The sequence below is a fragment of the Maribellus sediminis genome, assembly GCF_011799805.1.
In the GTDB taxonomy this organism is placed as follows: Bacteria; Bacteroidota; Bacteroidia; order Bacteroidales; family Prolixibacteraceae; genus Draconibacterium; species Draconibacterium sediminis_A.
Window position 1 is genome coordinate 576,715 of sequence record NZ_WXUB01000001.1, and the last position, 230,686, is coordinate 807,400.

The 230,686-nt window shown below is 42.5% G+C and carries 193 protein-coding genes, 7 tRNA genes and 1 riboswitch (2 of these 201 running past the window's edge); of the genes, 108 read left to right on the forward strand and 92 right to left on the reverse strand.

Translation table 11 applies throughout. From position 1 onward, the window contains the following. Nucleotides 1-197, reverse strand: the start of a protein-coding gene (locus HFD85_RS02145) for a hypothetical protein (protein ID WP_167604964.1). Its footprint begins 1,003 nt before the window's first position; only the first 197 of its 1,200 coding nucleotides appear in the window; its start codon is at nt 195-197; its stop codon lies off the left edge, out of view. 48 nt (nt 198-245) lie between these two features. Next, nucleotides 246-341, reverse strand: a riboswitch (SAM-I-IV-variant riboswitch). A 324-nt stretch (nt 342-665) separates the two neighbouring features. On the opposite strand from HFD85_RS02145, the gene xerA reads away from it, so the two are divergent. The 12 genes from xerA to HFD85_RS02205 all read left to right on the forward strand — a co-directional run bounded on the left by xerA (nt 666) and on the right by HFD85_RS02205 (nt 11,731). Beyond that, nucleotides 666-1,805 carry a site-specific tyrosine recombinase/integron integrase gene (gene xerA / locus HFD85_RS02150; protein WP_206081837.1) on the forward strand — a complete coding sequence of 380 codons (1,140 nt, stop codon included), beginning with the start codon at nt 666-668 and terminating at the stop codon, nt 1,803-1,805. A 72-nt stretch (nt 1,806-1,877) separates the two neighbouring features. Next, on the forward strand, nt 1,878-2,432 hold the full coding sequence (locus tag HFD85_RS02155) for a hypothetical protein (protein WP_167604965.1): 555 nt from the start codon (nt 1,878-1,880) through the stop codon (nt 2,430-2,432). A gap of 156 nt (nt 2,433-2,588) precedes the next feature. Further along, nucleotides 2,589-3,209 carry a hypothetical protein gene (locus HFD85_RS02160; RefSeq protein WP_167604966.1) on the forward strand — a complete coding sequence of 207 codons (621 nt, stop codon included), beginning with the start codon at nt 2,589-2,591 and terminating at the stop codon, nt 3,207-3,209. A 13-nt stretch (nt 3,210-3,222) separates the two neighbouring features. After that, entirely contained in the window at nt 3,223-3,678 is a 456-nt protein-coding gene (locus HFD85_RS02165) for a hypothetical protein (RefSeq protein WP_167604967.1), read from the forward strand. A gap of 660 nt (nt 3,679-4,338) precedes the next feature. Beyond that, the gene (ltrA, locus tag HFD85_RS02170) at nt 4,339-5,589 is read left to right on the forward strand and encodes a group II intron reverse transcriptase/maturase (protein ID WP_167604968.1); all 1,251 of its coding nucleotides are present in this window, start codon (nt 4,339-4,341) and stop codon (nt 5,587-5,589) included. Between the two features lie 139 nt (nt 5,590-5,728). Then, nucleotides 5,729-6,205 carry a hypothetical protein gene (locus HFD85_RS02175; RefSeq protein ID WP_167604969.1) on the forward strand — a complete coding sequence of 159 codons (477 nt, stop codon included), beginning with the start codon at nt 5,729-5,731 and terminating at the stop codon, nt 6,203-6,205. A gap of 248 nt (nt 6,206-6,453) precedes the next feature. Next, nucleotides 6,454-7,404 carry an alpha/beta fold hydrolase gene (locus HFD85_RS02180; RefSeq protein ID WP_167604970.1) on the forward strand — a complete coding sequence of 317 codons (951 nt, stop codon included), beginning with the start codon at nt 6,454-6,456 and terminating at the stop codon, nt 7,402-7,404. Between the two features lie 158 nt (nt 7,405-7,562). Beyond that, entirely contained in the window at nt 7,563-8,183 is a 621-nt protein-coding gene (locus HFD85_RS02185) for a hypothetical protein (RefSeq protein WP_167604971.1), read from the forward strand. Nucleotides 8,184-8,420: 237 nt separating this feature from the next. Continuing rightward, entirely contained in the window at nt 8,421-9,416 is a 996-nt protein-coding gene (locus tag HFD85_RS02190; RefSeq protein ID WP_167604972.1) for a T9SS type A sorting domain-containing protein, read from the forward strand. A 176-nt stretch (nt 9,417-9,592) separates the two neighbouring features. Next, the gene (locus HFD85_RS02195; RefSeq protein ID WP_167604973.1) at nt 9,593-9,970 is read left to right on the forward strand and encodes a PadR family transcriptional regulator; all 378 of its coding nucleotides are present in this window, start codon (nt 9,593-9,595) and stop codon (nt 9,968-9,970) included. After that, nucleotides 9,919-10,635: a permease prefix domain 1-containing protein gene (locus tag HFD85_RS02200; RefSeq protein WP_167604974.1), complete on the forward strand. Its 717-nt coding sequence runs from the start codon at nt 9,919-9,921 to the stop codon at nt 10,633-10,635. Before HFD85_RS02195 ends, HFD85_RS02200 begins: the two co-directional genes overlap by 52 nt. Before the next feature lie 217 nt (nt 10,636-10,852). Then, nucleotides 10,853-11,731, forward strand: coding sequence for a hypothetical protein (locus HFD85_RS02205; protein ID WP_167604975.1), 879 nt, complete (start codon nt 10,853-10,855; stop codon nt 11,729-11,731). Nucleotides 11,732-11,999: 268 nt separating this feature from the next. Here the strand turns inward: HFD85_RS02205 and HFD85_RS02210 are convergent, their stop codons facing one another. Then, complete coding sequence (locus HFD85_RS02210) at nt 12,000-12,341, reverse strand: hypothetical protein (protein WP_167604976.1); 342 nt, start codon at nt 12,339-12,341, stop codon at nt 12,000-12,002. A gap of 205 nt (nt 12,342-12,546) precedes the next feature. Next, a tRNA-Gln gene (locus tag HFD85_RS02215) sits at nt 12,547-12,622 on the reverse strand. Between the two features lie 131 nt (nt 12,623-12,753). On the opposite strand from HFD85_RS02215, the gene HFD85_RS02220 reads away from it, so the two are divergent. Then, a complete protein-coding gene (locus HFD85_RS02220; protein ID WP_167604977.1) occupies nt 12,754-13,389 on the forward strand; it encodes a CatB-related O-acetyltransferase in 636 nt (211 codons plus the stop codon). A 208-nt stretch (nt 13,390-13,597) separates the two neighbouring features. After that, nucleotides 13,598-14,614: a 3-dehydro-L-gulonate 2-dehydrogenase gene (gene yiaK, locus HFD85_RS02225; RefSeq protein ID WP_167604978.1), complete on the forward strand. Its 1,017-nt coding sequence runs from the start codon at nt 13,598-13,600 to the stop codon at nt 14,612-14,614. 235 nt (nt 14,615-14,849) lie between these two features. Here yiaK and HFD85_RS02230 read toward each other — a convergent pair. Then, nucleotides 14,850-14,925: transfer RNA gene (locus tag HFD85_RS02230), tRNA-Gln, on the reverse strand. A 261-nt stretch (nt 14,926-15,186) separates the two neighbouring features. On the opposite strand from HFD85_RS02230, the gene HFD85_RS02235 reads away from it, so the two are divergent. Then, nucleotides 15,187-18,252 carry a glycosyltransferase family 117 protein gene (locus HFD85_RS02235; protein ID WP_167604979.1) on the forward strand — a complete coding sequence of 1,022 codons (3,066 nt, stop codon included), beginning with the start codon at nt 15,187-15,189 and terminating at the stop codon, nt 18,250-18,252. Here HFD85_RS02235 and HFD85_RS02240 read toward each other — a convergent pair. Then, nucleotides 18,249-18,779, reverse strand: a complete 531-nt coding sequence (locus HFD85_RS02240) for a hypothetical protein (protein ID WP_167604980.1) — start codon at nt 18,777-18,779, stop codon at nt 18,249-18,251. The two genes, HFD85_RS02235 and HFD85_RS02240, sit on opposite strands and share 4 nt — an antisense overlap. 65 nt (nt 18,780-18,844) lie before the next feature. On the opposite strand from HFD85_RS02240, the gene HFD85_RS02245 reads away from it, so the two are divergent. Then, the gene (locus HFD85_RS02245) at nt 18,845-19,252 is read left to right on the forward strand and encodes a (deoxy)nucleoside triphosphate pyrophosphohydrolase (RefSeq protein WP_167604981.1); all 408 of its coding nucleotides are present in this window, start codon (nt 18,845-18,847) and stop codon (nt 19,250-19,252) included. Here HFD85_RS02245 and HFD85_RS02250 read toward each other — a convergent pair. Further along, on the reverse strand, nt 19,229-19,732 hold the full coding sequence (locus tag HFD85_RS02250; RefSeq protein WP_167604982.1) for a hypothetical protein: 504 nt from the start codon (nt 19,730-19,732) through the stop codon (nt 19,229-19,231). The two genes, HFD85_RS02245 and HFD85_RS02250, sit on opposite strands and share 24 nt — an antisense overlap. Nucleotides 19,733-19,861: 129 nt before the next feature. Further along, entirely contained in the window at nt 19,862-20,812 is a 951-nt protein-coding gene (locus HFD85_RS02255; protein WP_167604983.1) for a D-2-hydroxyacid dehydrogenase, read from the reverse strand. A gap of 152 nt (nt 20,813-20,964) precedes the next feature. Here HFD85_RS02255 and HFD85_RS02260 point away from each other — a divergent pair, with 152 nt between their 5' ends. Continuing rightward, nucleotides 20,965-21,351 carry a response regulator gene (locus HFD85_RS02260; protein WP_167604984.1) on the forward strand — a complete coding sequence of 129 codons (387 nt, stop codon included), beginning with the start codon at nt 20,965-20,967 and terminating at the stop codon, nt 21,349-21,351. A 25-nt stretch (nt 21,352-21,376) separates the two neighbouring features. On the opposite strand, the gene HFD85_RS02265 is transcribed toward HFD85_RS02260, so the two are convergent. Continuing rightward, on the reverse strand, nt 21,377-22,909 hold the full coding sequence (locus HFD85_RS02265; protein WP_167604985.1) for an alpha/beta hydrolase-fold protein: 1,533 nt from the start codon (nt 22,907-22,909) through the stop codon (nt 21,377-21,379). A 1,242-nt stretch (nt 22,910-24,151) separates the two neighbouring features. Next, nucleotides 24,152-24,224 (reverse strand) — tRNA-Phe (locus tag HFD85_RS02270). Between the two features lie 223 nt (nt 24,225-24,447). On the opposite strand from HFD85_RS02270, the gene HFD85_RS02275 reads away from it, so the two are divergent. Together HFD85_RS02275 and HFD85_RS02280 are read left to right on the forward strand one after the other, a co-directional pair. After that, a complete protein-coding gene (locus tag HFD85_RS02275; RefSeq protein ID WP_167604986.1) occupies nt 24,448-25,677 on the forward strand; it encodes a M16 family metallopeptidase in 1,230 nt (409 codons plus the stop codon). A 20-nt stretch (nt 25,678-25,697) separates the two neighbouring features. Beyond that, nucleotides 25,698-26,336, forward strand: coding sequence for an O-methyltransferase (locus tag HFD85_RS02280; protein ID WP_167604987.1), 639 nt, complete (start codon nt 25,698-25,700; stop codon nt 26,334-26,336). 1 nt (nt 26,337) lies between these two features. On the opposite strand, the gene HFD85_RS02285 is transcribed toward HFD85_RS02280, so the two are convergent. Further along, the gene (locus HFD85_RS02285; protein WP_167604988.1) at nt 26,338-27,582 is read right to left on the reverse strand and encodes a PSP1 domain-containing protein; all 1,245 of its coding nucleotides are present in this window, start codon (nt 27,580-27,582) and stop codon (nt 26,338-26,340) included. A 165-nt stretch (nt 27,583-27,747) separates the two neighbouring features. Between HFD85_RS02285 and HFD85_RS02290 the strand changes: the two genes are divergently transcribed. The 7 genes from HFD85_RS02290 to HFD85_RS02320 all read left to right on the forward strand — a co-directional run bounded on the left by HFD85_RS02290 (nt 27,748) and on the right by HFD85_RS02320 (nt 34,907). Then, on the forward strand, nt 27,748-28,164 hold the full coding sequence (locus HFD85_RS02290; RefSeq protein WP_167604989.1) for a DUF1761 domain-containing protein: 417 nt from the start codon (nt 27,748-27,750) through the stop codon (nt 28,162-28,164). Nucleotides 28,165-28,251: 87 nt separating this feature from the next. Further along, nucleotides 28,252-29,439, forward strand: coding sequence for an Lnb N-terminal periplasmic domain-containing protein (locus HFD85_RS02295; RefSeq protein WP_167604990.1), 1,188 nt, complete (start codon nt 28,252-28,254; stop codon nt 29,437-29,439). Nucleotides 29,440-29,765: 326 nt separating this feature from the next. After that, nucleotides 29,766-32,384, forward strand: coding sequence for a DNA mismatch repair protein MutS (mutS, locus tag HFD85_RS02300; protein ID WP_206081838.1), 2,619 nt, complete (start codon nt 29,766-29,768; stop codon nt 32,382-32,384). Between the two features lie 166 nt (nt 32,385-32,550). Continuing rightward, nucleotides 32,551-32,623, forward strand: a tRNA-Gly gene (locus tag HFD85_RS02305). Between the two features lie 86 nt (nt 32,624-32,709). After that, nucleotides 32,710-32,796, forward strand: a tRNA-Leu gene (locus HFD85_RS02310). A 3-nt stretch (nt 32,797-32,799) separates the two neighbouring features. Then, nucleotides 32,800-32,872: transfer RNA gene (locus tag HFD85_RS02315), tRNA-Gly, on the forward strand. A gap of 781 nt (nt 32,873-33,653) precedes the next feature. Continuing rightward, on the forward strand, nt 33,654-34,907 hold the full coding sequence (locus tag HFD85_RS02320) for a glycoside hydrolase family 5 protein (RefSeq protein WP_167604991.1): 1,254 nt from the start codon (nt 33,654-33,656) through the stop codon (nt 34,905-34,907). A 96-nt stretch (nt 34,908-35,003) separates the two neighbouring features. Here the strand turns inward: HFD85_RS02320 and HFD85_RS02325 are convergent, their stop codons facing one another. Next, nucleotides 35,004-36,467, reverse strand: a complete 1,464-nt coding sequence (locus HFD85_RS02325) for a M48 family metalloprotease (protein ID WP_167604992.1) — start codon at nt 36,465-36,467, stop codon at nt 35,004-35,006. Nucleotides 36,468-36,599: 132 nt separating this feature from the next. On the opposite strand from HFD85_RS02325, the gene HFD85_RS02330 reads away from it, so the two are divergent. Together HFD85_RS02330 and HFD85_RS02335 are read left to right on the forward strand one after the other, a co-directional pair. Then, the gene (locus HFD85_RS02330) at nt 36,600-38,144 is read left to right on the forward strand and encodes a M28 family metallopeptidase (protein WP_167604993.1); all 1,545 of its coding nucleotides are present in this window, start codon (nt 36,600-36,602) and stop codon (nt 38,142-38,144) included. 46 nt (nt 38,145-38,190) lie between these two features. Then, complete coding sequence (locus HFD85_RS02335; protein WP_167604994.1) at nt 38,191-39,768, forward strand: M20/M25/M40 family metallo-hydrolase; 1,578 nt, start codon at nt 38,191-38,193, stop codon at nt 39,766-39,768. Nucleotides 39,769-39,929: 161 nt separating this feature from the next. Here the strand turns inward: HFD85_RS02335 and HFD85_RS02340 are convergent, their stop codons facing one another. Continuing rightward, nucleotides 39,930-41,342: a putative oxidoreductase C-terminal domain-containing protein gene (locus HFD85_RS02340; protein WP_167604995.1), complete on the reverse strand. Its 1,413-nt coding sequence runs from the start codon at nt 41,340-41,342 to the stop codon at nt 39,930-39,932. Nucleotides 41,343-41,556: 214 nt separating this feature from the next. Between HFD85_RS02340 and HFD85_RS02345 the strand changes: the two genes are divergently transcribed. Further along, entirely contained in the window at nt 41,557-43,947 is a 2,391-nt protein-coding gene (locus tag HFD85_RS02345; protein WP_167604996.1) for a glycoside hydrolase family 95 protein, read from the forward strand. 14 nt (nt 43,948-43,961) lie between these two features. Here HFD85_RS02345 and HFD85_RS02350 read toward each other — a convergent pair whose 3' ends face one another. The 8 genes from HFD85_RS02350 to HFD85_RS02385 all read right to left on the reverse strand — a co-directional run bounded on the left by HFD85_RS02350 (nt 43,962) and on the right by HFD85_RS02385 (nt 57,080). Next, the gene (locus HFD85_RS02350) at nt 43,962-45,431 is read right to left on the reverse strand and encodes a sulfatase (RefSeq protein ID WP_167604997.1); all 1,470 of its coding nucleotides are present in this window, start codon (nt 45,429-45,431) and stop codon (nt 43,962-43,964) included. 12 nt (nt 45,432-45,443) lie between these two features. Beyond that, nucleotides 45,444-46,775, reverse strand: a complete 1,332-nt coding sequence (locus tag HFD85_RS02355) for a BNR-4 repeat-containing protein (protein WP_240925000.1) — start codon at nt 46,773-46,775, stop codon at nt 45,444-45,446. Between the two features lie 166 nt (nt 46,776-46,941). Beyond that, nucleotides 46,942-48,828 (reverse strand): RagB/SusD family nutrient uptake outer membrane protein, encoded by a 1,887-nt coding sequence (locus HFD85_RS02360; RefSeq protein WP_167604998.1) that lies wholly within the window; start codon nt 48,826-48,828, stop codon nt 46,942-46,944. Between the two features lie 12 nt (nt 48,829-48,840). Then, nucleotides 48,841-51,972, reverse strand: coding sequence for a SusC/RagA family TonB-linked outer membrane protein (locus HFD85_RS02365; RefSeq protein ID WP_206081839.1), 3,132 nt, complete (start codon nt 51,970-51,972; stop codon nt 48,841-48,843). Nucleotides 51,973-52,370: 398 nt separating this feature from the next. Further along, nucleotides 52,371-53,288 carry a ThuA domain-containing protein gene (locus HFD85_RS02370; protein ID WP_167604999.1) on the reverse strand — a complete coding sequence of 306 codons (918 nt, stop codon included), beginning with the start codon at nt 53,286-53,288 and terminating at the stop codon, nt 52,371-52,373. 46 nt (nt 53,289-53,334) lie between these two features. Continuing rightward, nucleotides 53,335-54,708 (reverse strand): Gfo/Idh/MocA family protein, encoded by a 1,374-nt coding sequence (locus HFD85_RS02375; protein ID WP_167605000.1) that lies wholly within the window; start codon nt 54,706-54,708, stop codon nt 53,335-53,337. Nucleotides 54,709-54,757: 49 nt separating this feature from the next. Continuing rightward, nucleotides 54,758-56,002: a DUF6807 domain-containing protein gene (locus HFD85_RS02380; protein WP_206081840.1), complete on the reverse strand. Its 1,245-nt coding sequence runs from the start codon at nt 56,000-56,002 to the stop codon at nt 54,758-54,760. A 31-nt stretch (nt 56,003-56,033) separates the two neighbouring features. Beyond that, nucleotides 56,034-57,080 (reverse strand): uroporphyrinogen decarboxylase family protein, encoded by a 1,047-nt coding sequence (locus tag HFD85_RS02385; protein WP_167605001.1) that lies wholly within the window; start codon nt 57,078-57,080, stop codon nt 56,034-56,036. A gap of 70 nt (nt 57,081-57,150) precedes the next feature. On the opposite strand from HFD85_RS02385, the gene HFD85_RS02390 reads away from it, so the two are divergent. Together HFD85_RS02390 and HFD85_RS02395 are read left to right on the forward strand one after the other, a co-directional pair. Beyond that, entirely contained in the window at nt 57,151-58,089 is a 939-nt protein-coding gene (locus HFD85_RS02390; protein ID WP_167605002.1) for an AraC family transcriptional regulator, read from the forward strand. 86 nt (nt 58,090-58,175) lie between these two features. After that, the gene (locus tag HFD85_RS02395; RefSeq protein ID WP_167605003.1) at nt 58,176-61,943 is read left to right on the forward strand and encodes a beta-galactosidase small subunit-related protein; all 3,768 of its coding nucleotides are present in this window, start codon (nt 58,176-58,178) and stop codon (nt 61,941-61,943) included. Here the strand turns inward: HFD85_RS02395 and HFD85_RS02400 are convergent. The 3 genes from HFD85_RS02400 to queG are packed head-to-tail and all read right to left on the reverse strand — an operon-like array spanning nt 61,930 to nt 64,839. Then, nucleotides 61,930-63,393: a sulfatase family protein gene (locus HFD85_RS02400; RefSeq protein WP_167605004.1), complete on the reverse strand. Its 1,464-nt coding sequence runs from the start codon at nt 63,391-63,393 to the stop codon at nt 61,930-61,932. The genes HFD85_RS02395 and HFD85_RS02400 overlap by 14 nt on opposite strands. Before the next feature lie 50 nt (nt 63,394-63,443). Next, a complete protein-coding gene (locus HFD85_RS02405; protein ID WP_167605005.1) occupies nt 63,444-63,914 on the reverse strand; it encodes a YdeI/OmpD-associated family protein in 471 nt (156 codons plus the stop codon). Continuing rightward, the gene (gene queG, locus HFD85_RS02410) at nt 63,907-64,839 is read right to left on the reverse strand and encodes a tRNA epoxyqueuosine(34) reductase QueG (RefSeq protein WP_167605006.1); all 933 of its coding nucleotides are present in this window, start codon (nt 64,837-64,839) and stop codon (nt 63,907-63,909) included. Before queG ends, HFD85_RS02405 begins: the two co-directional genes overlap by 8 nt. Nucleotides 64,840-64,879: 40 nt before the next feature. Here queG and HFD85_RS02415 point away from each other — a divergent pair, with 40 nt between their 5' ends. Further along, nucleotides 64,880-65,806, forward strand: a complete 927-nt coding sequence (locus HFD85_RS02415; protein WP_167605007.1) for a Ppx/GppA phosphatase family protein — start codon at nt 64,880-64,882, stop codon at nt 65,804-65,806. Between the two features lie 20 nt (nt 65,807-65,826). On the opposite strand, the gene HFD85_RS02420 is transcribed toward HFD85_RS02415, so the two are convergent. Continuing rightward, the gene (locus HFD85_RS02420; protein WP_167605008.1) at nt 65,827-66,627 is read right to left on the reverse strand and encodes an XRE family transcriptional regulator; all 801 of its coding nucleotides are present in this window, start codon (nt 66,625-66,627) and stop codon (nt 65,827-65,829) included. A 422-nt stretch (nt 66,628-67,049) separates the two neighbouring features. On the opposite strand from HFD85_RS02420, the gene HFD85_RS02425 reads away from it, so the two are divergent. Beyond that, entirely contained in the window at nt 67,050-68,339 is a 1,290-nt protein-coding gene (locus tag HFD85_RS02425) for a putative DNA modification/repair radical SAM protein (protein ID WP_167605009.1), read from the forward strand. Between the two features lie 104 nt (nt 68,340-68,443). Beyond that, nucleotides 68,444-69,217 (forward strand): TIGR03915 family putative DNA repair protein, encoded by a 774-nt coding sequence (locus tag HFD85_RS02430; RefSeq protein WP_167605010.1) that lies wholly within the window; start codon nt 68,444-68,446, stop codon nt 69,215-69,217. Nucleotides 69,218-69,362: 145 nt separating this feature from the next. Here the strand turns inward: HFD85_RS02430 and HFD85_RS02435 are convergent, their stop codons facing one another. The 4 genes from HFD85_RS02435 to HFD85_RS02450 form a co-directional block, all read right to left on the reverse strand. Beyond that, complete coding sequence (locus tag HFD85_RS02435; RefSeq protein WP_167605011.1) at nt 69,363-70,565, reverse strand: uracil-xanthine permease family protein; 1,203 nt, start codon at nt 70,563-70,565, stop codon at nt 69,363-69,365. 71 nt (nt 70,566-70,636) lie between these two features. Then, a complete protein-coding gene (locus HFD85_RS02440) occupies nt 70,637-71,434 on the reverse strand; it encodes a 3-keto-disaccharide hydrolase (RefSeq protein ID WP_167605012.1) in 798 nt (265 codons plus the stop codon). An 89-nt stretch (nt 71,435-71,523) separates the two neighbouring features. Beyond that, nucleotides 71,524-71,778, reverse strand: coding sequence for a DNA-binding protein (locus HFD85_RS02445; protein WP_167605013.1), 255 nt, complete (start codon nt 71,776-71,778; stop codon nt 71,524-71,526). 258 nt (nt 71,779-72,036) lie between these two features. After that, nucleotides 72,037-74,973, reverse strand: a complete 2,937-nt coding sequence (locus tag HFD85_RS02450; protein ID WP_167605014.1) for a serine hydrolase domain-containing protein — start codon at nt 74,971-74,973, stop codon at nt 72,037-72,039. Between the two features lie 75 nt (nt 74,974-75,048). Here HFD85_RS02450 and HFD85_RS02455 point away from each other — a divergent pair, with 75 nt between their 5' ends. The 4 genes from HFD85_RS02455 to HFD85_RS02470 all read left to right on the forward strand — a co-directional run bounded on the left by HFD85_RS02455 (nt 75,049) and on the right by HFD85_RS02470 (nt 80,239). Then, complete coding sequence (locus tag HFD85_RS02455) at nt 75,049-76,221, forward strand: exo-beta-N-acetylmuramidase NamZ family protein (RefSeq protein ID WP_167605015.1); 1,173 nt, start codon at nt 75,049-75,051, stop codon at nt 76,219-76,221. 7 nt (nt 76,222-76,228) lie between these two features. Next, a complete protein-coding gene (locus tag HFD85_RS02460; RefSeq protein WP_167605016.1) occupies nt 76,229-77,680 on the forward strand; it encodes a sodium:solute symporter in 1,452 nt (483 codons plus the stop codon). 95 nt (nt 77,681-77,775) lie between these two features. Continuing rightward, nucleotides 77,776-79,230 carry a hypothetical protein gene (locus tag HFD85_RS02465; RefSeq protein WP_167605017.1) on the forward strand — a complete coding sequence of 485 codons (1,455 nt, stop codon included), beginning with the start codon at nt 77,776-77,778 and terminating at the stop codon, nt 79,228-79,230. After that, the gene (locus HFD85_RS02470; protein ID WP_167605018.1) at nt 79,217-80,239 is read left to right on the forward strand and encodes an endonuclease/exonuclease/phosphatase family protein; all 1,023 of its coding nucleotides are present in this window, start codon (nt 79,217-79,219) and stop codon (nt 80,237-80,239) included. Before HFD85_RS02465 ends, HFD85_RS02470 begins: the two co-directional genes overlap by 14 nt. On the opposite strand, the gene HFD85_RS02475 is transcribed toward HFD85_RS02470, so the two are convergent. After that, nucleotides 80,236-81,642: a CCA tRNA nucleotidyltransferase gene (locus tag HFD85_RS02475; RefSeq protein ID WP_167605019.1), complete on the reverse strand. Its 1,407-nt coding sequence runs from the start codon at nt 81,640-81,642 to the stop codon at nt 80,236-80,238. The genes HFD85_RS02470 and HFD85_RS02475 overlap by 4 nt on opposite strands. A gap of 265 nt (nt 81,643-81,907) precedes the next feature. Here HFD85_RS02475 and trxA point away from each other — a divergent pair, with 265 nt between their 5' ends. Beyond that, a complete protein-coding gene (gene trxA / locus HFD85_RS02480; RefSeq protein ID WP_167605020.1) occupies nt 81,908-82,279 on the forward strand; it encodes a thioredoxin in 372 nt (123 codons plus the stop codon). Here trxA and HFD85_RS02485 read toward each other — a convergent pair. Both HFD85_RS02485 and HFD85_RS02490 read right to left on the reverse strand, forming a co-directional pair. Beyond that, nucleotides 82,272-83,567, reverse strand: a complete 1,296-nt coding sequence (locus tag HFD85_RS02485) for a UDP-N-acetylmuramoyl-tripeptide--D-alanyl-D-alanine ligase (protein ID WP_167605021.1) — start codon at nt 83,565-83,567, stop codon at nt 82,272-82,274. The genes trxA and HFD85_RS02485 overlap by 8 nt on opposite strands. 76 nt (nt 83,568-83,643) lie before the next feature. Beyond that, complete coding sequence (locus tag HFD85_RS02490) at nt 83,644-85,089, reverse strand: SUMF1/EgtB/PvdO family nonheme iron enzyme (protein WP_167605022.1); 1,446 nt, start codon at nt 85,087-85,089, stop codon at nt 83,644-83,646. A 220-nt stretch (nt 85,090-85,309) separates the two neighbouring features. Between HFD85_RS02490 and porU the strand changes: the two genes are divergently transcribed. The 5 genes from porU (at nt 85,310) to HFD85_RS02515 (ending at nt 91,507) form a co-directional block, all read left to right on the forward strand. Continuing rightward, a complete protein-coding gene (gene porU, locus HFD85_RS02495) occupies nt 85,310-89,044 on the forward strand; it encodes a type IX secretion system sortase PorU (RefSeq protein WP_167605023.1) in 3,735 nt (1,244 codons plus the stop codon). A gap of 110 nt (nt 89,045-89,154) precedes the next feature. Further along, a complete protein-coding gene (gene porV, locus HFD85_RS02500; RefSeq protein ID WP_167605024.1) occupies nt 89,155-90,330 on the forward strand; it encodes a type IX secretion system outer membrane channel protein PorV in 1,176 nt (391 codons plus the stop codon). Beyond that, nucleotides 90,327-90,806 carry a 2-C-methyl-D-erythritol 2,4-cyclodiphosphate synthase gene (ispF, locus tag HFD85_RS02505; protein WP_167605025.1) on the forward strand — a complete coding sequence of 160 codons (480 nt, stop codon included), beginning with the start codon at nt 90,327-90,329 and terminating at the stop codon, nt 90,804-90,806. Before porV ends, ispF begins: the two co-directional genes overlap by 4 nt. Next, entirely contained in the window at nt 90,803-91,168 is a 366-nt protein-coding gene (locus tag HFD85_RS02510) for a CoA-binding protein (RefSeq protein WP_167605026.1), read from the forward strand. Before ispF ends, HFD85_RS02510 begins: the two co-directional genes overlap by 4 nt. A gap of 6 nt (nt 91,169-91,174) precedes the next feature. Further along, complete coding sequence (locus HFD85_RS02515; protein WP_167605027.1) at nt 91,175-91,507, forward strand: thioredoxin family protein; 333 nt, start codon at nt 91,175-91,177, stop codon at nt 91,505-91,507. A 75-nt stretch (nt 91,508-91,582) separates the two neighbouring features. Here the strand turns inward: HFD85_RS02515 and HFD85_RS02520 are convergent, their stop codons facing one another. The 3 genes from HFD85_RS02520 to HFD85_RS02530 form a co-directional block, all read right to left on the reverse strand. Further along, entirely contained in the window at nt 91,583-92,191 is a 609-nt protein-coding gene (locus tag HFD85_RS02520) for a trimeric intracellular cation channel family protein (protein WP_167605028.1), read from the reverse strand. Nucleotides 92,192-92,261: 70 nt separating this feature from the next. Next, nucleotides 92,262-93,071 (reverse strand): DUF3667 domain-containing protein, encoded by an 810-nt coding sequence (locus HFD85_RS02525; protein ID WP_167605029.1) that lies wholly within the window; start codon nt 93,069-93,071, stop codon nt 92,262-92,264. A 118-nt stretch (nt 93,072-93,189) separates the two neighbouring features. Continuing rightward, nucleotides 93,190-95,190, reverse strand: coding sequence for a urocanate hydratase (locus HFD85_RS02530; protein WP_167605030.1), 2,001 nt, complete (start codon nt 95,188-95,190; stop codon nt 93,190-93,192). A gap of 124 nt (nt 95,191-95,314) precedes the next feature. Here HFD85_RS02530 and HFD85_RS02535 point away from each other — a divergent pair, with 124 nt between their 5' ends. From HFD85_RS02535 to HFD85_RS02545, 3 genes are all read left to right on the forward strand, one after another. Continuing rightward, entirely contained in the window at nt 95,315-95,893 is a 579-nt protein-coding gene (locus tag HFD85_RS02535) for a LemA family protein (protein ID WP_167605031.1), read from the forward strand. Between the two features lie 17 nt (nt 95,894-95,910). Beyond that, nucleotides 95,911-96,348, forward strand: a complete 438-nt coding sequence (locus HFD85_RS02540) for a TPM domain-containing protein (RefSeq protein WP_167605032.1) — start codon at nt 95,911-95,913, stop codon at nt 96,346-96,348. Nucleotides 96,349-96,441: 93 nt separating this feature from the next. Further along, nucleotides 96,442-97,218, forward strand: coding sequence for a TPM domain-containing protein (locus HFD85_RS02545; protein ID WP_167605033.1), 777 nt, complete (start codon nt 96,442-96,444; stop codon nt 97,216-97,218). Nucleotides 97,219-97,418: 200 nt separating this feature from the next. Here the strand turns inward: HFD85_RS02545 and HFD85_RS02550 are convergent, their stop codons facing one another. The 5 genes from HFD85_RS02550 to HFD85_RS02570 form a co-directional block, all read right to left on the reverse strand. Next, nucleotides 97,419-98,195, reverse strand: a complete 777-nt coding sequence (locus HFD85_RS02550) for a zinc ribbon domain-containing protein (protein WP_167605034.1) — start codon at nt 98,193-98,195, stop codon at nt 97,419-97,421. Between the two features lie 108 nt (nt 98,196-98,303). Then, nucleotides 98,304-99,401, reverse strand: a complete 1,098-nt coding sequence (locus HFD85_RS02555) for a Nif3-like dinuclear metal center hexameric protein (RefSeq protein WP_167605035.1) — start codon at nt 99,399-99,401, stop codon at nt 98,304-98,306. Between the two features lie 21 nt (nt 99,402-99,422). Next, the gene (locus HFD85_RS02560; protein ID WP_167605036.1) at nt 99,423-99,800 is read right to left on the reverse strand and encodes an endonuclease domain-containing protein; all 378 of its coding nucleotides are present in this window, start codon (nt 99,798-99,800) and stop codon (nt 99,423-99,425) included. 99 nt (nt 99,801-99,899) lie between these two features. Beyond that, a complete protein-coding gene (locus HFD85_RS02565; protein WP_167605037.1) occupies nt 99,900-100,244 on the reverse strand; it encodes a MerR family transcriptional regulator in 345 nt (114 codons plus the stop codon). 146 nt (nt 100,245-100,390) lie between these two features. Next, complete coding sequence (locus HFD85_RS02570) at nt 100,391-101,371, reverse strand: M23 family metallopeptidase (protein ID WP_167605038.1); 981 nt, start codon at nt 101,369-101,371, stop codon at nt 100,391-100,393. Between the two features lie 179 nt (nt 101,372-101,550). On the opposite strand from HFD85_RS02570, the gene alaS reads away from it, so the two are divergent. Then, complete coding sequence (gene alaS / locus HFD85_RS02575) at nt 101,551-104,172, forward strand: alanine--tRNA ligase (RefSeq protein ID WP_167605039.1); 2,622 nt, start codon at nt 101,551-101,553, stop codon at nt 104,170-104,172. Between the two features lie 97 nt (nt 104,173-104,269). Here alaS and HFD85_RS02580 read toward each other — a convergent pair whose 3' ends face one another. Continuing rightward, nucleotides 104,270-105,106 carry a hypothetical protein gene (locus tag HFD85_RS02580; RefSeq protein WP_167605040.1) on the reverse strand — a complete coding sequence of 279 codons (837 nt, stop codon included), beginning with the start codon at nt 105,104-105,106 and terminating at the stop codon, nt 104,270-104,272. A 263-nt stretch (nt 105,107-105,369) separates the two neighbouring features. On the opposite strand from HFD85_RS02580, the gene HFD85_RS02585 reads away from it, so the two are divergent. After that, complete coding sequence (locus tag HFD85_RS02585) at nt 105,370-108,438, forward strand: cytochrome c biogenesis protein (protein WP_167605041.1); 3,069 nt, start codon at nt 105,370-105,372, stop codon at nt 108,436-108,438. A 246-nt stretch (nt 108,439-108,684) separates the two neighbouring features. Then, nucleotides 108,685-110,484 (forward strand): AMP-dependent synthetase/ligase, encoded by a 1,800-nt coding sequence (locus HFD85_RS02590; protein WP_167605042.1) that lies wholly within the window; start codon nt 108,685-108,687, stop codon nt 110,482-110,484. A 59-nt stretch (nt 110,485-110,543) separates the two neighbouring features. On the opposite strand, the gene HFD85_RS02595 is transcribed toward HFD85_RS02590, so the two are convergent. Next, nucleotides 110,544-110,984, reverse strand: coding sequence for a cytochrome B (locus HFD85_RS02595; RefSeq protein WP_167605043.1), 441 nt, complete (start codon nt 110,982-110,984; stop codon nt 110,544-110,546). Nucleotides 110,985-111,152: 168 nt separating this feature from the next. Between HFD85_RS02595 and HFD85_RS02600 the strand changes: the two genes are divergently transcribed. From HFD85_RS02600 to uxuA, 5 genes are all read left to right on the forward strand, one after another. Next, on the forward strand, nt 111,153-112,559 hold the full coding sequence (locus tag HFD85_RS02600) for a glycoside hydrolase family 140 protein (RefSeq protein ID WP_167605044.1): 1,407 nt from the start codon (nt 111,153-111,155) through the stop codon (nt 112,557-112,559). A 10-nt stretch (nt 112,560-112,569) separates the two neighbouring features. Beyond that, nucleotides 112,570-113,559 carry a nucleoside hydrolase gene (locus HFD85_RS02605; protein ID WP_167605045.1) on the forward strand — a complete coding sequence of 330 codons (990 nt, stop codon included), beginning with the start codon at nt 112,570-112,572 and terminating at the stop codon, nt 113,557-113,559. Nucleotides 113,560-113,655: 96 nt separating this feature from the next. Further along, nucleotides 113,656-114,288 carry a hypothetical protein gene (locus HFD85_RS02610; protein WP_167605046.1) on the forward strand — a complete coding sequence of 211 codons (633 nt, stop codon included), beginning with the start codon at nt 113,656-113,658 and terminating at the stop codon, nt 114,286-114,288. A 79-nt stretch (nt 114,289-114,367) separates the two neighbouring features. Next, on the forward strand, nt 114,368-115,180 hold the full coding sequence (locus HFD85_RS02615; protein WP_206081841.1) for an SDR family oxidoreductase: 813 nt from the start codon (nt 114,368-114,370) through the stop codon (nt 115,178-115,180). 31 nt (nt 115,181-115,211) lie between these two features. Then, entirely contained in the window at nt 115,212-116,402 is a 1,191-nt protein-coding gene (uxuA, locus tag HFD85_RS02620; protein ID WP_206081842.1) for a mannonate dehydratase, read from the forward strand. A gap of 42 nt (nt 116,403-116,444) precedes the next feature. Here uxuA and HFD85_RS02625 read toward each other — a convergent pair whose 3' ends face one another. After that, nucleotides 116,445-117,722, reverse strand: a complete 1,278-nt coding sequence (locus HFD85_RS02625; RefSeq protein WP_167605047.1) for a hexokinase family protein — start codon at nt 117,720-117,722, stop codon at nt 116,445-116,447. Between the two features lie 47 nt (nt 117,723-117,769). Next, a complete protein-coding gene (locus HFD85_RS02630; RefSeq protein ID WP_167605048.1) occupies nt 117,770-119,134 on the reverse strand; it encodes an alpha-L-fucosidase in 1,365 nt (454 codons plus the stop codon). A 223-nt stretch (nt 119,135-119,357) separates the two neighbouring features. On the opposite strand from HFD85_RS02630, the gene HFD85_RS02635 reads away from it, so the two are divergent. The 6 genes from HFD85_RS02635 to HFD85_RS02660 all read left to right on the forward strand — a co-directional run bounded on the left by HFD85_RS02635 (nt 119,358) and on the right by HFD85_RS02660 (nt 129,078). Next, nucleotides 119,358-121,535 carry a hybrid sensor histidine kinase/response regulator transcription factor gene (locus tag HFD85_RS02635; protein WP_167605049.1) on the forward strand — a complete coding sequence of 726 codons (2,178 nt, stop codon included), beginning with the start codon at nt 119,358-119,360 and terminating at the stop codon, nt 121,533-121,535. 157 nt (nt 121,536-121,692) lie between these two features. Beyond that, on the forward strand, nt 121,693-123,846 hold the full coding sequence (locus HFD85_RS02640) for a hybrid sensor histidine kinase/response regulator transcription factor (RefSeq protein ID WP_167605050.1): 2,154 nt from the start codon (nt 121,693-121,695) through the stop codon (nt 123,844-123,846). 118 nt (nt 123,847-123,964) lie between these two features. Further along, a complete protein-coding gene (locus HFD85_RS02645; RefSeq protein ID WP_167605051.1) occupies nt 123,965-124,531 on the forward strand; it encodes a hypothetical protein in 567 nt (188 codons plus the stop codon). A gap of 207 nt (nt 124,532-124,738) precedes the next feature. Further along, entirely contained in the window at nt 124,739-126,913 is a 2,175-nt protein-coding gene (locus HFD85_RS02650; protein WP_167605052.1) for a hybrid sensor histidine kinase/response regulator transcription factor, read from the forward strand. A 289-nt stretch (nt 126,914-127,202) separates the two neighbouring features. After that, nucleotides 127,203-127,766 (forward strand): hypothetical protein, encoded by a 564-nt coding sequence (locus HFD85_RS02655; protein ID WP_167605053.1) that lies wholly within the window; start codon nt 127,203-127,205, stop codon nt 127,764-127,766. A gap of 136 nt (nt 127,767-127,902) precedes the next feature. Continuing rightward, on the forward strand, nt 127,903-129,078 hold the full coding sequence (locus tag HFD85_RS02660; protein WP_167605054.1) for an alpha/beta hydrolase: 1,176 nt from the start codon (nt 127,903-127,905) through the stop codon (nt 129,076-129,078). A 72-nt stretch (nt 129,079-129,150) separates the two neighbouring features. Here the strand turns inward: HFD85_RS02660 and HFD85_RS02665 are convergent, their stop codons facing one another. After that, nucleotides 129,151-130,032 carry an AraC family transcriptional regulator gene (locus tag HFD85_RS02665; RefSeq protein ID WP_167605055.1) on the reverse strand — a complete coding sequence of 294 codons (882 nt, stop codon included), beginning with the start codon at nt 130,030-130,032 and terminating at the stop codon, nt 129,151-129,153. A 438-nt stretch (nt 130,033-130,470) separates the two neighbouring features. Here HFD85_RS02665 and HFD85_RS02670 point away from each other — a divergent pair, with 438 nt between their 5' ends. The 6 genes from HFD85_RS02670 to HFD85_RS02695 all read left to right on the forward strand — a co-directional run bounded on the left by HFD85_RS02670 (nt 130,471) and on the right by HFD85_RS02695 (nt 137,346). Next, entirely contained in the window at nt 130,471-131,400 is a 930-nt protein-coding gene (locus HFD85_RS02670; protein WP_167605056.1) for a dihydrodipicolinate synthase family protein, read from the forward strand. Further along, complete coding sequence (locus HFD85_RS02675) at nt 131,397-132,986, forward strand: aldehyde dehydrogenase (NADP(+)) (protein ID WP_167605057.1); 1,590 nt, start codon at nt 131,397-131,399, stop codon at nt 132,984-132,986. The genes HFD85_RS02670 and HFD85_RS02675 overlap by 4 nt, the downstream gene beginning before the upstream one ends. 4 nt (nt 132,987-132,990) lie before the next feature. After that, the gene (locus tag HFD85_RS02680; RefSeq protein ID WP_167605058.1) at nt 132,991-133,995 is read left to right on the forward strand and encodes a 4-hydroxyproline epimerase; all 1,005 of its coding nucleotides are present in this window, start codon (nt 132,991-132,993) and stop codon (nt 133,993-133,995) included. Nucleotides 133,996-134,016: 21 nt separating this feature from the next. Further along, nucleotides 134,017-135,255 (forward strand): NAD(P)/FAD-dependent oxidoreductase, encoded by a 1,239-nt coding sequence (locus HFD85_RS02685; RefSeq protein WP_167605059.1) that lies wholly within the window; start codon nt 134,017-134,019, stop codon nt 135,253-135,255. Nucleotides 135,256-135,336: 81 nt separating this feature from the next. Next, the gene (locus HFD85_RS02690; RefSeq protein WP_167605060.1) at nt 135,337-136,380 is read left to right on the forward strand and encodes a beta propeller repeat protein; all 1,044 of its coding nucleotides are present in this window, start codon (nt 135,337-135,339) and stop codon (nt 136,378-136,380) included. A 93-nt stretch (nt 136,381-136,473) separates the two neighbouring features. After that, a complete protein-coding gene (locus HFD85_RS02695) occupies nt 136,474-137,346 on the forward strand; it encodes an RluA family pseudouridine synthase (protein ID WP_167605061.1) in 873 nt (290 codons plus the stop codon). Between the two features lie 35 nt (nt 137,347-137,381). On the opposite strand, the gene HFD85_RS02700 is transcribed toward HFD85_RS02695, so the two are convergent. From HFD85_RS02700 to HFD85_RS02710, 3 genes are all read right to left on the reverse strand, one after another. Beyond that, nucleotides 137,382-138,920 carry a beta-N-acetylhexosaminidase gene (locus HFD85_RS02700; protein ID WP_167605062.1) on the reverse strand — a complete coding sequence of 513 codons (1,539 nt, stop codon included), beginning with the start codon at nt 138,918-138,920 and terminating at the stop codon, nt 137,382-137,384. Between the two features lie 93 nt (nt 138,921-139,013). Beyond that, on the reverse strand, nt 139,014-140,060 hold the full coding sequence (locus HFD85_RS02705) for a glycoside hydrolase family protein (protein WP_167605063.1): 1,047 nt from the start codon (nt 140,058-140,060) through the stop codon (nt 139,014-139,016). 90 nt (nt 140,061-140,150) lie between these two features. Beyond that, nucleotides 140,151-141,029: an SMP-30/gluconolactonase/LRE family protein gene (locus tag HFD85_RS02710; RefSeq protein ID WP_167605064.1), complete on the reverse strand. Its 879-nt coding sequence runs from the start codon at nt 141,027-141,029 to the stop codon at nt 140,151-140,153. A gap of 152 nt (nt 141,030-141,181) precedes the next feature. Here HFD85_RS02710 and HFD85_RS02715 point away from each other — a divergent pair, with 152 nt between their 5' ends. Next, nucleotides 141,182-142,522 carry a Gfo/Idh/MocA family protein gene (locus HFD85_RS02715; protein WP_206081843.1) on the forward strand — a complete coding sequence of 447 codons (1,341 nt, stop codon included), beginning with the start codon at nt 141,182-141,184 and terminating at the stop codon, nt 142,520-142,522. Nucleotides 142,523-142,545: 23 nt separating this feature from the next. Further along, entirely contained in the window at nt 142,546-143,244 is a 699-nt protein-coding gene (locus HFD85_RS02720; protein WP_167605065.1) for a 3-keto-disaccharide hydrolase, read from the forward strand. Nucleotide 143,245: 1 nt separating this feature from the next. On the opposite strand, the gene HFD85_RS02725 is transcribed toward HFD85_RS02720, so the two are convergent. Genes HFD85_RS02725 through HFD85_RS02735 form a run of 3 tightly spaced genes read right to left on the reverse strand, consistent with a single transcriptional unit; the run spans nt 143,246 to nt 145,963 of the window. Continuing rightward, nucleotides 143,246-144,118: a cation diffusion facilitator family transporter gene (locus HFD85_RS02725; protein ID WP_167605066.1), complete on the reverse strand. Its 873-nt coding sequence runs from the start codon at nt 144,116-144,118 to the stop codon at nt 143,246-143,248. A 50-nt stretch (nt 144,119-144,168) separates the two neighbouring features. Then, nucleotides 144,169-144,876, reverse strand: coding sequence for a LytR/AlgR family response regulator transcription factor (locus tag HFD85_RS02730; RefSeq protein ID WP_167605067.1), 708 nt, complete (start codon nt 144,874-144,876; stop codon nt 144,169-144,171). A 1-nt stretch (nt 144,877) separates the two neighbouring features. Then, nucleotides 144,878-145,963, reverse strand: a complete 1,086-nt coding sequence (locus tag HFD85_RS02735) for a sensor histidine kinase (RefSeq protein ID WP_167605068.1) — start codon at nt 145,961-145,963, stop codon at nt 144,878-144,880. A gap of 218 nt (nt 145,964-146,181) precedes the next feature. On the opposite strand from HFD85_RS02735, the gene HFD85_RS02740 reads away from it, so the two are divergent. Next, on the forward strand, nt 146,182-146,595 hold the full coding sequence (locus tag HFD85_RS02740) for a MotA/TolQ/ExbB proton channel family protein (protein WP_167605069.1): 414 nt from the start codon (nt 146,182-146,184) through the stop codon (nt 146,593-146,595). 109 nt (nt 146,596-146,704) lie between these two features. On the opposite strand, the gene HFD85_RS02745 is transcribed toward HFD85_RS02740, so the two are convergent. The 7 genes from HFD85_RS02745 to HFD85_RS02775 form a co-directional block, all read right to left on the reverse strand. Continuing rightward, a complete protein-coding gene (locus tag HFD85_RS02745; RefSeq protein WP_167605070.1) occupies nt 146,705-147,193 on the reverse strand; it encodes a nuclear transport factor 2 family protein in 489 nt (162 codons plus the stop codon). Between the two features lie 30 nt (nt 147,194-147,223). Further along, complete coding sequence (locus HFD85_RS02750; protein WP_167605071.1) at nt 147,224-147,763, reverse strand: hypothetical protein; 540 nt, start codon at nt 147,761-147,763, stop codon at nt 147,224-147,226. 116 nt (nt 147,764-147,879) lie between these two features. Then, the gene (locus HFD85_RS02755) at nt 147,880-150,075 is read right to left on the reverse strand and encodes a hybrid sensor histidine kinase/response regulator transcription factor (RefSeq protein ID WP_167605072.1); all 2,196 of its coding nucleotides are present in this window, start codon (nt 150,073-150,075) and stop codon (nt 147,880-147,882) included. Between the two features lie 152 nt (nt 150,076-150,227). Further along, nucleotides 150,228-150,914, reverse strand: coding sequence for a lipid-A-disaccharide synthase N-terminal domain-containing protein (locus HFD85_RS02760; protein WP_167605073.1), 687 nt, complete (start codon nt 150,912-150,914; stop codon nt 150,228-150,230). Nucleotides 150,915-150,970: 56 nt separating this feature from the next. Then, the gene (gene rnc, locus HFD85_RS02765) at nt 150,971-151,705 is read right to left on the reverse strand and encodes a ribonuclease III (RefSeq protein ID WP_167605074.1); all 735 of its coding nucleotides are present in this window, start codon (nt 151,703-151,705) and stop codon (nt 150,971-150,973) included. Nucleotides 151,706-151,711: 6 nt separating this feature from the next. After that, nucleotides 151,712-152,953, reverse strand: coding sequence for a beta-ketoacyl-ACP synthase II (gene fabF, locus HFD85_RS02770; protein ID WP_167605075.1), 1,242 nt, complete (start codon nt 152,951-152,953; stop codon nt 151,712-151,714). 21 nt (nt 152,954-152,974) lie between these two features. After that, nucleotides 152,975-153,211, reverse strand: a complete 237-nt coding sequence (locus HFD85_RS02775; protein WP_167605076.1) for an acyl carrier protein — start codon at nt 153,209-153,211, stop codon at nt 152,975-152,977. Between the two features lie 184 nt (nt 153,212-153,395). Here HFD85_RS02775 and purN point away from each other — a divergent pair, with 184 nt between their 5' ends. From purN to rprY, 3 genes are all read left to right on the forward strand, one after another. Further along, complete coding sequence (gene purN, locus HFD85_RS02780; protein ID WP_240925001.1) at nt 153,396-153,965, forward strand: phosphoribosylglycinamide formyltransferase; 570 nt, start codon at nt 153,396-153,398, stop codon at nt 153,963-153,965. 112 nt (nt 153,966-154,077) lie between these two features. Next, nucleotides 154,078-155,628 carry a sensor histidine kinase gene (locus tag HFD85_RS02785; protein WP_167605078.1) on the forward strand — a complete coding sequence of 517 codons (1,551 nt, stop codon included), beginning with the start codon at nt 154,078-154,080 and terminating at the stop codon, nt 155,626-155,628. A gap of 2 nt (nt 155,629-155,630) precedes the next feature. Next, nucleotides 155,631-156,320, forward strand: a complete 690-nt coding sequence (gene rprY, locus HFD85_RS02790; protein ID WP_167605079.1) for a response regulator transcription factor RprY — start codon at nt 155,631-155,633, stop codon at nt 156,318-156,320. A gap of 68 nt (nt 156,321-156,388) precedes the next feature. Here rprY and lepA read toward each other — a convergent pair whose 3' ends face one another. From lepA to HFD85_RS02805, 3 genes are all read right to left on the reverse strand, one after another. Then, nucleotides 156,389-158,173: a translation elongation factor 4 gene (lepA, locus tag HFD85_RS02795; protein WP_167605080.1), complete on the reverse strand. Its 1,785-nt coding sequence runs from the start codon at nt 158,171-158,173 to the stop codon at nt 156,389-156,391. A gap of 187 nt (nt 158,174-158,360) precedes the next feature. Beyond that, nucleotides 158,361-158,846: a putative molybdenum carrier protein gene (locus tag HFD85_RS02800; protein WP_167605082.1), complete on the reverse strand. Its 486-nt coding sequence runs from the start codon at nt 158,844-158,846 to the stop codon at nt 158,361-158,363. A 189-nt stretch (nt 158,847-159,035) separates the two neighbouring features. After that, nucleotides 159,036-160,040: an aldo/keto reductase gene (locus HFD85_RS02805; RefSeq protein ID WP_167605084.1), complete on the reverse strand. Its 1,005-nt coding sequence runs from the start codon at nt 160,038-160,040 to the stop codon at nt 159,036-159,038. Nucleotides 160,041-160,211: 171 nt separating this feature from the next. Between HFD85_RS02805 and HFD85_RS02810 the strand changes: the two genes are divergently transcribed. From HFD85_RS02810 to HFD85_RS02820, 3 genes are read left to right on the forward strand one after another with little or no spacing between them, the layout of a single operon-like run. Next, nucleotides 160,212-161,507, forward strand: a complete 1,296-nt coding sequence (locus tag HFD85_RS02810) for a serine hydrolase domain-containing protein (RefSeq protein ID WP_167605085.1) — start codon at nt 160,212-160,214, stop codon at nt 161,505-161,507. A gap of 10 nt (nt 161,508-161,517) precedes the next feature. Next, on the forward strand, nt 161,518-162,231 hold the full coding sequence (deoC, locus tag HFD85_RS02815; protein WP_240925002.1) for a deoxyribose-phosphate aldolase: 714 nt from the start codon (nt 161,518-161,520) through the stop codon (nt 162,229-162,231). 24 nt (nt 162,232-162,255) lie between these two features. Beyond that, nucleotides 162,256-162,696 carry a GNAT family N-acetyltransferase gene (locus HFD85_RS02820; RefSeq protein WP_167605087.1) on the forward strand — a complete coding sequence of 147 codons (441 nt, stop codon included), beginning with the start codon at nt 162,256-162,258 and terminating at the stop codon, nt 162,694-162,696. A 2-nt stretch (nt 162,697-162,698) separates the two neighbouring features. Here HFD85_RS02820 and HFD85_RS02825 read toward each other — a convergent pair whose 3' ends face one another. From HFD85_RS02825 to HFD85_RS02835, 3 genes are all read right to left on the reverse strand, one after another. Beyond that, nucleotides 162,699-163,052 carry an arsenate reductase family protein gene (locus HFD85_RS02825; protein WP_167605088.1) on the reverse strand — a complete coding sequence of 118 codons (354 nt, stop codon included), beginning with the start codon at nt 163,050-163,052 and terminating at the stop codon, nt 162,699-162,701. A gap of 37 nt (nt 163,053-163,089) precedes the next feature. Next, nucleotides 163,090-163,755 (reverse strand): transaldolase family protein, encoded by a 666-nt coding sequence (locus HFD85_RS02830; RefSeq protein WP_167605089.1) that lies wholly within the window; start codon nt 163,753-163,755, stop codon nt 163,090-163,092. 178 nt (nt 163,756-163,933) lie between these two features. Then, complete coding sequence (locus HFD85_RS02835) at nt 163,934-164,950, reverse strand: pirin family protein (protein WP_167605090.1); 1,017 nt, start codon at nt 164,948-164,950, stop codon at nt 163,934-163,936. Between the two features lie 238 nt (nt 164,951-165,188). Here HFD85_RS02835 and HFD85_RS02840 point away from each other — a divergent pair, with 238 nt between their 5' ends. The 3 genes from HFD85_RS02840 to HFD85_RS02850 all read left to right on the forward strand — a co-directional run bounded on the left by HFD85_RS02840 (nt 165,189) and on the right by HFD85_RS02850 (nt 170,103). After that, nucleotides 165,189-167,600 carry a TonB-dependent receptor gene (locus HFD85_RS02840; protein WP_206081844.1) on the forward strand — a complete coding sequence of 804 codons (2,412 nt, stop codon included), beginning with the start codon at nt 165,189-165,191 and terminating at the stop codon, nt 167,598-167,600. 29 nt (nt 167,601-167,629) lie between these two features. Further along, nucleotides 167,630-168,859 (forward strand): DUF4374 domain-containing protein, encoded by a 1,230-nt coding sequence (locus HFD85_RS02845; RefSeq protein WP_167605091.1) that lies wholly within the window; start codon nt 167,630-167,632, stop codon nt 168,857-168,859. 80 nt (nt 168,860-168,939) lie between these two features. Further along, on the forward strand, nt 168,940-170,103 hold the full coding sequence (locus HFD85_RS02850) for a PepSY-associated TM helix domain-containing protein (protein WP_167605092.1): 1,164 nt from the start codon (nt 168,940-168,942) through the stop codon (nt 170,101-170,103). A gap of 71 nt (nt 170,104-170,174) precedes the next feature. Here HFD85_RS02850 and aspS read toward each other — a convergent pair whose 3' ends face one another. Beyond that, complete coding sequence (gene aspS, locus HFD85_RS02855; protein WP_167605093.1) at nt 170,175-171,932, reverse strand: aspartate--tRNA ligase; 1,758 nt, start codon at nt 171,930-171,932, stop codon at nt 170,175-170,177. A 110-nt stretch (nt 171,933-172,042) separates the two neighbouring features. On the opposite strand from aspS, the gene HFD85_RS02860 reads away from it, so the two are divergent. Both HFD85_RS02860 and HFD85_RS02865 read left to right on the forward strand, forming a co-directional pair. Beyond that, nucleotides 172,043-172,486 carry a nucleoside deaminase gene (locus HFD85_RS02860; RefSeq protein WP_167605094.1) on the forward strand — a complete coding sequence of 148 codons (444 nt, stop codon included), beginning with the start codon at nt 172,043-172,045 and terminating at the stop codon, nt 172,484-172,486. A 39-nt stretch (nt 172,487-172,525) separates the two neighbouring features. After that, nucleotides 172,526-173,620, forward strand: a complete 1,095-nt coding sequence (locus tag HFD85_RS02865; protein ID WP_167605095.1) for an acyltransferase family protein — start codon at nt 172,526-172,528, stop codon at nt 173,618-173,620. 34 nt (nt 173,621-173,654) lie between these two features. Here HFD85_RS02865 and HFD85_RS02870 read toward each other — a convergent pair whose 3' ends face one another. Both HFD85_RS02870 and aroB read right to left on the reverse strand, forming a co-directional pair. Next, on the reverse strand, nt 173,655-174,887 hold the full coding sequence (locus tag HFD85_RS02870) for a 3-phosphoshikimate 1-carboxyvinyltransferase (protein WP_167605096.1): 1,233 nt from the start codon (nt 174,885-174,887) through the stop codon (nt 173,655-173,657). Between the two features lie 42 nt (nt 174,888-174,929). Further along, nucleotides 174,930-175,994: a 3-dehydroquinate synthase gene (gene aroB, locus HFD85_RS02875; protein ID WP_167605097.1), complete on the reverse strand. Its 1,065-nt coding sequence runs from the start codon at nt 175,992-175,994 to the stop codon at nt 174,930-174,932. 93 nt (nt 175,995-176,087) lie between these two features. Between aroB and HFD85_RS02880 the strand changes: the two genes are divergently transcribed. Genes HFD85_RS02880 through HFD85_RS02890 form a run of 3 tightly spaced genes read left to right on the forward strand, consistent with a single transcriptional unit; the run spans nt 176,088 to nt 179,038 of the window. After that, nucleotides 176,088-176,540, forward strand: a complete 453-nt coding sequence (locus HFD85_RS02880) for a hypothetical protein (RefSeq protein WP_167605098.1) — start codon at nt 176,088-176,090, stop codon at nt 176,538-176,540. A 23-nt stretch (nt 176,541-176,563) separates the two neighbouring features. Beyond that, nucleotides 176,564-177,667 (forward strand): DNA-processing protein DprA, encoded by a 1,104-nt coding sequence (gene dprA / locus HFD85_RS02885; protein WP_167605099.1) that lies wholly within the window; start codon nt 176,564-176,566, stop codon nt 177,665-177,667. Nucleotides 177,668-177,712: 45 nt separating this feature from the next. After that, nucleotides 177,713-179,038 carry a DEAD/DEAH box helicase gene (locus HFD85_RS02890; RefSeq protein WP_167605100.1) on the forward strand — a complete coding sequence of 442 codons (1,326 nt, stop codon included), beginning with the start codon at nt 177,713-177,715 and terminating at the stop codon, nt 179,036-179,038. 61 nt (nt 179,039-179,099) lie between these two features. On the opposite strand, the gene HFD85_RS02895 is transcribed toward HFD85_RS02890, so the two are convergent. The 10 genes from HFD85_RS02895 to HFD85_RS02940 all read right to left on the reverse strand — a co-directional run bounded on the left by HFD85_RS02895 (nt 179,100) and on the right by HFD85_RS02940 (nt 187,325). Beyond that, complete coding sequence (locus tag HFD85_RS02895) at nt 179,100-179,570, reverse strand: ExbD/TolR family protein (RefSeq protein WP_167605101.1); 471 nt, start codon at nt 179,568-179,570, stop codon at nt 179,100-179,102. Between the two features lie 10 nt (nt 179,571-179,580). Next, entirely contained in the window at nt 179,581-180,150 is a 570-nt protein-coding gene (locus HFD85_RS02900) for an ExbD/TolR family protein (RefSeq protein ID WP_167605102.1), read from the reverse strand. 32 nt (nt 180,151-180,182) lie between these two features. Further along, entirely contained in the window at nt 180,183-180,644 is a 462-nt protein-coding gene (locus tag HFD85_RS02905) for a hypothetical protein (protein ID WP_167605103.1), read from the reverse strand. Nucleotides 180,645-180,655: 11 nt separating this feature from the next. Continuing rightward, a complete protein-coding gene (locus HFD85_RS02910) occupies nt 180,656-181,465 on the reverse strand; it encodes a MotA/TolQ/ExbB proton channel family protein (RefSeq protein ID WP_167605104.1) in 810 nt (269 codons plus the stop codon). Between the two features lie 141 nt (nt 181,466-181,606). Continuing rightward, nucleotides 181,607-181,694 (reverse strand) — tRNA-Ser (locus HFD85_RS02915). A 68-nt stretch (nt 181,695-181,762) separates the two neighbouring features. After that, on the reverse strand, nt 181,763-182,806 hold the full coding sequence (locus HFD85_RS02920; RefSeq protein ID WP_167605105.1) for an asparaginase: 1,044 nt from the start codon (nt 182,804-182,806) through the stop codon (nt 181,763-181,765). Between the two features lie 28 nt (nt 182,807-182,834). Further along, on the reverse strand, nt 182,835-183,599 hold the full coding sequence (locus HFD85_RS02925; protein WP_206081845.1) for a TatD family hydrolase: 765 nt from the start codon (nt 183,597-183,599) through the stop codon (nt 182,835-182,837). Between the two features lie 163 nt (nt 183,600-183,762). After that, entirely contained in the window at nt 183,763-185,097 is a 1,335-nt protein-coding gene (gene gdhA, locus HFD85_RS02930; protein ID WP_167605106.1) for an NADP-specific glutamate dehydrogenase, read from the reverse strand. A gap of 287 nt (nt 185,098-185,384) precedes the next feature. After that, nucleotides 185,385-187,022: a chaperonin GroEL gene (gene groL / locus HFD85_RS02935; protein ID WP_167605107.1), complete on the reverse strand. Its 1,638-nt coding sequence runs from the start codon at nt 187,020-187,022 to the stop codon at nt 185,385-185,387. A gap of 24 nt (nt 187,023-187,046) precedes the next feature. After that, the gene (locus HFD85_RS02940) at nt 187,047-187,325 is read right to left on the reverse strand and encodes a co-chaperone GroES (RefSeq protein ID WP_167605108.1); all 279 of its coding nucleotides are present in this window, start codon (nt 187,323-187,325) and stop codon (nt 187,047-187,049) included. A 375-nt stretch (nt 187,326-187,700) separates the two neighbouring features. On the opposite strand from HFD85_RS02940, the gene HFD85_RS02945 reads away from it, so the two are divergent. Next, nucleotides 187,701-188,783 (forward strand): helix-turn-helix domain-containing protein, encoded by a 1,083-nt coding sequence (locus tag HFD85_RS02945; protein ID WP_167605109.1) that lies wholly within the window; start codon nt 187,701-187,703, stop codon nt 188,781-188,783. A 590-nt stretch (nt 188,784-189,373) separates the two neighbouring features. Then, nucleotides 189,374-189,964 (forward strand): hypothetical protein, encoded by a 591-nt coding sequence (locus tag HFD85_RS02950; protein WP_167605110.1) that lies wholly within the window; start codon nt 189,374-189,376, stop codon nt 189,962-189,964. A gap of 116 nt (nt 189,965-190,080) precedes the next feature. Here HFD85_RS02950 and secG read toward each other — a convergent pair whose 3' ends face one another. The 4 genes from secG to HFD85_RS02970 are packed head-to-tail and all read right to left on the reverse strand — an operon-like array spanning nt 190,081 to nt 192,836. Further along, entirely contained in the window at nt 190,081-190,473 is a 393-nt protein-coding gene (gene secG, locus HFD85_RS02955; RefSeq protein WP_167605111.1) for a preprotein translocase subunit SecG, read from the reverse strand. Nucleotides 190,474-190,477: 4 nt separating this feature from the next. Beyond that, nucleotides 190,478-191,101 carry a hypothetical protein gene (locus HFD85_RS02960; protein WP_167605112.1) on the reverse strand — a complete coding sequence of 208 codons (624 nt, stop codon included), beginning with the start codon at nt 191,099-191,101 and terminating at the stop codon, nt 190,478-190,480. Next, nucleotides 191,079-191,594 (reverse strand): LptE family protein, encoded by a 516-nt coding sequence (locus HFD85_RS02965; RefSeq protein ID WP_167605113.1) that lies wholly within the window; start codon nt 191,592-191,594, stop codon nt 191,079-191,081. Before HFD85_RS02965 ends, HFD85_RS02960 begins: the two co-directional genes overlap by 23 nt. Nucleotides 191,595-191,597: 3 nt before the next feature. After that, entirely contained in the window at nt 191,598-192,836 is a 1,239-nt protein-coding gene (locus tag HFD85_RS02970) for a sigma-54 interaction domain-containing protein (RefSeq protein WP_167605114.1), read from the reverse strand. Between the two features lie 254 nt (nt 192,837-193,090). Between HFD85_RS02970 and kdsB the strand changes: the two genes are divergently transcribed. From kdsB to HFD85_RS02990, 4 genes are all read left to right on the forward strand, one after another. Continuing rightward, nucleotides 193,091-193,828, forward strand: a complete 738-nt coding sequence (kdsB, locus tag HFD85_RS02975; RefSeq protein WP_167605115.1) for a 3-deoxy-manno-octulosonate cytidylyltransferase — start codon at nt 193,091-193,093, stop codon at nt 193,826-193,828. 72 nt (nt 193,829-193,900) lie between these two features. Beyond that, complete coding sequence (locus HFD85_RS02980) at nt 193,901-194,251, forward strand: T9SS type A sorting domain-containing protein (RefSeq protein WP_167605116.1); 351 nt, start codon at nt 193,901-193,903, stop codon at nt 194,249-194,251. 64 nt (nt 194,252-194,315) lie between these two features. Then, on the forward strand, nt 194,316-196,547 hold the full coding sequence (locus tag HFD85_RS02985; protein WP_167605117.1) for a phospholipase D-like domain-containing protein: 2,232 nt from the start codon (nt 194,316-194,318) through the stop codon (nt 196,545-196,547). Nucleotides 196,548-196,697: 150 nt separating this feature from the next. After that, nucleotides 196,698-199,682 carry an insulinase family protein gene (locus tag HFD85_RS02990; protein ID WP_167605118.1) on the forward strand — a complete coding sequence of 995 codons (2,985 nt, stop codon included), beginning with the start codon at nt 196,698-196,700 and terminating at the stop codon, nt 199,680-199,682. A 60-nt stretch (nt 199,683-199,742) separates the two neighbouring features. Here HFD85_RS02990 and HFD85_RS02995 read toward each other — a convergent pair whose 3' ends face one another. From HFD85_RS02995 to HFD85_RS03025, 7 genes are all read right to left on the reverse strand, one after another. Beyond that, entirely contained in the window at nt 199,743-200,837 is a 1,095-nt protein-coding gene (locus HFD85_RS02995) for a glycoside hydrolase family 53 protein (RefSeq protein ID WP_167605119.1), read from the reverse strand. Nucleotides 200,838-200,870: 33 nt separating this feature from the next. Continuing rightward, nucleotides 200,871-202,214 carry a 1-acyl-sn-glycerol-3-phosphate acyltransferase gene (locus HFD85_RS03000; RefSeq protein WP_167605120.1) on the reverse strand — a complete coding sequence of 448 codons (1,344 nt, stop codon included), beginning with the start codon at nt 202,212-202,214 and terminating at the stop codon, nt 200,871-200,873. 12 nt (nt 202,215-202,226) lie between these two features. Beyond that, nucleotides 202,227-203,186, reverse strand: a complete 960-nt coding sequence (locus HFD85_RS03005) for a bile acid:sodium symporter family protein (RefSeq protein WP_167605121.1) — start codon at nt 203,184-203,186, stop codon at nt 202,227-202,229. A gap of 117 nt (nt 203,187-203,303) precedes the next feature. After that, nucleotides 203,304-204,458, reverse strand: a complete 1,155-nt coding sequence (locus HFD85_RS03010; protein ID WP_206081846.1) for an alkaline phosphatase — start codon at nt 204,456-204,458, stop codon at nt 203,304-203,306. A 96-nt stretch (nt 204,459-204,554) separates the two neighbouring features. After that, nucleotides 204,555-205,217, reverse strand: coding sequence for an AlbA family DNA-binding domain-containing protein (locus HFD85_RS03015; RefSeq protein WP_240925003.1), 663 nt, complete (start codon nt 205,215-205,217; stop codon nt 204,555-204,557). Between the two features lie 5 nt (nt 205,218-205,222). After that, entirely contained in the window at nt 205,223-206,098 is an 876-nt protein-coding gene (locus HFD85_RS03020; protein ID WP_167605122.1) for a VIT1/CCC1 transporter family protein, read from the reverse strand. Nucleotides 206,099-206,210: 112 nt separating this feature from the next. Next, the gene (locus HFD85_RS03025; RefSeq protein ID WP_167605123.1) at nt 206,211-206,657 is read right to left on the reverse strand and encodes a GNAT family N-acetyltransferase; all 447 of its coding nucleotides are present in this window, start codon (nt 206,655-206,657) and stop codon (nt 206,211-206,213) included. A 131-nt stretch (nt 206,658-206,788) separates the two neighbouring features. Here HFD85_RS03025 and yjjX point away from each other — a divergent pair, with 131 nt between their 5' ends. After that, on the forward strand, nt 206,789-207,322 hold the full coding sequence (gene yjjX / locus HFD85_RS03030; protein ID WP_167605124.1) for an inosine/xanthosine triphosphatase: 534 nt from the start codon (nt 206,789-206,791) through the stop codon (nt 207,320-207,322). Here the strand turns inward: yjjX and HFD85_RS03035 are convergent. Continuing rightward, nucleotides 207,309-207,632: a NifB/NifX family molybdenum-iron cluster-binding protein gene (locus HFD85_RS03035; protein ID WP_167605125.1), complete on the reverse strand. Its 324-nt coding sequence runs from the start codon at nt 207,630-207,632 to the stop codon at nt 207,309-207,311. The genes yjjX and HFD85_RS03035 overlap by 14 nt on opposite strands. Nucleotides 207,633-207,680: 48 nt before the next feature. Continuing rightward, on the reverse strand, nt 207,681-208,034 hold the full coding sequence (locus HFD85_RS03040; RefSeq protein ID WP_167605126.1) for a carboxymuconolactone decarboxylase family protein: 354 nt from the start codon (nt 208,032-208,034) through the stop codon (nt 207,681-207,683). Nucleotides 208,035-208,242: 208 nt separating this feature from the next. Here HFD85_RS03040 and HFD85_RS03045 point away from each other — a divergent pair, with 208 nt between their 5' ends. Both HFD85_RS03045 and HFD85_RS03050 read left to right on the forward strand, forming a co-directional pair. Beyond that, nucleotides 208,243-208,707 (forward strand): SPOR domain-containing protein, encoded by a 465-nt coding sequence (locus HFD85_RS03045; RefSeq protein ID WP_167605127.1) that lies wholly within the window; start codon nt 208,243-208,245, stop codon nt 208,705-208,707. Further along, complete coding sequence (locus HFD85_RS03050; RefSeq protein ID WP_167605128.1) at nt 208,700-210,598, forward strand: amidophosphoribosyltransferase; 1,899 nt, start codon at nt 208,700-208,702, stop codon at nt 210,596-210,598. Before HFD85_RS03045 ends, HFD85_RS03050 begins: the two co-directional genes overlap by 8 nt. Nucleotides 210,599-211,168: 570 nt before the next feature. Here HFD85_RS03050 and HFD85_RS03055 read toward each other — a convergent pair. The 3 genes from HFD85_RS03055 to glsA form a co-directional block, all read right to left on the reverse strand. Next, entirely contained in the window at nt 211,169-211,864 is a 696-nt protein-coding gene (locus tag HFD85_RS03055) for an NUDIX hydrolase (RefSeq protein ID WP_167605129.1), read from the reverse strand. Between the two features lie 2 nt (nt 211,865-211,866). Continuing rightward, on the reverse strand, nt 211,867-212,826 hold the full coding sequence (glsB, locus tag HFD85_RS03060) for a glycine N(alpha)-acyltransferase GlsB (RefSeq protein WP_167605130.1): 960 nt from the start codon (nt 212,824-212,826) through the stop codon (nt 211,867-211,869). A 141-nt stretch (nt 212,827-212,967) separates the two neighbouring features. Beyond that, a complete protein-coding gene (gene glsA / locus HFD85_RS03065) occupies nt 212,968-213,810 on the reverse strand; it encodes a lyso-glycine lipid O-acyltransferase GlsA (RefSeq protein ID WP_167605131.1) in 843 nt (280 codons plus the stop codon). A 374-nt stretch (nt 213,811-214,184) separates the two neighbouring features. Between glsA and HFD85_RS03070 the strand changes: the two genes are divergently transcribed. The 15 genes in view from HFD85_RS03070 to HFD85_RS03140 are tightly spaced (at most 40 nt apart) and all read left to right on the forward strand, a layout consistent with a single transcriptional unit that may run on beyond the window. Further along, nucleotides 214,185-214,640 carry a division/cell wall cluster transcriptional repressor MraZ gene (locus tag HFD85_RS03070; protein WP_167605132.1) on the forward strand — a complete coding sequence of 152 codons (456 nt, stop codon included), beginning with the start codon at nt 214,185-214,187 and terminating at the stop codon, nt 214,638-214,640. Nucleotides 214,641-214,648: 8 nt separating this feature from the next. Then, complete coding sequence (gene rsmH / locus HFD85_RS03075) at nt 214,649-215,551, forward strand: 16S rRNA (cytosine(1402)-N(4))-methyltransferase RsmH (protein WP_167605133.1); 903 nt, start codon at nt 214,649-214,651, stop codon at nt 215,549-215,551. 40 nt (nt 215,552-215,591) lie between these two features. Next, complete coding sequence (locus tag HFD85_RS03080; protein WP_167605134.1) at nt 215,592-215,903, forward strand: FtsL-like putative cell division protein; 312 nt, start codon at nt 215,592-215,594, stop codon at nt 215,901-215,903. A 3-nt stretch (nt 215,904-215,906) separates the two neighbouring features. Continuing rightward, nucleotides 215,907-218,015: a penicillin-binding protein gene (locus HFD85_RS03085; RefSeq protein WP_167605135.1), complete on the forward strand. Its 2,109-nt coding sequence runs from the start codon at nt 215,907-215,909 to the stop codon at nt 218,013-218,015. A gap of 1 nt (nt 218,016) precedes the next feature. Continuing rightward, nucleotides 218,017-219,474 carry a UDP-N-acetylmuramoyl-L-alanyl-D-glutamate--2,6-diaminopimelate ligase gene (locus HFD85_RS03090; RefSeq protein WP_167605136.1) on the forward strand — a complete coding sequence of 486 codons (1,458 nt, stop codon included), beginning with the start codon at nt 218,017-218,019 and terminating at the stop codon, nt 219,472-219,474. Nucleotides 219,475-219,484: 10 nt separating this feature from the next. Further along, nucleotides 219,485-220,735, forward strand: coding sequence for a phospho-N-acetylmuramoyl-pentapeptide-transferase (mraY, locus tag HFD85_RS03095; RefSeq protein WP_167605137.1), 1,251 nt, complete (start codon nt 219,485-219,487; stop codon nt 220,733-220,735). A gap of 1 nt (nt 220,736) precedes the next feature. Next, a complete protein-coding gene (gene murD / locus HFD85_RS03100; RefSeq protein WP_167605138.1) occupies nt 220,737-222,074 on the forward strand; it encodes a UDP-N-acetylmuramoyl-L-alanine--D-glutamate ligase in 1,338 nt (445 codons plus the stop codon). Then, nucleotides 222,074-223,294: an FtsW/RodA/SpoVE family cell cycle protein gene (locus tag HFD85_RS03105; protein WP_167605139.1), complete on the forward strand. Its 1,221-nt coding sequence runs from the start codon at nt 222,074-222,076 to the stop codon at nt 223,292-223,294. Before murD ends, HFD85_RS03105 begins: the two co-directional genes overlap by 1 nt. Beyond that, nucleotides 223,278-224,378 carry an undecaprenyldiphospho-muramoylpentapeptide beta-N-acetylglucosaminyltransferase gene (murG, locus tag HFD85_RS03110; protein WP_167605140.1) on the forward strand — a complete coding sequence of 367 codons (1,101 nt, stop codon included), beginning with the start codon at nt 223,278-223,280 and terminating at the stop codon, nt 224,376-224,378. Before HFD85_RS03105 ends, murG begins: the two co-directional genes overlap by 17 nt. Continuing rightward, complete coding sequence (murC, locus tag HFD85_RS03115; RefSeq protein WP_167605141.1) at nt 224,375-225,766, forward strand: UDP-N-acetylmuramate--L-alanine ligase; 1,392 nt, start codon at nt 224,375-224,377, stop codon at nt 225,764-225,766. Before murG ends, murC begins: the two co-directional genes overlap by 4 nt. After that, complete coding sequence (locus tag HFD85_RS03120) at nt 225,759-226,508, forward strand: cell division protein FtsQ/DivIB (protein WP_167605142.1); 750 nt, start codon at nt 225,759-225,761, stop codon at nt 226,506-226,508. The genes murC and HFD85_RS03120 overlap by 8 nt, the downstream gene beginning before the upstream one ends. 2 nt (nt 226,509-226,510) lie before the next feature. Next, nucleotides 226,511-227,794 carry a cell division protein FtsA gene (gene ftsA / locus HFD85_RS03125; protein ID WP_167605143.1) on the forward strand — a complete coding sequence of 428 codons (1,284 nt, stop codon included), beginning with the start codon at nt 226,511-226,513 and terminating at the stop codon, nt 227,792-227,794. Nucleotides 227,795-227,805: 11 nt separating this feature from the next. Next, nucleotides 227,806-229,110: a cell division protein FtsZ gene (gene ftsZ / locus HFD85_RS03130; RefSeq protein ID WP_167605144.1), complete on the forward strand. Its 1,305-nt coding sequence runs from the start codon at nt 227,806-227,808 to the stop codon at nt 229,108-229,110. A 28-nt stretch (nt 229,111-229,138) separates the two neighbouring features. Further along, complete coding sequence (ftsZ, locus tag HFD85_RS03135; RefSeq protein ID WP_167605145.1) at nt 229,139-230,512, forward strand: cell division protein FtsZ; 1,374 nt, start codon at nt 229,139-229,141, stop codon at nt 230,510-230,512. A 12-nt stretch (nt 230,513-230,524) separates the two neighbouring features. After that, on the forward strand, nt 230,525-230,686 hold the start of the coding sequence (locus tag HFD85_RS03140; RefSeq protein ID WP_167605146.1) for a GatB/YqeY domain-containing protein. It continues 288 nt past the right edge of the window; only the first 162 of its 450 coding nucleotides appear in the window; its start codon is at nt 230,525-230,527; the stop codon falls past the right edge of the window.

The window sequence follows — 230,686 nt, forward strand, 5'->3', positions numbered from 1 at the left end:
GTGATATCAGTCTTCCCCACTACTTGAAGATAGCCATCTTCTGTTTCGAGGTCGTAAATCGACTGGGTTATCGTGTCGATTCCGATGTAGAGATCGTAAGACACTACCAGTTGACACTGGTTAAAATACTCACTGGGATTGCCAAAGTCATGGCGGGATGAAAGGTTAAAACCTTCTTTTTTTACTGATGCATTCATAGTATAAATATTAATGATTAACTACAAACACCTCGAAAACAAAGGGAATGGTGCATTTTATTTTGGCGACCGCCCACATACTAAACCACCGTTGTGTTGCCCACTCGGTTGGCGACAGTATTAACTGTTCTCTTGATGCTGGAGTAAAGATAGTAATTTCTGCTTACCAAAGGGATAAGTACACTAACAACCAGTTTTTGATTTTATATGGTGCAAAAATCAATCACTAATCCTATATTAAAGGTGATCGAAATCAGCAGAACACCTATACGTCCGAATTAATCATCACCTACCTAAATAGCAACTGATGCTTACAAACATATTTTAATGTATCAAACATACAATAGAAGTTCTATCTTTACGTTTAGAAAATAGCACCAACCAATTAAGTTTATATAATCAGAATTTGTGGAGATATACGCTGTTCATAAAACTAAATGTACTAATGTGACCATTAAACCTCAGATAATGCTGTCATACGAAACCCACAATAACCAAAAGGTTGTTAGTATAAGGGTTAGGTACAATCAGTTAATTATTGACAGGCTGAAAAGTGTTACTTCTACCCGTTGGAGTGCTTCCATGAATTGCTGGTATATCACGGAGGATGAATTCAAACTTAATCTATTCTTCGAACAATTCAGGGACATTGCCTACATAGATTATTCTGCATTAAAAAATACTCAGAACAATCAACCAATACCTGAACCAAAGCATTCACCCCATTACGACCACCGACAACAGATAAAAGTGCCTGACGAGTACGTGGAGAAACTGGAACAGAAACGTTACAGTAAAAGCACTATTAAGTCCTATACAGCCTATTTTAAGGACTTTATGCACTACTTTCCTGACAGGGACTTGGATAGCATCGAAAAGGATGAAGTCAACGGTTACATCCTTTATTTAATACGTAGTAAGAAGATATCTGAATCGCAGCAGAACCAGCGAATAAATGCCATTAAGTTTTACTACGAAAAGGTTCTGGGACTGAACAGGGAGGTTTATGATATCGAGCGTCCAAGACAAAAACGAGAGTTGCCAAGAGTGTTATCCGAGGCTGAAATAGTTCGTATACTGGATGCTACCGAGAACATTAAACACAAGGCATTAATAGCCACCATATATTCGGCAGGACTGCGAAGAAGCGAACTAATTGGCTTGCGTAAGGAAGATGTAGATTTCGACAAAAGAATTATTTACATTCGGGGAGCAAAAGGGAGGAAGGACAGAATAAGTATCCTGTCGGAAGCGACAGCCATTTTGCTTGAAGCGTATATGAAGAGTTTCAGTCCCAATTACTGGATGTTTGAAGGTTCAGACCGAAAGCAATATAGTGGAGTAAGTATTAGCAGGGTAGTTAAGGCAGGGGCAGCTAAAGCAGGAATATCCAAGCGGGTAACACCGCATATGCTCAGGCATTCGTTCGCCACACATTTACTGGAACAGGGAGTGGATATTCGTTACATTCAAACATTGTTAGGGCATGAATCGAGTATAACCACAGACATTTACACCCATGTGAGCAAAAAGTCTCTTGCAAATATCAAGAGTCCATTAGACCGAATTATTGATGATAATAAACTGAATTACAATAACTTAAAATAACGATGCCTAATAAGATGTATATTACACTGTAACATACACGTACGTTGTGTGGCATATAAGACTGATGCGATAATGAACAAACCTATAATTACAATATTCTTTATTCTGGCGACAATGATTTCTTGTAAGCAATCCAACAAACAAGGACAGAATCAGGATTTTAACACAAAATTTCTTACTTATTTAGAGCGAATTGATAGTGTCTCATTGCCATATAGCGCAAGTTGTTTTGACTTCATAGATTTAGAAAATACGGGAAAGTATGCTGACCTAATCGATACAACATATGCTTCCGAATGGGAGTTACCCTACGGGAAGATAAAAACCAATGGCAATTATAAAATTGTAATTTATTTATGTCCAGCCGACATCTTTGTTCCAATAATGAGAACCTTTGACTTAAAAGGAAAGAGAATATCTGAATTTAAGTTTTTCACCAATTGTGGAGGAGAACCTGGTTTTAGAGAGAGACAATTCGTGAATATCAATAATGATTTTCAGATAATCAAAAAGGATTCAATCTGGAGGTGGGATTTAGACCAAAATCATAATGAGATAGATTCAACAATGAAAATAAAAGTGATTGAGACAATACTCACAATTGATGAAAATGGACTGATAAAATAATAAATACGCCACACAACACCTTGTATATTCCATAGGGGTTTCCGTGGTTTTCGGGTTTTGTTGCTCTTGCCAAAATAAGTGCAACGGTCGACAGGAAAGCACTCCGAAAACCCCTACGTAACATACAATTTTCCGTTACCACACATTTTGAACGAGATGCAGAAACTAACAATCATATTATTAATAATTCTGTTTTCCACAGGCATTATCTATTCTCAGGATTTTAAAGAAAATTCAATTGGAGTAGCTACTGTAAAACTGGACTTAGAAACAGAATATGAAATTGAAATTGTGTTTCCGTACAAGACAATTTCCAACTATGAAATCGAGAGACCGATTCTTGAATGGAAAGACGTAATGACCAAATTTGTAAATAACTCACCAATTACATTATTCGATGACATAGGAGAATTAGCGACATTAAATTTCAAAGACTCGATGAAAATTGAATTTTGGTGTGAAAATGACGGTGGTATTCAATTTAGACCAACATTTACGACAAGGATAAAAAAACAAGATTTAAAGAGAGAATTAAAAACAAACTTTCAAGCTGACAATGTTTCCTGTTTTGTAATCACAAACATTAACAAGGAAAAAATTGAGCCAGTTTCAAAGAAAATTCCAAACGATAGAATAAAACTAAGAGGAGATTTAGATGGAAACGGAAATCTAGAGGCGATAATTTGGGCAGAGACAGACGAAACAGGAATCTGTGATTTGTCTTTTCATTTAACGTTTGGAGAAAAGGACTATTACATAAACTGTTGTGGACCATAAAACATAAAAGAACATGCAATTTCATTTTAAAATAATTCTCATTGTAACAATAACTATTCTTATTGCGAGGGAATTACATGCTCAAGAAACAAAGAATAATTTATTGAAATGCAATATTGAAATTGTACTTGAAATGAGTGAAAACATCGAAAACTGTAATGACGAATTGATAGTGAAATTTCTGCAATCATTTGGAAGAGAGTGTAAAAGCAATGTGGAATATTGTGAGTTCAGCAATGAAGTTTTGTTTAAACTACTACAAAGTCAACCAGAACAATTTTCCAAGGTGCTGACCAAATATAAAGACAGCATTGATTTTAATTATCTAATCCAGGAAATTGAAAATCCTTTACTTGATTTAGTTGACCTTGAGAATACTCAAAAAAGAATAGTAAAATCAATAAATGACAAAGAGTTAAAAAACAAACTGAATAAAGCTTTCAATAAAGCAATAGAGAAAAATAAATAAAAAACGTGTGGTAACAAATTGTAAATTGCATTGCGGGGTTCGTGGTGTGTCGTTCGCTGGATTCTCGCAACATCGTTCCGTCCTGCCGGACAGGAACGAAGCTCCGAAATCCGCAACGACAACTTAGTGTGCCGAGAAGCGATGAATCGGCAATTAACGTTCATTGCATGCTGTGATTAAGATGGTGGAATCGACCCACCAAAACCGTTGTACAGGCAAGGGTTTTAAACCACCTAAAGGTGCTGTGTTTAAGAGGCATGGTATTGAGCGTTTAGGAAAAGGTTCTGTCAAGAGCAGAATCAGGTATGGATAAAGGAGATGAACTAACCGTAACCGCTGAAGAGGTGTCGAGAAGTTGCCACATTCTGTCAAAAGCTGTAGAGTAAGTTATGCAGTGATAAGCACAGCGGAAACCTGTTTACTGGCTGTGCGGCAGACGTCATTCAGGCGGCATGACCTTTATCTGGGCTTAATTATGGAACTCGGGAATCTGTCCTGCAATGCAAAGGGAAACGCACAACGGGAACAACCTGAAGGCAGAATACCGATGAGCAGGAACAGAGACGGACTAACCCGTAGTAGCGATGAAGTTTCTGTAATGGAAATGGAGCGAAGGGGTTAGGTTATACAGTATCATAACATTGAACAACTCGCAAGAGGATGAATTTATGGAATGAGACAAAATCAGTACCTATAAGCAAAACCATGGTATGGGAAGCTTATAAGAAGGTAAAAGCCAACAAAGGGAGTGCAGGTGTTGACCAAATCAGCATGGAAGAATTTGATGCCGAAAGGTCGAAACATTTGTACAAGCTTTGGAATCGTATGGCATCGGGCAGTTACTTTCCGCCACCTGTTAAGGAAGTTGAGATAGCTAAGAAAGACGGTAAAACCCGCTTACTTGGTATACCAACTATCTCCGACAGGATTGGACAGATGGTTGTAAAAGATTATTTAGAACCAAGGTTTGAGGCTATATTCAGTACTAATTCCTATGGTTATCGTCCGAGCAGGAATGCCCATCAGGCTCTTGCAAAGGTTCGTGAGAACTGTAGGAAGACAGACTGGGTAATCGACCTCGATATAAAAGGTTTCTTTGATAATATCGACCATGGAAAACTACTGCGTGCCTTGGAGAAACATTTAACCGAGAATTGGTGCTTATTTTACATCAATCGGTGGCTGAATGCACCCGTGCAAACGAAATCAGGAGAACTGGTTCACAAGCAGGGAAAAGGCACTCCACAAGGCGGTGTGATAAGCCCGTTACTTGCCAATTTGTTTCTGCATTATGCTATGGATAAATGGCTTGAACTAAAGCACAAAACAGTGAATTTTGTTCGCTATGCCGATGATGCAATAATTCACTGTGAGAGTAAAGCCCAAGCAGAATGGCTGCTGGAAAAGTTACGTGTAAGGCTTGAAGATTGTGGATTGGAACTCCACCCAGAAAAGACAAAATTGGTTTACTGTCTTGACTATCGTAGACAAGGCACTCATCCAATTGTAAAGTTCGATTTTCTGGGTTATTCGTTTCAACCACGTACAACCAAATCGCCAAGAACAGGAAAACTGTTTCTCGGGTACGATTGTGCTATCAGCATTAGTTCTAAGAAACGCATTGCTGATAAAATGGAAGAACTTAACATTGTTGGATTGACCTATAAAAGCATTGTTGGTGTAGCTCAATTTCTAAACCCGTTTATTCGGGGATGGATTAACTATTTTGGTAAGTTCAGAAAACACGAGTTGAATCCAATCTTTATTTGGCTGAACAAGCGATTAATCCGCTGGGCAAGGAAAAGGTACAAACGCTATAAAACCAGTATAAAACGAGCTTTCCAATGGTTCACGAGAGTTAAGGAACAATTCCCGAGCCTGTTTTACCATTGGCAACTTGGATTAGGTTGATGAAGCGTTTAGATTTGTATAACAAGAGCCGTATGACGGGAGACTGTCACGTACGGTTCTGTGAGAGGCTTAGGGTGAAAGTCCCTTTGCCTACTCGACCAAGTGACCGTTAGCGCCAAGCAAAAAACAACACAGCATAATGACAATGAAAGTTCCAAAATCAAGTATATTAATATTGTTATTTGTGTCTATTTTGACTATTTCGCCAAAAATCATAATTTATTTATGGCCAGAAAGATTTAATTATTCACTACTCATTTTTCTTGCTGGAATGACTCCTATTTTATTGACTCACATGTCTTCATTAGGCTTAAGGTTTAAGAATTATTATTTTTCTGGACTTTGGGGACTACTCATTCTTATTAACGGACTAATGTATAATGATGTAATGGACATATGGGTATTAATGCTTACTAGTTTTCTATATTATAACGCACTTAGATTGATTTTTAGGCTTGTTAATAAAGAAGAACCGATTCCATTACAATTGAGATATGGAATGACTTTATCTTTCAACCGAAATATGAAGAGAAAAGAAAATAAAAGAGACGTTCTTTTTTCTGTTCTTTCATTCGGCTTTGGATTAGTAATTATAATGACCAAAATACTAAAATAAATGCCAGGCGCTAACAAACCGCAATAAAGCATATGGAGGTCAGCATGGTTTGTAAGTTCTGTGGCTTCGACAAACAACGCCAAATCGCTGATTTGGCTTTAAAAATGAAAAGTTAAAACAAATACACCGCTTTGGCTCTGCTCAATTTGGAAAGATTGTAAGGTTAATCTTCCATACGCTTCATGCGGCAGGCCGTTAGCGTTCATGTTGAAAAAGAGTAAGTTCAGAATTCTGCGGAAAGAAAAGTTATGAATCAATTAAACAATAAAATAGTTTCAGGACTGAAAAGAAATAAACGAAATGTTTTATTAATTGTCCTTTTATTGATAGCTATCCAATTCAGCTATTCACAAACTGGTTATTTTGCTGGTTCACCAAAACTTGCTTTCTGGGAACTTGGTGATTCAAACGAAAAAACAATCATTCTTCATGGAGGTCCAGCAGTTGAACATTCATATCTTAGACCAGAATGGGATACTCTTTCCTCAATATCAAAAATATATTACTATGACCAACGTGGTTCTGGTAAAAGTGATACAGCGCAAAGTTATACATGGATTGACCATGTTCAAGACCTAAAAAGGATAAAAGAAATAATTTCTAAAAATGATAAAATAATATTGGCTGGTTCATCATGGGGTGCAGAGCTTGCTCTATTGTATTCTATTTACTATCCAGATGATTTAAAAGCAATAATCCTATCTGGCTTTTGTGGTTGGCCAGGAATGAATCCCAAAAAGATTGATTTTAATGACTATGTTGTTGATTCCCTTTATTCGTTTAAAAGGAATGAAAACATTTCCAACTACGAAGATTCGATTCGAAATTCAAAAAGATTAGATTATAAAGAATTTTTCAAGCGAGTTAATGAAAATGCAAATCCAGAAAAAGAATTACAGAAACGAATAACCACCAATTTTGGTAATAAAAAAAGCATAATTGGGGCACAGACAAAAAACAGTAGAAAATCTGCTCCAGACATTAATTATCTTAAAAATATAAATGTACCCATTTTGGTTTTTGGTGGAAACTTGCCATGCACTTATCAAGACTGGTCTGACGTAATGGAGAATTTGAATGATAGAACTCAAAGAATATTAATCGAAAATTCTTGTCATGACCCTTGGTTTACTCATCCTGAACAGTTTTTTCAGGAATGTTTTAAATTTATAGACAACTTAAATGATAATAAAAACTAAAACACGAAACGCTAACAATTTGTATATGGCAGGCGGGGGTTTTAGCGGTCTGACAAGTCAGACCTTGCGCCCACTTTCCTGCGGGTCTGACAGAATTTCTCTTCGAAATCCCGCCCGACCACATACAAGTGACCGTTGTGCGTCATGTTAAGAAAAGAATGAAGACAGTTTTATCTATAATATTAACCTTGGTATTCTTGACTGGATTCAAGAATTTACAGACAATAGAAAATGAATATTTGTCATTCAAAAATCAATATAAATCTAAAAGCTATTCCCAATTAGATTCTAAAATTCTGACGGAAGATTTATTTGAAAATTCAGATAAAATGACATTAATCGACACTCCTTTTTTGCTGCCATTAAAATTAGTTGACACTTCAAAAAATGGAAAAGAATGGGGAATTAAAAATCTGGTAGATTATGATTGTAGACTAATCAACTTTACAGAAAACAAAAAATTTGATTGCATTACGACAATTTCTTATACTTCAACAGCAGGAGATGGAAATCCAATAATATTAGTGAATACTTATGACAAAAAAGGAAAATTTTTATCAAGTGCAAAATTCGATATTATTGGACAACATGACTATTCGCCTGTGCCGACACAATACCTATCTATAATTGACTGTGAGAAAATCACAATGGACTTACAACTGAAAAACTTTGAAATAGTTGATTCACTGGGTACCGAGGTATTAAAATATATTGGGACAGATTATTTAGAAGAAGATTACACAATTAGTAAAAACGGAATTATAATTCGTTCAAATTAGTTTGACAATAAGAAAAAATAAAATATTAATTGAAATAAAACACGAACGCACAACAAAGTACATATTGCAGGGCGGGGTTCGGTGGTACGCCAACTGCGGATTCTCGTTTCGCAGTTCCGTGTCCTTCGGACAGGAACGCTCTTCGAAATCCGCCCCGACAACATGTACCAACCGTTAGCGGTAATTGTAAATCACTATAAAAGAAACTAAAATCATAAAACCCAATAAATCAAACCTATGAACTCTCCAGAAAAAAAGTTATTTGATAGAATTAGAAGTTATTTGCGTAGCACAAATAGTTTCATTCGGAAAATTATTGTTTTCGTTGTTCTGGGTTTAACTATACAGAGCGTCTTTGCTCAGGAATATCAGTATGTACATTTTCCAGATTCAAATGCAGTATGGAGCGAAGTATATTGGAAGCCTATATCAGAACCTTATCCCAGGTGGGTTTACAACCAATATGCCCTGTTTAATGAGGATACGGTAATTAACGGCATGACTTATCATAAACTTTTTCATACCAACGCTACCGAAATAACAAAGGAAAATTCAGAATGTATTGGTGGAATACGAGAAGATAGTATAAAAAGGATTTTAATTTGTTATGCTATAGGTTTTAAACCTGATGAACCTTATTATAAAAAGGAATTTTTATTGTACCGTTTTAACATAGACATAGGAGATACAATTTGGGGATATAAAGAAAATATAGACATCCCTCCTTTGGAATTTCTTACAGTCAAATCCATTGATACAATAAAGATTTATAACTCGATGCGTAAAGTGTACAGTTTCGAACAAATCCCATGGGTTTACTGGATAGAAGGAATAGGAAATGTAAAAGGGCTGATATTTACATCAGGTGACCTCCCAACCAATGGAATGAACAATGATTTAATCTGTATGCACCAAAACGATTCACTATTGTTTTATAACTCTGATTACGATGGATGTGTTCCATCTTTTGTGATAGACGATGTGGCTCTACTTCCGAATACCGATGTTAATGTTTATCCAAACCCTGTCACCAATGGAATTGTATATTTTGAAAACCTGAGTTTTGAATCAATTGAACTGTTCGATTTGAATGGAAGCCTGATACTGAATGAGCAAATCAAAGGACTAAGTACCTATAAACTCGATATACCAGAACTAACCACAGGGATATATACTTATAGGCTTAGTACAAAAGGATTGATTCCGACTATGGGTAAATTAGTTGTTGAATAAATAGTCTAATGAAAAATATAAACAACATACCGCTAACACTTTGAAATATGGCAGTTATCACCGCCACATATTAGTGACTATCAGAAAATCAAACACGTTCTACTATTAATCACTCCAGCATAGAACTTCTATATTTATTTTTTATATTTGGTACAGCTTAAACAACAATAACAAGAATGAGTGAAGTATCAAAAGAACTAATGGGAGCATCCTCCATCCCGCTTATCCTTTCCATTTTGAAAACTGGTGATACCTATGGCTTTGAAATCATGGATAAGATTAAGGTATTGTCGCAAGAGAAGATTATATGGAAAGATGGTTCGCTGTATCCCGTTCTCCGCAAACTGGAGAAGGCTGGCTTGATCAAATCCTACTGGAAGAATGAAGACAACGGTGGCAGGTTAAGAAGAAGACGCTACTACAAGATTGTTGACAAAGGCAACAAGATGCTTGAGAAGCAAAAAGAAGAATGGGCTATGATGCAATCAATATTTAATGAACTATGGAATCTTCAAACGTTTTCAACCTTCAGGAAGCTATTGATGATTGGCTAAAAACCAATACTGACCACCTGAACATAACCGATGACGACAAGGAGGAAATGCTCGACCATTTTCGTTCCACCATTAATGAACTTATGAAACAAGGTTTATCGGAAGAAGAAGCATTTGCGGTTGCAAAGATTCGCTTTGGTGGTTCTGATAACTGGGGGGACGATTTTAAGCAGGTTTCCACGGATAATTTCCAGGTTAAAAAGGTTATCACCTTCTTTTTTGGAATAATGATTTATTTCATCATTAACCTGGCTATTTTGCTTTTCATTAATCTCATTTATATTGGATTAAATCGCTTTGGAGTTAGTTCAACCGCCTTCAACCTTAAAACAACGCAACAAATCTTCTATGTGGTGTATATAGCTATACCTGTTATAATGTTCCTGTTATTCAGGTACAGAGACAAGGTTCTGCCCTATTTGAAAAGCAAACAACTTAGCATTGGAAAGCTACTTTGGGCATTTATAATATTGCTTGTGGTTCTTGCTGGTGAACGGTTTACTTACCCATTAATACGAAAAGTGCTTGAACCGATGGAAAATTGGCGGGGCATACTGTCGCAATACAGGCTATTACAACGGGACTTTCAGTTTTATTTTCCCATCCTCATTGTTATCAGCTTTATAATACTATACCTGCTGTACCGAAAGAAGAACTACGTGTGAAAGATAAACTTAAAAACCATGACTATATTAAAATCAATCAATTCAATAAACCATTTCAACATGGACAGGACTCTTGCAAATTTCGAGAGTCCTTTAGCTGAATAACTGACAATAAATTAAATAGTAACAACTAATACGTTGTATGTTACACTATAAACTATACATACGTTAAGGATAAGACTGTATTAAAAACATCTATAAACTAAACTCAAATCAAATGAAGATTTTTTTCCTTCTTTTCTTAGCTGCGATAATTGTGTCTTGTAATTCTGACTATTCTGACACCAATACTAAAATTTTAATAAGCGACTTTTTTGATACGAATTTTCAATTTGTGTGTTCGGACAGTACTACAGGGGAAGTACAATTATTGCCTTTGAATTATGAACTGGATAAGGAGACTATGTCATTCAAATTCGTTATCCCAGACAGTTTACAGTATTCTGACTTTTACAAAACTTATACTGGAAGGCTTATGGAAATTTATTTTTTAGGCTTATATGCTAATGAAAAAAATTCAATCGATTCTTTACTGATTATTTCAGGTTGTGACACCGAAGCTGTAAAAGAAAGAATTGTGGAACATTACTATAACGACCCTATTTTCTTTAATGTATTTAAGACAGCTTTAGAAAGCTTTTACAGTAAACCTGAGAAAAAGGACGATTTAAAAGTCTCTCCCTTTAAAAAAGTAAATCTTCCTATTGATACGTTGATAAAAATATCGTTGCTTCAGTTTGACATTCTTAACTACGATACTAAAAGAGGATTTAGTTATCATTTTGTATGCGGTGTTAATCCATATTCCTATGCCATGAATAATAAAGTAAACTTGTTGCTTGCTGGGTTTTGTCAGGACGCTATGAAGAATAAAACAATGAAGGAGGCACATTCCCAAATTATGAGTGAGTTCAGGGAACAAGTAAAGATTGATTACCCTAATGAAAAAGATGATGTTAAGGGGATGTGTAAGAGGTATCAGGATGAGCTTCGAGAACGCCTTGTTGAAGATGGAACTCTTACAAGATGCCTGATTGAACATTACGAAAAGAATAAAGATGTTGAAGCATTTATATTAGCTGACGACATGAAATAGTTGTAATTAATATATGGAAGGCATAGCAATTTGTCATATTGCAGGGCGGGGTAACAGAACCCTATCCATCGATCAAAATCCTTCGTATTAGATGCAATTATTTTATTAATTAAATAATACTAAATACTCTGCAATCCTCTATTATGATCTAATCTTCAGCTTCTTGTTAAATGTTAAAACAAGGAGTTATTCTATCCTTAGTTACGATAGGCATGATAAGCTTTTATTTGCGATATAACGTACTGAAACATCTCTTTGAGACGAATAGTTACCTGCCTCGCAAAATCTCCCCAAAACGGTAGTTTGCTGCCCCATTGTTGTTAAATGTTTCAATTGTATCGCAAATCGGCTCTTCCCAGGGATACATTTGCCGTTTTTCCTTTCGTTTCCCTGTTACTTCAGTTTGGAATATCTCGTAGTGAACTTCCTTGGTTTCGATGTTGGTTACCTGATAAAAATATATAAGTCCAGCTGACAGGAACTTGTAGTACCTGTATCCATCCTTAATGCCTTGCCCTATAAAATTATCGGGAAGTGCTTTGGCTACAGGATCACCTAAAGTTTCTATCGTCTTATGCCAAGCATCCATCTGAATTACGTATCCGTCCATTGTTTTAATGTTTGAGTTTAGCGTAAAGTTATACGAGCCATTGCAATGCTACACGGTTAGATAACGTGATTTTGCGGTTACGAAACGGGAATTGCGGTAAGTGTGTTGAAATGTACCTGGGAACAAATAAGTCGGGTGTTTTTGTGCAAATATTGTGCAAATAAAAAGAGTCGCAAGAACAAAGTCTTGTAACTCTCTGATATTCTGGTTGACCTGCCAGGGCTCGAACCTGGACTCTTCTGATCCAGAGTCAGACGTGTTGCCAGTTACACCACAGGTCAAAATTGTGGCTGCAAAATTAGTAAAAGTCACAAAGATTGTTCTTCAAAAATCTTATTTTATTTAATGATTTGATTTCCATTTCTGTTATGTTTAAATCCTGAAACCTGCTGCGGCAAAAAAGTGATATAAAATGAATATCCCGGATAAAAACACGACTTTCCCGCTTCCTCATCACGATCGGCTTTGTTTTTTGAAGAACATTATCAAAAATCCCAACATCATTGTGGGCGACTACACCTACTACGACGATTTTGACGATGTCCATAATTTCGAAAAAAACGTAAAGTATCATTTCGATTTTGTTGGAGACAAACTCATCATCGGCAAGTTTTGCATGATCGCTTCAGGCGCCACTTTTATAATGAACGGCGGCAATCACATTACCGATGCTATTTCATCTTACCCCTTCTCCATTTTTGGCGGTGACTGGTCGAATGCGATGGATGGGAAATCCTTCCCTTATAAAGGCGACACAATAATTGACAACGATGTGTGGATTGGTCATAATGCTGTAATTATGCCCGGTGTGAAAATTGGGGACGGAGCAATCGTTGCTACCAATTCAACCGTTACAAAAGATGTGGAACCTTATTCGATTGTGGGTGGCAATCCTGCAAAAACCATTCGGAAACGTTTTTCGGATGAACAGATCGAAATCCTTTTGAATTTGAAATGGTGGGATTGGGAGTTGGAAAAGATCACCCGTTCTGTGGAGATTCTCACTGGAAACGATGTAGATGCACTTCAGAAATTATTGAATGACTAAAAAATGAGGATCGGAATTGTCATTTTTACTTTATTAAAGTTCACTAAACAACCACTGCATTTAACAATATTGTGTAATTCTGTACACCCTTTTTAATCGTATGTAAATCTTCATCTGGTAGCTACAGTCATAAATTGTCTTGTTCTGCTCAATCCTTGTTTTTTTAAAGATTAGCTTAACTTTGGTTGGAATCATAAACCAAACCAGCATGACCAGAGTGAGTTTTGAAGAAATGAAGGCTACCATAAAAGCTGCTTTTGAAAAGGCAGGGATGCCTGTAGAAAAATCAGAAATTTGTGCGCGTATACATACCGAATCGAGCCGGGATGGTGTCTATTCACACGGATTGAATCGTGTTGAACGATTTGTGGATTACATCAAAAAGGGCTGGGTAGATGTTCATGCGGAACCAACTTTAGAGAAGAATCTTGGATCGCTTGAAGTATACAACGGAAATCTTGGACCTGGTATCTTAAATGCCCTTTTTTCTATGAATCGGGCGACTGAGATTGCAGAGAATATGGGGCTGGGATTGGTTGCTTTAAACAATACAACACACTGGATGAGGGGAGGGACTTATGGCTGGCAGGCTGCTGAAAAAGGATACGTGGCCATATGTTGGACCAACACCGAATCCTGCATGCCTGCTTGGGGTGCCAAAACTATTGGCATAGGAAATAATCCGTTCATTATGGCCGTGCCGCGTAAAGAAGGACACATTGTTCTGGACATGGCCATGTCGCAATATTCGTATGGAAAACTGCAGGTTACGCGTTTAAAGAATGAAAAACTTCCCTATCCGGGCGGCTATGATAAGGAAGGCAATTTAACCGATGTTCCCGGTCCTATCGAAGAAACAATGCGCATTTTGCCAACCGGATACTGGAAGGGATCAGGTTTGTCAATTCTGCTGGATATCATTTCAGCATTGCTTTCAAATGGTTTATCGACTGCCGAAATTGATAAAGCCGGAGTGGGAAGTTGTGGCAGGTGCAATCAGGTATTTATTGCCATCGATCCGTTGAAAATTAGTACTCAGGAATTCATCGACAATGTTCTCGACGAGACGGTTAAACAGCTAAAGGCATCGGTGCCTGCAAACGAAAACGGTGAAATATTTTATCCCGGCGAACAATCCTTGCGAACCCGGACCATAAATTCTGAATTGGGAATTTTGGTAGACGACGGAGTGTGGGGAAATGTAAAAAAATTGGCAGGCGTTTAGTTCGATCAGCGTAAAAGTTATTATTGTATAAGCACCAAATAAGGTTTGCCTGTAAGAAAGTAAAACAGCGGAGATAAAAACCGGTAACAACGTTTTTATAAAAATAAGGACCGGTGGAATTTTTGGTTTTGCTGTTCTTAATTTTGAAATCGGGGAATGGTTTTACAACTGACCACAAGCGTATCCTTCGATTTTCATAAATAAAAAAGGAGTACAAAATTGTACTCCTTAGTTTTGGTTGACCCGCCAGGGCTCGAACCTGGACTCTTCTGAACCAAAATCAGACGTGTTGCCAATTACACCACGGGTCAGTCCTTATTGTGTCTTTTCGTTAAAGACGGTGCAAAAGTATAAAAATTTTTTATTCTGCAATATCGACGCATATTTTTTTTGAAGTCACCCGATTTTTTGGATTGTATTTTATCAAGTTGTTGATTTTGAAAGGTATTGTTACGTTTTGTAAACAGCAGGTCCTCCAACACTAAGGAAAGAACTGCGCAATAGCTTAACTAAAAATTCTAATGCTAATTATATGAAAAGTTTATCTTTGCTCTTGTTCAAAAAAACAAGACATGCAAAATACAACACGGATCAACAACATTCTTGGTTGGATCGTATTTCTGATAGCTACAGTAACTTATTTTCTTACCCTCGAACCAACAGTTAGTTGGTGGGATTGCGGCGAGTTTATAACCAGTGCTTTCAAGCTGGAAGTTGGTCACCCGCCGGGTGCACCTACTTTTATTATACTTGGCCGGATGTTTACGCTGCTGGGAGGCGGACCCGAACGGGCCGCAGTAATGGTGAATGCCATGTCGGCTCTGGCAAGTGCCGGAACGATTATGATTCTTTACTGGACGATTGTACACCTCGCAAATAAACTTTTCCCCGAAGAAAAACTCTCAGCAAGTGAGCAGATTGCAGTTTGGGGAAGCGGTCTTGTTGGTGCGCTCGCCTTTACATTTACCGATTCGTTTTGGTTTTCGGCAGTTGAAGGCGAAGTATATGCATTGTCTTCATTTTTTACCGCGCTTGTTTTTTGGGCCATTCTGAAGTGGGAAAATGTGGCTCACGAAAAAAATGCCAACCGTTGGCTGGTACTTATTGCCTACCTGGTGGGCCTCTCAATTGGCGTCCACCTGTTGAACCTGCTGGCCATTCCGGCAATCGGACTCGTTTATTATTTCAAAAAATATGAATTCTCGTGGAAAGGCGTAATTTGGGCACTCATCGCTTCGATGGGCATTTTATTGGGTATCCAGTACGGAATCATTCCGGGAGTTCCACGCGTAGCCTTTGTTTTCGACCGTGTTTTTGTAAATACGTTCGGACTGCCGTTTAACTCGGGAATCCTGTTTATGATGGCGCTGATCATTGCCGGTTCGGTATGGACCATTCGATATACCCGTCAGCGAAACATGGTTGTATGGAACACAGCCGTTACCATGGTGATCGTCATTCTGATCGGCTATTCCTCGTTCGCCTTAATATTGATTCGTGCATCGGCAAATCCGCCAATGAACCAAAGCCATCCGGATAACGCTTTTGCACTGTTACGCTACCTGAATCGTGAGCAGTATGGCGACCGCCCACTGGCTTACGGTCAGTATTATAATGCACCGCGAATAGGTACCAGTAACCCCAAAGATCAATACAATAAAGTAGACGGAAAGTATAAAATGACGGGTACCATGCCCGGCAAATCGGAATTTGATCCGAAAATGGAAACCATTTTTCCGCGCATGTACAGCGACAATGCAAACCATGTTCGGGCATACAAAGAATGGGGGAAAGTAAAGGGAACTCCGGTACGCATACGTGATCGGGGTGAAGTGAAAACCTTGCAGAAACCAACATTTGGTGAGAACCTGCGCTTCTTTTTTTCCTATCAGCTCGGGCACATGTACATGCGCTATTTTATGTGGAATTTTGTTGGGCGTCAGAATGATATTCAGGGACACGGGGAATTCAATAATGGAAACTGGATCAGCGGAATTGAAGCCTTCGATAAGGTCAAAGTTGGCCCAACCGGCGAAATGCCGGATTTTATGAAAAATGATCCGAGCCGGAATACTTACTATTTCCTACCATTGATTTTTGGATTACTTGGCATGTTTTATCAATACAACCAGGGCAAAAAAGGAAAGGAAACCTTTACGGTTACCATGTTACTTTTCTTACTCACCGGTATTGCCATTGTGGTTTACCTTAACCAGTATCCGTTCCAGCCGCGCGAACGCGATTATGCTTATGCGGGTTCGTTCTATGCCTTTGCAATTTGGGTAGGTTTGGGCGTTCTGGCACTTCACTCGCTGGTTAAAAAAGTTCTGAAAGGATCGCCGGGAGCTATTCTGGTTACGGCGGTTTCGCTGGCTTTGGTCCCCGGTATTCTGGCGGCCGAAAACTGGGATGATCACGATCGCTCGGGACGTTATATGACCCGCGATTATGCAAAGAATTACCTTGAGTCGTGTGCCCCGAATGCCATATTGTTTACCTACGGTGATAACGATACCTTCCCGCTTTGGTACGTGCAGGAGGTTGAAGGAGTACGGCCTGATATTAAGATCATCAACACCAGCTATCTTGGGATGGACTGGTACATTTACCAACAACAATTTACTACGAACGAGGCTCCGCCGGTGCCATTTACGTTCAGTGAGGATAAATATTACATGGGACGAATGGATGCGGTGCTGTTCCAGGATCGTATAAAAGGTTCGGTTGAACTGAGTGAAGCCATGGAATTTCTCGGTAGCGACGATGTTCGTACAAAGGTAAAAGTAACAACCGGGGCGATGATGGATTACCTGCCGTCGAAAGAATTTCACATTACGGTTGACAAGCAAAAAGCGCTGGACAGTGGAACGGTTAAGCCGGAAGATGCCGACCTGATTGCCGATCGCATAAGTTTTAAGATCAACAAAAGCATGATCGGAAAAAGTGAAATGGCGGTGCTGAACATGATTGCAGCCAACAACTGGGAACGTCCGATTTACATCGATCACAGTTTGTTGTATACCGGAAATATTCATTTTCTCGACTGGTTGCAGTTCGAAGGTCTGGCCTATCGTTTCGTTCCTATCAGAACTCCAAAACAGGGAATTATGAGCGGAAGAATTGATGCCGATATTCTTTACGATAATGTGATGAACAAATATGTTTGGGGTAATGTGAACGATCCGGATATTCACATGGATGAATACAACCGGAAGCAGATCAACATCATGCAAACGCGATATATGTTTGCGCGTTTGGCAGAGGCTCTGGTTCAAAAAGGAGAAAATGAAAAGGCGATTGAAGTCATCGATAAATTGTTTGAACTTTTCCCTGATTCGGTTATTCCATTAACATTTGATTCCTTCCCGGCAGTGGAACAATATTACCGTGCCGGAGCTATCGATAAAGCAAATGAAATCGTTCGTATTCTGGCCAAAAACAGCCTCGGTATGCTGAATTATTATACTTCGCTGCCTGAGAAGCTGGCTGCCACTATCGAAGGAGATCAAAACAGAGAGATATCGCAAATGCGCAACCTGATCATCATTACCAGAAACTATAAACAAGATGAGCTGAACAAGGAACTTGATGAACAATTACAAGCCTTGATCGACAAATTGGAAGCCGGAAGATCTTAACGAATTCCGGTTTGTTTCCTGAGTTTTTGAAGCAGTTTATTTCCTCGCGAGCGAATACCGGGAGTTGGATGATGCTCAATTTCCTGCTGAATGATCTCCATGAGTTCAGGTTTCAGATCCGGCTCTGTTTCTGAAATGTTGTAGAGAATTTGCATGGCATGAACACGGTTGGCAATAGGTTCCTTTGCCGATGTGAAAGTGTTCAGACAGTAATCCATAAGAAATCCGAAATGTTGTTCCGGTATAGAGTTCAAACTGATCAGTTTCAGAAAGTGACGTTTTTTCCCGTGATGCTGCTCCGTTTTCAGCTGTTCCAATATTTCTTCCAGATAAGGTTCGATAATTTCAGCCTGGGTTTCGTGCAACTTATCGGCCAGGTAAATTGCACGCCAACTGTTGCGGTGATCACTGTAAATGGCAATTTGCATCAAAGCGGGCAGGTGCTGCGGATTCGAGCGGAGTTCTGCAAGTAGGATCTCGAAATTATCCCACGATTCCAGCAAGCCAAGTAGATCCTTTTCTGTCATAGTAATGCTTTTATACAAATATAATTAGCCTGATAAAATTTAAGCATTGTTTTTATTTTTACTCCATGATTGAAGTAAGTTGTGCACTGATCGTTGAGCAAGGGCGGATCTTAATTGCCCAAAACCGCGCGACCTCCGACCATCCGGGGAAATGGGAGTTTCCGGGAGGGAAGCTAAAAAAAGGCGAAACGCCTGAACAGAGTATTGTACGCGAAATATTTGAGGAACTGAATCTACAGGTTAAAGTCATCCGAAAACTGGAAGTTGTCGCGTACGATTACGGGCACAAACACATTCAGCTTATTCCTTTTATTTGTTGTGTTGAAGGAGGCGAACTGGCTTTGAATGATCACGAGGCAGTGAAGTGGATAAGTATGGAACAAAGCCTGAATGCTGATTTTTCGGAGGCGGATAAAGTGTTACTGCAGCAGCCTGCGAATTGGCGAATTCTAAAAGAATACCTTAGGGAATAAGTGAATCAGCCCGGATAATACACCTGCCCAACCCACAATCGATACGATCATGTATTTTACGATGTGTTTGCGTTTCCCGTAATATTTATTGGCAAGAAAAGCTCCGATCGGGATAGTAAGGATTACCGGAGTTGCGATGATAATTCCCCAGAATCCGTAAGACGTTTTCACCCGAACAATAAAGCGGTTTTTCCGGGAAAAATGCCGGCGCTTTTTCTTTGGCTTATGACGATCGCAAAAAGATTTGAACCGCAGTTTCATGCTGTATGGAACCATGGCACAAACACGCGGATGCAACCAATTGAATCCCCGGTTAACCGGCTTGCTCAAATAATAAAAAAACAGGAAGCCACCAATTCCTCCCGCAAGAACAGCAAGAATGGCATACTTGTATTCCACACCAATGATCATGGCGTATGGCAGCGTCAGAATATATTTGACCGACGCCAGTATTACAATATGAAGCAGTTTTATTATCACTAATTACCCTTGAACTTCTGCTATAACGTTGGGTCGATCAAAATTGTTTCACTAAGTTGCCTCTCAATTTCAATCCTTTAAACATTCTTAACGATTGAGATTAAGCAGCCGGTTGGAAGTCAACTGTCCTTAATTGACTACATTAACAGGGTTTCCGGCGATAAAGGCTTCCAGGTTGTCGCCTGCAATTTTCATGAGTCGCTGGCGGGCTTCAAGTGTTGCCCAGGCAATGTGCGGCGTGATAAAACAGTTTTTAGCCTTGGGTAATGGATTATCGGCAGTGGCCGGTTCAACCGAAAGTACGTCAAGCCCGGCACCGGCAATTGTGCCCTCATTCAAAGCATCAGCCAAATCCTGTTCGTTGATCAGCGGGCCACGGCCGGTATTAACAAGAAATGCCGATTTTTTCATTTTGCTTAACGCGGTTTTATCGATAAAGCCTTTGTTGTCGTCAGTTAGCGGGCAGTTGATGCTGATAAAATCACTTTCGCGTAACAACGTGTCGAGTTCAACCTGTTGTGCTGTGATTTCGGTTTGTTTTATGCTTCGGTTGTTGAAGATTACTTTCATCCCCATGGCCGCTGCGATTTTTGCTACCGCCTGGCCGATCTGCCCGAAGCCGATAATTCCCATTGTTTTGCCCGCCAGTTCAATTTGAGGAGTCAGCCAGTACGAAAAATCCTTGCTGCCTGGCCAATCGCCGGCAGAAACAGACTGCGCATGCGTTGCAACATGCTGTGTAAAATGAAGGATGTGTGCAAATACCATTTGTGCTACAGAGGCTGTGCTGTATGCCGGTATGTTGCAAACCACAATCCCGGCAGCGCGAGCCGCTTCCGTATCAACAATATTGTACCCGGTGGCAAGCACTCCAATAAATTTCAAATTGGGTAAGTGTTCAATTATTTTAGAATCGATGATAACCTTGTTGGTGAATACAGCTTCAGCACCTGCTGCACGTTCAATTGTCAGTTCAGCCGGAGTGCGTTCGTAAACCGTTAAATCTCCCAGTTTTTGAATCCCATCCCAGCTTAAGTCGCCCGGATTTAAAGTGTGCCCGTCCAATACTACTATCTTCATTTTCTAATTTTTCAGGAAAAATAGAACTCTTTTCAGTTATGAGCAAATCAATATAATTCTTATAATGTTTTATTCATTTACTCAAATGATTTATCTTTACAAGCAATAAAAGATAAAAACCGACACACCGGTTTCCTAAAGTAGAAATTTGTATGAACCACCCCGAATCTAAAAATGGATATGGCAAAATTCTGATTGCAGAAGATGACATGATTAATCAACGTCTGCTTTCATATCAGCTAAAAGATTTGCGCGACGAGCTGATTTTTGCCAACAATGGGCATGAAGCGCTTCATTTGTACCGTGAGAACACCAATGTTCGTCTGATACTGATGGATATTCAAATGCCTGTTATGAATGGAGCTGATGCTACCCGTAAAATTCTTGAAATCAATCCCGGTGCCAAAGTGATCGGTCTTTCGGCGTATCCGAAGGACGAAAATCAGTTCAATTTGAAAGAGGTAAATTTTGTGGATTACGTCACCAAACCCATCAATAAAACCGAATTAGTCAGAGTTATTATTAAGCATCTGGCTTAAGCAATGAACCACTGTTTCTGATGACTTATTTTCCCTGAACTTTAGCCCATTTATCAGCAATCATATTCAGTACTTCCACAGGATCGTAGCCCTGGCAATGCCCCATCATCGGCACAAAAGTAACCACTGCATCCGACTCGGGATTAGTTTGTGCTTTTAGCATCCGGTCGAACGAGCGCATTGGCGGATTCAGGTAGAAATTGTCCATGTCGCCCATCCAGATCCAGAGCTTGCCCTGCAATTTCGGCCCCAGCGTTTCCCAGTTGTTTTCTACGTAACGTTTAAGGTCGTGTTTTTCCCATTCTTTAACCACTCCTTTATCGAAGTCTCCGGTGACCGGATCAAACAAGGCTTTTGGCAAACCGTCGGCTCCGCTGGTAGTAAACAGCGCACTGAAGGCACTGAATTGTCCGCCCGAATTTACATAACTATCGTTGGGCGAAAGCACATTTTCGAAATAGATAAAATCTTTTTGCGAAACGATCGGCTCGCCATTTACATCGCGCATGATTGGGCGCAGGTAGCCGTATTCGTTGTAATAGGCATTTTCGTCTTTGTAAATATCCATCAGCTGGCAGTATTCAAAATCCACTTCGTCGGCACTGTACGAAAAACAACCGTTAAAGAAATCGGGGTAATAAATCTGCAGCGAAAGCGAAACATAACCTCCGGTTGAACAGCCATCGAGGTAGCGCGACTCAGGAGTTCCCACAGCCCTGAATTCTTTTTCAATATATGGAATCAATTCTTCGGTAAGCGCCACGCCATAAGGGCCGCTGTTTTCAGAATCCATCTGGTAACAATCGCCAAAAGGACCATAACCGTCGAGGAAAACATTGATGATCTGCGGCGCATCCTCCGACATCCACCATTTCTCCAGTTCGCTGCCTTTGTGAACCATTCGTGCAGCACGGGTGAATCGGCCACCATAACCTGCAATATTGTAGCGAACCGGGTATTTTGCATCCGGATTTTTGTAATAGCCAGATGGAAGAACAACAGCTGCTTTTACGCGAATTTCCTTCCCCCAGAATTTTGAAACCGCATCGCTTTTTATATCCACCAGTTTCAGAAAATCGGTTTCTGCAAATTCAGGAGCCTGTGTAATTTCTTCCAGTGGAATATCGAGTGTTGTATTTTTATTCAGGTCCAGGGAAACTGTTTTGCTGTAAAGGTTTCCTGCTTCATTAATGCCCGATTGCCACAAATCCTGGTCCCAGAGTACCTGCACTTTATATTTTCCTTCGGCTAAAACATCCAGACCGGCATCTACCGATTTGGTAAGTTCAACGGTGCCATCGAATGTAAACGGTTTCGAAGGATCCCAGTCGTTCAGATTAAGTGCAAAAATTTTATTCGACAGGTTTGGCCAGGTGTTCATTCTTGGTTCACGCCCTCCTCCGTTACTCACAAACAGAAAAAGTCTGCCTTCGGGTTTAAACTCATTTTTTACGTTTTCGGAAACACTTACGTTGACTTTTAACGACCAGGTATTTTGAGCTTGTGCGCTGATGATAACAGCAAACATCAATGCGAAAACAGCAATTCCTTTTTTCATGTAGCGAGATTTTTTTGTTGAAGAAAGTTAAAACTATAAAATAATAAGCTTGGATAACAGGGATGAGGAAATCTTTTCAGCGTTTTCTTTTCTGAATGGTAAATAAATACGGATTATGTAAATCTTTTTCGCATGTAATGACATAGTGATTATCTTAATTCATCATTAGTTAGAACTCATACATCCGTAGATATGTTAAGGTTGGCGTGTTCGAGAATTATTCTGAAGAACAACTTCAACTTAAAACCAAATAATAGTTATCAAAATTGGCACGAATAAAAAAACTCATTTTAAATTTTTGGGCAGTTTTATTGAATCTGGTAGTATTCAGCCGGGACAAACCAACATGGCTCAGGTATTCAGCTATTCCCCCGCTAGCGCGAATTTGTAATTCGTGCTTTGTTTTGCAAAAACAATAGGATATTCCATATGAGCCTAAATATTCACCCTCATCGATTTAGTTTTCCGTTGGTATAATGTTTTGAACTTATTTTTCAAATGCGGCGCAAGGGACTTTACATTTTCAATCCAGTTGCCAGCTTGCGCCTTCCTTATTTTTATTCGTAACCCAGGGCGTCACTTTCCGTCTTTCGACGGTTCGTTTGCCCTGGGCTGATATATGTCGCACCTTCAGCGCTTTGGTTATCAAAATATTTCTTTTCTTCCCAGCACTGAAGGTGCGTCAGCTAATAGCCTGGGGTAGAGTATATCGCCATTAGGCGATAACGCCGCCCCGGGTTAAATACCGACACCACCCAAAGGCGCAATCTGCTAGCTCTTTGAAATACATACGCTACTATGCGCCGCAATAGGAGGCCCAGAATTGAATCACCAGCAGGAATGAAAGTTGCATTTTATTTACCCTCTATCCTGTCCCCGTCCGACTTGTCCATCCGGGCGGGTCTCCCTTCTCGAAAGGAGAGACGATCGGCCTACATATCTAATAAGGGTATAGCTGATCAACTGATCTGTTTGAGCGAATATAAGCTGGACAAACGTCCCGGCCACTTTTGGTTGTTGCCCGGAGTTGAAATAAAACCTTAAAGAGTGCGGGAAGCTCTCACGTGTACTCGGGAAGGAGATCACCCGTCCGAACTTAGCTTTTATGAAAAAGTAGAGGAAGGATAAAAAGCAGCTTTGAGCTCGGAAATGTCTTCCTCGTGCTTCGTTTTTGTGTCAAGTCTAAAATGAAGGCCGCCGGCAGGCAAATAAAAAAGGGAGAAACATTGTTCCTCCCTTTTGTGGTGCCACTCGGAATCGAACCAAGGACACACGGATTTTCAGTCCGTTGCTCTACCAACTGAGCTATGGCACCTTAAAGTTTGGCTGTTTTAGCAGCACCCCTTTATTTTGGTGATGCAAAAGTATACATTTTTTTGAAACAGCAAAGAAAATTTATTGAATTTGAAAAAAATCAACTTTCTGTATCGATTTTTTGTTGAAGGGTGACTGCTTCTCATTCGTTCTGATTGTTTTAACTGCGAACAGATGGGGCAATCGAATTCTTTTTTTACTTTTGCAGGCTGATAAAGATTATAATGGTAGATACTGATTATCTGACACATACATTGGGGAATGGGATCCGCATAATTCACCAGCGCACCGACTCGCCCGTGGGGCATTTGGGCGTTCTGATAAATGCCGGATCGCGTGATGAGGAAGAAAAAGAACACGGGCTGGCTCATTTTATCGAGCACTCGGTTTTTAAAGGAACACAAAAACGTAAGGCTTTCCATATTCTGAGCCGTATTGAAGGTGTTGGTGGCGAGCTGAATGCCTACACCACCAAGGAAGAAACCGTTTTGTACTCCACTTTTTTAACGGAATATTACGACCGCACCGCCGAGCTTTTAAGCGATATCCTTTTTAACAGTGTTTATCCCGAAAAGGAGTTGAAGCGCGAAAAGGAAGTGATAATCGAAGAGATCAACTCGTATAAAGATTCGCCTTCGGAACTGATTTTCGACGAATTTGAAGAACTGATTTATGATGGTCATCCGATTGCGCGAAATATTCTGGGAACCAAGAAACGCCTGCGCGAATTTAACCGCGATTCCATTTTCCGGTTTATCGCCAACAATTACCACACCGATCAAATGGTGATCAGTTCGGTGGGGAACATCGATTTTGGGAACCTGGTAAAAATGCTGGAGAAGTATTTTGGAACGGCGCCCGAAAAGTTGCGGACTGAGAAGCGCACAAAATTCGAAAATTACATTCCGCAGGAAAAGGTAATTCAACGCGATACTTTTCAGTCGCACTGCGTGGTCGGAAATATTGCTTTCGATGTGATGCACGAGCAGCGCATTGTAATGGTTTTGCTGAATAATATGCTTGGCGGCCAGGCGCTGAATTCACGTCTGAACCTGTCGTTGCGCGAACGCCGCGGAATGGCCTACAACGTGGAGTCGAGTTATGTGGCATACAGCGATACCGGCCTTTTCAATGTCTATTTCGGAACCGATAAGGAAAACCTGCAAAAAGCGCTCAACCTGGTTCAAAAGGAATTTGATCTGATGCGGAATACCAAACTGGGTGGCCTGCAACTGAGTCGCGCCAAAAAACAATTGCTCGGCCAGATTGCCATTTCAACCGAAAGCCGCGAAGACATGATGCTGACCATCGGGAAAAGCTATTTGCTCTATGATAAAGTGGATCCTTTGCGTGTGGTTTTCAAAAAAATAGAGGCCGTTACCGCCGAACAGGTTTTGGAAGTGGCCAACACCGTGCTCGATAAAAAGCACATGAGCACGCTGATTTACCAGTAAAAGCCGAATAAATTCAGCAGATGAACCGACAAAAAGATCTCGATAAATACATCCTGGATCACATCGATGATGAAGATCCGATCCTTAACGAGCTCGATCGCGAAACGCACCTGAAAGTGCTTGGCGCGCGCATGATCTCCGGGCATTTGCAGGGACAGGTTCTCACGATGCTCTCAAAAATGATCGGGCCAAAAAATATTCTGGAGCTTGGCACGTATACCGGTTACTCGGCCATTTGTCTTGCCAAAGGCTTGCAGGAAGGCGGAAAGCTGGTAACCATTGAAGTGGATGATGAGCTTGAAAGCCTGGCGCAGAAATATTTTAAAAAGGCAGGTTTGCAGGATAAAATTGAACAACGTATCGGTTCGGCGCTCGATATTATTCCGACGCTGAATAAGCCCTTCGACCTGGTTTTTCTGGATGCTGATAAGCGGGAGTACCTCGATTACTACAATTTACTGATCTATCGTCTGGAGAGCGGGGCTTATATTTTGGCCGATAATACACTTTGGAGCGGGAAAGTGCTGGATAAGCCTAAAGCTGATGACTGGCAAACCCTTGGAATTCTGGAATTCAACGAGGCCATAAAAAAAGACCACCGCGTTGAGAAAGTGATCCTTCCTTTACGCGATGGTATGACACTTATTCGTAAGAAATAATTTATTCGTTTTTCTTTTCTACCCTGAATTTCGGCTTTCGGTTCCTATTCCTGTTCGAATTATTTCCCTGATTTTTTGCCTGATTCGTGTTCGGATCCTGGGCATTTGCCTGAGCCTGACCTTGATTCTGCACCTGGTTCTGATTGCGGTTCCTGTTATTCCTTCCGCGATTGTTCGAACGTCGGTTCTTGTTGTTAATGTTGTCGCGTTTCTGTTTTTTATTGAAACGATCGAGATCGTCATCCAAAGTAACTATGCCGCTCTCCGTTTTATCGCTTTCCTTCGCTTTGTTGGCAAAAGTGTCGACTTCGGGTCTGATCCCGCGTTTATTTTTCTGGATGATGTTTTTTACCTCTTTCAGCGACAGGTTAAAGGTGTTGCCAATCGAACCATCGAGCATGTACCAGATCTCTTTTTTCAGGTAATCGGTTTTGAAAGGCTTGGCAATACCCGCCGCCAGTTCCAGGTCGAGCAATTCCCGGGGGAACTCGTTTCCGGCTTCAACGTAGGCATCCAGTTCATACAGCAAACAACACTTCAGTTTTCCGCAGGCGCCGGCCATTTTTTGCGCCGATGGCGACAAGCCTTGTTTTAGTGCTGCATCCGACGAAATACTGTCGAAGTCGGTTCGCCAGCTCGAGCAGCATAGCTCACGGCCACACGAGCCGATTCCGCCAACCAATCCGGCTTCCTGGCGCGCTCCGATCTGCTTCATTTCAACTTTAATCCTGAAATCGCGGGCATAAATTTTGATCAGCTCACGGAAATCAACACGTCCTTCAGCAATGTAATAAAAGATGGCTTTTTTATTGTCGCCTCTGAATTCCACATCACCAATTTTCATATCGAGTCCCAATTCGGCTGCCGCCTGACGGGCCCTGATCATCGTTTGTTTTTCACGTCCGCGTGCTTCTTCCAGCTTTTCAATATCGCCTTCATTTGCCTTGCGGTAAACCGGGTTCAATGTATAGCGCGATGGATTTTTTATACGTAGCTTAAATTGCTTTTCGGCCAGGTAACCTGTCAGCGAAACTTCACCAACATCGTGCCCCGGCGAGGTGGCAACTACTACTTTATCGCCCCGTTTTATGGGTAGATTTTCTATATTTTTGAAATACTCCTTTCGGGTCGACTTAAATTTAACTTCAACAATGTCTGATTTATCTGTAGTGTCCGGCAGATCGCTCAGCCAGTCATATCCTCCACTAGTTGTTGAATTATTAAATGAACATCCGTTACAACTCATAATATCCTCTCTCTGCTTGCTTTCTGATTGCCGTTCCTCCCTAAATAATTATTGTTTGAAGGTTCTTCTATGGGCAATCTCGTTAAATAATTCGATACAAAGATTGGAAAAAGAATTGAATATCGTATTTTAATATGATCTAAATTAATACTAAAAGGTATGAATATGTCAGAAATTCTTTCTTCGATCAACGTTTGGGCGGTGCTTGTTGCTGCCATGAGCGCGTTTATTGTTGGCTGGTTGTGGTACGGTCCGCTGTTCGGGAAACTGTGGATGAAACTGAATGGATTTACCCCGGAAATGCTACGTGATGGCAAGGGCATGTCGATGCCTTTGATTATGGTACTCAACTACATTGCAACAGTACTGGCAGCTTTTGCTATTGCCATGTTTATTGGTGCCGAAGCCGATATGCATTTTGGGATTTTTGCGGGTTTTATGATCTCGATATTCTGGATCGGTACAAGCCGCTTAAACGACGTGCTTTACGAGCGTAAGCCATGGAAACTGTACTTTATTAATGTAGGTTATTACGTGGTTATTTACATCATCATGGGTGCAGTGCTCGGCGCCTGGCATTAAAAATTTAATAGATTGAAGGAAGCAGAATGCAAAGGTATTCTGCTTTTTTTATTTCTTTATTTTAACTTCATGCCCGAAAAGACAAGCATGATGCAAAATCGAAAACCGACCTTTTTATTGCTGGCATTTTTTATGTTCTGGTTCACCGGAGCCGGGGCATTCCAACTTACCGGGAGTGCCGAAATAAGTATTCTAACCTGCAGTCCGGGAGACGAAGCCTACTCGGTTTACGGGCATTCTGCCATTCGTGTACATGATCCGGCGCTGCAATACGACCTTGTTTTTAATTACGGCATTTTCGATTTTAGCTCGTCGAATTTTGTGTGGCGTTTTGCCAAAGGACAAACCGATTACTTGCTGGGGGCCACAAAATTCAGGTCGTTTCTGGCTGAATACATTAATGATGAACGCAGCGTTTTTGAGCAACAACTGAATCTGACGCAAGCTGAAAAACAAAAAATATTCGATTTTTTATTGTGGAATGCTGCTCCCGAAAACCGTGTTTACCGCTACAATTTTTTCTTCGATAATTGTGCCTCGCGTGTTCGCGATGTAATTGCGCAAAACGTAGAAGGCGGAATTGAATATACCGATGAGGCTAGCGGAAAAACATTGCGCGATCTGATCCATGATTACCAGCAACCGCTGCAATGGCTGAATTTTGGAAATGATTTTCTGGTGGGCGCCGAAGCCGACCGAAAAGCTACTTTGCAGGAAGAAATGTTTTTGCCCGATTATGTGATGAAGCATTTTGCATCAGCGCAACGGGTGGATAATGGTCAGCCGATTGTTGCTGCGTCGCAGGTGCTTTACCAGGCTCCAAAACACAATCTGAAAGTGAGCATCCTAACCAGTCCTTTTTCTGTTTTTCTACTCTTGTTTCTGGTGGTTCTGCTGCTTTCGCTGGGTGAGTTCAAAAGAGGGAAATTGAAACCGGCACTTGATTTTACGCTGTTTTTTGTAAGTGGATTTGCCGGAATCTTCGTCGGATGGTTTGTGCTTTTTTCCGAACATCCCGCCATGAGCCCCAATTATAATCTGCTGTGGTTATTTCCATTGAACGCCGTTTTTGCCTTCCTGTGGCTGAAGAAAAAATGGAGGCCTGCTTTGAAGTATTATCACCTGGTTATTTCTGTGTGGTGGATTCTTTTTATAGTAGCCGGAAGCTTTCTTCCACAGAAATTTCACCCTGTATTTTTCCTGATGACCGGCATGTTTCTGATTCGCCCGGTGCTACATTCAATAAATATTCTGAAGAATAAATCGGTGTACTAAACCTTCATCGGCTAACCATAGGATGATAAGGTGGTTGTTTTGACTAACTCCGGGATTCATCCCGGGGAAAAAATGAAGTTGAGGTGAGACTCGGGCTTTAGCCCTTAATATATTCTAATTTGGACTTATGGCCTGGATTCTGAGCTGTTGTCATCCACCGGCATTAATGCCGGTGTTAGTCAATTTCGGCATGCTAGGAAATAGGCGATATTAGAAATTACGGCTTCTGAACGTAACTGTTGAAAAAAAACTACCAAGTATCGGCCTCCGAATTTCCTATCCGTAGCTAATCTTTTATCTTTGTTTCGCTCTAAAATCAGAACAATTTGGCAGGAACAAAAAAATATGTGGAAACACCTTTGATGAAGCAATATTACGACATCAAAGACAAACATCCCGATGCAGTTTTGCTGTTTCGCGTAGGCGATTTTTACGAAACTTTTGGTGAGGATGCGATTAAGGCTGCCGAGATTTTGGGCATCACGCTTACCCGCCGGGCAAATGGAGCCGCCAGCTACGTGGAACTTGCTGGATTTCCGCATCATGCGCTCGATACTTATTTGCCAAAACTCGTACGCGCAGGGCAACGGGTCGCTATTTGCGAACAGCTCGAAGATCCAAAACTGACAAAAAAGATCGTGAAACGCGGAATTACCGAGTTGGTTACTCCGGGCGTTTCCATCAACGACAATATACTCGAGAACCGGGAAAACAACTTTCTGGCTTCGGTTCATTTCGATAAAAAACGGGCGGGCGTTGCCTTTCTCGATATTTCAACGGGCGAATTTCTCACAGCCGAAGGAAGTCATGAATACGTGGATAAACTGCTGAATTCTTTTCAACCCAAAGAAGTGCTTTTTCAGCGCGGCAGGGGAAATGAATTTACCGGCATTTTTGGTTCGAAATATTACACCTTCAACCTAGAAGACTGGGTGTATACTTCTGATGCAGCCAACGACCGTTTGACGCGGCATTTCGAAACCAGTTCGCTCAAAGGTTTTGGTGTGCAGGATATGCAACTGGCCATTATCGCATCGGGCGCCATTTTGCATTACCTCGACATTACGCAGCACCAGCACCTCGGGCATATTTCGGGTTTAAGCCGGATTGAGGAAGATCACTATGTTTGGCTCGACCGTTTTACCATTCGCAACCTCGAGTTGTTCGCACCGATTCACGAAAGTGGGAAATCGCTGATCAATGTGATCGACAAAACCATTTCGCCAATGGGATCGCGTTTACTAAAACGTTGGATGGCCCTGCCTTTAAAAGACATCGAGCCAATTAACGGACGATTGGAAGTGGTGGAGTTGTTTATGAAAGATCCCGAAACGAAGGAGTATATTGAAGAGCATCTGCGTCAGATTGGCGACCTCGAACGTTTGATCTCGAAAGTGGCAGTAGGAAGGATCAATCCGCGAGAAATGGTTCAGGTAGTAAGTGCATTGAATGCGATCGGTCCGATCAAGACGATTTGTGCAGAAGCCGAGAACCGCGCTTTGAAACGCTTTGCCGAACAGCTTAATCCCTGCGACATTATTCGCGAAAGAATTCAAAAGGAAATTGTTGCCGATCCGCCAACAGCCATCAATAAAGGGAAAGTGATGGCCGAAGGTGTTTCTCAGGAACTCGACGACCTGAGAAAGATTGCGTATTCGGGTAAAGATTATTTAGCGCAGATTCAGCAACGCGAAAGCGAGAAGCACGGAATCTCGTCGTTAAAGATCGGCTTCAACAATGTTTTTGGTTATTATATCGAAGTCAGGAATACGCATAAAAATAAGGTTCCGGCGGAATGGATCCGCAAACAGACTTTGGTGAATGCCGAACGCTACATCACCGAGGAATTAAAAGAATACGAAACAAAAATATTGGGTGCAGAAGAGAAAATTCAGGAGCTGGAAACCCGCCTGTTTGGCGAGCTGGTTTTTGCGCTTTCAGAATACATTTCGGCTATCCAGTTGAATTCGAATATCCTGGCGCAAATCGATTGTTTATTGTCGTATACCACGTGTGCAGTGGAATACAAATATTTCCGCCCCGAAATCAACGACGGGATGGAGATCGATATCAAAAACGGCCGTCACCCGGTAATCGAACAACAACTCCCGATTGGCGAATCGTATATTGCCAACGACGTGCAGCTCGATCAGGAAGATCAGCAGATCATCATCATTACCGGGCCGAACATGGCCGGTAAGTCGGCTTTGTTGCGGCAAACCGCACTGATCGTTCTGTTGGCGCAAATGGGATCTTTTGTACCGGCCGAAGTGGCAAGAATTGGTTTGGTAGATAAAATATTTACCCGTGTCGGAGCATCGGATAATATTTCATTGGGCGAGTCAACTTTTATGGTTGAGATGAACGAAGCCGCCAGTATTTTGAATAATGTTTCCGACCGCAGCCTTATTCTTTTTGATGAACTGGGGCGCGGAACTTCAACCTACGACGGAATTTCGATTGCCTGGTCGATTGTGGAACACCTGCATGAACACCCGGCTGCAAAAGCAAAAACTTTGTTTGCAACGCACTACCACGAATTGAACGAAATGGAAGGCGCTTTCCCGCGGGTGAAGAATTTCAATGTCTCGATAAAGGAAGTAGGGAACAAGGTGATTTTCCTGAGAAAGCTGGTGCGGGGTGGTAGTAACCACAGTTTTGGTATTCACGTGGCCGGAATGGCCGGCATGCCAAAATCGGTGATTAAGCGTGCCGAGCAGATCCTGAAAAAACTCGAAGGCGGCAAGGAAAAAGAGAGTCTGGCCAAACCTTTGGAAGAGATCGGTGAGAACCGCGAAGGGATGCAACTTAGCTTTTTTCAGCTCGACGATCCCGTGTTGAAGCAAATTCGCGACGAAATAAAGGGGCTGGATGTAAATAATCTTACACCAATCGAGGCCCTGAATAAGTTGAATGACATAAAGAAATTGACGGGATTGAAGTAGGTGTTTTCAGTCAGTTCGCCCCGTCATTCCTGAGATCCCGGGGCTGACGCCCGGGATTAGTTCGGCTAAAGATTTGAAAAATTCAAATCTAAGTCTCGCGAATTTTGCGAGATAAAAAAATAGCAATATATTTGCATCGCTTTTTAAGACACGTTCTAATAAATATGCGAGAATAGCTCAGTTGGTAGAGCACGACCTTGCCAAGGTCGGGGTCGCGGGTTCGAGTCCCGTTTCTCGCTCATAACAGAAGGGAAGGAAATGTCTATCCCTAATCCGAAATCAGGATTGGGACGTCACCTGCCCGTTCGTTCAAAAACATAAGGATGCCCGGGTGGTGGAATGGTAGACACGTTGGACTTAAAATCCAATGAACATTATGTTCGTGGGGGTTCAAGTCCCCCTCCGGGTACCAAATGCGAGAATAGCTCAGTTGGTAGAGCACGACCTTGCCAAGGTCGGGGTCGCGGGTTCGAGTCCCGTTTCTCGCTCAGAATCAAAGGTCTTACAGAAAATTGTAAGACCTTTTTTTATGCCCAATATTTTGATGGAGAGGGACGAGAGGTTTATCCCGATGGAAATCGGGAAGTCCCGTTTCTCGCTCAGAAAAAGCTTCACAAGAAATTGTGTAGCTTTTTTTGTTTTAAAATTGCACCATGCTTTAGCATGGTGTTTTTGGTTTATACGATTAGATTGGCTTTAGCCGTTAATCGCAACTTTAAAGGCTGAAGCCAATGCTTATACGGTTTCATTTTATCACCGGGCTAAAGCCGCGGTGCAAAATATTCAGTTGAGAAATACTTTGGGCTTCTGTTTTACTGGTTGCGGTTCTTCTTATTTATGCGGTTTTTTATGACTAAATTTTGGAAGATCAAGTGACAGAAGTTGTCTCGATATTTATTGCGAAGTCCCTTTTCTCGCTCGAAAATGAAGGTTTTGTAGTAATTTGTAAGACCTTTTTATCCCTGAAATTTGACTTAATGCTTTAAAAAGGGAACCGTTCTTTAAAAAAGAAAACGGTTCCTTTTCATTTTGTTATTTAAAGGGATGTCATCTTTTAAAAAGATGACATCCCTTTTTACCTTGCAAAAACGAAAGCCTCCGGCAGGAAAAACTACCTGTAAAAATTGAGGCGTCCTGCAATGCTTACGGATAACATCGACGACGATAAACGCATGCAGAGAAATTTAGTATACAAAGTACGGAGAAACTTTACAGGAAATTTTGTTTTCCATATTTACTATCTTCAAGCCAACTTTTAAGCAACCTAAAATGAAGCAGCGAAACCTTTTATTAATTATCGCAGGAATTGTTACAGCCCTTTTTTCATGCAGTCCGGAATTTCAGCCGGAACAGGAAGCACCAAAATTTATTAGCATCGATGGTCCAAATTTAAAGGCACCCGATGGGAGCAACTATTTTATAAAAGGTACCAACCTGGGCAACTGGTTAAATCCTGAAGGATATATGTTTCAATTCAAAAGGGTGAATTCGGCCCGCTGGATCGATGAGGCTTTTCGTGAGTTGGTTGGCCCTGATTTTACCGATGAATTCTGGAAAATTTTTCAAGATAATTACGTCACGCGGGAAGATATTCAATACATAAAAAGCACTGGTGCAAACACCATTCGCATACCTTTTCATTACAAGCTGTTTGCCGATGAAGATTACATGGGATTAACGCATGATCAGGATGGTTTTCAGCGTCTGGACAGTTTGGTGGAGTGGTGCCGCGAGGCGGAGATTTACCTGATCCTGGATATGCACGATGCACCGGGCGGACAAACCGGCGACAACATCGACGACAGCTACGGATACCCGTGGTTGTTTGTCAGCGAAAAAAGCCAGGAGTTGTTTGTGGATATCTGGAAAAGAATTGCCGATCATTATAAAAATGAGCCGGTGATTTTAGGATACGACCTGTTGAACGAACCAATTGCCACCTATTTTGAAGAAGAACGTGCAATGTTGAACGCACAACTTGAGCCACTTTACATGAAAGCCACCAAGGCTATTCGCGAGGTGGATAAGAACCACATTGTGATGTTAGGTGGGGCGCAGTGGAACAGTAATTTCACTGTTTTTACCGATTCGAAGTTCGATGAGAAACTGATGTACACCTGCCACCGTTACTGGTGCGATACCTTGCAAGCCAATATTCAGGATTTTGTCGATTTCAGGGACTCAGTAAATCTGCCGATTTACATGGGAGAAACGGGGGAAAATACCAACGAATGGATTGCCGCCTGGACCCGGTTGATGATTCGGAACAACATTGGATACACTTACTGGCCTTACAAGAAAATGGGCAGCGAGCGTGGCATGGTTACCATCCCAACACCAGAGAACTGGGACCTTGTTGTCGACTTCGTGGAAGGTCCGCGTAGCTCTTATGCACAAATCCGCGAATCGCGACCCGATCAGGAAGTGGCCAAACAAGCCCTGCTCGATTTTCTCGAAAACTGTAAATACCGAAACTGTTCCAAAAATCCGGATTATATCAGGGCGATGGATCTGGAGCCGTAACTAAGAATTTAATTGTTGATGCTAATTCTTGCACCGTACTCTAGTGCGGCGCAATTAATAACTAAACTCATTTTCGCTTCCGGTAAAAGACTTAATTTATTTACTGACTATTTTAAAACGATCGCCTTTTTCGAGTCGCGTACTCAATTCTTTGTTGTTTAATAAAGCAAACTCCTTATACTGATCTTTAGGAACATTTAATGCCGCGAATAATTCCTGTAAAGAAGCTGATTTTGGCGCTGTTTTTACCCTAATCCGCTCAGGTTTAATGTTGATCTTGTTTTGATCGGTCAGTACCTTGAAATCCCTCCCTGTTGATTCAAATGCCGGCAGGTAATTATCAAAGGTTGTTCCGTTCGAAATTCCATGGAAGATATATACTTTTTCTCCTTTTTTGATGAAGTACGACATAACTTTGGTTACCGTTTGCGAACCGTCCTGTGCCTGGTTTACCTGTTGCGAAACTACTTCTACCGCTTCATTCCCGTTAACCGAAACTGTTTTTGAATCCAGTGCAGTTAATCTTAAATCACCAAGTGCTTTTTGAGATGCAGCCGCTGGAGTGCTTTCTTCCGAGAGTGTGAAAATTATGCCTGCTTTCTGGTCGAGGGAAATAATCTGTACCTGTGTCGGTGTGTTCACCAAAACCCATTTGTCGGGAAATTTGAACTGGAAGCGCAGATCGGGATGATAGAAAGTATTGTTCTCAACAAAACCCTGACGCGGATCTTCGCCATAAACTATGCCGTCGATCATGTCGAGGTAATGATCAGAATTTACCGCAAACTTTTCACCCGGATATTTGGCCTGCCACGTATCGGTAAGCGAATGAACCGTTGTAAAACGATCTTTTGGGTCGGGGTGAGTAGACATAAAAGTAGGTACGCCACCCTCGGAACTGGCCATGCTCATTTTGTCGAGCACGCCAAAAAAATCAGCCATTTTATTGGCATCGTAGCCCATTTTTGTGGCGTATTCCACACCCAGCCTGTCGGATTCACGCTCGTGTTCGCGACTAAAACTCAGAAATAGAAGTTGCATCCCGGCCATGGCAACATCGGCCAGTTCGTAAATCTCTTTCGAGGCGATCATTCCGCCTGCCAGAACAATCTGCCCGATTTGCTGGTTGGTTTGCTGCTGCGCCGTATGACGTGCCGTAACATGTCCCATTTCGTGGCCAAGCACACCAATCAGTTCGGCTTCACTGTTCATTTGCGCCAGAATTCCGCGGGTAAAATACAGGTAGCCCCCCGGAACTGCAAAAGCATTTACCACCGGTGAGTCGAGAATGGTAAAATGGTAACGCAGGTTTGGGCGGTGCGACAATTGACCCATTTGCGTTCCTTTCTCTTCCAGAAATTTTTGCAGGGGATCGTTCTCATAAACTCCAAAGGTCGAGATCACCGAAGGATGGTATTGAGTGCCCATGGCAATTTCCTGTTCTTCGGAAACAAACATAATCTGTCGTTTCCCGCTGACCGGATTTACCGCGCACGATGGAATCAAAAAAATCAGAATTAGAACAAAGCTGATAGTAAACAGTGCTTTTCCAGTTTTCATAGTAAGTGGCGCATTAATATTATTTTAAACCAAAGTTCAGTCAAATTTTATTAGTCGAATTCAGCTGCTTCAGGTTTATTGTTATTTTTATAAGATCAAACTTAAATATCGTCAAAAAATTACTTCAGTTCAATGATCCAGCGTAAAATAATAATAACAATCCAGCTCCTCATCTCGTTCATTTTCTCCGGAATTGCTCAAAATCCTGACTTGTCAGTGATCGACACGGCAGATTTGAGAGAATACCTCACTTATCTTGCTTCGGATGAATTACAGGGGCGGAGGCTTGGAACCGAAGTGGATGGATTGAACATGGCGGCAGATTATCTGGCAGCAAATGCTGCACGTTTGGGATTGATTCCCGGTGCTCCCGGTTATTTTCAAACGGTTGACATGCTAGCTATAGAAAAAGACGAAACCAATTTTGTGGAAGTGGTTGATGCAAAGGGTAAATCGAAACTGACAACGCATTCGATGATTGAACTCCGAAGTTCTGAAAAATCAAAAAGTCTGCAGAATCTTCCCGTGGTTGTTGTTGGTTTTGCGGATCAGCTACCCGATGAAGATTTTAAGGGGAAAGCGGTTCTTGTTTCCCAGGGAACCGAAGCTAGTTTTAATAACAGGCTTTTTCACTGGAATAACCGAATGGAAAATGAGCGCCTGGAAGCAATAAAAAGTAAAAATCCTGAGGCAGTTTTGCTTGTAACCGATCCTAATGATAACACCGACAAGATTTTCAGGCAGATCAGTTCCTGGTTTGGCCGAACGCGTTATCAACTGGGTACGCAAGATCAAGCAGAGGAAACACCCGTAATTCTTGTGCGTTCTGAAGTGGCCGATCAACTGATGGGAGGGAAAGGGAAATACCACAAGTTTCTGACTCAGCTATCGGAAGGAAAACAGCAGGTTCCCTTTACAATCGAAAAAAGAAGCCTCAATCTGAAAACTGGCAAAAAGACTGAGAAACTAAATGCAAAAAATGTAGTTGCCATTTTAGAAGGTTCTGATCCGATTCTTAGAAAGGAGTGTGTGGTGTTGATGTCGCATTACGATCATCTTGGCCTGGATGAAAATGGTGAGGTATACAATGGTGCCGACGACAACGGATCGGGTGTGGTAACCATTATGGAGTTGGCAAAAGCCTACGCCGGTTTAAAAGAAAGGCCAAAACGCAGCATTGTTTTTCTTTGGGTTACAGGGGAAGAACTAGGCATGCTTGGATCGAATTTTTATACCCAAAATCCTATTGTGCCACTTGAAAATACGGTAGCCTGTTTAAATCTCGATATGGTAGGGCGTGTATTTGAAAAGCGCGATACCGTTTGGAACAAATCGCCCAAAATAGTGAAGGATTTTGACGGAGTATTTGCGTTATCGAACGATGCCTGGCCTGAACTGGCAAAAATCAATCAAAAATATTGCGATGAATTGGGGCTAATCCCCGACACCACGCTGCCAGCCCAATTTATACGTTCGAGCGATCATTATCACTTTCATAAAAACGGAATTCCGATTTTGAATTATGCCACGGGTTATCATGCCGATTACCATAAAGTGAGCGACGAGGTGGACAAAATTAATTTCGCAAAGATGAAACGCGTTGCCGAGCTTTGTTTCCTGGTAAGCCTCGAGGTGGCAAATCGCGAGGATATTGAAATAAATAAGTCGGATCAGTAATATTTTGGGAATTAGAATACGAATCAACATATAAAATTTGAATAAAATGATTAAAACTAAACTTGCGCTAAACCTGATGTTGCTGTTAGCCGGCAGCATTGTTTTTGCTCAAAACAAACCGGTTGAAACAATTACCGAAAACGACTTGCAGGCACATCTTGAATATGTTGCCAGCGACCTGATGCAGGGCCGTGATTTTAATACCATTGTTCCGGGACTCGAACTCACCGCGAATTACATTAAAACACAGTGTAAAAAACTGGGACTCAAGCCCGGATTCGACGATTATTTTCAAACTGTTGAGATGGTTTCTTCGAAACCCGATCCTGAAAATACCTACTTTCAGCTAATTGGAGAAAACGGTGAAGTAGCGTTCGAAGGCAAGGATTTCTTTTCGTTGGGAGGTGCAAGTGAAAATGATACCGTAAAAGGAAATATCGTTTTTACGGGTTACGGCTGGTACAACAACGAAACCAAGTACAACGATACCGAAGGCCTCGATCTGAAAGGGAAAGTTGTGGTTGTGATGACCCGGAATCCGGAAATGGTTAAAGCAGACGAGAAAAATAATATGCAGATCGAAATGCAAAAAATGCAAAAAGCCGTGATGGGTGGAGCTCAGGCCGTACTTTTTATTTCCGATCCTCAAAATCCCGATAAGGAATACATCAACAGCATAAAAAAATACGCTACCGGCGGTATGATGCAACTGAAAGGTGGTCAGGCGAGTCAGAGAATGCCAATAAAGTTACTGTTTGGAACAGAGGAGCTTGCCGACCAGATCGTTAAGGAATCGGGTAAAACGCTGGCTCAGATTCAGAATGAAATGAACGAAAGTGGAAGTCCCAAATCGTTCGATATAAAAGAACTTTCTGCCAACGTTTTGTTGGGTAAAGCCGTTTCAATAATCGAAGGAAAAAATATTGTGGCCATGATAGAAGGCAGCGATCCTGTTTTAAAGAATGAATGTGTGGTTTACACGGCGCATTACGATCATATGGGTGTGGATGGCGAAGGCGAAATTTACAACGGGGCCGACGATAACGGAACTGGAACCGTGGCCTTGCTTGAAATTGCAGAGGCTTTTCAAAGCATGAAAAAGAAACCAAAACGAAGCATCGTATTCGCCTGGGTTACTGCCGAAGAAAAAGGTTTGATAGGTTCGGATTATTATTCCCGGAATCCGGTTTTTGCAATGGAAAAAACACTGGCCGATATCAATCTTGATATGATTGGCCGTTCGGCAGAACAAGAACCGGACCCTGATGCTGAAGTGGAAAAAAGTCTGGCCGGCCCCAATGGTTTGTACATTGTCTCAGGGAAACAAAGTTCGGAACTGATGGGCATCAGCAACGATATCTGCAAGGAACTCGGATTGATTCCAAGCGATAAACTGTCGCAGGCATTTTTAACCCGAAGCGATTATTACCACTTCTACAAAAATGGAGTACCCGTTTTGGGATTAAGCACCGGTTTACATGACGATTACCACACCGTAAACGATGAATTGGCTAAAATCGATTACCACAAAATGAAGCGCGTTGCTCAATACAGCTTTTTAGTGGGCGAAAAAGTAGCCAACCAAAAACAGCGTATCGTGGTGGATAATCCGGCGATGGAGTAGAACTACAATTCTTCGTAAAATAATTCAGCGGGTGACTATTTGATTTTTATCAAAGTCACCCGCTGAATTGCTTTATAGAATTATGAATATCAATTTCGGATTTACTAACAGAACTTCTCTTTCCTTCGTAAATCTTCAATCGTTAATTATCAATCTAAAATCTATTCTTCCAGTGCTTTTTTCAAGCCTTCGGTAGTAGTGTAGTATTTTACGATCATATTTGGCACTTCCCATTCAGGGAGTTTGCCGTCAACCAAGTATTGCAGGTATTTTTCGGTAACCTGGCCAAAATGAGCTTCGTGTCCAACTTTGTATTTGTCGGGAATATTCAGTGCCCATTTGGTGTCGCCGAGTTTTTCCAGTTCAATTCCCGGGTATTTTTCAGCCAGCCCCTGAACACCGTTGTTCAGATTACCGGCAAAAGCTTTCAGATCATCACCCGTAAATTCGATGTACAAACGAGGTTTGTAACCTTCTGCTTCTCCCTGTTGAATAATCAGGTTACACAGGGTTCCGCGCATGATCGAGTAATGGGTGTCGCCGGCTCCTTCGGGAGCTTCAAAATTCCAGATCACCGAAGCTTTGGCATGAATACCTTTTAAGGTGTAATTGATCTCGCCGTTGCTGTATACCTTCAAAACATTGTTTTCAATATCTTTCTGAAGGAAATCAGGATAGCTTTCAAGGTGGGTCACCTTTGTAAACATTTCAGGTGTAAGATCCGTGGTCCATCGTTTGGCCGACATAATTTCCACATCATCTTTCGACAGGATAACTTCAGGAAATGCTTCCCATTGGATCAGGTCGACCAGGTGCGTATTTACATCAACAATGCCTTCTCCCTGCTGCTCGGTGTCGAAAAACCATGCCGGGCGGGTGAGTGGTTTCCCCGATACATATTTGAAAAAATGATGGACACTTTCTTTCGTAATGGCCGGTTCTTCTTCGGTACCGGTTTGCAATTTCCCAAAAACTTCGGGTAACTGCGAAAGTTCGCGCTGGAGCATCGTGGTGATCTCGTGGCGCTCGGTCATAATATCGTACAATAAAAGTCCTTTTTCGTCGGCTACCTGAAATGCTTTTTCCAGTTTCGGAAAATCTTCAGGTTTGATAACCATCGGTTTATCAGCCAGAACATTAATTCCCGCTTCAACAGTCTTCAGGATATATTCCGTTTTTTTTGCGTTGTTTCCGGCAGTATTCATCACATTGCCCGGTTTTTCGCTCAGCATTTTCTCCAAATAATCAGCTCCTTTGTAAACCTTCAGGTCCCACGAAGTTGGATCTTCAGCACGGGTGTTATACGATTCTATGCGGGCCAGCTGGTCCTCTACGTCCGGTCCGTCGGGGGCATAAACATGAACCACCGGATTTACCTGGTCGTACATCGTTTTCAGTACGAGGGCTGCATGAAAATGCCCCGGGTCGAGCGACATGATCTTTACTTCGCCCTTAGCGCCTGTAAACATATTTTCTTTTTTTTGTGAAGTTTCGCTTGATGATTTTGTTGATCCTCCCGAACAGGCCGTCATAAAAAGTGCCAGTCCGATCGAAGCCAATAGAAGCTGTCTCATAAAATGTTTCTTTGTTGGTTTATTGTGGTAACAAATTTAAAATTTATTTCAAGACTCGTCGCTGAATTCCGGCAAAAGCTGACTATACAACTTCTTTAGTTCAGGAAACAAATTTCAGGTTGTGGTTTAAACGGAATGTTTATTTTTGTTCAGATAGTGCTAAGGCCGGTCCGGGAAATTATGGTTCGTTCAGCACTCAATTAAACTTATTAGTATGAAATTCAATCAACTCTACCTATTCGCGGCATTTCTATTCTTAGTTCTCGGATGTCAAAATGCCGATCAACCAAAATCAGATTTAAAACTTTGGTACGATAAACCTGCCAATGCTTCAGCCGAAGATGATAAAAACGGTTGGAAAGACGATCCGGAATGGCTGAAAGCTTTGCCTTTGGGAAATGGTTCGCTTGGTGCCATGGTTTTTGGCGATGTGAACACCGAACGCATTCAACTAAATGAAGAAAGTATGTGGTCGGGAAGTGTTGATGATAATGATAATCCGGATGCCCGGGAAGCTCAGGTAGAAATTCGCCGCCTGTTGTTCGAAGGAAAATATAAGGAAGCAACTCAGCTGACCAATAAAACGCAGGTTTGTAAGGGTGCCGGAAGTGGTCACGGGAACGGTTCCACAGTGCCTTTTGGCTGTTTTCAGACGCTTGGCGATCTTCGGATAGATTTTCAAAACGAGGCAGAATATCAAAATTACTACCGCGACCTGGATTTGAACACAGCAGTGGCCAGTGTAAGTTACACTCAAAACGACGTTCATTTTAAACGCGAAATTTTTACCAGTTATCCTGATCAGGTGCTTGTTGCGCGATTTACTGCCGATAAACCCGGGCAGCTATCGTTTAGCTGTTCGCTCGACCGTCCGGAATATTTTTCAACCACTACGGAAGACGATCAATTGATCATGTCGGGAGCACTTGTTGATGGAAAAGGCGGGAAAAACCTCGAATACATGGCACGTTTAAAGGCTGTGAACAGGGGGGGAGAGCTTGCTTTTAATAACTCAGAGCTGATTGTTCGCAATGCTGATGAAGTTATTCTGTTGCTGTCGGCATCAACTGATTATGTGCTCAAATATCCTGAATACAAAGAGCGCGACTACAAATCGATAACCGCAAAAAATATTGAGAAGGCAGCTGCAAAAAGTTACAAGCAGCTTTTGGCCGATCACCTTGCTGAATACCAGGCTTATTTTAGTCGGGTTGAACTTGATTTAACCCCGGAGGAAATCAATCCGGTTCCCACCGATAAACGAATTGCACAATTCAAAGAAAGCCAGCACGATAATCACCTGGTGGAACTGATGTTTCAGTATGGCCGTTATTTGCTGATCTCATCGTCGAGGCCGGGATGTTTACCGGCTAATTTACAGGGCGTTTGGGCCAATAAAATTCAAACGCCTTGGAATGCCGATTACCACACCGATGTCAACGTTCAGATGAACTACTGGCCGGCCGAGGTATGCAACCTTTCAGAAATGCATGAGCCTTTGTTCGATCTGGTTGCATCGCTGGTTGAACCCGGCACCAAAACGGCGCAGGTGCAATATGGTAACCGTGGTTGGGTGGTACACCCCATTACAAATATCTGGGGATATACCTCACCCGGTGAAGCAGCAAGCTGGGGCATGCACACGGGAGCCAGTGCCTGGATAGCGACGCACATTGCCGAACATTATCGCTTTACCGGCGACAAAGAATTTTTGGAAAGAATGTACCCGGTTTTAAAAGGCGCGATTGCGTTTTACCTCGACTGGCTGGTAGAAGATCCGGAAACTGGAAAACTGGTTTCGGGGCCGGCGGTTTCTCCCGAAAATACTTTTCTGGCACCTGACGGAAGCCGTTGCCAGATCAGTATGGGGCCGGCGCATGATCAGGAGGTGATCTGGCAATTGTTTACCGATTTTATGCTGGCATCGGATGAACTGGGTATTTCGGATGATTTCGTAAAACAAACGACAGAAGCCAGAGCGAATTTGGCCGGGCCAAAGATTGGTTCTGATGGCCGATTGATGGAATGGGCCCACGAATTTCCTGAAGTAGAACCTGGCCATCGTCATATTTCGCATTTGTTTGCTGTACATCCTGGTGAGCAGATCAACTTGCAGGAAACACCCGATTTGGCGGCAGCAGCTAAAAAATCGCTGGATTACCGCATCGAAAACGGTGGGGGACACACCGGTTGGAGTGCCGCCTGGCTGATCAGTCAGTATGCGCGCCTGGGCGAGGCCGAAAAGGCGGAACACAGCCTGAATACGGTATTAGCAAAAAGCACTTCTAAAAATTTATTTGGGCAACATCCTCCTTTCCAAATGGATGCCAATTTTGGAACTACCGCCGGAATTGCTGAGATGCTAATTCAAAGTCATGCTGGTGTGGTTGAGTTATTGCCTGCACTTCCTGCCGACTGGCCTGCCGGTAAAGTTAGCGGTCTGAGAGCCAGAGGTGGTTATACAGTTGATATTGTTTGGGCAGAAGGAAAACTCACGTCAGCAAAAATTAACGCAGATAAAGACGGCACTCTGAAGTTGAAGTACAATGATGTTGTTTCGGAAAAGGATTTAAAAGCCGGCGAAACATTTCATTTTAGTCTTTAAAACACAGAAAAGTATTAATGGTATAAGCCGGTGTCACCTTCTTTTAAAAGGGGCATCAGCTGTTCAACTATCCCGGGATGTTGGGCTGCAATGTTCTTGCTTTCGTTCGGATCACTTTTATGGTCGTATAACTCGATCACCGGTTCCTGTTTGCGGAAATATTGCGTTAAACGATAATCTTTTGTGCGAACAGAAATGCCATTGTTAAAATACCCGTAAGCTGCTTCCTGCCACTCTTTATCCGGATTTTGAAGGAGTGGAACAAGGCTTTCCCCATCGGTTTGATGCGGCATGTCAACACCGCAAAGGTCGAGTATTGTAGGATAAATGTCGATTGAACTTACTACTTGTTGAATGCTTTCACCCTTTGTTTTTCCGGGAGCCCGGACAATAAAAGTGCTACTGAGGGCGCGTTCAAACAGGGTGTGTTTTCCCCACACGCGCTGGTCGCCAAGGTGCCAGCCATGGTCGCCCCAAATTACCACAATGGTATTTTCCCCCAGACCTTGTTGGTCCAGTTCATCGAGCAATTTGCCAATTTGTGCATCGGTATACGAGATACAGGCATAGTAGGCATGGCGTAATTTTTTGGCATACGCATCCGAAACCGGATGATCAAGTGAGGCTTTTTCATCGGTAAGTTGATAGCCATTCAATTCGCCGCTGTTTTGCAAACTGGCCGGATTCACGTTCTTTGGAATTGAATCGAAAGGAGCGGTTGCAAGATCTTCTTCCGCATACAGATCCCAGTATTTTTTAGGCGCAGTAAAGGGCAAATGAGGTTTAAAAAATCCGACCCCCAAAAAGAATGGTTCATCCTTTTTAGCAAGTTCTTTCAATTTGTTCACTGCCAGTTCGGCTGTGTAGCCATCCACATAACCATAATCATCGGTATCGGCACTTTCGTAAGGTTTTACCTGCCTGTTCATACTTTGGCGGTTTTCGCCGTCGGCATAACCAAAGAAGGCGTTCCACCCGGTTTTCCATTTGGCCGGATTAAACAGCAATTCGTTCCAGCTGTTAGGCAATTCGCGTTCGGTACCTACGGAATCGGTGTAGCCGTATAACAATCCATCGGCATAATGGCTGATCTTTCCAATTCCGACGGTGTAATAGCCGTTATTTTTTAACTGATGAATAAAAGTCTCGGGTTCGTCACCGGAGGATTTTTCAGCAATAAATTTTCGGCAAGCCTCATTTCCCAGATGGCCTTTTGTTTTTGGCAACATCCCGGTTAGCATGCTGTAGCGCGAGGCGCCACACGTGGGAATTTGTGCATACTGGTGAATAAATACCGCACCGGTTTGCGCCAGTTTGTCGATGTTAGGCGAATGAACCACCGGATTCCCGTAACAACCCAGATCGGGGCGCAAATCATCAACAGCAATAAACAGTACATTCGGATGCTCAGGCTTTTGTTCTTTCTGCTGAACGCAGGCTGAAAAAAGTATGAAAACAAAAAGGATGATCAGATTTCGTCTCATTTTGGTAGCTGTTTATTCGTCGATAAAATATTTGATACTGGTATCGTAATCGGTGTAATGAATGTATTTTTTGTTCTCCATCCACATCACCACGGTTTTTGCATCAGCTGATTTATTTCGTGGCACATAGGGCCTTACCTGGTCGTAGGTTGAGTTACTTGTAATCGGGGTGATTTTCCAGTTTTCACCTCCATCGGAAGTCACGTGTTTTTCAATCTCAAAACGTCCGTTGATCTGGCGCGAAAGGTAAACGGTTTCCGGGTTGGCCGGATCGAATGTGAGGTTGCCCATGTAGTGGGGTTCACGTTCAACTTCACCTTCGGGTGTTTGCGGAAACCAGCGGCCTGCTTTGCATATTTCATGATCAATCCAGTTTCCCTCTTCTGCGTTATACCAGGCGTAGCGGTAGCGGTGGTCGGTCTCTTCGGGATGACGCGAGTACAGGATTACCGGCTGTCCGTCTTTCACCACGATATCGGCGATCCACGATCTGCCGGTTTCTTCGGTGGCTTTGTAAACTACCGAGGCATCTTTTGGCTCAAACGGCAATTCGTCGAGCTTGCAGATCTTGCTGCCGTCCACTTTCCAAAACGCTCCGTTTTCGTAGTAGCAATAATAAACCGAATTAAGTGGTTCGTTACGCGGGTGTCCGTCGGTAAAAATCATGTGAATTTTCGATTTGCCATCGGAATAATAATTCACGTAAGGACGGTTATCGGGTGTAAACGGATTATCGCTAACAATCACATATTTTTCGCTCCAGCTTTGACCATTGTCGTCAGAAACAATAAGATTCGGTTTAAAGCCGGTCCAGCGGCCAAATACAAACAATTTGTTGTTTTCTTCCGATAGCACAAAAGGGTTGGCATAGGTATATGTCTCGCGCGGGAAACGTTCAAGCAATGCCTCACTGGTAGGCTTAAATGTTATGCTTTCGCCAAACGAACTGATATCGCCGCCGTTTGTAGTGGTGTTCATAAGCACTCCTTTTTTTGTGGAATGCCAGGTATACATGGCCAATACATTCCCGTTGGGCAGGATGGTAAATGCCGGGTTATCGTGATCGTCGATTTCGAGTTGAGGAAAGAGTATCTTGAATTGTTTTTCGCCGCTTGTTAAATCCAGTGAAGCAGCTTCTACCGAACCGTCTTTTTTTACCCAACCCGTTATCAGTTTGTCATTATTGTAATACACAGCTCTCGGATTCGAGAACCAGCACCATGTGCCATCATTGGTAAATGTTTCTGCGCTTACTTCTTTTTGGGTCGCCTTTTTCTGATTCGAAGAAGTGCAAGCCACGAATAAGATTGTGATTAGTAATACAGGCATTAATATGCGTCTCATGATTCTTCTGATTTTGCCTCACGAAGATATCAAAAATCGAATGAAAGTAAGGCAGCACTAAAGAGTAAGCGCTGCTTGTCATTCGACAAGCAGCGCTTTTGGTAAACTCTAACTAAACTTCTATATTCAGAATAATACGGATTGATCGATAATAAATAATTTCCGTTTATTCGTTTGGATCAACGATGATTCCTTCACCTTCACCGTCCTGCCAGTAAACCGGTTCGCGGTAAACTTCTTCGCCTGGGTAACCTTTGTTTTGGTTAATTACTCCCTTGGTATTCGAGTTAATTGCTTCTGCTGGAATTGGCCATAGGGCAATCCACGGAGCAGCACGGTAGGTGTAATGAGGAGCCACTACATTGTTACGGTAAAATGAATTTTTCTCCATTACACGATCGTACCAGAAGTTATTTTCAGTGAAATTGCTCATGCTATAAGTTTTTCCGTTGTAACATGGTTTACCACTTTCTGCGAGCATAAAGGCCATACGTGTAATTTCTGTTTTGCGCGGTTCTTCAAAGAACAATTCGCGAGCCCGTTCGTCAAGAATGGTGCCCAGGTTGATTTGTCCGGCAGAATAGGGTGCTGCATTGGCACGAACACGAACTGCATTTAAATCGTCAGCAGCCTTTTGGAGTTGGCCTTTCCAGAAATAGGCTTCGGCACGTAGCAAATAGGTTTCGGCCAAACGGTAACAATACCAGTCTCCGTTTCCTCCGTCCGGCGTATTATCGGTCGGGTCGGCTACATACAATTTGTAATGCGGCCATCCAAACCATGAACGAATGGTATCGGTACATAAAATACCTCCTGAGCTGGTGTATAATTGCAGATTTTTACCATAGTAGTCATCGTTCTTATTTAGCAGATCCGGATTGTTATACAGCATGTCTTCCATATTCATCCAGTTCCCCGGAGCATGGCGATAATCATTTGGATCGTCCCAGTTTTGTGTATGGCTATAAGGTGTTTGTCGACAACGGCCAATTCCACGACCATATGTTGTTACCATATCGATTTCTACCGCCTTGCCACTAACTTTACTCCCAAGAGGTTTGTCAGACATGCCATTGTTCCCATTCGGTGTTTTAATGTTTTTAGGCCAGAATGGTACACACTGACGCATCGTTGAAATCCGTTCACTTGCATTATCTTCAGTCAACTCCTCACGTGAGGTGAATAAATAAATTCTTTCGCGGTTTTCAGCTATCGATTTATTTGGTACCTGGTGCAAATCCCAGGTTACGTTTTTAGTTGGATCATCTTTATCGATACCAAAACGCTCCGTCATCAGATGGTGGTAACCATCGTCAATAACTGCACTTGCAGAAGCTATGGCATCATCGTACTCATGCAGAGCCAAATTAATTTTTGTAAGCAGGTGATTACAGGCTGCTTTGTTGATGTCGCCAACAGGAACACCTTCCGCTTCAGTTTTTACCCATTGGGCTGCAAATTCCATGTCCTTTTTCATCTTGCGCAAAATACTTTCGCGCGTACAAGAATAAAAATCCAGTTTCGGTGAAGTAATTTCTTCCAAAAGCAAAGGGACATCGCCAAACTGTTGGGTTAGGCGATAGTAAACTCTTGCACGGTGAAAATATGCCTTACCCAAAATATTGTTACGATCGGCCTCACTATTCCAATCAGCTACGTCAATGCGTGAAATAACCGTGTTGGCATATTTAATCCGGTAGTAACCTTCCTGCCAGTACCAGCCAATGCGATTGTAATTGGTGCTATTGAGATTAGCATCGGGTAAAATTTGTGCCGGTAAATCCTGGGCAGGGCCCGATTTGTCGGTAGTACCTTCTACAGCAACATCCGAGAAAACATTTTCAGTAATTATTGGACTACCATCGCCGTAAAACTCATGGCGGGCATTCCTTAAGCAAGCAACCAATGCAGCATCTAGGCCCTCTTCGTTAACAAAGGTAGTACTTGGTTCGTAAAACGATAATGGTTTAGGTTCCAGGAAATCTTCCGAACAACTGGTCCACATTAAAACCATTACCAAAGTTACAATTGAAATTATATTAAACTTTTTCATAATCTTCATCTTTTAAAGTGTAAGGTTCAGTTTCAGTGAATAAGTTGATGGAGTATAGCCCCATGTAGAGTTTCTTTCAGGATCCATCCACGACCAGGTTGTAAATACATAAGGATTGGATGCCACGAATGAAAGTTTGCAACGTTCTACCTGAATTTTTTTCAACAGCACTTCAGGAACATTATAGCTTACTGAAATATTGTCGATACGCAAGAACGAGTTGTTTTCATAAACATTGAAGCCCGATTCATAGCTTTCTACACTCGCCCATTTGTTATTTGGTTTTTCCGGTGTCCAGTATGGTACATCAAAAGAAGAACCCCTGTCGTAAAATACGTCATTGTTACGTAAATGGTTATTGGCTGTTTTAAATCCTGTATATGCATACATCTTTATTGAAGCCTCCCAGTTTCTCCAACTGAAGTCATTTCTTATGTTCCAGCGCCATGGTGGTCTAGAGTACCCCTGGAATACTTTGTCATCGTTGGTATAATAGCCATCTCCTGCATCCGGAATGCCATCCCCGTCTGTATCTTCTGTTAGCTGGTCAACAAGTTTATAATCACCTGGTTTACGTGAATATTTAGCAGCTTCTTCAGCTTCTTCTAGTTGCCAGATGCCATCGGTTTGATAATCCCATATTTCATCCAGTGAATGACCAATAAACCACCTGTTTGTTGGATCATCCAGTTCATTGCCTTCTTCATCGAAATCACCATAAAGGTGAACGATTTCGTTTCGGTTAAAAGCTACTGCAAAATTGGTTGTCCATTCGAAATCGTTTTTCTGTATATTGATTGAAGTTAACGAGAGCTCGAAACCACGGTTGTCAACCTGACCTAAGTTAGAGAATACACTGCTGTAACCTGTAATTGTGGGCAATTTACGAGGAATAAGCAGGTCGGTAGTCTCCATTAAATAACCTTCCACGTTTCCGCGAAGTCGGCCATTAAAGGTAGAGAAATCGAGTCCGAGGTTGTAAGCTGTAGTTCTTTCCCATTTCAACTCTTTGTTCTCCATACGACTTGAGTACAACTGCGAAACATATCCTGCTGTACCATTGGTTTGTAAAACGTATTTACCTGTTGCCAGTTGCGACATGGCATCGTAGGTGCCAACACCACGGTTACCATTCGATCCGTAAGATAAACGAACCTTCAACATGTCCATCCACTCCACACTAAAGAAATCCTCTTCACTTATTGTCCAGGCAGCAGCTGCCGAACCGAAATTAGCGCGTGGATTTGCCTGACCAAATGCCGAGTATCCGTCGCGGCGCCATGAACCGGTTAAGTGATATTTTCCTTTGTATATATAGTTTAGGCGAGCCATAAGTGCGTCGGCAGTGCTGTAAGTATCGTTACTCGATATTTCAATATCCTCGGTAGCAGCCTGCATACGGTGGTAGCCTAAGATGTCGCTGGGCTGGAACTGGCGGCGTTGCATGTAACTTTGCCAATACTGGTTTTTCTCAGCATTCTGAAGGAAAGTAAAGTCGAAATCGTGTTCGCCATAACTTTTATTCCATTTCAAAATATTGTTCAATTGCCATTCAAGGCGTTTACGGTGCCTGCGTGTAGCTATACCTCCTTGTTTTCCCCAATCAGGATGTTCAGATGATTGCGCATCATAATATTCTTCCCATGAAAAACGAGGGATGTATTCTGAGGTGAAACTAATACCATAGGGTAAAGTAAGGGTTGCAAATAATTTACTGTAAAGGTTGGTGTATGTTTGTAAGCGATCGCGGTAGCCCAGGTCGAGCCATGGGTTACGCGATGCCGAAATGTTACCGGTTGGAGCGTATTCCAATACGTCAGTGAAATTGCCGTCGGCGTCTCTTTCATACAATTGAGAGTAAGGAGTAAATTGTCCCCAGTTATCGCTGGCAACCACATTACTTTCGTCCCGAATAGAGAATTGGGTATTGGTCCCCACTTTTAACCAATCGGTTACATTTGCCTCGAGGTTAATGCGCGAACGATATGATTCAAATTGCTCGTTATATCGGATACCTTCATTGTTGGTATAACCAACCGACCAATAGTAGTTGAAATTTTCGCTAGCACCACTTAAACTTAGACTATAGTCCTGATGTAATCCGGTTTGATACAATATATCTTTCCAGTTTTCCTTATAACCACTTTTGTAATTGGCAATTTCCAACGGATAAAAGCCTAAGCGGTTTAGCCAAATCTGATCAATATCATTTACAGCGCCCGAGCCATCATATTCTTTCCAGGTTTGTAAATCAACCCCTGCATCGTCAGGATGTCTGTAGTAGCCTGGCTTTTCAATTTGGTGTCTCTCTTTATTTTCAAATCCTGCGATACGCCAGTCAATAAATTCTTCGCCATCCATCCAGTCTAATGCGGTATGCGCAATTACTGCAACGCCAACACTTGCACTGGCATTAATGGTTGGTTTACCTTTTCTACCTCTTTTGGTAGTTATGAGTATAACCCCGTTCGATGCCCGCGAACCATAAATGGCTGCAGATGACGCATCCTTCAAAATATCGAAAGTCTGAATGTCGTTGGGATTAATGTCCGCAAGGTCGCCGTTGTAAATCATTCCGTCAACCACAACGAGTGGAGCGTTTGCGGCCTTTTGATCGTTTGCGTCAGATCTAACGGAAGTTTCTCCACGTATCAACATATCACTGGCACTGCTTAATCCTTTAGCTGTGTGGCTAAAGTTTACATTCAATCCCGGAACTGCACCACGTAACACATCGGTAATGTTAGCAGTTGCCTCTTTTTCAAGTTTTTCGGCATTTACCTGGGTAACAGCACCGGTAAGGTCTTTCTTCTTAACCGTACCGTAACCAATAGCTACTACTTCTTCCAAGCCAATTACATCAGGTTCCATAGTTACGTTAACCACTGTTTGGTTACCAACTTCTACCTCTGTACTCTTCATTCCCACAAACGAGAACAAAAGAACAGCCTGCTCGGGTACCTGCAAGGTATACTTGCCGTCTATGTCGGTTATGGTACCGGTAACAGTTTCTTTCACTACCACGGTAACTCCCGGTAAAGGAATACCATCGGTTCCTGTAACAGTTCCTGTCACAGTCTTTTGCGCCATAGCAGTACCTATAGTACTACAAAGCACAATAAGAATCATCAATAATTTTTGCATAAGCTCATGATTTAGTTAATTGAATTTGTCATTCAATTTTGTTAGTTGTATGAATAGTTAGAAATAAAATTGCGTATTAATAATTTGTAAATACAAATATCAAATGGGGGCAATTTTTGCGTAAAAACTCTGAAGTTTCATAGTTTTGAATAGTTTAGTTTAAGTCCTTTTAGATTAAGCTATAATCGGGAGAAGTGTTGCAGCATTTCTCCTTCTTTTTTATACTTATTTCATCCTCTTTCCATTTCTTCCAAATTTATGCTGGCAGCTAATTCAACACTTGTATTGTTTTTGCAGAATTTGATATTTTTTTAGCAAGCCTTCATGTTTTTAAGCATATTATTATTGAGAATACCCCGCCTGCCCGGATCAGAACCCTGCTATTTTTTTTGTGTGTATTATTGCCGTGAAACAGGTTTGTCGTCAACTTTATAATCGCCTGTAGCATATTGAATTCCATCGAGGACAAATTTCAACAAACGCGGATTCTCAAAACTTTGAGCGTTGTGTGAAGGCGATGTGTAAAACACCCGACCTTTGCCAAAAGGTTTTATCCAGGCAACATATCTGATGTTTTCCTCAATTGGCTTTGGTTTCTTTTCCAGCTTATCGGTATCCATGTATAACAGTGGCCTGAAATTCTTTTTCTCATATGCCTTATTAAAAAGATAAGGTTCGTCAACGTGGACAAATGCCTCTCCTTCAAAAGCTTTTAACAAGGGATGTTCAGGTTCTGCCAGTTCAAGCCTTACTGTTTGTTGCGGAGGGTGGTAGTCGAAACTTCCTCCAACCATTTCGCTAAACGGCATCGAATTGTTTTGCATTACGATTGCTCCGTGTACAACCACCAAACCACCGCCTTTTTTTACATAGTCGATTAGGTTTTCTTCCAGTTCAGCGGCTTTTTTCTTGCATTCTTCTTCGCTCAGCTTGGTATCCTTTTCCAAAGCATCGAGGATAAGGTCGCGCCGGGGACCAACTGAACAGGCATTGTTAAGAACAACCACATCGTATTTTTTCAGGTTTTTTGTTTCGAAACAGAAGATGTCCTTGGTTGTTTCAGTTTGATAAGCTCCGCTTTTATCTCCGAGTGCCTTAATTACCTGGCTGGTGTGAGGCGTTACCCAGTGATTGAATCCCGTAAACCGGTCGAATACAAGTATTTTTCTGGTTTTTTGTGGTTTCACCTCAGGTTGTTCCGGTGCCAGACCTTTTATTTTCTGGATCCAGGAATCATTACACTCAAATTCTTTTAGTTGTGCGTTGGCAATAAAGTTTATTGCAACGAATATCAATAACAATATTCTTTTCTTCATCGTATTTAAGTTTGAATTACAATTTAGTCGTCCTGGTTATGGTGACCTACATTTTTACGTAGTTCGTTCCGTATGGATAGCGCTGTGGACGGCTAAGCATTGAATTGGCCAGATCGTTATTTTTAAATCTTTCGGCAGTCGGATCCCATTCCAAAATTCCGGGTATTTTCATTGCAATGTGACTGACCAAACAAACAGAGCAGGCGCGGTGTCCTATTTCAGCCGGAGAGATTGGTTGTTTGCGCGATTTTATGCAATCCAGCCAGTTGCCATGTTGTTCCTCACTTACATATAGTTTTATTTCATCGTCGCCAATAACCGACTTCAAAATGTCCTCGCTACTGGCATCCAGGGCTTTTGTCGATCCTTCAGGAATAGGATCAGTTGGAGTTGCGCGATATGCACCGCGTGTAACAAAAATCCAACCGTCTTCGCCTTCGTAACGAATTCCGTTTGGAAATCCACCACTTGTATAAACGGTAATTCCGTTGGCATATTCGTGTTTTACCATAAAGTCGCCATGTACATTCCAGTCGCCTGATTTTGGAAACTGTGCTACGGCTTCAACTGATATTGGTCCTGTAAATTCGGTATCCATTCCCCATGCTGCAGAGTCGTAATGGTGCTGTCCCCATCCCGTAATCATGCCTGCACCATAATTCTCGTGGCGTAACCATCCCGGCCGGCTGTAATCGTTTTGCGGATGTACCAGTTTTTCTTTGTATTCAACTTCCGGGGTTGAACCCAGCCACATATCAAAATTTAGGTTCGATGGCACCGGTCCGGTTTCAAATACAGGGCCTGACGGATCGCCGGGCAATCCGATTTTTACGGTATGAACTTTCCCGATTCTGCCGTTGCGAACCAGTTCGGCTGCTCTCCGGAACTGAGACGACGAACGCTGCTGTGTTCCCATTTGAAGGATGGTTCCCTGGCGGTTTACAATATCACTCAATTGCCGGCCTTCAGTAATAGTAAGCGAAGTTGGTTTTTGCAGGTAAATATCTTTACCGGCTAGCGCAGCTTCAATGGCCGGTTGCGAGTGCCAGTGGTCGGGAGTACTTATAATAACTGCATCAATCTCTTTGTTGGCCAGCAAATTTTTATAATCGTCATACATCTTTACATCAACAGGATTTGAACTACCTGTTTTCTTCTTGTAAAAATCTTCAGTATATTTTTTCGCCTTTTCGGTTCTGATACTGTCAACATCGCATACAGCTATCAACCTGGCTGCATCGTGTTGCAGGGTGCCCGGCATGTCATGCGTAATGGCAATACGTCCGCAGCCGATTTGGCCAATATTGATTTTGTTACTCGGTGCATTCGCTCCGAATACCGAGGAGGGAACAATGGTTGGGATAATCAGCGTGCCGGCAGTAGTGGCTGCTGCATTTTTTAGAAAGTTTCTTCGTCTCATGTTGTTTTAGTGATTTAAGTATGTTCTATTAGTTCGTTAGTTTTTAAATTTAATCAATAAATTCGACTTCGGGCATGGAGGCAAAACTGTTCCAGTATTTCTCCGCCGTTTCTGCATCCAGTTTACCATCAAAAACAATCATCCTGTATTTTAAGGTATAATTTGTTTTCGAATCAAGTTTCCAGTCGTTGTGTCGGATCGGAACAAATTCGAAATACATATCGCCTCTTCCGCCGTTGGCATCAAGCGGCCAAACCCGCATTGGTTCCGGATGCATCCGGTTCGATGGGTGACTCAAAAAAAGTATGCCTGAACGTCCCTGTTCAGTTTCCGATTCACCTTCCACAATACACCAACGCGCATTTGAACCATCGGCATCTGCACGGGTTTTCCCTTCAGAAGTACGCACCGTACAGTTGTCTTTGTCCCAGGTTTCTGTAGCACGCCAGCCAATTCCACCTCCGTACCTGTAGGCATCGAGCATGATCCCATCCTTTAGGGGGCAATTTAAGGAAACCGTGTAGTCAATCATCCATACACCTTTAAGCAGGTTCCATACACGCACATCCAGAACTTCATTCATCGCAACCTGGTCTTCGCCTTTTGCTCCAAAATCGATGTGTTGTTGTAAGGCTTCAAAACCGCTGAATAATGCACCTTCCGTTTCAGTCAGAAAACTGGCGAATTTCACCGTTCCCTCACCTTTTATCAGGTTCCAGAAATCAACCTCTCGTCCGTCAATATGGGTTTTTGTCCAGGGGCCCCAAATACCGTAATGATGGTAATGATCAGCGGGCTGTATGCGGGTCAGAACTTTTCCTCCCGGCGACCACAGCGGATGAATATAGCCTGACCGTTTAAAAAGCGGATTGGCTTCTTTTGGAGGCAGTGTGGTGGCATACCGGTATTTTAATATCGGTTGGTCGTTCTTTTGCAAGATGAGATCTTCGCTGTCCAATTGCAACTGGATTGCCGGCTGTATTGTTCCGGGATTATCTTCCTGACGAATGACGAACCGGCGTTCACTGCCCGCTGTCGTCGGTCCTTCCAAAACAAACCACAAACGAGCTGTATGCCCGTATTCAACCTGAGATGGAACGGCTTCCTCTCCGGTTTCGCTCAACTCGTAAAGCACGAGTGCTCCCATGTCGCTGTTGTAATTTATTGCATCGAGCGGAACAGAAACCGGTGCATCAACACGGTCGGTTTTTGATGTAACCACAAATTTTGCCAGATCCTGCGCAAACAACGAATTTGCGACAATGATTAAGCCGAAAAGAAGCAAGGTTTTCATTTTATTTAGGTTTAGTTCGGAATATTATTCTTTAGCCCAGTTGTGGCACTACTTCATCAATGGTTTCTTTAAAAGCCTGAATGTTTTCCGTACTTACATTTTGTGGCATTCCGCCTCCGCACGACCAGATCACGCGATTGGGATCGCCAAATTCGAGTACCATTTTCCGGGTTTCCTCGCGAACCTGTTCCGGAGTTTTGGCCATCAGCACATCGCGTGGCGGAAGGTTGCCGATTAACGCAACTTCGGGGCCGGCGAGTTCGCGGATCTCTTTCATGCTGTGCTCGAAACTAAAATTGAAAAGGCTGACTCCCATTTCTTTTAAATAAGGAGTTGAAATCAAACCCTGAGCATCATTATGGAAGAAGTTCAGTTTTGAATCGATAGCAGAGAAAATCCGCTGAATGTAGGGCACTGCAAATTCTTTGCATTCGTCGTCGCCAATAAAACCAACAATATCATCCAAAAGCAGGATCCCTTCTATGCTGGGAAACTTTTCTTTTTGGTACTGTATCCAGTCGATCGAAAATCGGGTGATGGTTTCCAGCAACTTGTGTGCGTTTTCAGGATCCATCATCAGCGCCATCATAAATTCGGTGGTGCCCATTAAAAACGAGGCGATATTGAGCGGGCCGCGTGCAACGGCAAATTTTATGTCGTGGCCCATCTGCCTTATCGGAGTTTCATAATTCGCCAACCGCTGGATAATGAATGGCAGCAAGCCGTCGGTTTTCGGATTGGGGATTTTTAAGCCTGCAGCATCCGAAATATCGTATATTACTTTGTCGGCATGCGGTAAATTGAATTCGTTCCACACCAGTTTGGCACCAAAAGCCGATGGTTCGGTACACATTCCAAATTCGGACCAGAATCCCGGCAGAAACAGAATCTCCGGAAATGTTTCGATGGCTTTTTTGTTGGCCTCAAACCAAATTTGTTCCGATGAGTAAAATTGTAGCGTTGAAATATTTGCCCAGCCCGGAATCCAGGGACTGTCGATGATGAATCCGGTTACAGGTTTTTGTGGCTTTTCTCCATGCACTGTTCGCAGGAGAATATCCCATTGATCATTTGTCATTTTATTGGTTTTAGTAACCTTCAAATTTATCGACTTGTGTAAAAAACTAACAGTATTAAAATTGCAAGAGATGGTACTTTTTTTACATTTGTTACAGATTCATGAATTAAGAAGAGATGCTGCTATGAAACTAATGCACGAACAGATTAGCTTTCCCGGTCAGTCGATCGTGAACGCCAAACTAAAAAACAGACCTCACTTTACTTTTCCCTGGCATTTTCATTCAGAATACGAGATAATGTATGTGATTGATGGCTCAGGCAGTCGTTTTGTAGGCGATAATATTGAGTCGTTCAGTTCGGGCGATTTAGTATTACTGGGCAGCAATCTGCCACATTTCTGGAAGTCGGATGAGTCCTATCATCGAACTGAAAGCAATAAGAATATTGAGTATGTTGTCATCCATTTTTCGAATACTTTTTTTGATAACGCAGTTTCTGAATTTCCTGAATTCCAGCTTGTAATGGATATGCTGCAGCGTTCATCAAGAGGGATGTGTTTTCCTCCTGAAATTTCGAAACAGGCAGAAGCTACCGTTTTTAGTATTGTGAACTCAAAAGGACTGGATCGGATCATTCATACGCTCGAGCTCCTTCAGTTTTTATCGAATACCGAAGATTACCATTTGCTGGCCGGAGAACTCTACCAGTTTGAATTGCACAAATACATTGATGACCGCTTTTCAAAGGTGTTGCACTATTTAAATTCATCATACCTGAAAAAAGTGGAGCTTAAAGAGGTGGCAGGAATCGCAAATTTGCATCCTTCGGCATTCTGCAGGTATTTTAAAGAAAAATCGAGTAAATCGCTTTCTGAATTCGTAAACGATTTGCGCATTAGCTATGCCTGCCGGTTGATTATTGAAGGTAAAATGTCGATTTCGCAAATATGTTTCGAAAGTGGTTTTAATAACCTGTCCAACTTCAACAGAAGCTTTAAACGACAGACCGGTTTCACCCCATCGGCATATTTCCACGAATACAATAAGCATAACGTTGAAGCAATCTGATTTTATAAAGAACGGGGATTGATAAAGCGACTCAGCAATCTTATTTTTACGGATGTTCGACCTGGCGATAAACAAAAAATCAAAACATGAATCGTATTCCTCTTTTCATTCTTCTGTGTTTGTTTTTAAGTGCAACTTCTCAGGAAATTGAATTTCTTCCCGACGACTGGCAAAATCCGTCCGTTTTTGAAAAAGGACAGAATGCGCCACATGCTTTTCATATGCCTTATAGTTCGCGGGATCAGGCCATTCAGAATTTGCCCCGAAAGTGCGAAAACTTTCAGTTACTAAACGGAAAATGGAAATTCCTGTGGGTGGAAACTCCTGATCAGGTTCCGGAAGGTTTTTGGGAATCGGATTTCAAAACAAAAGACTGGGACGAAATCACAGTACCGTCGAACTGGCAGATGGAAGGATACGGACATCCAAAGTTCCGGAATGTTGCCCTCACTTTTGAGAATGATCCGCCTCATATTCCTGATTATTACAATCCGGTGGGGTGTTACAAACGTAAATTTGAACTGCCACGCGAGTGGGAAGACAAACAGGTGATGCTGCGGTTTGAAGGGATAAAATCAGCATCGTATGTTTGGGTGAACGGAAAACGTGTGGGCTACAACCAGGGTGGTTTCGAGCCTGCTGAATACAACATTACGCCTTTTCTCGATCGGGGTGAAAACGATATTTCGGTGGAAGTGCTGCGCTTTTGCGATGGTTCTTACCTCGAAAATCAGGACATGTGGCGACTGTCGGGAATTTTTCGCAATGTGAAACTTTATGCTCAGCCCAAAACTCATATCCACGATCATTATGTAAGCACCGATTTGGATGATGAATACAAAGATGCAACGCTGAACGTAGAGCTTGACGTGAAGAATACGTATGCTGAACCGGTTGATGTAACAGTAGAAATGGATGTGTTTGATGAGGAAGGAAGATCGATTTTGCAGGAAGGACTTCAAAAACAGGAACTGACGATTGATTCGGCAGCCAGTCAAAAGATCATTCTTTCAACACTGGTTAACGATCCGCCCAAATGGTCGGCTGAATTCCCCAATCTGTTTCAGATGTTGCTTGTTTTGAAAGATGAAAATGGAAATATTCTGGAAGCTTTCACCCAGAAAATTGGTTTTCGTGAAGTGGAATACAAGGACCATATTCTTACGGTGAACGGTGTTCCGGTAAAGCTGAATGGGGTGAACAGTCACATGCACGATCCCAAACACGGGCAGGCAGTGCCGCTGGAAACTTTACGTACCGACCTCATTCTCATGAAGCAAAACAATATTAATTGCGTACGTACCTGTCATTATCCGCCAACACCCGAATATCTCAGCATGGCCGATGAACTGGGAATGTACATCTTTGCCGAAGTGGGTGATGAGGCGCATAAAAACCTGCAACTCTCGGAAGATCCGGCATGGACTGAAATGTACCGCGACCGTTCGCGTAAGCTGGTTTATCGCGACCGCAATCATCCGTCGGTGATCGTATGGAGTGCCGGAAACGAATCGGGCAACGGTCAGAATATTCACGAGGTGATAAAAACCGGGAAAGCGATCGATCCGAGCCGCCCCGCATGGATGTACGGCGGAAATAGCTTTTATATTCCTTTTGAAGATATAGTTGGGCCACGTTACTGGAGCCCGATTGATTATAAAAATCTGGCAGAAGGAAAGGTCTTGCCCGAAAACGATCAACGGGCTTCGTTTATGGATGAATACCTGGCAGCCACCGGCAACGGTTTGGGAGGAATGGATGAATACTGGGAGTACATATGGAAATATCCGAGGCTGACCGGCGGTGCGATTTGGGACTGGATCAGTCCGGGCATTGAAACACCACGTTGGATTGTCAACGATATTTCTGAAGCCAAAAACGACGGACAAATTATGGGACGTCCGGTATTTCAGGAAGGCAAAAACGGTTGGGGACTCGAATTCTCAGGTCACGACGACTGGGTGGAATTTTACCGCGATCCGAGTCTTGATATCACAGGGAATCAGCTGTCCATTTCGTTTTGGGTGAAACCATTCGAGATTCCTCAGGCGAACACTTTTATAACAAAGGGCGAACATGGATATGGAATCAGAATGGAAGATTCGCAAACACTCGAATTTTATGTACAGGGCGAAAAGCGAATTTCAGCAAAAGCTAAAGTAACTGATGATTTTTACGACAACTGGCACCACATTGCCGGTATTTATAACGGCAGCAGTCTGCAACTTTATATCGATAAAAAACGAGTTGCGAATACTTCATTTAACGGGAATAGCAGCCCAACACCTTTCCCGTTGTGCATAGGCCGCGAAGCCGAAAATCAGGATCAGGGAGAGTATTCGGGGCGTCTTTCAAAAATGGTGATCGACGAAGTAAAAGTTTTCCCCAAAGCTGTAACGATTAACAGCATTGAAGAAGCAAAAACAGGTGCCGTGTTGGATCTCGACTTTGAAAAAGATACACTAACCGACAACTTTTACGCAGTGGGATTGGGTGGCCGCACCTACGGAATTGTTTGGCCCGATAGAAGCGTGCAACCTGAAATACACCAGATAAAAAAATCGGGGCAGCCGGTAAAAATCGAAGCTGTCGATATTGAAAATGGTCGTTTCAAAATCATCAATCGCCACCACTTTAAAAACCTGAATGACCTTGATGGATTTTGGGAAATTGAAGTCGACGGAAAACCTTCGCAAAATGGCCTTTTTGAATGTGATCTGGCACCCGGAGACACTACTGAAATTGCGATTGATTACCGCCGTTTGCGCATCGACGCGCGTCAGGAGGCGATAATGACCGTTGGTTTTATGCTGAAAGAAGATAAAGATTGGGCATCCAAAGGCCACGAAATTGCCTGGGAGCAATTCACGGTTCCAACCGATTTATTTTTTGTAGAAGATGCCCAAAATGATAAAAAAGTAAGTTATACGGGAGATGAAAATCAGCTGATCATTTCCGGAGCTGACTTCCGATATGTGCTGGATAAAAGAACGGGAGAACTGGCATCGTTGCAATTTAACGGAACCGAGTATTTGGAAGGCGGACCGCAATTTAATGTTTGGCGGGCACCAACGGCCAACGATATCGATCCGTGGGGACGCTACATGTTTAGCCGCGAAAACCGGACTCCGGGATATGGCCGAAGTATCGACAATACCTTACGCACCCTCGGAATGCGCGATTTGGTTACTCAGGTTGATGACGTGGAAGTGATTGAGCTATACGAGAATGCAGTAAAAGTTCGCATGAAAGTGTTTTCTAATTCATCGTTGCCGGCCAATCGCCGCTTAAACTGGGGCGGTAATTTTTCAGCTTTCGAGCGTATTGAAACCTGGACATTTACCGCTGACGGGAAAATTGAACTGGAACAGGAAATCATTCCGCACGGTCCAATGCCCGATATGTTGCCAAAAATTGGGTTGCAGTTTCAGTTGCCAAAGGCTTTCAATAAGGTTGATTATTATGGCCGCGGACCTTTTGAAAATTACCCGGACAGAAAAACCGGGGCAAAAGTCAGCCGTTATCATTCTACTGTCGATTCGATGTATGTTCCTTACATTATTCCGCAGGAATATGGAAACCGTTGCGATGTGCGTTGGTTGCAAGTGCAAAACGACGAGGGCAAAGGTTTGCTGATAAAAGGCGATGAGCTCTTGAATTTCAGCTTGCATAAATACACTACCGATAACCTTTCGCGGGCAATGTACACCTATCAGTTGCACGAAGCGCCAAATACGATATTGAACGTGGATTACGAAGTTTCGGGGGTTGGTGGAACATCAATCCGGCAATTACAAAAATACCGTGTACGGCCGGGTGTCAGAAAGTATAAAATATCAATCACTCCATATTAGTGACTTTCCCGATTTCTCTGGTTCCTGAACCTTTTTCCAAGCCAACATTCAGATCGCCCAGTTCGGTGCGTGCTGCTTCTGCAACTTTCATCAGTTCAGTGGCTTTTTCAGGATAGAATTCAATAACGTTGTATTGTTCGCCGGGATCGCGCATCATGTTATACAATTCAGGTTCCTCTACTTTCATCGGGATTCTGGGGCCTCCATGTCCATCTTTTCCCGGTTTGGTGTAGTACGACATCCAGGTGTGTGGCAATACGAGTTTCCAGTTTCCCTTTCGAACTCCGTTCAGGTTATTTTTCCCGTAGTAAAACAAAATCGTTTCGCGAGGTGCTGCTTCTGTATTTCCTTTCCAGAGTTCTACAACACTGGTTCCGTCAATCTTTTGTTCAGGTAGCGGTGCTTCGGTAATTTCTGCAAAACTCGGTAACAGGTCGATTGCACAGGCCAGCTTGTTGCAGATGGTGCCTTCGGGTGTTTTCCCCGGCCATTTTATAATAAAAGGTACGCGCTGACCACCTTCCCAACTAGTGGTTTTTCCTTCGCGCAATCCACCCGACGAACCGGCGTGGTTGCCAAAATTCAGCCACGGACCATTATCCGTTGTGAAAATGAAAACCGTATTGTCTGCAAGGTTGTTTGATTCCAGTGCTTTCTCAATTTCGCCTACACTCCAGTCAATCTCCATCATTACATCGCCATACTTGCCTTGTTCACTTTTCCCCCTGAATTTATCGGAGACTCCGAGTGGAATGTGTCCCATTGAATGCGGCATATACAGGAAAAATGCCTGGTTGGCGTGGCGATTGATAAAATCCACTGCTTTTTCGGTATACAAAGTGGTCAGTTTATCCTGTCCTTCGAGGCTGGTAATTCTTTCCATCACCTCATTTCCTTCCAGTATCGGGAGTTCCGGGTAAGTGCTTCTTCGCGATGTTTTCGGTACAGGTTCGCCAACATCGTTTAATGGCCACATGTCGTTTGAGTAGGGAATACCAACATACTCATCAAAACCATGTTGAAGTGGCAGAAATTTTTCCAGATGACCGAGGTGCCATTTGCCAAAGATACCTGTTGCATAACCTTTGGTTTTCAGCATTTCGGCAATTGTGGTTTCTGCGGGGTTGATTCCCACTTCGCTATCGGGGAAAAGAGCTCCTGAAAATCCAATCCGGTTGGGGTAACATCCCGTTAGCAGGCCTGCACGCGAAGCGCTGCAAACCGGCTGAGCCGAGTAAAAGTTGGTAAAACGCATTCCCTGTGCTGCCAGCTTGTCGAGGTTGGGAGTGATGTAACCCGTGGCTCCGTAACAGCCCACATCGCCATATCCCATATCATCGATAAAAACTAAAACAATATTGGGTAGCTTTTCTGAATTTTCTGAGTTGGGACTATTGGAACAAGATATGCTTAGTAGAAGCACAAGGGCAACGAGCACTGATTTTTTCATTTTATTGGTTTTAGTTGATAGCTGAAGTTAATGATAAATTTGCTGGAGTATCAAACTTTACCTGCATAATTCTGGTGCAGAAATTCAAAAAACTTATTGATGCGATCAACCTTGGTATCTTCGTTTTTTGTGTCTTCAATATGTTCAATCCAAAACATTTTTCCTGATATGTTTAGCTTATTGAAATACTTTTTCATTTGCTGGTCGTTATCAAGTAACCACTGCAGGTATTCGGGTATTTCAATGGTTCGTGTTTTGTCCGATTTATTGAGTTCAACGTTTACTGTATCTCCCTCTTGTTTTCCAATTTCATCACGGATTTCTTTTTTCAGGTGGAGCCAATGCCCGCCATTGCCGTTCGGGAGCAGGTTCATGGAATATGTTTTGCCTTCTATCGAAACATCGCACCAAACATGCTTTTTTGTGCCAAATTCTTTTTGACTATCGAAAGGAAAATCAGCATAGGTGCCGTTAAAGGCTCCTTTTATCAACACCGACTGAAATGTAAACTTTTTAGCCATCTCTCAGGAACTTTAGGTTTCTTTTTAATCCTTTAAATCCGGCACGTTTGACTGCAGAGTTTCTGAAAAGTTCATTAAAAAGCGGCCGCTCCATGGTGTTCCAGTCTTCGTTGTTAAGTTGCAGGAGTTTAGGATGAGGTTCGAAGGCCTGTTCGTTGTGTGGCTCCGATTTCAGGTTCCAGGGACAAACATCCTGGCAAATATCGCAGCCAAAAACACGGTTTTCGAATTGTCCTTTCAGTGTATCGTCCATTTCACCTTTCACTTCAATCGTTTGGTACGAAATGCATTTTCGGGCATCCACCACCCGGTCGGCAACGATGGCTTTTGTCGGGCAGGCATCAATGCATTTGGTGCAGCGCCCGCAATGATCGGTTACGAGCTTTGGATGGTCGTAGGGCAATTCAATATCCAGTATCAGTTCGCCAATAAAAAAGAAACTTCCGTGTTCGAGCGAGATCAGGTTGCTGTTTTTGCCTATCCAGCCCAAACCGGCTTTTCTGGCCCAGGCACGTTCGAGTACCGGCGCTGAATCTACAAACGGGCGTCCCGAGCAGGAAGCAATTTCGTCGTTAATAAATTGCAGCAGCAGCTTCAGCTTATCTTTCAATACAAAATGATAATCGGTTCCATAAGCATATTTCGATAAAACCGGTGCTGAACTATCTTCCTGAGTGTGTGCGGGGTAATAATTTTGAAGGACAACTACAATGCTCTTCGCATTTTCAACCAGTAATTCAGGATTAACACGTTTTTCCCGGTTTCGGGCCATGTAATGCATTTCTCCGTTCATTTGCTGGCCCAGCCATTCATCCAAATGTGCCTTATCTTCTGCTAAATACTCCACCGGCAGAATGGCGCAATCCTGCAGACCTAATTCATTTGCTTTTCCTTTTATTATATCGGATATTTGTCTGGATTTCATCAAAATCAAATTTAGAAATAAACTTTCAAAGTTCGCATTTATGCGTATCGCTGTTATCGACCTGGGAACCAACACCTGTAACCTGCTTGTTGCTGAAATGCAACGCGGAGGCTTTAAAATCCTGCACCAAAGCAAGCAACTCGTTAAGTTGGGTGACGATAAAATTCGGGATGACGAGATCAGTCCTGCAGCGATGGAACGTACGCTCGAATCATTCAGATTGCATAAGAAGATTATCGAAGATTTGGAGGTTGAGCGGGTATATGCGCTGGGAACCTCGGCAGTGCGTGGCGCTTCAAATAAAGTTGATTTATTGGAGCGACTTGGTGACGAATGCGGTTGGCTGGTAAAGGTTATTCCCGGTGAAAAAGAGGCAGAACTTATTTTTAAAGGCGTTTTGCTGGCCTTTCAAAATCTTGAAAATCCGGCAGTGATTCTCGATATTGGCGGGGGAAGCAACGAACTGATTTTGGCTAAAGATCAGGATTTATTGTGGAAAGAAAGCCAGGCTACTGGGATGGCACGCATCATTAATAAATTCAAGTTATCTGATCCTGTTCAACAGAACGAAATAGAAACGCTGCAAAAGTATTTTACGGAACAACATGTTCAGGCCATTCAGCGATGCACAGAAAGCAAGGTGGGAATGTTGGTCGGATGTTCTGGTGCTTTCGATACTGTAGTAGACATGATTGATGAAGTTGATCCGGGAGAGAAACAACGCATTACCCAAGAAATTTTACCGGATGATTTTTATAAGGTATATCACAAACTGATTGCATCGACACGTGAAGAACGCATAAAAATGAAAGGGATGGATCATGTTCGGGTGGATCTGATCGTACCTGCAGTTGTTTTGATTGAAACGCTGGTTCGGAGTATTGGTATCAAAAAAATTGTACAAACCGATTATGCATTGCGCGAAGGTGTTTTGTTTGAGTTGATCGAACGGCAGAATTACGTATGATCTGATTCCTGTAGACTACACTACTTTATTCCTGATTTTAATTGTTGCAATTCCATTTTCATTGCGTTTACACTTTGCACTACTTTTTGCAGGTCGCTTTCCGGTTCCGGGATTTCGGTATTCAGGTAGCAAACAAATTTCCAGATCTCCTTAATTTCAGTCACAGCAATTTCGTAAGGTTCATATTCTGAGTTTAGGGAAATTAATTTCAATGAACGCTTTTCATCGATATTGTTTTCAACCAGTTTAAATACAATGCCTTCGTCGCGGGTGACAACAATGCAGGCTTGTCCGTTTTTTGCTTCCATAAAATCCTGAACAAACTCACCGATCACCACCGAACCACTCGGAATGGGTAACATGGAGTCGCCACTGATCGTAAAGGCGCGGTACTTTTTTTCTTTCGATAAAAAAGGCAATTGAAAAACAGGGAGTTTGCCAATGTATTCGGGGTCGGCAAAACTGGTAACATAACCCGCCTGTGCTTTTTCGTTCACAAACTCAATGTTGTCGTTATTTTGCGGATCAACCGTAGTCGCGATCACCCGCAAGTTGGTGCCGCGGATAAATACATCGAAACCATTCTGAAGGTCGGTGAATTGCATTTCCGAAAGCCGGCTTAAATCGATGTTGATCAGTGTGTCGATTGCAATTCCAAAATACTTCGAATAAGCTTGTAACTGCGGAACGGTTGGCTGACTAATCGAATTCTCCAACGCATTTATTGTGGTGCGTTTCAGATTAAGCGCCAGCGCCACTTCGTTTTGCGTACGCTTTTTTCTGCTTCGCAAGAGTTTGATGTTGTTGCTGAAATGGTTCATAAATTTATTTCTGTTTTTGTATCCTCATACTTTCAACGAGAGATTCTTCGCTCCTCCGTCAATTAACGGATACGCTCAGAATGACAAGATTCAGAAGGCAGATAGCTGCCGTGCTTGTACATTCTAATTAGAATATGAAATTCATGCACGGCAGTCACTACAAATTATAACTTGTCATTTCGAACCATCTATTGATGGCGAGAAATCTTTTTCATATGGAATCAATTTTTCTTATTCAAAATTAGAAAATATTCTTGCTCATTCAATAGAAATGATTAATTTATTATCGTCATTAATGATAAAAATATTATCAAACAGTCGTGAAAACAATTTCCATTAATTCCTGTGGGCTTTGCCCAAACATTGAGGTTCCAAATCCCCGGTATTGACCGGGGATTTTTTGTCGAAGAAAATGAAACGCCATGAATGAACAAGTAGCAAATAAACTTAAAATACTCTCCGACGCCGCCAAGTACGATGTGTCGTGTGCTTCGAGTGGCAGTAATCGGTCGAACCATTCAAAAGGAATAGGTACCGGAGTGGCTTGCGGGATTTGCCACAGCTTTACCGACGACGGACGTTGCGTGAGTCTGTTTAAAATACTGATGACCAACCACTGCATTTACGATTGTGCTTACTGCATAAACCGGAGAAGTAACGACCGGCCGCGTGCCACTTTTACACCTCAGGAAATTGTTGACCTGACGATCGGATTTTACCGCCGTAATTATATCGAAGGTTTGTTTTTGAGTTCGGGAGTGATAAAAAGCCCCGATCACACCATGGAGCGAATGGTATCGATTGCCAAAAAGCTGCGCACCGAAGAAAACTACAACGGTTACATTCATTTAAAAGCCATTCCGGGAGCGAGTGATGTATTGATTCATGAAGCCGGAATCTGGGCCGACCGTTTAAGTGTGAACATGGAAATACCTACCGAGCCCAACCTGAAAAAGTTGGCCCCCGAAAAAAATTACCCCGATATTATTTCACCGATGGGACAGATCCGCGATTCGATTCTTGTGGCAAAAGAAGAGCGGAAAAAATACCGGAAAGCGCCGCGTTTTGCACCGGCCGGACAAAGTACACAACTGATTGTTGGAGCTTCGCCCGAAACCGACCGCCAGATCATTCTGCTGTCGTCGGGATTATACAAGAATCAGAATTTGAAGCGCGTTTATTTTTCGGGTTATCTGCCTGTGAATGATTACGACAAACGATTGCCCGCCATTACACGTCCTCCGCTGGTTCGTGAAAATCGCTTGTATCAGAGCGACTGGCTGATGCGTTTCTACCATTTCAAAGCCGAAGAAATATTGAACGAAGATCAGCCTTTTCTCGATCTTGATGTGGATCCGAAACTGGGTTATGCACTTCGGAATATGCATTTATTCCCGGTTGATATTAACAGGGCCGATTACGAAATGATCCTGCGTGTGCCGGGGATCGGGGTGCAATCGGCACAAAAGATCATTCTGGCGCGCAGGCACCGCCGGTTGACGATGCTGCATCTGAAAAAGCTTGGGATTGTAATGAAACGAGCCAAGTATTTTATTACGACCAACGAACTTCCGGCTTCGTTTTCGGACTGGGAGCCACTGCGATTGAAACATAAATTATTGAGTGAAATGAATTCGAAATTCAAAAAATCAGAGGACACGCAACTAAAGTTGTTTACCGATTTTAAACCGGTGTTACCAACGCTGCATTAGTTCCGTTAGCAGTCGCAGTTTTCAGTCTCAGTATATAGAAAAACAGTATCCGGAATCAAATATCCATTATCCATTATCAAGAATCCAATATCGAGTATCCAGTCATGAAAATATACACTTACGATAATAGTTTTGAGGGATTGCTGACGGCTGTGTTTGAATGCTACCGCCGCAAAGACTTTCCGGTTGATATTTGCTCCAGGGCCGGTGAGCAGCGTTACCTCTTTGTTGAAAGTGTGCACATTGAAACTGATCCTGTAAAAGCAGAACGGGTTTGGAAAGGTGTCCAGGATAAGCTATCGGGCAGGAACAAACAATTGCTGTTTTACGCGTTTCTTTCAGAAGAGCAGGGAATTGAAATGAAGATCTATCGTTTTCTCCGACGTTTGTTTAGCGGTCATTTCAACCTGGAAACCGATTATGGCGATTCTGATGTGCTTTACCTGACTCAAACTTCGCAAAAAGTAAAAAAGGAGGCCATGCGCATGCTACAGTTTATTCGTTTTCAGCACACCAAAGACGGGATGTATTTTTGTGGCATTGAACCACGTTACGACGTTATTCCAATGGTTTTAAATCATTATCAGAAACGCTTTGCCGATCAAAAGTGGCTGATTTACGACATCAAACGCAACTATGGTATTTATTACGACAAGGACAAAGCAGAAGAAGTTGAAATTTCGAAGAAACAGTTTAACACCTACAACGGGCAGGTGAAGCAAGCTTTGCTCGATGAAGGCGAAGACTTTTATCAAAAACTCTGGCGCTCGTATTTTAAGCACGTGAGTATTGAAGAACGTAAAAACCTGCGTTTGCAACGTCAGCACATGCCGCGACGGTTTTGGCGGTATTTGCCCGAAAAACAGATGGAAGGTTAGAGTTCGGAGTTCAAAGTTCAAAGTTCAGGGTTCAGAGTTTCGTTGTCGCTTTCCGAGAGAATAAAGTTTTAAAAGGTAAAAAGAAAATGTGCTAAGAAGTTAAAACCTCTTAGCACATTTTTTTGCTGCTAACTGCGAGCGAATGCTATTTTTCTGCTTTGGTTGTAGGCAATAACAAATTCAGAATAATTCCAACGGTAGCTGCCAAACCAATTCCGGCGAGCGAAAAATGGCCGTATGTAATAATGGCTCCACCAATACCAACAGTTAGTACCACGGATACGATAACCTGGTTGCGTGTTTCGCCCAGATCTGCTTTCGAATCTACCAGCGTTTTAATACCAATAGAGGCGATCATTCCGAATAATAATAACATGATACCTCCAAGGATTGCCTGCGGAATGGTTTCGAGGAATCCGCTGATTTTGCCTACCAGTGCGAAAACAATGGCTGTGACTGCTGCAATGCGTAAAATGAAAGGATTGGTTACTTTGGTAAGCGTAATTGCTCCTGTAACTTCCGAGTAAGTCGTGTTAGGTACACCTCCAAAAAATCCGGCAAGGGCCGTTGCAATACCGTCGCCAAGCAGTGTGCGGTGCAACCCCGGTTTTTCAATAAAATTCTTTTCGCAAACACCACCAATGGTATACATATCGCCAACGTGTTCGATAATCGGAGCGATGGCTACTGGAACCATGTAAAGAATGGCCTGCCAGCTGAATTTAGGAGCTGTGAATTCGGGAAGCGAAAACCAGGCGGCTTCCTGAATGGCAGAATAGTCCACTTTCCCCCAGATGAGCGCCACGATGTAACCTACTGCAATTCCAATAAAAATAGGGATCAGTTTGATCATTCTTTTACCAAAAATTACAACTGTAATTGCCGTAGCCAGCGAAATAACGGCCAGCGCCCAGTCGGTTTTGGCCATGTCAACTGCAGCTGAAGCCAGCGACAAACCAATGATCATGATCACAGGACCGACTACAACCGCCGGAAAAAGACGTTCAACAAAAGTAATCCCGCGGAGCTTTACCAATGCCGATACTACTCCGTAAACAACACCAACAGCGATTATCCCTGACAATGTGCCCGGCCAGCCATACAGTCTTGTGGCTTCGATTATGGGAGCGATAAACGCAAAACTACTTCCCAGAAATACCGGAACCTGTCGTTTGGTAATCAGGTGAAAAAGTAAGGTACCAATTCCTGCCGTGAAAAGTGCAACTGCCGGATCGATACTTACCATCAGCGGAACAAGAACTGTTGCTCCAAACGCAACAAATAAAAACTGAACGCCTAAAATCGTGTTTTTGAAGGTCAACTGTTCGCGAAAAGTTTTCTCACTCATCTTTTGAATTTTAAATTTGGTTTTATAATAATAAACCTGTTTCAGCCGGAAACAGGTTTAATTGAAATTTCTTATTGAAGGAGTTCAGCGGGGATCTCCTTTATCGGTTTTATACGGATTGATCGAATAAACAGATCGCCACCTTCCGATTGTAACTGAATTTTTCCGGATTTAAGCGGTTTAATTTCACCGTCCTCGAAGACTCCGGTATTTGTATTTACCATCACGGTTTTGCCATTCACCACATGAACGGTTGTCCGGCCAAGGCTGTACAATTCCACGGTATTCCATTCACCCAAAGCATTTTCAGCATCGCTGGCTTTTTTTATACCGGGGCCGTTAAAATCTTTTCCGAATTGTGTAAGCTCGCCGGCCGGATCAAATGTGAGACCTGCTTCGGTTTTTGTCGTTTTTGTTTCGCAAACGGTATTGTTCATCAGGTAAGTATCGCCAAGGTTCTCGTGCATTAACTGGCATTCGATGTTGGTCATCCAGGTGCCGATAGCTGCCCCAAATTCGCCAAAACTATGGTAAAGCAAACCACTGTTTCGGCGCGTATAAACCTGTTCGCCCCATTTAAACACCAGCTCGAGGTGATAATTCGAGAAGGTATCTACAGTTGCCAACGAACCATTTACCTCGCCCGATATATGAATGAGTTTCTCTCCATCAACGTCAACCACACTGAAAACTTTGTCGGTAGTAGCGTTGGCATGCAGGTCTTCGAAACCCGTGAGCGGTGTTCCGATGTAGGTTTCCCAGCCTTCAAGATCTTCGCCATTGTAGATTGGCTGCCAAGGTTTTTCGCACGATACAAGGAAAAATGTTGCAACAAGTACAAGCAGGAGTGGTGTTAATTTTTTCATCATTTTTTAGGTTTAGTTTAAAATTTGGCAAAAAAAAACTGCCCCATAAATATAGGACAGTTTTTCAATATTTTATGTTTGCTTTTTAATTGTTAAACTGCAGCAGCTTGCATTAATTCTTTCGCTCTATCCAGAATTGCCGTATCATCAAGGAGAACAATCCCACCGTTTGGTCCCGGTTCCATATGGATTCCAACCGCTCTTCCGTTGGTATAATTAGCGCCTCCAAAATAATTCCTGACGGTTTCTTCTGATACTTCAAATTCTTGCGCCATTTTTGCGATTGCACCGTCAGGTAAGCTGTCTTTAATTTTTCTCAGCTCATTGAATGTTATTTTCTTTTCCATATCGCTGTGATATTATTTGATTAATATTATTGTAAAGAACGTTTTTATGTGATACACGTAAAGATAGGATTAAATGATTAATAATAAAAGATTAAGAAGAGCCTCAAAGCGGCTGAGGCGTATTGAAGCTAACATAATCACAGGATGGCGTAAAGGGGTAAAATGTAAGTGATTGTTTTTAAGCGAAAAAGAAAATCGTTATATGTTGTATAACAGGGAGGTAGATTGAAGTTATTAACATTTTTTAAGGCAGGGCAACTAGTTTTCGATGCTATTGTAAATGGCCTGGTGCATTTCGGTACGAATGTTCAGTTGGTAAAGCTTTTGGTTTTCGCGGGTGGGGTGAACACGGTTCGACATGAAGATGTAAAGTAATCCGTTTTCCGGATCGGCCCAGGCAAAAGTACCTGTAAATCCACTGTGTCCGAAGCTGCTTTTGCTGGATGAAACTGCAGGGTAAGCATCTTCAATCGCATTCTTTTCGTTATCGATAAGCGGTTTGTCAAAACCCAAACCACGACGGTTCTTATTCTCGGGGTATTGAATGCGGGTAAATTCGTTTATGGTAGCTTCCGAAATGTAGCGTTTTCCCCCAAAATAGCCTTTCTGCAGGTACATCTGGAACAATTTAGCCAGATCGTTGGTCGATCCGAAAAGTCCGGCATTGCCTGAAACTCCTGCCATCATTGCTGCTCCTTCATCGTGAACAAAACCGCAAAGCGCTTCATGTCTGAAAAAATCATCGATTTCGGTTGGTACAATTTGTTTAAGCGGAAAATGTTTGTAGGCGTTATAAGTAATAGTAGTAGCCCCAAGCGGCTTGTAAAAATTGTTTTTAAGGTAGGTTTCGTACTCACTTCCGGTCAGGTTTTCAATAATTTTCGGATACAGGTAAAAGCTAAGTCCCGAGTAAGTGTATTTTTTTCGCGGAAGTAATTTTGACCGCACCAAAGTATCCATCATTGTCGCGTAGTAACCGGGCGCCATATAAAGTTTATCCGAAATCCGTACACTAAACTCATCGGAAGGTTCGTGCCTGAAAACATGACGGTCGAGCTCACCTGTTTTTGTTCGCGTGGCCGTCCAGAACGATATGTAAGCCTGCAACCTGGCCTGGTGGGCGAGTACCTCTCTTAAAACCAGGTTTTCTTTGTTGCTGCCAATAAATTCGGGCCAGTATTTGCTGAGTTTTGAGTCGACATAAATTTTTTTTTCATCCACAAGTTTCATAATCGCCGGTAACGGGCCGGTTACTTTTGTGATGGATGCCCAGTCGTAAATATTGTTTTTTTGAACAGGTACTTCTTCGTTATAAGTCAGGTATCCAAAGCACTTGTGATAGATGACTTGTCCGTCCTTGGCAATGAGTACCTGGCAGCCGGGGTAGGCTTTCTCTTCAATTCCTATTCTTGCAATCGTGTCTACCACCAGCAATTTTTTCGAATTCACCCCGGCTTCTTCCGGGATGGTATACGAAAAGCTGCGGTTCCCTTCCACCTTTAGTCCGTCGTTTACTTTGAAGCGCTCGTCCACAGTCACTGGTAATTTTCCGTTCGCACCGTATGCCCCGAACAGTAATTGTGCCGCCAGTTCCTGAGTCAGTTGATTTTCCTGGTAAGCAACAACTAAGCCTTTGGCATGTTGAATGTTGTCGAAGTGCTTTAAAGCGTATGCGTTTCCAAAAAATACGAATACCGAATTGCATTCATTTACGATGTCGCTAACGGCCTTTTGCTGAATTTCAGTAACACCATATTTACCTGATGGATACCGGTGAATGTCTTCAATTGACGCAATTACCATGTTGTAATTTTCAAGTTTGATACGCAGGTTGGCCCAATCTCTTTCGCTTGCTTCTTTCGACAATACGAAATGTTCAACTTCGGTGTAATTGTCGAGCATTTGCTGGAAAGCGGAATTCTTGTCGCCACCCAGACTCACTGAAGCAATCTTCAAATTTTCCAGGTTTTCAATCGGTAAGATGTTATTGTTCTTCAGAACAGTCATCGAGCCTTTGATCAGCTTCCGACGTGTTACTTCAAATTTTGGTGCATTTAAACGATCTGTAAGATCTGCTGTAACAGTTGGCCGGTACTGGTTTAAGTTTACCCAACGTTTTAAGGCCAGTACCGTACGGCATTTATCATCGATTTGCTGTTCACTGATTTCATTATTTTCCATGGCTAGTTTCACCGCTGAAACCGCTTTTTTCAGATCGGGTACAAACTCAATAATGTCATTCCCGGCCAGCAGTGCTTCCAGTTCTGCTCTTCCCGGTTCGGCCTGTACGCCTTTCATGTTAATGGCATCGGTGACAACAAACCCTTTAAATCCGATTTCATTTCGTAAATATCCGGTGACTACTTTTTTTGAAAGAGATGAGGTTTTGCCCGAAGGATCAAGCGCAGGAACATTCAGGTGGGCAGTCATTATACCGCTGATTCCTTTTTCTGAAAGATAGCGGAAAGGGTATGATTCAATATTGTCGAGCCGCTCTTTAGAATGCGGAACAAGTGGCAACGTTTTATGCGAATCGGTCTTGGTGTCGCCGTGTCCCGGAAAATGTTTGGCTACCGGAAGTACACCTGCATCCTGCATACCTTTGGCTACCATCCATGCTTTCACAGCCACATTTTGTTTGTCTTCGCCAAACGAACGAAAATTGATCACGGGATTGCCCGGATTGGTATTCACGTCGGCTACCGGCGCAAAATTCATTTGGATACCCAGCATTTTTAACTGCTCTCCAAATTCCTTTCCCATCTGATAAACAAGGGTTGTATCCTGGATGGCTCCAAGTGTCTGGGCATATGGATAATTTATCGTACTGTCGATGCGCATGGCAGGTCCCCATTCGCCGTCAACCGCTACGAGTAACGGAATGTTGCTTACATTTTGAAACTCGTTGATCCACCTGCTTGTTTTTGCCGGATCTCCCTGCATGACCAGAATCCCGCCGGGCTGACTGGTTTTTATTACTTCGAGAGCAGCATTTTTACTCGCCTCGTTTTGGGTAGGGTACACCGTGTACACCATCAATTGTGCAATTTTTTCTTCGAGTGATAATTTTCCCAGTTGCTCTGTTACCCAGGGATCGTTCCTGTATACCAGAAATGGCGGTTCGCCGGCCTCGACTTTTGTAAAACCCAGTAAGAACCAAAGTACAAGAATATATAGTGAGGGAATACGTTTCATTTTTCTGTTTAATGATTGCTTTCTAAAATATTTAAAATCTATCTTAGTACCTGCAAATGTAATGTTTTAATAACGATGTTCAGAATAAATCTATTGCTGATTTTTATGGCCTTATTTTCGGCCTGTAATTTACATGCCGGACAAAAAGAGATAGTTGTGGGAGCAGCCCAACCGGGAGAATATTTGCCGCTTATTTCAGGGAAATCTGTTGGTTTGGTGGTTAATAATACTTCGCGGGTAGGCGATGTTCACCTGGTAGATTTTCTGCTGAAAAATTCAGTGGACGTGCAAAAGATTTTTGCTCCCGAACACGGTTTCAGAGGCGATATTTCAGCCGGTGGTGAAGTAAAAGACGGAGTGGATACAAAAACCGGATTGCCTGTTTTTTCGCTTTACGGCGAAAACAAAAAACCTACTGCTGAACATCTGAAAGACGTTGATGTAATGATCTTCGACATTCAGGATGTGGGGTGCCGCTTTTACACTTACATTTCAACTTTACATTATGTGCTGGAAGCCTGTGCCGAGCATGATATTCCGCTCATTGTTTTCGATCGCCCGAATCCGAATGGCGATTATGTTGCCGGACCGATCAGGAAAGCAGGTTTTGAATCTTTTGTCAGTTTGGATCCGATACCGATCGTTCATGGATGTACGGTGGGGGAGTTGGCACAAATGATAAATGGCGAAAATTGGTACAGCGGAGATAGAAAATGTGAACTGACTGTAATTCCGGTCTTAAATTACGATCATAAAATGACCTATTCTTTGCCGGTTCGTCCGTCACCAAATTTACCCAACGATTTGTCTATTCGGTTGTATCCTTCGCTTTGTTTTTTCGAAGCAACCAGTGTAAGTGTAGGCCGCGGAACTGATTTCCCGTTCCAGGTTCTGGGTGGATTGAAAGCGGATCTTGGTGATTTTGAATTTACTCCGCGTAGTATTCCGGGTGTAGCAATAAATCCGCTGAACAAGGATAAAAAATGTTTTGGCGTTGATTTGAGGGAATTAAAGGAAGTGCCGGAATTCACGCTTAAATATTTCCTCGATTTTTATCAGAAATACAGTGTTGAAAGTGAATTTCTGACCCGCGAGCGCTGGTTGAATTTGTTGGCCGGAACCGACGATCTGATCATACAGATCAGGGAAGGCAAAAGCGAAGAACAGATTTTGAAAAGCTGGCAAGCCGAACTGGAGCAGTATAAGCAGTTCCGAAAAAAATATTTATTGTACCCCGATTTTGAATAGATAAATTATGAGTCCATACCTGGTTCTGGGAATTGTTTTAGGATATTTTTTTGTTTTAATTGGCATTTCGTGGCTGACTTCGCGGAAAGCTGATACACAAACATTTTTTACCGCCAACCGGAAATCGCCATGGTACCTGGTTGCCTTCGGAATGGTGGGGGCCACCCTTTCCGGCGTAACTTTTATTTCGGTTCCGGGAGAAGTTGGAACCTCAGCCTTCTCGTACCTGCAGTTTGTGTTTGGTAATGTGGTGGGTTATTGGCTTGTTGCCGGAATTTTACTGCCGCTTTATTATAAAATGAACCTGGTTTCCATTTACTCTTTTCTCGATCAGCGCTTTGGGCCAAAGTCGTATAAAACCGGATCGTTTTTCTTCCTGATTTCGAAACTGATTGGCGCTGCCTTTCGTTTGTTCCTGGTTGCGGGCGTTTTGCAGATTGCATTTTTCGATGCGTTTAACATTCCTTTCAGTGTTACGGTAATCGTTACCATTGCATTGATTTGGGTGTACACGTTCCGCGGTGGCATTAAAACCATTGTGTGGACCGATACTTTGCAAACGCTCTTTCTGGTGAGTGCTGTAATCTTTACCATCGTAGCTATTTCCAAAAGCCTCGATCTTGATTTCTCAGGATTAGTTCAAACGATATCGGCTAACGAGCATGCTCAAATATTTTTCTGGGACTGGCGCTCTGGCAATCATTTTCTGAAGCAGTTTTTTGCCGGTATGTTTATTACAATCGTTATCACCGGGATGGATCAGGACATGATGCAAAAAAACCTCACCTGTAAGAACAAAAAAGAAGCCCAAAAGAATATGGTCGTGTTTAGTGCTTCGTTTTTGCTTACGGTTGTGCTGTTTTTAAGCCTCGGTGTCATGTTGTACATTTTTGCCGAAAAGAGCGGAATTGCGATTCCCGAAAATACCGACGATTTGTATCCTTTGCTGGCACTTCAATACCTCGGATTACCGGTCGGAATTGCATTCTTGCTGGGAATTACAGCTGCGGCCTATTCCAGTGCTGATTCGGCACTAACGGCACTTACTACTTCGTTTAGCATCGACTTCCTAAAGATTGAACAGTACGATGAAGAGAAGCGGCAGAAAATAAAAAAATGGTCGCACCTGATGTTTTCAGTGTTGCTAATACTTGTAATTCTGGTTTTTCAGACGATTAACAACCAGAGTATAGTTATGGCAGTATTTACCGCCGCCGGGTATACTTACGGTCCAATCTTAGGCTTATTCATTTTTGGCCTGTATACCAAAAGATCAGTTATTGATAAGTGGGTGCCGCTGGTTGGAATTTCAGCGCCTTTGATCTCATATTTTATTTCGGCAAATTCAGAACAATGGTTTAACGGCTATAAGTTTGGATTTGAGTTGTTAATCTTAAATGGAGCGATAACAATGCTCGGTTTGCTGATAATTTCAAAAAAAAATGCAGCAGATCATTAATGATTGTAAATAAGTGTTAAAAGATGTGAATTGATTTTTTATATTTGCATACTAAGAGCTAACACTAAAACGTTAGGTTTTTAAACGAATTCGATTTGGCCAAATATCTACTACATATTTTTGCGGTAGCTGTGATACTTGTCTCTCTCTTCGCTTGTGAGGATGAGGGATATATGAATTCGCCCGACGCACAGCTGAAATTCTCGGTAGATACCATTACTTTCGACACAATATTTACAACAATTGGCTCCACAACACGTAGGTTCACGGTTCAAAATCCTTACGAAGAAGATGTTCTGATTTCTCATATCCGTTTGGCTGGTGGAAATCAATCAAATTTCAGGTTGAACATCAACGGTGTTGTTGGCAATGAACTATATGATGTAGAGGTACCCGGAAAAGACAGTATCTTCATTTTTGTTGAGGTAACCGTTGATCCGACGGGGCAAAACTTGCCGATGGTTGTTCAGGATTCCATCGAGTTTTCGACCAATTCGAATATTCAGGACGTAAACCTTATCGCCTACGGACAGGACTTTGTACTGGTAAAAGGCGAAACCATAGAAACCACCACCTGGACGGCCGATAAACCTTACCTGGTTTACGATTACGCTTATGTCGACAGTTTATCGACGCTTACAATAGAACCCGGAGCAAGAATTCATTTTCATAAAGGGGCCGGATTGTATGTGCGCGGGCAAATTATTGCTAATGGCAATGCACAGCAACCTATTCAGTTTCGTTCCGATCGTCTGGAAGATTCTTATAAAAATGTGCCCGACCAGTGGAACAGCATTATCCTGTTTTCGGGTAGCCATGATAATGTGATTAATCACGCCATAATCAAGAATGCCAATATCGGGTTACAGGTTGGAACGATAGAACACGATGGTTATGCTTCGTTACAATTAAGCAATACGAGAATTGAAAACATGGCCTACGCCGGGCTGTTTGCATTGAAATCGAGAATATACGCCTATAACGACGTAATTGCCAACTGCGGATATTATGCAGCGGCTTTATTGGTTGGTGGAGAATATGAATTCTACCACACAACCATTGCCAATTACTGGGGAAATTATGGCAGCAAAGTTCGTTCAACTTCTTCGTTGGTAATTTCGAATGTTCTGGTGGTTGACGATGCCGATGGCAGCAGAACTTCCTATAATGGCGATTTGGTTAAAGCCACTTTTGCGAACAGCATAATCTATGGTAACATTAACAAGGAGCTTGAGTTAGGTGATAATAGCGAGAGCATGTTCAATTACATGTTCGATCATTGTATTATTCAAATTCCTGATACAACAAATACTTCGGATAAAGATCATTTTAACCAGGTGTGGCTAGGACCGGATTACGATCCTGAATTTGTTGATCCGTACGACGACTATATTTATGAGTTGGATACCTTATCCCCGGCCATTGATTTAGGTTCGTTGGAGATCGCCAAAGATTTTCCAATTGATATTCTGGATAAAAACCGCTTAGGTGATAATCGCCCTGATCTGGGAGCTTACGAATACATCCCTAAAAAAGATGATGAGGAATAAACTCATTTTCATACTTTTCATTTTCCTGTATTTTGAACTTCACGCCCAAAACGAAAATGGATTTTCAGTTGTATTTTATAATGTTGAAAACCTTTTTGACTGGAAGGACGATCCGGCTACCGAAGATGATGAATTTACTCCCGAAGGCGCACGCCACTGGACCTACAATCGTTTTGAACAACGTATAAAAAATACAGCTAAAGTTCTGATAAATACCAATGGCTGGGACACACCGGCCTTGGTTGGATTGTGTGAAGTTGAAAATCGGGAGGTGCTCGAACGCTTAAATAATGAAACACCGCTAAAAAGAACAGGCTACAAGATCATTCATAAAGAATCGCCCGACCCACGAGGGATAGATGTGGCTCTGCTCTATAATCCTGATGTCTTTTATCCGATTGGCTATGACTATTTCCCACTTCGGAATGATGATGGTTCTGTTCGCCAAACCAGGGAGATTTTATACGTAAGTGGGATTTTGGCCGGTTTGGATACGCTACATGTTTTTATTAATCATTGGCCATCGCGTTATTCCGGTTTGCTCGAAACAAGGCCGTGGAGAAATAAAGCAGCGACTTTATTACGGGAGAAAGTCGATTCCATTCTCATGGTTCATCAACACGCTAAAATCGTTATTATGGGTGATTTTAACGACCAGCCAGAAGATGAAAGCATTCAGCGACATTTGAAAGCCGGTGAATTAACCGCACCTCCGAAGCCCAGGAAATTATACAACCTTTCGTTGGGTTGGGCAGCACCCGATGTTGGCACGCTGAAATACCAGTCGCAATGGAATACTTTTGATCAGATTATTGTTTCGGGGGCCTTATTAGGTGCTAAAGGAATTTATACCAAACCTGGCTGGGCCACTATTATAGACAACGCTTTTCTTTTTGAACAGGATGAAAGATATGGCGGCAGAAAATTAAAACGCACCTATATTGGCTACACTTACAATGGAGGATTTAGCGATCACCTGCCGGTAAAATTAAAGCTCGGAACACGCTAGGTTACAGGTTTAAGACCAAGTTCTTTTGCTTTGGTCAGCATAAACTGAAAGGCTTCCTCGTAGTTATTATGAATGTCGCCATCCAAAATGGCATCTTTAATGGCATCTTTAATTAATCCAACTTCGCGACAAGGTTCCAGACCAAAAGTTTCCATAATTAATTCGCCGCTGACGGGTGGCTGAAAATTACGAACCGCGTCTTTCTCTTCAATTTCCTTCAGCTTTTGACGCACCACTTTAAAGTTCTTCATGTAGCGCTTCACTTTGGCTTCGTTTTTCGAGGTTATGTCGGCTTCGCACAGCGTCATTAAATCATCGATATCATCGCCTGCTTCAAACAACAGCCGCCGAACCGCCGAGTCGGTAACAATGTCTTCCGATAATACGATGGGGCGCATATGGAGCTGAACCATTTTCTGAACGTATTTCATTTTTTCGTTCAGCGGTAATTTCATTCGTCTGAAGATTTTAGGGATCATTTTAACCCCAACAAAATTATGTGCATGGAAAGTCCAGCCCAGGCCTTCAACAAATTTCTTAGTGGGAGGTTTGGCAATGTCGTGCAGCAATGCCGACCAGCGTAGCCACAAATTATTGGTGTTTGGTACAATCCGGTCGAGAACCTCCAACGTGTGGTAAAAATTATCTTTATGACCAATGCCGTTAACAACATCAGTCCCTTTCATGGCTTGTAGCTCGGGAAATATAATTGCCAGAATTCCTGTTTCCTCGAGGAGTTTAAAACCAACCGAAGGCTTTGACGCCATCATTATTTTATTGACTTCGTCGATAATGCGCTCAGCTGAAACGATCTTTATCCGATCCTTGTTTGCGGTTATCGATTGCAATGTCGCCGGTTCAATCTCAAAACTCAGCTGAGTGGCAAACCGGATGGCACGCATCATTCGCAGGGGATCATCCGAAAAAGTGATGTCCGGATCAAGAGGCGTTCTTATGATTCCTTTTTCCAGGTCATCAATTCCGTTAAACGGGTCAAGTAATTCGCCAAAATGTTCCTGGTTCAGGGAAATGGCAAGCGCATTGATGGTAAAGTCGCGCCGGTTCTGATCGTCTTGCAGCGTACCGTCTTCAACAACAGGTTTACGCGAATTACGTTGGTACGATTCTTTGCGGGCACCTACAAATTCAATTTCCAGGTCCTTGTATTTCAGCATGGCCGTACCAAAATTCTTAAAGTAATTTACTCTGGGAGTTGGTTTCAGGCTGTCGGCAACTGCTTTGGCCAATTCAATACCGCTGCCAATTGTAACTACATCGATATCCTTCGAAGGACGCTCTAAATACAGGTCGCGAACGTAGCCTCCAATGACATACGTTTCCAGATTTAACTGGTCGGCAACTTTTGATAATTGTTGAAATATGCTGTCTTTCAGTTTCTTCATTGAATCAAATTTCTCCGGCTACATGTTAAGCGAATATGAAATTTATCCAAACGCCAGAGTTACAAATGTCCATTTTTTATCGGCTGTAATAACTGTCAAAACGGATTAAAGGTTCAGACTTTACTGCCATTTCTGATAAAATCGTGACAAAATTACAATTATTTACTTGAATAATAGTGGTATATTGTTGATTGGATGGATGGCATTATATTTGTATCGACACATCTAGATAAATAGATATATAATAATCAAAAGCAGATAAGATATGTTAGAACATTTAACCATGGAAACTTTCAAAGAGAAAGTTTTCAATTTCGAAGCGAACAAAGAATGGAAATACGAAGGTTCAGTGCCTTGTATGATTGATTTTTATGCAGACTGGTGTGGCCCGTGTAAAATGGTTGCACCTGTTTTGGAAGAATTGCAAAAAGAATACGGCGAAAGCATTGTTATTTACAAAGTAAATACCGAAGAAGAACAGCAGTTAGCCGGAATGTTTGGTATTCAGAGTATCCCATCATTGTTGTTTGTGCCTACCGACGGACAACCACAAATGGCTATGGGAGCGCTGCCAAAACCAACGTTCGAAAAAGCTATTGCTGATGTGCTGAAAGTTGAAAAACCTTCAGTTAACTAAGAATTTCGAGCACTTTTTCAAGCTGAATACCACGGGAACCTTTTATTAAAATGTTCCCGTTTTTTATTGGGTTTTTCTCAAGATAAGCACACAACTCTTCAATGTGATAAAAGGCCATGAATGAGTACGCCGTGTTTGCCTTGAGAAATTCTTTTCCTACCAGGTAAACATTTTTGAAGCCTTTCTCCTGAACAAGTTTAAGCGTTTGCAGGTGTTCTTCTTCTGCATACTTTCCCATTTCGAGCATATCGCCTAAAATCAGGTAACCTTTGTCATTCAGGCCGGCGGCAAAGCTACTGATCGATGCTTTCATACTGGTTGGATTGGCATTGTATGCATCCATAATAATTTTCAGCCCATTTTTTTGAATTAACTGCGAACGGTTGTTCTTTGGTTCGTAGTTTTTAATTGCTTCCTGAATTTTGAGAGGATCAACACCAAGATAATTTCCGATGCAGGCTGCCGCCAGAATGTTCTCGTAATTAAAATCTCCGATCAGTCTCGAATTCAGGTAAAGGACTCCTTTTGCAAAATTTGCTTTTACATGGATGAACGGTGGCGATTGAATTGGTTCTCCATTCAGGTCGGCTCCCGATTTGCCGTAAGCTATTCGCTTCGGAAGTTTTGCTCCTATTTCTTCCAAAATAGCGTTATCGCGATTGTAGAAAACAACACCTTTTTTTGCTGCCAGAAAATCGTATAATTCGCCTTTGGTTTTTATTACACCTTCAAACGAGCCAAAACCTTCGAGGTGTGCTTTCCCAATATTTGTAATGATGCCAAAATCGGGATCGGCAATTTCACAAAGTAATTTGATCTCGCCCGGGTGGTTGGCGCCCATTTCCACAACCCCAAATTCGGTAGATTTATCCATGGCAAGCAAGGTAAGCGGTACACCGATGTGATTATTTAGATTCCCCTGCGTAAATGCCAACTTGAATTTTTTTGAAAGCACTGCTGCAATAAGTTCCTTGGTAGTGGTTTTGCCGTTGGTACCGGTAATTCCCAGGATTGGTAGCCCAAGTTTTTTGCGGTGGTGGTGTGCCAAATCCTGCAGGCATTTTAGCACATCGTCAACCAGTATGATATTTTCTGCAGTAACAAATTCTGCTTCATCAACAATCGCACAAACGGCCCCTTTTTTAAGCGCCTCAGAGGCATATTTATTACCGTTAAAGTTTTCTCCTTTCAAGGCAAAAAACAAACAACCGTCTTCAATTTTTCTACTGTCAGTTGAAATTTTACCTGATTCCAGAAATATCTGATATATTTTTTCAAGCCGTGTCATGTCTCAAAAATAAGTACAATTTGGCACAAAAAAAGCCTCATTAATAAATGAAGCTTTTTCTGAAGTGATAATATTTTTACAAACCTTGCGGGCTTCCTACTCTGGTCATAGCACAGCGGAAACCAAGGTCTTTTTTTGCTTTTGTTTGCTCGAGGTAACGGCGTGTTCCGGGTACCAGCCAGTAAGGACGGTCTTTCCATGAGCCACCTTTGTAAACCCGAACTTCATCATTGATAAGTGAAGAGAATGAACCCTGGCGATCATCCTGAATGTACATGCCTTCAGTTCCTTTGTCCTGAACTTCGGTCCAGTTTTCACCTTCAATAACCTGAGAATTACGATCACCGTCATCATAGTTACGGTAGTCCATTCCGGGGATAGTATCTTTTATGAGTTCACCATATTCGTTACGCATTAGCTGACCGTTTGCATCGCGACGGTATTCAGTAATAACATTACCACGGAAAGGGCTGAATTCTTCAACGTCATTAAACGACATTGGACGGTATACATCAGCAACCCATTCGTTCACGTTACCAGCCATACAGTATAAACCATAATCGTTTGGCTGATAAGAGAAAACAGGAGCAGCAATATCAGCGTTGTCATTTAATGCGCCTGCCATACCCATCATGTCACCACGACCCCGAACAAAGTTGGCATTCATTTGCCCTTTGTCTTTCTTTTTATCATCGCGCAGGTAAGCTCCGTTCCATGGATAAAGTTTACGGTCGGTTAGTAATTCACCGTCGGTGTTTCCAATTAAACCGTATGCTGCATATTCCCATTCAGCTTCGGTAGGGAGGCGGTACTCCGGCATCAAAACGCCATCTTCCCATTTCACGCGACGTGTGGTTCCGTCGTTATTTTCAATTGGTTTATCTCCTGCTGTACCTTCATACAATCCTGTGAGGTATGTTTTTGTTGTATAAACATTCTGTCCCGATTGTGAAGGATCGTGGGTAATGATGTCTTTATCAACAAGAACTTGTTCATTAACCCTGTCAGTTCTCCATTTGCAATAAGCTTCTGCCTGTTCCCAGGTTACACCAACTACCGGATACTCAGAATAAGCGGGGTGGCGGAAGTAATTTTCTACATAAGGTTCGTTGTACGCCAGTTCGCTTCTCCAAACACTTGAATCAGGTGTAATCGATTTCGTTTTGTCTGGATCATTTGGATATACTCTGGAAGTCCAGTGTGTAAATTCGCGGTAATCCTGGTTCGAAACTTCTGTCTCGTCCATGTAGAAAGAAGGAACTGTTACCCTGCGGGGAAAGTTATCATTGCGGTACATCACATCCTGTTCAACGCGTCCCATTGTGAAAGTACCACCTTGTACGAAAACAAGACCTGGTCCTGCTTCCTGTTCATAGCCTGAGATGTTGGGAATATTCCCGGTCTCATCATCGTTATATGACCAGCCGGTGGTGCGGGAAGTATCCTTTTTACCTCCTCCAAATAAACCACAGCCGGAAACTAAGGCGGCCAGAATGAAAATGAATAATGGTTTTAGTTTCATCAAACTCATTTTTTGCATTTAATTTTCGTATCGACACAAATATAACTAAATAGTTCAATTCTTATTGTTCAGCGTTTTCAATATTTTCACCAAGTTTTCCAGTATGTTAATATCTTTGTCGTCCGTATTGTTAATTATTTTGAGGTGAATCAGAAATCACTCTGTTGCAATATTTAAATGCGAACTGCGTTTTTTGAGGTACACCGTAGAAGATTTATCTATGAGAAAATTTTTATTCCTGTTGTTTGTTGTACTGGTTGGTTTTTCGGTTGACGATGTTCAAAAAGAATCGGTTGTGCTTGATTGGTCTGTCCTGAATTCAAGTTATGAAGAGGAGGGTGGAGTGACTTCGTGGTTCATTCAGCCAGATTCATCGGCCGAAATTCAGGAATTACCACGATATTCTCGCTTGTATCCCCTCAACGGAGCCCATGAAAACTTTCGGTTTGTGCTTGAAGCAACGGAATTTGAATTGGCAGATCAGGAACCGCTGCAGAATATGCGTGATCAGCTAAGTGAAAATATCAATATAAGTACTACGGTTTTTAAATCGGGAAACGATTATAAAGTTGAATTTCAGATTGTACCGCTAAAAGTTGAGGCTGGCAAACTATACAGGCTTACTTCTTTTCAGATAAAAAAAATACCGGTTGCCAAAGAAAAGAGTGCATTGCAGGCTTATGATTGGCAACCAAGTTCGGTATTAAATTCAGGGAAATGGTATAAAATAAGTGCTTCGGCTAAAGGGATTTATAAAATACCGTTTTCAACGCTTAGCAGTTGGGGATTCAGCCAGCCTGAAGCAGTTAAAGTATTTGGTTCGGGTGGTATTTCTTTACCTGAAGATCCGGGTGAAATTCCATACGACGACCTTGGGCAGTGCGTTGCCTGGACCGATGAGAACGGTGGGGAGCAATGCTTGTTTTTTTACTCGCCCGGAGTTACAGAGTGGCGTTGGAACGGGAGCAGGTTCAGGCATAAGAACAACGATTACACCACCAAAGCTTATTTCTTTTTGAGTGAAGACGTGGGTAATGAAAAGCAGCTTGAGTTATACGAAGAAATCAGTGGAGAACCAACTCACCGTATTTCGGATTTTGATGAATATGTTTTTTTCGAACAGGAAAAGTATAATCTTTTGCCTCTGGGCTCGGGAAAACAATGGTACGGCGATAAATTTAGTAGTGGTACCAGCCGTGAATATACTTTAGCAGTGACCGATCCGGTGCAGGGGATTGATGCCGGTTTGACAATAAACGCTGCAGCCAGAAGCTACGCTACTTCAGTTTTCAATATCGATGCAAATGGTCAGAGTCTCGGAGAAATGAGTTTTCCAAAAGTAGATACCGATGACGGTCACGGGCTCTATGCGTATGAAAAAAATACAACTTTCCCGTTTGCTCTTTCCGGAGCGAGCCTGAATGTGGATTTAGCCTATAATCCTTCAAACTCGAATGCTTTTGCATGGATCGATTACCTGGAACTAAACTATCGCAGACTCCTTAAAGTTGGTAACAGCCCTGTTTTCTTTAGAGACGGAAGCTCAGTTGGAAATGGGAATATACTGGAATTCTCGATTGAAAATGCCGGCGCAGCAACCAAAATTCTGGATGTTACAGCGGTGAATGATGTAAAACAAATACCGGCGAGCCTTGCTGGTAGCGCTTTAACCGCCAGGCGTCCTGCAGATGAGTTACGCGAATATGTTGTGTTCGATCCTGCCGGCAGCTTTAATGTTCCCGAGTTGATTGAGGAAGTAGGAAATCAGAACCTGCACGCTTTAAGTACTCCCGAATTTTTAATCATCTCACATCCGAATTTTTTGAGTTCGGCTGAAGAGCTCGCCGCCTTTCACCGAGAATACGATGAAATGGATGTTGAAGTAGTGAATGTGAACCATGTTTACAACGAATTTAGTTCGGGTAGCAAAAATGCAACGGGGATCAGGAATTTTATAAAAATGTTCTACGACCGAAACGAACAATTAAAATATGTTTTGCTTTTAGGCGACGGAAGTTACGATAACAAGGGTGTCAATCCTGAAAGCAACAACTTTATTCCTACCTATCAATCTGATAATTCGCTGACACCGACCGCATCGTTTGTTACCGACGATTATTTTGTGCTGCTCGATGCTGGCGAAAACGTTTATTCAGGCGCTATCGATCTTGGAATTGGGCGAATTACAGCCACAACGAGTTATGAGGCGCAACTGGTAGTCGACAAGGTTAAACGCTATTACGAAGCCGAGGCTCTGGGTAACTGGCGAAATGCAATTGCTTTTATCGGCGATGATGAAGATTCGGGCCTTCACATGCAACAAGCTGAAGAACTGGCCGATTCGGTAAATGCGAATTACAGTGCCTTTGTTACCGATAAAATTTATTTCGATGCCTTTGTAGAGGAGTCTACTCCTTCGGGAGATCGTTATCCGGGTGTGAATGCTGCCCTTAACGAGAAGGTGGAGGACGGAGTTTTGATCCTGAATTATACCGGTCATGCCAACGAGCGTTTTCTGGCGCACGAAAATGTGCTTACTATCAGCGATATTAATTCCTGGACCAATAAAAACAAAATGCCGATTTTTGTTACTGCTACGTGTGAGTACAGTCGTTTTGATGGTGATCAGACTTCGGCAGGTGAATACATTCTTCTTAATGCAAATGGCGGAGGTATTGGATTATTCTCGACAACGCGTGTAGTTTATGCATCTGCCAATTTCAGGCTAAGCAAAAGTTTTTATCGGTTTATTTTTGATAACGACAGTAATGGCGAACATTACCGGATGGGCGATGTTATGCGCCTTGCCAAAATAAATATCGGTAGTTCCGTTAATAAAAGGAACTTTTCGCTTTTAGCCGATCCGGCGCTTAAATTATCTTATCCAAAATACAAGGTTGTGACAAGCACTATCAATCAGCACGATGCTAATAACGGCCGCGAAACGATTGGGGGGCTTGAAAAGGTTACCATTTCGGGTTATGTTTCCGATGCCTTTGGAAATAAGGTTGATAACTTTAACGGAACGCTGGTACCAACAGTTTACGATAAACAGGTAACCATGCAAACCCTTGGTAACGGAGGTCAGCGACCAATCAATTTTAAGGTGCGCGAAAATATTATCTATAAAGGAAAAACGACTGTTGAAAATGGTGATTTCACCTTTAGTTTTGTTGTGCCGAAAGACATTTCCTACAGTATTGGAGAAGGAAAGATCGTTTATTATGCTGAGAATGGAGTGGAAGATGCGCACGGAGCTTTTACCAATTTCGATATTGGCGGTTCAGGATCGGAGATTACTGATAATGATGGCCCCGACATTGAACTGTACCTTGATTCTTACGATTTTAAATCGGGTGATGAAACCGGAAAAAGTCCGGTGTTGTTGGCCAATCTTAGTGATGAAAACGGTATAAATACAGTAGGAACAGGAATAGGACACGACATTACGGCAGTGATCGATGACGACTATTCCAACGCCATAGTATTGAATAATTATTACCAGGCCAGTGCCAACGACTACACCAGCGGGAACATAACATTTCCGCTCAGTAACCTATCGGTAGGCCCGCACACTTTAAAGTTAAAAGCCTGGGATGTGGCTAACAATTCGTCGGAAGTAGAAGTGGAGTTTCAGGTTACCGGAGACTTTATTATTTCGGATGTAAGTGCTTATCCCAATCCGGCGAGTGATTATACCTTCTTTGTTTTGGAACACAACCAGGCCGGTGCCTCACTGAATGTAATTATTGATGTTTATGATATAAACGGCCGGTCGGTTGATCGTTTTCAAACAACGGTGGGCTCAAACGGATCAACCACCAATCCTATTCGCTGGGACCTGGCGGAATCGAAAATACCGGCTACTCCGGGTATTTATATTTATCGTGCACTGGTGCAGAATCAGGAAGGTTTAATTGCTTCAAAATCAGGTAAAATTACAATTGCACGTTAAAAAGAAACATCCGGTAAAATTTTTCTGAGAAAGTTCCGTTCAGTTATTAGTTAAAAATATGGTAACAACAACATTTGTTTTATCTTTGCACGCTCAATTTTAGTAAAATTATGAAGAGGATTTTTCGATTATTATTTATTCTGACACTGATAGTTATTGCAACTGAGAATGTTTTTGCACAAGGTACATTATCGGGTGCTAACACTATTACAACAGCGGTTCCGTTCCTGGGAATTACACCTGATTCGAGAGCAGGAGGTATGGGAGATGTAGGGGTAGGAACTACTGCCGACATTAACTCGCAACACTGGAACCCTGCAAAATATGTATTTATGGAGAGCGACATGGGAGTTGGTTTGTCTTACTCACCGTGGCTACGTAACCTGGTAGACGATATTAACCTGGCTTATTTGGTGGGTTACAAACGTTTGGACGATGTACAGACTTTGAGTGCTTCATTGCGCTACTTTGCTTTGGGAGACATCGTATTTACAAGCGATCAGGGTGAATTGATGGGACAACAAAGCCCGAATGAATTTTCCATCGATTTTGGTTATTCGCGTTTGCTTTCTGAAACATGGTCGGGTGCGGTAGCCGTGCGCTACATTCGTTCCGATCTTACCGGCGGCCAGTTGGTAAATGGAGTAGAGACGCATGCGGGTAACTCGTTTGCTGCCGACGTTGCTTTCTATTATTTTAACGAATTCAGAAGAAGCCGCAAAGACAATAGTTTTTCTGCGGGTATCAACATTCAGAATATTGGTGCGAAAATTTCGTATACCGATGGTGAAGTAAAAGACTTTATCCCAACTACTTTGAAATTGGGTGCTTCTTACACCATGGAGCTCGACGATTACAATACTTTCTCGTTCTCGGCTGAAGCCAACAAATTACTGGTTCCAACTCCACCTGCTGATTCAACGGCTTATGGCGATGGAGATGTAATTTATTCTGGTGGAATCAATTCAGATATCGGTGTTATCGAGGGTATTTTTAAATCCTTTGCCGATGCACCGGGTGGAATGAAAGAAGAATTCCAGGAAATTACCTGGGCTGCGGGTGTTGAATACTGGTATAACAAGCAGTTTGCCATCCGTGCAGGTTATTTCTACGAGCATGAAAATAAAGGTAACCGTAAATATTTTACTGCGGGTGCAGGTTTAAAAATGAACGTTTTTGCACTCGATTTCTCTTACCTTTTCCCAACTCAGCGTAACCACCCGCTGGAAAATACGCTACGCTTCACGCTATCGTTTGATATCGATGCATTTAGCAACCAGCGATGAGTTTCAGAGTTGGTATAGGATATGATGTACACCGTCTGGCTGAAGGAGAAACCTTGTGGCTGGGCGGTATTTTAGTTCCACACCATAAAGGAACTGTTGCGCATTCCGATGGCGATGTACTGATACATGCCATTTGTGATGCCATGCTCGGTGCCTTGAAATTGCGCGACATCGGTACGCATTTCCCCGATAATTCAGCAGAATTTAAAAATATTGATAGCAAGCTTTTGCTCAAGCGTTCGTACGAACTGGTAAAGGAAAAAGGTTACTCGATCGTAAATATCGATTCGTCGATCAGTGCGCAGCAACCAAAACTAAAGCCTTTTATTCCGGAAATGGAAAAAGTGATGGCCGATGTTTTGGGTATCGATGTCGATTGTGTTTCGGTTAAAGCTACCACCACCGAAAAACTCGGTTTCGAAGGACGTGAAGAAGGCATTTCGGTGAATGCCGTTGTATTGCTACAGAAATCATGACAGAACATAAACCGACATTGGTTATTGGAGCCAGCGAAAATCCCGCTCGTTATTCGAACCGGGCTATTCATTCGCTGCGCAATCGTGGATATCATGTGGTGGCGCTGGCGAAACGTATGGGACAGGTTGCTGATGTTGCTATTCAAACCGAATTCCCGGAAAATCCGATTCACACGGTGAGTTTGTACGTTGGTCCACAACGTCAGCCTGAGTATTACTCAAAAGTTCTTGAGCTTCATCCCAAACGAGTGGTTTTTAATCCGGGGACCGAAAATCCGGAGTTTGAAGTACTCTTGGAAGAAAATGGAATTGAAGCTGTTCAGGCCTGCACGCTGGTCATGTTAAGTATTGGAAATTATTAATTCGCCATGTACACAGAAATACAAAACTTTGAAGAGTTTGAAAGCCTGAAAAATGAACCGGCGTTGCTGGCTTATTTCTCAACCGAAGCCTGTAATGTATGCAAAGTGCTTAAGCCGAAAGTGGTTCAATTGCTCGAAGCTGAGTTTCCTGAAATGAAAATGGCTTACGTAAAATCGGATGTCCTGCCCGATATTGCGGGACAGAACAGGATTTTTGCTGCACCCACAATTCTTGTTTTTTTCGATGGCCGCGAATACATTCGTAAAAGCCGGAATATCGGAATTAGCGAATTGCAGGAAGCTATTGCAAGGCCTTATAATATGATGTTCGGAAAATAGTTATTTCTCATGAAAACAGAAAAAGGGATGACATCTTTTCAGACAGATGTCATCCCTTTTATTAGTTAACAGAAGTCAGTCTTTCATCAATCTCGGAAGGGCAATATTAAAGCGGATAGCCACAATACGAATAATGATGATTAGCGCAACAGCAACGATTTCGCAGATTACTTCAGGTACCGACAGGTTATAAAGAAGAAGAAAGGCCAATGCCCCTCCAATGCAGGCTGTGGCATACACTTCGCGGTGTAATATTAAAGGGACTTCGTTACACAAAATATCGCGTATTACGCCACCTACCACTGCCGACGACAATCCCATCAATACGGCCATGGAAGGATCGATTCCCATGAGCAAAGCCTTTTTTAGTCCGATTACGGTAAACGTAGCAATACCAATTGTATCGAACAGGAAAAGCGTACGTTTGAGGCTCATTACCTGTTTTCGGAACAGAATGGTTACAACAACTGCCGCAATAATTACCCAGAAATAAGTCGTATTTCTCATCCAGGCTACCGGCACGTCGCCCAGCAGAATGTCGCGTAAGGTTCCTCCTCCAATGGCGGTGACAAAACCAATTACCGTGGCGCCAAAAAAATCAAGTCGTTTTTCGGCAGCCGTTAACACACCACTTATGGCAAACACAAATGTTCCAATGTAATCGAGAAGTAATAGAAGATCCATTATGCAAAGAAATGAAAAATGAAATATCCTGACAGCGATAATGAGTGTAAAAACTGAGTCAAGCTTATCTCTATGAAATATTCAGCAGGTTTACCCCTAAAACTTTCAATACAACAACTACAACTATTAGTATAGCCATTATGAAAAGAAAAAATAAAATCATACCGCCAACGTAAATAATCAGGGCCCCAAAAAACGAAGTAATCACTGATTTTTGGTATATGAGGAAAAAAGCAAAAGTGAAATAGATGATTGTAAAACTAAAGTTGATTATTGGGTAAATTTTGAGAATCACCGGAAACATCATTAGAACAGGAGAAAACAACACCGAAATAAGAATGCTTTGGGCAAAAATGAACGTATTAATTATTAGGTGTTCACCGTAAAAGAGCTTCCGTTTATTATAATACCACTTCGAAATAAGACTGGCAAAAGGGATCATCAAAATGGGAATAAAATTCATATATTTTTTAACGAATTCAATCCAGCGCAATTGCATTTCCATGACTTCAGCGGACGGTTGCGCGCCATCATTTTGTAAAATCGAGTTAGTAGTAGCAAGACTAGAGTCGAGTATATTGAGCGACAGTACCAAAAAAGCGTAGGCCCCGGCAATTATCAAAATGTAATTCAGAGGATTAATATAAATCTTTGTTTTACCTTTCAGATAATCACCAACAACCTTTCCCGGATTCCGAAACAGCCAAACTACAGTGTAAAGAAACCCTCTTTCAATATTCAATGCATTGCCAATTACTTCAAAAAATCCTTTGGTAGTGAAACGTTTTTGGTATATTTTCTGACCACATTTAAGGCAGTAATTATCAATGTGTGTTGAATTGCAATTCGGACAATGTTCAATAGCGGATCGATCGAGCATTCTTGTTGGTTTTTGTTAAGTAATCGTTTTTCTGATTGTAAGTTAGATGTTTTTACCTGAAATAAAAAGGGGGACTAACATTGCGTTAAGTCCCCCGTAAATATGTTTTTTACTTTGTTTAAAACAAACTATCCAGCAACGCATCATCTGCTTCTTCGGGCAGCGTAACTTTAAGTGCAGGATTTTTTTTCATCGCCTGTTCAATCGCAAAACGTGCCGGTTTATTGCGTGCCCAGCTACGTCGCGAGATTCCGTTGTTCACATCCCAGTGCAGCATCGAAGTTAAACGTTCCTCTGCCTCCGGTGAGCCATCGATGGTCATTCCAAATCCGCCGTTGATCACTTCGCCCCAGCCAACACCGCCGCCGTTGTGCAACGAAACCCAGGTGGCGCCACGGAAAGCATCGCCTACAAAATTTTGAACCGCCATATCGGCTGTAAACGAAGAACCATCGTAAATGTTCGATGTTTCGCGGTATGGAGAATCCGTGCCCGAAACATCGTGGTGATCGCGCCCCAGAACGATAGGTGCTGAAATCCGTCCTTCACGAATGGCATCGTTAAAAGCCCTGGCAATTTTGGTGCGGCCGGTACAATCGGCATAAAGAATACGTGCCTGCGATCCCACAACCAGTTTATTTTTTCCGGCTTCACGGATCCAGTGTATGTTGTCCTGCATTTGCTGCCTGATCTCTTCAGGTGAGTTTTTTGCAAGCTCTTCAAGAACTTCAGCAGCAATTTTATCAGTAACTTCCAAGTCTTCCTGTTTCCCCGAAGTACACACCCAGCGGAAAGGACCAAAACCATAATCGAAGAAAAGCGGTCCCATAATATCCTGCACATACGACGGATAAATAAAATCGCCTTTATCATTGGTGATATCGGCGCCTGCACGGCTGGCTTCCAACAGGAAAGCATTGCCATAATCCCAAAAATACATGCCGTTTTGGGTGAGTTTGTTTATTGCAGCTACTTGGCGACGCAAAGATTCGTATACTTTTTCTCGGAAAAGATCAGGCTGCTCCGCCATCATTTTGTTCGATTCCTCAAAGCTTAGTCCTGCAGGGTAGTAGCCTCCTGCAAACGGATTATGAAGTGAAGTCTGGTCGGATCCTAATTCTACGGGGAAGTTTTCTTCGGCCAGTTTTTCCCATAGATCGATCACATTGCCCTGGTACACCAGCGAAACAGCTTCTTTATTTTCGCGAGCCTTTAACGCCCGAACCAGTAATTCATCCAAATCGGTATAAACCTCATCAACCCAACCCTGACTGTGACGAACTTCAACAGCTTTTAGATTGATTTCAGCAACAATACACACCATGCCGGCAATTACCGTTGCTTTTGGCTGTGCTCCCGACATTCCACCGAGGCCACTGGTTACAAAGATCTTTCCTCCAAAATCCCCGGGAGAGTGGAGTCTGGCAGCATTCATAACAGTGATTGTTGTTCCGTGTACAATGCCCTGCGGGCCAATGTACATGTACGATCCGGCGGTCATTTGTCCGTATTGCGATACGCCCAGTGCATTCATCCGTTCGTAATCGTCGCGGCCCGAATAATTCGGGATTACCATGCCGTTGGTAACCACTACTCGTGGTGCATTTTTATGCGAAGGATACAATCCCATCGGGTGACCGGAATACATCACCAACGTTTGTTCGTCGGTCATTTCCGCCAGGTATTTCATCGTGAGCAAGTATTGCGCCCAGTTCTGGAAAACTGCTCCGTTGCCGCCATAAGTGATGAGTTCGTGCGGATGTTGTGCCACGGCTTTATCCAGGTTGTTTTGGATCATCAGCATAATGGATGCAGCCTGTTTCGATTTGGCCGGGTACTCATCAATCGGCCGTGCATACATTTCGTAATCAGGACGAAAGCGGTACATGTAAATTCGACCAAACAATTCCAGCTCATTTAAAAATTCAGGAGCCAGCACATCATGAAACTTCTGCGGAAAATAGCGCAATGCATTTCTTAAGGCCAGCTTCTTTTCTTCCTGGTTTAGAATATCTTTGCGCTTTGGTGCGTGGTTAATTGTAGTATCGTAAGGTTTGGGTAAAGGTAGCTGCTCAGGAATTCCGGCTACAATTGCTGCAATAAAATCTGAACTGTTCATGATCGTTCTGCTTTATCTTACTAGATTCTGAATACGGCGACAAAATATCGCCTTTCCCCGAAAATCGCGATGATATTTGACACTTTTTAGAAATATTTGCGGGTAACAATTAAATAGAATAAAAATGAAGAGACTAGGAATTGTATTGATAGCAGTAGTAAGTGCTTTTTTATTTTCCAGCTGTGGTTATAATAAAATGGTAGAGTTGGATGAACAGGTGACCTCCTCGTGGGCACAGGTTGAAAACGTGTATCAACGCCGGGCCGATTTGATTCCAAACCTGGTGAATACGGTAAAAGGTTACGCGTCGCACGAACAGGAAACATTGGAAGGCGTAATCGAAGCCCGTTCAAAAGCCACTTCTGTAAATATCGATCTTGAAAAATTAACTCCTGAAACCTTGCAACAGTTTAACCAGGCCCAAGATGGACTTTCGTCGGCATTGAGCAGGTTGATGGTTGTTGTAGAACGTTACCCGGATTTGAAAGCCAATCAGAATTTCCTCGATTTGCAGGCTCAGCTCGAAGGTACTGAGAACCGGATTGCAGTTGAAAGGCGAAAATTCAATCAAACAACACAAACCTATAATGCCTATATCCGAAAGTTCCCGAGAGTGATCTATGCCGGGTGGTTTGGATTTGATAAGAAAAGTTATTTTGAAGCGCAGCAAGGCGCAGAGAAGGCACCTGAAGTGCAATTTTAACTAAAGGAAGGCAGATAATGAGTGTACATAAATATTTTACAGAACAGGATAAATTACAAATTACCAATGCCATTCGGGTAGCTGAAACCAACACTTCGGGAGAGATCAGGTTACATGTCGAAAATAAGTGCCCTGGCGATGTTTTGGATCGGGCAGCTTATATTTTTGAAAAGCTGGAAATGCACAAAACGGAGCTTCGCAACGGGGTGCTTTTTTACCTGGCTGTTGAAGACCGCAAATTTGCCATACTTGGCGATGCCGGGATTAACCAGAAGGTAAATGATGATTTTTGGGAATGTACGAAGGAGAAGGTGATCGTTCATCTGAAAGACGGAAAATATGCCCAGGGACTGGCGGATGGGATAGTGATGGCAGGAGAACAGTTGAAAGCTCACTTTCCATATCAGAAAGATGATATCAACGAGCTTTCTGATGAAATATCATTTGGAAAATAATTAAATAAAACTTTCCGCTTTTTCTCTCCTTGTAAGGGGAGGTGCCCGCGTGAGGAAAGTGGGTGGATGGCAGAGGGATTAACATTAATAGAGATGAAAAAATTAATAATATTACTATTTGTATTGGTTGGTACAGTAACAAGCCTGATGGCCCAAATCCCTGATCGTCCCGTGCCTCCACGCCTGGTGAATGATTTTGCCGGACTTCTTCAAAAAGGTGAAGTAAAAAATATGGAGAATGCGCTGGAGCAGTTTGCACGTCAAACTTCAACGCAAATTGTTGTGGTAACAGTGCCCGATTTGGAAGGATATGCTCCGGGCGATTTTGCTCAACAAATTGGCGAGAAATGGGGAGTAGGTCAGAAAGGCGATGACAATGGACTCGTAATTCTGTTAAAACCCAAAACAAACGACAGCAGGGGAGAAGTGTTTGTAGCCACCGGTTATGGTTTAGAAGGTGTTTTGCCCGATGCTATAGTGAATCGCGAAATTGTGGATAACGAAATGATCCCGCGATTTAAAAACAACGATTATTACGGTGGGTTGGCTACTGGTATCAACGTAATTATGGATATTACCCGTGGTGAATACACTGCACAGCAATACCAGGAAAAAGTAAGCAGGGGAGGTTCTGCAGGAATTCCTTTCTTCATTATCCTATTTGTGCTTTTTATTTCGTTGTTCGGAAGAAGTCGCCGGCGCAGATTTTATACCGGCGGTAGTAGTCTGCCATTTTGGATGGCTATGGGAATGATGTCAGGAGGTCACCGTTCTTCGGGTTCGTTTGGTAACTTTTCGTCGGGGGGCGGAGGTTTTGGTGGATTCGGAGGCGGAAGCTTTGGCGGTGGCGGTGCCGGAGGAAGCTGGTAACCGAAACAGTTCAGAGTTTGTAGTTCAAAATTCAGTGTGGACTAAAAAGATATTTTCAAAACAATGTTTAAGTTGAAACCGTTTTCGGGATGCCGGGAACGGTTTTTAACTATTCCAAAGTTCCAAACGTTGGAATAGTTGCAACAAAAAAGCCGGTGCGTCAATTGACGGACCGGCTTTCTGATAAATATTGTAATAGCTTATTCAGCTACATCTTCAATTATGTTGATGTTTTCATCCACAAGAATACGTCCGCAATATTCGCAAACGATGATCTTTTTGCGGCTGGCAATATCAAGCTGGCGCTGTGGCGGGATCTTAGCAAAACATCCACCACAAGAATCGCGTTGAATGGTAACAACAGCCAGGCCGTTGCGAGCATTTTTGCGGATACGTTTAAACGCAGTAAGCAAACGCGGCTCGATAAACGACTCGATTTTTTCTGATTTACTTTTCAGTTTTTCTTCCTCGATCTTAGTTTCTTCAGTAATCTCTTTCAATTCACTTTTCTTGCGATCAAGGTCTTCTTCACGCTCTTTTAATTGCTTTTTCGAGTTGTCGATGGTTTCTTTTTTAATCGTCATCTCGGCAGTAAATTCCTTGATGCGTTTTTCCGACAGTTCAATTTCCAGGTTCTGGAATTCAATTTCTTTTGAGAGCGAGTCGAATTCACGGTTGTTACGAACATTGTTTTGTTGTTCGGTATATTTGGCAATCAATGCCTGTGAATCTTTGATCGCAATCTTTTTGTTATTGATGGCTGTATCCAGGTTTTTGATCTCGTCGTCCAAATTCACCAACCTGGTTTTCAACCCTGCAATATCGTCTTCAAGGTCTTGCACTTCCAGCGGAAGTTCACCCCGCAGAGTTTTTATTTTGTCAACTTCTGAAACCACACTTTGCAACTCGTGCAGTGCGCGCAGTTTTTCTTCAATAGAAATGTCTTTGTCGTCTTGCCTTGAATATGGTGCATTCATGCTGCTAATATTTAATTTTTATTTTCTTTCTGTTTTCAGGCTAATAACACTAACAGAGTGTTTTAAGTTCGTCACGTGCCGTTATTCCTGTATGTTCAAACCAAAAAATCAGAAGTAAAAAACCGGGTTGGTATTCACCTCTGACAAATGGACTGCAAATTTAGATAAATTTTTCGTAAGTAACTCATAAAAAAGTTCTTTAGTAAACTGTTCGCTCTCAAAATGTCCGATATCGGCAATTACTATTTTGTTTTCGGCATCGAAAAACTGGTGATACTTAAAATCGCCGGTAACAAAAAGGTCGGCACCGGCTGCGATAGCACGGTTTAGCAGGAACGAACCAGAGCCGCCGCAAACGGCCACTTTTTTTACTTTTTTATTCTGAAGTTGCGTGTGTCGGATAACTCCCGTATTGAATATTTCTTTTAATTGCTGAAGAAATTTGGTTTCGTCCAGTTCTTCCGGTAACGTTCCGATCATTCCCATTCCTACCTGGTCGAATTTATTATCAAGCGGATAAATATCGTAAGCTACTTCTTCGTATGGGTGAGCATTAAGTAAGGCTGAAATCACCTGTCCTTGAATGTAAGCCGGAAAAATGGTTTCGAAGCGAATCTCGTTCTCGTAATGTTGCTCGCCTTTTTTGCCCACATAAGGATTTGTGGTATCGTCGCCACGAAAAGTGCCTTGACCGTGAATGTTGAAACTGCACGAATCATAATTGCCAATGTGTCCGGCGCCGGCTTCAAAAACAGACTGTCGCACTTTTTCTGCATGATCGACAGGAACAAAAGTTACCAGCTTTTTTAGCAGCCCATCTGCCGGTTGAAGAATCCTGCAATTTTCAAGACCCAGTTTTTCGCAGATCTTGCCGTTTACCCCACCCGTAACACTATCAAGATTGGTATGAGCCGCATAAATGGCCACATCATTTTTTATGGCTTTTAGCAATGTGCGTTCCACATAGTTTTTACCTGTAATTTTTTTGAGGCCCGAAAAAACAATCGGATGGTGGGCTACAATCAATTCACATTTTTTTTGAATGGCTTCTTCCACAACGTCCTCCGTAACATCGAGGGTAATCAGCACGTTTGTTATTTCTGAATTCTGGTCGCCCAAAATTAATCCGGCATTGTCGTACGATTCCTGCAAACGCAGTGGTGCAAAACTTTCAAGGAAGTTGCTTATGTCTTTAATTTTTGTCATCAGAAAAAGTTAATTTGCCCTTTAGGGTAAATTCAAAATATATTCTTTTATAACTGCTAATGTACCTATTAAGTTATTATTGATGTCTTCATTTTTTATCCGAAGTATCCGCAAATCTCCACTTTTTAAGATTTCTTCCCGGTATAAATCTTTTTGTTTTTGAAAATCGTGGATTTTGCCATCTACTTCAATAATCAACTTTTTTTCAGCACAATAAAAATCGGGAATAAAATATTTAGGTTCATGATTAATTCGATCGTAGATAATAGGATGTTGTCGTAAAAATTTCAAACCTAACAATTTTCTCCCACTAAGTTTTTGCCAAAGCATATTTTCCTCTTCCGTCATTACACGGCGGAGTTTTCGTGCTCTACTTATAGGTGAATAGTTATTACTCATAATATTATTTTAGACTCTCCCTCTCTACGCGTAGAGAGGGACGATTGTGACGTAGTCGCGATCAGGGTGAGTCTCTTTGATGGGGAATTACCTTTGAAACTACTCATTATCCAAATTCTGACTTATTTCAACGAGTTCCTGTTTTATATCCTGTAACTTTTTTACAATTTCGTAATTGTTCAGGGTATCCTCGCGGTTGTCTTTCAATTTCTTTTGTGCGCCTTTAATGGTGAGTCCACGATCTTTTACAAGGTGATTAATCAGACGGATGGTTTCAATGTCGTCCTTGGTAAAAAGCCGGTTTCCTTTTTTATTCTTGAATGGTTTCAGTGCGTCGAACTGTTGCTCCCAGTAACGGATGTGCGAAGGATTCAGCCCAAACATTTCGGATACTTCACCCACCGAGTAGTAAATTTTTTCTATTTCAGGTTTTTTATAAGGCACTGCTTCGATTTTGAGATACCAAGATAAACAGATTTTGGAATCGGGGCAAAATAAAAAACTTCCATTGGTTATGCCAATGGAAGTTCCATTTTATCTTTTTTAAAATCTGATCAAGTATCGAGAACCCGGAATCAAGTTTCCAACAATTAGTCAAGCGTTTGACCGATGTTCGACGAAATTGCGATCATTTTGTCGTATTCCTGTGGCGTGAGGTCCTGGAATACATAATAAGCCGGGTTCACTCTTTTACCATCTTTGTGTACTTCGTAGTGAACATGCGGTGCGGTAGATCCACCCGAGTTACCCACATAGCCGATAATATCGCCACGTTTTACTTTCTGACCCCGTTTAACATTGAACTCGTTCATGTGCCCGTAAACTGTTTCATAGCCGTAACCATGATCTATCTTCACACTCAGTCCAAGTCCAATGCGACTTCTTTTCGAACCCTGAACTTCGGTAACCGTACCATCACCGGTAGCGTAAATGGGCGTGCCGATAGGTGCAGTAAAATCGAGTCCCCAGTGCATTTTACGAACCTTGTAAATGGGGTGAATGCGATATCCGAATCCACTTGATGTGCGCTTCAGGTCTTTGTTCGTTACCGGTTGTATTGCAGGAAGACAGGCGAGCATTTTTTCTTTGTTCAATGCCAGGTTCAGAACTTCGTCATACGATTTCGACTGTATATATGCTTGCTTTGAAATAACATCCAGTTTGTGAGCAGTTGCAATGATCAGCTCCGAATTGTCCATTCCTTCGAGGTGCGAATATTTGTTTACACCACCAAATCCGGCTTCCCTAACTGATGAAGGGATCGGTTCAGCCTCGAAAATAACCCGGTAAATATTATCGTCGCGCTGCTGCAAATCGCTTAGAACCTGTTCAACCTTATCTAAATCCTTCGACATCAACTCGTACTGCGAAAGCAATTGTTTGTTTTCACGCTTCAATGCTTTTGTTTTTGGTGTTTCGTAGAAATTCAGAAACACAACAACAAAAACCAATGCCAGCGCAAAACTGCTCGACAGGTAAGTCAAAATTCTGGACGCTTTCTCTTTCCAGGTAAGACCTATGCTTTCGTAGTTAAGGGTGTCTGGATTAAATTTATACTTCTTTCTTGCCATAAAGGCTGGTTTTTATTCCTCTTACAATCTAAATTAATTAAAACCTATAACTTTGCATGGTTTTAAAAAAACGTGATATTTTCACGCGGCAAATGTAAGTAAATAACTCATAACTAGGGTTTTTATTTTATTTGCATTAAATAATTTTAACAAAATCGTAAACATTTACAGACGGTAACATGAAGACTTCTAAAGAGATACGTGCAGCATTTCTCGACTTTTTTAAGGAGAAAGAACATCAGATTGTCAATTCGGCGCCAATGGTTGTGAAGGGCGATCCAACGCTGATGTTCACAAACGCTGGGATGAACCAGTTTAAAGACTGGTTTTTGGGAAATGAGCCGGTGAAGTGGCCTCGTGTTGCCGATACCCAGAAATGTTTGCGTGTTTCAGGGAAGCACAACGACCTGGAAGAAGTGGGGCTCGATACTTATCACCACACCATGTTCGAGATGTTGGGTAACTGGTCGTTTGGCGACTATTTTAAAAAGGAAGCCATCGATTGGGCCTGGGAATTTTTGGTAGATAGAATGGGAATTGACAGCAGCCGTTTGTATGCAACCGTTTTTGAAGGAAGTGCCGATGATAACCTGGAGCGCGACGATGAAGCTGCCGGTTACTGGGAAAAATACCTTCCCAAAGATCGTGTACTGAACGGAAGCAAAAAAGATAATTTCTGGGAAATGGGCGATACAGGTCCGTGTGGCCCTTGTTCCGAAGTTCATGTTGATATTCGTCCGCAGGAAGAAGTGGATAAACTTTCGGGACGCGAACTGGTGAATAAAGACCACCCACAGGTGATTGAAATCTGGAACCTGGTTTTTATTCAGTTTAATCGTAAAGCAAATGGTGCTTTAGAAGAATTACCCGCCAAACATGTTGATACCGGGATGGGCTTCGAACGCCTGTGTATGGTTTTGCAGGGCGTTACTTCCAATTACGATACCGATGTATTTCAGAGTACAATTGCTGAAATTGGTAAGCTAAGCAACAAAAATTATGGCGACGATTTAAAATCGGACATTGCCATGCGTGTTATTGCCGACCATCTTCGCGCAGTGGCTTTTGCCATTGCCGAAGGTCAGTTACCTTCAAACAATAAGGCCGGTTATGTAATCCGCCGTATTTTGCGCCGCGCGGTTCGTTACGGATATACTTTCCTCGATTTCAGGGAAGCTACCATTTATCGATTGATCGAGGTGCTAAAAAATACCATGGGAGAAGCTTTCCCTGAATTGGTAAGTCAGCAGCAATTAATAGAAAAGGTGATCAAAGAGGAGGAGGAATCTTTCTTACGCACCCTTTCTACCGGTATTAAGTTACTCGATGATTTAATGAGCAAAGCAAAAGCCGAGGGTAAAACAGAAATTGCCGGAAAAGATGCTTTTGTGCTTTACGATACCTATGGATTTCCGCTCGACCTTACCGAGTTGATCACCCGCGAAAATGATTTGGGTGTCGATCAAAAAGGTTTTGCAGTTGAAATGCAGGCTCAAAAAGACCGTTCGAGAAATGCAGCGGCCCAGGAAACTGACGATTGGGTGGAACTGCGCAAAATTGATAAAACTGAATTCCTCGGTTACGACCGACTGGAAGCCGAAGTACGTATTGCCCGCTACCGCAAGGTGAGCCAAAAGAAAAAATCATTCTACCAACTGGTATTCGATCAAACTCCGTTTTACGGCGAATCGGGTGGCCAGGTTGGCGACTCGGGCTACATTGAATTCGAAGGGGCCAAAACCCGCATTTTCGATACACAAAAAGAAAATAACCTGATCGTTCACCTCGTGGAAAAACTTCCTGAAAATCCGGAAGAATATTTCCAGGCTGTTGTGGATGGAAAACGCAGAACTAATATTGCCAATAATCACACGGCCACTCACTTATTGCATGCTGCTTTACGTGAGGTGCTGGGAACGCATGTTGAGCAAAAAGGTTCGTTGGTAAATGCCGACCATTTGCGCTTCGACTTTTCGCATTTCCAGAAAATGACCGAAGAAGAAATTGAGCAGGTTGAATTGCTGGTAAATCGAAAAATACGTCAAAACTCGGCGCTCGAAGAAAACCGCGAGACTCCGATTGCTGAAGCCAGAGAAGCCGGCGCCATGATGTTATTTGGCGAAAAATATGGTGAAACTGTTCGTACCATTAAATTTGGTGAATCGATAGAATTATGTGGAGGAACCCACGTAGCATCGACCGGGCAGATCGGACTTTTAAAAATTGTTTCGGAAAGTGCCATTGCAGCCGGTGTTCGGCGTATTGAAGCCATCACTGCCGACCACGCCGAGAAATTCATCAATGAACAACTGGGAATATTGAAAAATATCCAGGAAGTGATAAAAGGATCGAAAGATGTGCTGGGGCAGATTACTGCGCTGATGCAACAGAATTCGGAATTATCGAAACAGATTGAGAGTTTCCAGCGCGAACAGATGAAAATTGCTAAAGCCAACCTGAAAAGCAAGGTACTGCAGGAGCATGGTGTAAACATTATCGCGCAAAAAATCGATTTGGATAATGCCGCATTGATTAAAGACCTGGCCTTCCAGTTAAAAGGAGAGGTTGAAGATCTGTACCTGGTACTTGGTGCCGAAATAAACGGGAAGCCAAATCTTACCATCATGATCTCTGAAAATATCGTGGAAGAAAAAGGATTGAATGCCGGGCAGATTGTACGCGAAGCCGGTAAAGAAATACAGGGTGGCGGTGGAGGCCAGCCATTTTACGCAACTGCAGGAGGTAAAAATGCTGCAGGAATTGACGCCGCAATCGAAAAAGCACTTTCGTTTTTACAGTAAGTAATTAGTAAGCTAAAATACAACAGCAGCTATCTTTAAAAATAGCTGCTGTTTTTATTTATAGTTACATCTGTTTCAGTTGCAAAAGAAGCGATAACTACTGATTAGCCATGACTCTGTCAATAACTTCCCATAATTCTGATTTAACAAGTAATCTTGAATTGTTGGTTTGTTCCATTAGCTTACTGACGTCTTCGTTTGGATGAGCCTTTGAGGTGGCGTCGTTGTAATTCGCCGTTCCGATTTGAGCAAAATTGGAAAAATAATTAACTGTAACATACTGAAAATCGAGTCCGTAGCCCGAGGGAAAGACTCTTCCCCAAAGCGACCAGCCAACCCGCGAACCGGCTTTGATAAATTCATTATGAATCGGCTTCCAAACCTCAACCTCCGTATTGTAGTATTCACTATCGTGTCCCTGTTTAACCTTCATGTAATCAAGTTGAAGGTATTTAAAATCACCCGGGCCGCCTTCAGGAAAAACAAATTCCATTCTGTTCATCAGATTACTGCCAACCATTTTGCGGGTTTTCATGGTTTCTTCAAATACTTTGTCAACATCAATATCGCCAAGTACTTCAGCAGGATCTATGTCTGCCCATGGATTTTCCAGTTTATTTTTGTCAGAGAATAAGGTTACAGTAACATAATTGTAAGGATCGTCAGAGGCGGTGTAATGCACCTTGTATAAGTACCACCCAACAATAAGTCCTTTGTCGATTCGCGCCTGATGTAGCTTCTTCCAGGTGTTTAGCTCCATTTCAACATAGTTCCCTTCGTTACCGGGGGTGGTTTTCATAAACTCTACCAGACCAAATAGTGGGCTCGGACTGTCTTGTCCCTGCATAGTTAAGGGAGCAAAACCCAACATAAAAACCAACGCAGTGCATAAAAGCACTGTTTTTTTAAAATTGTTGCACATCGTGTTCATCATGTAGTTTTTTAGTATTAATAATTAAGCAGATATAATTTACGATATATTTTCAGAATAAAATAGCATTAACTCTTTTAATTAATTGAAAATATGTGAATTGATCGAAGTCTTTCGGGGAAGCCAATTGGTCATATGTTTTGGATTAAATACTTTTAAGTCGGGTTTTATGCTTCTTTCTTTGATTTATTCTAAATAAGAATTATTTTCAGCCTCATTATCATTTATCCGATGTCTGAAGAGATTTCGAACCAATTTCAAAAACTATGAAGAAGCTGTATGCCTTTTTAACATCGCTGCCCTTTATGTCTTTTATTTTTCTGGCCCTCGCGTTTTCTATGGCGATCGCTACTTTTGTTGAAAGCAGCTATGGCACTCCAACGGCTCGCGCCCTGGTTTACAACACGCATTGGTTCGAAGCTTTATGGGGATTATTTGCATTTAACTTGCTGAATAATATCTTTCGCTACCGGTTTTTTACATCCCGACGATTCACTCTGGGCTTGTTTCATGTTTCATTTCTGGTAATGATTCTGGGGGGCGGCATTACACGCTACTTCAGTTTCGAAGGAATGATGCACATTCGCGAGAATGAGAGTGCCAATTATATCCTTTCGTCGGAAGATTATTTTTATGCCGGATTCGGGGATCAGGAGAAAGATAAAGTAGTTCGTTTCTCCGAGATCACACCCAAACAATATAAAGCGAAGTTCGATGTAAACGGACTTAAAGTAAAGGTAAAGTCGACCGGATTTATCGAGAATGCGGAGCGGAAAGCTATTCCGGCAGAAAAAGGCGATCCGGTTATCGATTTTGTATTTGCTACACCCGGTGGTCAGGGCATGCAGTCGTACATGTTCCGAATGGGTGATGTGCTCAATCATCCTGGATTTACTGCTGGTTTTAATGTCCCGGAAGAAAAGCTTATTAATTTCTTTCTTCGCGACGGTCAACTGTATCTAACTTCTTTTGCAAGCTTGGAAGAAACTACCATGGCGAGTCAGGAAACAGTGGCTTTTAATCCCGGCGATACGATTCCGGTGAAACCAATGTTCTTGTATGGATTTGGGGATTACCGGTTTTTGGTGCGGAATTATTACCCGAGTGCCACTTTTACTGCAGTTAAAAGTCAGGGCGAAACCAATGAAGATGCGGTATTTATCGAAATTTCGGATGGCATAAAAAAACAAACAGTTCCGGTTTTCGGTCATTCAGGAATGGCACCCGACACGGTTCGTGTTCCTTTGGGCGACGGAACCTTAAAACTGGCTTATGGCGCTATGCCTCGCATCGTACCCTTTAGTATTTACCTGAAGGATTTTCAAATGGAGCGCTACCCCGGATCGGAGTCGCCTTCGTCTTACGCTTCCGAAGTCGTGTTGCAGGATCAGGCGAAAGGTATAACGGAGAATATTCGAATTTTCATGAATAATACACTAACACACCGGGGATATAAGTTTTTCCAGTCGTCGTATGATATGGATGAAAAGGGAACGATTCTGTCGGTGAACTATGATTTCCTGGGAACATGGGTTTCCTACCTTGGATATTTCCTGTTGTTTATCGGTATCGTTACATCGCTCATCAATAAGAATTCATATTTCCAGTTCCTGGCTCAAAAGCTTAAAAACAGTACAGTAAAATCTTTGCTGCTGCTCGCCACGCTCGGAAGTCTTGCTTTTGGTGCTTCGGCACAAAGCGGAGTGGGGGCAGGCATTCCTGATATCGATGATGAAGTAGTACAGGAATTCAGCGAATTGTGGGTGCAGGGAGTTGACGGGAGAATAGAACCAATCTCGACTTTAACCAGTGAAATTGTTCGAAAAGTTAGCCGGAAATCGTCGTTGTACGGATTATCGCCCGATGAGGTGGTATTGAGCATGATGACGCATCCCGAGATTTGGCGTTCGATGCCTTTTGTTCGGGTGTCGGATAAGGTTCTGGCTGCTCAGCTTGGAGCTGTCGATAATAAATATGTAAGCATTGAATCGTTGTTTGACGAACAAGGCAATTACCGAATTTTGGAACCGGTACGCGCAGCTTATGCAAAAGCTCCGGCTTTCCGGAACCGAATCGAAAAGGAATACCTGTACCTCGATGAACGCGTGAATATTGCTTTCATGGTTTTCCAGGGATCGATGTTCAACCTGTTTCCGCGTGAACATACCGAAGATCCATGGTATGCCCCGGGAGCGGTAGCCGCAGAATATACCGATGGTGATTCGATCTTTATTAAAAGTGGATTTCAGTTGTTCCTCCAATCTATTGTGGATAATAATTCTGCTGATGCCGTTCAGATATTACAGGCACTGGAAAACTTTCAGACGAAGTATGGCGGTGATTTAATTCCAGGAGAAACAAAACGGAATATAGAGATTTTATACAACGATGTAAATCCGTTCAAACGTATTTTCCCTTATTACCTGATGTTCGGATTCCTGTTGTTGTTTGTATTGCTGGTAAATATATTCCGACAAAAACCATTACCACGTGTAATCAAATACAGCTTTGCTTCGGTAATTGTGCTGCTGTTTCTTGTACATACGGCCGGACTGGTGCTGCGCTGGTACATTTCCGGGCACGCTCCCTGGAGTAACGGTTTCGAATCGGTGGTTTATGTGGCCTGGGCCGCAATGCTGGCAGGAATCATTTTTGGTCGAAAATACCCGCTGGTAATCGGTACAGCTGCTTTTCTTTCCGGAATTGCATTGTTTGTAGCTCACCTGAGTTGGATGAATCCTGAAGTCACACCTTTGGTTCCGGTGCTCAAATCATACTGGTTAACCATTCACGTGGCCATTATCACAGCAAGTTATGGTTTCCTGGGGCTGAGTACTTTCCTTGGCGTTTTAACGATGATTTTGTTTGTGATGCGTAACAACAGAAACGCTGAACGTGTGAGTGGTTTTATCGAACAACTGACAACCATTAACGAAATGTCGGCAACCGTAGGTTTGTACGCGCTTACTTTTGGTACCTTCCTTGGCGGTGTTTGGGCCAACGAAAGCTGGGGGCGTTACTGGGGCTGGGATCCCAAAGAAACCTGGGCACTGATAACAGTAGTTGTTTATTCATTTATTGTGCACATGCGTTTGATCCCCCCATTAAAAGGTGTATTCAATTACAATTTCGCGTCAATTCTGGGATTTGCTTCAGTATTGATGACGTATTTCGGGGTGAACTACTACCTTTCTGGATTGCATTCTTACGGAAAAGGAGTGGCCGACGGAGTGAACCCGGCAGTGCCAATCAGTTTTGCTGTTTTGGCCGGATTAATTATTTGGGCTTATATAAAGGATTCGAATTTCGAAAAGGCAAAATCGCAAAAAGAATAGGCTGAATAATTCTAATTTTTCGTTGAAAATTTGAAGTAAAATATCAGCGATAAGCATTAACATAATTATTTATTTTTGGAACATTTTGCTCGGATAGTCGATCGTTGTCCTTTTAATGTTCTGTAATACAGGCATATGTAATTATTTAGAATATTTAAAAATAGCGACGTTCTTCATATCCCAATTCAAATTTTTAAAATGTGGAAAAACAAAACTATTATCTTTCGCCGTTTTTAAAATTTATTTATGGCACAGACAGTTACCCGTACTTTTGACATTCTCGAACGCACATTAAATGAATTTCCAAGAGAAGATGCTTTAGGAGGTAAAAAGGGGAGTGAGTGGTACACTTATTCCACGGCCGAATACCACCGGAAATCGCACCAGTTCGCCATGGGTTTAATGGCGCTTGGTTTAAAGAAAGGCGATAAGGTGGCAACCGTAACCAACAATCGTCCGGAATGGAATTTTGCTGATATGGGAATGGCAATGACCGGTGTGGTTCATGTGCCCATTTATCCAACTTTGGGAGAAGAAGAATACCGTTACATTCTGAAGCACGCCGAAGTAAAAATGATTCTGGTTGGCGATGCCAAGCTGCATGAGAAAATTCTTCCGTTGGCGAATTTACTCGAGTTGCCTTTTGTCTATTCTTTTGATGAGGTTGAAGGCGTAAAGAATTACCAGGAAGTTCTTGAGCTTGGTGAATCAAAAAGTGGAGAGCTAGCGGATAAATTAGAGGAAATAAAAGCTTCGATTACGCCTGACGATCTGGCTACATTAATATATACCTCAGGAACAACTGGTGTTCCTAAAGGTGTGATGTTGACACAGGAAAACCTGGTTTCAAACTTTGTGTCACACGCAGCCATGCACCACCTTGGAAAAGACCATCGTGTAATCAGTTTTCTCCCGTTGTGTCATGTTTACGAACGAAGCGTAAATTACCATTTTCAATACAAGGGAATGGGAGTTTATTATGTCGGTAACCTGTCGCAGATTGTTGGTGCGATTAGGGAGATAAAACCGCACATGTTTAATTCGGTTCCGCGTTTACTCGAAAAAGTATACGATGGTTTTGTTGCTAAAGGGAAGGAACTCAGCGGAATTAAAAAGGCTCTGTATTTCTGGGCTCTCGACCTTACACAGCATTTTGAATACAACAAAAAATATGGCCCGATCCTAAGCCTCAAAATAAAAATTGCCGATAAACTGATCTACTCGAAATGGCGCGAAGCGCTTGGCGGTAACATTGTTTATGTGGTTTCTGGCGGTGCCGCACTGCAACCCCGAATTGCCCGTGTTTTAGGAATGGCCGGAATGTATAACCTCGAGGGTTACGGACTTACTGAAACCTCACCTGTGATTGCGGTAAATAATCCGGCTAAAAATGAGATGAAAATTGGAACAGTAGGACCAATTCTCGATGGAGTGGAAGTAAAAATAGCCAACGACGGTGAAATCCTTTGTAAGGGTCCGGGTGTTATGAAAGGCTATTACAAAGCACCTGAACTGACCGACGAAGTGATTGATGAGAATGGCTGGTTCCATACCGGCGATATCGGAATTATGGAGGAAGGCAAATACCTGAAGATCACTGATCGTAAAAAAGAGATTTTCAAGTTGTCGGGTGGTAAATACATTGCACCGCAAATGATCGAGAACAAGCTGAAAGCTTCGAACCTGATTGAACAGGTAATGGTTATTGGTGCCAACGAAAAATTTGCAAGTGCGCTTATTTCACCAAACTTCCCCTTGCTTCATGATTGGGCAGCGCAGCATAAACTGCATTACGAAGACAACAAAGCATTGATACAGCTTCCGGAAGTGGTTTCACTTATTCAGAAGGAAGTTTCAAAAATAAACAAAACACTGGGAAGCCACGAACAGATCAACCGCATCCGGCTGGTTTGTGAAGAGTGGTCGCCGGCATCGGGCGAATTGTCTCCAACATTAAAACTACGCAGAAATATGGTGGCTGTGAAATACCAGCACCTGATCGACGATATTTATTCTGTAAGAAAACAAAGCGAAGTGGCGTACTAAGAAACGCTGTCTAAACCAAACTTAGAAAAGGTTGTGGAATTTTTCTGCAGCCTTTTTTTCTAAAACATTGCCCGGTCCCATGGAATGGCCATCAGGATAACCAACAACGAAATACCATAAAAAATAAAGGAACTCCGGTGTTTCTTCCAGCCCGGCAGATCTTTCTTCGTTCGCGATTTACCAATGTGAACCAGGGCCAGCGCAATCACCATTATCAGTATGTGTTCCACTGCATAAAAACGCAGCGTCTCGTTTTTCATGGCAGCACCAAAATCGTTAAACGCGGCTTTGGTCATCGGGCTAAGGAATACATAAAGCACCAGGCCGATCAAAAACTGAATATCCATTAATATCGTAAGAACAAGACCTGATATTTTTCCCGACTTAGTCCATTCGCTTCTTTTTATCCATCCTGCGAGGGAGATAACAATAGCAACTACCAGTGCAATTAAAACTAACCAGCGGAAACCACTGTGTGCGTGTAATAATCCGTTATACATAATTTCTAATTTTTATCAATCTAACAGTTGTTACGGGTTTTGGTTGAAAATAATTTTAAAAAGATACTGAAAAAATGGACCGTTCCAGCTTATACGGTTTTATTCTCAGGGCTGAACGGAATATTATTATCTTTAATCGACAAATTGTACCAACTTATCTGAACCAACATGCGAAGATTATTTTTAACGTTAATATTGTTGATGCTGCTTTTACCGAATTCTTTGGTATTTGGGCAGGAAACCGTCTGGAAGGGAAAATCAGTAGATTTTTCTCACGGGAAATTGCAGGTATCCGAGAATCGCCGCTTCCTGGTATTCGACGACGGATCACCGTTCTTTTACTTGGGTGATACTGCCTGGGAGCTATTTCATCGCTTATCGAAGGAAGATGCTGAAAAATACCTCGAAAACAGAAGAGCAAAGGGATTTACTGTTATCCAGGCCGTTATTCTGGCCGAACTCGACGGCTTGAACACTCCGAATATGGAAGGCGAAAAGCCACTTGTCGATAATGATCCAACCAAAATCAATGAAGCTTATTTTAAGCATGTTGATTGGGTGATCCGTAAGGCGGAAGAAAAGGGATTGTTTGTTGGATTATTGCCAACATGGGGCGATAAAGTGGATAAAAAGTGGGGTGTAGGCCCTGTTATTTTTAATGCTGAAAATGCCAGAAAGTATGGAGAGATTGTAGGTAACAGGTACAAAAATTTCAGGAATATTATCTGGATAAATGGTGGCGACAGAAGTGGCGGCGGAGATAACTTTCCCATTTGGAATGCGCTGGCAGAGGGCATAAAGTCTGTCGATAAAAATCATCTGATGACCTTTCATCCGATGGGTGAGAACAGTTCATCAATGTGGTTTCACAATTCAGACTGGCTCGATTTTAATATGATGCAAACCGGACACGGCCAGCGATCGTATGCTATTTACCAACGAATGATGGTTCCCGATTATCAAAAAACACCCGTAAAACCTGTATTCGATGGCGAACCACGCTACGAAGATCATCCACATGGCTGGAAGCCGGAAGAACTGGGATGGTTCGATGATGCCGATGTAAGGCAAGCCTGTTACTGGGATTTATTTTCAGGAGGTTTTGGCCATACGTATGGCTGTCACGCCATTTGGCAAATGCTTACACCCGATCGCGATCCGGTTGGTTTTGCACGAAACAACTGGTATGACGATATAGATCTGCCCGGCGCCTGGGACATGATTCATGCTCGAAAACTGATGGAATCCAGACCTTTTACTGATAGGATGCCTTTTCCTCAAATTGTTAAAAATGAATCGGTTCCGGAAACTGATTACATTGTGGCCACCCGTGGCGAAGATTATGTAATGGTTTATATCCCGACCGGTCTGGCGGCTTCGCTCGACCTTCAGCAGTGCGAGTGGCCAAAAGCCAAAGCATGGTGGTATAATTGCCGGACTGGAGATGTCAGCAAAATAGGCAAGATCAATACAAATCAGATAAAATCATTTAAACCGGAAACATCCGGACGAGGTGAGGATTATGTGCTAATTTTAGATAATGCCTCGAAAAATTTTGGAGCGCCCGGAAAATAAAAATCAAAATATGAAGAAGACATACTTTTTGCTCGTATTGCTTGTAATCTTTTTGGGAGCCTGTAACCAGCACAAAAGCCAAAAGATCAGGATAATCATCGATACCGACGCAAATAATGAGTTGGATGATCAGCATGCGCTGGCATATGCTTTTTTAAATCCCGAAGTTTTTGATGTCAGAGGAGTGACGGTAAACAATACCGATAATGGTTTCGGAATCCAGGGGCAATACGACGAAGCACTACGAATTATTCAGTTGTTCGATCTTCAGGATCAGGTCCCACTGTTTCTTGGTGCCGATGAAGATTACGAACAAATTGCCTCACATATACAGGAAGAAGGTTTCGATGGACAAGCGGCTGTGGATTTTATTATTTCCGAAGCCATGAAAACCGAGAAAGGGAAACTTGTGCTGGCACCAATCGGTAAACTAACCAACATTGCTTTGGCTATCCTGAAGGAGCCTAAAATTGTTGATAAAATCAAGGTTGTTTGGCTGGGAGGCAACTATCCGTCGCCGGGCGAATACAACCTGGTAAACGATAATTCGGCGGTTAATCCGGTGATTGAATCGGGTGTTGAGTTCGAAATGGTAACAGTGCGTTACGGGCAGCCAACTGCCACCGATGCCGTTCGGGTAACTCCGGATGAGGTGGCTGAACATCTGGCCGGTAAAGGACCGGTTTCGAAAAATACGATCACAGGCAGGCACGGCGGTACTTTTAACCGCTTTGGCGATTATTCAAAAGATCTGTTCGATCATACCAGCATGCACGGCTATCCGCCATCAAGGGCCTTGTTCGACATGGTAGTGCTGGCCGTTCTGAAAAATCCGGAATGGGGAACAAAACATGAAATTCCGGCCCCGAAACTGGTTGGCCATGCCTGGGAAGATCAGCCCGAAAATCCGCACACAATCATTTATTGGGATGATTTCGACCGTGACGGGATTGTAAATGATCTGTTCGAAAAAATGGAATCAACAACACCCGCTAACTGATGCTGCGTTTAAAATGCAGGATGAAAAAAACAACTGGAGGTTTTACTGATCAACTATTTCAGGGAGTGTTATGACGCTTTCCCGAAAGGTAGGATCGTGCCGGCGGAATCTCCCGATTTCATGGTTAAGGCTCCATCGAAAAGGCGCCTGGGAATAGAACTGACCAAGCTTCATTCTCCAGTTTCTCCTGATGAAACCCAAAATAGGATTCTGCAACTGTCGCAGGAACTTTACGAACGCAGTGACCATCACAAATTACTGGTGAAAGTTCTGTTTTCGGATGAACACCCGATTAGTGCCGAAAGTGAACTGGCGGTTTCCGCGCGATTGGCAAACGTTGTTCGCAATGCCGTAAAGTCAAGAAAAGAACGGAGCTTTTTCAGTGTAAATTTGGAAAGAACGCAGCTGCCGACCGGTATAGAAAAGCTCGCGCTTATTCATCATCCACAGTTTGTAGTATCGGTCTGGGAATCGGTGAATTCCGCATATCCTCCGCCGGATATTATTAAGGATATCAAAGTGGCAATCGATAAAAAAGAACAAAAACTTCCGCTTTACCGCCGTCATCAATTTGATGAATACTGGTTGGTGATAAACTGTGATCATATTCAAAATACAAGAAACTTCAGGAAGCAAAATCCGATTCTGAATGAACTTATTCAAAGCAGTTTTCGTCGGATATTTTTGTTCGAAATTCTTAGCGGACGTGTATTCGAATTAAGTGAATGAGAAATTTTTCCGATATGAGTTGATCCTAGAACAAAGAGGGCAGTAAAAACGTCATATTTGTAATCTTAAAAAAATAATCATGTCATTATTCGATATTCGAGGAAAAGTGGCCGTTGTAACAGGTGGCTCGGGAACACTGGGTGGCAGCATTTCGAAATACCTTGCCAACGAGGGAGTAAAAGTTGCCGTAGTTGGACGTACCCAGGAAAATGTGGATCTCCGACTCGGGAAGATTGAAAAAGCCGGTGGAATTGGAATGGGACTCGTTGTTGATGTTTTAAATGTTGAAGAGCTGAAACAAGCCCGTGAAACTATTCTGAAGGAATGGGGCCGGATTGATATATTGGTGAATACAGCTGGAGGAAACCTTCCGGGTGCCACGCTTACGGAGGATCAAACGGTATTCGACATGAAAATCAAGGATTTCAATAAAGTTACTGATCTCAACCTGAACGGTACGGTTTATCCTTCGCTGGTATTTGGCGAGGTGATGGGCGAACAAAAAAGCGGCTCCATTATAAATATCTCGAGTATGGCTACCATGTCATCGATCACAAGGGTTCCCGGCTATTCTGTAGCTAAATCGGGTGTCGAGATATTCACCAAATGGCTGGCTATGGAAATGGCTACAAAATTCAGTGAAAAGGTTCGGGTAAACGCCATTGCTCCAGGTTTTTTCATCAGCACTCAAAATCAAAAAGTATTGCTGAATGAAGACGGGTCTTTGACCGAACGCAGTAAAAAGGTAATTGCCAAAACCCCAATGGGCCGTTTCGGAAGTATTGATGAACTGAACGGGGCGGTGCACTACCTGTCGTCGGATGCGGCCAGTTTTGTTACCGGCACCATTATTCCTGTTGATGGTGGCTTTAGTTCGTTCTCAGGCATATAAAGCGGCAATTTTCAACTTGAAATTTTAATCGATGAAACTGATAAAATCGTGGCGGTGGTTTGGTGAAAAGGACTCGGTGTCGCTGGAGTGGTTAAAGCAGAACGGCATTGAAGAAGTAGTAACAGCTTTACACCATATTCCAAATGGTGAAGTTTGGCCCGAAGAAGAAATTCTTAAAGTAAAATCAAAGCTTGAAGCCGCCGGTTTAGGCTGGTCGGTTGTGGAAAGTCTGCCGGTTACCGAAGCCATCAAAACAGCGTCCGGTTTGCGCGATCAGCACATTCACAACTACAAAATATCGTTACGCAATTTAGCGGCTTGTGGCATAAAAACGGTTGTTTATAATTTTATGCCGGTGCTCGATTGGGCACGTACCGATTTGCATTACCAGATTCCCGGACTCGGTGAATCGATGCTGTTCGATTACCCCACTTTTGCTGCGTTTGACGTTTTCATTTTGAAGCGTCCCGGAGCCAAAAAAGATTACTCGCCAGAATTGTTAGAGGCTGCAAAAGCTGTTTTCGAGAAAATGACACCTGAAGAGGATGAAAAACTGGCGCACAACATCATTGTTGTCACTCAGGGTTTTATCGATGGTGTGATCGATCCAGGTATTGAAGATTACAAAAAGGAGTTTCTGAATCACTTGCAGCGCTATCAAAATATCGATGATCAAAAACTTCGTGAACATCTCGCTTATTTTTTAAATGAGGTGATTCCTGCTGCTGAGGAGGTTGGCATCAATCTGGCCATTCACCCCGACGATCCGCCATTTTCTGTTTTAGGGTTACCACGCATCTTCGGAACTGAATCAGATATGAAATGGTTGGCCAATACCAATCCATCGCTTAACAACGGTATTGCATTTTGCGCCGGTTCCTTTTCTGCCCGAGCGGATAACAACCTGGTTGAAATGGCAAAAAAATATGCTGATCGGATTCATTTTGCCCACTTGCGAAACACCCGCTTACTGCCCGACGGAAGCTTTTACGAATCGGGACACATCAACGGATCGGTTGATATGAAAGCACTGGTGAATGTATTTCTGCAGGAGATGAAGCTGCGTTCAGCCCGAATTCCAATGCGCCCCGATCACGGAATTAAAGGTCCCGATGATGAAGGATTGAACGCAAATCCAGGTTATCCTAAATTTGGCCGTTTAAAGGGATTGAAAGAAATCGAGAGCCTTGAAAATGAGCTTTTAAATGAAAATGCCCGGTAATATCGTTTTCCCGGGCATTTCTATTTTATCTTAGGTTTTTCTTTAATTCACAATCGCAGCAATAGCTGCACCCAGCAGACTTGAATTTTCCACTTCCACTATTTCGTAATAGCGTTTGTTTTCTCCCGAAAGAAAGTCGTTCAGGTAGTTCTCAAATAGTGTTCTGAAATTGTGAAGCTTATAAAAGGTTGTTCCTTCAATGGTCATCAACACCGGCTTTTCATGCAATTTCGCTTTTCCGGTTTGTAAAATTACGGCGGCAAGGTTAGCAGCTACCAGTTTGGCGGCGCGTTCAATCAATCCGTCGATAATTTCTGCCGCAATCAGCTTGTCCGACTCATGAGTAAATACTCCGGGAAGTACGCTTTTGGCAGCCTCAATTCCATGTACGTAATTATTCACCTGTTCGGTGCTAAGTTCTTCCATGTTTTCAAATGCAGACGGTTCGGCAAAAACGCCAGCTTTTGCTGCTGTTTTCAAAGCTTCAGTGCACAATCCTCCAAAATAACCACCCGAAAACATTTTTTCAAAAGCATAACGTCCGGGATTCTTGGTGGTATTGTCGAATGCCAGATCGATATCGGTGCGTGGTGCCAGTGTAAATGCTCCCGATTCTATGTTGATGATCTGACTACCCTCCATATTTAGACCGTCGGTTTTTGTAATGTTACAATTGGCTTCAATGTAACTGGTGTTGGTGCCTGTTCCAAGTATAAATCCGATGTAAGTATCATAGGTTTTTATAGCGCGTGCAGCTTTCCCGGCCAGCAAAGTAGATACGGTGTCGTTCATCAAAACCAGTTGCTTCTCCGGCGTTCCCATAGCTGCAAGCAATTCTTTACCGATCATCCGTCCGATCACTTCAGGAGCTTTGATTTCCTTGCTCCACTCCAGCAGTTTTCCATCTTTATTTGGAAAAATCTCGGCGGCATACGAGAAGCAGAAGCCGAGTTTATCCGACACTTTTTTATAGTCGCTCATGTAGCCGGCGAGGGTATCAAAAAAATCTGCTTTCGAAAGTTCTTCATCAACACCGGGCATTTTACCTTTTTGGATGTTTTCGGTAACCAGTTTCAGGTTATCGTCGAAATAAACTTTGGCAGCCCTGAAATTGGTTCCCCCGGCATCAATCGCTACCACCGGGTCGTTCGCTTTTACTTCTCCGTCAGCCTCAATATAGGTTGGTAGCATCAGCAGTGAGCTTTCCTGTCCGGCCAATCCTTTTGCCATTTCTGATAAAAAGGCATTCACCACTTCTTTCATATTTACGTCTTCTGCTGTCATTTTATGCGACTTCAGAAATTCATATGCTTTGGTCATGATCTTAGTTTTAAGTATGTTTTCGTTCTTAATTTAATATTCTTAATTCACAATTTAACTTTGAATACCCAGGCAAATTCACCCGGATTGTCGGCTGGAGAGATTTGTGGCACCACTATTTTTGTGGAGTTCCCCGATGTTTTAAAGGAAATTTTGCCACTATATCCCAACATGCTGACTGCTGTTGCTTTCACGCCTTTCAAATTAATGGGCTCAGTTGGAAATTTGGTACAGTGGACATACAAATAATCGTCGTTCCGGGTGAAAAAGATATTTTCAGTTTGATTGTTTTTGGCGCCGTCCCATTTCCTGGTTTCGTAAATAGCTTCGCCATTAACAGCCAGCCAAGACCCGATATCTGCCAGTCGCTGTTGCTGAATTACCGGGATTCTACCGTCGGAAGTTGGCCCGACATCAAGCAGCAGGTTACCGCCTCCGGCTACTTTTTCGATAAGCATATCAATCAGCGCATCCGAGCTTTGGTAATTATCGAGGTCTTCAATTTGATTATAACCGAACGAAGTTCCAATTCCGCGACATTCTTCCCATGCTTTTTCCATTTCTCCACCGGCTCCATCGTGCACCAGATCATATTCGGTAGTGAAAAATCCTCCGTGTTTTCCACGTGTCTTGGAGCCCCAGCGATCGTTAACACAAACGCGTTCTTTCACCGGAGATTCGTTATACAACCAGGCCAGGAACTCGGTACTTTTCCATTTTTCACTTGGATGATCCCATTCTCCATCGGTCCACAAAATATCGGGTTCGTAGCGCGTTACCAGGTCCTTCATTTGCGGGATCATGTGATCGTCAACATATTTTTCGAGGTTATTTTTATACAGAGGGTTGTACCATTCGTACAAAGAATAGTAGAATCCCATGTGCAGACCGGCATCTTTTACGGCAGTGCTGAGGTCGCCGCAAAGGTCGCGGTGTGGTCCAATGTCAACACTGTTCCAGTTCCAGCTTTGTTCGCTGGGCCACAAGGTAAATCCTTCGTGATGTTTCGAAGTAAGCACCACGTATTTGGCACCGGCATCTTTAAAAATGCTGGCCCATTGTGCCGGATCCCAATGTTGCGCCTTAAACATGGGCGCAAAATCCTGGTATTTAAAATCAGCTCCGTACATTTTATCATGGTAGTCGCGGAACAAACGGCCGGCTTTACTTTCTTCGTTGATCCGCCACCAGTACCATTCAGCATATTTTGCATAAATTCCAATGTCGGCATCGGCAGGTGCCCAGGCCGGAACCGAGTATAGTCCCCAATGTATAAAAATTCCAAACTTGGCATCTTCGAACCACTGTGGGATAGGCCTGCTATCGATGGATTCCCAATCGCTTTTGTATTGTTGTGCCTGTACGAATGGAGCACTGATAAATAAAAGGAGTAATAAAATTAGACTTTTCATTTTAGTTGGTTTAGGTGCTCAAGATAGCTACATCTGCTGTTTTGAAAAAGTACAATTTTATATTCTTCAGCTACTTTGTCAACTTTTTTGGTATACAGGTTGCGGGAAAAAGCGGCAACTATTTGGGAAGATCGGGAAAGTCGGTGTTCGCAAAACTTCAAACTTTTGCAGTAAAATAACGTATTCCGCAGTATGCGGAATCATCCAATAAAAACCAAAAGTCATGGAATCTGTTCCCCTTTTTTTCGATCGCCTGGACAAGAGGCTAGAACGTAAAATCGATACAAAAAATCTGACACCCAGAGAAGAACTGGTCCAAAAGTACATGAGGATGCAGGGCATTTTTGCGCTAAGCGGATTATCGCTGATGTTGATGGTTGCCTGGATTCTGGGAGCCAAAATGATGGCCGAATTCAGTTTGGTTTATATTCCTTTTATGATGGTTGCGGGTAACATCATGAAGCGCTCAAAACAGATGCTTAAAATCATCTTCCTTTTCAAAATTTCGATGATCATCATTTCGTCAGTTTATATCGTTCGCATGGGAGGGATATTGACCAGTGGAGGTCTTTTTTTACTTACAATTCAGGCAGTAACCAGTTCGGTAATCATGCGTGATTTTCGTAGGATTTTTGCGGTAGCATTTTCCTTTGTTATTGCCGTAACGCTTTTGGTGGTGTTAGAGCCTTACTTCCCCACGCGTTATGCGCTCAATCAACACCAAAATACCATTTTCCTTGGATTCAATCTGGTCTTGATCACTGGCTATATTTTCTTTTTTAGCTTGTATGCCGTCAATTTATATTCGAAAATGGAGCAGCGTGAAACACAACGGCAAAAAGAATTAAATGACGCCAAAACCAGGTTATACACCAACATTACACACGAATTTCGCACACCGCTCACCGTTATCCTGGGGTTGGCTGATGCTGTGAAATACGGACAGCAGAACCACATTGAAGCGAAAATGGATACGATTATCCGAAACGGTAAAAACCTGTTGCAATTGGTCGATCAGATGCTTGATTTAAGCAAGTTGGAGTCGGGCAAAATTTCGATAAACAGGATTCACGCCAATATTATCCCATTTCTGAAATACATTTTTCAATTGCAGGAATTTTATGCCGAGGGTAAGCGCATCAATATGTCATTTTTCTCCGAGAGCCAGTCATATGAGCTTGATTTCGATCCTGAAAAAACGGCGGCGGTTGTAAGTAACCTGTTGAATAATGCGATCAAATTCACAAACGAGGGAGGGAATGTTCAACTGAAGGTCTTCAGGAAGTCAGATTCACTTTATATTGAAGTGCGCGATACCGGAATTGGTATCCCCGGCGAAAAAATGGAACAGATATTTGATCGCTTTTACCAGGTAGATGGAAAGAACACCCGTAAAGAAGGAGGCGCCGGAATTGGTCTTTCATTAACGCGCGAACTGGTGAACCTGATGGACGGAACCATTAATGTGAAAAGTGTGCCTGAGGAGGAAACTGTTTTTACCGTACAACTTCCGATAAGGCATGAACACGAAAAGGCGGAAATTGAAAAAAATCCTGCATTTGAAGCCGAATTGGAAGCAAAGCAGCTTACCAATAGTGTTTCAGAAACTCAAAACGGCTCGCCAAAACATTTGCTGATTGTTGAGGACAACGCTGATGTTATTGCCTATATGAAAGCGTGTTACGAGACGCATTTTAAAATTACGGTGGCTCAGGATGGATTGGAGGGACATAAACGTGCCCTGGAAGATGTTCCTGATATCATTATCAGTGATGTAATGATGCCGGGCATGGATGGTTTCGAACTCTGCAAAAAACTGAAAGACGACTACCGCACCAGCCATATACCGATTATTCTACTTACCGCAAAAGCTGATATTCCTTCGCGAATTGAAGGCCTGGAACAAGGTGCCGATGCGTTTGTGGTAAAACCCTTTAACCAGCAAGAGTTAATGGTTCGTATGCAGAATTTGCTGGATTTGCGAAAACGGCTGTTTGAATGCTACAAAAATGGTAATGGATCCGAATGCTCGTCCGACCCGGTCATTCAAAAAGAAGATGTTTTTTTTAAGCGGCTGAACGAATCCATTAACAACAACCTTTGCGATGAGCATTACGATATTCATAAACTGTGCGAAGACATGGCCATGAGCAAGTCGCAATTGTACCGAAAGTTCCGAGCTCTGACCAACGATTCCGCAGCCCGCTACATTCGCCGCCAACGTATGAAACGCGCCAAAGAACTCCTGCAAACCACCGACATGAACATCACCGAAGTAGGTTACGAGGTGGGGATGAAAAGCCTTTCCACTTTCAGTCAGCTGTTCAAGGATGAATTTGGCGAAAGTCCGAGGGAGTTTCAAAATCACCTGCAGGTTAATGGGAACGGGAAGGCACATTGAACCGACCCAAAGTCAAAAATGGTATAGAAATTTAGGTGACAATTATACCGTCCGAATAAGAAAACAGAGGAATATTGGTTATTAATCTGGCTCGTATTTCGTAACTTAGATAGAATAAAAGCTTTGTAAACGAATGAGTTAACTAATCGTATTCCAAATGTCATTCCGGTTTAATGATTATATTACCTGGCTTGAGATTTTTTTTCTGGGAACGTATGAAGATGACAAACACAGAAAAAGAAAATCAGTTCTGTTATTTGCTTCTTTCGTGTTTATGATCTACACCCTCATTGTAGCCATTTCAGTTTTGATATTAGGTCAGCTTCTATTTTTTTATTACGGGATGTCGATGCTAATGACCTATTTCCTGTTTTTCAGTTTTGTCAAAATAACAAAAAATATCGACGTCGTTTTTTTTATAGAACTGATAGTAATTATTCTTCATACTGCTGTATTTATAGTGCTTCTGGGCGGCATTCCTTATTCCGGCGGGATAGTACTTAGCGGATTGGCTGCTACAATTTTTTCTATTCATTTCGAACGCATAAAATGGTCAATAATCCTTTTTCTCCTTTATTCCTTATCCGTAATCGTTGCCGGTATTTTGCAGCCCTTTTTAAAAATTGAACCGCAAATGCCATCCAATATAAACCTTTTATTGTTTATCGTATTTTCAGTTTTTCTTTGTGGTTTAACGACCCTGTTTGTTGCCGACGTTGTAAAAGAAAGAATTAGGATACAGGAGTATATGGTAAAAAAACTACAGGAACTCGATAGGGCAAAAACAAACCTGTATACCAATATTACCCATGAATTTCGCACTCCAATTACCGTTATATTGGGAATAACAGAAATTTTAAACGATCACTTAAATAGCAAACAAAAAGAAGATCTTTCCTTAATTTCAAGAAATGGTGAGAAACTACTGAATCTGGTCAATCAATTGCTTGACCTGGCAAAACTGGACTCCGGAACAATTGAACTCAATAAAATCAACGGAAACATAATCGAATCGGTTAATTATGTGATCGCTTCATTTGAAAGTATCTCACAACAAAAAAATACACGTATTCATAAGTTGTTCGATGTTTCTGAGATAGTCATGGATTTCGATCCTGAAAAGGTGGAATCAATTCTAACAAACCTGCTTGACAATGCATTAAAAAACACCGAAAACGGAGATGTTTATATTCTTATTTCGCAGGAAAAGGAAAGCAATGTTCTAATTATTAAGATAAAAGATACAGGTTCCGGTATTCCTTCTGAACTTGCAAACAGAATATTTGATCGTTTCTTTCAGGTTGAAAAATCCGTATCGGGATTAACAGGAGGAACAGGAATTGGGCTGGCCATTGTAAAAGAATATATACATTTAATGGGGGGCGATATTTTTGTAAAAAGCGAAATAAACAAGGGTACGGAATTTACAATTCAAATCCCGATAACTAATGAAGCATCCCCGCTTAAGGTTCCCCTCAAAAAAGCAGTTACCAGTTATCGGAACATCGATGAAAATTCAACTGAATCGAAAAGCAAAAAAGAACTGCCGGTTTTGCTGATTATTGAAGACAACCTGGATTTAGTACAATTCCTGTTAAAATTGCTAAGCGATGAATTTGAAATATTAGTCGCAGGTAACGGAAAAGAAGGCATCGACAAAGCGATCGAACACATTCCTGATATTATTATTTCCGATGTGATGATGCCTGAAATGAATGGCTTTGAAGTCACCGATCGGTTAAAAAATGATTTGAGAACAAGCCATATTCCGGTGCTTCTTTTAACCGCAAAAGCCGACGAGCAATCTAAACTGTCGGGATTGTCAAAAGGTGCCGATGCTTATATGGTGAAACCGTTTAATAAAAAGGAATTACGAGTAAGACTTGAAAACCTGGTTGATGTCCGGCGGAAACTAAAGACGAGGTATGAATATTATATTCCCGAATTAATTGAAAGCGGAAAGGGAACTTCGCTTGACGAGATTTTTTTGAAGAAGATAAAAGATGATTTGGAAAAGAATTATTCGGATGAAAACTACAACACAAAACAACTCTGCGAGAATATTGGCGTCAGCCGCGTGCAACTCTTCAGGAAGTTAAAAGCGCTAACCGGAATAGTACCTTCGTTGATGATACGAGCCTACCGACTTGAAAAATCACGGAACTTAATCGTCTCTACCGATCTTCAAATAGCAGAAATAGCATACAGTTGCGGCTTTGGCAATGCTGCTTACTTCACCCAGATCTTTAGTGAAGTTTATGGAATTTTGCCTACTCAGATGCGCAATTCAAAACAGGATTCGGTAACCTAAACAACAAAAATGTAACCCAGACAACATTCAATTCAACACCATTTGAAACCTTACATAAACTAAGCATGGTAATAAAAAGCTAATTTGATTATCACAATTAACCTTAAAAATGATAATCATGAAACGAGTATTTTTTTTACTGATCGGAATCCTGATTCTTTGCGTAGCATGTCAGGATGATTTTGTTGAACCTGAAAACGCACCCGTGACCAAGAGTGCGAAGTACGAAAGAACTAAAACTTTTGAACTTCGGGGGCATGTCAGTTCCATTCCAGATTTCAACGGTCCTTTTGTTTCCTGCTTGCCCGAAGGAAGCGGTTTGGTACTGGCCGAAACCGGGTGGGTTAGTGGCCAGGTAAATATCCTGGGACAATTAATGCCTGAAAAATGCACCTATGAAGGGGTAAGCTGTGAAATGGATTTGACCGACGGAGTACCAACGGTGTTTATAACGGCCAATGTTGAACTTGTACGAAACAACGGAGACAAAATTATTCTTGTGAGCCACATGGTACTGGATCCCCTGATCAACGAAATCAGCGGATACAATGAATATATCGGTGGCACCGGAAGATTTGAAGGAGTTACTGGCGAATGCAACATCATTAACGGTGTTCTTGATCCTGATACCGGAATCGCCAGCTGGGAAGAAGTGGGAGAAATAACCCTGATTCTTAAAGATTGAAAGCTCTTGAGTTGATGGATTTTTCTGCTGGGACATATCATCAAAACTTCGGGAAAATCCATCAACTCGGTTCGCAGTTCTAAAGCTAACTTGGGTTCACCAAGAGTTTAAGAGATTTGTTTGCATCCAAAACTTGAAAAAATTCGTAAATCAGAAAGTTATCTTATTAAACTATGCAGTTTTTCAACTAATCTTAAAACAAACAGAATGACTTCTGTCCCAAAACATCAGAATTTATGGGCTCGATTGAACTACCTTCTTTTCGATAGATTTGATGTGTCGGAGCGTGAAATGCGGAAATTTCATCTTGCAATGCAACTGGGATTTATTGGAGGAATGCTGATTTGCATTGCCGAGTCGCTTGTCGGTAATATTCCTGTTCTGGGATATCTCGGATTAACCGGAATTGCTTTTGCTTTGGTGCTGCTGATAGTTTTCTTTTTTGCGAAAAAAGTGAAGTATCTGATACTCACTAAAGAGCTCGGATTACTGCTTATCGTTTTCTATTTCACTTATCACACAGGAGGCCTTTTAACTTGTGGGGGAATTGTTCTGATCGGGATTGTACCTGTGCTTGTTTCTCTAAGTTTCAAAAGCTCCCGACAGATCATACTGGTTTTTTCGCTTTATTTTATTTCGGTGGTTTATCTGGCTATTGCCGATAAGAATCTACCGGGAAAGGATTTGATTCCACCGGAATGGAACCTGATCGTTTTTGCAACAACTTTATTGGCATGTACTCTGGTTTTCTTTATTTCGGCACTGTTGGCACAGCGAATTTTCACCAACCTGGAACGCCGGGAAACCGAACATCAGAAAGAGATCAACGATGCAAAAACCAGGTTGTATACCAACATTACACATGAATTCCGCACTCCGCTAACGGTTATTTTGGGGCTGGCCGATTCGGCTAAAAACAATGGTCATTCAAATGTTTCCTGTAAAATGGATACCATCATAAAAAACGGGAAAAGCCTCCTTCAGCTGGTCGATCAGATGCTGGATTTAAGTAAACTTGAATCGGGTCGGATGACGGTGAATAAAATAGGCGCAAACATTATTCCATTTCTGAAATATGTTTTTCAGTTGCAGGAATTTTATGCAGAGGAGAAAAATATCTCCATGCGTTTTTCTTCCGAAAGCCAGTCGTATGAAATTGAATTTGATCCTGAAAAACTGGCATCAATTGTTTCCAACTTGCTAAGCAATGCCATAAAATTTACGCCCGAGGGTGGGCAGATTATTATGACGGTATATCGACGTAATGAAAATATCTGTTTTGAAGTTAAAGATAACGGTGTTGGAATTCCACCGGAAAAGCAGAATACCATTTTCGACCGCTTTTACCAGGTAGAAAGCAAGAGCACCCGCAAAGAAGGTGGGGCAGGAATTGGCCTGGCAATAACGCGCGAACTCGTGCACCTATTGGAGGGTACAGTTCGAGTTAGAAGCAATTCCGGAGTAGGCACGGTTTTTACGGTGTGTTTGCCTTATGTACCTGCAAGCGAAAATTCAGTGGTAATGACTGATGCTGATGAAGAGACCGAGTCGTGGGAAGAAAGCGCTAATGGAGACAAATTGTTGCAAGCTGGTTTCAATGGCCATTATCGACTGTTGATTATCGAAGACAATCCGGATGTGGTCGGTTACCTTAAAGCCTGTTATCAAAATCATTTCTCTATTCATGCCGCAAAAGATGGAATAGATGGATTTGAGCTGGCTGTGGAAGAGATTCCCGACATCATAATCAGCGATGTGATGATGCCCGGAATGGATGGTTTTGAACTGTGCAAGAAGTTGAAAGACGATTACCGCACCAGCCACATTCCGATAATACTACTGACTGCCAAAGCCGATATCCCATCCCGAATTGAAGGACTGGAAACCGGTGCCGATGCATACATTGTAAAACCATTTAACCAACGCGAATTACTGGTGCGTATGCAAAAATTGCTCGAATTGCGCCGAAAACTTTTTCAAAGGTACAACAACGGAAACAGCCTTGAATTTTCCGACAATCCGGTGGTGCGGAAAGAAGATCAATTCTTTCAAAAGCTTAATGAGGTTATCCTTAAAAATCTGGGAGATGAGTTCTTTACGATCCAGGTGCTTTGCAATGAAATGGCCATGAGCAAATCGCAGCTGTACCGTAAATTCAGTGCGCTTACCAATATTTCAGCGGCAAAATACATTCGAACACTGCGCATGAAAAGAGCAAAAGAACTGCTCCAGACCACTTCGATGAATATCACTGAAGTGGGCTACGAAGTGGGTATGAAAAGTGTATCGGTTTTTAGTAAAATATTTAAAGAAGAGTTTGGCTACAGTCCTACCGATTTTGTGCATCAGAGTTTGAAAACCAATGAGGTAATTTCGAACTGAATAGCATTCATTTCTCCCAAAACATTTATTCTCCTGGTCTCGTGTCCATTCACTTTTAATTATTCGTCATGCTGAATTCATTTCAGCATCTCTGCATTAAAACAACAGGTTCTGAAATATCCCGATAGTAGTCGGGACGGAATGACAGTGCTCTATTATAGGTCCGAAGTACTGCTCTTTCAGTTTGGGATGAATAGACAAAACTCAGGGAAAATCCGACAATCCCAAATCGTGTGTTCATCCTAATTTTGAGGATAATAATCAATGTTTAACCTTAAATCGAGAAATTATGAAACGAGTATTTTTTTTATTGATTGGAATCCTGATCGTCGCAGTTGCCTGTCAGGATGATTTTGATGAACCTGAACATTCCCTGACAACAAAAAGTGCGAAGTATGAGAAAATTAAGACTTTTCAGGTAAAAGGCTGGACCCAAATTATTCCTGATGAAACAGCTCCCAGGTTTCAATGCATGCCTGTGGAAGCCGGGGTGGATATGTGTTCTTATGGTTGGTTAGACGGACATATGAACATTTCTGGCAAGATCATTCAGGAAGAAAGTACCTACACAAAACTGTATTGCGAGTTGATGCTTACTCCTGCAGGACCGGTTATCTATAATGAAGTAAGTGCTGATGTCAAATTCGCCTGCGGCGAGAGCGTTTCTGCATTGGGATTCGTGTCGATCAATACGGTAACAGGAGAGGTAACAGGGCATACTGATTATGTTGCGGGAACAGGTCGATTTGAAGGAATTACCGGATCAACAAAAGTTGTGAATGGCAAAGTACTGCCCGACGGAGGATTGTTCTGGGATACAGAAGGTGCGATAACACTCGTCCTAAAAGATTGACTTCGTATTTAATGAGCGTTCCGGGAAATCTTTGCAAGTATTGGGAAGAGTCCGTAACTCCCTGGGAAAAGCGAAAAAACCGAACAGCCGGCATTGGTATAACTTCGTAAGTAGTTAACCAATAAAATCAGTAATAATGAAAACCAAAATTTTACTGGCAGTGCTGGCTTCGGTATTTTTCATGGCCGCCTGCGAAAAAGAGTATTTAACAGATGAAAATGATCCGACTCCCACCCCGAAAGCTGCGGAGATCGGTGAAGGAACAATTGTTTCAAACATCGTGCATTTCTCGTCACTCGAGGGAAATATTCTGGATGATCCTGCCACCCGGAAAGTCAATGTTTATTTGCCCAAAAGTTATTTTACCTGCCCCGAAAAACATTTTCCGGTGATTTATTTTCTTCACGGTACACCCGCCTGGGGCGATATGTTGCTGGACCCGCTTCCGTTTGAATATTTTTTCCAGGCTGCAGGTTTGCAAGCACCTGTCGATTTCCCCGAAGAAGGGTTTTTGGCCTGGCTTAACAATCTGATTGATAACGAAGGCATGAAGGAGGTGATCATCGTAATGCCCGATGCGAGGGCAAAGTACGGACCGAGCATGTATGTGAATTCTTCCACCCAGGGAAATTATGAGGATTATATTGTGGATGAACTGGTTTCATACATCGATCAAAATTACCGGACCATCGCACATTTTAACTGGCGGGCCATCAGCGGACACTGTGCAGGTGCTTATGGAGCGTTGAACGCTGCAATGAAACACCCAAAGGTTTTTCGTTATGTAGGTGCCTTGTCACCACCACATTTTCCTGCTCCGTTATTGCAGTACCTCACCGGTTTTATTGCGCTCGAAGATCAGATGTGGGGGGTGGAAGGACCGCTTCCATACGATCCGCAGGCTCCTTTTAAATTTGCCAACAATGGCGCTTATAATTTGTCGCAGGCCTGGCTGCCCAATCCCGAAAATCCACCCTATTACTGCGATCTTCCTCTTGATTACGTTGATGGCAACTGGGTGGACAATCCTGAAAATCTGGCGAAATGGGATTCCCAAAGTCTGATGGTTCTGGCAGAACAATATCGAACCGAATTAAAGCAGTTGAAAACCGTTTATTTCGATTGCGGGACGAATGACGATCTTGGGATGTATCAATCGAATGTAATGTTTCACGAGCAACTGGAAGCGATGCATATTAAACATCAATTCGAGACATACTCCAATCCCGGAACACACATTAGTAACCTCTACGAAAGACTTGGAATGGTTTGGACAATGTTATCGAATGATTTTCCCGAATACGAAGATTAGCTCCCGGAATTGTTGATCGTAAAAACACGCATCAATTTCAAAAACAGGAAGGCTGACGGCTTTCCTGTTTTTTTAGGCTACCACATTCTGAAGTTCCTGTTTTCTGCGAAACTCATTCGGCGTACAACCGTTCATCTCTTTAAATTTCCGGTTAAAATTCGAAAGGTTGCCAAAACCCACCCGGTAACAAATTTCCGAAATACTAACTTCCTCCTGTTGCAGCAATTTGCAAGCCTGTCCAATGCGGTATTCGGTAAGGAAATTCACATAGGTTTTTCGTGTGCGTGTTTTAAAGTAGCGGCAAAACGAGTTCACTGTCATATTCGAAACACCGGCAACTTCCTCCAGGCTTATCGGCCGGTGAAATTCATTCAGCGTAAACCGAAATACAGCGTCCAGTCGTTTTTCATCGGTTTCATTCAACTTGTTGTAAGTGCCTTCAGTAGTTAACACTTTATCGTTTCCCGATTCCGAAAGCCGGGTAAGCAGATCGAGTAGTAAAGTTAAGCGCCTGATCTCTTTTTCTTCGGAAATGGCCTCGATAATGCCGGCTTCTTCTCCATGAAGAACAGCAGGGTAGTGGATACCGCGATCAGCTTTTCGAATGTATTCTTTGAGCGACTGTGTTTCAGGCAGGTTCCAGAAGGATGCACCAAAAACTTCGGTTTCAAAATAAATAGAAATAGCATGTGCAAATAAATCAGGATCGTTGTGATAGTATTCCGGATCGTTTCGTAAAGCATGCGGCAGACCAGATCCCAGTACAAAAATATCACCGGGCTGAAAAGCTATAATCTGATTGCCAACAATGATATTACCTGTACTTTTCTTGATCAGGGTGATTTGAAACTCAACATGCTGGTGCAATATATCGTAAAGATGGGGGAGCTTTTCGTTCTGCACCCAAACCGACTGGTCAACAGGTTTTGCGATTTTAAATGGAAGAATTTTCATGTCGATAATTCCTTTATCTAATATTTAATATTCGATCCAGGTGCTTGATTCTATTAAACATGGATAAGATAGTATTAGTTCATGATAATATTAAGACAGTATAGTCTTTTTCTATGTTCTAATTTTGTAGTAAAGGATTTGAATATCATTTTTATGAATGAAAATTACTTCTGTTTACTAAAAATATTAAGATTCTTTCGCTTCTCCGTCGACTGACGGATGCGCTCAGAATGACAGGTCGTTACGTTATGGCGGGCTGTTGGGAGGAGTGGTTTGGCCACGAATGTTCGTGGCCAAACCACTCCTCCCAACAGCACAAATCTTCAATAAGCCTGTCATTCCGAATCCGCCAAATGGCGGTGAGGAATCTTTTCAATATTTAAGGACAGTCGTGTTAGTACACCGAAATTGAATTTAATAACTGAAAAAATATAGATCATGAATTTTGAATGGAAAGGAATTTTCCCAGCAGTAACAACCAAGTTTACTGCAAACGACGAGTTGGATTTTGAAGCTTTTGATGTCAATCTTGAGGCACAAATTGAAGCCGGTGTTGACGGTATTATACTAGGTGGCTCGCTTGGAGAAGCCAGTACACTGCTCCAGGATGAAAAGGATGCTTTGCTGAAGCACGTAAAAGAAGCTTCAAACGGGCGTGTTCCGGTGTTGATGAACGTTGCCGAGGCATCGACAAAATTGGCTGTTGAAGCTGCTTTACGTGCCCGCGACAATGGCGCTGATGGCCTGATGTTGCTGCCACCGATGCGTTATACTTCTGACGATCGTGAAACGGTAACTTTCCTGCGTGAAGTCGCATCGGCCACTGAATTGCCAATCATTTTATACAACAACCCGGCTGATTACAAAATCTGGATTTCTCCTGATATGTTCCATCAACTGGAAGACCTGCCAACCATTCAGGCGGTTAAAGAATCAACCCGCGACATCTCGAATGTTACCTGCATGAAAAATGCTTTTGGCGATCGTTTTGCTGTGCTTATCGGAGTGGATACGCTAGGAATGGAAAGTTTGCTGATGGGCGCCGATGGTTGGGTTGCCGGACTGGTTTGTGCGTTCCCAAAAGAAACCGTGGCCATTTACCGACTGATCAAAGCCGGGAAAATTGCTGAGGCGCTCGAAATTTACCGTTGGTTCCTGCCCGTACTCGAACTCGATGTTTCAACAAAACTGGTTCAAAACATTAAACTGGCAGAGAGTTTAACGGGAATTGGAAATGAAATTGTACGCGCACCCCGCTTGCCATTAATTGGAGAAGAACGCGAGCGTGTGTTGTCAATTCTAAATAAAGCCCTTGAAACGCGTCCTGAATTGCCTGAGTATTTGAACCTGGAAAAAGAGTTGGTATGATCCACGGAAAAAATAATATAGGGTTTAGTTTATCTGCAAAAGGTGACGTGAGTTTCCAGACTTTTAGTCCGATTAAATTGGAGCAATTGCCGGAGAAATTTGTGCAGGCTACTACTGATGAGTTGCAAGAAGCCGTGCAAAAAGCTGTAAGCGCTTATTCGGTTTACAAAAAGAAATTGGGGAAAGAACGTGCTGCTTTTTTGCGTTCCATTGCTGATGAAATTGAAGCAATCGGTTCGGATTTAATTGAACGTGCCTGTGCCGAAAGTGGATTGCCCGAAGGTAGAATTACCGGAGAACGCGGTCGAACGACAAATCAGTTGCGCATGTTTGCCAAAGTTTTGGAGGACGGCGATTGGGTGGAAGCTTCCATCGATCCGGCTATGCCCGAAAGAAAACCGTTGCCACGTACCGATATTCGCAAAATGTTGCAGCCGGTTGGGCCGGTTGTGGTTTTTACAGCCAGCAACTTTCCGCTGGCATTTTCAACAGCAGGAGGTGATACTGCCTCGGCTTTGGCTGCCGGTAATCCGGTAATTGTAAAATCGCACCCTTACCACGCAGGAACCAACGAACTGGTTTCGGGCGCTATCGTTAAAGCAGCGCAGAAAACAGGAATGCCCGACGGTGTATTTTCATCGCTCAATGCCACCGATTTTACAATTGGTCAGGCATTGGTATTGCATCCGAAAGTAAAATCAGTTGCTTTTACCGGTTCATTCAATGGCGGCAAAAGTTTGTACGATCTGGCTCAAACGCGAAAGGAACCGATTCCGGTTTTTGCCGAAATGGGAAGTGTAAATCCGGTACTGCTTTTGCCCGGGAAAATTAAGGAAAATACGGCAGGTCTTGCAGCGACTATTGCTTCTTCCATCAACCTGGGAGCCGGACAGTTTTGTACCAATCCGGGTGTGTTGGTAGCATTGAAAGGAGAAGAAACCGAAGCTTTTAAAAGCGAATTGGCAGCAAACGTTTCGAAACTGATGCCCGAAAAAATGCTGCATAAAAACATCATCAGCAACTACGAGCAGAAAACAAAAAGTTTTTTCGAAAACGGCGTGGTTTCCAAGTTGGCCGAATCGGAAAATGAACCTGTACAATTAACAGGAAAACCTGTTGTGGCCATTGTAAAAGGAAGCGATTTTGTTCAGCATCCTGATCTGGCTGAAGAAATATTCGGGCCATTTTCATTGCTTATCGAATGTGATGGTAAAGCAGAACTGGAAGCAGTTATGGCGGCTTTTGATGGTCAGCTGACTGCTTCAGTTTATTGTACTGCTGCAGATGTTGAAGCGTATTCTTCGGCTATCGAAATCGTTCAGGAAGTAGTTGGCCGATTGATCTTTAACGGTGTACCAACCGGTGTTGAAGTGGGCTACTCTATGCAACACGGTGGGCCGTTCCCGGCTTCAACCGACGGACGTTTTACTTCGGTAGGAGTTGATGCAATTAAGCGTTTTGTGCGACCTGTAGCTTTTCAGGATGCTCCGGATGCTTACCTGCCCGATGAACTGAAGGACGCCAATCCGCTTGGAATCTGGCGGCGTGTGGATGGAAAATTAACAAAAAATGTGATTAACAGATAAGAAAATGGCTGCCAAAACCTTTTTTTGTGTTGACGCGCACACTTGCGGAAATCCCGTGAGAGTGGTGGCCGGCGGTGGTCCTGTTTTAAAAGGAAAAGACATGTTCGAACGCCGCCTGCATTTTATGAAAGAGTTCGACTGGATCCGTCAGGGATTAATGTTTGAACCGCGCGGGCACGATATGATGTCGGGAAGTATTATTTTTCCTCCGGTCGATCCTGCCAACGATTTTGGAATATTGTTCATCGAAACCAGTGGTTGCCTGCCCATGTGCGGTCACGGAACAATTGGAACCGTAACTGTCGCCATTGAACAGGGACTGGTAACTCCCAAAACACCGGGTCAGTTGATGGTGGAAGTTCCGGCGGGCCTGATTAAAGTGGAATACCAAATGAACGGCAAGAAAGTGAGTTCGGTGAAATTAACGAATGTGGCGTCGTACCTGGCGGGTGAAAACCTCGAAATTGAATCTCCGCATCTTGGTAAACTTACTTTCGATGTGGCTTATGGCGGAAATTTTTATGCCATCGTCGATCCACAGGAGAACTTTAAAGGCATGGAACATTATTCAGCCGATGAACTGATTGCGATCAGTCGCCCGCTTAGGAAACTGATTAATGAAAAATACACTTTTCATCATCCTGAAAATAACGAGATACAAGGCGTTTCTCATATCGAATGGACCGGAGCAACTATTTCTCCTGAAGCTGATGGACGGAATGCGGTTTTCTATGGCGATAAAGCCATAGACCGTTCGCCCTGCGGAACCGGAACTTCGGCGCGAATGGCACAACTTGCTGCGCAAGGAAAGTTAAACGAAGGCGATAAATTCCTGCACGAAAGCATTATTGGCAGCCAGTTTCTTGGGCGAGTTGAAGGTAAAACCAAAGTAGGTGAATACGACGCCATCATTCCCAGCATCGAAGGCTGGGCGAAGATCACATCGTTCAACAATATATTTATCGACGATGAGGATGATCCTTATGCACACGGTTTCCAGGTGCTTTAATCTTTATTGATGCCAAAAAATATGAGTAAGGTAGTTGTTGTTGGAGGGGGAGTGGTAGGTCTGTTTTCTGCCTGGTTTTTACAGAAAAAAGGATTTCAGGTAACCGTCATCGACCGTGGTGATTTTACCAATGGATGCTCTCATTTCAACGCCGGATTAATTGTTCCAAGTCACGTTATTCCGTTGGCTTCGCCGGGCATGCTGCGAAAAGGCATTAAAAACCTGTTAAATTCAAAATCGCCGGTTGGCTTTCGCATTGCCCCCGAAAAAGATCTGCTGCGATGGTACCTGAAATTTACTGCTGTGGCAAACGAGCGTCATGTGCATCGCTCAATTAATGTACTACGCGATTTAAGTTTGCTGAGTAAGGATCTTTTCACTGATTTGAAGGAAAGTGGTGAACTTGATTTTCCGCTTTGGCAAAACGGTTTGCTGATGTTGTATCAGGCCGAAAAAGCAGGCGAAGATTTGCGTGAAGAAGCCGAAATTGCCAAGGAGGCAGGATTGGACGTAGAGGAGTTATCGCAGGCAGATATTCGGAAGCTGGAACCCGGAATTCAGGCTGAAGTTTCGGGTGGATTTCACTACCATTCCGATGATCATTTGAATCCTTCGGTTCTGATGCAGGCGCTGTATGTTTCGCTCGAAAGTAAAGATGTTCAGTTTGTGAAAGATTGTACTGTAACAACGATTCAAACTTCTGCGCAAAAAGCAACAGCTCTGGAAACCGACAAAGGAATCTTCGAATTTGAGGAGTTGGTGATCGCTGCCGGAATGTGGAGTTCGCAGTTGCTGAAAAAGCTGAAAGTGAACATCGATGTTCAGCCCGGCAAAGGTTACAGCTTTATGACGAAGCAAACGCCAGTCAATTATCCGGCGCTTTTGGCCGATGCAAATGTGGCAGCTACGCCACTCGGAAATGGTCTGACTCAATTTGCAGGCGGTATGGAAATTGGTTATACGGGTTATACTATCACCGCTGCGCGAGTTCAGAATATAATTAAGGGCGCCAATTCTTTTTACCGGCTCGACCAAAATATTGAGCCAAAAGAAACTGAAATTTGGCAGGGGCATCGCCCGTGTTCTTTTGATGGTTTGCCTTACATCGGGAGAGTTCCTGAATTTCAAAACATTCATGTTGGAACCGGACATTCGATGATGGGATTGACCCTGGGGCCGGTAACCGGTTTGCTGCTAAGTGAATCCATTGCCGGGGAAAAAACCAGCCTTGATCTAAATCCATTCCGGATAGGCCGATAATAGAAATTTCTTCATGATTTTTTGACGGTTTTCGTGATTCTCGGTTTTGCTTTCTATTTTTGAGGATCAACAACAATCATCATGAAGAAATTTTCCTTTTTACTGCTCATTACATTGCTACTGCTCGGATGTCAAAACAATTCAATTTCTGTAAAAGCCGAATTCGCCAAGCTGGAAGCCAACTCGGAAGCCAGCTTGCGTGGTTTGTTTGTAGTTGATGAAAATGTCATCTGGGCAAGCGGATCGGGAGGTACAATTTTGCTTTCTACTGATTCAGGCGAGAGTTGGAAGGAAATGAAAGTTCAGGGCGCTGAAGAAAATGACTTCAGAAGTATTTATGCACGGGATAAGAATCATGCCATTGTTTTTGGAATTGCCGGCCCTGATTTTGGCTATTCTACCACTAACGGAGGCGAAAGCTGGGAAGTGGTTTATCGCGATACAACCGCCGGACTGTTTTTCAATTCATTAAAATTCGCAGATGATAGGCACGGGCTTGCAGTAAGTGATCCGATCGAGGGGAAGTTTTTTGTGATCAGAACCGAAGATGGTGGCGCCACCTGGCAAAGAGTTGAGTCACTTCCTCCGGTGGAAGAAGGTGAGGCGAATTTTGCTGCTTCGAATACCTGCATCGAGTTTTTACCTTCGGGGAAAGCGTGGATCGCCAGTGGCGGGAAAGCTGCCCGGGTATTTTATTCCGAAGATTTTGGCTTAACCTGGGACGTAGCCAAAACACCCATGATTCGTGGAACAGCTTCTTCAGGAATATTTTCGGTTGCCTTTCAAAACGATAAAGCCGGAGCCGTGGTTGGAGGCATCTACGACCAACCCGAAATAAATACAAACATTGCAGCTTATACTGTTGACGGCGGTAAGAACTGGTTGTCGTCTGAAACCATGCCGGCAGAATACCGCTCGTGTGTTCAATCCGTAAAATCGGGTACGCATTCGTTTCTGTTTGCCATTGGTAAAACCGGTTGCGATGTTTCAACGGATGGCGGCCAAAACTGGAACTTTGTTTCCGAAGACGGTTATTACACTTTCAGGGCAGTACCGGGGGAGTTATCGGGTTTTGCTGCCGGCAGCGAAGGAAGGATTGCAAAAATAAGCTTTGGGCATCAGTAATATATTTACCTTTGGTTTATAATTATCTGATTACAATTCATGCAAAAGAAATCCGGCGGCAGATCGTCTCAAACACCCGCACAAAAGAAGGACATGCTCTTAGTAGTTAAAGAAAACACCGTTTTAATGGAGTTTCTGATTGCACAACTACCAACTAAAAGCCGGAACAATATAAAATCCTTACTCAAAAACAAACAGGTTTGGGTCGATGACAAGGTGGTGTCGCAATTCGATCATCCACTTCTTTCGGGCCAGAAAATAACAATTTCGGCGAGTAGGAGCCGGGTAGAAAAGAAATTCACCGAATTCACTATCCTCTATGAAGATGAGGCGATTATTGTAATAGATAAGTCAGCAGGATTACTGTCGGTAGCCACAAAAAATGAAAAGCGCAGAACCGCTTATAGTATGTTGAGCGACTACGTTAAAAGGAGCGACTCAAACAATAAAATTTTCATAGTACATCGGCTGGATCGTGAAACTTCGGGATTAATGGTTTTTGCCAAAAATGAAGAGGCGAAAAAGTTGCTTCAGGAAAATTGGAATGGGGCGGGAACGCAAAAAAGCTATGTTGCCTTGGTGGAAGGTAAGATGGAGAAACCTGAAGGAACAATTGTTTCGTATTTAACCGAAGACAAGGTTTTTAAGGTGCATGCTTCTCAAAATCCTAAAAAAGGATTAAAAGCCGTGACTCATTATTCAGTGATCGAAGCGAGTTCTGCATTTTCGCTTTTAGAAGTTAAAATTGAAACAGGCCGTAAAAATCAAATTCGGGTACACATGGAAGAATTAGGCCACAGCATTGTTGGCGACAAAAAATATGGAGCCACTTCGAGTCCGATTCGACGCCTGGGACTTCATGCACAAAAACTGGAATTTTTGCATCCTTTGAGTGGTGAGAAACTCCGTTTTGAAACAAAAATCCCACCTGCGTTCTATTCGGTTTTGAAAAGAAAACACAGGTAGGATTCTTCTGGTTTTTTTGAAATTCGAATCAGCTTTTATTCCTCCCAGGGAACAAGTTTCGACTTGTAATAGTCGATTCCCAAAGCTTCGAAGCGTTTGCCGTGTTTTGCCAAACGTGTTTTGTATGCCTCCCAGTTTCTTTCGACAGGTGCCGTCCAGCCAATTTCGGCATAACCGGGCAGGCGCGGAAAAACCAGGTACTCCGCTTCATCGATGTTCGAAACTGTTTCCGACCAAAGCGGTGCTTCAATTCCAATAATATTTTCTTTGGTAACTCCTTCAACCAAAGTTGCCGGGTCCCAGTTGTAACCGTGATCTACTTCAATATAACCGGCCCAGTGTAAGCCATACTGCGAAGTTGAATCGTATTGCATATCAAGATAAGCGCGGGCTGCAGGCGACATAAGTACTTTTGCACCTTTTTCAACGCCCATCGTGGTATTTTTAACATCGGCCCAAAACTGAACGGTAGCATCGTCAACCAGTTCAGCATTGGCGATCTCGTCCCAGCCAATTACTTTCTTTCCGTATTTCCCAACAATTTTTTGAACACGATTTACAAAATATACATAGTCGTCGTGCGCCGTTACATGCGATTCATCGCCACCAATGTGAATGTAGTCACCTGGCGTTAACGCCACCAACTCGCGCAGTACGTCATCAATAAATTCGTAAGTAACTTCTTTATCGGTGCAAAGCGTACTGAAACCCACTTCAGTTCCGGTATACAAATCGCGGGCTTTTCCGTCGCAATTCAGTTCGGCATACGATGCCAGTGCGGCATTGGTGTGGCCCGGCATATCAATTTCAGGAACGATCATGATCTGACGATCGGCAGCATACTGAACCAGTTCCTTGTATTCTTCCTGGGTGTAAAAGCCGCCTTCGCCACCGCCAACTTCGGTTTGTGCACCAATCTCAGTAAGTTTTGGCCACGATTTAATTTCAATCCTCCAGCCCTGGTCATCCGACAAATGCAGGTGTAGCGCATTCATTTTGTACAGCGCCAGAAAATCGATGTATTGTTTTACTTCTTCAAGCGTGAAAAAATGACGGGCAACATCGAGCATGGCACCTCGATAACCGTATTCAGGATAATCGCGAACGGTACCGGTTGCTAAATAAAGCGGTTCCTCCAGAGAGGTATTAACCGGGAGCGTTTGCAATAAAGTTTGCACACCGTAAAAACATCCGGCAGCGTTGGTTCCGGTGATGGTAATTAATTTCTTGCCAATGTTAAGTTCGTATCCTTCTTTACCCAAATCATCATTTTCCTGAATGGCAAGGTAGATACCTTTTGATGGTGCCTCACTTACGGTTTGAACTCTGGTTTGGCCGGTAACTTTTCCAATTTCTGCTGCCAGGATTCCGGCAGTATGCAGCAGCTGTTCCGAACCTTCCTGAACATAGATAACGGTTGATTTTTTGATTTCAAATGCAGTCCCGGTAGCTGCAATGCTCACAGGTTTAGGAATGAAAGCCGTTTTTGTAAGGTCGGTTTCAATTTTTTCGGAGCATGCCTGAAACAGCACGAACAAAGCAGCAACAAGAGCTGAAACGGTTATTTTTTTCATTAATTAGTTTTTAAAATATTTAAATAGATAGTGTAAATATAGAAAATAAATTCACTGTTAAACGGATGCTTTATTCAGAAGCGGTCGTATATTCTATTGAACCGGAATAAAAACAATGTAAGCGTCATCTCCCTTTTTTACTGCAAGCGAAAGCACCTGTGGTTCGTCATTTTCAACATAAACGAAGGGACGTTCCAGACGGTCGGGTTTCATAAGCCCATCGCTTGTTTGCAGGATTTTGTCCATGAGTACATATTCCGTTGCCTTTTTCCAGTTAAATCCATCGGCTGAACTTACCATTCCGATAAAAGAATTGGCATGAAAAACACCATAATAATAGTCGCGTTTGCCGTCGTACCAAAGCGACATATCTTCGGTGTCGAGGTAATCGATTACCGGTTTGTCCATCATTTTAAAAGGTCCGGTGGGTGAATCAGAAATGGCAATCGCCTGGTTTCTGATAAAGCGTGTTTCGTTGGGTTTGTCTCCTTTTACAATCAGGTAATACTTTCCGTCTTTTCCCTGTGTAATGGCCGGATTCACAGTTATGGTAGCAATTGGTCCTGATGGCTCGATAAGTGGTTGATCCATCCTTTCCCACGGCCCGTTTAACGAAGAAGCAACTGCAACACCGGTTCGCTGGTTGGGGCGCAGGTATTTCTTCCAGTTCGGATGACTGTAACCAACCTTTGCTGTTTCAACTAATTCTTCCTCGGTGTAGTCCTGGTCGCCCATGTTGGTGGAAACATAATAGAGGTAATATTTGTCTCCAAACTTTTTGATTTTTGGGTTGTGCACGGTTATCGCATCCCAGTGTCCCTTGCCGTGGCTTTGCATGACTGTTTCCTTGTATTCCCATGGACCGGCGGGTGAATCGGAAACAGCGTGCGCTACTTCGGAATGCGTCAGCCAACTCAGAAATCCATATTTTTTGGGCCAGCGCGAATAAAACAGGTGGTATTTACCATCATCGCTTTTAATGATCGATGAGCACCAGTTGTAGTATTCATCCGATCTGAAAATATTGTCTTCAGTAAGCGTTTTTTTTAGACGATCCTCAAAAAAAAGCTCGTCTGTTTTTGGCTGCGCTATAACGATTCCGGCACAAAGCATAAGAAATAGAAAAAGAAATTTTTTCATTTTGAGTGAAAATTATTAAGTGCCAATGATAATGAATACTGCCTTAGCAGAGCATGAAAACAATCATAGCCGCCATTATTTTTGTCAAAACTACCTGATCAGTTTATAGGCTTTAATCTGGTTTTTAAAGAAAGTAGGCACATACAGAACCTGGTCTTTAACGCTGTAGGCCGCATCAGCTGTATTTTCTTCCTGTTCCTGGGTGTCGAGCAAGGTGGTAACTTTGCCTTCCGAATCAACATAAAAAATAGTTCCCGACCAACTGGTGGTGATATAATTTCCATCGCCAACTCCGCAAACCGCATCACCGGCTCCCATATTCTCCGAAATTACCTTTGCTTCCATGGTAAGCCACGGAATCGCCAAAAACTGACTGCTACCACTGGTAACCAGCATCATTCGGTCTTTTTCCCAATAGAGCCCATTGAAGCGTTCGTCGCCTTTGCCTTCAAAAACGGGGGCTAAAATTCCTTTTTCGAGTTTATAGATCTTGCTGGTTCCCGATGCCGAAACATACACATTTCCATCGTCGCCAACCGTAACATCGTTTAACTGCGCATCGGCAGTGGCCGGGTAACGTGCAGCAATACTGGCTGATTCAACATCGATTTGTTCCAACTCATCAATATCGGCAACAAAAAGTTGGTTTCCCTGCAGTCCCATTCCTTTTGGTGCACTCAATCCTTCCACCCATTTCAGCTCTGTAATGTTTCCCTCCTTGTCCATTTTCGAAATAAAACCATTACCGTCCTTTTCCCATGGATTGGAGTTGATGTTTGATACATATAATATATTGTTTATTGTATCAAGAAGTACCGATTCCGGTGTACGCAGCAATGTATCTGATTCCCAGATTAACTCCAGTTTTGGTGTGCTTTTTTCAGTGTTTTCCGTTTTTGAGTTGTCTTTGGGTTTAGTATTGCACGATAATAAAATTACTGCAACAAGGAAGAAAAACGCATTTTTCATGGTTGTATAATTTAAAGATTGAATGTGAATTAAATATACTCTACCTTGCTGAGAATATCAAATCCGAAGGCTGTGAAACAACATCTGTAAAGATGGCAAAAGCCAAATAATTCTTATATTTTACACTCCTTTTAACAAAAACTTTGTGAATCATGGCCGAAAAAGACCTTAACAGAAGAAGTTTTATTACCAAAAGTACAGTGGGTGCTTTGGGTGCCGCCACCTTACTGGCTGCCTGTTCCAATGAAAAGACACCGGTAGCCGAGACACCGGTCCCCGATTTATTGGATCGAGCTCCGGATGGAAAGGTCATAAAGGCAGGATTGGTTGGTTGCGGAGGCCGCGGTACCGGAGCAGCGATCAATTTTCTGGATGCCGGGCCAAACCTGGAGATCGTTGCGTTGGGCGATGTTTTTCAGGATAAAATTGATAATTGCCGTGAGCAGCTTAAAACAGAACGGGGAGTGGAAATAGCGGATGAGAAATGTTTCCTGGGTTTTGATGCCTATCAGAAAGTAATTGATTCGGGAGTAGATCTGGTGTTGTTGTGTACTCCGCCACATTTTCGTCCGGTGCATGTTGAAGCAGCAGTCAATGCGCGCAAAAATGTGTTTATGGAAAAACCATGCGCTGTTGATCCGGTTGGAGCCCGTTCGGTTCTCGCCTCATCTAAGAAAGCTGAAGCACTTGGTTTATCGATGGTAAGTGGCACAATTCGGCGTGTTCAGAAGGACTACATGATCACACAGCAAAAAGTGAAAAACGGTGAAATCGGAGAAATCGTAGGTGCAAATATTCTTCGAAACGGTGGTGCATTGTGGTTCAGAAAACGCCAGCCACAATGGACAGATATGGAATATATGCTGCGAAACTGGGTGAATTTTTGCTGGCTTTCGGGCGACCATATTACCGAGCAGTTTATTCACGAAGTTGATGTGATGAGCTGGTTTGTAGGCAAGAATCCGTTAAAGGCTGTCGGCTACGGCGGACGTCAGCGGCGGATTACAGGCGATCAATATGATTTTTTCAGTGTTGAATACGTGTATGAAAATGGCATGCGGACACATGCAGCATCACGGCAAATTAATGGTTGCACCAACAGCAAAGTAGAACGCATTATTGGAACTAATGGTGTTGCAAACGCTTCGGGCGAAATTCTGGATGCTGAGGGGAATCGGGTTTGGACTTATCCGAAGTGGGAAGAAGGCGTTACAGATCCGAAATGGAGAGTTACTAATCCTTTTGTGCAGGAACACATTAACCTGGTTACCGCCATCAGAACCGGCAAACCTGTTAACGATGCCGAGGCACAGGTGAATTCCACCATTACTACTATAATGGGAAGAATTGCAGCCTATACAGGTAAAGATGTTTCGTGGGAAGAGGTGATGAATTCTGATTTGTACCTCGGTCCTAAAACTTATTCATTTGGCCCGGTAGAAGGTATTAAAAGTGGGATACCGCTGGCAGGCGTTGAGAATAAACTGAGTTAGTTCGGAGTTTATATAATAGAAGTATGAAGGTTCAGGTAGTTTTAGTGTTGATTTTTCTGTCGTTAGCCGTAGCAAACGCACAAGAAAATTTATTCAGTTTCGGAGAAGTTGTCTCCTGGCAGCATGTGGTGGATGGCGAAAACACCAGAACCGATTCAATTGAATGGATACAGGTAAACACGCTTTCTGATACCTGGAAGAAAAACGGTACGGAACTGATCTGTTTCGGCCAGCCGATAGGAGTGATCCGTTCAGCGAAAAAGTACCGGAATTTTATGATGCATATTGAATGGAAACACATGGAGGCGGGGGGAAACTCGGGTACTTTTGTGTGGAGCGATGCTGAACCCGGATCGAATCGTTTGCCCAATGGTGTTGAAGTGCAGATGCTTGAACTTGATTGGGTTAAGCTTAACAAACGCGATGGTAAAGAACCGCCGATTGCCTATGTTCACGGCGAATTATTTGGAGTAGGCGGAGTTACTGTTATACCGGATAATCCGCGTGGCGAACGCAGCAAATCGTTGGAAAACCGGTGTAAAGGTAAGGGCGAATGGAATGTGTACGACGTAGTTTGCATTGACGGTACAATTAAACTTTCGGTAAACGGTAAATTTGTAAACGGTATTAGCAAAGCCTCAAAAACAGAAGGCTACATTTGTCTGGAATCGGAAGGAGCAGAAATTCATTTCAGAAACCTGAAGATTATTGAGTTGCCTTAGTTTATAGATTTTCCAATTTTACCGGTTCGGGATGAATAGTTGTGAAATAACCGAACTCTGCTTTGATTTCCTTTTCAATTTTGGTGCATATATCGTGAGCTTCATTGAGCGACATTTCGGGCGGAAGCTTGATGTGGCAACTCATTTCTGTATGGTGTCCGTAATTGTGCAAATGAATATGATGAATGTGTAACGGACGGTCGAAATTTTTTTGTGCTGCTTCACGGATGGAAAGCAATAATTCGTCGGAGGGACTTTCTCCGAGGAGTGAATTTATTTCTTTTGACAGAATTTCGTAACTCGCATAAGCGATCATGATGGCAACGATAATACTCAATACAGCATCGGTCCACCAGAACGATCTTCCTAAAATTATACCTATCAGCACAATTATTGATGAAAGTGCATCAGTCCGGTGATGCCAGCCATCGGCGATAAGCATGGTGGAATTTATTTTTTTGCCGGCCCAAAACGAATACTGCGTCATTAATTCATTCATAATAATTGAAATAATGATGGCGATCCATGCGAAAGTACTGTAATAGGTATGTTCGCGTTCGCCTAGCTTTTCAATTCCGTTAAGAACAAAATCGAAGGCAACAATTGCTAGCACAACACCAATAATTATTGCGGCTATATGTTCGGCCCTTCCATGTCCGAAGGGGTGATCATCGTCGGCCGGTTTTCGCGAAATCTTACCTCCGATCAGCACAATGGCAGAGGTAACAACGTCGGAAATAGAATGCCAAGCATCGGCAACCAGGGCCAGCGACCCGGTAGAAATTCCCGCCCAGTACTTTAATCCTGAAAGCAGGATATTTCCAAGAATGGAAAACCATCCGGCACGAATATTATATTTTCTCCTGTCATCCATATTTACGAATGTATGGCTAAAAATACCAAAAAAGTTGAGAAGGGAAAAGATTAAAAGTTATCCATAAGCTTATTGAGTTCAGCCTTGTAATTGCGTCCAACGGGCAACTTCTTTTTGTTGATCTCCACGAAGCCGGGCCCGACTGATCCAATCTTATCGATTGAAACAATGTAACTTCGGTGGATTTGTATAAAACGATCGGAAGGTAGCACTTCGGCGAGATGGCTGATTCGTTCTTTTGAAACAATTTTCATATCAGCGGTGTAGGTAATAACATAATCGCCAAGGCTTTCGATGAATAGGATGTCGGCAAGATTTACTTTGTAGTGTTTTTTATCGGCTTTAAGAAAAATAAAGTCCTTTTCCTGGTTCGTACTTATACTTTCCCGCAACGGAGGTGTTGGATTTTCCTGGATCAGAAAATGCTGAATGGCTTTTGCAAAGCGTTCGAACGAAATGGGTTTTAAAAGGTAATCAACCACGTGTAATTCGAAGGCATCAACTGCATAATCGCGGTAAGCCGTGGTAAAAATTACCTGAGGTGGGTGTGATAGCGTTTTCACCAAATCAACTCCGGTAAGTTGGGGCATCTGAATATCGCAAAACATCAGGTCGATCTTTTCTTTTGAAAGAACTGAAATCGCCTCGAGTGCATTGTTACATTCTGCCACCACTTCGAAATCGCTAAAGGAGGCAAGATGATTTCGGATTACGCGAATCGCAATCGGTTCATCGTCGATGATCAGGCAGCGGTACATATTATTCCTCCAGTTTCAGAGTTAAATTTACAGAAAAAGTCTCATCCTTTTTATCAACTTCAAGGATGTAATTGCCGGCATACAACAGGTCGAGCCGGCGCTTGGCATTGGCCATTCCAATTCCACCTGATGTGTTGTTGCCATTTTTTACCAGTGGATTTCGTGTGTTTTCAATATGAAAGTTCAGGTTCTTTCCCGAAACCGACAGGCTGATTTTCACAAAAGCGGTTCCCGGGAAATGGCTGACACCGTGCTTAAACGCGTTTTCAACGTAGGGCAACAAAATCAGTGGTGCTATCTGCAATTTACCGGTATGTTTCGGAAATTCTACCGTCATTTTCAGTTTATGCGAGTAACGTATTTTTTCAATATCAATGTAATTTTTCAGGTTGTTCAAATCTTCTTTCAAAAGCACTTTTGGGGCATCGCAGCGGTACAGTATGTAATCGAGAATTTCGGAAAGCTGCAAAACGAGTTTTGGTGCTTCATCCGATTTTTCGAGTGTTAGCCCGTAAAGGTTGTTCAGCGTATTGAATAGAAAGTGTGGATGAACCTGAGCTTTCAACAGTTTCAGTTCGGCTTCTTTTAATTTAAGTTGAGTAGTGAGTTGCGCCTTTTCGAGTTCATTTTTTTCCTGTTGCATGAAAAAAGCGCGTTTCACCTGTTTTACGGCAATGGCAAAAAACACGATAAAATTCAGCGATATCACCTGAAGTTCGGGGTGCAAAGTGGCCGGTTCGAGTGAAGCTTCAGTGTTCAGAATATTGATTAAGGCATAAAAAACAATCAGAAACGAAAGCCATGTTGAAACCAATACCGTAAACAGGCTGAGGTAAAAGAATTTACCGTATTTCCTGTTGCTTAAGAATTTTGGGATAAGCAGGTAATTGAAAATATAGGTTTCGAGGATGGCAACCGGTAAAAGACCAATTGTAAAAATGAGCGAAACTTTCGGAAAGTCACTATTCAATATGAATATGAAATAGTAAAAATACCCAACCGTTAACCAGAACAGTACATGAAGTGAAATCCTGAGTGATCCTGATGAACTGATTTTTTGGATGATATGTAGCCATTTCTCTTTCATAATATTCTAAAATTAGAAAAATAATGAGGATTTTTAATCTTCAGAAATTCAATCGATAAAAGGCAACATTTAAAAGTTAAACAACCAAAATCGGCGGCACACGGCAATTAAAGGGGCGCAGGTAGTTAAACTGTGGTTTGGTGTCGTTCAACGATTAAAGTACCCGCTAATGCAGTTTGTGATTTAGCTTGCAGTCGAAAACCAAAAAAACAAACAAAATGATTGATTTAGACAAAGCGGACAGCGGATTTCAATATGTTATGCAAGCCTATAAGATAGGCGGTCCGTATATGAATCTGATAACAATTTTGGGGCTGCTTGCATTGGTGATCACCGTATGGAAAGTAGTTCAGATTGTAGGAAAAAGGAACGTAAACACACGCCTGCTTGGCCTGATTAAAATGTCAGGTTCGCTGGCTGTAGCTCTCGGATTTTTATCACAGGTAATTGGCATTGTGGAGGCGCTCGAAGCGATTAAGGCTGCAGCTGATGTATCGCCGCAAATTGTGATGAACGGTGCAATAGTAAGTTTTTATGCCCCCATTTGGGGATTGATCGTATTTGTAATTGCAATGCTGTTTTATTATGTGTTGAAAGCAATTATTAAAGCCAAAATGCCGGAAAACAATTAAGCAAGTTCAAAAGAAAGAATGCGAGGCCGTCTCCACTGAAAGATAGAGACGGCTTTTATTTAATGAAAACATTTTTAGAGGACAAGAAGACAGTAGGACTATAACAAAACTAAGGTGTGGCTCCAATAAGCTTCATGAAAGTGTTCCAGTCCCAGTAGTCGCTGTTTCGTATTATTTTTTGGTTTTCGATTTCCATCACAGAAACTCCCGGCAATTCAAAATATTTGCCGGTAGCAGGTATTCCTATAAAATCCCAACCAACCGAGTTTGTTCCTTTCCAAATCCACTCAATAGCGGCATATTTTTCATTCCCCATTACCGAAACTATTTTAAACTTTGAATCAGGTATGCCTGCAATTGTCGCAGTAAAATATGTTGTGAGTGCATCTGCATTCGCGTAAGTTTGTCCTGATGCTACCTCTGTGTATAAAAAATCTTTGGCAAATAAAGCATTAAGATCTGTGGCTTTATGTGAATCCCAGGCTTTGATAAACGAAATGGCGATGGACTCATTTTGTTGCGCCACTTTACTTTCATTACAACCCGAAAGAAGAAAACCTGCCAGGCAAACCAGAAAAAGAACGCTGCTAGACTTCATTATTCGATAGTTTAAAGTGAGGAGAAAGTTTTAATATTTACCACTGCCAACATTCGATATCAATCCTTCGCAATGCATATACATTGTTGTTATGGCCATCGGATCGTCGGCATAACCGCTGGCTTCTACATAACCTACAGCATTTTTAAATCTGCCGGTTCCGTTTTCAATTTCGATATGTGCAATTAATTCGTTGGCCGGAATATTAAATGTTCCGGACAGATTGTAGTACATCAAATCGCCGTTTGCAGCACATGTAGCTCCTGACATTTCCCAACTAATGGTCCATGTAGCTTCATCAAGCGTTAAAGAAGTAGTATTGAAAATACTTTTTTCTGCAATTAACTGCCCCAGGTGCGTCATGTTTCCGGAAAGAATTCCCTGAACAGGCACACCATCCTGATAGGCGGTAACATGTGATTGAATTTCTCCTTTAATTGGGACCATCTTTAGCTCAGCAGATTTCAGATCACTTTCGGATTCCGATTCGGGGAACAGCGAATCGTTTACGTCGCAGCCAGTAAATACAAGGCTCAGACTTAGCAGTAGAAGGAATAATAGATGTTTCATCGCATTGAAATTTAAAAGATTAGATGTTGTGATTTAATGTCCGATAAAGGTATGCGAAGAATATGTGCCGAGTTTTGGTACTTATCTCAAATGTTTTGGTAATTGTTGCAAAGTTCCTATTCAATATCTTTTGTTACTTCACTTGGAGGAATCCCAAATTCTTCGTGAAAAATGGCACTGAAATGGGAGAGGTTTTTAAAACCCGTAGCAAATGCAGCTTCGGTAACGTTTAGTTCTTTGCTTTCCAAAAAGTGTTTTGCTTTCTGAAGTCGGTATGAACGAAGGTATTTTCCAATTGATTTATTGGTAAGCGCTTTAAATTTCCGGTACAATTGAGGTCGGCTCATGTTAAATGCCATGCAAATTTCAGTAACTCCAAAATCTTCAGCATCCAAATTCGTCTCAAGAAGCGTATTCAGTTTTCCCATAAATTTAATTTCCTGCCGGTATTCCGATTTCCCGCTTGAACCTGGCTGTAGAATTCCGAGTTTTAACTGCATCTTATTACGGGCTTCAAGCAGGTTCCGCAGTTTCAGTAGCAACTCCTGTTTGTTAAATGGTTTTACCAGGTAATGATCAGCACCAATTTCAAGCCCGGATATTTGTGAGTCGAAATCGCCACGCGCAGTCAGTACTACCACTGGAATGTGATCCGTTCGCACGTCGTTTCTCAAATTCCCGATCATTTCAAAGCCATCCATTTCAGGCATCATTACATCCGTCAGAATTACATCAGGTATGTGATTCCGGGCTTTCTCCAATCCTTCCTTCCCGTTTAGTGCGAGATCGAGTTGGTAGTTGTTTTCTAAAACTGAAACCAGATATTCGAGTACATCTTCATTGTCCTCAACAATCAGAAGCAGCGGTTTCTCAGGCTGATAGTTTTGAAATTTTTCTGTAGATGTTCTGTGAGACCTTAAGATAGTCGAATTCTCAAGACCTTTTATGCCCGAAATACCATCATCGCTTGCTTCGGGTGCTGAATTTTTAATCGGAAGATTAACCGAGAAAACCGAGCCCTTTCCGGGAGTACTGTCAACCTTGATTTTTCCATTCATCAATTCCACCAGTTCGTAAGTTAAAGCCAGACCAAGCCCGGTTCCGGATGTTTGAGATTTGTGATCTTTAACCTGGTAAAAACGATCAAAAATATGTGGGATTTCTTCAGCAGGTATTCCTTTCCCGGTATCAGAAACACGGATTTGTACCTGCTGATTTTCGTCGTTTTCAAATAACGAAACGGTAACTAAAATATTCCCACCAGCTTGCGTGAACTTGATGGCATTCGAAAGCAGGTTGGCCAATACTTCCATTAGTTTTTCAGGATCGTAGTCCGTAAATATCGGATCGTTAGGAAGCTTGATCGATAGGTGAATCTTAAATGTTTGGGCCAGGCTTTCGAACTGGGCAGTAATGTATTGAATGTAACGTCCAATATTTCCATGAACTTCATTTAGGCGGATTCCTTCGGCCTCGATTTTCGAGATATCGAGCATTTGTTTTACCAAACGAAGCAAGATTTCACTTTGTGTTTTGATTTTTATCGAATCGCTTTTACTTTGGTTTTCCGATCTGTCTTCAATTTGTTCTGCAATTCCCCTGATAATGGTTAGGGGAGTCCTGAATTCGTGTGATACATTTGTGTAGAGAAGTGTTTTTGCTTCATCGAGTTTTCGGAGTTTTTCAGCTTCTGCTTTTTCGTAACGACTTTTGTCCTTCATAAAAAGTATAACCAGGAACAGGATACAGGCATTAATCCATACCGCCAAAAAAACAAAAGCTTTGGCGTTGATCTCAGCCGTTATATAATCAGGTGTTTGCAGGTAAGGCTGTGCTATTCCCAAAGCAACAATTGTAGAACAATACAAGGTGAACATCGCAATGGTCCACCGAAGATTGCCGACAAGCACTGAGCCCATGGCGGCATTAATTCCAACAAAAACAAAGCCCAGAGAGCTTGATAAACCTCCTGTTTGAAGCATAGCAAAGAATACCATAAGAGTAAAAATGGCAAATATGATATTGCATACCAGGTCGAAACGCAAAACACGAGGGTAAAGCAGAAATAGAAAGGTGTAACCCATAATGAACATTACTCCAACCCAGATGAGGGGCCAAAGCTTCAGAATAAAAAGAAAGTAAATAATGGAAGCGATAACACCCAGTAGGGTTGAGAACATCCAGATCAAGGCCCACCTTTTCCGAAGTTGTTCTTCAGGGCTTAGCCTTGGATCGGCCACGTAGCTGTCAATCCCCAGGATCAGACGATCTTTAATACGAGTAACTTTCGATATGGATGTGTTGTTATCCATATTCCACCGTTCAAAGGTTTTGTTCGTGTTCTTGATTTTAGCGTGTTGCTAAGTAGAGACAAGTTACGGCTTTTTGATTTGCTATCGAAATCAAATACAGCTACTTATTGACTAAAAACTAAAGCAGATCAAGGAATTACAATGTGCGGTTTCTATTTTATTTTATCCGAAACTTTACCAACAATCTTATTGATAACAGGCATTTGCTCCAACCTGGTAAAAAGGCTTTTTCTTCCGTAATGAAGCAGGATATTTCTGGTGTACACAAAAATACCGAATCCATGGGATGCAAATAATACCGGATCGAGTCGGGGGATAGAATAGGTGAAAATCATGGATGAACCCAGAATGCTGATAACCCAGAAACCCAGAGGGAAAACAGAGTCTTTTTCCTTTTCTGAAAATATCCATTGGTAGAAGAAACGCGAAATAAATACGATCTGTGCCAGCGTTCCCCAAACTAACCAGAAGGCACTCACATCTTCATTCTTTAGCATAGAGGAGAAATTTCCGGAGGAAATGAGCCAGAATACATAGCCCAGCGGAACAGTAATGGCCAGAATCCGGGACAACCAGTGCATACTTTTCCATGCATTTTTTAACTGCAGGTTCCGAATATAAATCATGTAAACCAACAACTGACCGACAACAATGGCAAAATCGTGACGTAAAATGCCATAAGTCAGCATTAGTATTGAAGCCACTAAACTGATTTGCCAGAAGATAACCGGAGAAAGAACTTCGCCTTCTTTTTCCGATTTAAACCACTGCGCAATGATTCTGATGAAAAAAAGAACCTGTGCCAGGAATCCAATGCCTATGATGAGAATGTGTTCCATTTAAGCTTTTTTGCGCGGGCAAAATTAAAAAGAATGTGTTAGTTACAACCCGAAGTTTACTTTAATTCGTTGATCTTTTTGAGCGTGACCCTGGCAGCATTCTGATGTGCCTCTTTTTTTGAACTGCCGCTGCCTGTACCAACTTTTTCGTTATCGATTTTTACAACAGCGATAAATTTGGGCTGTTTCAGGTTTTCATCGGTTTCTTCGGTTGTTTCAAACTCAAGTTCGCGCTTGTTTTTTTGGCTCCACTCTATCAACTGGCTTTTAAAGTTCGAATCTTCCTGTTCGATCTCGTTGAGGTTAACAAATTGTGAAAGTATTTTTTTCGTCACAAAAAATTTAGCTGCCTGGTAGTCGCGGTCGAGGTAAATGGCCCCGATCAATGCTTCCAGAGCATCGCCGTAAATGTGGCTTTTATCTATTTTTTTTGTGGTATTCGAATCGATAAATACGTGCAGCCCCATGTCGTGAGTCAACTGGGTGAGAAAAGCACGGTTGACCAATTTCGAACGGGTTTTGGTCAGAAAGCCTTCGTCTTCCTGCGGAAAACGGTTGTACAAAAAATCGGCAATAATGGCTCCTAAAATGGCATCGCCAAGGTATTCAAGGCGTTCGTTATTTACCAGGTTACCTTGCGAATCGACAACCGAAGCCGATTTGTGAATAAAAGCAACGTCGTATAAACGGAGATTTTGGGGATAAAATCCGAGGAGGTCCTTTAAAAATAAATAAAACTCTTTTCGTTCAGACGAAAAGAGTTTTACTCGTTGTACTATTTTTCTAACCACGGTTTCCTAAAGTTTTTTGAAAACCACTGTAGCGTTGTGTCCACCAAATCCGAATGTATTGCTGATAGCAATATTCAGCTCCCTTTCCTTGGCTTTGTTGAATGTGAAATCCAACCTGCTATCAATTTCAGGATCGTCGGTGAAATGGTTAATAGTCGGCGGAACGATATTGTTTCTCAATGCCATAATACTCGCAAGTCCTTCAATAGCTCCGGCGGCACCAAGAAGGTGACCGGTCATTGATTTGGTAGAACTGATGCTAACATTGTAGGCATGTTCGCCAAATGCTTTGAGAATTGCTTTTGGCTCAGCAATATCGCCAAGAGGTGTCGATGTTCCGTGAACGTTGATGTAATCCACATCTTCAGGTTTGATACCGGCATCTTCCAATGCCCATTTCATTACCAGGGTAGCGCCTCGTCCATCAGGATCGGGTGCTGTCATGTGGAACGCATCAGCCGACATACCTCCACCGGCTAATTCTGCATAAATGGTGGCTCCTCTATTAACTGCAGATTCGTATTCTTCAAGAACAAATGCTGCTGATCCTTCACCCATAACAAAACCATCACGGTCTTTATCAAACGGACGAGATGCCGTTTTCGGATCATCGTTACGGGTTGAAAGTGCTCGCATTGAATTGAATCCTGCCAGACCGGCTTCGTTTACTCCTGCTTCAGAACCACCTGTCAGCATAATGTCGGCTTTTCCCATGCGAATCATGTTAAAAGCATCAATCATGGCGTGCGATGCAGAAGCACAGGCACTAACGGTTGTGTAGTTAGGACCTCTGAATCCGTACTTAATAGAGATTAAACCACCAGCTATGTTGGCGATCATCTTTGGAATAAAAAACGGAGAGAAGCGTGGTCGATCTTCGCTAAAGGCCCGAACTTCCTCATGGAAAGTTTGTAAGCCACCAATGCCGGCTCCCCAGATAACGCCAACCCTGTCACCATCTACTTTTTCCAGATCGAGTCCACTGTCGGCAACTGCCTGGGCCGAACTGGCAAAAGCATATAATGTGTACGGATCGTGTTTACGAACCTCCTTTTTTTCAACGTATTCAAGTGGGTCGAAATTTTTTACTTCGCAAGCAAACTGCGTGGTAAACTTGGAAGCATCGAAGTGAGTAATGGGGCCAGCCCCACTCACTCCGTTTTTTAAATTCTCCCAGAATTCCTGAACGGAGTTTCCTAAAGGATTAACGGTTCCAACACCCGTTATTACTACCCGTTTTAATTCCATAAAATGAAAAATATGAGAAGTTTACTTAACTGCTGATTCAATGTGTGCGATTGCTTCGCCTACTGTAGAAATTTTTTCAGCTTCATCATCAGGAATAGCCAAATCGAATTCTTTTTCGAATTCCATGATTAATTCTACAGTGTCAAGTGAATCGGCACCTAAATCGTTAGTGAAAGATGCTTCTGGAGTAACTTCACTTTCGTCAACGCCAAGTTTATCAACGATTATCGCTTTTACTTTTGCTGCAACGTCAGACATAATGTTTAATTTTAATTAATACTAAATTTTGTTTTAAATAATTCGCTGCAAAGTAATACATTTACGGTTTAAACTTCCAAGAAAATTCTAAAAAAAGATGTAAACGTGTAGACTGGCTAATATTCTAAATAGCGAAATTTGAATTGCCGGTTTAAAAGTTCGAAAAAGAAAAATGAAGGTTAGGATGGGGATTAAAAGAATAGCAATTTTTGCTTCAGGATCGGGTACAAATGCAGAGAATATATTTACTTATTTTGCGGAGAATGAGCAGGTTGATATCGACTCCCTTTGGTCGAATAAAGCCGATGCATTTGCCCTTGAAAGGGCACGTAAATTTGGGGTGGAAACCTTTGTGTTTAATCGCGATAAATTTTATGGAACTGACGATATTGTTGATACTTTAAGAAAACGTAAAGTCGACTTAATTGTGCTTGCCGGCTTCCTATGGCTGATCCCTGAAAATCTGGTTCGTAATTTTACCATAGTTAATATACATCCTGCCTTGTTGCCCAAATACGGAGGTAAGGGAATGTACGGGATGAATGTTCACAAAGCTGTAGTAGCAAATGGTGAAAAAGAGTCGGGGATATCAATTCATTATGTTAATGAGAGCTATGATGAAGGCAAAATGATCTTTCAGGCGAGCTGCCCGGTTCTTCCCGATGATACACCTGATGAGGTGGCTCAAAAAGTACATCAACTCGAATACGAACACTTCCCAAAAGTCATTGAAAAAGTGCTTTTAGGTCAGTAATTTTACTTGCAGGTTAGTGGTGGCTGGTTAATAAGTTTTACAATCACACATATCCTGTTAAATAATGTTAAGCCGATATTCCACCGCATTTCTTTAAAATTATCTTTGAAGCATGAGTCGAAAGATGTTGATATCGCTGATTGTTTTGATGGCTATTGTGCTTTCGGGCTTAATACTGGTTCAGACATCAATGATCAAATCTGCTTCGGATATTCGCGAAGAGCAATTTGATCAGTTGGTGCGCAACGTACTTGGCTTTGTCGCCGATCAACTCGAACAGGATGAGGAAAAGCTCGCAAGGATAAGTGCAGAAAGAGGAGAATTACCTGGCTTTGAGAATCCGGCAGACGTATTCGGGAATGTTTTCCCTCGAGGTAGCGCTAGCGGAACACCAGGGATGATGAGCTTAAGTTTTAGTTATTCGCAGCAAGGACCATCGGGTGTATACACAGAAGAATTACATATTTCGGCTCTGGATTCTACACAAACAAAATCCCTGATAGGCGGATTGAAGGGATTTATGGAACAAAGCATGGAGCAACAGCAGCGTAGGAAAAGCTGGTTGCGCAACAGCAACTGGAGAAATTATAAAATACAATTGGAAGACTGGCCGATCGAAAAAAGAATAGACTCAACTCGTTTGGTTCAGTTCTTAGAAACCGGTTTACAGGCAACGAAAATTGATTTGCCTTATAAATATTCCATTACAAATTCTAATCTGGGCAGACAATCGGTAATACTGGGCGATAAAGACTTCGATTCCAGGAGTCCCGGTTTGTATTCCCAGCCTTTGTTTCAGAATGACTATGATGGGCCAAAACCCAACTATTTAAATATTTATTTTCCGCATCGGAAAAGGTATCTTTTAAAACAAACCGGATTGACCATCATTCCCACAATAATATTAACAGGTTTACTGATCGCTATTTTTGTTTATGCCATTATGATCATATTAAGGCAGAAAAAGCTGTCGATGGTAAAAAACGATTTCATTAACAACATGACCCACGAGCTGAAAACGCCGATTTCGACTATCTCACTTGCCAGTCAGATGTTACAGGATGGAAGCATTTCGAATACACCTGCTACCATTGCACACGTTTCGAAGGTCATAAGCCAGGAAAGCAAACGATTGAGTTTTCAGGTTGAAAAAGTGTTGCAGATGGCTGTTTTTAATGAGGGCCGGTTAAAGTTGAAATTACGCGAATTCGACGTTAACAAAATGATTGAAACGGTAGCCTCCAATTTCGAGTTGAGGGTAAAAAACAAAAATGGAACCTTAACAACAGAAATTAAGGCTGATAATGCAATTGTTAAAGGCGATGAAGTTCATATTACAAATGTTATTTTTAACTTGCTTGATAATGCAATGAAGTACAGCAGGGATGTACCTCATATTAAAGTAAGCACCGAGAACCGGAAAGACCAGGTGATGATTTCTGTTGAAGATAATGGCATAGGAATTGCGAAAGAACACCATGCTCAAATTTTCGACCGGTTTTACAGGGTACCAACCGGAAACGTTCACGATGTGAAAGGATTTGGGTTAGGATTGAGCTATGTAAAGAAAATTGTGGATTTACATAATGGTATCATCAAAGTTGAAAGTGCATTAAACAAAGGGACCAGGTTCAAAATCTATTTCCCACAAATAAATAATTAACCATGGAACAAAAAACAAAACTACTACTGGCCGAAGACGATGAAAATTTAGGGCTCTTGTTAAAAGAATACCTGGTAGCCAAAGGTTTCGATGCCGATCTTTATCCCGATGGGGAAGCCGCATACAAAGGATTTATGAAGGAGCATTACGACATCTGTATCCTGGATGTGATGATGCCAAAAAAAGATGGTTTTACACTGGCCAAAGATATTCGTATTGTTAACGCCGAAATTCCGGTAATTTTTCTGACAGCCAAAAACATGAAAGATGATGTGCTGGAGGGATTTAAACTGGGAGCCGACGATTACATCACCAAACCTTTTAGCATGGAGGAACTGATCTTGCGGATTGAGGCAATTTTACGTCGTACTACGCAGGACGGGCAAGCCAGTTCTCAGCAGGTATTCACTTTGGGTAAATTTACTTTCGACACCCGCAAACAAACACTGTCTGATGGCGATGAATCGGTGAAACTTACAACCAAAGAATCGGAGCTGCTTAAACTTTTGTGCCAGAACGCCAATAAGGTTTTGGAGCGAAATTATGCGCTGAAATCAATCTGGATTGATGATAATTACTTTAATGCGCGAAGCATGGACGTTTACATTACTAAATTGCGTAAGCACCTGAAGGACGAAACTTCGGTTGAAATCATCAATGTACACGGAAAAGGTTATAAATTAATTGTGTAAGATTTATTCATATAAATAAAAAATGCCCGGCTTTCACCGGGCATTTTTTTATTGGTGCTTTTGTTGTATTAATCGAGTTTAAGAACTGCAAGAAATGCTTTTTGCGGAACTTCAACATTTCCAACCTGTTTCATTCGCTTTTTACCTTTCTTTTGTTTTTCGAGCAGTTTTCGTTTACGTGTGATATCGCCACCGTAACATTTTGCAGTAACGTCTTTTCGAACAGCTTTTACGGTTTCACGGGCAATAATTTTCGCACCTATCGCTGCCTGAATAGCAATATCAAATTGTTGTCGCGGGATGAGTTCTTTTAACTTTTCGCACATGCGGCGCCCGAATGGATAGGCATTATCGAAATGAATGAGCGTTGAAAGTGCATCCACCATTTCACCGTTCAGCAAAATATCGAGCCGAACCAGTTTAGCAGGTCTGTATCCATTCATATGATAGTCGAACGATGCATAACCTTTCGAGATACTTTTCAGCTTATCGTAAAAATCGAAAACAATTTCTCCCAGTGGAATATTGAAAACGAGTTCTGCTCTTTCGGCAGTCAGGTAATTCTGGCTAACCAGTTCGCCGCGTTTGTCGAGGCAAAGGTTCATTACCGCACCGATAAATTCAGAAGCAGTAATGATATTGGCCCGAATATAAGGTTCATCAATCTCGTCAATGGTAGTTGAGGTAGGCATGCCTGACGGATTATAAACGGTTTGCAAACTGCCGTCGGTCATGTGAACCTGGTAAGAAACGTTGGGAACTGTGGTAATCACATTCATATCGAATTCCCTTTCCAATCGTTCCTGAATAATTTCCATGTGTAACAAACCGAGGAATCCGCAACGGAATCCAAAGCCAAGTGCTGCCGACGATTCAGGTTCGAATGTCAACGAAGCATCGTTTAACTGAAGCTTGTCCATTGCTGCCCGAAGATCTTCGTAATCTTCAGCATCAATTGGATAAACACCCGCAAAAACCATGGGTTTCACTTCCTCAAAACCTTCGATAGCCACACCCGGGTTTTTAACGTGCGTAATGGTATCTCCAACCTTTACCTCTTTTGCAGTCTTAATTCCTGAAATAATGTAGCCAACATCGCCGGGACCCAAAAGATCACGAGGGGCCAGTCCAAGTTTTAGCACTCCAATCTCATCGGCATCGTATTCCTTTTTAGTAGCAATAAATTTTACCATGTCCTTTTTCCTGATCTGACCATTCAAAATCTTGAAATAGGCGATAATACCGCGGAACGAATTGAATACCGAATCAAAAATAAGTGCCTGTAAAGGAGCTTCCGGATCGCCTTTTGGTTGAGGAATTTTATGAATGATTGCATCAAGAATCGCTTCAACGCCTTCGCCGGTTTTTCCACTGGCACGAATAATATCTTCATGGTCGCAGCCGATCAGATCGATAATTTGATCTTCAACAACCTCGGGCATGGCATTGGGCAGGTCCATTTTATTGAGCACAGGAATAATTTCCAGGTCATGCTCAATAGCCAGGTATAAGTTGGAAATGGTTTGCGCCTGTATTCCCTGGGTGGCATCAATAATTAGTAATGCGCCCTCGCATGCTGCAATCGAACGTGAAACTTCATAAGAAAAGTCCACGTGTCCGGGAGTATCAATCAGGTTGAGTTTGTACTTTTGATCATTGTGCACAAAATCCATCTGAATGGCATGACTTTTAATAGTGATGCCACGTTCCTGCTCCAGGTCCATACTGTCGAGTACCTGGTCGTGCATGTCGCGTTCGCCAATTGTATTTGTATGTTCCAAAAGGCGATCGGCGAGTGTACTCTTACCGTGATCGATGTGTGCAATTATGCAAAAGTTTCTGATGTTTTCCATTTACCAACCAATAACAACCATTCAACGAAATGGTTCCTTTAATTTTGCGCAAAGATATTTAAATTTTTCATCCTTGATAGCCACAGAAAATAAAGGAATTATGACAACTGTTGTTTTTGAATTAGAAAGGCTTATTTATTCTGTTTCAGTGTGCTTGTGGTTAGATTGAGAATACAGATTAATTGTCTCAATTATTCTTTCTGATTTCATCGATAAGAGCGGAAACAAACTGATAAGCCGCTAGTTGACAACCGGGGTGTTCGCTTTCCCGTGGACCGGCAATGTTTAGTGTTTTTATACCATTCAGGTACAACCAAATTAAAATATCTTTAATTGGAATTTCCGGATTTATTGTTCGGACAGGTTTATTGAAGTTTTGTGCAAGTTCTGCCGTCAATTTTGTGCCAGGTGAATTTTCCGATCCGAAAAGTATAAGTGTTGCATCTGAATCGGAAATGTTCTTCCCGGTTCGTGTTGCATAGTTAGCTTCCTTGGTTTCGTTAAGCGGGTAAACAGCTGGAATAATGCCGTCTTCAGCGCGTCTACCCGAAGGACACCACCCTCCGCACGGAAATTTTTTAGCAAGGCAAGCGTCTAAAGTTCCACGATCGACACCAGTTTGTCCTCCGCTGATGAATTTTTGGCACAGTATTTGTAAATTATTTTTTACCATGAAAACAATTAAACGAGGGAAACAGAAAACAGTTTTTCTCGTTTAACAGATTAGAATAAAATACTTCACAGCAATTTGCTGTTTTTTCATAAGTTTGGTTTAGTTAGGTTTAGTTTTGATCCCGGGGTGTTGACCCCGGGATTTTCTTTTTAAACCAATTTGTTTTAGAAATAAGCCTTACTATCGGTATTATACCTCTTTATTTTTGAAATATTCTATTTTCCCTGTCAGAGCAATGTCTTTTACTTTATCCACCAAAGCCTCCCGTTCTGTTTCCGTTAGTTTTGTGAAAGAACGGGCCAACGCAATTTTTTCGCGCATAAAAGTGGCATTCTCATTTCCAGAAATAAGTACGCTTACCGGCAACGACCATACAAAGTGCATGGCTTCTTTTATGCTAAGGTAGTTCGGAATAATGGGATCGTCCGATTTCCAGTTCGTTTCTTCTTTCGTGGCAAAAAATCGGCCATCAGCCAGTGATTTGATCGATAAAACGCCCATGTTTCGTTCCAATGCTTTCGGCAACACATTCTTAGTAAAGCTGAAATATACCTGGTCGAGCACGTTAACCGGCATTAAAACCGTATCAAAAATATCGCTTTCCTCAGTTCTTTCGAGCATGCGAGTGTGTGCAAAAGGATTTTGGTGGCCGGTAAAACCGAGGTACTTGATTTTGCCTTCCTGTTTAGCTTTCAGCAATACATCGAGCACGCCATTGGCAATGCGGTCATCCACATCTTTAGGTGTACGAATAGAGTGAACCTGGTAAAGATCCAGCTGGTCGGTATTTAGCCGGCGCAAGGTTCCTTCCAAATGTTCGCGAACGGTTTTGGCGTCGCGGCCTGTCGATTTACTCATCAGAAAAACCAGATCGCGGTATTTAGGCGTCAGGTATTTTCCGTAGCGTTCTTCACTTCTGCCGTTCGAATAGCTTTCCGCGGTATCGAAAAAACGGACTCCTCCTTCCAGTGAGGCTTCTATAACTTCCTGCGCGTCGCGTTCTGTGGTCCATCCAATGTGGTAGCCGCCGGTCCCCAGCATAGTTACGTATTCGCCTGTTCGTCCGAGTTTGCGTTTTGGTAATACTTCACCAAGTCGGTCCGAATTTGTGTTCTGTGCAAAACTTGATGAGGCGATGCTTAAGCCGGCAGTTGCACCGGCAAGCGATTTTAAGAATGTTCGTCTGTTGGTCATGTGGTTTAAATTTTATTAGCTTCATATAAAGTTACAAAAAGCTTGTGAGTTTCAATAATCACTAAAATTCAGATCCGACAGTTTTTCAAACCTCTCATTTTGGTTATCTTCGGTTTCTGATTTAAATCAACTTGAAACCTTACTGAGAACAATATCAATAAAATTCAAACTATGAAAAAACTAGTATTAATGGCTTTGGTGCTGTTTCTGGCACATTCCGAGTTTTATGCACAAACCAAATCAGCACAAAAATCTCCGCGGCTGGAAGAAGCTTCCTGCGAAAGTGTGGGATTATCGGCCGAACGTGTAGCACGTATCGATAAAATGTGTACCGAAGAAGTGCAAAAAGGCAATCTCCCCGGAGTTGTTGCATTGCTGGCACGTAACGGTAAAATTGTGCACTGGAAAGCTTATGGCAATGCCACAGCCGAAGGACGCGAATTAAAACGCGACGATATTTTCAGAATCGCTTCGCAATCAAAAGCGATTACGTCAACAGCAGTGATGATGCTTTGGGAAGAAGGAAAGTTCCAACTCGATGATCCGATCTCGAAGTATATTCCGGAATTCAAAGGGCAACAGGTTTTGAAGTCATTCAGATACAGCGATACCACCTGGACAGGAGAGCCGGTGAAAAATGAAATTACTATTAGGCACTTGCTAACGCATACATCGGGAATTGGTTATGGGGTGATCGATAGCGACGAACGGTTTAAAATGATCTATCAGAAAGCCGGAACTACTGATTTGTTTACCACCGAAAATGTTACTATCGGGGAAAGTGTTAAAAAGTTAGCTAAACTGCCTTTGCATCATAATCCCGGAGCGCAGTTTACCTACAGCGAAGGACTCGATGTACTGGGCTATTTTATTGAAATAGTTTCGGGAATGCCTTTCGATGAATTTTTGAAAACCCACATTTTCGATCCTTTGGAAATGAATGATACCCGTTTTTATCAGCCTGATTCAAAAGCTAATCGCCTGGTTGATGTTCAGCACAAAGTGGAAGGTGATTGGGAAAAATATCCTGTTACTTTTTACGATCCTGATTATCCGGTAAAAGGTGCCAAATCCTTCTTCTCAGGAGGTGCCGGTCTGAGTAGCACGGCAAAAGATTATGCTGTTTTTCTGCAAATGTACCTGAATGGCGGAGAATACAACGGAATTCGTTTGCTGAGCCGAAAAACGGTAAATGTTATTCTGAGCAACCAGATAGGCGATATTTGGGGAGCTAATTCGGATAATGAATTCGGACTGGCTTTTCAACTGGTGACTGAAAAAGGACAGAACAAGGGAGCCAACGGGAGCACGGGAACGTTCAGCTGGGGTGGTTATTTTAATACCCAGTATTTTGCCGATCCTGAAGAAAATATGATCGGAATAATTATGAAGCAAACCCAGGGGCCGGTTAACGATGTTACCGGATGGAAGTTCAAGCAACTGGTTTTTCAAACACTTGACGATTAATACGAAAAAGTTGATTACAGTAGAACAACTGGCAAAAATGATCGACCACTCCATTCTTCATCCTACATTGACAGATGAGGATATGAAGCGTGAGTGCGCGATTGCCGCAAAATACAATGTAGCTTCAGTTTGTGTAAAGCCTTACGCCGTTAAACAGGTGGTGCAACTGTTAGAGAACAGCGAAGTTCTTGTTGGTTGTGTTGTCGGTTTTCCCGCTGGTAATTCGGCTATCGAAGTAAAAGTGTTTGAAACCGAAAAGGCTTGCAGCGAAGGGGCCGCGGAAATTGATATGGTCATCAACATTGGTAAAGCGTTACAAGGCGACTGGGCCTACATTGAACGGGAAATTGCAGCTGTTACGGAGGCATGTCATAAAAACAAGGCCATTGTAAAGGTGATCTTCGAAACCGATTATGTGAGTAGGGAAGAAGACATCATTCAGCTATGCAAAATCTGCACAAAAGTTGGGGCCGATTATGTAAAGACCTCAACCGGCTTTGGATTTGTGAAAGGAGAAGATGGAAGATATTCCTACCGGGGAGCCACCATCAAAAACCTCGAACTGATGCAAAAAAACATAGGCCCAATGGTAAAATTAAAAGCTGCCGGTGGAGTGCGAACACTCGATGGGTTGCTGGCTGTTCGCGAAGCAGGTTGCTCGCGTTGCGGAGCCACAGCTACTGTTTCAATTTTAGAGGAAGCAAAGAAACGATATAAAGAATAGTTGATAATTGAGATAGATTAATTTATGGAAATTGTAATTCGAAAAGCGACAGACGATGATATTCCGGCCATTTTTGGCCTGATCCAGGAACTGGCTATTTATGAAAACGGCTTGGATAAAGTGAAAAACTCGGTGGACCAAATGTATGCCGAAAAGGACTTTTTCAATTGTTATGTGGCCGAAGATAATGGTGAAATTATAGGTATGTCGCTCTACTACTTTGTTTATTACACCTGGGTGGGTAAGGCGCTTTACCTCGACGATCTTTTTGTGAAGGAAGCCTATCGCGGGAAAAAGATTGGAAGCAAATTGATGCAAAAAATGATGGATGTTGCACGCGAAGAAAAGTGTCACCGTTTGCGCTTACAGGTATTGAACTGGAATTCACCGGCCATCGAATTTTATAAAAAGAGCGGATTCAATATCGACGAAGACTGGCACAATTGCGATTTTATCGATCTGTAATACTAATGCGCCAAAGCAGCTTTTACGGCGTCAACGGTTTTTGGGGCATTGCCAACAAAAAGCTGCTTATCGATTTCAAATACCGGTCGTTTCAGAAAAGTGTAGTCGGCTAAAAGCAGTTGTTTGTAATCAGCATCATTGCTTACCGGCTGTTCAGCAAGAACCGCTTTTAATTTGCGGGCGCGTTTGTTGATCAGGGCTTCATAGCTTCCCGTATACGTATAAAGTTGTTCCACCTGTTCTTCAGTAAGTGGAGTGAATTTGATGTCCTGTTGCTCAAAACTTTCATCAACACCCACTTCTTTCATAATTCGCCGGCAGGTATCGCAAGTGGATAAAAAATATACTTTTCGCATCGCAGATAATGTTTAAAAGGAAGATAAGAAAAGTCGCTTAAAATTCAATATCGTACAAGCCTTCACCATCCTGCTCGAAAGTAGCTACACTGATATCGGTCATTGGGTGTTTAATCAGTTGCATCAACAGTTCAGGACTGATGGTGGCTGAATGTGCACGTCTCATGCTCACGCGGTAAATCTGGTCGACGGTTTTAAAACTGGCAGCCAGTACCTTGGTATTCAGCTTGTATTCAATAATGTTTTGTGCAATATCGCCCACCACATCAATTCCGTGCGACGAAATATTATCTAAACGGCTAACATAGGGGGCTACAAAATCGGCGCCGGCTTTAGCAGCTACCAGTGCCTGCTGTTGTGTAAAAATGGCGGTGGCAGTAACATTTATGCCAGCGTCTTTCAGTATCGCCATGGCTTTGTATCCCTGCGGTGTCACCGGAATTTTGGTGTAGTAATTATCACCGAGGTCGAAATAGGTTTTGTACTTTTTTGCTTCTCTGACAATGTCTTCAGCTTGCGAGCTCATTACCTGCACGTGAATCATTCCATCGCCAACAATCTTCTTAATCGCATCGATGGATTTCGAAAGCGGAAGTCCCGATTGTTTTAAAATAGTTGGATTTGTAGTGATGCCTTCAAGCGGAAAGAAATCGTATAATTCTTTTAAGGCTGAAAGATCAGCCGTATCTGCCATGTAAATCATTGTTTCTGTTTTTGTTTTCGATTGTTTTCTGGTTCAGTGAAAACTGAACGGTACAAAGGTCAGCATTCTTTGCTGAACGCGAGATAAAATAAAGCAGTAAATTGAAAAATTTACTTTTTCTTCAGATGCGGAATTTATTGAGTTTTTCTTTTTTATCGCTTCAAGTGTTTGTAGAATCTTATTCTTTCACCACTTCGGTACCATCAGTAAATTGCGCAAAACGGCCTTTGTTTTTGTTAAAAACCTGGTCGTGTCTCGGCCAGGGCCATCCACCAAATTCAGTATCCCGGTAGTCTTGAAAAGCTGCTTGTATTTCAGCCTCGGAATTCATTACGAAAGGTCCGTATTGCACTACACGTTCCTGGATGGGTTTACCTTGAAGTAGTAAACAACGGCATTTTTTTGCTCCGTTTTTAATCTCCACGTTTTCTGATGCTTCAAGTTCCACGGCACTACCTGGATGAACAGATTCATCTTCTACCTGCAGGATATCGCCTTCAAAAAAATAGAGCATTCGGTTTACTCCTTTACCTGCGGCAGGAATTTGCCAGCTTGCAGAAGCATCCATGTGAATTTGCCAGATGGCCACTTCATGATCCGGTTCGGCGGCCCAAGAATCAGGCGTAGGATCGGGTGCTACGAATTCACCGATCGAACCGGCAACGATATCCACGGAAGTTCTTCTCCCGTTTTCATCCTCAAAAACCGCTTCCGGGATATTCTCGTTCCAAAGCATTTTATACGAAGGACTGGCCATCTTTTTTGCCTTAGGCAGATTCAGCCAAATCTGAAAAAGTTCGGTGGTGTTTGGGTTTTCATCATCCAGCAACGGAAACATTTCGGAATGCTGAAGTCCGCTTCCGGCCGTCATCCATTGCACATCGCGGTTGCCGTAACGTCCGTTTCCTCCGGCCGAATCGGCATGGTCAACCATTCCCTGTGTTACAAAAGTCACGGTTTCGAATCCACGGTGCGGATGAGCCGGGAACCCCGGTACTTTATCACCATGATACATCCGCCAGCCATCTTTTATCACAAAGTCGTTTCCAATATTCCGGCCTTGCAACGACGCATCGGGACCCATTTCCCCATTGCCTTTCGGGTAGAAATCGAGGTGATGCACACAAAACAAAAACGGATCGAGCGTGATCCAGGGAAAGCCTAACTTGTGTTGTTTGATAATCTTTTTCGACATGACTTCTTATTTTACGTTTCTCATTCAACCGTGCTATCCGGTGTTTTCCAAAACGTTTGATATAAAAGATTGTTCGTACGGTTTTAAAGATTACAATCATTTCCCGCTCCGAATAAATCCCAACATGTTGGGATTTATATCCTGATTACGCAACATAATTTTGCCCCCATTAAAATCATTCTTAATAATAACCATTAGCGGACGATCAGTTGTGAACACCGTTTTGAAAAACAATATTTTGAAAAAAACAAAACCAATCCATATTATTCAGGTTTTATTGCTGGTGCTTTGTATGCCTGCAACTGTTTGGGCGCAGCAGGCAACGGCTTCGCTAAATGGAGTTGTGATGGCACCGGATGGGGAAACCCTTCCGGGAGTGAACGTGGTGTTGAAAGAACTGAATAAAGGTACCACCACCAATATTGAAGGGGAATTTGAACTTTCAGCTGTTCCCGAAGGTTTGTATTCGCTGCTGATCAGCTGTATTGGTTTTAAGTCGCACGAACAAGCTGTGCAGCTAAAGGCAGGCCAGACTTTAAAGCTTTCGCTTTTGCTGAAAGAGGAATCGTACCTGATCAACGATGTGGTGGTAAGCGGTAAATCGGCAACCCGCCGGATTATTGAGCAAGCTTACCAGGTTGCATCGGTTTCTACCAAAGAACTTTTCAACAGCACTGCCGATGCAAAAGCTGTCATGAACCGGATTCCCGGTGTCCGCATTCAGGAAGAAGGTGGTCTGGGTTCTGATTTCAGTTTTACGTTGAACGGTTTTTCGGGCGACCAGGTAAAATTCTTTATGGACGGTATTCCGATGGACAATTTTGGGGCGATGAAGCTGGGAGATATGCCGGTGAACATGATTGAAAGAATCGATGTATACAAGGGAGTTGTTCCGGTGTGGCTGGGAACCGATGCACTTGGTGGCGCAGTAAATATTGTTACCAACCGAAAGGAAAAATACCTCGACGCGTCGTATTCCTTTCGCTCGTTTAACACGCACCGCGCATCGGTGAACGGAGCTTACACCAACAACAAAACAGGATTTACGGTTCGCGGGAATTTGTTTTACAACTATTCGGATAACAACTACAAAGTGTGGGCGCGTATTGTGGAGAATAATACTGTTGTTGACACCGCCTGGGTACGTCGCTTTCACGACCGGTACCGTTCTGCTTCTGTGAAACTTGAAAGCGGATACATTAACAAGCCTTTTGCAGATAACCTGCTTGTGGGTGTTATGCTCAGTACCAACGACAAACAGGTACAACACGGAGCAACCATGAATACGGTGTACGGAGGTATTATGCGTAACAGCAAATCGCTTGTTCCAACAATGAAATACAATAAAAAGAATTTGCTGACCGACGGATTGGATGTGAGCCTGTTCTCCGCTTTCAACCTGAGTGAATCGCAGGTAATTGATACTTTAAGTGGAGTTCGGTACAACTGGCTGGGCGAGAAAACGATATTAACAAGCGGTGACGGACAGCCATCGACCGACGGCGAGTTTTACCGTACATTTACAACACTCGACGAACAAGAACTGAGCTCACAGCTGAATTTGAGTTATGCCATCAGTACGAAGAGTTCGCTGGCGTTAAATTATGCTTTCAATCATTTCCACAGAAAGGCTTTCGATACGGAACATCCCGACGATGTAGACAACCGGTTTCCAAAATCGCTGCGAAAACAAGTGCTTGGCCTGGCCCTGAAATTCGATCCCGACAGGCGCTGGAGTACCACGGTTTTTGGAAAGATGTATCACATCAAGGCAAAAACCTCGAAAGAATTCGATTTTGCCCTGGAAACCCAACGCATTGAAGAGGTACTGAATACGCAGCTGAATTTTGGTTATGGCCTGGCTTCCACCTGGTTTGTTGTTCCTGAACTTCAGTTAAAACTTTCGTACGAGCATACTTCGCGCATGCCAACACCCGAAGAAATTTTTGGCGATGGTTTATTTGTAGGCGCCAATCCTGATCTGGGGCCCGAGCAAAGTCACAATTTCAACCTGGGAGCAGAATATCGTTTTAAACTGAACAACACGCATCAGTTTGCTTTGGGCGGCAGTTTTATTTACCGCGATGCAAAAGATTTGATATACACTGTGGTTACCGTTTCGAGCCCAAAAACCTATTACGACAACCTGAGCAAAACGCGGGTGATGGGTTTCGAGGGAAACTTCATTTACCGTTGGCACGAAATTGCCCATGTAGGTGCAAATGTTACCTTTCAGGATATTACCGACCGCGCCAAACTGGTGTATAACGAATCGTACACAGGAACCGGCTGGCAGCAAAACTTTCATTACGGTTTCCGCCTGCCCAACAAACCTTACCTTTTTGCCAATTTTAATGCGGGACTGAATTTTGCCGACATCACGTGTCCTGGTTCATCACTCAGCTTTAATTACTACCTGAATTTTGTAGAACAATACTTTTTAACCTGGGCCGAACTCGGATCGGGTAACAGCAAATATGTTATTCCACGTCAGGTTTCGCATGATGTTGAGCTCAGCTACAGCTGGAAAAAAGGTAAGTACAATATTTCCGGGGAGTGCAGTAATCTGTTCGACGCAAAGCTCTACGATAAATATTACCTCCAGAAACCCGGACGTGCATTCAGCATAAAACTTCGATATACAATTTAATATTCATAAAACAAGTAAACTACATTACAATGAAACAGTTATTTAAACTTCGATTTTTAATCCTTATTCTGCTTTTTGCAGGAATGAGCCAGGTAATTATTTCGTGCAGCGATGAGGAAACCGGCGAGGACGAATATGTTGGTGAAGATGCATTTGTGCTGTCGCTGGCCTACCAGGGAACCGACGGTAATTTTACGTATTATACGGTTCAGTTCGACGATGTGATGAATGGTAGTCTTTCCGCCATAGGAAAAGGGATCGATCATTTGGGATATTACACTTTTAACCAGGTTGACAATAAAATTTACGCTACCGGTGGCTTCGAGTTGACCGATATTATAGCGATGAAAAAGAATACGGCCGGGGAACTGGAAGAATCGGGTGGTGTTTCATCGTTCAGCAACAGCTTGAATGATGTGATAAAAGGCGAGGATGGAAGCCTTGTTGCAATTGAAATGTCGAATTCATCAGATGTGGTAAGTTTGCACCGCATTAATCCCGAAACCGTGAGTGTTCAGGATTCAAAAACCACCGCAGTTTCAAACCTGACTGATTTGACCGGACCTTCTTATTCGGGCATGGTTCAGGCCGGAAATTACCTTTTTGTTAGTTTTTACATCAGCGATCCAGCCACTTTCGCAACAGGATATACGGATAAGGCGCAGCTTGCAGTGTTTACTTACCCGGGGCTTGAATTTGTAAAAGTGATTGAAGACGACCGTACAGGGCCAATCGGTGGTTTCGGAACCAGTTCAGGTTTGATCAAAGACAACAGCGGAAACGTTTATGCGCTTTCGCATTCCAATCCGGCCAACGGTTACAGCCAGTTTACCAAAGAAGCTGCCATCCTGAAAATTAACAGTGGAGAAACTACATTCGATCAATCTTATCTTTTCGATTTTAATTCGGTAACCGGCGGAAAAACCACTGCTCACCTGGTTTATCTTGAAGGCAATAAGGTTTTTGCAGAAATAAATATGCAAGATCGCTCGGAGCAGGGGGCATGGTCGGATAGCCCGTTGAAACCTGCCATTCTCGATCTGCAGGCACAAACAGTGAAATACATCGATGATGTTCCTGAACACTCAGGTCTTGGACGTAAACTGGCGGCTACTTCTTTGTACGACAACGGTTATGTATACTTGGTAGTTCCAGAGGATATTAACTCATACGTTTATCGTATCAACACAAAAGATTATTCAGCAACAAAAGGAGCTGTGGTGGAAGCCAATTTTACAGCCGGATTCTTTAAACTCTAAAAAAATAGTTTTCATAACGTAACACAAATCCGGCTCGATCTGAATGACGAAAGAGTCGGTTTTTTCATCAAGAAAGCAGTATGAAAAAATGGAAAGCATTCAACAGGTGGCTTCATCTTTGGCTGGGACTGATTTCGGGGATCGTTGTTTTCATTGTTAGCATTACCGGGGCTATTTTCGTTTTCAATAAAGAAATTAGCGCAGCTCTGGAACCCTGGCGTTTTGTTGAGGTGCAGGATAATGCAGTTGTGCCTCCCAGTGTTTTACTCGACTCGGCAATGACTTATGTCCCTGGTGTTAAACCAACCGGCTTAACTTACGATGGAAAGGAAGAAGCTGCCGCGGTTGGTTTTTGGTCGGAAGTGGAGGGAAATCAGGTTTTTACAGCTGTATTCCTTAATCCCTATACCGGCGAGTTTATTCAAAAAAGGTCTCCCGTAGGGAACGAATTTAATTTTTTCCAGTTCATCAACAATGGTCACCGGACATTGTGGTTGCCACAGCATATCGGAACTCGCGTGGTGGGTATAGCCACACTTATTTTCTCTGTGCTGTTGATCAGTGGTTTGATAAACTGGTGGCCGCGAACCTTTAAAAATGGTTTTTGGAAAAATAGTTTCCGTATTGCCTGGCGGGCAACGTCGATGAGGATTTTCTACGACCTTCACAACGTATTGGGCTTTTATGTGCTAATATTTGCCTTTGCCATCGCAACCACTGGATTGGTATGGAGCTTCGACTGGTTCGGGAATGGACTTTATTACCTCACTTCGGGCGGTAAGCAAAAGCTTGAACACCATCATCCGCACTCCAATCCTGCTCATGGACCAATAGCCGACAACGACAGTATCCCAGCCATCGACCGTGCTTTTTACAAGGCACTTGCCGAAGAGCCTGATCCGCAGAGAATTTACATAACTCCTTACCCCGAGGATGAAGAGGATGCGATTGAAATTGTGTTCTACCGCGACAAGGGAAAATTCTACAGCCACAACGAATACTTTTTTGATCAGTACACGGTTGAATCACTGCGAATAGACGGTGATCGCTACGTCGACGCCGGATTTGGCGACAGACTCGAGATGATGAATTACGATATTCATACCGGTGCTGTTCTTGGTCTTCCCGGAAAAATTCTGGCTTTTTTTATTAGTTTGATTTGTGCCAGTTTGCCGATCACAGGTTTTGTGATGTGGCAAAAAAAGCGAAAGATCACAAAAATGCAACGCCGTTCCGTGCGATAAAAAAGGAATCGGCATAAAACAGAAAAGCACCACTAACTAGCGGCGCTTTTTTGTTTTTATAGAAATTGTAATTATTTCTTTTCTTTCAAATCCAGTTTCAGATTGAGTTCATCTAACTGAGCATTGGCAATCGGAGCTGGCGAGTCGATCATTACATCGCGGCCCGAATTGTTTTTCGGGAAAGCGATCACGTCGCGAATCGTGTCTTCGCCGGCAAACATCGAAACCAGGCGGTCGAAACCAAATGCAATTCCTGCATGTGGCGGTGCACCAAATTTAAAGGCATTCATCAGGAAGCCAAACTGAGCTTCGGCTTCTTCTGGTGTGAATCCCAGTTTATCGAACATTTTTGCCTGCAAATCGGCATTGAAAATTCGAACTGAACCTCCACCAATTTCAACCCCGTTAATAACAAGGTCGTAGGCATTGGCACGGACTTTTCCGGGATCGGTATCCAGCAACGAAATATCTTCGGGTTTTGGTGCCGTGAAAGGGTGGTGCATCGCATAAAAACGCTGCGAGTCTTCATCCCATTCCAACAGCGGGAAATCAACCACCCACAATGGTTTAAATACATTTTTATCGCGAAGACCAAGTTGATTGGCCATTTCCAAACGAAGCTCACCCAAGGCATCGAGCATGTGTTTTCTGTCGCCCGACATTACCAAAATCAGGTCGCCGGCTTCGGCACCTGTTTGTTCAGCCCAAAGTTTCAGATCTTCTTCCGAATAAAATTTATCAACAGATGATTTGAAAGTACCGTCGGCATTGCATTTTACATACACCAACCCTTTGGCACCAATTTGCGGACGTTTTACCCAGTTGGTCAGTGCATCGAGTTGTTTACGCGTATATTCGGCGCAGCCTTTTGCACAAATGGCACCAATGTATTCGGCCGAATCAAAAACTACAAAATCCTTACCTTTTACGGTTTCTGTAATGTCGCTGATCAGCATGTCGAAACGGGTATCGGGTTTGTCCGAACCGTATTTTTCCATGGCTTCGGAGTAAGGCATCCACGGGAATTCTGTCACCTCAACATCCAACACTTCCTTAAACATGTGGCGGGTTAGTCCTTCGAACATTTCGAGCACATCTTTCTGTTCAACAAACGACATTTCGCAGTCGATCTGTGTAAATTCCGGCTGACGGTCGGCACGCAGGTCCTCGTCGCGGAAACACTTTACAATCTGGTAGTAACGGTCGAAACCGGCCACCATCAGCAATTGCTTAAAGGTTTGCGGCGATTGCGGCAATGCATAAAACTCTCCAGGATTCATGCGCGAAGGCACCACGAAGTCGCGTGCTCCCTCAGGTGTTGATTTAATCAGCACCGGAGTTTCAGTTTCAATAAAATCTTTTGCATTGAGGTAACTGCGAACCGCATGCGCCATTTTTGCACGCAGTACCAGGTTTTCGCGAACCGGGTTACGGCGCAAATCGAGGTAGCGGTATTTCATTCGCAGATCGTCGCCACCATCGGTATCATCCTGGATGGTAAACGGAGGAAGTTCTGCTGCACTCAGTACTTTTATTTCATTCAGAGCGATTTCAATTTCACCTGTCGGAATATTCTTGTTTTTGCTCGAACGCTCGCGAACAAGACCTTTTACCTGCAACACAAACTCGCGTCCCAGTTCATCCAGTTGATCAGCGATTGCCTTATCTGTGTTTTCATCTACTACCAACTGAGTAATTCCGTAACGGTCGCGAAGATCGATGAACGACATGGCGCCCAGGTCGCGGATGCGTTGCACCCAGCCCGATAGTGTTACTTCAGTATTTACATGGTCGATTCGAAGCTCGCCGCAAGTATGAGTTCTGTACATAATCTGTTTCTTTGATTTCGGTTGCGAAAATAAGAAGATTTTAGCAATTTTAGCCGATACAATTCAAAGCATTTGGGCCTGATTCGGACTATAGATAAAAAGAGGCAATTATGATCGAACCGTTTAACGATGAATATTTTATGAAGAAAGCTTTTTCGGAAGCTTTGCAGGCTTTTGATGAAGGAGAAATCCCGGTTGGTGCAGTTGTGGTATCGGCAGGCAAAATCATTGCACGCGCACACAACCTCACCGAAACGTTGAACGATGTAACCGCCCACGCCGAAATGCAGGCCATTACTGCTGCTGCCAACCTGCTTGGAGGAAAATACCTGAACGACTGCACCTTGTATGTTACACTCGAACCCTGTGTGATGTGTGCCGGAGCATTGGGCTGGTCGCAAATCAGCAAAATTGTGTTTGGTGCTTATGACGAGAAGCGTGGGTACCACAAATTTGCGAATAAGGCTCTGCATCCGAAAACCGAAGTTGTAGGTGGAGTTCTCGAAACTGAGTGCCGCGAATTAATACAGGAGTTCTTCCGTCAGAAAAGATAATATTTACAGAATTTATTACATCAAACTAACTATATTAAAATGAGCGAATTTAAACGACTGATCTCTCTTGATGCTTTTAGGGGCTTTACGATTGCCGCAATGATTATGGTTAACAATCCTGCTACCTGGGGACACATTTATCCGCCATTGCGACATGCTGAGTGGAACGGACTTACGCCAACCGATCTGATTTTTCCGTTCTTTATTTTTATTGTTGGTGTTTCCATTACACTGGCTTATACCAAGCGTTTAAGTGCCGGAATTGAGAAAGGACCGATGTATCGCAAAATTATTATTCGCTCGTTAAAAATTTTTGCTGTTGGAATTTTATTGTGGTTGTTCCCGAAGTTCAATTTCGAAACGGTAAGAATTGCCGGTGTGTTGCAACGAATTGCCATAGTTTTTATGGTTAGTGCGCTCTTATTTTTAAATACGCGCTGGAAAACACAGGCCATTATTGCAGCGGTTTTACTGGTTGGATACTGGCTGGTAATGATGCTGATACCAACACCCGGTTATGGCAAAGTGATGCTGGAGCCCGGTGCAAATATTGCAGCCTGGATCGACAGTAAGTTTTTACCCGGTTACATGTGGCAGAAAACCTGGGACCCGGAAGGTTTATTAAGTACATTCCCAGCCATTGCAAGCGGTATAAGCGGAATGCTGGCCGGACATCTTATTCTGAGTAAAATCCCGCAGGACAGAAAAGTGATCTACCTGTTTACCTTATCATTTTTTGCTTTCGTGATCGGTTTCTTCTGGAGTTATATTTTTCCGTTGAATAAAAGCATCTGGACCAGTTCGTTTGTGATGGTCACCTCGGGATTAGCCGGAATGACACTGGCAGCCAGTATTTTTGTTGTTGATATTTTAGGAAGGACAAGATTTACAAAACCCGGAATAATTTTCGGTTCAAATGCCATCGCCGTTTATGTTTTGGCCGATCTGTGGCGTTTGCCGTTTTACACCTGGAAGTTTGGTGGTGCCAGCCTCAATGTTCACTGGATGCAGATGTTTGAGAACCTGGGTTGGAGCATGAATTTCGGAAGTTTTAGCTATGCCGCAATGTTTATTGCATTCAACTTTATACCGGCCTGGATACTTTATAAGAAGAAAATATTTATCAAATTGTAGGAACGTTATCCCGGTCTGGATCCGGGATCTTTCCCTATTTCTCAATCCTGAAACCGACTTTCTCCAGGTCTTCCCAGAAACCGGGATAGGATTTTGTAACTACCATCGGATCATCGATCTGCATGGGCAGCCCGGCCAGAGCCATTGGTGCAAACGCCAGTGCCATCCGATGGTCGTGGTAAGTCTTTATCAGAGGAAGATCTTCTTTCATTTCCATATCGAGTTTACCTTCCCACGCCAACTCGCCATCGGCCGGTTCAACAAGTTGAGCGCCAAATTTAGCCAGTTCGTTTTGTAAAGCTGCGATCCGGTCGGTTTCCTTTATTTTCAAGGTTTTCAAGCCGGAAAAATGAAACGGAATTTCCTTGGCTACACACAAGCAGGCCATGGTTTGAGCCACATCGGGATTTTCAATAAAGTCGAGGACCAGTTCCTGCGGATGATAATTCTTTGTCTTTTTTAGCAACACGCCATTCTCTTTTTGAATGGAACTAACTCCAAAGGGCACAAACCAGTCTGCAATATTGGCATCGCCTTGCAGACTATCCAGTTTAAGGTTTTCAAGCAAAATCTCGCCATCATCGGCCAGTGCCATAATTTGATACCAGTATGAAGCTCCCGACCAATCGGCTTCGCAGGTAAAATCCAACGGGAAATAATGTTGTTCGGGTACCACAATTTTATTGCCTTCCCACTGATACTGAATGCCAAATTTGGCCATCAATTCCAGCGTAAGTTTTATGTAAGATCGCGATGTAATGTCGCCTTTTAACTCCAGCGTCAGTCCATTTTCAATAGTTGGTGCGATTAATAGCAGTGCCGAAATATACTGGCTCGAAATACTTCCATCGAGTTCGAGTGTTTTTCCTTCAAGGTGTGAACCCAGAATCTTTAACGGAGGATAGCCTTCGTTATTGATGTATTCGATTTTTGCACCCAATTGAACGAGCGCATCAACCAAAATTTTGATGGGGCGTTGCTGCATACGTTCCGAGCCTGTGATTTCCCATTCGCCAACAATTTTGGCAAGAAATGCGGTCAGAAAACGCATGGCAGTTCCGGCATGACCGATATCGAATTTGCTGGTGTTCGAGAACAGTGCCGCCTCCAGAACTTTGGTGTCGTCGCTGTCGGAAAGATTACGAATAGGGTAGGGACTATACGATAGTGCATTAATAATCAATGCCCGGTTACTGATGCTTTTTGATGCAGGCAGATTTATGCTTCCCTGTATATTTTTGTTTTGTGTCAAAACTTTGTAGTTCATAGTTAACAAGATGAGAACATGAAACGTGAGTAACTAAATCGGCTAAAGATTTTTGTAGAAATTCAGGGCTTCGAGAATGAGTTCCTTACTGCAATTCTGATTGATCTCGATTTTGCCGACTGCAGGCAACAGCGTAAAATTGATCCGGCCTGAATCGTTTTTCTTATCGTGGGTCATCAGTTGATACAAGGCCTCAAAATCAGTTGCCTCAATTTCAAATTTACCGTAGATTTCAAGTAGCCATTTAATTAATTCTCCCAGCTCATCTTCAGAAAAATTACACATTTTAGCCGACAGGTACAACTCGGCAATCATTCCGTAAGCTACGGCGTAACCATGTAAAATGGGGCGTCCCTGTTTCATGGCCAGGCTTTCGAAGGCATGTCCAACCGTGTGACCGAAATTCAATGCTTTTCGAATGTTCTTTTCGGTAAGGTCGTTGGCTACAAAATGCGTTTTTACTTCCACCGAATGACGGATGACCTCCTGCAAAATGTCGTAGTCAATGTCGTCGAAATTGAAAGATTTGAGTTCTTCCAGGTGCTCGGCATTGTGAATGAGTCCGTGTTTGATCATTTCAGCAAAACCCGATACAAAGTTCGCTTTGTCGATGGTTTTCAGAAAATCGGTATTAATGACCACGGCAATAGGTTCTTTAAACGTACCCACTTCGTTTTTCAGTCCGCTGAAATTTATCCCGGTTTTACCGCCAACCGATGCATCAACCTGCGAAAGCAGGGTGGTAGGTACATTCAGAAAATCAATTCCGCGTTTAAACGTAGTAGCTGCAAAACCCGCGAGATCGGTAAGCATTCCACCGCCGATATTAATCAACAAAGATTTACGGTCGCCGCCATTATTCGACAGAAATTCCCAGATTTTTCCAACCGATTCAATTTTCTTGTTCTGCTCACCCGATGGTATCTGAACTTTTTTTACACTCAACTCACTAAAAAAATCGTCGAACTTCGATATCCATAATTTATCGACGGTATTTTCGGTAGCAAGAAACACTTTTCCTGCAGGGTATTGCTGAATGATCGGGCGGAGTGTTTTTTCCAGTTCCCGGGTATAAAATATTTTGGAATAAATCTTTGAATTTCCCATAAGTAGCTGCTAAATTGCGTAAAGTTACAATAAAAATGGTATTCGGATTTTTTTAACCGAATTTACCTTTCACAGTTTGAATTTTAATAACGCATGCGCATTTCAAATAAAAGCCGGGCGATCAGTTATAAACGCCTTTTCTTTTTGGTAAGTATTATTATCGCACTGGGTGCACTGGTGCTTTTTTTGCTCGATTTAACACTTTACGGCATTGCTGCTGTTGGTGTTTTCTCGTTGTGGTATTTGTATTTTCATGTTGCCGATTATCAGTTTATTGAATACAGTGATGAGGATGGGAAAATAACATTACGCTTTTTTAAGGCGGTGAGTTTTGGATCGAAATCGTACCATTCAATAGAATTTCCGCAAAACATCCTTCAAAACGCTCACTTCGAGAATTCGGTGTTTGGAAAGTTATCGGATATTACTTTTATCGTACGAACAAAACGCGGAATAGCCGAATATCCTTCTGTCAGTTTATCCGCTGTACCTTTTGATGAGCGTAAGAAAATGCAGGAGAGCTTGTTTAAGATTTTACACCGATAATTTCTCCCGGTTAACCCTACAAAATGAATGAACAACTAAAATATCAAATTGCCTTATCGATGTTGCCCGGAATTGGCGGAGTTCTCGCCCGAAACCTTGTGGCCTATGTTGGCAACGTTGAGGAGATTTTTAAAGCTTCCATTCAAACACTGCAGAAAATTCCCGGGATAGGGGAGTACAATGCCCGACGTATAAAAAATGCCGGCGTGCTGCAAAAGGCGGAACAGGAGATCGAGTTCATTCAGAAAAATAATATTAAAGCCAGTTTCTATACCGATCAGGATTTTCCGCGAAGATTAAAAGCATGTATCGATGCACCGGTTCTGATTTATACCAAAGGGAACGTGAAGCTCGACGAGCAGCGTGTAATCAGTATTGTTGGTACGCGAAATGCTACTGATTACGGAAAAGCTGTAGTTGATGAACTCTTAAAAGCGTTCGCAGAAAGAAACTATGAAATTCTTGTGGTAAGTGGTCTGGCATACGGAATTGATATCAGCGCGCACCGGAGTGCATTAAAATACAATATTCCCACGGTTGGTGTTGTGGCTCACGGTCTCGACAGGTTGTACCCGGCATTGCACAAAGAAACCGCAACGAAAATGATGAAACAGGGAGGAATGGTCAGTGATTTTCCGAGCGACACCAAAATCGATCCGCAGAACTTTGTAAAACGTAACCGTATTATCGCCGGACTTGCCGATGCTACTATTGTTGTTGAATCGGCTGAAAAAGGCGGAGCCCTGATTACTGCGGAAATTGCTTCATCATACAATCGCGATGTGTTTGCTTTCCCGGGCCGCGCAGGTGATTCTTACTCGAAAGGTTGTAATCAGCTGATTAAAAACAGCGGTGCCAGCCTGATTGAGGGAATCGACGATCTTGAGTTTTTTATGGGTTGGGAGAAAACGAAAATGCAGGAAGCTGTACAATCGAGTTTGTTTATAGAGCTAAAACCCGACGAACAAAAAATTGTGGATCTGCTGAAAAATAAGGGTGAATTGTTTATCGATCAGATTGCAGCGGAAGTGGAATTACCTGTAAGTAGGATCTCAACAATTATGATCAACCTGGAGTTCAAGAATGTGCTTACGGCATTACCCGGAAAAATGTATAAGCTTCGTTAACGCAGTAAATTGCTTCAAATCAGTTATCTTTTCTATTTTTGCAGCATGAAGAATACGTTTGAGGAACTTAAAATAGCGAAATCGATTTTGAAATCGCTTGATGATATAGGTTTTAAAGTACCTACGCCGATTCAGCAAAAGGCTATCCCTAAAATTAATTCGGGAGGAAATCTTGTTGGGATAGCCCAGACCGGTACTGGAAAAACCGCCGCTTATCTTTTGCCATTGTTAACACGGCTACAAAAACCGGAAGGCAACGACCCGCGGGTTGTGATACTTGTTCCAACCCGTGAACTGGCCATTCAGGTTGGTGAGGATATTGCCGAACTTACGACTTATTCCGAGCTACGCCATGCTGCTGTTTTTGGAGGTATTGGCTGGACGAAACATGCCGAACTGGTAGAACCGGGTATCGATATTATAGTGGCAACTCCCGGACGTTTATGGGACTTGTATCAGGAGGGTGTGTTACGTTTAAAGAAAGTGAAACACCTTGTTATCGACGAGGCAGACCGTATGCTTGATATGGGATTTATGCCGCAATTAAAGCAGTTGCAGGAGATTATTCCGGCTCGTCGCCAAAACCTGCTGTTCTCAGCAACCTTTTCTCCGGCCATTGAAAAACTGGCAGAAGAATTTCTCGATTTCTACGATAAGCTCGAGGTTGCACCTTCGGCAACAACTGTTAGCCAGGTAACTCAAACTGCATACAAAGTGCCCAATTATCGGACGAAACTCAACCTGATTAGGTACCTGCTGGAGGATGAAGAAAAATTTACCAGGGTTGTAATTTTTGTAAAGACAAAAGAACATGCGGAGGGAGTTTTCAAAGTCATTCAGCGAAAAGCGGAAGGAGAGAAGCGTATCCTGCATTCGAACAAGGCGCAGAATACGCGAATCAACGCCATCCAGGCATTTAAAAGTGGCGATGTACGTATCCTGATCACTACCGATGTTTCGGCTCGCGGGATGGATGTAAGCATGGTGAGCCACGTAATTAATTTCGATTTACCGCGCGATTACGATGATTATGTGCACCGTATTGGGCGTACTGCCCGTGCTGGGAACAAAGGCGATGCCATAACTTTAATCGATCCTGCTGACGAATGGCACTGGAAAAATATTCTGAAACTGATTCGAAAAGATATCGAACTGTTGCCTTTACCCGAAGAGGTTGAGGTACTGGAAACTGAGTTCGGGGAAAACCAGGACCAGTTGCGGGAGATCGACCGTCAACGGAAAATTGATGATCCTACTTTTCAGGGAGCATTTCATCAGAAAAAAAGAAAGGGCTCGAACAAACGTTCGTTTGACGATAAGTTTTCACGTTCGAAAGAAAGACAAAAACGTAAAAAGAGAAGAAAATTATAAAATTGAAGTCAACAAAAAAGGGAAGCAATTGCTTCCCTTTTTTTGTATCTGTCTCAAAGATTTATCTTTCAGTTCTTTGTCTTGATGAGTAGTTGATGTTCAATGCAGCTGACTTACGCAGTTCCTGCTTTACATCCTGTACAATTCCCATCTTTGTGTTATCATCAATTTTAAGCGACGTTACCATGAATGGTTGTTCAGCTTCTTCTCTGGCTTCACGTTCAGCAATAATAAAATCTTGAATTGATTCTACAGGCTCAAACTGATCGTTCAGCTGGATACGTGGAGCTTTACCAAAGGTTTTTTGGTACATGGGTAGAGGTTCACCAATGTAGATGTAACTTACAAGTGATTTCTTTTCCAGCTTACTTAATTCAGTAGCTTCCGGAAGGTGCATCTTAACTCTTAAAGTTACTTCGCGCATGGTGGTACTTACCATGAAAAAGAATAAAAGCATGAACACAATATCAGGCAGCGATGCTGTTGAAATTGGAGGTAATTCTTTACCGTCGTCTTTTCTAAACTTGCTCATAATTTATTCTTTATATTTTACCTTTTGGTTCAGCTTCAGAAATTCTGGAAGGATAGATAGTCTGAATGGCTTTTTGTTGTTCTTCATCCAGCTCATCATATGGTTTTCCCCATTTTTCTTTAGCCTTTTCGTCTCTTAATTCATTAATGGCAGCAACCAGTTCGTTTTGGACAGCAATATACGTTCCGTATTTCGTGTCAAGGTCGTTACGCAGCGAGATCACCCCTTTTGTTACCATAACTTCACCGAAGTATGGTACTTCTTTAGGTTCTTTTTCCGGAAGGTCTTCATCGTTAAATGGATTTTCCATAAACTCTTTAGTCCTTTCACGTAAATTCTCAACTCGTTCGTAGTCTCCTTCAACCAAAAGATCGTTGTTTTTATTTACCAGAACCACAAACACATTGCGTTCGTTAATTCTGTCATCGTTCTCTAATTCTGAAGGATCAACCCATTGCGGTAATTTTCTACGTAAACCGCTGTCAACGTCCATCGTGGTTGTTACCAGGAAAAAGATCAGCAACATGAAGGCAATGTCTGCTAACGATGCCGCCGGTATTTCAGGTATTTTCTTAGACATAATTTTTCCTGTTTTATTTTACCACGATTTTCTTATCTAAACAAACGGAACACTGACGATGATACAACCGCCAAAACTGCCAATCCAAGCAGAATATAAGTTGCGTACAAACCAGTGTCTACCAATTTTGCAATACTCTCATTAAGGGATCCGTCTGCAATAAATTTATCAACACCAACAAATTGTGGTATTTCAGGAGATGCGATCAAATATGAAATTAATCCTACAACTCCAAGGAACGCAATGGATATCAACCCTCCTTTTGCAGCTTTTTTATCGGTGAACATGTGAAGCAGTGATGCAACGATCGCTACTCCGGCACCGATAGCTACAAGTATGTAGGCCCAAATCAGGTTGGAATTAATCCAACTCAACATTGCAGGATCGGTATCTACTTCCGTGTTGATGTTAACCACCAACGATACGATAAGTATAGCCGATACAATGAGAAGTGCCCACAGTATTATCGTAACTATTTTACCTATTTTACCCATTTTAAAAACTCCTATTTTTTCAGGTTATGTTTTACTAACAGGTCTAACAACGAGATAGAAGCATCTTCCATGTTGTTGATGATGCTATCGATTTTAGCAACACAGTAGTTGTAGAAAATCTGAAGAATAATAGCAACAATAAGACCAGTTACAGTTGTAATCAAAGCCACTTTAATACCACCGGCAACCAATGAGGGAGAAATGTCCCCTGCGATCTCGATAGCATCGAAGGCACTAATCATACCAATTACTGTACCCATAAAACCTAACATAGGAGCAAGAGCGATAAACAGTGCGATCCAGCTCAAACCTTTTTCCAAAAGACCAGCCTGAACACTTCCGTAAGAGATAACTGTTTTCTCAACTACGTCGATTCCGTGATCAAATCTGTCAAGTCCTTGATAAAAAATGCTGGCAACTGGGCCACGAGTATTTCTACAAACATCTTTTGCTGCTTCTACACCGCCACTTTCAAGTGCTTCTTCAACATTGGCAAGCAATTTTTTAGTGTTGCTGGTAGCCAGGTTCAGGTAAAGAACTCTTTCAATAGCAAATGCCAAACCTAAAATTAAAGTAATCAATACGAAGGTCATGAAATCCGCACCACCTTCAATGAATTTTTGTTTCAACTGGCTATGCAGAGATTTTCCTTCTTCTGCAGCTGCTGCAGCTTGTTCCTCAGCATCGGCAGTCAAGTCTACCTGTTCTTCCTGAACAGCAGGTTCTGTTGCAGCTGCCTCATCTTCCTGAGCAAAAGCTACATTTGATGCCATGAATAACAGCATCCCAAATACGGCTATTAACGCGAATAGTCTTTTCATAATTGATTTGAATTTTTAATTAATAATCTTTTTTGATTTTTATTTTCTCTTGAATTTTATTTGATAAACTCGGAATGCCACAAAAAATGTGCCTTCCTTTGTTATTTCCCACTCAAATACAATGAACTTTTCTCTTTTCAGCGGAGAGAGGGGGATTCGAACCCCCGAGACGCTTTCGGCGTCTACACGCTTTCCAGGCGTGCCAGTTCAACCACTCCTGCACCTCTCCAGTATTAATACTGGCTCCCCTAAAACGAGGGCTGCAAATTAATAAAAAATTACGAAAAAAAAATAGCGCTATTCACTAATTTCCCCACGCATACTTTTATTGAGATACATTTTAATTTCTTCATGTTTTAAGTCCTGTCCCAACAGGAACATCAACTTGGTAATCGCCGCCTCTGTAGTCATATCCTTGCCCGAAATTACACCTGCGTTCAATAATTCAAGGCTTGTTTGGTACTGTCCCATTACCACACGACCACCTTCACACTGTGTTACATTTAAAATAATAACTCCCTTTTTTATTGCCCGCTTTATGCAATTGGTCAGCCAACGAGAGGTTGGCACATTGCCCGAGCCAAAAGTTTCAAGTACAATGCCTTTCAAACCCGGTGTGTTCAATACCGAATTCATCACACTTTGGTTGATGCCCGGGAATATTTTTAAAATCACCACATTGTCATCGAAATTGGTGTTCACTTTTAAAATACCCTGATTTTCGGGTTTGTAAATAAAATCGTAACTGTATTTAATATCGATGCCGGCAACAGCGAGCTCGGGATAATTCACCGAGCGAAATGCACTGAACAATTCTGCATCACGCTTCACAGTTCTGTTGCCGCGATACAGTTTAAAATCGAAATAAATACATACTTCGGGAACTATGCTGGAGCCGTCCTTTTTTGCGGCTGCAATTTCAATTGCTGTTATCAGGTTTTCTTTTCCGTCGGTGCGGATCATGCCGATGGGAAGCTGAGAGCCTGTTAATATTATTGGCTTGTCGAGGTTTTCGAACATGAAACTTAATGCCGAAGCAGTATACGACATCGTGTCGGTGCCGTGTAGCACCACGAAACCATCAAAATTATTGTAATTCCGCTCGATGGTTTTTGCAATTTTAATCCACACCAGAGGGTTCATATTCGATGAATCGAGAGCCGGATTAAACGTGATGGTTTTAATAATGAAATCGTATTTCTTTAACTCAGGTACCACTTCCTGAATCTTTTCGAAACGTACGGGTATGAGCGTTTTGTTCTGAGGGTGCTGAACCATACCGATTGTTCCACCGGTATAGATTATGAGAATGGAAGTTTTTTTCTCGGTTTTTATTTTCATTACATCTGGAAATACGAGCCGCAAGTTATTAAATTTCGAATAATTTGCGTGCATTTGCCGTTGTAATTTCTGCTACCTGGGTTAGCGGAACATTATAAACATCTGCCACTTTTTGAGCTACATAGACCAGGTAGGAGCTTTCGTTGCGCTTGCCTCGCTTGGGTACGGGCGCGAGGTAAGGAGAATCGGTTTCCAGAATAAGATTCTCGAGTTTTATTTCGCTTATTGTTTGACTGAGATCGCTGTTTTTAAATGTAAGTACGCCGCCAATTCCTAAAAAGAATCCAACGTCGATTACTTTTTTAGCTTCTTTCTCAGAACCGGTAAAACAATGAAAAACACCTTTTAAGGTTCCGTCTTGTTCTTCTTTTACAATTTTATAGGTTTCTTCGAATGAATCGCGCACGTGAATTACCACCGGAAGATTTTCGCTCTTAGCCAGTTTTAACTGGTGACGAAAAGCATCGATCTGTTCGTTTTTGAATTTCGTATCCCAGTAAAGGTCAATACCAATTTCGCCAATTCCATAGAATTTTCGTTTTTCGAGCCAGTATTCTACCGCCTGAAGTTCTTCCTTGTAATCTTCGTCAACCGATGTGGGATGTAATCCCATTAACGGGTAACAGAAATGCGGATAGGCGTCGGACAAATCCAGCATATGACGGATTGATCCGGAATCGATATTCGGAAGGATGATTTTTTTTACACCACTGTCGTAAGCCCGTTGGAGCGCTTCGTCGCGGTCGTGCGTAAAATCTTCCGAATATATATGTGAGTGCGTATCTATCAGCATTTTCAATAAATTTCGACAAATGTAGAAAAGTGTACAAACCCGACGTAGTTTTTTATATTATCAGATATTTAAATTTAACATTGGTGAATTTAGTTTTCCTTAATTCAAAAAAAAATCCGCGGCATTACCACGGATTTAATTCTTCAATATATAATGGTGTCTTTTATACTACTCCCTGTGCCAGCATTGCTTCTGCAACTTTAACAAAGCCACCAACGTTTGCACCTTTTACGTAGTTAATGCGGTTGCCATTTTTTCCATATTCTACACAGGTATCGTGAATACTGCTCATGATTCCTTTTAATCGGTGATCAACTTCTTCACGTGGCCAGTTGATGCGCATGCTGTTTTGCGACATTTCGAGGCCGGAAACTGCAACTCCACCGGCATTTACTGCTTTACCCGGTGCATAATCGAGATGTTCCTGCAGGTAGTCGACGGCTTCGGCGGTACATCCCATGTTTGAAGCTTCGGCCAATAACGAGCAGCCATTTTTTACCAGGGCTTTTGCATCGTCTTCACCTACTTCGTTTTCTGTAGCGCATGGCATCGCCATATCAACAGGTACTTCCCACGGGCGTTTATTGGCATGGAATTCAGCACCAAATTCATCGGCGTATGGCTCAACAATGTCGTTGTTGGTAGCACGTAATTCGAGTAGGTATTCAAGCTTATCGCCGCTGATACCGGCTTTGTCATAGATGTAACCATCAGGACCTGAAATGGTAACAACCTTTCCGCCCAGTTCATTTATTTTTGAAATGGCACCCCAGGCAACATTTCCAAAACCAGAAACGGCAACGGTTTGTCCTTCAATGTCCTTGCCAATTCGGTTAAGCATGTGTTGTGCAAAATATACGGCACCAAAACCTGTGGCTTCGGGCCGGATCAGGCTGCCGCCCCAGGCCAGTCCTTTGCCGGTAAGTACTCCGGTGAATTCGTTTTTCAGACGTTTGTACTGGCCAAACAAATAACCTATTTCGCGTCCGCCTACACCAATATCGCCGGCGGGTACATCGGTATTTGGCCCGATATGGCGATAAAGTTCGGTCATAAACGATTGACAGAAACGCATGATCTCGCCATCGGTTTTTCCTTTAGGGCTAAAATCGGAACCACCTTTACCGCCACCCATCGGAAGCGTAGTAAGACTGTTTTTAAAGGTCTGTTCAAATCCCAGGAATTTAAGGATGCTGAGTGTTACACTGGCGTGGAAACGTAGACCACCTTTGTAGGGTCCAAGTGCCGAATTGAATTCAACACGATAACCTCGGTTGATTTGTACTTCGCCACGATCGTCGACCCAGGGAACACGGAACATGATCACCCTTTCAGGTTCGCACATTCTTTCCAGTATTTTGGCTTTTTGATAACGCGGATTTTTTTTATAGAAATCCCAAACAGAGGTGATTACCTCTTCAACTGCCTGGTGAAATTCATTTTCGCCCGGAGTTTTTTTCTCCAAATTCAGAATGAATTCATTAATATCTGCATTCATCGCTTTTTTATTAAGTTGATCAGTTTTTGATGGTCCTTATTCCGAAAAACGGATTTTGGTTCATCATTCCTGATTTAAAAGATTAACGGGGTAAAGGTAGGTAACTTCTAAATGAATAGATAAAATTTGAATTAAGTTTCGATGTTGTTATAAGTAGCAGTATTACAGTTGTTTGTGTTTGGGAATAAGATGTTAAAAAACACTGTCTGACTATTGTCAGGATTTTGGATATAAAAAAAGCCCTTTCGAAACCGAAAGAGCTTTTGATATATATGGTAAGAATTTTATTACATCATTCCACCCATTCCGCCCATGCCGGGAGCTCCCATTGGCATAGCTGGAGTATCTTCTTTTTCCTCAACAATAACTGTTTCAGTAGTCAGGAACATACCTGCAATAGAAGCGGCATTTTCCAAAGCAACACGCGTTACTTTAGCAGGATCGATTACTCCGGCTTCGAGTAAGTTCTGGTATACATCGATACGGGCATTGTAACCAAAGTCTTTTTCGCCTTCTTTTACTTTTTGTACAACAACAGCACCTTCTTTACCGGCGTTGCTTACAATCTGGCGAAGTGGTTCTTCAATAGCACGTTTGATGATTTCGATACCTGTAGTTTCGTCTTCGTTCTCACCTTTCAGGCCTTCCAAAGAAGCGATTGCGCGGATATAAGTTACACCACCACCAGGAACAATTCCTTCTTCAACGGCAGCACGGGTTGCGTGCAATGCATCGTCAACACGGTCTTTTTTCTCTTTCATTTCAACTTCAGAAGCAGCACCAACATAGATTACGGCAACACCACCGGCCAGTTTAGCCAAACGTTCCTGCAGTTTTTCTTTGTCGTAGTCAGAAGTTGTTGATTCCATCTGAGTTTTAATCTGGCTAACACGAGCTGCAATAGCTTCCTGCGCGCCTGCACCGTTAACAATAGTTGTGTTTTCCTTGTCAACAGTAATTTTTTCAGACTGGCCAAGCATATCAATTGTAGCTTGTTCCAGTTTCATGCCTTTTTCTTCGGTGATTACTGTACCGCCGGTCAGAATAGCAATGTCTTCCAACATTTCTTTTCTGCGATCGCCAAAACCAGGAGCTTTTACGGCGCATACTTTCAACGAACCACGCAGGCGGTTAACAACCAAAGTAGCCAAAGCTTCACCATCAACATCTTCAGCAATAATCATCAACGGACGACCAGTTTGTGCTGTAGCTTCCAGAACAGGAAGAAGGTCTTTCATTGTGCTGACTTTTTTGTCGTGAATCAGAATGAACGGATTGTCCAATTCTGCAGACATTTTTTCAGCGTCGGTTACAAAGTATGGAGAAATGTATCCACGATCGAATTGCATACCTTCAACTACATCAACATACGTATCGGTACTTTTTGCTTCTTCAATGGTGATCACACCTTCTTTCTGAACTTTTTTCATGGCTTCGGCAATCAAAGAGCCAATAACTGAATCGTTGTTAGCAGAGATTTTAGCAACCGACTCAATTTTAGCATAGTCGTCGCCAATCGTTTCCGCCTGGTCTTTAATGCTTTTTACAACAGCTTCAACGGCTTTGTCGATACCACGTTTCAAATCCATTGGATTTGCACCGGCAGTTACGTTTTTCAAACCAACATTAACAATTGCCTGTGCCAAAACAGTAGCGGTAGTAGTTCCGTCACCTGCATCGTCGCCGGTTTTTGAAGCTACTTCTTTAACCATTTGCGCTCCCAGGTTTTCGTACGAATTGCTGAGTTCAATCTCTTTCGCAACAGTTACACCGTCTTTTGTGATTTGTGGTGCACCAAATTTTTTCTCGATAACAACGTTTCTACCTTTTGGGCCGAGCGTTACTTTCACTGCATCGGCCAGCTGGTCAACACCGCTTTTCAGCAGGTCGCGCGCTTCAATATCAAATTTAATTTCTTTAGCCATCTTTTATGTTTTTTTTGAATTTGTTTATACAATGTATAAAACGTCGCTTTGCGACATTAATAAATAATCGGTACCATCAATGTTCAACTCAGTTCCTGAATATTTTCCATAGAAAACAACTTCTCCAACTTTAAGCTCCATTGGTTCATCTTTTTTATCCGAACCCACCAATACAACTTTCCCAACTTGTGGTTTTTCTTTTGCTGAATCGGGAATGATGATTCCACTGGAAGTTTTTGTTTCAGCTTCCTGTGGCTGTACCAGGATTTTGCCAGCCAGGATTTTACCTTTTAATTCTGCCATTGTAGTTACAATTTATTTATTAAACATTATTTTATTTCGACACCGTGGGTTTATCACATTCTGTGCCAACTCCTAAATGAAGACTTCATACGAATTTACAGGGACAAAATTACATTGTTAATGTAATGGAGTTTGGTAGTAGTATTGGTTAATGGTCATGTAGTCAGGTGTTTGCGTGTTGTGTCATTTGATCTGACAAGCTGGCATAAAATCGATTTATATACAGTTGTAAACCAGAAACCGCCGTTACGTGAACAATCAACAATACATGTTGTTGTAGCTGTTAATACTATTGCATAGTTTATTTACCCGATTAAGTTTTTGATATAAAAACAGAGGCATAGTATAAGAACCTTAAAGTTAATGCCTTGAATCATGGGGAAAGAAAATCTTCAGGAACAAAACTCAAATCCAAATTCAAACAAGCGTTTAAATGGTGTTGGGAAATCTTTTAATTTCAACACCAAAGGAGCAGTTTACTGGTTCGACAAGCAACGTAACAAAGCGATTTGCCTTATTGATGTTTCCGATGTGGAGAATATCAGGTTATTACATTCTAAGCTTTTTGGCTCCATTCCGCTCAACATCATTGAAATCGATAGCGAAGTTGTTACACATTTTATCGGGCAACTCAGAAACGCGGAATATTTAGATGAAGGACTGAACAATGGAAAAGATTACCTGATTGTTCTTTCCCGAAAACTAAGTCCTGAAAAGATCAGGGCAGAAGACCGTAAATTGGTTAAAGAGTTGATGCAGGATTTTCATATAAAGACCACCAAAACAGTTTTAAAGTATGAGGGACATATTCTACGTTTTTATGAAGATTATTTACAGGTGTCATTCATTAGTGCCCGGGAAGCGATTGAATGTTCCAAAAAGCTAGATGAACAGTTTAACGCCTGCCGGGAAAAAATTCCATTCTGTAAGGTGTCGATGAAAATTGGTATCAGTTTCAGTGGTCTGGTAAACTGGCAAATTGATCCCCTGGACGACGCGATGCACCAGGCACGAAGAATGTCGTATGTGGCTGATAACCGGATCATGGTTTCGGCAGCTGTAAAACAGCAATATGATTCTGAGTCCTCCAAACAGCTAGATGGAAACAGAATTAGGGTATTATCGAATGAAGAACAGGCGTTTATTACCAGGTTGATGGATTGCATGGAAGAGAAATGGAAGGATGAAAATCTGCAGGTGAACGATTTGGGAGCCTATATGAACTGCAGCAAATCGAAAATTTATCGAAAAATGATGGAGTTGATCGGACAATCTCCTAACACCTTTATTAAGAACTACCGTCTCGATCGTTCCATCGATCTAATACGGCAGAAACATGGCAATATATCGGAAGTTGCATTTGAATCTGGTTTCGGCAGTCCCTCTTACTTTACGAAATGCTTTCAAAATCGCTTTGGTCTCAACCCGACCGAATACATACAAACAATTGATCTTTAATCTTTCCTTTTTGATTGTTACTATCTGTCTATTGGTTAAAAACAATAATAAAAGACAAAATGGTCTATTTTTTCAGTTGTTTGAACCAAAAATGCTATCCTTTGCTTCAATGCTTGTCGTAAATTTGCTTAAACCTCGAGTTCTAAAGTGGTAACTACATCAGTTTTTCCACTAAAATATTGAAACAAATGACGATGTAAAAAAACGATTTGCATTGTTGAATTATACAATTTGAATGGCCTGACAATATACCCTCGGAATTCTGTTTTTTCGTAAGCCAATAGTCCCGATAATTAATTGTGTGTTTAAGTTTTATCGAAGCAAGATTAAAAATTCACCTCAAAGCCATTATAGAAAAAATTAATTGTCCCCTGTTAATCGTCTAAGGAGATGTTGTTTGGTCCATTCAAATTTTTAAACTTTCGGTTTCTGTGGTTCTGCATCTTGACTTTTTGGTGCTTTTTTCGTAAATTATATTAAGCAACTCACCCAATTTCTTTGCAAAAACGAAGCTTGAATGGCTTGTTAGCTGTTGATGAACTGCGAGCCCGGCACACCGGAAGTATTATTGAACAGTAAACTAGATAGTCATGAAACTCAGAAAAATTTTATGGATTGGTATTTTATTGATGCCAATATTTGCCTGTGACGAAGTAAACGATCAGGCCGAAACGAGTGCCGAACTAAACGTACCAATTACTCTCGAAGCTGTTATGGTGGAAAATACTTATTCCACAACGAGTCCGTTTGATCTCTACTCTTTTAACGGATTAAACACTTTTTGCCTGGCTAACAAGGACAATGTAAAAAACTGTCCGGGGCTGGTAGTTGGTGTTACTCCCGGAGTTGGAGCCAAGCTGTATTTTGATGGTATTGGAGATAATCAGCATATTCAGTCTCTTCAGCTCGAATGGGGATACGGAACTGCTGGAAAATATGAATTTGAAATGCAGCCACCGATTCAATTGTTATCTGATGGTGAATTACTGACACCGGATAAGCTAACAGTAGACATCGATCAGATTATGGCAACGGTTATTCAGAAGATGGATGAAAATCCGAGGTTTTTTATTGTGGTGAAACTATCGGGCTACTCAAATTTCGATGTATCGTTTGATGCTGTGATGAAGGTACCTGTAGTTGTAAAATCGGAAGACATTTCAGCAGGATTTACTTTATAAAGTAGATTCGAAATAGTTATTGGGAACATTAAAGAAATAGATTCGGCAGAAAAATTGATATAAAAAAAGAGCCATGTGCATTTACACATGGCTCTTTTTTTGAGTATTGACTCGCCTTAGTTTCCTCCGTCTTCATCGTTATTGTCAGCCGGAGTTGCACTGTTGTTTGTTGCAGGAGCTGCATTGTTTGTTGCCGGCGGTGTAGTAGGGAATGTTGGAACCTGAGTAGGATCTACTGCGGTTTCAATTTGTTCCTGTACACGCGATTGGTTGGCATCCATTTTTTCGCGCGGAATAAATCCGGCACCAACAACCGATAAAAACAATAATGCGCCAGCCAAAACCCAGGTGCCTTTTTCAAGGAAATCGGTGGTTTTACGAACACCCATTACCTGACCTGTTGACTGAAAGTTGCTTGCTAAACCTCCACCTTTTGAATTTTGTACCAAAACGATTAGTACCAAAAGGATGCAAACAATAAAAAGTAATACGGTAATAAAAATATACATCTTGCTAAGTATTATTCTTTATAACTTCAATTTCTTTAATTCGGCTTGCAAAGTAAATACTTTTTTCCGGATATTTCAAACTTAATTTTTGGTAGGCATCCAATGCTTTTTCATAATTTTTTTGTTGCAGGTAGATGCCGGCCAAAGTTTCTGTTATCAGATCATCATTTTCCTTTACGCTTTTTTCGATAATATGTTTGTTTATAGTGCTTTCTGTTTGTTGCTCCGGAGCTTTTCGTTGACGGATACTTCCGGGATTTACACTTAAAAATTTATCGATCAGCGAATCGCCGTTGGGAACATTTTGAACAGGAAGTTGGTAGTGGTTCAGCCCGAAAACTGAGTTGTGCGATGCTTGTGATAATTTTATTTCGTTATTCAGAAATTTATAAAGCTGTTTTCGGTCGTGCACAATAATGGCCACTTTTTTTAAAACAGTTTCAAATTCAGGCGAGTTCAATACCTTCAGATTTTTTAAATACAGCATCCAGCCGGCCTGAAACCAAGGTGATTTCTGAGTTAAGGCCTGCAATTCTACCAGCGATTCTTCGGTAAAAGGCAATTGCTGATGCAGGTATTTCTGAAACTGTTCTTTTTCCATCATTTTACCAATTGGCAATAGTGGCATTAAATATATCTTCGGTCAGCTTTTCAATGATGGCCGTTGTCAGTTCGTCTTCAACCGAACTGATTGGCAAACTGCTGTCGAAATCTTCATAAGCTGTGAAGTTGGTTTCAAAATCGTCTTCCGGAACTTTATGGTTCGTATATTTTACTTTAATGGTGATTGTTAAACGTGTTTGCGACGATAAGTCGTCTTTTTGCACCGCCATAGGCCGGAACTCGTAGCCGGTAATCTGTCCTTCGAACTCAATATCGCCATTCTCCGACATTTCATTTAACGAAGTTTGTCGCTGAAGTTTTTCGCGCAACTGTTCGGTCAAACTCTGACTTAGCGTAGGATTTACCAACCGGGCGCGGTTTGGAAAATAATAAACCGAAAAAGTTTTTACCTCAGGAGAAAGGTTGGCTCCGGTAAAGGAATAACTTATTTTGCACGAGGGCGAAATACTAAAAATGAGTGTGGCAAAAATGGCCACCAGCAAAAATTTTCTCCACATAAATTATCCCTTAATATCGTATTCTTTAATTTTTCTGTAAAGTGTTCGTTCCGAGATTCCCAGCTCCTGAGCTGCATATTTCCGTTTCCCGCGGTGTTTATCCAGAGCCTTTTTAATCAGTTCAATCTCCTTGTCGGCCAAAGAAAGCGATTCTTCAACAAATTCTTCGGTATCCTGAATATTTTCTTTGTCGACATGTGAAATATGAATGGGGCTATGCGCACTGTGTGCAGGCTCGTTGTGCGGAATCGTATCTTCGTCAGGATATAGGTTGCGAATGATTCTGGCCTGATCACCCGAAATCGGCGCCTCACGGTTTTCCATCAGGTCGAGTACCAGTTTTTTCAGATCATTCATGTCGTTTTTCATATCGAAAAGAACCTTGTACAATATTTCCCGCTCGTTACTAAACGACTGGTTACTTTCGGTGCGCGAGAACAGTGCAGGCAGATTTGCTCCACCTTCATTGGGCAGGTAATGACGCAGAACTTCACCCGGAATTTCACGTTCCTGCTCGATAATGGAAACCTGTTCAGTCACGTTTTTTAACTGACGGATGTTTCCCGGCCAGCGGTAACTCACCAGCAACGATCGGGCATCGTCGGTTAAGCGAACCGGAGGCATGCGGTATTTTTCAGCAAAATCGCGTGCAAATTTCCGGAATAGCAGGTTTACATCATCAGCGCGTTCACGCAGCGGCAATACCGTGATCGGTACAGTATTTAAACGATAATACAAATCTTCGCGAAATTTGCCTTCTTCAATGGCCTTCGGCAGGTTAACGTTGGTGGCGGCAATTACACGAACATTGGTTTTTATAACTTTAGATGAACCAACACGGATAAATTCACCCGATTCGAGTACCCTTAACAAGCGTACCTGGGTTGACAGAGGAAGTTCTCCAATTTCATCCAAAAAAATGGTTCCGCCATCCGCTTCCTGAAAATATCCTTTACGGTCGGCAAGTGCACCCGTAAAAGCGCCTTTTTCGTGCCCGAAAAGTTCTGAATCGATGGTTCCTTCCGGAATTGCACCACAGTTTACTGCAATGTATTTACCATGTTTTCGGCTTGAAAACTGGTGAATGATCTGTGGAAAGATCTCCTTACCTACACCACTTTCACCGGTAATTAATACCGAAAGGTCGGTTGGTGCTACCTGAACAGCAACTTCAATTGCCCGGTTCAGACCCGGAGAATTTCCTATAATTTCAAAACGTTGCTTTATTGTTTGTAGATCCATGTCAAAAAATAAATGTTTTCTGTTTCTGTAATTGTGAAACGAAAATGCTTTGGTTAGCCATTTTTGCGGATATTAAAAGTACCGCGTAAAATACCAAAGCGCAAATTTACAATTTTTCGGCGGCATTGTAGTTTGTAACCAATCAATTAAGATTTTTTAGTTTTTCCCGGCTTTATTTACAGCCGATTCATAATGGTAATTCTTTCGCATGATTATCTTTGCTCTTCAGGAAAACAATCATTTTAAGAACAGATATGAAATTCGCAGGCATCATTCCGGCTCGTTATCAATCCACGCGTTTCCCCGGTAAACCATTGGCAATGATCAAAAACAAACCAATGATACAGTGGGTGTATGAAAATGCCTCGAAGGCACTCGGGCAGGTTTGGGTGGCCACCGATGATAAACGGATTTTTGAGGCTGTTCGGGCTTTTGGCGGTAATGTGGTGGAAACGCTTCCAACCCATCAGAGTGGTACCGACCGTTGTGCCGAAGCTGCCCGCATTGTGGCTAAGGATACCGATTTCGATGTAGTGATTAATATTCAGGGCGACGAACCATTTATAAAACCTGAGCAGATTGAAGTGTTGAAAAGTTGCTTTCAGGATGAAACGGTGGACGTGGCAACGCTGGTAAAAAAGATTGAAACGGAAGAGGAACTTTTTAATCCGAACCGGCCCAAAGTCGTGATGGATGCAAAACGGAATGCGCTGTATTTCAGTCGCTCGCCAATTCCTTTTATGCGCGGAGAACAGGAAGCCAACTGGCATGTAAAACACAATTTTTGGGCACACATTGGCTTGTATGCTTTTCGTGCCGAGGTGTTGCAGCAACTTACAAAACTCGAACAAACTCCGCTTGAACTGGCCGAATCGTTGGAGCAGCTGCGCTGGTTAGAAAACGGCTACAAAATTAAAACTGCCGAAACCTCATTTCGTACGATTGGGATAGATACCCCGGAAGATCTTGAGGCTGCGTTGCAACTGTTCTGATTTTTTGCTGTCGGTATAAATAAAGGCATGTTATTTGCATGTCGTAATTTGTAGCCATTAAAGTTTTAAGCCATGAAACAATTTATACTAGCACTCTTCATATTTGTACTTCCTTTTCAGTTGTTGGCCAACGATAGCTGGAACGACAGTTTGTCGCAAAAGGAAGAATTGGAAACCGAATTAAAAGTATATCCCAATCCGGTAAAGAATAACCAGGTTACTATTGCTTTTCAAACCAAAGAAATGAAAGAAGTTCGTTTGGTGAACATTACCGGCAAGGAAGTTTTGCGCGAAATACTGGATTTCCCGGAACAAAAGAAAACCGTGAAATTGAATAATATTCCGAATGGAATTTACATTCTTCAGATAAAAACTACAGAAGATAAAGTAGTATCTAAAAAATTGATGATTTCGAGGGACTGATTCTCTTTTTTCTGCTTTAAAACCCCTGAAAATTTATACATTCGGGTCTTTAATTTTCAAAGTTATGACTCGAACTCTATTAGTTGTGATCCTTTCACTTATTTCCTTTTTTTCATACGCGCAAAACGCTATAGGCGATGCCAGACAACAAACAGTTGGGACAGTAGTAACTGTTTCCGGGATTGTTACCAACGGCAGTGAATTGGGAACAATACGATACATGCAGGATAATACCGGTGGAATTGCAGTTTACGATAATCAATTATCAGGAGTAAATCGTGGCGATTCGATAAGTGTTACCGGAGAACTGGATGACTACAACAATCTGCTGGAAATAAAAAATGTGACTACAATTACAGTTCACAAAAGTGGACTTAGCCTGCCGTCGCCAAAGTTGATTACAATTGACAATATTGGCGAAAACTATGAAAGCCAGCTGATCGCCATCGATGATATATCGTTTGCAGATGCTACCGGGGCTTTTTCTGGTAATAAAAATTATACGTTTACCGATGGGAGTTTAAGCGGGGATATGCGTATTAACACCAATAGTCCCATTGTCGGCCAGCCCATTCCAACTGAGGCATTTAAGCTGGTGGCACTTTGCTCGCAGTTCTCTTATACAAATAACAATACCCAAAGTGGTTACCAGCTTCTTCCGCGCGATATGGATGACTTCGTTTCAAAAAGCAAGGTAAATTTTACTTCACAGGTAAAGGTTATCAGTCTTGATAAAAACTCTGTTGTTCTGGGATGGACTACCGATAACGGAGCATTTCCTTTTGTGCGCTACGGAAATTACAACAATACAGATAGTTTAACGCATTACAAAGCCGGCGACTCAACCACTTCTGACGAGGTGAATTCTCACATAGTTGAGATCACCGGTTTGCAGCCTTCGGAAGTTATTTATGCGCAGGTATTCATGGTTCTGGAGTCGGACACTGTATTTTCAGGTGTTCATGCATACGTTACTGAATCAAATTCAACCGGGGATATCAAAGTTTATTTTAACAGCGAAGTCGACCAGGATTTAGCGACTACAACGCCTGCACAAAATATTGGCGACAGCATGGCAGACACGCTGGCTGCCTATGTCAACCGGGCCGAAAAAAGTATTGATCTGAGCATTTACAACTTCGATAATAAAACCGTTAGCGATGCATTAAACGCGGCAGCACAACGAGGTGTTAAAATCAGGGTAATTACATGTGGCTCAACTTCTCATGCAAGTATCTATAATCTTTCAAATACTATTCCGGTGCTGGAACGTCCTGAAATTTCGGGAGCACAAAGCGGAATCATGCACAATAAGTTTGCAATTTTCGATGCCGATCATTCAAATGCGAACAAAGTTTGGGTTTGGTCGGGTTCAACAAACTTAACGGCCGGTCAGCTGTATTCCGATGCGAACAACATGATCTTCATTCAGGATCAGTCGCTGGCTATGACCTATAAAATAGAATTTGAAGAAATGTGGGGGAGTAGCGGTGATCAGCCGAATGCCGCTGCAGCCAGGTTTGGCGAAGATAAAACCGATAATACACCTCACGAGTTAATGGTTGGTGGAAACTGGATTGAATCTTATTTTAGTCCTTCGGATCAAACCAACCAAAAACTGATTGACGCCATGGGAACCGCAGATTATAACCTGCATGTTGAAACGATGCTTATCACACGTTCCGATCTGGCTGCGGCCATTACCGATGCTTATCAGCGTGGAGTAAACGTGAACGTACTTACCGATGTTGAAGCTTCGAATGTGGATTATGTGAACGACGCTTTGAACAACACGCTTCCTGACGGAAAATTTGTATTTGATAATACTGCCACGGGATTGATGCATCACAAACTGGCCATCATCGATGCGAACAGCCAAACTTCGGATCCGCAGGTAATAACCGGAAGCCATAACTGGAGTAATTCGGCCAATGATATTAACGACGAAAATACTTTGATCATTCACAACGCAGATATTGCTAACCAATATTTGCAACAATTTGCATACCGCTTCGGGCAGAATAACGGTGATTTTGTCGTTTCCGCACTGCTTGTTGAAAATCCTGAACTGAAAGTTTATCCAAATCCCAGCGAAGGGCAAATTACCGTGAGTTCAGATCAAACTTTAAAAAGTGTTCAGCTTTTTAATTTGAGTGGTGCCTTGCTTCAACAATGGGAAGGGGCATTAAACACTATAATAACAATAGAACTTCCGGCAGAAATTAGTGGGATGTATTTGTTAAAGGTAGAACAAGATAATGGAGCAGTGGGGATTCATAAAATTGTAAAACATTAATTCCTAAACGTTAGCCTTAGTGGCAATAATGACATAAGATTAAATTTGTTTTGTGAAAGACTGCTGTATTTCTTCAATATTCGTAACTTTCTGTTCTATTTTTTCAAGGAAAATAATCGAATTGAATAATAAACGTAAAAATCAAAAATCATGAGAAAAACTGCACTTTTCTTAGTGTTGGCTTTGTTTGTTGCATTTTCTGCCTGCACGCCAAAAGAAAAATACCAGACCGGAGAAAAATATCACGGATTTACGCTGGTTGAAAAAAAGTTTGTTGACGAAGTTAACGCTGATTGTCTGCTGTTCAAACACGACAAAAGCGGGGCGCGTTTGCTGAAGATCGCAGCCGACGATCCGAATAAGCTTTTTAACATCGCGTTTAAAACTGCGCCTCAGAACGACTACGGAACACCACACATTATGGAACATTCGGTATTGAATGGTTCGAAAAACTTTCCGGTAAAAAGTCCGTTCGATGTGCTGATGAAGGGTTCGCTGAATACTTTTCTAAATGCAATGACCGGATCGGATATAACCACTTATCCGGTGGCCAGCATGAACGAAAAAGACTATTTCAACCTGATGCATGTTTACCTCGATGCCGTTCTGAATCCGCTGATTTATGAAGATCCGAAAATTTTTATGCAGGAGGGCTGGCATCATGAACTGGAAAGCGAAGATGGAGATGTAAGCTACAAGGGTGTGGTTTACAACGAAATGAAAGGGGCTTATTCCAGCCCGGGCCGCGAGTTGGATTACCAGATCAATAAGATACTTTTCCCCGACAATACTTACGGAGTTTCTTCAGGTGGATATCCTACTGAAATTCCAAAACTGACGTACCAGGCTTTTGTCGATTTTCATAAGAAATACTACCATCCCGGAAACAGCTATATATTATTGTATGGCGATGCCGATCTGGATAAAGAACTTGCATTTATCGACACCGAATACCTGGCGAACTACGACCAGCCAACCGAAAATATAAAAATTCGCGAACAGAAACCTTTCGACAAAATGAAGGAGGCTGTAAAACCTTATGCCGTGCCGGAAGGTGCTCCGACTGAAGACCAAACTTTCCTAAGTATGAGTTTCGTTGTGGGATCGAGTGTCGACCGCACACAGGCAATGGTTTGCGATGTGCTTTCGGAAGCGCTTGTGAACCACGAATCAGCACCACTTCGCCTGGCTTTGCAAAAAGCAGGAATTGGCCGCGATATAAATGCTTCGTTTAACGAGGCCAAACAAAATGTTTTTCAGATTACCGTGCAAAATGCGAATCCTGAAGATAAGGATGCGTTCAAAGAAATTGTTTTTGCTACCCTGGATTCTGTGGCTAAAACAGGTTTCGATAGAACTACTGTTGAAGGAATTCTGAATCGCATGGAATTCAACATGAAGGAGGGCAACACACCGCAAAAAGGATTAATGTATTTGATGCAGAGTTACCAAACCTGGTTTTTTGCCGACGATCCTTTCCTCGGACTGGAATTTAATGCGCCACTTGAAGAAGCCAAAAAAGCACTCGATAGCGACATGCTTCAGACTGCCGTAACAAATTACCTGATTAATAATCCGCATGCTTTGCTGATGGTGCTTGAGCCGGAACCGGGCCTGCAGGCAAAAATTACTGAAGCAACCAATGCTGAACTGGCCGCTTATCAGAAAGGTTTATCAAAAGAAGATAAAGAAAAGTTGATTGCCGAAACCAATGAGCTAATCGAACATCAAAAGCGCGAAGATACTCCGGAAGCACTGGCTACCATACCAATGTTGGAGCGTTCGGATATCAGTCCCGATGTTGAATGGTTTTCAGTTGATGAAAAGGAAGTTGATGGCATTGATGTATTGCACCACAATGCTTTTACCAACGACATTTTGTACAGCAACCTTTATTTCGATGTGCGCGTTGTTCCTCAGGAACTGATTCCTTACGCCAAATTATTGTCGTCGCTGTTGGGCAAGTTAAATACCGAAAACTATTCGTACGGCGAACTTGATAATGCTCTGAATATTCAAACCGGTGGTTTTAGTACATATCTTACCGAGTATCTCGAAGGACACGCTGATGATCACATGCTGCCAAAGTTTGTGGTGTATTCGAAAGCTACAACTCAAAAGGCGGATAAAATGTTTGAACTCACCGACGAGATCATCAAAAACTCGAAATTGGATGACACAGAGCGTTTAAAAGAACTGATCTCGCGTCATCAGGCTCGTATCGATTCCGACATCAAAAACAACGGTTTGAACTACGCCATGACCCGTCTGCGTTCGTACTATTCGCAAATGGGTATGTACAGCGAAAAAACAGGTGGTTTGGATTATTACCGCTTTGTAAGCGACCTGTCGGAAAATTTCAATGCAAAAAGTGCCGAGATTGTTGCGAATTTGCAGAAAACAGCTGCTTTGCTTTTCACTAAGGAAAACCTGATTGCTACCGTAACCTGCAGCGACAAGGATTTTAAAGCTTACTCAGGCGGACTGGAAGCACTGGCCTCGGTTTTACCCGATGACAATGTGGAAATGCAAGACTGGAAATTCGATTTTGCCAAGAAAAACGAAGGGTTGAAATCAGCATCAAAAGTTCAATATGTGGTAAAAGGTTACGATTTCAAAAAACTGGGTTACGAATACAGCGGAAAAATGCGTGTACTCAACCAGGTACTTTCTACCGACTGGTTGCAAAACCAGGTACGTGTAATTGGCGGTGCCTACGGTGGATTTGCAGGAATCTCGTCAAGCGGAAATGTGTACTTTGCGTCTTACCGCGACCCGAACCTGAAAGAAACCATCGAAAATTATGACAACACACCCGGTTACCTGGAAACCTTCGAAGCCGACGATAAAGAAATGACGCGTTACATAATTGGTACTATTTCGCGTATGGATCAACCAAAAACGCCTTCGCAGGAGGGTAATCTGGCAGTTCAGTATTATTTCGAAAAAACTACCCCCGAAGAATTGAAAGCTGAGCGCGAGGCAGTTTTATCGACAACGGCAGACGATATTAAAGGAATGAAAAAGTTCGTTGCCGATGTGTTGAGCCAGGATGCTATTTGCGTGTATGGTAACGACGAGAAAGTAGATGAAAACGCCGATATATTTGGAGAAGTCATCAGCATTACTGAGTAATACAATTCATGATATATTTTGAAAAAGGAGCCAATTGGCTCCTTTTCTTTTTGTGTCGTTTTATTCTGACTCAAACTCATTCAAAACCTGAAGTGCCTTGTTGTTAAAATCGAAAAGCGCCAGGTTTTCCCAGGCTGATGCATCGGTGGCCTCAGGTCCTTTCCAGGCAATCTGCTCGCCGCCCCAATACGAGAAACCAAGGCCACGCTCCACATTCTCCCATGATATGGTTTTTATTGCTCGAATGAACTCCTGTTGCCCGGTTTCGGATGCCGGATAATCGGGTGAAATTAATTGATCCTCGGTGCCTACAATGTTGTTAGTCCAGTCGTTCCAGTCCAGGGTAAACGGGTAAGCTGTTTCGGCAACAACGATATCCTTGTCGTAATTTTCACTTAATTGCTTCATGGTCTGTTCCAGTACCGATAATTCCTTCCCGTGCCACCAGGGATAGTACGAAAGCCCGATAATGTCGAAATCGAGGTCTTTTACTTTGTTGTAAAAAAGGCTGGCACCATTAATGCCCGCAAAATGCAGCATAATTTTAGTGTCGGAGTTTGCTTTCCTGACAGCCTGAATACCAGCTTCGAGCAGGGCTTTAAACTGGTTAAAGTTGTTAATACTTCCCATCGGAAACAGGAACCCGGCGTTGATTTCGTTTCCTATCTGGATATAATCGGGCGACATTTCTTCTACCACTTTGGCGGTGTAAGCACTCATGCTGTCCAGTAAATTCGGATAATCAAGATTTTGCCAGCGGGCTGGAGTTTCCTGACTCCCCGGATCGGCCCAGGTATCGGAATAATGGACTGTGAGCCAGGTTTTAAATCCCTTGTTGTGAAGTGTTTGCGAAAATTGTTTTACTTCGGCAAAACCGGCGTGTCCGTCAGCCGGATCAACCCATAATTTTACCCGTATGGTGTTTACTCCGCTTTCTTTCAGAATACTAAGCAAATCTTTTACCTGGTTATTTTGATCATAAAAAACGGGGTTGCTCAACATGATCTCAGGATATCGCGAAATATCAACCGACGAAATAAATGTCTTGTTAGTTTCAGGACCATCGGGTTCCGAAGGCTCGTCTTTGCTGCAGCCCACAGCCAGCATGAAAAACAGCAGGCCGGCGCTTAGCAGTTTTTTTGCACTTGCTTTCATAATCGTATTAATTGGGGAGCTTCTTATCAAAACTTATGCCTTAATCAACGCATCGAGTTTGGCAAACAACTCTTTTTCCAGGTCAAGAATTTTGCCGTATTCATTCTTATTAAACATTTTCAGGTAGAGAAGGTTAATCCTACCCAAAGTTTTGCGTAAAAGAATATACCACAAAAAGGCCAGTTTCCCTGCAAAAGGCAACGATACAAGGAACAACAGTTTGAACCATATTCCGGGAAGTAGTCCTGAAACTGCCCAAAGTTCGAGCAGGTAGACAATCGGGAAAATTAAAATTCCAAGAACCAGCGAGAAGGTGCTCCAAAAGGCAACGTCCCTGATTTTTGCGCGTACCAGTTTGTCGATGGCAAAAAACGGAATAGCATTAAAAATAAAGCCAAACAAAAACACCGGTAGTCCAGCTAACAGCGCTAATTTATTGAGAACAATTTTCAGGGCATTGTTTGCCGGTTTGTTTACCAGCCAGTTACGCAGGTGGTGCTTCTTTAATATTTTTTGATAGGCGCGAACAGTATTTACCACGTCCTCAATTTTATTGGGAGAAGCTTCTTCTAACTGATCCAGCTGATTCGTAAGTTTCTGATCGGATTTAAAGAGATTGGTAGGCGAATATGTTATGCCTTGCTTATTCAGAAATTCCTTGCCATAATATTCTCTGATTAGCTCGAAATCCTGGTAATGCGCTTTGCTTCTAATGTTGATAGTCAGCTTGTCAATTTCTTCGTAAAGTTTTTCACGAAGGGCCATGGTAGCAGCGTTCGGATTGTTCTTGTATTCTTCGAGGTAATCGTTCACCAAAACCGGATCGCCAAAATTGACAATTACAGTGCGATTAAATTTCCAGTAACTGCTGTAGTAAATTCCTGTAGGAATGATGTGGATATCGATGTTTTCATCAGACTTTTCTTCAGCCATAAAAACGATTCGCGGCACTGCTTTTTTATGCGCAAGCATTTGTCTTTTGCCTGAGTGTGCTGCTTCCGGGAACAAAGCCAGTGCTCCGTTGCTTTTCAATACCTTTATCGAGTTGTTGAATGTAGTATCGTTATTTACCATTTGGTCTTTCCCGTCGCGAATTCGGTAAACCGGCATAATTTTCATAAAGTGCAAAATGGCTGCGGCAATTTTATTTTTGAAGATGTCGGCACGGGCCAACCAAACGGGCTGATAAGGAGTATGAAGCAGAACAGCCATTGGGTCGCTCAATGCATTCTGATGATTTGGTGCAAACAAAATTGGTTTGTCTCTTGGAATCTTTTCCTTTGAGTTGATGATAATTTGTTTGTATATAATGAAATCGGCAAAGCGTACTATGTTTTTTAATACCCAATAACCCGGAGACCATTTTTCGTACTTCATATGTTTCAGAATTTATGCTTTAAATGCCTTGCTTAGTTTGTAGCGCGACATAAGATAGGAGACACCAAAACCACTTAAAATGTGCCATACACCCCACCAGGCGGCAATAATGGTCATGCCACCAAGTTCGAGTTCGGGAGGAAATATTTTTGGATTGAACATTAACACCAAAGCCAGTCCGGAGTTTTGAATACCCGTTTCAATGGTAATTGTCCGTCGGTCGATTCTAGGTAAACGTGCCAGCCAACTCAGGGAATAACCCGATATAAGAGCCAGTGCATTATGCACAAGAACGATCAGAAATACCAGGTGGATAAACTTGCGGAAATGGTCGAAATTGGCGCTTAATAGTATAATCACATAAGCGATAAATATGATGATGGAAAGTTGGCGGATCGGTTTTCTGATTTTTGCCGTGAATTTTGGTAAATACTGCGAGAACATCAGCCCTACAAAAACAGGAATACCCAACAGAATAACTACCGTTTGCACCATCTGAAAAAAGTCGATTTCGATGGGAACCAGTAATTCGTGAGCACTGGCGTTGTTGTAGAAATTAATATAAAATCTTCCCCACAATGCAAAGTTAATCGGGGTCATAAATGTGGCTGCCAGTGTTGCAATACCCGTTAAACTCACCGAAAGTGCCAGGTTGCCTTTTGCCATGGCGCTCATAAAATTCGAAACGTTTCCGCCCGGACAGGCAGCAATCAAAAGCATGCCCAAAGCCACGGTAGGTGTTGGATTCAGCACTAAAATAAAAAGATAAGTTACAGCAGGTAGTACCAGGAATTGCGAGATTATCCCGACCAGCACCGACTTCGGACGCATTACCAATTCTTTAAAATGTTCGAATTTGATGTCGAGAGCCACACCAAACATTATGAAAGCAATGGTTATATTTAACGCAAGTAGTCCGGTGGGTGAAAAGTTTAACCTAACATGATCGAGTACCTCTAGCGCTTCTTTCATCGATATGATTTAGTGAAATTCGGCGGAAAGATAAAAAACAATGGTCAAATATCATAAAAAAGACCGGAATCCTATGCATGATAAGATTCCGGTCTTTTTCAATTATTCTGATTGAAATTACTTGCCTAGTAACAGGGCTTTCATTTTGTTATGCAGTTCGGTGTTTTCCATAATTCCGGTAAACTCTTCTGCGCCCGGTCCGTACGCAAAAACAGGCACCATAACAGCCGAGTGGCCTTTTGTGGTGTATTCTCCCTTAACCATTCCGGTCTTCATATCGCCGCCAATAACACTCATTCCACCAGTTTCGTGGTCGGCCGTAACAATAATAAGCGTTTCGCCATCTTTCGCGGCAAATTCGAGTGCTTTGCCAATCGTTTTGTCGAAATCAAGCATGTCTTCAACAATATAATTGGTGCTGTTGGCGTGGCCGCCCCAGTCAATTTGCGAACCTTCCACCATTATGAAAAATCCTTTGTCATTGTTATCGAGAATATTAAGCGCGGTAGTTGTCGCAATCGGCAACATATCGCCACGTTCAGCGACACGGCCATTATGGATGCCAGCCGTTAAACCTGCCAGTTTACCGGTTTTTACTTTTTCAATTTTGCTCATTTCAAGCTCAACCTGGTATCCTTTTGCCTGCAACTCTTTTAACAGGTTGCGTTTGTCCTGGCGTTGTGAAAAGTGCGCAATACCACCACCAATAAATACATCAATGTCGGTATTCAGGAAATCGGCAGCGATGGCTTCATACATTCCGCGGTTGGGTTGGTGTGCAATAAACGACGCCGGTGTTGCATGTGTAATAGCCGATGTTGAAACCAATCCTGTTGCCAGACCTTTGGCTTCGGCCTCTTCAAGAATAGTTTTTACGGCAACAGTATCGGTATTTACACCGATGGCACCATTATATGTTTTTACACCGCACGAGATGGCTGTTCCTCCCGCAGCAGAGTCCGTGATATAGTCATCGGCTGACTGCGTTTTCGAAAAGCCGATGTGTTTAAAGTTATCGAGAAATAGACTTCCGTGATTAGCTGTAATGCCCGCAAAAACCTGGGTAACACCCATTCCGTCACCAATCATTAGAATGATATTCTTTGGTTTGTTCGATTTAAATTTTTGCTTGTAGGTTTTTACTTTGTAAGCTTCACCACCCAAATAGATTTTTTCTTTCTCTTCGGCGCTGGCATCCATGTATGCATCTTGCGCGAATGTTTTCAATCCCGTTGAAACGAGAAAAATCAGTATCAAAAAATATTTTATCATTATTTATAATTTAAAGAATAGTCAAAAGTATTTAATTATTTGTGTAAGTGCCCTTTCTAAACAATAAAAATCTGATAAGGTTTTGTTAAAATCCGATCAGGAAAATTTATCCAGTTCTTCTTTATCGAAATCATGATTCAGGCTGAAAACCGTCCCTTCTTCGGCGGTATGGATTTGAATAATATTGATTACCAGAAAATTGCTCAGTACTTCAGTTGCTGTTCGCCGTGGAATATTTGCCAGACGCATAAATTTTGAAAACGAAATATAGGTGTGATGTTGCAGGTAATCGATCAAGAAACGTTCGTCGTCAGAATAAGTAAAACAGATTCCCCGGGTGCTTTTTTGTTTCTTCCACGCCTCAATCTGAATGCGGTGGGCCAGAAAATTTTCATCAGCCACGCGAATATATGCAAGCCATTTCCCGTTTTCGTCTTTGGCAAAATAAGGTTTTTCAACCCCCGGTTCTATGCCAATTTCAAGCACGGTTTTTCCTTCAACCTGCCACTGTCGTGTTGTAAAATCGATAGCCGGTTTGCTGAAGATCTTAGCGGCCGATTCGATCATATAAAACTCTTCGTCGCTGCTGATGCCCGCAATTTTACCATTATCCTTTACCCCGATGAGCAAACGTCCGCCATCGGTATTGGCAAAGGCAACCAGCGATTTGGCAATTTTTTTCGAATCGTTGATGCAGTATTTAAAATCCTGCTGTTGGTGTTCGCCTTCTGCAATTAATTTATATAGATGAGTGCTCAAAATTCTTAAACTTCAATACCAAAAACAATGCGGGCCAGGTAACCCAGGCCAAACGAAATAAGGCCAACTACTGTACTTAAGGTAACCATTTCAACAAAACGTTTGCGGAAAGGTTGTTCGTTGGCCACCGAAATATAGAAGGTGAAAAGAAATACGATGAAGATCGAATCGAACACTGCCACGGCCAGACTCATAAACGGCGATTTAAAAATGAAATACGGCGCCACCAGGAAGATAACTGCAAAAACATAAGCAATTCCGGTGAAAATGGCCGATTTAACTGCACCGTCTTCTTTGCCTTCCGATTTGTTGGACAGGTATTCTGATGACGACATGGAAAGCGCACCGGCAATACCGGTAATAATACCCGCCAGCGCCACCAGTTTATTGTTTTGTAGCGCAAATGTAAGTCCGGCAAGTGTTCCAAGAATTTCAACCAGTGCATCGTTGAGCCCCAGAACGATAGAACCAATGTATTTTAACTGGTCCTCGTCAATCATGGCGATCAACTCTTTTTCGTGGTTGTTTTCATCCTGACTGATCTTGAGCGCTTCCGGAATTTCTTTGCCAATCTCTTTGTAGTTTATCTGGGCGCGTTCTTCGCCACGCTCCATAATCTTTAACCCGAAAGTCAAACCAAAAATACGTGCAATCCAAAAGTACTTTTTAATGTTCCAGCTACCTGGCGCAACTTCTCTCTGACTATATGATTTCCAGATGTTGTAATGCCGCAACTCATCTTCGGCAATTCGTTCCAATACTTCTTTATTTGCCGCTTTTTTTGTTCGTTTTGCGAGGCGCTTATAAATATGATATTCGGTAATTTCGGCCCTCTGCGCCTTTATAATCTGGTCGCGCACTAAAGGAGTCAGCGATTTCATGCGTTTAAAGTTGTTTTAAGTAACTTGAAAAACTCACACTGCTGTCAATTGACAGTGTGGTATTTGTTTCTAATTTACCTGATTTTTTGGAGTCCGGCCTTTCGCATCCGGATTATTTTAGCCATTCAAACGTAATATAATGATCCTGGTTCATTCCGAGGTTCTCGTATGTTTTGTGAGCTGCCAGGTTCGACTTGTCGGCGTATAAGCGAATTCCCTTCAAATCGTCGGAACTAAGCACCATGCTTTTTATGTGCGAATACATGCTGCGGTAAACTCCTCTCCGCCGGTATTGCGGCATTACATAAACCGATTGTATCCACAGTACCGTTCCGTTGCGCCAGTCGCTCCACTCGTAGGTAGTAAGTAATGAACTCACCACCTGTTTGTTGATTTCGGCCACATAGTAAATGCCCTTGTTCGGGTCCTCGAGCACAGCTTTTACTCCTTTCTCAAGCGGATCGAGATGTAACTCAATTCCTTCCGTTTCGTGTGCCATGGCCTGCTGAAATTCTACAATAGCCTGGTAATCATTCATGGTAGCTTTTCTGACTTTCATATTCATTCGATTTATACCTACGAAAATAGTAATTCCAATTCACAAACAAAGTGACAAAAGTCTGTGAGCGGGGCGGAATTATGGATTTGTGGTGCCTAAAAAATGCCTATTTTTCAGAAAAATTTAGGAGAATGCAAGTAATTGTGGCATCAAAGAATCCGGTAAAGGTAGAAGCGACCCGGAACGGATTTCAAACTTATTTTAACGATGTTAATGTTGAAGGTGCATCAGTTGAATCGGGTGTTGCCGATCAACCCATGAGTGACGAAGAAACACTGGAAGGTGCCCGCAACAGGGCGGCTAATGCTGCCAGGAAATTCCCGGAAGCCAATTTCTGGGTCGGTATTGAGGGAGGTGTTGACCGGAAAAATGAAAACCTGCTGGCTTTTGCCTGGATTGTTGTTTTGGGAAAAGACGCTTCAGGTGAATCGCGAACCACTACTTTTAGTTTGCCGCCTGAGGTAGTAGCCATGATAGACGAAGGTTATGAATTGGGACATGCCAACGACGTGATCTTTAAAAAACACAATTCGAAACAAAAGTCGGGGGCAGTTGGACTTTTAACTCAGGATAAACTTACACGGGCTCAATTGTATACACAGGCCGTTCAGCTTGCTTTAATACCAATAATTAATGAGAAAATGTACCGGCTTAGCGCTCGGTGATCCGGTCCATGATCTCTTCTATTTTAATACGTTCCTCGTGCAGCAATACCAATTGAATTTTTTCCTTTTCCAGTTTTTTGCTCACCATCGGGCCCACCTCGCCAGTGATAATTGAAGTAACACCCTCTTTTTGCAGGTATTCTACCAACCTGATTCCACTGTGTTCCTTTTCAATAAATTTATTTTCCTCAATTGAGAAAACGTTTTTTACCGGATCGAAAAAAACGATGTGGGCACATTTGCCAAAACGGAGGTCAAGAAAAGATTTTTCGGTTTTACCCGATGAAGTTATTGCAAACAGTTTATTCATTTTATGCTAATTAATCGACTATTGATAACAATTAAATCAGGAAAAAGATCAATCCTGAGTGGTATTGTTTAATTCCTCCCAGTATTCAACGGCTCTTCGTGTGTGCGGAATAACGATAGTTCCACCCACCAGGTTTGCAACGCCAAATACTTCGAATATTTCTTCGGTGCTTACTCCTTGTTCGAAACATTTCTCGAGGTGATATTTTACGCAGTCGTCGCAACGTAATACCATGGAAGTCGACAAGCCAAGCATTTCTTTTACTTTCGTACTCAGTGCTCCTTCCTGGTAGGTGAGTGTGTCGAGGCTGTAAATCCGTTTCATTACCTTGTTGTCGGAGGCCAGAATTTTTTCATTCATTTTAGCCCGGTAGGCATTAAATTCTTCTACTAGTTTTCCCATGTTGTTGCTTTAAAATATCCAGCTTAAAAAACCGTTACTTTCAATGTCGGGCACAAAGTTATTACTAATTATCAATGTAGAAAACCGGACGAAAAGATGAACCTGTTTTGCGCTATTTTATCCAAAGATTAACGTGTGGTACTTGTTGAGCAATGAATGCTTGTTTTATATGTTTTTGAATTATCTTTGCACCTTCAAGAGATGAACTATGAAGATTCTTTTTCTCTTTTTTATTGGATGTTTTGCTGTTGAGTTGGCTGTTGCTCAGGATTTTGACGGGAAGGAAATACAGCAGGATTCAGTGCAGGTTTCGCTGGTTGATGATCTGCAGGTAGAACGTGACGCGCGCCTCGACAAAATGTTGAAGTGGCACGTCGAAAAAAACAGGGAGAGAGAAGGACTGGATGGTTACCGGGTAGAAATTTTCTTTAGCTCGAATATGGATGCCAGAGAAAAAGCCCTCGATACCAAAGTTGATTTCTTGAAAGAATTCCCGGAATATCCTGTTCACATTAAATTTGTGGCACCTAATTTTAGGGTGCGCGTTGGCGATTTCAGGACAAAGAATGAAGCCTGGAAACTGTATAAACAAATTCAAAAAGATTATCCGACCGCGTTTGTAGTGCCGGACATTATTAATTTTCCTCAGCTGAAAGCGAATCAATATGAGTGATCAGATTAAACACGAGTGTGGAATAGCATTAATTCGTTTATTAAAACCTCTGTCGTACTATCATAAAAAGTATGGTACCTGGAAATACGGGCTTAACAAGCTGTATTTGTTGATGGAGAAACAACATAACCGTGGCCAGGATGGAGCCGGAATTGTATGTTTAAAAACCAATCTTGAACCGGGAAATCCGTACATCAGCCGTTTCCGATCGGTGGAACAAAATCCGATACAGAATGTCTTCGATAAAGTGAATAAACCGCTGAAAAAGGCGAAACGTCACGATGCAGACATAAACGATCCGGAGTGGGCTGAAAACAATTTCCCATTTGCCGGATCGCTTTATTTAGGACACTTGCGCTACGGAACATTCGGGAAAAACAGCATCGAGTTTACACATCCGGTAATGCGTCAGAATAACTGGAAATCGAGAAACCTGGTGTTGGCCGGTAACTTTAACCTTACCAATACCGATGAGTTATTCGATGTACTTATCGAGTTGGGGCAGCACCCAAAAGCCTATACAGATACGGTTACGGCACTCGAAAAAGTAGGGCACTTCCTCGATGAGGAAAATCAATACCTCTTTAGAAAATACAAGAACGAAGGATACAATAACGCCGATATTTCACCACTTATTGAAAAGAATCTGGATGTTCAGAATATTTTGGAACGTGCTTCAAAAGACTGGGACGGTGGTTACGCGATGGCCGGTTTAATCGGACACGGCGATGCCTTTGTTGTGCGCGATCCGTGGGGAATTCGTCCGGCACATTATTATTACGACGATGAAATCGTGGTGGTTGCTTCTGAACGTCCGGTTATTCAAACGGTAATGAATGTTCATCACGATGCTGTGAAGGAAATTGCACCGGGTGAAGCCCTAATTGTTAAGAAAAACGGACAGATCAGCCGCGAAATGATTCGCGTTCCGCACAAACGTAAATCGTGTTCATTTGAAAGGATTTATTTCTCGCGTGGTAGCGATAAATCGATTTACAACGAGCGAAAAGAACTGGGGCGTCTGATAACTCCTACTGTTTTGAAAGCAGTTGATTACGATTACGAGAATACAGTATTTTCATATATCCCGAATACCGCCGAAACCGCATTTTACGGAATGGTTGAAGGTATCAGGAATAACCTGGTTGACTGGAAAATTGAGCAGATCCAATCGAAGAACGGTTCACTCGACGACAAAGAGATCAAGCGCATTCTGTCGTTTGAACCACGGGTTGAAAAGATTGCTATTAAAGACGTAAAACTCAGGACTTTTATTGCCGATGATGCCAGCCGCGATGACCTTGTGGCACACGTTTACGATGTTACCTACGGTATTATCAAAAACGACAAAGATACGCTGGTAATTATCGATGATTCTATTGTTCGCGGAACTACGCTGAAAAACAGTATCCTGAAAATACTCGATCGTCTGCATCCGAAAAAAATCATTGTGGTTTCATCGGCACCGCAGATTCGTTACCCCGACTGTTATGGTATCGACATGGCCCGACTGGATAAATTTATCGCATTTAATGCCGCTATTGAATTGTTAAAAGATCACGGCAAAGAATCGATCATCCAGGATGTTTACAAGAAATGTAAGGAGCAGGAGAACCTGTCGAAAGAAGAAATGGTGAACTATGTTCGCGAGATTTACAAGCCATTTTCAGCAGAAGAAATTTCGGCAAAAATTGCTGAGTTACTTAAACCTGAAGATTGTAAAGCTGAAGTAGAGATTGTTTACCAGTCGATTGAGAACCTGCACAAAGCCTGTCCGAACGATTTGGGCGACTGGTACTTCACCGGAAATTACCCAACGCCGGGAGGAAACCGGGTAGTGAATTCATCCTTTATTAATTACGTGGAAGGCAAAGACGAAAGAGCTTATTAAGTTCAGAGTTTAGAGTTCAAGGTTCGGAGTTTAAAGAAGTTTTCAGTCGCAGTCTCAGTTTACAGTAGGAAAACCGGTGATTTATCGTGATTGTTAGTAATTTATTGTGATTGATGTCTCTGTAAATTTGACTATTCAAAACGACGAGTTTTCGGACACAGTATTCAGTTTTCTTTTTTGAATTCGCAATTTAACAATTTTGCAGTTTAGCAACTTTCAGGCTTGTCCAACCCATACTGGGTTGATGACTGCTGTTTAGTATGATGTTACTAAAATCCAATCCGTACCGGATAGCATTATAGGTCAACGCAGTATGCGTTCGATTTTAAGAGGGCAAGGCTTTAAGGAAGAACAAAACCCTGTAAGGGTTTGATAAAATAGAGTTTAAGCCCGCTCGAACGAATTTCATTCGAGTAGGTCCAGTGTCTCAGTCAGCAGTCTCATTTATAGCGTACAGTTTTGTATTCGGAGTTAACAATTATGCAATTCAACAGTTTTTCAATTTCACAATTTGGCGCTTATTTCATCTGCCTTGGAAAGTGATATTTCTTTGATACCGGATTCCGGAACTTAGAGTTCGAAATTAAGTCCTTTCAGGAGAAGTTCTTCGTATTTTGAAGTGTTGAATTTGTAGTAGAAAGCTCCTTTTTTCGACGTTTCTTTTTCCTTTTCTTCAAGTTTGTCGAGCAAGCCCATGGCGAGCACTTTTCTTCGGAAGTTACGTTTGTCGAAAGGTTTTTGGTAAATGGCTTCGTAAAGGCGCTGAAGTTGCGGAATGGTAAATTTTTCAGGTAAAAGTTCAAACCCGATGGGCTGTGTTCTTGCCCTGATTCTTAATTTACGCAGGGCCTTTGAAACCATATCGCCATGATCAAATATCAGCTCCGGAATTTCGGATAAGGGAATCCAGTAAGCGCCATGCTGTTTTACAAGTTCGCGGTCGTATTCGTTAATTTTGATCAATGACACATAGGAAACAGAAATAATGCGGCCTCCCGGGTCGCGATCAGGCTCCCCAAAAGCATAAAGCTGCTCCATGTATACATCTTCCAGCCCTGTAAGTTTTTCAACAATGCGTTTTGCTGCATCATCCAGACTTTCGTCCGAATTAACAAAACCACCCATTAAAGACCACTCGCCTTTGGCCGGTTCAAACTTTCGTTTCAACAAAAGCACCTTTAATTCATAGTCGTTTTCGTTAAATCCAAAAATGATGGAATCAACAGCAACAAGAATTTTCGGGTGTTTTGCGTAGAATTCTTTCATCGTTATTCAGGCATCGGGAAATCGTTGTCCTCTTTTCCCTTGATGTAAGTTTCAATATGGCGGTCGACCTTCACCTCGTAAATGTCTTTAATCGTGACAATTATCCCGGTTTCCAGTACATTTCCAAACTTTTCGTTTCTGATAGTACCAAACGTCTTCATCGAAGGCGACAAATTCATATAGGCATTTACCAGTGGAGGTACATTTTCTCCAAACTGACGCACACTCTGAATCAATATTTTGTAATCTTCAGAATAGTCCTTGCCGCAGAAAAGTTTGGCCATTGCTTCCATGTCGATATCAAATTCAACAGGATTTCTGGGGTAAGCAAGGTTTTCTTTATCGCGGAAATATTTTTTAAAGAAATATTGAATCAGGTTTCGGGCCTCGTTATGAAAGTGTTCGTACATCGTGATCTTGCCGAAAAAATATTTAATTTCAGGATGATCAACGGTAAGTGCTCCCAGTCCGTCCCAAAGGTTGTCGAGTGCAAAAAGTGCTTTTGCTCCGGCTTTGCTCGATTGGTATGCAGGTTGCACAAACGAGCGTCCCAGTTCCAGTGTATAGGGCAGGTAATTTTCTTTGAATTCTTTAGAGAAATAGAAAACCCTTGATGTTGCCATCATCACATTTCCTTCCTCATCTACCGGTGCATCGGCACACAACATGTAGCGATAACCGCCCAGAATTTCTTTCGCATCAGGATCCCACACAATCAACTGTTTGTATGGTTTTTCCTGTGTATCGTAGGTATCGATGTCGGTTTCCTTACCGGTGCCTCCTCCTGCATCGCGGAAAGTAATTTCACGTAAACGGCCAAGTTCGTGCATCACCGAAGGTGAATCGTGGGCCGTTACAATGTAAATTTCATTTCCTCCCTTATTGGTCTTTCTGAGCAGTTTCTCAGGAGTTAGCTCTTTATATATTTCTTCCCTCGGCAGAGGTTTTACAATATCTTTCATCTGTAATACTTGTTTTGTTTCAAAAACACTCAGATCTCACACAATTGTTTCAGGCCGTTTCGTTGTTTCCTCTTTTGGAAAAATGGAATACAAAATTAAAAAAATCCGTGTAAGGATGACACTTTACGTGTTATATTTCCATTACTTCGTATTTACGGGTAATTTATAAACTTGTTCCTTCACCCACGCAGCCCATTCACTGTGGCTCTTTCCCGAATCAAAAGTTGTGTACGGAATAGGTTTGCCAAAATAAAGGTGAACGTCCATATTTCGGTGACGGTAGGTCTCGTCGGGCAAAAGAAACATTTCCAGATTCCATTTTATACGAAAAAACTTCCTGATTTTCGCCAGCCTGTAAAATCTGTTGGTGTTATGCCCGCTAATAAAAACCGGGATAACGTCGCGTTTATGCTGAATGGATTTTGTTATAAAATGTTTTCTCCACTCCAGATCGGTAACTTTTCCTTTTACCTTTCTCGAAGCTAATCCATAAGGAAAGATCAAAACCTGGCAATCGGAGTTGTAGACTTCCGACAATTTACGGGCAGCATCACGTGCGTGTCCGCCATGTTTGTTTACCGGCACAAAAACCGGGCTTAGCTGAGGAATATTAAACAGGATGTCGTTGGCCAAAAACTTAAATTCACCAAGTTGTTTTTCAACCGTTTTCATCAGTAGCATGCCATCGAAACCGCCCAAAGGATGATTGCTGGCAAAAATGAATTTTCCATCCTTCGGAATATTCTCCAGGCCGTGCAAATGTTCCTTCACGTTAAACATTTCCACAACACTGTCAACAAAGGCTGTCCCTTGCAGGTGGCCGTAATTTGTAAGAACCTCGTTAATGTAATCGATATGAAGAATGCGATGCAAAAACCGGTAAATAAATCCCGGAATAAATTTCGCTATGCCGGGGCTTTTATCTGCGAATACTTCCCTGATATCGATAGGCTTAACCTTATTTTCTGCGCTGTCTCCTTTCATTCCCGATAACTTGACAAGGCAATTAAGCAAAAATCAGCCAATCTGTAAAATTTTGAATGCACTATTCTGACACTTTTTGACCCTGATTTAGTGTTGTGGAACGCAATGGTGTTTTGGTGTTTCGAGGGTGGAAGAATCCGGAATGTGATTTCCTGAGTTATTAACGGTTGTTTGTAAAATAGGGTGTTGATTTATTTCTATTGGTATTCAGCTGATTGGGTGAAATTATTTTTATCCGCTAACTCGTTGTTAACATGAAGTGAAAAGGTTATCAACAAAAAAGTGCAAAATCGTTGTGGAATGATTTGGAATAGAATGGCATAAAATGGAATAAAATTGTATTTTTACGCTTAAGAAAAAGTGGAATCTCATAAATGGCAACTTTTGCAGGACAATACAATGCTACGATCGACGACAAAGGGCGCGTTGTTCTTCCTTCGGCTTTTAAGAAAGCCATGGGGGAGATGCAACTCGATTTTGTTGTGGTTGAACGCAATCGCAGAAGTAAATGTCTTGATATTCACACGGTAGATGCCTGGAAAAAAGAGGTGGAAAAATTCAGGAACAAATTGAATCCTGAAACGAACCCGATGCACGATAAGCTGCTCCAGCTCTACTTTCAGAATTTTGTGCAGATAGGAGTTGCTGCCAATGGAAGGATTAATATTCCGAATGAATTTCTGGAATATGCCAGCCTTAAAGACAAGGTTACTTTCATCGGGATGCAGACTTCGATCCGACTCAGCGCTGCTGCTACTGCCACCGGTATGGAAGTATCGGATGCAGATTATCTGGAGCTTTTGAAACTGATTGATAAAAAAGAGGAATAAGACTGCCCATGACTGAGGTATATCACATACCTGTTTTGGCCAGAGAGAGTATTGAGGCGCTCCGGTTGAAAGATGACTACGATGTAATTGATGCAACGTATGGGGGAGGTGGCCACTCCCGGCTGATTCTGGAAAATATGAACGAAGGCAGACTTTTCGCCTTTGATCAGGATGAAGACGCTGCCGGGAATGCCTTAGAGGATGACCGGCTTTTTTTTATCAGACATAATTTTCGTTACGCAAAGAATTTCCTAAAGCATTTTGGAGTTACCCAGGTGGACGCAGTTTTTGCCGACCTGGGCGTTTCGTCACACGATTTCGATGTGGCCGAACGTGGCTTTTCATTTCGCTTCGACGGTGATCTGGATATGCGCATGAACCGCGATGCAAAAACTGATGCCGCGCAGGTGGTGAATGAATATCCCGAAGCTGAATTACAGCGCATTTTTGGGATGTACGGCGAAATTAAAAATGCGCGCCGTCTTGCTGCTGAAATTGTGAAAGCACGAAAAGAGCAGCCGATTAAAACAACCACGCAGCTTAAAGAAATTGCCTCGGCTTGTGCTCCAAGAGCCATCGAAAATAAATACCTCGCGCAGGTTTTTCAAGCTTTACGAATTGAAGTGAACGAAGAGATGGAAGCGCTGAAGGAATTCCTGGAAGCAGCGCTCGATCTGCTGAAACCGGGCGGAATATTGGCAATTATTACTTATCACAGCCTCGAGGATCGTTTGTGTAAGAATTTTATGAAATCCGGAAATTTTGAAGGCAAAATAGAAAAGGATTTTTACGGGAATGTACAATCGCCTTTCAAAGTGATTACCCGAAAAGTAATTGTTCCCGGCAAGGAAGAACTGGAAGCAAACCCGCGCTCGCGAAGTGCAAAATTGCGTGTGGCAGAAAAGATATAAAATGGCGGAGAAGAATAAAAATAGCAGGAAACGACCGGGAATGAAATCCCTTATCGGAGGAACGATCCTTACCGATGAGCGCATTTCTCGTCAGTTCCCGTTTGTGGTGATGTTGGCCATGTTTGGCCTGGCGCTGATTATGAACCGTAACTGGTCGGAAAAAACCATCCGTCAGATTGGCGATCAGCAAAAAGAACTGGAGGCGCTACGTGCAGAGCACTCATCTATTTCGGCCAAATTAATGGACGAAAGCCGCCCGTCGGAAGTAGCCAAGCGTGTTGAGGAAGCCGGAATTGGATTGTCGGAGCCTGTGCGTCCGCCCAAAAAATTAATTGTTGAAACTGAAGATTAGATAGTGGGAATCAGAAAAACCATATTGACCCGTTTTGCATTGGTGTATTTCATCCTCTTCCTTTTTGTGTTGGTGGTGATCGCTAAGTTGGTGTCTGTTCAGCAGATCAACAACGACCGCTGGCAGCAGATCGAGAAGAACCTCAGTGAAAACACGGTTATCGTTCCGCCGACGCGTGGAAATATTTGTGCCGATGATGGAAGTATTCTGGCTTCGTCGGTTCCCGGATTTTTTATTCGTATGGACCTGGCAGCTCCGGGCGTTAAAAAAGTGTTCAAAAACGAAAGCGATTCGCTGGCCTGGTATCTGGCCGATTTCTTTAAAGACGCTTCAAAAAACGAATACCGCCGACGATTGAATGCGGCCTACAGTGCCGGAAACCGGGGATTTCTACTCACACCCCGGAAAGTAGATTATATGGAACTTCAGGAAATTAAGAAGTTCCCGATTCTGCGTCGTGGTCGTTTTGCCGGAGGAATAATCATTGAGCAGGAGAACAAACGAATTAATCCGCTTGGTCCTTTGGCCTTAAGAACCATCGGTAGTCTGAATAAGGGAGAATACGAAGAAATTACCGGTCCGATTGGATATACCGGTTTGGAGCGTGCCTATGAACCATATTTGAAAGGACAAAACGGCGTGAGCTACCGGCAGAACTTAAGCGGGCGCTGGGTGATCCGTACCGAAATCGAACCTCGCGATGGCATGGATGTCATCACTACTATTAATGTAAAGCTGCAGGATATTGTTGAAAGTGCACTGTACAAACAATTGATAGAAGAAAGAGCCGATTGGGGAACTGCCATTTTAATGGAGGTGAAAACGGGCGAGATCAAAGCTATTGCCAATCTTGGCCGCGCCAACGACGATTATTACGAAAAAGATAATTACGCACTGGGCCACCGTGGCTGTTTCGAACCGGGTTCTTCATTTAAACTGGTTTCGTTAATGGCCGCTTTGGAAGACGGAGTTGTTGATACCAGCGACGTAGTTGATACCGGAAACGGAAAATGGCAAAGTAACGGACGTATTATCAGCGACAGTCACGCCGGCGGTTATGGGAAACTGACTGTAAAAGAGGTGTTTGAAAAATCATCGAACATTGGTACAGCCAAGATAATTACCGAGCACTACGCAAATAATCCCAAAAAATATGTCGACCGTGTGTACAGTTTTGGCGTGAACAAACCTTTGGGAATTGAAATCGAAGGAGAAGGCCGTCCCTATTTTAAATACCCGGGCGACGCCGACTGGTGGGGAACAACTTTGGCAAGTATGGCTTATGGTTACGATACCAAAATGACACCGCTGCAAATCCTGACTTTCTATAATGCCGTGGCGAACAATGGCCGAATGGTAAAACCGCACCTGGTGAAAGAAATCCGTGATAAAGGTGCGCTGGAAAAACGTTTCGACCCGGAAGTTTTAAATCCGATGATCGCTTCGAAAGAAACCATTGGCAAAGCGCAGGCCATGCTCGAGGGTGTTTGCGAACACGGAACCGGTACGCAGATTCAGGGCGAATTCTTCAAACTGGCCGGTAAAACAGGAACGGCTCGTGTTGCTACAAGCAGTTCGGGCTATACCAACGGCATGTACCTGGCTTCGTTTACGGGTTATTTTCCTGCCGACAATCCGAAGTACTCGCTGATCGTGACCATGAACAATCCCCGAAAAACGATATACGGAGCCTCAGCTGCCGGCCCGGCGTACAAAGAAATTTCGGAGCGTGTATTTGCCAGCCAGATTTATGCTGATCTCGATGAAAAAGATAATTCGGATGAATTGGAAACACCACAGGTGATCCGCGGGCTAACCAAAGATATTCTTGAAGTAGCCGAAGAACTCGAATTCAAAAATATTCAGGGTAAACCTGAAACTACACTGGCACATGTTGAGGCCAGCGAAAATCAACTGGTATTAGCCGAAGAAGAATTGCCTGTTGGCAAAGTACCCAACGTAGTTGGAATGGGCGCCAGCAATGCGGTTTTTGTATTGGAAAATGCCGGGTTAAAAGTGGTAATAAACGGAGTAGGAAAAGTAAAGAAACAATCGTTAAGAGCCGGAGATAACTGTCGCCCGGGACAAACGATTTATATAGCACTGGGATAGAATGGAACTGAGCCGACTTATTGAAAATATAGACGTAGTACAGCTTCTCGGAAATGAAACTGGAGATATTTCAGGGATTGAATTTGATTCACGAAAAGTGGAGCAGGGAACTGCTTTTGTTGCTCAGCGTGGTGTTCATGTTGATGGTCATGTTTTTATTGAAAAAGCCATCGAAAAAGGAGCTGTTGCTGTTTTTTGTGAAGAACTTCCGGAGACAACTTCTGATAAGGTAAGCTACGTAAAAGTTGCCGATTCCAACCTTGTATTAGGTGAGCTGGCCGCTGCCTTTTATGGCCATCCTTCGAAAAAAATGAAAGTGGTTGGAGTAACGGGTACCAACGGAAAAACCAGCATTGCTACATTGTTGCACCGCCTTTTTAGGAAACAGGGATACAGTGTGGGATTGATTTCAACTATTTCCTATAAAATAAATGAACACGAAGAAACCGCTTCGCACACTACGCCCAATGCTTTGAAAATTCAACAGTTGTTGGCCGAAATGGTAAACGAGGGCTGCGAGTTCTGTTTTATGGAAGTGAGTTCACACGCGATTCATCAGCATCGCATTGCCGGTATTGATTTTGCGGGTGGTATTTTCACCAACATCACGCACGATCACCTCGATTATCACAAAACTTTCGCAGAATACATTAAAGCCAAAAAAGCATTTTTCGACGGACTTTCTGCAGACGCTTTTGCCATTACCAACATCGACGATAAAAACGGCATGGTAATGATTCAGAATACAAAGGCGCACAAATTTACGTATTCGAACCGGGCTATGGCTGACTTCCGTTGCAAAGTGCTCGAAAGTCATTTCGACGGCATGTTGCTGAACCTCGACGGGCAGGAAGTGTGGACACGTTTTGTAGGCCTTTTCAACGCCTCGAATCTGCTGGCCGTTTATGCAGCAGCGATTCAGCTCGATCAGGATAAACAGGAAGTTTTGGCACAGCTGAGCGATCTTCAACCCGTTCAGGGACGCTTCGAAATCATTCGCAGCCTGGATGGAAAATACGCAATTGTGGATTATGCCCACACTCCCGATGCTTTGAAAAACGTGCTGACTGCCATTTCAGAAATCAGAACGCGGAACGAGCAGGTGATTACAGTAGTTGGTGCCGGTGGCGACCGCGACAAAACCAAACGCCCCGAAATGGCAAAAGAAGCCTTGTTGGCCAGCGATAAAGTGATCCTGACTTCGGACAATCCGCGTACGGAGGATCCGACAGCGATCATAAAAGACATGGAAGACGGAGTAGAACCTCAACATAAAAGCAAAGTGGTCTCAATAGAAAATCGCCGTGAAGCGATAAAAACGGCCGCTTTGCTTGCTCAACCCGGCGATATCATTTTGATCGCCGGTAAAGGACACGAGAATTACCAGGAGATCAACGGAGTGAAACACCACTTCGATGATAAGGAAGAGATTAAGAAATGCTTTGGACTTGAAGACTAAACACTGAGATATGTTTTACTGGATTTACACATTATTGGCAGATTACGATATTCCGGGATTGGGGATGCTCCCCGGTATTTCATTTCGGTCGGCAGCCGCAATTATTCTTTCGCTCATCATTACCACTGTTTTTGGTAAGAAAATGATCAGGGTGCTGCAGCAAAAACAAATTGACGACGAAATTCGTGACCTGGGACTCGAAGGTCAAATGCAGAAAAAAGGTACTCCTACCATGGGAGGAATCATTATTTTGATGGGGATCATCATCCCGACCATCTTGTTTGCCCGCCTCGATAATGTTTACATCCTGTTAATGCTGATCACCACGGCTTTCCTGGGTATGATCGGTTTCATCGACGACTACATTAAAGTATTTAAAAAGAACAAACAGGGGCTGGCCGGAAAATTTAAAATTCTGGGACAGGTTTCACTGGGACTTCTTGTTGTTGCCACCTTGTTTTTTAGCGACGATGTAAAAGTTCGGGAACATGTTCGCGATGATAACGGCGAATATGTGACCATGCAAACCATTGATCCTGAAACCGGCGATGCGGTCGAGGTTTTTGTAACCGAAGATGTGAAGTCGACCAAAACGACGATACCATTTATAAAAAAGAATGAATTCGATTATGGCCGACTGGTTGCTTTTGCCGGCGATGCAGCACGGTGGTTAAAATGGGTGGTTTACGCACTGGCGATTATTCTGATCATAACAGCCGTTTCAAATGCAGCGAACCTTACCGACGGAATTGACGGGCTGGCCACCGGAACATCGGCAATCAGCGGGGCAACATTGGGTATCCTCGCTTATGTAAGTGGTAACATCATTTATGCCGATTACCTGAGCATTATGTACATTCCGAATATTGGTGAACTTACCATTTTTATCGCGGCTTTTATTGGTGCTACCGTCGGATTCTTATGGTACAATTCATACCCGGCACAGGTATTTATGGGCGACACCGGAAGTCTGGCATTGGGCGGAATTCTGGCGGTGTTCTCCATCATCATCCGCAAAGAAATTTTGATACCGCTGTTATGCGGAATATTCCTGATTGAAAATTTATCAGTAATGATTCAGGTGTCGTGGTTCAAGTACACCAAACGCAAATATGGCGAAGGCCGTCGTGTATTTCTGATGAGTCCGATCCACCACCATTTTCAGAAAAAGGGATTCCCGGAACCAAAGATCGTTACGCGTTTCTGGATCGTGGGAATTGTACTGGCAGTGGTAACACTGGCAACCTTAAAAGTACGCTAGGTTGAAAGAGAAGGTAGCCATACTGGGAGCAGGCGAAAGCGGAGTGGGAGCGGCCATTCTGGCACAGAAAAAAGGATATGAAGTTTTTGTTTCCGACATGGGAACAATAAAAGATAAGTACAAAGAAGTTCTTGGAAATTTTGAAATCGATTTTGAAGAAGGACAGCACACTGAAAGCCGGATCCTCGATGCAGCGCTGGTGGTAAAAAGCCCGGGAATTCCCGAAACGGCGCCACTGGTAAAAAAGCTGCATGAAATGGGAACACCTGTGATTTCGGAAATTGAATTTGCAGGAAGATTTACTTCAGCAAAAACAATTTGCATAACAGGTAGCAACGGCAAAACCACAACAACACTACTGACTTACCACATCCTGAAAAGCGCGGGATTGAATGTAGGGCTGGCAGGAAACGTGGGAAAAAGCTTTGCCTGGCAGGTGGCTGAAGATGATTTTGATGTGTATGTGATCGAACTGAGCAGTTTTCAGCTCGATGGCATGTACGAATTCCGGGCCGATGTGGCAGTGTTGATGAACATCACACCCGATCATCTTGATCGTTACGGCTACGACATGCAAAACTATGTGGATTCCAAATTCAGGATTCTTCAAAATCAAACAAGCAGCGATTACTTCATTTATTGCGACGACGATGAAGTGATCAGCAAAGAATTAGAAAAAAGAGAGGTTACTGCTGTTAAAGTTCCTTTTGGGTTGGGAGCGCCGGCAAATCCGGGAGCAGGAGTACAAGAGAATCGGATAATTATAAATATTAACGAAAACCAATTCAGTATGTCTATTCTGGATTTATCACTACAGGGAAAACACAACACTTACAACAGCATGGCGGCAGGAATTGCCAGCATGGTGTTTCAGATTCGCAACGAGCAGTTGCGGGAGAGCATGGCCGATTTCAAGGGGGTGGAACATCGTCTCGAACGATTTTTGAAAGTGCACGGCATCGAGTTCATTAACGACTCGAAAGCCACCAACGTAAATTCTACCTGGTACGCACTCGAAAGCGTTCACAAACCGGTTGTTTGGATCGCCGGCGGAGTGGACAAAGGCAACGATTATTCCATGCTGAAAGGATTGGCCACGGAAAAAGTTAAGGCGATTGTTTGCCTCGGAAAAAACAATGCAAAAATCAAAGATGCGTTTGGCGATTGCGTCAACGACATCGTTGAAACATCGAGTATGGAAGAAGCTGTTAAAGCCGCTTATTACCTGGCACGAAACGGCGACACCGTTTTACTTTCGCCGGCATGCGCGAGTTTCGATTTATTCAACAATTACGAAGACAGAGGAAATCAATTTAAAGAACAGGTGAGGAATTTGTAATGGAAGGTTCCATTTCGAAAATATTTAGAGGCGACCGTGTAATTTGGGCGGTGTTGATCTTGTTATCAATGCTCTCGCTACTGATTGTGTACAGTGCCACCGGTGCATTGGCCTATCGTGTTGCGGGCGGAAAAACATGGATCTACCTCGTTCGTCACATGGTATTTTTGGTGTTGGGTTTTGGGGTGATGTTGCTGATGGTGAATGTACTGCCTGTTAAAATATATTCGATGTTCGCCACGCTGGCGCTCTACCTCAGTATCGGCTTGCTGATATTGGCGGTAGGATTAAAGTTTGCCGGTATAATTCATGGCAGTGGACGAACCTTGCCACTTGGCCCTTTATCGTTTCAGCCGGCCGAGGTAGCCAAAATATCACTCATATTATTTAGCGCGAAAGTGCTCGGTAAAAAGCAAAAAACAAAACGCGATCTGTACCTCGCATTCCGAAGTATTATAATACCAACAGGCATTGTGTGTTTTCTTATTTCATTATCCGATTTTTCCACTTCGGCATTGCTTTTTGCTACTATTATGACCATGATGTTTGTTGGCCGGATTCCAATGAAATACATGTTGCTGGTAGTTGCTGCCGGAATAGGTTTTGTGGCACTCATGTATTTCGGCGCCAGCGTCATAGATGAGCCTCCGGCGCGTATTGCGACAATCAAAGGTCGTATCGATCGTTTTATTCATGGCGATCCGAATTCAGAAACCGGGATTACCCAGGCCGATTACGCGAAACTGGCTATTTATTCGGGCGGAATATTTGGCAAAGGCCCGGGACATTCCGATGTAAGTAATTATATGGCCGCTGCCTACAACGATTTTATTTTTGCCATTATCGTTGAAGAGTACGGACTGATTATAGGAGTTTTTGTGGTCTTTTTGTACCTGATCTTCTTTTTCAGAGGAATAACGATTGTCCGGCGGGCAACGCGAACGTTTCCTGCATTTATGGTGGTTGGTCTTACGATGATTTTGGTGTACCAGGCCATGATAAATATTGGCGTTTCGAGTGGCGCATTGCCGGTTACCGGTCAGCCTTTGCCCTGGGTGAGTTACGGTGGAACGGCCATGATTTTTACAGCCATTTCGTTTGGCTGCATTTTAAGTGTGAGTTATCAAAACCAGGAAAACAAGGAAATTGCAGAACAGCCGGTGATGATTAAAGCACCCGACGAAGATTACGAAATTGAGAAAGATGACAAAACTAAATAGAGTCATATTAAGCGGAGGAGGAACCGGGGGACACATTTTCCCGGCCTTATCAATTGCCAACGAAATTAAGCGTCGTAATCCCGATGCCGACATTTTGTTTGTTGGCGCTTTGGGCCGAATGGAGATGGAAAAAGTACCTGCCGCAGGCTATAAAATTATTGGCCTGCCGGTAATGGGATTCCCGCGGAAACCCAGCCTGAAGATGTTTACCTTTTTTAAAAAGCTGCTGAAGAGTTCATCGATGGCTCGCAATATTGTAAAAGATTTTAAACCTGAAATTGCGATTGGTGTCGGTGGATATGCCAGCGGGCCTCTGCTTCGTGCCGCAGCAAAATACAAAGTGCCAACGCTTATTCAGGAACAGAACTCATATGCCGGAATTACCAACAAATTGCTGAGCAAAAAAGTAAAAAGCATTTGTGTGGCTTACGATAAAATGGATCGCTTTTTTCCACAGGAAAAGATCGTGTTTACCGGGAACCCGGTGCGCCAGAACCTGATGGAAGAAGTGGATAAAGCGACGGCGCTGGGATACTTCAAACTAAAAGAAGACGACAAAGTAATTCTGATTGTTGGCGGAAGTCTGGGAGCTCGCTCGGTCAATCAATCAGTATTAAAAAATATAAAAGAAATTGCAGCATCCGGTATTCAGGTGATCTGGCAAACCGGGGCAATTTATTACGACAGAATTCAGGAAGAATTAAAGGATTCGAAACCTGAAAACCTGCAGATTCACAAATTCATTACCGATATGGATAAAGCCTACGCGGTTGCCGACCTGGTGATTTCGCGTGCGGGAGCCGGAACCATTTCGGAATTGTGCCTGGTTGGAAAAGCGTCGATTTTGGTGCCATCGCCAAATGTTGCCGAAGATCATCAGACGAAAAATGCCATGGCGCTGGTTGAAAAAGAGGCCGCATTGATGGTGCGCGACGACGAGATAAACGAAAAGCTGTTTCCACTGGCTTTTGAAGCCGTGAACGATAAAGATAAATGTGCGGTTTTGTCGGAGAAAATAAAAGAACTGGCAAAGCCGGAAGCCACAAAAACAATAGTTGACGAAGTAGAGAAATTAGTAAGATGAAGAGCATCGGGAACATAAAAAATGTGTATTTCCTGGGGATAGGAGGAATTGGGATGAGTGCACTTGCCCGGTATTTTAAATACACGGGGAAGAATGTGGCGGGTTACGATAAAACGCCAAGCGACCTCACCGCGAAGTTGCAGGAGGAAGGAATTGATGTTCATTTTGAGGACGACATTCGTAAGATCCCGTCGAAATGGAATCCGGCCGAAACCATTGCGGTTTACACACCGGCTATTCCGGAGGAACATAAAGAACTGAACTGGTTTAAAAGCCAGCCGATAGGTTTGTTTAAGCGCGCCAAAGTGCTGGGTTTGATTGCTAATGAAAAAAGCGGGATTGCCGTTGCCGGAACGCATGGAAAAACCACAACCAGTACCATGGTTGCGAATATGCTGAATAAAACCAAAGTTGGTTGCGGCGCCTTCTTGGGGGGTATCTCGAAAAACTTTGGAAGCAACCTCTTGTTGCCCAAAGACGATTCGCCATGGATCGTAGCTGAAGCAGATGAGTTTGATCGATCATTTTTGCACCTTCAGCCTGAATTGGCTTTGGTGACTTCGGTTGATGCCGATCACCTGGATATTTATGGCGACAAGGCAAAAATTGTGGAGTCGTTCGAGAAATTTATTTCGCAGATCAGAAAAGGCGGAAACCTGGTTTTGAAAAAAGGAGTTGAATTAGACACTTCCAAAACCGCTGCAAAAATTTATACCTATTCGTTAAAAGACGATACCGATTTCCGTGCCGTGAATCTGAAGCTGGACGAAAGCACGGGATTTTATCGGTTCGATCTGAAAACGCCCGAGGGAGTGATTGCCAATTGCAGCATGAATTATCCGGGACTGGTAAACGTTGAAAATACCATTGGTGCTTCGGCGCTGGCCTGGCTGTCCGGTGTTAGTGCCAACGAAATCAAGGCCGGAATTGCCGATTACCAGGGAGTGGCCCGCCGTTTCGATATTCAGTATAAATCGGATAACAAAGTTTATATCGACGATTATGCGCACCACCCCGAGGAGTTGAAAGCTTTTATTGCTTCGGTGAAAGCGCTGTATCCGGGCCGAAAAGTTACCGGTATTTTTCAGCCGCACTTGTATTCGCGGACCAAGGATTTTGCCGCTGAATTTGCTGCCAGCCTCGATTTGCTCGATCGTGCTATCCTGATCCCGCTTTACCCGGCACGCGAAGAACCTATCAAGGGAGTTTCGTCAGAAATTATTTTCGAAAAGATGAAACTGGAAGAGAAGTTTCTGCTCGAAAAAGAAGAATGTCTGGAACAGATAAAAAGCGATGATAACGAATTGTTATTAACGATGGGAGCGGGCGACATCGACCGCATGGTTAAGCCGATAGTGGAATCATTAAAAACAAAATACGGTGTTTAAAAAGTTGTCGAAAATAGCAGGTGTTTTAGCCCTGATCGCCTTTTTGGTGATCACGCTCGCCTTTACATCCATTAAATATCACGATGCACCGTGTTCGGGTATCGTGATTGAATATGCTCCCGACGACAAAATTGCACTCGATAAGGCAGTTATCAGAAAGATCATTTTGAATGCAGATAAAGACCTCCTGGGGCAGCATTTCGACAGCATCAACACTGCTGCGCTGGAACAGGAAGTGGAAGAATTACCTGCCGTATTCAATGCCGAGGTTTTCGAAATGGTGGCCAAAGACAGTACTTCGTACAAAGGAGTACTGACCGTTCGGGTAAAACACCGCGAGCCGCTTTTGCGGGTTATCACCAAATCGGAATCGTATTACCTCGATGAATTCGGTTACAAGTTTCCGGTTTCGAGCAGTTATCCGGCCCATGTTTTGGTGGCCACCGGAAACATCAGCGAGAAATTTGCCAGGGAAGAATTGTTGCCCTGCGTTAGTTTCATCGAAAACAATGAATTTTGGAGGGCGCAAATCGAGCAGGTTTATGTGGAATCGGAGGACGAAGTAATACTGACGCCACTGTTTGGCGAGCAGTTAATAGAAATGGGGAGTCTGGATAATTACCAGGAGAAACTCCGCAATATGAAAACCTTTTACAAAAAGGTACTGGCTAACAATAACTGGAATAAATATAAATCGATAAGTCTGAAATACAGAGATCAGATCGTTGCAAAAAGAAAATAAACATGGCTTCAAAACAAGAACTTTCAGTTGTAATCGACCTGGGTACATCAAAAATGGTGGCACTCGCTGGAAAGCTTACGGAGCTGGGCAAAATTGACGTAAAAGGGCTCGTTCAACTTCCTTCGAAAGGAATAAAGCGGGGTGTGGTTTTTAATATTGATGAAACCGCAGAAGTGGTGTCGCAACTCATTGCTAAACTCGAAGAACAAACCGATGAGGAAGTAAATGTGGTGAATGTTGCAATGGCCGGTGCCAAAATGCAAACCATTAATTACAAATGTTCGGCGTTAACTTCGGGCGAGGGTTTTGTTACTGCCTCCGATGTTCAGCGATTGACGGATGAAGCCCAAAATGTAGTCTTGAAACAGGATTACAAAGTGGTAAAAGTGATCCCGACTTCTTACATTATCGACGATGAAAATGAAGTTGAAAAACCGGTTGGAACGACAGGCCGAAAAATTGAAGCCAGTTTTAAGCTGGTAGTCGTTCCGCTGGAATACATTAATGCGCTGAAACTCGTTTTGACCAAAGCCGGTGTTGAACTCGGAGAACTGATTCATTCGTCGTTGGCCATTTCTGAAGCCGTGGCCAATTCCGAAGAAAAAGAGGTTGGAGTTATTGTGGTTGACCTGGGAGCCGGAACAACAAATCTGGCCGTGTATCAGGAGAACGTACTAAAACATACGGCTGTGATTCCTTTTGCCGGGCAGGTAATTACCAACGATATCAAAGAAGGCTGTTCCATTTTTCTGAAAAAGGCGGAACTCCTAAAAGTAAAATACGGGCAGGCGATGGGCGATTTTGCCGACGACCAGAAAGTAGTGACCATAGCCGGCGAAAACGGTTGGGAACCACGCGATATCTCATTCAAAAGTCTTGCCTACATTATTCAGGCCCGTTTGGAAGAGATCATTGAAATCGCGAACGAGCAGATCCACCGCTCGGGAATCGAAGAAAACCTGGGCTCCGGAATTGTAATAACCGGGGGAACCTGTAACATGGATAACATTATTTCGCTTGTAAAATTTAAAACCGGAATGGATGCCCGAAAAGGACATTCGCTGATCTATCCGGCAACGCGAAAAGAGGAGTTTCAGAATACGGAATACCTGACTGCACTCGGAGCATTAAAAATGGTTTTGAGTTCGGCAGGAAATACCACTACAAGTACACACGTACGCAAAACAAAGAAAAAAGATCGGGGCTTTGCTCCGTTGATCAAGGATGTAGTTCAGGGAGCGCTGAACTTATTCGACACCGATCAATCAGATTTAGAATTAAATTAAAACAACACGATATGGCCGAAGAATTCGTAAACTTTCAATTTCCAAAAGCAACATCTTCCATCATCAAGGTGATTGGTGCGGGAGGTGCCGGTTGCAACGCGGTCAATCACATGTTCGAGGAAGGCATAAAAGGCGTTGACTACATTATTTGCAATACCGATGCGCAGGCACTCGAAAACAGCAAGGTGCCGGTGAAAATCCAGCTCGGTGTAACATTAACCGAAGGACGGGGAGCCGGTAACAAACCTGAAATGGGTGAAGAGGCTGCGCGCGAAAACTACGAGGACCTGCGTAAGGTACTTCAGGATAATACCAAGATGCTGTTTATTGCTGCCGGAATGGGCGGTGGTACCGGAACCGGAGCTGCTCCGGTTATTGCAGCGCTGGCACGCGAACTCGATATCCTGACGATTGCAGTAGTAACAATTCCATCGAAAGCCGAAGGTAAAAAACGCTACGATCAGGCTCAGGAAGGGATTAATAAGCTGAAGGAGTCAGTGGATAGTATGCTGGTGATCAGCAACGACCGCCTTCACAATATTTATGGCGATCTTCCGGCCAGCAGGGCTTTTAAAATGGCCGATAACATTATTGCCACAGCCGTTAAAGGTGTGGCAGAAATTATAACCGTTCACGGAAATGTAAACATCGACTACACCGACGTTCACACCGTGATGCACAAAAGTGAGGTGTTTATTATGGGAACCGGTTTTGCCACCGGAGAAGGCCGTGCCATGGATGCTGTTCATGCAGCACTGGAATCGCCGCTTCTGGATAGCAACGACATTTACGGAACCAAGAACATTCTTTTAAATATCATATCTGGTAGTGAAGAAATCAGAATTGGTGAAATCGGTGAAATCATCGAAGAACTTCAGGAGAAGGCCGGACAGGAAGCCGATATTATCTGGGGTAACGGTTACGACGACCGACTTGGCGACAAGATCAGTGTAACCATTCTTGCCACCGGTTTCGATACCAATCCAAACAGCATTCTTCAACCCAAACCCGAAACCCAGAAATTCGAACTGGAAGAAGAAGAACAGCACGAAACAAAAGAAGAAATGAACTTTATTTTCGATGAGGATGATCACGAAGAAGATCGCGTCAGCATTGAAATGGAAGAAGAAGAGACAATAATCGTTTCGCCACCTTCGTTCGATCATTCAAGGCCGAAGAAGGAGAAAAAGGAGAAACGCAGAAAAGAACGAAGCAGGAAAGATGAGCCGGTATCTGAATCAAATGTGGATAACTGGTTCTTTAAAAACTTTGGTTTAGGGAAGCTTTTTGATGAAGATGACCAAAGTATGGATTAAAACAATGTAACCCTGAAAATGGAAGAAAATGGACAATTTGGAGAATTTTAATTTTGATGAATCACCGGGAGCAGAGATAAAGATCGTTGGAGTAGGCGGTGGTGGTGGTAATGCGCTCAACCATATGTATATTCAGGGGATACGCGATGTTGGTTACCTGATTTGCAACACCGATGCGCAAGCCATGGAAAACAGCCCGATAAGGGCCAGGGTACAGTTGGGAGCCACATTGACCGAAGGCCGGGGTGCCGGTAACAAACCCGAAGTTGGCAAAAGGGCTGCCGAAGAAAACATCGACGATGTTAAAAAAGCCCTGGGCGAAAACACAAAAATGGTATTTATCACCGCCGGAATGGGTGGTGGTACGGGTACCGGAGGTGCACCGGTTATCGCCCAAGCCTGTCGCGAAAAAGATTATTTAACTGTCGCGATCGTTACTATTCCGTTCCGGAATGAGGGACGCCGACGCGTAAAACAGGCGATCGAAGGAATAAAGGAACTGGAGCAGTATGTTGATTCGCTGCTTGTAATTAATAACGAACGCATCCGCGAGATGTACGGCGATTTTGGTATCTCAGAAGCTTTTTCGCGGGCCGATAATATTCTGGCAACAGCCGCTCGCGGAATAGCCGAGATCATTACAGTGCCGGGTTACATTAATGTTGATTTTGCCGATGTAGAAACCGTGATGCGTAGAAGTGGAATGGCGGTAATGGGTACCGGTGTAGCTACCGGCGAAAACCGCGCAGAGGAAGCCGTTGAGCTGGCGTTAAATTCACCCTTATTGAACAACAACGATATTCGCGGTGCACGCAATGTTTTGGTGCACATTACTTCGGGCGATAAGGAAGTAACCATGGACGAAGTGGGCCGTATTACCGATTATGTGCAAAACAAAGCCGGATTCGATGCGGATATGATCTGGGGTAACGGATTCGATGAAAACCTTGATGAGGAGTTGTCGGTAACCGTAATTGCAACAGGTTTTCCGAGTAGTATTCTTTCAAGCTTTAGTGAGGAAAAACAGGAAAAAGAAACCGTTGTACTTGATTCTTCGGGTCATCAGAACGAAGGCGGAACTTCAATAAACAGTGGAAGACCGGGGCAAAAAACCATCGAGTTCGATATCCGGAAGGAGCGTGAAAAGGAAGACATGGAGTTTGAAAACCTCTATCCGAATACGTCGAAAAAGCGAACGCAAAATGATCATCATCTGGAAATCAAAGACTTTTCTACGATGAGCGAAGAGGACATGGATGATTTGGACAAAACGCCGGCATACATGCGCCGAAAGATCAGAATGAATGATCCGAAGTTTCAGAAAAATAATTCGAAATATTCGGTGAACCGGAACAACCAGATTTCAGACAGAAACAGTTATTTACACGATAAAGTAGATTAAAAATACAAGATTATGACACTATTCGAACAAATCAACAACGACATAAAAGAGGCAATGAAAGCCCGCGAAAAGGAAAGACTGGAAGCCCTTCGTGGAATAAAAAAAGTAATGATTGAGGCGAAAACCGCCAAAGGTGCGGGTGCTGAACTTAGCGATGACGAGGCACTCAAAATC

Bases quoted from the DNA above. Each gene is read 5' to 3' on its own strand.
- HFD85_RS02540 (WP_167605032.1), top strand. From the start codon at position 95,911: ATGAGTGTACATAAATATTTTACAGAACAGGATAAATTACAAATTACC.
- HFD85_RS02405 (WP_167605005.1), bottom strand. From the start codon at position 63,914: ATGGCTAAAAAGTTTACATTTCAGTCGGTGTTGATAAAAGGAGCCTTT.
- HFD85_RS02205 (WP_167604975.1), top strand. From the start codon at position 10,853: ATGAAGATTTTTTTCCTTCTTTTCTTAGCTGCGATAATTGTGTCTTGT.
- porV (WP_167605024.1), top strand. From the start codon at position 89,155: ATGAAGAGGATTTTTCGATTATTATTTATTCTGACACTGATAGTTATT.
- HFD85_RS02280 (WP_167604987.1), top strand. From the start codon at position 25,698: ATGAACCGACAAAAAGATCTCGATAAATACATCCTGGATCACATCGAT.
- HFD85_RS03010 (WP_206081846.1), bottom strand. From the start codon at position 204,458: ATGATAAAATATTTTTTGATACTGATTTTTCTCGTTTCAACGGGATTG.
- HFD85_RS02845 (WP_167605091.1), top strand. From the start codon at position 167,630: ATGAAACAGTTATTTAAACTTCGATTTTTAATCCTTATTCTGCTTTTT.
- HFD85_RS02970 (WP_167605114.1), bottom strand. From the start codon at position 192,836: ATGGATCTACAAACAATAAAGCAACGTTTTGAAATTATAGGAAATTCT.
- HFD85_RS03105 (WP_167605139.1), top strand. From the start codon at position 222,074: ATGGAAGGTTCCATTTCGAAAATATTTAGAGGCGACCGTGTAATTTGG.
- HFD85_RS02730 (WP_167605067.1), bottom strand. From the start codon at position 144,876: ATGTACCGCTGCCTGATCATCGACGATGAACCGATTGCGATTCGCGTA.
- HFD85_RS02995 (WP_167605119.1), bottom strand. From the start codon at position 200,837: ATGAAAGCAAGTGCAAAAAAACTGCTAAGCGCCGGCCTGCTGTTTTTC.
- HFD85_RS03090 (WP_167605136.1), top strand. From the start codon at position 218,017: ATGGAACTGAGCCGACTTATTGAAAATATAGACGTAGTACAGCTTCTC.
- ftsZ (WP_167605145.1), top strand. From the start codon at position 229,139: ATGGACAATTTGGAGAATTTTAATTTTGATGAATCACCGGGAGCAGAG.
- HFD85_RS02275 (WP_167604986.1), top strand. From the start codon at position 24,448: ATGGTAGATACTGATTATCTGACACATACATTGGGGAATGGGATCCGC.
- HFD85_RS02290 (WP_167604989.1), top strand. From the start codon at position 27,748: ATGTCAGAAATTCTTTCTTCGATCAACGTTTGGGCGGTGCTTGTTGCT.
- HFD85_RS02450 (WP_167605014.1), bottom strand. From the start codon at position 74,973: ATGAAACGTATTCCCTCACTATATATTCTTGTACTTTGGTTCTTACTG.
- HFD85_RS02820 (WP_167605087.1), top strand. From the start codon at position 162,256: ATGGAAATTGTAATTCGAAAAGCGACAGACGATGATATTCCGGCCATT.
- HFD85_RS02455 (WP_167605015.1), top strand. From the start codon at position 75,049: ATGTTCAGAATAAATCTATTGCTGATTTTTATGGCCTTATTTTCGGCC.
- HFD85_RS02555 (WP_167605035.1), bottom strand. From the start codon at position 99,401: ATGACAAAAATTAAAGACATAAGCAACTTCCTTGAAAGTTTTGCACCA.
- HFD85_RS02320 (WP_167604991.1), top strand. From the start codon at position 33,654: ATGAAGCAGCGAAACCTTTTATTAATTATCGCAGGAATTGTTACAGCC.
- HFD85_RS03070 (WP_167605132.1), top strand. From the start codon at position 214,185: ATGGCAACTTTTGCAGGACAATACAATGCTACGATCGACGACAAAGGG.
- HFD85_RS02600 (WP_167605044.1), top strand. From the start codon at position 111,153: ATGCGAAGATTATTTTTAACGTTAATATTGTTGATGCTGCTTTTACCG.
- gdhA (WP_167605106.1), bottom strand. From the start codon at position 185,097: ATGAATGCAGATATTAATGAATTCATTCTGAATTTGGAGAAAAAAACT.
- HFD85_RS02585 (WP_167605041.1), top strand. From the start codon at position 105,370: ATGAAGAAGCTGTATGCCTTTTTAACATCGCTGCCCTTTATGTCTTTT.
- HFD85_RS02390 (WP_167605002.1), top strand. From the start codon at position 57,151: ATGGTACTTTTTTTACATTTGTTACAGATTCATGAATTAAGAAGAGAT.
- HFD85_RS02910 (WP_167605104.1), bottom strand. From the start codon at position 181,465: ATGAAAAGACTATTCGCGTTAATAGCCGTATTTGGGATGCTGTTATTC.
- HFD85_RS02395 (WP_167605003.1), top strand. From the start codon at position 58,176: ATGAATCGTATTCCTCTTTTCATTCTTCTGTGTTTGTTTTTAAGTGCA.
- HFD85_RS02630 (WP_167605048.1), bottom strand. From the start codon at position 119,134: ATGAAAAGTCTAATTTTATTACTCCTTTTATTTATCAGTGCTCCATTC.
- HFD85_RS03045 (WP_167605127.1), top strand. From the start codon at position 208,243: ATGAAGATTCTTTTTCTCTTTTTTATTGGATGTTTTGCTGTTGAGTTG.
- HFD85_RS02800 (WP_167605082.1), bottom strand. From the start codon at position 158,846: ATGGTAAAAAATAATTTACAAATACTGTGCCAAAAATTCATCAGCGGA.
- rprY (WP_167605079.1), top strand. From the start codon at position 155,631: ATGGAACAAAAAACAAAACTACTACTGGCCGAAGACGATGAAAATTTA.
- HFD85_RS02645 (WP_167605051.1), top strand. From the start codon at position 123,965: ATGAAACGAGTATTTTTTTTACTGATCGGAATCCTGATTCTTTGCGTA.
- HFD85_RS03050 (WP_167605128.1), top strand. From the start codon at position 208,700: ATGAGTGATCAGATTAAACACGAGTGTGGAATAGCATTAATTCGTTTA.
- HFD85_RS02860 (WP_167605094.1), top strand. From the start codon at position 172,043: ATGATCGAACCGTTTAACGATGAATATTTTATGAAGAAAGCTTTTTCG.
- HFD85_RS02240 (WP_167604980.1), bottom strand. From the start codon at position 18,779: ATGACAGAAAAGGATCTACTTGGCTTGCTGGAATCGTGGGATAATTTC.
- HFD85_RS02905 (WP_167605103.1), bottom strand. From the start codon at position 180,644: ATGGGTAAAATAGGTAAAATAGTTACGATAATACTGTGGGCACTTCTC.
- HFD85_RS02835 (WP_167605090.1), bottom strand. From the start codon at position 164,950: ATGTCGAAAAAGATTATCAAACAACACAAGTTAGGCTTTCCCTGGATC.
- glsB (WP_167605130.1), bottom strand. From the start codon at position 212,826: ATGAAAGATATTGTAAAACCTCTGCCGAGGGAAGAAATATATAAAGAG.
- HFD85_RS02160 (WP_167604966.1), top strand. From the start codon at position 2,589: ATGCAGAAACTAACAATCATATTATTAATAATTCTGTTTTCCACAGGC.
- HFD85_RS02200 (WP_167604974.1), top strand. From the start codon at position 9,919: ATGGAATCTTCAAACGTTTTCAACCTTCAGGAAGCTATTGATGATTGG.
- HFD85_RS02865 (WP_167605095.1), top strand. From the start codon at position 172,526: ATGAGCGAATTTAAACGACTGATCTCTCTTGATGCTTTTAGGGGCTTT.
- HFD85_RS02950 (WP_167605110.1), top strand. From the start codon at position 189,374: ATGAAACTCAGAAAAATTTTATGGATTGGTATTTTATTGATGCCAATA.
- HFD85_RS02340 (WP_167604995.1), bottom strand. From the start codon at position 41,342: ATGAGACAGCTTCTATTGGCTTCGATCGGACTGGCACTTTTTATGACG.
- HFD85_RS02260 (WP_167604984.1), top strand. From the start codon at position 20,965: ATGAACCACCCCGAATCTAAAAATGGATATGGCAAAATTCTGATTGCA.
- HFD85_RS02430 (WP_167605010.1), top strand. From the start codon at position 68,444: ATGAAAATATACACTTACGATAATAGTTTTGAGGGATTGCTGACGGCT.
- HFD85_RS02520 (WP_167605028.1), bottom strand. From the start codon at position 92,191: ATGGATCTTCTATTACTTCTCGATTACATTGGAACATTTGTGTTTGCC.
- HFD85_RS02810 (WP_167605085.1), top strand. From the start codon at position 160,212: ATGAAAAAACTAGTATTAATGGCTTTGGTGCTGTTTCTGGCACATTCC.
- HFD85_RS02425 (WP_167605009.1), top strand. From the start codon at position 67,050: ATGAATGAACAAGTAGCAAATAAACTTAAAATACTCTCCGACGCCGCC.
- purN (WP_240925001.1), top strand. From the start codon at position 153,396: ATGGGGATTAAAAGAATAGCAATTTTTGCTTCAGGATCGGGTACAAAT.
- HFD85_RS02895 (WP_167605101.1), bottom strand. From the start codon at position 179,570: ATGAGCAAGTTTAGAAAAGACGACGGTAAAGAATTACCTCCAATTTCA.
- HFD85_RS02550 (WP_167605034.1), bottom strand. From the start codon at position 98,195: ATGAATGCACCATATTCAAGGCAAGACGACAAAGACATTTCTATTGAA.
- HFD85_RS02640 (WP_167605050.1), top strand. From the start codon at position 121,693: ATGTCATTCCGGTTTAATGATTATATTACCTGGCTTGAGATTTTTTTT.
- HFD85_RS02195 (WP_167604973.1), top strand. From the start codon at position 9,593: ATGAGTGAAGTATCAAAAGAACTAATGGGAGCATCCTCCATCCCGCTT.
- HFD85_RS02990 (WP_167605118.1), top strand. From the start codon at position 196,698: ATGAGAAAAACTGCACTTTTCTTAGTGTTGGCTTTGTTTGTTGCATTT.
- HFD85_RS02965 (WP_167605113.1), bottom strand. From the start codon at position 191,594: ATGTGGAGAAAATTTTTGCTGGTGGCCATTTTTGCCACACTCATTTTT.
- HFD85_RS02180 (WP_167604970.1), top strand. From the start codon at position 6,454: ATGAATCAATTAAACAATAAAATAGTTTCAGGACTGAAAAGAAATAAA.
- HFD85_RS03025 (WP_167605123.1), bottom strand. From the start codon at position 206,657: ATGAAAGTCAGAAAAGCTACCATGAATGATTACCAGGCTATTGTAGAA.
- ltrA (WP_167604968.1), top strand. From the start codon at position 4,339: ATGAATTTATGGAATGAGACAAAATCAGTACCTATAAGCAAAACCATG.
- HFD85_RS03055 (WP_167605129.1), bottom strand. From the start codon at position 211,864: ATGAAAGAATTCTACGCAAAACACCCGAAAATTCTTGTTGCTGTTGAT.
- aspS (WP_167605093.1), bottom strand. From the start codon at position 171,932: ATGTACAGAACTCATACTTGCGGCGAGCTTCGAATCGACCATGTAAAT.
- HFD85_RS02385 (WP_167605001.1), bottom strand. From the start codon at position 57,080: ATGACAAATGATCAATGGGATATTCTCCTGCGAACAGTGCATGGAGAA.
- HFD85_RS02210 (WP_167604976.1), bottom strand. From the start codon at position 12,341: ATGGACGGATACGTAATTCAGATGGATGCTTGGCATAAGACGATAGAA.
- HFD85_RS03020 (WP_167605122.1), bottom strand. From the start codon at position 206,098: ATGAAATCGCTGACTCCTTTAGTGCGCGACCAGATTATAAAGGCGCAG.
- HFD85_RS02475 (WP_167605019.1), bottom strand. From the start codon at position 81,642: ATGAAGAAACTGAAAGACAGCATATTTCAACAATTATCAAAAGTTGCC.
- yiaK (WP_167604978.1), top strand. From the start codon at position 13,598: ATGACCAGAGTGAGTTTTGAAGAAATGAAGGCTACCATAAAAGCTGCT.
- HFD85_RS02945 (WP_167605109.1), top strand. From the start codon at position 187,701: ATGGGGAAAGAAAATCTTCAGGAACAAAACTCAAATCCAAATTCAAAC.
- HFD85_RS02515 (WP_167605027.1), top strand. From the start codon at position 91,175: ATGTACACAGAAATACAAAACTTTGAAGAGTTTGAAAGCCTGAAAAAT.
- HFD85_RS02660 (WP_167605054.1), top strand. From the start codon at position 127,903: ATGAAAACCAAAATTTTACTGGCAGTGCTGGCTTCGGTATTTTTCATG.
- HFD85_RS02665 (WP_167605055.1), bottom strand. From the start codon at position 130,032: ATGAAAATTCTTCCATTTAAAATCGCAAAACCTGTTGACCAGTCGGTT.
- lepA (WP_167605080.1), bottom strand. From the start codon at position 158,173: ATGGAAAACATCAGAAACTTTTGCATAATTGCACACATCGATCACGGT.
- HFD85_RS02545 (WP_167605033.1), top strand. From the start codon at position 96,442: ATGAAAAAATTAATAATATTACTATTTGTATTGGTTGGTACAGTAACA.
- HFD85_RS02175 (WP_167604969.1), top strand. From the start codon at position 5,729: ATGACAATGAAAGTTCCAAAATCAAGTATATTAATATTGTTATTTGTG.
- kdsB (WP_167605115.1), top strand. From the start codon at position 193,091: ATGAAATTCGCAGGCATCATTCCGGCTCGTTATCAATCCACGCGTTTC.
- HFD85_RS02470 (WP_167605018.1), top strand. From the start codon at position 79,217: ATGATGAGGAATAAACTCATTTTCATACTTTTCATTTTCCTGTATTTT.
- HFD85_RS02360 (WP_167604998.1), bottom strand. From the start codon at position 48,828: ATGAAAAAGTTTAATATAATTTCAATTGTAACTTTGGTAATGGTTTTA.
- HFD85_RS02435 (WP_167605011.1), bottom strand. From the start codon at position 70,565: ATGAGTGAGAAAACTTTTCGCGAACAGTTGACCTTCAAAAACACGATT.
- HFD85_RS02350 (WP_167604997.1), bottom strand. From the start codon at position 45,431: ATGAGACGAAATCTGATCATCCTTTTTGTTTTCATACTTTTTTCAGCC.
- HFD85_RS02365 (WP_206081839.1), bottom strand. From the start codon at position 51,972: ATGCAAAAATTATTGATGATTCTTATTGTGCTTTGTAGTACTATAGGT.
- HFD85_RS02560 (WP_167605036.1), bottom strand. From the start codon at position 99,800: ATGAGTAATAACTATTCACCTATAAGTAGAGCACGAAAACTCCGCCGT.
- HFD85_RS02460 (WP_167605016.1), top strand. From the start codon at position 76,229: ATGAGTCCATACCTGGTTCTGGGAATTGTTTTAGGATATTTTTTTGTT.
- HFD85_RS02880 (WP_167605098.1), top strand. From the start codon at position 176,088: ATGCGCATTTCAAATAAAAGCCGGGCGATCAGTTATAAACGCCTTTTC.
- HFD85_RS02295 (WP_167604990.1), top strand. From the start codon at position 28,252: ATGATGCAAAATCGAAAACCGACCTTTTTATTGCTGGCATTTTTTATG.
- HFD85_RS02890 (WP_167605100.1), top strand. From the start codon at position 177,713: ATGAAGAATACGTTTGAGGAACTTAAAATAGCGAAATCGATTTTGAAA.
- HFD85_RS02165 (WP_167604967.1), top strand. From the start codon at position 3,223: ATGCAATTTCATTTTAAAATAATTCTCATTGTAACAATAACTATTCTT.
- yjjX (WP_167605124.1), top strand. From the start codon at position 206,789: ATGCAAGTAATTGTGGCATCAAAGAATCCGGTAAAGGTAGAAGCGACC.
- HFD85_RS02655 (WP_167605053.1), top strand. From the start codon at position 127,203: ATGAAACGAGTATTTTTTTTATTGATTGGAATCCTGATCGTCGCAGTT.
- HFD85_RS02940 (WP_167605108.1), bottom strand. From the start codon at position 187,325: ATGGCAGAATTAAAAGGTAAAATCCTGGCTGGCAAAATCCTGGTACAG.
- HFD85_RS02595 (WP_167605043.1), bottom strand. From the start codon at position 110,984: ATGTATAACGGATTATTACACGCACACAGTGGTTTCCGCTGGTTAGTT.
- HFD85_RS02345 (WP_167604996.1), top strand. From the start codon at position 41,557: ATGAAATTCAATCAACTCTACCTATTCGCGGCATTTCTATTCTTAGTT.
- HFD85_RS02850 (WP_167605092.1), top strand. From the start codon at position 168,940: ATGAAAAAATGGAAAGCATTCAACAGGTGGCTTCATCTTTGGCTGGGA.
- mraY (WP_167605137.1), top strand. From the start codon at position 219,485: ATGTTTTACTGGATTTACACATTATTGGCAGATTACGATATTCCGGGA.
- HFD85_RS02705 (WP_167605063.1), bottom strand. From the start codon at position 140,060: ATGAAAAAATTTCTTTTTCTATTTCTTATGCTTTGTGCCGGAATCGTT.
- HFD85_RS02830 (WP_167605089.1), bottom strand. From the start codon at position 163,755: ATGATTTACATGGCAGATACGGCTGATCTTTCAGCCTTAAAAGAATTA.
- ftsZ (WP_167605144.1), top strand. From the start codon at position 227,806: ATGGCCGAAGAATTCGTAAACTTTCAATTTCCAAAAGCAACATCTTCC.
- rsmH (WP_167605133.1), top strand. From the start codon at position 214,649: ATGACTGAGGTATATCACATACCTGTTTTGGCCAGAGAGAGTATTGAG.
- HFD85_RS02265 (WP_167604985.1), bottom strand. From the start codon at position 22,909: ATGAAAAAAGGAATTGCTGTTTTCGCATTGATGTTTGCTGTTATCATC.
- HFD85_RS02190 (WP_167604972.1), top strand. From the start codon at position 8,421: ATGAACTCTCCAGAAAAAAAGTTATTTGATAGAATTAGAAGTTATTTG.
- HFD85_RS02745 (WP_167605070.1), bottom strand. From the start codon at position 147,193: ATGAAGTCTAGCAGCGTTCTTTTTCTGGTTTGCCTGGCAGGTTTTCTT.
- aroB (WP_167605097.1), bottom strand. From the start codon at position 175,994: ATGGGAAATTCAAAGATTTATTCCAAAATATTTTATACCCGGGAACTG.
- HFD85_RS03005 (WP_167605121.1), bottom strand. From the start codon at position 203,186: ATGAAAGAAGCGCTAGAGGTACTCGATCATGTTAGGTTAAACTTTTCA.
- HFD85_RS02285 (WP_167604988.1), bottom strand. From the start codon at position 27,582: ATGAGTTGTAACGGATGTTCATTTAATAATTCAACAACTAGTGGAGGA.
- HFD85_RS02490 (WP_167605022.1), bottom strand. From the start codon at position 85,089: ATGAAACTAAAACCATTATTCATTTTCATTCTGGCCGCCTTAGTTTCC.
- fabF (WP_167605075.1), bottom strand. From the start codon at position 152,953: ATGGAATTAAAACGGGTAGTAATAACGGGTGTTGGAACCGTTAATCCT.
- trxA (WP_167605020.1), top strand. From the start codon at position 81,908: ATGTTAGAACATTTAACCATGGAAACTTTCAAAGAGAAAGTTTTCAAT.
- groL (WP_167605107.1), bottom strand. From the start codon at position 187,022: ATGGCTAAAGAAATTAAATTTGATATTGAAGCGCGCGACCTGCTGAAA.
- HFD85_RS02530 (WP_167605030.1), bottom strand. From the start codon at position 95,190: ATGAACAGTTCAGATTTTATTGCAGCAATTGTAGCCGGAATTCCTGAG.
- HFD85_RS02825 (WP_167605088.1), bottom strand. From the start codon at position 163,052: ATGCGAAAAGTATATTTTTTATCCACTTGCGATACCTGCCGGCGAATT.
- HFD85_RS02725 (WP_167605066.1), bottom strand. From the start codon at position 144,118: ATGGATGACAGGAGAAAATATAATATTCGTGCCGGATGGTTTTCCATT.
- HFD85_RS02335 (WP_167604994.1), top strand. From the start codon at position 38,191: ATGATTAAAACTAAACTTGCGCTAAACCTGATGTTGCTGTTAGCCGGC.
- HFD85_RS02380 (WP_206081840.1), bottom strand. From the start codon at position 56,002: ATGAAAACCTTGCTTCTTTTCGGCTTAATCATTGTCGCAAATTCGTTG.
- HFD85_RS02510 (WP_167605026.1), top strand. From the start codon at position 90,803: ATGACAGAACATAAACCGACATTGGTTATTGGAGCCAGCGAAAATCCC.
- HFD85_RS02925 (WP_206081845.1), bottom strand. From the start codon at position 183,599: ATGCTGATAGATACGCACTCACATATATATTCGGAAGATTTTACGCAC.
- murG (WP_167605140.1), top strand. From the start codon at position 223,278: ATGACAAAACTAAATAGAGTCATATTAAGCGGAGGAGGAACCGGGGGA.
- uxuA (WP_206081842.1), top strand. From the start codon at position 115,212: ATGAAACTGATAAAATCGTGGCGGTGGTTTGGTGAAAAGGACTCGGTG.
- queG (WP_167605006.1), bottom strand. From the start codon at position 64,839: ATGAAATCCAGACAAATATCCGATATAATAAAAGGAAAAGCAAATGAA.
- HFD85_RS02420 (WP_167605008.1), bottom strand. From the start codon at position 66,627: ATGAACCATTTCAGCAACAACATCAAACTCTTGCGAAGCAGAAAAAAG.
- HFD85_RS02690 (WP_167605060.1), top strand. From the start codon at position 135,337: ATGAAGAAATTTTCCTTTTTACTGCTCATTACATTGCTACTGCTCGGA.
- HFD85_RS02605 (WP_167605045.1), top strand. From the start codon at position 112,570: ATGAAGAAGACATACTTTTTGCTCGTATTGCTTGTAATCTTTTTGGGA.
- HFD85_RS02740 (WP_167605069.1), top strand. From the start codon at position 146,182: ATGATTGATTTAGACAAAGCGGACAGCGGATTTCAATATGTTATGCAA.
- HFD85_RS02400 (WP_167605004.1), bottom strand. From the start codon at position 63,393: ATGAAAAAATCAGTGCTCGTTGCCCTTGTGCTTCTACTAAGCATATCT.
- HFD85_RS02720 (WP_167605065.1), top strand. From the start codon at position 142,546: ATGAAGGTTCAGGTAGTTTTAGTGTTGATTTTTCTGTCGTTAGCCGTA.
- glsA (WP_167605131.1), bottom strand. From the start codon at position 213,810: ATGAAAGGAGACAGCGCAGAAAATAAGGTTAAGCCTATCGATATCAGG.
- HFD85_RS02920 (WP_167605105.1), bottom strand. From the start codon at position 182,806: ATGAAAATAAAAACCGAGAAAAAAACTTCCATTCTCATAATCTATACC.
- HFD85_RS02355 (WP_240925000.1), bottom strand. From the start codon at position 46,775: ATGAGACGCATATTAATGCCTGTATTACTAATCACAATCTTATTCGTG.
- HFD85_RS02220 (WP_167604977.1), top strand. From the start codon at position 12,754: ATGAATATCCCGGATAAAAACACGACTTTCCCGCTTCCTCATCACGAT.
- HFD85_RS02785 (WP_167605078.1), top strand. From the start codon at position 154,078: ATGAGTCGAAAGATGTTGATATCGCTGATTGTTTTGATGGCTATTGTG.
- HFD85_RS03035 (WP_167605125.1), bottom strand. From the start codon at position 207,632: ATGAATAAACTGTTTGCAATAACTTCATCGGGTAAAACCGAAAAATCT.
- HFD85_RS02650 (WP_167605052.1), top strand. From the start codon at position 124,739: ATGACTTCTGTCCCAAAACATCAGAATTTATGGGCTCGATTGAACTAC.
- HFD85_RS02625 (WP_167605047.1), bottom strand. From the start codon at position 117,722: ATGACCAAAGCATATGAATTTCTGAAGTCGCATAAAATGACAGCAGAA.
- HFD85_RS02985 (WP_167605117.1), top strand. From the start codon at position 194,316: ATGACTCGAACTCTATTAGTTGTGATCCTTTCACTTATTTCCTTTTTT.
- HFD85_RS02415 (WP_167605007.1), top strand. From the start codon at position 64,880: ATGCGTATCGCTGTTATCGACCTGGGAACCAACACCTGTAACCTGCTT.
- HFD85_RS02755 (WP_167605072.1), bottom strand. From the start codon at position 150,075: ATGGATAACAACACATCCATATCGAAAGTTACTCGTATTAAAGATCGT.
- HFD85_RS02445 (WP_167605013.1), bottom strand. From the start codon at position 71,778: ATGGAAAAGAAAATAACATTCAATGAGCTGAGAAAAATTAAAGACAGC.
- HFD85_RS02710 (WP_167605064.1), bottom strand. From the start codon at position 141,029: ATGAAAAATGCGTTTTTCTTCCTTGTTGCAGTAATTTTATTATCGTGC.
- HFD85_RS02245 (WP_167604981.1), top strand. From the start codon at position 18,845: ATGATTGAAGTAAGTTGTGCACTGATCGTTGAGCAAGGGCGGATCTTA.
- HFD85_RS02960 (WP_167605112.1), bottom strand. From the start codon at position 191,101: ATGCCACTATTGCCAATTGGTAAAATGATGGAAAAAGAACAGTTTCAG.
- HFD85_RS02750 (WP_167605071.1), bottom strand. From the start codon at position 147,763: ATGAAACATCTATTATTCCTTCTACTGCTAAGTCTGAGCCTTGTATTT.
- HFD85_RS02590 (WP_167605042.1), top strand. From the start codon at position 108,685: ATGGCACAGACAGTTACCCGTACTTTTGACATTCTCGAACGCACATTA.
- HFD85_RS02635 (WP_167605049.1), top strand. From the start codon at position 119,358: ATGGAATCTGTTCCCCTTTTTTTCGATCGCCTGGACAAGAGGCTAGAA.
- HFD85_RS02570 (WP_167605038.1), bottom strand. From the start codon at position 101,371: ATGGCAAGAAAGAAGTATAAATTTAATCCAGACACCCTTAACTACGAA.
- HFD85_RS02900 (WP_167605102.1), bottom strand. From the start codon at position 180,150: ATGTCTAAGAAAATACCTGAAATACCGGCGGCATCGTTAGCAGACATT.
- HFD85_RS02535 (WP_167605031.1), top strand. From the start codon at position 95,315: ATGAAGAGACTAGGAATTGTATTGATAGCAGTAGTAAGTGCTTTTTTA.
- HFD85_RS02715 (WP_206081843.1), top strand. From the start codon at position 141,182: ATGGCCGAAAAAGACCTTAACAGAAGAAGTTTTATTACCAAAAGTACA.
- dprA (WP_167605099.1), top strand. From the start codon at position 176,564: ATGAATGAACAACTAAAATATCAAATTGCCTTATCGATGTTGCCCGGA.
- HFD85_RS02525 (WP_167605029.1), bottom strand. From the start codon at position 93,071: ATGCTCGATCGATCCGCTATTGAACATTGTCCGAATTGCAATTCAACA.
- HFD85_RS03040 (WP_167605126.1), bottom strand. From the start codon at position 208,034: ATGGGAAAACTAGTAGAAGAATTTAATGCCTACCGGGCTAAAATGAAT.
- HFD85_RS02440 (WP_167605012.1), bottom strand. From the start codon at position 71,434: ATGATGAAAAAATTAACACCACTCCTGCTTGTACTTGTTGCAACATTT.
- HFD85_RS02685 (WP_167605059.1), top strand. From the start codon at position 134,017: ATGAGTAAGGTAGTTGTTGTTGGAGGGGGAGTGGTAGGTCTGTTTTCT.
- HFD85_RS02325 (WP_167604992.1), bottom strand. From the start codon at position 36,467: ATGAAAACTGGAAAAGCACTGTTTACTATCAGCTTTGTTCTAATTCTG.
- HFD85_RS02700 (WP_167605062.1), bottom strand. From the start codon at position 138,920: ATGAAAAAAATAACCGTTTCAGCTCTTGTTGCTGCTTTGTTCGTGCTG.
- HFD85_RS02760 (WP_167605073.1), bottom strand. From the start codon at position 150,914: ATGGAACACATTCTCATCATAGGCATTGGATTCCTGGCACAGGTTCTT.
- HFD85_RS02615 (WP_206081841.1), top strand. From the start codon at position 114,368: ATGTCATTATTCGATATTCGAGGAAAAGTGGCCGTTGTAACAGGTGGC.
- HFD85_RS02675 (WP_167605057.1), top strand. From the start codon at position 131,397: ATGATCCACGGAAAAAATAATATAGGGTTTAGTTTATCTGCAAAAGGT.
- HFD85_RS03080 (WP_167605134.1), top strand. From the start codon at position 215,592: ATGAAATCCCTTATCGGAGGAACGATCCTTACCGATGAGCGCATTTCT.
- alaS (WP_167605039.1), top strand. From the start codon at position 101,551: ATGAAGACTTCTAAAGAGATACGTGCAGCATTTCTCGACTTTTTTAAG.
- HFD85_RS02670 (WP_167605056.1), top strand. From the start codon at position 130,471: ATGAATTTTGAATGGAAAGGAATTTTCCCAGCAGTAACAACCAAGTTT.
- HFD85_RS03000 (WP_167605120.1), bottom strand. From the start codon at position 202,214: ATGAAGTACGAAAAATGGTCTCCGGGTTATTGGGTATTAAAAAACATA.
- HFD85_RS02155 (WP_167604965.1), top strand. From the start codon at position 1,878: ATGAACAAACCTATAATTACAATATTCTTTATTCTGGCGACAATGATT.
- secG (WP_167605111.1), bottom strand. From the start codon at position 190,473: ATGTATATTTTTATTACCGTATTACTTTTTATTGTTTGCATCCTTTTG.
- HFD85_RS02375 (WP_167605000.1), bottom strand. From the start codon at position 54,708: ATGAGACGAAGAAACTTTCTAAAAAATGCAGCAGCCACTACTGCCGGC.
- HFD85_RS02185 (WP_167604971.1), top strand. From the start codon at position 7,563: ATGAAGACAGTTTTATCTATAATATTAACCTTGGTATTCTTGACTGGA.
- HFD85_RS02485 (WP_167605021.1), bottom strand. From the start codon at position 83,567: ATGACACGGCTTGAAAAAATATATCAGATATTTCTGGAATCAGGTAAA.
- HFD85_RS02255 (WP_167604983.1), bottom strand. From the start codon at position 20,812: ATGAAGATAGTAGTATTGGACGGGCACACTTTAAATCCGGGCGACTTA.
- HFD85_RS02370 (WP_167604999.1), bottom strand. From the start codon at position 53,288: ATGAAGAAAAGAATATTGTTATTGATATTCGTTGCAATAAACTTTATT.
- HFD85_RS02235 (WP_167604979.1), top strand. From the start codon at position 15,187: ATGCAAAATACAACACGGATCAACAACATTCTTGGTTGGATCGTATTT.
- HFD85_RS02330 (WP_167604993.1), top strand. From the start codon at position 36,600: ATGATCCAGCGTAAAATAATAATAACAATCCAGCTCCTCATCTCGTTC.
- HFD85_RS02680 (WP_167605058.1), top strand. From the start codon at position 132,991: ATGGCTGCCAAAACCTTTTTTTGTGTTGACGCGCACACTTGCGGAAAT.
- ftsA (WP_167605143.1), top strand. From the start codon at position 226,511: ATGGCTTCAAAACAAGAACTTTCAGTTGTAATCGACCTGGGTACATCA.
- murC (WP_167605141.1), top strand. From the start codon at position 224,375: ATGAAGAGCATCGGGAACATAAAAAATGTGTATTTCCTGGGGATAGGA.
- HFD85_RS02580 (WP_167605040.1), bottom strand. From the start codon at position 105,106: ATGATGAACACGATGTGCAACAATTTTAAAAAAACAGTGCTTTTATGC.
- HFD85_RS02805 (WP_167605084.1), bottom strand. From the start codon at position 160,040: ATGACCAACAGACGAACATTCTTAAAATCGCTTGCCGGTGCAACTGCC.
- HFD85_RS02870 (WP_167605096.1), bottom strand. From the start codon at position 174,887: ATGAACTACAAAGTTTTGACACAAAACAAAAATATACAGGGAAGCATA.
- HFD85_RS02980 (WP_167605116.1), top strand. From the start codon at position 193,901: ATGAAACAATTTATACTAGCACTCTTCATATTTGTACTTCCTTTTCAG.
- porU (WP_167605023.1), top strand. From the start codon at position 85,310: ATGAGAAAATTTTTATTCCTGTTGTTTGTTGTACTGGTTGGTTTTTCG.
- xerA (WP_206081837.1), top strand. From the start codon at position 666: ATGCTGTCATACGAAACCCACAATAACCAAAAGGTTGTTAGTATAAGG.
- HFD85_RS02775 (WP_167605076.1), bottom strand. From the start codon at position 153,211: ATGTCTGACGTTGCAGCAAAAGTAAAAGCGATAATCGTTGATAAACTT.
- ispF (WP_167605025.1), top strand. From the start codon at position 90,327: ATGAGTTTCAGAGTTGGTATAGGATATGATGTACACCGTCTGGCTGAA.
- HFD85_RS02735 (WP_167605068.1), bottom strand. From the start codon at position 145,963: ATGAAAGAGAAATGGCTACATATCATCCAAAAAATCAGTTCATCAGGA.
- HFD85_RS02695 (WP_167605061.1), top strand. From the start codon at position 136,474: ATGCTCTTAGTAGTTAAAGAAAACACCGTTTTAATGGAGTTTCTGATT.